Source organism: Dysgonomonas gadei ATCC BAA-286, assembly GCF_000213555.1.
Taxonomy (GTDB): Bacteria; Bacteroidota; Bacteroidia; order Bacteroidales; family Dysgonomonadaceae; genus Dysgonomonas; species Dysgonomonas gadei.
In genome coordinates this window covers 25,904-256,589 of record NZ_GL891984.1, presented here as the reverse complement: position 1 = coordinate 256,589, position 230,686 = coordinate 25,904, and the positions used below count along the sequence as shown (strand labels likewise).

At 40.6% G+C, this 230,686-nt stretch carries 134 protein-coding genes, 1 tRNA gene and 1 other RNA gene (1 of these 136 only partly in view); 65 read left to right on the top strand and 71 right to left on the bottom strand.

What is annotated here, in order from left to right:
* The 6 genes from HMPREF9455_RS12385 to HMPREF9455_RS12360 all read left to right on the top strand — a co-directional run.
* Positions 1-432, top strand: the 3' portion of a protein-coding gene (locus tag HMPREF9455_RS12385) for a hypothetical protein (protein ID WP_006800047.1). The gene continues 444 nt to the left of window position 1, outside the view; 432 of the gene's 876 nt are visible here — the last part of the coding sequence; the start codon falls outside the window, past its left edge; the stop codon is at positions 430-432.
* Between the two features lie 51 nt (positions 433-483).
* Positions 484-1,542 carry a FimB/Mfa2 family fimbrial subunit gene (locus tag HMPREF9455_RS12380; RefSeq protein WP_006800046.1) on the top strand — a complete coding sequence of 353 codons (1,059 nt, stop codon included), beginning with the start codon at positions 484-486 and terminating at the stop codon, positions 1,540-1,542.
* A 71-nt stretch (positions 1,543-1,613) separates the two neighbouring features.
* Positions 1,614-2,657, top strand: a complete 1,044-nt coding sequence (locus HMPREF9455_RS12375; protein ID WP_006800045.1) for a hypothetical protein — start codon at positions 1,614-1,616, stop codon at positions 2,655-2,657.
* A gap of 22 nt (positions 2,658-2,679) precedes the next feature.
* Entirely contained in the window at positions 2,680-4,263 is a 1,584-nt protein-coding gene (locus HMPREF9455_RS12370) for a hypothetical protein (RefSeq protein ID WP_006800044.1), read from the top strand.
* Between the two features lie 15 nt (positions 4,264-4,278).
* Positions 4,279-4,833, top strand: a complete 555-nt coding sequence (locus HMPREF9455_RS12365) for a DUF3575 domain-containing protein (protein WP_006800043.1) — start codon at positions 4,279-4,281, stop codon at positions 4,831-4,833.
* Between the two features lie 13 nt (positions 4,834-4,846).
* Positions 4,847-6,316, top strand: coding sequence for a DUF3868 domain-containing protein (locus HMPREF9455_RS12360; protein ID WP_006800042.1), 1,470 nt, complete (start codon positions 4,847-4,849; stop codon positions 6,314-6,316).
* 191 nt (positions 6,317-6,507) lie between these two features.
* Here the strand turns inward: HMPREF9455_RS12360 and HMPREF9455_RS12355 are convergent, their stop codons facing one another.
* Entirely contained in the window at positions 6,508-7,530 is a 1,023-nt protein-coding gene (locus tag HMPREF9455_RS12355) for a LacI family DNA-binding transcriptional regulator (protein ID WP_006800041.1), read from the bottom strand.
* Positions 7,531-8,401: 871 nt separating this feature from the next.
* Here HMPREF9455_RS12355 and HMPREF9455_RS12350 point away from each other — a divergent pair.
* The 17 genes from HMPREF9455_RS12350 to HMPREF9455_RS12270 all read left to right on the top strand — a co-directional run bounded on the left by HMPREF9455_RS12350 (position 8,402) and on the right by HMPREF9455_RS12270 (position 44,896).
* Entirely contained in the window at positions 8,402-11,056 is a 2,655-nt protein-coding gene (locus HMPREF9455_RS12350) for a family 78 glycoside hydrolase catalytic domain (protein WP_006800040.1), read from the top strand.
* 109 nt (positions 11,057-11,165) lie between these two features.
* A complete protein-coding gene (locus tag HMPREF9455_RS12345) occupies positions 11,166-14,312 on the top strand; it encodes a SusC/RagA family TonB-linked outer membrane protein (RefSeq protein ID WP_006800039.1) in 3,147 nt (1,048 codons plus the stop codon).
* A gap of 13 nt (positions 14,313-14,325) precedes the next feature.
* Complete coding sequence (locus HMPREF9455_RS12340; protein WP_006800038.1) at positions 14,326-16,008, top strand: RagB/SusD family nutrient uptake outer membrane protein; 1,683 nt, start codon at positions 14,326-14,328, stop codon at positions 16,006-16,008.
* 14 nt (positions 16,009-16,022) lie between these two features.
* The gene (locus HMPREF9455_RS12335; protein ID WP_052303086.1) at positions 16,023-18,425 is read left to right on the top strand and encodes a glycoside hydrolase family 2 protein; all 2,403 of its coding nucleotides are present in this window, start codon (positions 16,023-16,025) and stop codon (positions 18,423-18,425) included.
* A 4-nt stretch (positions 18,426-18,429) separates the two neighbouring features.
* Positions 18,430-19,401 carry an ROK family protein gene (locus tag HMPREF9455_RS12330; RefSeq protein WP_006800036.1) on the top strand — a complete coding sequence of 324 codons (972 nt, stop codon included), beginning with the start codon at positions 18,430-18,432 and terminating at the stop codon, positions 19,399-19,401.
* Between the two features lie 10 nt (positions 19,402-19,411).
* Positions 19,412-19,990, top strand: coding sequence for an SIS domain-containing protein (locus HMPREF9455_RS12325; protein WP_006800035.1), 579 nt, complete (start codon positions 19,412-19,414; stop codon positions 19,988-19,990).
* Between the two features lie 23 nt (positions 19,991-20,013).
* A complete protein-coding gene (locus tag HMPREF9455_RS12320; protein WP_006800034.1) occupies positions 20,014-21,594 on the top strand; it encodes a glycoside hydrolase in 1,581 nt (526 codons plus the stop codon).
* A 22-nt stretch (positions 21,595-21,616) separates the two neighbouring features.
* Positions 21,617-23,302 (top strand): leucine-rich repeat domain-containing protein, encoded by a 1,686-nt coding sequence (locus HMPREF9455_RS12315; RefSeq protein ID WP_006800033.1) that lies wholly within the window; start codon positions 21,617-21,619, stop codon positions 23,300-23,302.
* A gap of 73 nt (positions 23,303-23,375) precedes the next feature.
* Positions 23,376-24,536, top strand: a complete 1,161-nt coding sequence (locus HMPREF9455_RS12310) for an MFS transporter (protein WP_044216166.1) — start codon at positions 23,376-23,378, stop codon at positions 24,534-24,536.
* 55 nt (positions 24,537-24,591) lie between these two features.
* The gene (locus HMPREF9455_RS12305; protein ID WP_006800031.1) at positions 24,592-26,667 is read left to right on the top strand and encodes a glycoside hydrolase family 36 protein; all 2,076 of its coding nucleotides are present in this window, start codon (positions 24,592-24,594) and stop codon (positions 26,665-26,667) included.
* A gap of 469 nt (positions 26,668-27,136) precedes the next feature.
* Positions 27,137-29,227, top strand: a complete 2,091-nt coding sequence (locus HMPREF9455_RS12300) for a glycoside hydrolase family 36 protein (protein WP_006800030.1) — start codon at positions 27,137-27,139, stop codon at positions 29,225-29,227.
* 91 nt (positions 29,228-29,318) lie between these two features.
* On the top strand, positions 29,319-30,410 hold the full coding sequence (locus HMPREF9455_RS12295) for an endonuclease/exonuclease/phosphatase family protein (protein WP_006800029.1): 1,092 nt from the start codon (positions 29,319-29,321) through the stop codon (positions 30,408-30,410).
* A 928-nt stretch (positions 30,411-31,338) separates the two neighbouring features.
* Positions 31,339-33,846, top strand: a complete 2,508-nt coding sequence (locus HMPREF9455_RS12290; RefSeq protein WP_148401895.1) for a Kelch repeat-containing protein — start codon at positions 31,339-31,341, stop codon at positions 33,844-33,846.
* 1,353 nt (positions 33,847-35,199) lie between these two features.
* A complete protein-coding gene (locus HMPREF9455_RS12285; RefSeq protein ID WP_044216213.1) occupies positions 35,200-38,382 on the top strand; it encodes a SusC/RagA family TonB-linked outer membrane protein in 3,183 nt (1,060 codons plus the stop codon).
* A 21-nt stretch (positions 38,383-38,403) separates the two neighbouring features.
* On the top strand, positions 38,404-40,449 hold the full coding sequence (locus HMPREF9455_RS12280; protein ID WP_006800024.1) for a RagB/SusD family nutrient uptake outer membrane protein: 2,046 nt from the start codon (positions 38,404-38,406) through the stop codon (positions 40,447-40,449).
* A gap of 19 nt (positions 40,450-40,468) precedes the next feature.
* Positions 40,469-41,203, top strand: a complete 735-nt coding sequence (locus HMPREF9455_RS12275) for a DUF3823 domain-containing protein (protein ID WP_006800023.1) — start codon at positions 40,469-40,471, stop codon at positions 41,201-41,203.
* A gap of 75 nt (positions 41,204-41,278) precedes the next feature.
* Positions 41,279-44,896, top strand: a complete 3,618-nt coding sequence (locus HMPREF9455_RS12270) for a glycoside hydrolase family 2 (RefSeq protein WP_006800022.1) — start codon at positions 41,279-41,281, stop codon at positions 44,894-44,896.
* Positions 44,897-44,975: 79 nt separating this feature from the next.
* Here HMPREF9455_RS12270 and HMPREF9455_RS12265 read toward each other — a convergent pair whose 3' ends face one another.
* The 26 genes from HMPREF9455_RS12265 to HMPREF9455_RS12140 all read right to left on the bottom strand — a co-directional run bounded on the left by HMPREF9455_RS12265 (position 44,976) and on the right by HMPREF9455_RS12140 (position 89,378).
* Positions 44,976-46,913, bottom strand: coding sequence for an MGH1-like glycoside hydrolase domain-containing protein (locus tag HMPREF9455_RS12265; RefSeq protein ID WP_006800021.1), 1,938 nt, complete (start codon positions 46,911-46,913; stop codon positions 44,976-44,978).
* Between the two features lie 9 nt (positions 46,914-46,922).
* Positions 46,923-50,045: a beta-galactosidase, LacZ type gene (lacZ, locus tag HMPREF9455_RS12260; RefSeq protein WP_006800020.1), complete on the bottom strand. Its 3,123-nt coding sequence runs from the start codon at positions 50,043-50,045 to the stop codon at positions 46,923-46,925.
* 99 nt (positions 50,046-50,144) lie between these two features.
* Positions 50,145-50,747: a LysO family transporter gene (locus tag HMPREF9455_RS12255; protein WP_006800019.1), complete on the bottom strand. Its 603-nt coding sequence runs from the start codon at positions 50,745-50,747 to the stop codon at positions 50,145-50,147.
* Positions 50,748-50,749: 2 nt separating this feature from the next.
* Positions 50,750-51,025 (bottom strand): LysO family transporter, encoded by a 276-nt coding sequence (locus HMPREF9455_RS12250; protein WP_006800018.1) that lies wholly within the window; start codon positions 51,023-51,025, stop codon positions 50,750-50,752.
* 28 nt (positions 51,026-51,053) lie between these two features.
* The gene (locus HMPREF9455_RS12245; RefSeq protein WP_006800017.1) at positions 51,054-52,565 is read right to left on the bottom strand and encodes a RagB/SusD family nutrient uptake outer membrane protein; all 1,512 of its coding nucleotides are present in this window, start codon (positions 52,563-52,565) and stop codon (positions 51,054-51,056) included.
* 33 nt (positions 52,566-52,598) lie between these two features.
* Positions 52,599-55,967, bottom strand: coding sequence for a TonB-dependent receptor (locus HMPREF9455_RS12240; RefSeq protein ID WP_006800016.1), 3,369 nt, complete (start codon positions 55,965-55,967; stop codon positions 52,599-52,601).
* 115 nt (positions 55,968-56,082) lie between these two features.
* The gene (locus HMPREF9455_RS12235; protein ID WP_006800015.1) at positions 56,083-57,087 is read right to left on the bottom strand and encodes a FecR family protein; all 1,005 of its coding nucleotides are present in this window, start codon (positions 57,085-57,087) and stop codon (positions 56,083-56,085) included.
* A 106-nt stretch (positions 57,088-57,193) separates the two neighbouring features.
* Positions 57,194-57,787, bottom strand: a complete 594-nt coding sequence (locus HMPREF9455_RS12230) for an RNA polymerase sigma-70 factor (RefSeq protein ID WP_006800014.1) — start codon at positions 57,785-57,787, stop codon at positions 57,194-57,196.
* Positions 57,788-58,503: 716 nt separating this feature from the next.
* The gene (locus tag HMPREF9455_RS12225) at positions 58,504-60,186 is read right to left on the bottom strand and encodes a ribulokinase (protein ID WP_006800013.1); all 1,683 of its coding nucleotides are present in this window, start codon (positions 60,184-60,186) and stop codon (positions 58,504-58,506) included.
* Positions 60,187-60,229: 43 nt separating this feature from the next.
* Positions 60,230-61,654 (bottom strand): glycoside hydrolase family 183 protein, encoded by a 1,425-nt coding sequence (locus HMPREF9455_RS12220; RefSeq protein ID WP_006800012.1) that lies wholly within the window; start codon positions 61,652-61,654, stop codon positions 60,230-60,232.
* A gap of 11 nt (positions 61,655-61,665) precedes the next feature.
* Positions 61,666-62,790, bottom strand: a complete 1,125-nt coding sequence (locus HMPREF9455_RS12215; protein WP_006800011.1) for a glycoside hydrolase family 183 protein — start codon at positions 62,788-62,790, stop codon at positions 61,666-61,668.
* Between the two features lie 83 nt (positions 62,791-62,873).
* Complete coding sequence (locus HMPREF9455_RS12210; protein ID WP_006800010.1) at positions 62,874-64,082, bottom strand: glycoside hydrolase family 172 protein; 1,209 nt, start codon at positions 64,080-64,082, stop codon at positions 62,874-62,876.
* A gap of 84 nt (positions 64,083-64,166) precedes the next feature.
* On the bottom strand, positions 64,167-65,090 hold the full coding sequence (locus HMPREF9455_RS12205) for a hypothetical protein (RefSeq protein WP_006800009.1): 924 nt from the start codon (positions 65,088-65,090) through the stop codon (positions 64,167-64,169).
* Between the two features lie 85 nt (positions 65,091-65,175).
* Positions 65,176-67,098, bottom strand: coding sequence for a RagB/SusD family nutrient uptake outer membrane protein (locus HMPREF9455_RS12200; protein ID WP_006800008.1), 1,923 nt, complete (start codon positions 67,096-67,098; stop codon positions 65,176-65,178).
* A gap of 12 nt (positions 67,099-67,110) precedes the next feature.
* Positions 67,111-70,218 carry a SusC/RagA family TonB-linked outer membrane protein gene (locus HMPREF9455_RS12195; protein ID WP_006800007.1) on the bottom strand — a complete coding sequence of 1,036 codons (3,108 nt, stop codon included), beginning with the start codon at positions 70,216-70,218 and terminating at the stop codon, positions 67,111-67,113.
* Positions 70,219-70,419: 201 nt separating this feature from the next.
* The gene (locus HMPREF9455_RS12190) at positions 70,420-70,830 is read right to left on the bottom strand and encodes a DUF4945 domain-containing protein (protein WP_185095962.1); all 411 of its coding nucleotides are present in this window, start codon (positions 70,828-70,830) and stop codon (positions 70,420-70,422) included.
* 22 nt (positions 70,831-70,852) lie between these two features.
* On the bottom strand, positions 70,853-72,610 hold the full coding sequence (locus HMPREF9455_RS12185; protein ID WP_006800005.1) for a RagB/SusD family nutrient uptake outer membrane protein: 1,758 nt from the start codon (positions 72,608-72,610) through the stop codon (positions 70,853-70,855).
* A 12-nt stretch (positions 72,611-72,622) separates the two neighbouring features.
* Positions 72,623-75,817 carry a SusC/RagA family TonB-linked outer membrane protein gene (locus HMPREF9455_RS12180; RefSeq protein WP_148401894.1) on the bottom strand — a complete coding sequence of 1,065 codons (3,195 nt, stop codon included), beginning with the start codon at positions 75,815-75,817 and terminating at the stop codon, positions 72,623-72,625.
* A 107-nt stretch (positions 75,818-75,924) separates the two neighbouring features.
* Positions 75,925-77,700, bottom strand: coding sequence for an L-fucose isomerase (locus tag HMPREF9455_RS12175; protein ID WP_006800003.1), 1,776 nt, complete (start codon positions 77,698-77,700; stop codon positions 75,925-75,927).
* Positions 77,701-77,728: 28 nt separating this feature from the next.
* Positions 77,729-79,660: a glycoside hydrolase family 172 protein gene (locus HMPREF9455_RS12170; RefSeq protein ID WP_006800002.1), complete on the bottom strand. Its 1,932-nt coding sequence runs from the start codon at positions 79,658-79,660 to the stop codon at positions 77,729-77,731.
* 12 nt (positions 79,661-79,672) lie between these two features.
* The gene (locus HMPREF9455_RS12165; protein WP_044216157.1) at positions 79,673-81,769 is read right to left on the bottom strand and encodes a hypothetical protein; all 2,097 of its coding nucleotides are present in this window, start codon (positions 81,767-81,769) and stop codon (positions 79,673-79,675) included.
* 27 nt (positions 81,770-81,796) lie between these two features.
* The gene (locus HMPREF9455_RS12160; RefSeq protein ID WP_006800000.1) at positions 81,797-83,047 is read right to left on the bottom strand and encodes a DUF6786 family protein; all 1,251 of its coding nucleotides are present in this window, start codon (positions 83,045-83,047) and stop codon (positions 81,797-81,799) included.
* Between the two features lie 4 nt (positions 83,048-83,051).
* Positions 83,052-85,631 carry a GH116 family glycosyl hydrolase gene (locus HMPREF9455_RS12155; protein ID WP_006799999.1) on the bottom strand — a complete coding sequence of 860 codons (2,580 nt, stop codon included), beginning with the start codon at positions 85,629-85,631 and terminating at the stop codon, positions 83,052-83,054.
* 226 nt (positions 85,632-85,857) lie between these two features.
* Entirely contained in the window at positions 85,858-87,018 is a 1,161-nt protein-coding gene (locus HMPREF9455_RS12150; protein ID WP_006799998.1) for a glycoside hydrolase family 172 protein, read from the bottom strand.
* A 36-nt stretch (positions 87,019-87,054) separates the two neighbouring features.
* Entirely contained in the window at positions 87,055-88,302 is a 1,248-nt protein-coding gene (locus HMPREF9455_RS12145) for a sugar MFS transporter (RefSeq protein ID WP_006799997.1), read from the bottom strand.
* 74 nt (positions 88,303-88,376) lie between these two features.
* On the bottom strand, positions 88,377-89,378 hold the full coding sequence (locus HMPREF9455_RS12140) for a LacI family DNA-binding transcriptional regulator (RefSeq protein WP_006799996.1): 1,002 nt from the start codon (positions 89,376-89,378) through the stop codon (positions 88,377-88,379).
* Positions 89,379-89,799: 421 nt separating this feature from the next.
* Here HMPREF9455_RS12140 and HMPREF9455_RS12135 point away from each other — a divergent pair, with 421 nt between their 5' ends.
* The 18 genes from HMPREF9455_RS12135 (at position 89,800) to HMPREF9455_RS12050 (ending at position 128,013) form a co-directional block, all read left to right on the top strand.
* On the top strand, positions 89,800-90,864 hold the full coding sequence (locus tag HMPREF9455_RS12135; RefSeq protein ID WP_006799995.1) for a hypothetical protein: 1,065 nt from the start codon (positions 89,800-89,802) through the stop codon (positions 90,862-90,864).
* Positions 90,865-91,266: 402 nt separating this feature from the next.
* Complete coding sequence (locus tag HMPREF9455_RS12130) at positions 91,267-92,892, top strand: DUF6377 domain-containing protein (protein ID WP_006799994.1); 1,626 nt, start codon at positions 91,267-91,269, stop codon at positions 92,890-92,892.
* A 200-nt stretch (positions 92,893-93,092) separates the two neighbouring features.
* Positions 93,093-94,484 (top strand): SGNH/GDSL hydrolase family protein, encoded by a 1,392-nt coding sequence (locus tag HMPREF9455_RS12125; RefSeq protein ID WP_006799993.1) that lies wholly within the window; start codon positions 93,093-93,095, stop codon positions 94,482-94,484.
* 188 nt (positions 94,485-94,672) lie between these two features.
* Complete coding sequence (locus HMPREF9455_RS12120) at positions 94,673-97,207, top strand: glycoside hydrolase family 38 C-terminal domain-containing protein (RefSeq protein WP_006799992.1); 2,535 nt, start codon at positions 94,673-94,675, stop codon at positions 97,205-97,207.
* A 30-nt stretch (positions 97,208-97,237) separates the two neighbouring features.
* On the top strand, positions 97,238-99,565 hold the full coding sequence (locus HMPREF9455_RS12115) for a GH92 family glycosyl hydrolase (RefSeq protein ID WP_044216203.1): 2,328 nt from the start codon (positions 97,238-97,240) through the stop codon (positions 99,563-99,565).
* A gap of 182 nt (positions 99,566-99,747) precedes the next feature.
* Complete coding sequence (locus HMPREF9455_RS12110) at positions 99,748-101,580, top strand: RagB/SusD family nutrient uptake outer membrane protein (protein WP_006799990.1); 1,833 nt, start codon at positions 99,748-99,750, stop codon at positions 101,578-101,580.
* A gap of 40 nt (positions 101,581-101,620) precedes the next feature.
* Positions 101,621-102,076, top strand: a complete 456-nt coding sequence (locus HMPREF9455_RS12105) for a DUF5004 domain-containing protein (protein WP_044216152.1) — start codon at positions 101,621-101,623, stop codon at positions 102,074-102,076.
* A gap of 11 nt (positions 102,077-102,087) precedes the next feature.
* Positions 102,088-103,239: a DUF4961 domain-containing protein gene (locus HMPREF9455_RS12100; RefSeq protein ID WP_006799988.1), complete on the top strand. Its 1,152-nt coding sequence runs from the start codon at positions 102,088-102,090 to the stop codon at positions 103,237-103,239.
* Positions 103,240-103,302: 63 nt separating this feature from the next.
* Positions 103,303-106,464: a SusC/RagA family TonB-linked outer membrane protein gene (locus HMPREF9455_RS12095; RefSeq protein ID WP_245532188.1), complete on the top strand. Its 3,162-nt coding sequence runs from the start codon at positions 103,303-103,305 to the stop codon at positions 106,462-106,464.
* Positions 106,465-106,477: 13 nt separating this feature from the next.
* Positions 106,478-108,262 carry a RagB/SusD family nutrient uptake outer membrane protein gene (locus HMPREF9455_RS12090; RefSeq protein WP_044216150.1) on the top strand — a complete coding sequence of 595 codons (1,785 nt, stop codon included), beginning with the start codon at positions 106,478-106,480 and terminating at the stop codon, positions 108,260-108,262.
* A 38-nt stretch (positions 108,263-108,300) separates the two neighbouring features.
* Complete coding sequence (locus tag HMPREF9455_RS12085; protein ID WP_006799985.1) at positions 108,301-111,420, top strand: SusC/RagA family TonB-linked outer membrane protein; 3,120 nt, start codon at positions 108,301-108,303, stop codon at positions 111,418-111,420.
* 93 nt (positions 111,421-111,513) lie between these two features.
* Positions 111,514-114,462, top strand: a complete 2,949-nt coding sequence (locus tag HMPREF9455_RS12080) for a DUF5005 domain-containing protein (RefSeq protein ID WP_006799984.1) — start codon at positions 111,514-111,516, stop codon at positions 114,460-114,462.
* 36 nt (positions 114,463-114,498) lie between these two features.
* Positions 114,499-115,386, top strand: coding sequence for a porin family protein (locus tag HMPREF9455_RS12075; protein ID WP_006799983.1), 888 nt, complete (start codon positions 114,499-114,501; stop codon positions 115,384-115,386).
* A gap of 341 nt (positions 115,387-115,727) precedes the next feature.
* Positions 115,728-116,033 carry a hypothetical protein gene (locus tag HMPREF9455_RS12070; protein WP_044216148.1) on the top strand — a complete coding sequence of 102 codons (306 nt, stop codon included), beginning with the start codon at positions 115,728-115,730 and terminating at the stop codon, positions 116,031-116,033.
* 205 nt (positions 116,034-116,238) lie between these two features.
* Entirely contained in the window at positions 116,239-118,518 is a 2,280-nt protein-coding gene (locus HMPREF9455_RS12065) for a GH92 family glycosyl hydrolase (protein WP_006799981.1), read from the top strand.
* A 21-nt stretch (positions 118,519-118,539) separates the two neighbouring features.
* Positions 118,540-121,482: a discoidin domain-containing protein gene (locus HMPREF9455_RS12060; RefSeq protein WP_006799980.1), complete on the top strand. Its 2,943-nt coding sequence runs from the start codon at positions 118,540-118,542 to the stop codon at positions 121,480-121,482.
* Between the two features lie 533 nt (positions 121,483-122,015).
* Complete coding sequence (locus tag HMPREF9455_RS12055) at positions 122,016-124,679, top strand: family 78 glycoside hydrolase catalytic domain (protein ID WP_006799979.1); 2,664 nt, start codon at positions 122,016-122,018, stop codon at positions 124,677-124,679.
* A 607-nt stretch (positions 124,680-125,286) separates the two neighbouring features.
* The gene (locus HMPREF9455_RS12050) at positions 125,287-128,013 is read left to right on the top strand and encodes a family 78 glycoside hydrolase catalytic domain (RefSeq protein ID WP_006799978.1); all 2,727 of its coding nucleotides are present in this window, start codon (positions 125,287-125,289) and stop codon (positions 128,011-128,013) included.
* A 129-nt stretch (positions 128,014-128,142) separates the two neighbouring features.
* Here the strand turns inward: HMPREF9455_RS12050 and HMPREF9455_RS12045 are convergent, their stop codons facing one another.
* The 16 genes from HMPREF9455_RS12045 to HMPREF9455_RS11965 all read right to left on the bottom strand — a co-directional run bounded on the left by HMPREF9455_RS12045 (position 128,143) and on the right by HMPREF9455_RS11965 (position 149,016).
* On the bottom strand, positions 128,143-128,799 hold the full coding sequence (locus HMPREF9455_RS12045; protein WP_006799977.1) for a hypothetical protein: 657 nt from the start codon (positions 128,797-128,799) through the stop codon (positions 128,143-128,145).
* A gap of 22 nt (positions 128,800-128,821) precedes the next feature.
* The gene (locus HMPREF9455_RS12040; protein WP_006799976.1) at positions 128,822-131,101 is read right to left on the bottom strand and encodes a hypothetical protein; all 2,280 of its coding nucleotides are present in this window, start codon (positions 131,099-131,101) and stop codon (positions 128,822-128,824) included.
* 27 nt (positions 131,102-131,128) lie between these two features.
* Positions 131,129-131,881, bottom strand: coding sequence for a hypothetical protein (locus HMPREF9455_RS12035; RefSeq protein WP_006799975.1), 753 nt, complete (start codon positions 131,879-131,881; stop codon positions 131,129-131,131).
* A gap of 260 nt (positions 131,882-132,141) precedes the next feature.
* Positions 132,142-132,564, bottom strand: coding sequence for a bactofilin family protein (locus HMPREF9455_RS12030; protein ID WP_006799974.1), 423 nt, complete (start codon positions 132,562-132,564; stop codon positions 132,142-132,144).
* Positions 132,565-132,573: 9 nt separating this feature from the next.
* Entirely contained in the window at positions 132,574-133,179 is a 606-nt protein-coding gene (locus HMPREF9455_RS12025) for a porin family protein (protein WP_006799973.1), read from the bottom strand.
* Between the two features lie 246 nt (positions 133,180-133,425).
* The gene (locus HMPREF9455_RS12015; RefSeq protein ID WP_006799971.1) at positions 133,426-133,830 is read right to left on the bottom strand and encodes a hypothetical protein; all 405 of its coding nucleotides are present in this window, start codon (positions 133,828-133,830) and stop codon (positions 133,426-133,428) included.
* Between the two features lie 12 nt (positions 133,831-133,842).
* Positions 133,843-138,129, bottom strand: coding sequence for a T9SS type A sorting domain-containing protein (locus HMPREF9455_RS12010; protein ID WP_006799970.1), 4,287 nt, complete (start codon positions 138,127-138,129; stop codon positions 133,843-133,845).
* A 43-nt stretch (positions 138,130-138,172) separates the two neighbouring features.
* Entirely contained in the window at positions 138,173-138,604 is a 432-nt protein-coding gene (locus HMPREF9455_RS12005) for a hypothetical protein (protein WP_006799969.1), read from the bottom strand.
* Between the two features lie 17 nt (positions 138,605-138,621).
* Positions 138,622-139,635, bottom strand: a complete 1,014-nt coding sequence (locus tag HMPREF9455_RS12000; protein WP_006799968.1) for a FimB/Mfa2 family fimbrial subunit — start codon at positions 139,633-139,635, stop codon at positions 138,622-138,624.
* 12 nt (positions 139,636-139,647) lie between these two features.
* Complete coding sequence (locus tag HMPREF9455_RS11995) at positions 139,648-141,042, bottom strand: fimbrial protein (protein WP_157256598.1); 1,395 nt, start codon at positions 141,040-141,042, stop codon at positions 139,648-139,650.
* A gap of 17 nt (positions 141,043-141,059) precedes the next feature.
* Positions 141,060-141,560 (bottom strand): hypothetical protein, encoded by a 501-nt coding sequence (locus HMPREF9455_RS11990; protein ID WP_006799966.1) that lies wholly within the window; start codon positions 141,558-141,560, stop codon positions 141,060-141,062.
* 62 nt (positions 141,561-141,622) lie between these two features.
* Positions 141,623-144,082 carry a Calx-beta domain-containing protein gene (locus HMPREF9455_RS11985; RefSeq protein WP_006799965.1) on the bottom strand — a complete coding sequence of 820 codons (2,460 nt, stop codon included), beginning with the start codon at positions 144,080-144,082 and terminating at the stop codon, positions 141,623-141,625.
* Between the two features lie 11 nt (positions 144,083-144,093).
* On the bottom strand, positions 144,094-145,992 hold the full coding sequence (locus tag HMPREF9455_RS11980; RefSeq protein ID WP_006799964.1) for an OmpA family protein: 1,899 nt from the start codon (positions 145,990-145,992) through the stop codon (positions 144,094-144,096).
* 9 nt (positions 145,993-146,001) lie between these two features.
* Complete coding sequence (locus tag HMPREF9455_RS11975) at positions 146,002-146,607, bottom strand: DUF3575 domain-containing protein (RefSeq protein ID WP_006799963.1); 606 nt, start codon at positions 146,605-146,607, stop codon at positions 146,002-146,004.
* A 26-nt stretch (positions 146,608-146,633) separates the two neighbouring features.
* Positions 146,634-147,629, bottom strand: coding sequence for a hypothetical protein (locus tag HMPREF9455_RS11970; protein ID WP_006799962.1), 996 nt, complete (start codon positions 147,627-147,629; stop codon positions 146,634-146,636).
* Positions 147,630-147,777: 148 nt separating this feature from the next.
* Positions 147,778-149,016 (bottom strand): FimB/Mfa2 family fimbrial subunit, encoded by a 1,239-nt coding sequence (locus HMPREF9455_RS11965; RefSeq protein WP_006799961.1) that lies wholly within the window; start codon positions 149,014-149,016, stop codon positions 147,778-147,780.
* Positions 149,017-149,495: 479 nt separating this feature from the next.
* On the opposite strand from HMPREF9455_RS11965, the gene HMPREF9455_RS11960 reads away from it, so the two are divergent.
* Positions 149,496-150,353: a helix-turn-helix domain-containing protein gene (locus tag HMPREF9455_RS11960; RefSeq protein WP_006799960.1), complete on the top strand. Its 858-nt coding sequence runs from the start codon at positions 149,496-149,498 to the stop codon at positions 150,351-150,353.
* Positions 150,354-150,698: 345 nt separating this feature from the next.
* Here HMPREF9455_RS11960 and HMPREF9455_RS20730 read toward each other — a convergent pair whose 3' ends face one another.
* From HMPREF9455_RS20730 to HMPREF9455_RS20725, 25 genes are all read right to left on the bottom strand, one after another.
* Positions 150,699-151,916 carry a site-specific integrase gene (locus tag HMPREF9455_RS20730; protein WP_169312445.1) on the bottom strand — a complete coding sequence of 406 codons (1,218 nt, stop codon included), beginning with the start codon at positions 151,914-151,916 and terminating at the stop codon, positions 150,699-150,701.
* A 1,053-nt stretch (positions 151,917-152,969) separates the two neighbouring features.
* Positions 152,970-153,366: a transfer-messenger RNA gene (gene ssrA, locus HMPREF9455_RS21080) on the bottom strand.
* 228 nt (positions 153,367-153,594) lie between these two features.
* Positions 153,595-155,982 (bottom strand): cytochrome c biogenesis protein CcsA, encoded by a 2,388-nt coding sequence (locus HMPREF9455_RS11945; protein WP_006799958.1) that lies wholly within the window; start codon positions 155,980-155,982, stop codon positions 153,595-153,597.
* 19 nt (positions 155,983-156,001) lie between these two features.
* On the bottom strand, positions 156,002-157,138 hold the full coding sequence (locus HMPREF9455_RS11940; RefSeq protein WP_006799957.1) for a Rid family hydrolase: 1,137 nt from the start codon (positions 157,136-157,138) through the stop codon (positions 156,002-156,004).
* Between the two features lie 12 nt (positions 157,139-157,150).
* Positions 157,151-157,876 (bottom strand): hypothetical protein, encoded by a 726-nt coding sequence (locus HMPREF9455_RS11935; protein WP_006799956.1) that lies wholly within the window; start codon positions 157,874-157,876, stop codon positions 157,151-157,153.
* A gap of 11 nt (positions 157,877-157,887) precedes the next feature.
* The gene (locus HMPREF9455_RS11930) at positions 157,888-159,108 is read right to left on the bottom strand and encodes a porin (protein WP_006799955.1); all 1,221 of its coding nucleotides are present in this window, start codon (positions 159,106-159,108) and stop codon (positions 157,888-157,890) included.
* A 25-nt stretch (positions 159,109-159,133) separates the two neighbouring features.
* Positions 159,134-160,522 (bottom strand): di-heme oxidoredictase family protein, encoded by a 1,389-nt coding sequence (locus HMPREF9455_RS11925; RefSeq protein WP_006799954.1) that lies wholly within the window; start codon positions 160,520-160,522, stop codon positions 159,134-159,136.
* Positions 160,523-160,652: 130 nt separating this feature from the next.
* A complete protein-coding gene (locus HMPREF9455_RS11920; RefSeq protein WP_006799953.1) occupies positions 160,653-161,813 on the bottom strand; it encodes an imelysin family protein in 1,161 nt (386 codons plus the stop codon).
* Between the two features lie 56 nt (positions 161,814-161,869).
* Positions 161,870-163,171: a hypothetical protein gene (locus tag HMPREF9455_RS11915; RefSeq protein ID WP_006799952.1), complete on the bottom strand. Its 1,302-nt coding sequence runs from the start codon at positions 163,169-163,171 to the stop codon at positions 161,870-161,872.
* 291 nt (positions 163,172-163,462) lie between these two features.
* The gene (locus tag HMPREF9455_RS11910; RefSeq protein WP_006799951.1) at positions 163,463-165,493 is read right to left on the bottom strand and encodes a retaining alpha-galactosidase; all 2,031 of its coding nucleotides are present in this window, start codon (positions 165,491-165,493) and stop codon (positions 163,463-163,465) included.
* 430 nt (positions 165,494-165,923) lie between these two features.
* Positions 165,924-167,072, bottom strand: a complete 1,149-nt coding sequence (locus HMPREF9455_RS11905) for a glycerate kinase family protein (RefSeq protein WP_006799950.1) — start codon at positions 167,070-167,072, stop codon at positions 165,924-165,926.
* Positions 167,073-167,556: 484 nt separating this feature from the next.
* The gene (locus HMPREF9455_RS11900) at positions 167,557-168,849 is read right to left on the bottom strand and encodes a GntP family permease (RefSeq protein ID WP_006799949.1); all 1,293 of its coding nucleotides are present in this window, start codon (positions 168,847-168,849) and stop codon (positions 167,557-167,559) included.
* Positions 168,850-168,856: 7 nt separating this feature from the next.
* On the bottom strand, positions 168,857-171,664 hold the full coding sequence (locus HMPREF9455_RS11895; RefSeq protein ID WP_006799948.1) for a 3-keto-alpha-glucoside-1,2-lyase-like domain-containing protein: 2,808 nt from the start codon (positions 171,662-171,664) through the stop codon (positions 168,857-168,859).
* A 24-nt stretch (positions 171,665-171,688) separates the two neighbouring features.
* Positions 171,689-172,945, bottom strand: a complete 1,257-nt coding sequence (locus HMPREF9455_RS11890) for a Gfo/Idh/MocA family oxidoreductase (RefSeq protein ID WP_006799947.1) — start codon at positions 172,943-172,945, stop codon at positions 171,689-171,691.
* Between the two features lie 173 nt (positions 172,946-173,118).
* Positions 173,119-174,699: a hypothetical protein gene (locus tag HMPREF9455_RS11885; RefSeq protein WP_006799946.1), complete on the bottom strand. Its 1,581-nt coding sequence runs from the start codon at positions 174,697-174,699 to the stop codon at positions 173,119-173,121.
* Positions 174,700-174,718: 19 nt separating this feature from the next.
* Positions 174,719-175,510 (bottom strand): endonuclease/exonuclease/phosphatase family protein, encoded by a 792-nt coding sequence (locus HMPREF9455_RS11880; RefSeq protein WP_006799945.1) that lies wholly within the window; start codon positions 175,508-175,510, stop codon positions 174,719-174,721.
* 8 nt (positions 175,511-175,518) lie between these two features.
* Entirely contained in the window at positions 175,519-176,307 is a 789-nt protein-coding gene (locus HMPREF9455_RS11875; RefSeq protein WP_006799944.1) for a hypothetical protein, read from the bottom strand.
* Between the two features lie 6 nt (positions 176,308-176,313).
* Positions 176,314-177,090: an endonuclease/exonuclease/phosphatase family protein gene (locus HMPREF9455_RS11870; RefSeq protein WP_006799943.1), complete on the bottom strand. Its 777-nt coding sequence runs from the start codon at positions 177,088-177,090 to the stop codon at positions 176,314-176,316.
* A gap of 21 nt (positions 177,091-177,111) precedes the next feature.
* Positions 177,112-178,893, bottom strand: coding sequence for a RagB/SusD family nutrient uptake outer membrane protein (locus HMPREF9455_RS11865; RefSeq protein ID WP_006799942.1), 1,782 nt, complete (start codon positions 178,891-178,893; stop codon positions 177,112-177,114).
* 14 nt (positions 178,894-178,907) lie between these two features.
* The gene (locus tag HMPREF9455_RS11860) at positions 178,908-182,261 is read right to left on the bottom strand and encodes a TonB-dependent receptor (RefSeq protein ID WP_006799941.1); all 3,354 of its coding nucleotides are present in this window, start codon (positions 182,259-182,261) and stop codon (positions 178,908-178,910) included.
* Positions 182,262-182,432: 171 nt separating this feature from the next.
* Positions 182,433-183,476 carry a FecR family protein gene (locus tag HMPREF9455_RS11855; protein ID WP_006799940.1) on the bottom strand — a complete coding sequence of 348 codons (1,044 nt, stop codon included), beginning with the start codon at positions 183,474-183,476 and terminating at the stop codon, positions 182,433-182,435.
* Between the two features lie 51 nt (positions 183,477-183,527).
* The gene (locus HMPREF9455_RS11850; RefSeq protein WP_006799939.1) at positions 183,528-184,136 is read right to left on the bottom strand and encodes an RNA polymerase sigma-70 factor; all 609 of its coding nucleotides are present in this window, start codon (positions 184,134-184,136) and stop codon (positions 183,528-183,530) included.
* Positions 184,137-184,474: 338 nt separating this feature from the next.
* Positions 184,475-186,070 (bottom strand): glycoside hydrolase family 32 protein, encoded by a 1,596-nt coding sequence (locus HMPREF9455_RS11845; protein WP_395858107.1) that lies wholly within the window; start codon positions 186,068-186,070, stop codon positions 184,475-184,477.
* Between the two features lie 202 nt (positions 186,071-186,272).
* Positions 186,273-188,999 carry a ligand-binding sensor domain-containing protein gene (locus tag HMPREF9455_RS11840; protein WP_006799936.1) on the bottom strand — a complete coding sequence of 909 codons (2,727 nt, stop codon included), beginning with the start codon at positions 188,997-188,999 and terminating at the stop codon, positions 186,273-186,275.
* A 243-nt stretch (positions 189,000-189,242) separates the two neighbouring features.
* Positions 189,243-189,896 carry a transposase gene (locus HMPREF9455_RS20725; protein WP_006799935.1) on the bottom strand — a complete coding sequence of 218 codons (654 nt, stop codon included), beginning with the start codon at positions 189,894-189,896 and terminating at the stop codon, positions 189,243-189,245.
* 584 nt (positions 189,897-190,480) lie between these two features.
* Here HMPREF9455_RS20725 and HMPREF9455_RS11830 point away from each other — a divergent pair.
* From HMPREF9455_RS11830 to HMPREF9455_RS11775, 12 genes are all read left to right on the top strand, one after another.
* Complete coding sequence (locus HMPREF9455_RS11830; RefSeq protein ID WP_006799934.1) at positions 190,481-193,720, top strand: SusC/RagA family TonB-linked outer membrane protein; 3,240 nt, start codon at positions 190,481-190,483, stop codon at positions 193,718-193,720.
* Positions 193,721-193,731: 11 nt separating this feature from the next.
* Positions 193,732-195,459, top strand: a complete 1,728-nt coding sequence (locus HMPREF9455_RS11825; RefSeq protein ID WP_006799933.1) for a RagB/SusD family nutrient uptake outer membrane protein — start codon at positions 193,732-193,734, stop codon at positions 195,457-195,459.
* An 18-nt stretch (positions 195,460-195,477) separates the two neighbouring features.
* The gene (locus HMPREF9455_RS11820; protein ID WP_006799932.1) at positions 195,478-196,860 is read left to right on the top strand and encodes an Ig-like domain-containing protein; all 1,383 of its coding nucleotides are present in this window, start codon (positions 195,478-195,480) and stop codon (positions 196,858-196,860) included.
* A 75-nt stretch (positions 196,861-196,935) separates the two neighbouring features.
* A complete protein-coding gene (locus tag HMPREF9455_RS11815; RefSeq protein WP_006799931.1) occupies positions 196,936-198,198 on the top strand; it encodes an alginate lyase family protein in 1,263 nt (420 codons plus the stop codon).
* Positions 198,199-198,268: 70 nt separating this feature from the next.
* Positions 198,269-199,876, top strand: coding sequence for a hypothetical protein (locus HMPREF9455_RS11810; protein ID WP_044216130.1), 1,608 nt, complete (start codon positions 198,269-198,271; stop codon positions 199,874-199,876).
* 24 nt (positions 199,877-199,900) lie between these two features.
* Positions 199,901-201,889, top strand: a complete 1,989-nt coding sequence (locus tag HMPREF9455_RS11805) for a glycoside hydrolase family 97 protein (protein ID WP_006799929.1) — start codon at positions 199,901-199,903, stop codon at positions 201,887-201,889.
* A gap of 5 nt (positions 201,890-201,894) precedes the next feature.
* Entirely contained in the window at positions 201,895-203,829 is a 1,935-nt protein-coding gene (locus HMPREF9455_RS11800; RefSeq protein ID WP_006799928.1) for a glycoside hydrolase family 127 protein, read from the top strand.
* 4 nt (positions 203,830-203,833) lie between these two features.
* Positions 203,834-205,234 (top strand): glycosyl hydrolase family 28 protein, encoded by a 1,401-nt coding sequence (locus HMPREF9455_RS11795; RefSeq protein ID WP_006799927.1) that lies wholly within the window; start codon positions 203,834-203,836, stop codon positions 205,232-205,234.
* Positions 205,235-205,245: 11 nt separating this feature from the next.
* Entirely contained in the window at positions 205,246-207,981 is a 2,736-nt protein-coding gene (locus HMPREF9455_RS11790) for an endo-acting ulvan lysase-like protein (RefSeq protein WP_006799926.1), read from the top strand.
* Entirely contained in the window at positions 207,978-209,339 is a 1,362-nt protein-coding gene (locus tag HMPREF9455_RS11785; protein ID WP_006799925.1) for a right-handed parallel beta-helix repeat-containing protein, read from the top strand. Before HMPREF9455_RS11790 ends, HMPREF9455_RS11785 begins: the two co-directional genes overlap by 4 nt.
* 3 nt (positions 209,340-209,342) lie before the next feature.
* Entirely contained in the window at positions 209,343-211,013 is a 1,671-nt protein-coding gene (locus HMPREF9455_RS11780; RefSeq protein ID WP_006799924.1) for a glycoside hydrolase family 43 protein, read from the top strand.
* 22 nt (positions 211,014-211,035) lie between these two features.
* Positions 211,036-212,268: a glycoside hydrolase family 88 protein gene (locus HMPREF9455_RS11775; RefSeq protein ID WP_006799923.1), complete on the top strand. Its 1,233-nt coding sequence runs from the start codon at positions 211,036-211,038 to the stop codon at positions 212,266-212,268.
* A gap of 163 nt (positions 212,269-212,431) precedes the next feature.
* On the opposite strand, the gene HMPREF9455_RS11770 is transcribed toward HMPREF9455_RS11775, so the two are convergent.
* Positions 212,432-212,505: transfer RNA gene (locus HMPREF9455_RS11770), tRNA-Met, on the bottom strand.
* Positions 212,506-212,723: 218 nt separating this feature from the next.
* Between HMPREF9455_RS11770 and HMPREF9455_RS11765 the strand changes: the two genes are divergently transcribed.
* The 10 genes from HMPREF9455_RS11765 to HMPREF9455_RS11720 all read left to right on the top strand — a co-directional run bounded on the left by HMPREF9455_RS11765 (position 212,724) and on the right by HMPREF9455_RS11720 (position 225,485).
* Positions 212,724-214,778 (top strand): LptF/LptG family permease, encoded by a 2,055-nt coding sequence (locus HMPREF9455_RS11765; protein WP_006799922.1) that lies wholly within the window; start codon positions 212,724-212,726, stop codon positions 214,776-214,778.
* A 23-nt stretch (positions 214,779-214,801) separates the two neighbouring features.
* Positions 214,802-216,019 carry a bifunctional 3,4-dihydroxy-2-butanone-4-phosphate synthase/GTP cyclohydrolase II gene (locus HMPREF9455_RS11760; RefSeq protein WP_006799921.1) on the top strand — a complete coding sequence of 406 codons (1,218 nt, stop codon included), beginning with the start codon at positions 214,802-214,804 and terminating at the stop codon, positions 216,017-216,019.
* Positions 216,020-216,057: 38 nt separating this feature from the next.
* Positions 216,058-217,251 carry a pyridoxal phosphate-dependent aminotransferase gene (locus HMPREF9455_RS11755; RefSeq protein WP_006799920.1) on the top strand — a complete coding sequence of 398 codons (1,194 nt, stop codon included), beginning with the start codon at positions 216,058-216,060 and terminating at the stop codon, positions 217,249-217,251.
* A 468-nt stretch (positions 217,252-217,719) separates the two neighbouring features.
* The gene (locus HMPREF9455_RS11750; protein ID WP_006799919.1) at positions 217,720-218,415 is read left to right on the top strand and encodes an ABC transporter ATP-binding protein; all 696 of its coding nucleotides are present in this window, start codon (positions 217,720-217,722) and stop codon (positions 218,413-218,415) included.
* Positions 218,416-218,518: 103 nt separating this feature from the next.
* Positions 218,519-219,778: an ABC transporter permease gene (locus HMPREF9455_RS11745; protein ID WP_006799918.1), complete on the top strand. Its 1,260-nt coding sequence runs from the start codon at positions 218,519-218,521 to the stop codon at positions 219,776-219,778.
* Positions 219,779-219,797: 19 nt separating this feature from the next.
* A complete protein-coding gene (locus HMPREF9455_RS11740; RefSeq protein ID WP_006799917.1) occupies positions 219,798-221,054 on the top strand; it encodes an ABC transporter permease in 1,257 nt (418 codons plus the stop codon).
* 264 nt (positions 221,055-221,318) lie between these two features.
* Positions 221,319-222,443, top strand: coding sequence for an efflux RND transporter periplasmic adaptor subunit (locus HMPREF9455_RS11735; RefSeq protein ID WP_006799916.1), 1,125 nt, complete (start codon positions 221,319-221,321; stop codon positions 222,441-222,443).
* A 9-nt stretch (positions 222,444-222,452) separates the two neighbouring features.
* On the top strand, positions 222,453-223,781 hold the full coding sequence (locus HMPREF9455_RS11730) for a TolC family protein (protein WP_006799915.1): 1,329 nt from the start codon (positions 222,453-222,455) through the stop codon (positions 223,779-223,781).
* A gap of 237 nt (positions 223,782-224,018) precedes the next feature.
* Entirely contained in the window at positions 224,019-224,939 is a 921-nt protein-coding gene (locus tag HMPREF9455_RS11725) for a DUF4097 family beta strand repeat-containing protein (protein WP_006799914.1), read from the top strand.
* A gap of 108 nt (positions 224,940-225,047) precedes the next feature.
* Entirely contained in the window at positions 225,048-225,485 is a 438-nt protein-coding gene (locus HMPREF9455_RS11720) for a PepSY-like domain-containing protein (RefSeq protein WP_006799913.1), read from the top strand.
* Between the two features lie 87 nt (positions 225,486-225,572).
* Here the strand turns inward: HMPREF9455_RS11720 and HMPREF9455_RS11715 are convergent, their stop codons facing one another.
* Both HMPREF9455_RS11715 and HMPREF9455_RS11710 read right to left on the bottom strand, forming a co-directional pair.
* A complete protein-coding gene (locus tag HMPREF9455_RS11715; RefSeq protein WP_006799912.1) occupies positions 225,573-226,478 on the bottom strand; it encodes a glycosyltransferase family protein in 906 nt (301 codons plus the stop codon).
* Between the two features lie 122 nt (positions 226,479-226,600).
* Positions 226,601-230,107 (bottom strand): proline dehydrogenase family protein, encoded by a 3,507-nt coding sequence (locus HMPREF9455_RS11710; RefSeq protein ID WP_006799911.1) that lies wholly within the window; start codon positions 230,105-230,107, stop codon positions 226,601-226,603.
* 71 nt (positions 230,108-230,178) lie between these two features.
* On the opposite strand from HMPREF9455_RS11710, the gene HMPREF9455_RS21380 reads away from it, so the two are divergent.
* Positions 230,179-230,406, top strand: a complete 228-nt coding sequence (locus HMPREF9455_RS21380; RefSeq protein WP_148401893.1) for a hypothetical protein — start codon at positions 230,179-230,181, stop codon at positions 230,404-230,406.
* The last annotated feature ends 280 nt before the right edge of the window (positions 230,407-230,686 follow it).

The window sequence follows — 230,686 nt, the reverse complement described above, 5'->3', positions numbered from 1 at the left end:
ACTATTTTAGGAATGGACCGGACAAAGGGCAAGCTATCAGTAAAGATGAATAATCTTCCTGAGTCTATTGTTAAAATAGATCAAAACATATCAAATATCTACAAATATGTAAATGCACAGCGATTGTATAGGGATATGGCAAATGTAAAAACCACATTCCGAAAAAGCACACAAGTATTAGATAAAACATCTACATATCTGGCTCCTACACTCAACAACGAAATATCTAAATTAACCATCTCTTTTTATACAACAGACAATTCTTCCCCAACACTGACTCTGCCTTCTATAGATTTGGAAATCAACAGGAACGACATAACAGAAGTCACAGTCAATTATAATTCCACACAGGATGAAATCGAAATATGGGTCTACATTGATAGTGAATGGACTCTTGTAAAAAAACTGAATATAAGTGAAATCGAAATATAAGATTACAAACAATTAGTTATTTATCAGGTTTAATTTTAATTTTTTATTGTTATGAAAAAGACTTTTTTTCTGCTTTTTGCAAGTGTCGCCTTTTTTGCTTGCTCTAGTGACGAACAAACTATAGACAATGGGCAAGACCCCGAAGGCTTAGTATTTGAAATTGCTGCAAAAACACAGCTTTCTACAACCAAAGCCGGAACCCCTGTATATAGCCAGGATGCATCACAAAGTGTTACACGTGTATCTGTTCACGCCTTCAAAAGTAATGGTACAGACTATCTCTATGTAAAAACATATGATATTTCAGACTGGACTGCAGGCTCTACATTCAAACGCTATGCTGTACCAATTGGAGACAAATTAGACGCCGGCGATTACAAATTCCTTGCAATAGGACGTGATGCATCAGATTTATACCAGTTACCAACATTGGGCTCCACCACCAAAATAGAAGATGTAACAGCAACTATCACAGCATCAGGCGACGAATCCGAAATATTTGCAGGAACAGTTCAGGCACAAGTATTATCGCAAGGTACACGCGTCAGCCTCACTATGACCCGCAAAATAGCGGGTATTCTGGGATACTTCAAAAATGTACCACAGATGCTGGATGGTAAAACAGTAAGATATCTCCGGCTGTCTGCCAGTGCAGGCAATAAAGTCGTAAACCTGGGATCTGGAATCGGTTCTACATCTGCAACTACCTACAATATAATCAACATTGACCTAAGCACACAAAGCGTTGCAAATGAGATGTATTCCGGCAATGACTTATCTTCTGCAGGAATTGTAAAATTGCCAAATTCTCAATTAAGCGGAGCATATATGATACCGGTAAGCGGAATTACACTAACCCTTGGTTTGTACGATGCTGCCAATGCCGTGATCAAAACATGGTCAGTAAGAGATGGTGCTTCCAGTACATTTAATATTACAGCTAATCACTTCTATTCATTAGGAGTAAAACATAAACCGGGAACAACAACAGGATCAGACCCTGGCGATCCGGGAGATGACGACGATGCTATTGACTTATTACAAGACCAAGCTATAACAATCACTATAGACCCGGCCTGGAATACAATACATCCGTTAACAATACAATAAACAATAAATAAATGAGGCTGCCTGAAAGGAACATCTGCTTTTGGGCAGCCCCATAAAACGACAAAGCCGTTATGAATAATAATATCTGTTTCAAATACGCAAAATGGCAGTGCTTACTATGGAGCATTGCAATTTTAATGCTCTCAGGATGCTCTCAGAATGAAATTGCTGAAGAACCAGACCGACAGATAATATCTGTACCTGTCGAAATAACCGGCTTGCAAACTAATAAGGAAAAATCGATAGAAACACAGCCATATACAGTCAATAGAGTATTACTGCTCCCTTTCAAAAAAATAGATGAAGGTATCTCTGCCAACAACGAAAGCAATTTTGCTCCTGACTATACAGCAGCCAGACAGGTAAATGTAAACGCACTGACTTCATATATGACAATGTTGAATCTTTCAGCCAACTCTACTTATAAAATACTGGTAATAGGATACAATCAGAACGATTATAACTTTAACGACCAGAGCAACGTAAACAATAAATTCAGTCTAGGTTCAGTAAGTAACCCTACCCTATTGAACAATATACAATTACTTACAAAATCAGCAGCATCTGTACCTGAATTTTTCATTGCGACATGCCAATCCTACAACAACACAAATGTTATCGGAGAATATTTTAAACCCTCACAAATAAAAACATTAAAGGGCAACTTAACTCGTCTTGTTAGTGGCCTTAACATAGAAATAACAAATATTCCTACCTATATTACTTCTATCACTCTAGTTGCAGAAAAACTTGTAAAAGGCATACAACCAGTCAGCACTATCGCAACCGTTGTCCAATCGGCTAGCGATGCTGACAATCTCAAAACATTTTCGACACAAATTCCGGCATCGGCAAAAGTGAGTTTCAATCATTATCTTCTGCCAACACTGGATCTAAATAAAACTAAACTTTACCTGGATGTAAAATATGGTATTTTCACAGAGAGATATATCATTAAAGTACCCGATACGGACGGAGTATCGTCCGGAAACAGCATAACCTTTTCGCCTAATCATGTTGTAAAAATATCCGGAAATTATTCGAACATAAATATCGGGTTTGTCCTAAGCTATAGTATAAACCTGGACGACGACAACTGGGACGGCATACAATAATTCGGATAAAACAAAGTTGCATATGAAAACAAAGATATTACTATTCAGCATATTAACATCGCTTTTCTTGACTAGCTGCGAAAACCGGGAAACGGATGACTTAATCGATATAGATGAAAAAGAAACCCCAACTTCGAACAGTCAGGTTCCTGAGGGACATTTTGTAGTCAACTTCGCGACTTCAACTTTTGATATACAGACAAAAGCAGCCGTAACCGGTCCCGACACAAGGGTACAACATATCCGTTATGTAATCTACAAATCGACCGGAGAATATGTAAAAGAAAAAACAGTACTATTACCGGCTCAGGGTACTCCTACGTGGCCTCTTGCTGTAGTAAGAGATACTTTGCCCAAAGGCAGTTACAAAGTGATATTCCTCGGAAATGTGGAAAAGACTTTGTTTCCTTATGCAACAAGCGGCTCATCTCAAAATTATGCGGATATTTTGTTAAATTATAAAACAACATATGCAGATGCCCGCATTGCACTTCCTCCGGTTGAATTCTCCAATAATGCAGAATACTATTGGGCCAGAGCATCTTTCTCCGATGCAGCACCCAACCCTAATATTTTATTACAACGGATAATAGGGATGTTGAGACTGCACCGGAATTTCGTTGACACGAATGATGCCGTAAACAAACTGGTTCAGAATATACTTACACAAGTAGGTTACAGAAATATAATAAAAACAGCTTTAACCGGGTCGTTAGCGAATCATTCAGATGGTATCTTGTATCCTTTGCTACGCCCCATACTGGTAAACCAACTGACCGGACTGCTGACTGCAGTCATCGACCCCCTGCTAAATCAACTTATTTTGGATTTAGCCGACCCTATAGCGAATGCTTTATACGATCAATTAGCACAGTCGCTTATCAATCAGATAGAACTGGCACTGGCTGCGAACGCCACAGGAAACGAAACAGGGCTTGCCTATCTGGGCCGGATATTGAATCCCTGGGCATATGGAGCCGAAGCTATTGTTACTATAGATAATTTCCCCAAGACAACAGACTTTGATCTTAACGTCAAAGACTATTACCCTGTAGGGCAAAGATTCAAATACGGACTAAAGACCGATACAGGTGGTACTGTAAATGACAGATTCGTAGCCATCAAAGGTCTTAATGGAAATTACGATGTTAAGAAGATAGACATACTGGCACAAGGATTAGTAGCCGGACTGGTAATAGATCAGGTTATTGACAGTAATCTGCTTCTGCCGGGAGCATTCATGGATATATCGGATCCGGTTTCGGCAACAGGTTCTAAAACCAATCTGAGATATAGAGCTGATTATTCATTCTTGGATTTACGCCTCAAATCATACACTCAGCAAACAGACGGCAATCACAGACTTACATTAACTGTAAAAATCGGTGATATCGCAAATATCGACGGAATCCTGGCAAATACAATCAGCACTGTTAAAAGTTTACCGGTACTTGGAGCTATAATAGGCCTTCTAACCAATGGCATCGTTAATTTAATTTTAGGTGATATCAAGGCCTTAACTGTTTCTGTGCCGGTCAATCTACCATTACTTGGCGTTGACAATCTAACTATAAGCGGAAGCTGGAGTACAGTCAATTCATACTAAATTAAAACAGAGAATATGAGAAAGATAATATTTATATCCCTTTTCATCTTGATTTTACCCCCATTACACGGACAAAACTTTGGCTTAAAAACAAATGTGCTGTATGATGTTACAACTACATTTAGTCTGGGCGCTGAGATCGGATTAAGCAAAAAAACATCTCTCGATATATCCGGGGCATATAATCCATGGGAATTTTCGGATGTGAAAAGAATGAAGCTGTGGTTGGTCCAACCCGAATTCCGGTATTGGTTTTGTGAAAGACTAAATGGGCACTTTCTTGGGCTGCATGCACACGCCGGGCAGTATAACTTCAGTGGTATAAATTTCTCGGAAAAGATGAAAAACGGGAACTATCAGGGTAACTTTTATGGAGGAGGAATAAGCTATGGTTACCAATGGATATTAAATAACCGGTGGGGGCTCGAAACTGCCATTGGCCTTGGATATACACATTTCAAATACGACAAATACCCGTGTGCCGAATGTGGTACGATAATCAAAAGTGATACTAAAGATTATTGGGGTCCGACAAAGGCTAGCATCAGCTTTATTTATTTCATATTTTAATTATATATTGTCTATGAAAAAGAAAAATATTTTCCTCTACATGCTGGCGATATTATTTTTCACCAATAATATTATTATAGCCCAACAAATTCACAATAATATACATGTGAGTGATGCCAAAGCCCGGCAAACCGGAAACAGATTGGTTATAGAAATGACTGTAGATGCAAGCAAGGCCAACTTACAACCAAACGAAGCAATCATACTGACTCCTGCGATCAAAGCTGATAACAATATAATGGAATTGCCCAAGATTATAATCAAAGGAAATACCAGATATAAGGCCGACAACAGGGTCCGATTCTTTCATAAAAAAAATACAGACAATAATACAATCTTACTAAAGAAATCAGAGTCATCTAAAGTTAGCTATACCCAAAACGTCTCTTTTGAAGAATGGATGAGAACAGCGTCATTAACTATCAAACAAGAGGTTACTGGCTGTGCAGAGTGTAAGAAAAATGAAGATTGGGATAATATCGGTGATGGAATTATAGTGGAGAAAGTAAACATAAGCAAGCCTGAAATCAGATTTACTATTTCTTACATAACACCCAAAACCGAAGCAGTAAAGAACCGTGATTATGAGGGTTCTGCTTTTCTCGATTTTCAAGTTGGAAAATCGGTGGTAATTCCGGATTTTCGAAATAACTTTAAAGAACTAAGTAAAATTGAAGACATTCTAGGTCAATTGAAAAATGATAAAAATGCCACTATAACATCCATTAATTTATGCGGATATGCTTCTCCGGAAGGAGGCTATGAACTAAACAGCCGTCTGTCGGCCTCAAGAACCCAAGCCTTGAAAAATTATCTTCAAAACAGATATAGCTTTGACAATAGTTTATTTAATACCAACTCGGTAGCTGAAGACTGGGTTGGCCTGAAGAAAATTGTTGAAGAATTATATCTTCCGGATAAGGACAAACTAATGGAAATAATTAATTCATCCTTAGCTGAAGATGCTAAAGAGCAAAAATTAAAAGTTCAGGCTTCTTACAGAACACTTCTCAACGAACATTTCCCCACATTACGCAGAGTAGATTACAAACTTAACTATATAGTGCGGGCATTCAGTATTGAAGAAGGTAAGGATATTGTGAAAACGAAACCCGGACAAATGAGTCTCAATGAAATGTTTCTTGTAGCAAACAGTTATGAAAAAGGGAGTGACGAATTTAAAGAAATATTCGATATAGCCGTCCGGGTGTTCCCTAAAGATATTATTGCCAACATAAACGCTGCGGCTATTGAACTGGAAAAAGGAGACACGGCTGCCGCTCACCGTTACCTTGATAAATATCAGGACATTCCTGATTCGTGGAATAATTTGGGTATCCTATATGCGCTTGAAGGAAATATGGATAAAGCCAAAGAACTTTTTCTAAAAGCTCAGATCAACGGTTCATCTGAAGCCTCTGGAAATTTAGAGAAAGTAAAGTTGTTAGAAAATTATGAGAAGGATATAAAAAATCAGAAATAAATTTAATTCAGCGAGTTGTTCTAATTCTTTGATCACAGCTTTTATATATCACATCGGCTTTACATTTTATTGACATCGCCTATATACCTGTTTTAAACAGATATATAGGCGATTTATTTCAAAATTGAGAAAAAAAATAGCCCTCACAAACACCGTTTATACGGATTATTTTTATTCCAGTTTTAATAAAACTAATTATTTAAATAAAGAGTACAAGGTAAAACAACTTTGTATTGTCCTTTTTCTCCCGATTGCTCATTCTTTTCCCGAATCTCTCCAAGTAAAATATCTATAGCGTTCTTGCCTATATCGGCAACCGGCATTCTTGCTATATTTATTTTTGGAGCTAATATTTTAAACAAAGAGACTCCATGTATACATGCCAGTTGAAATTGCCTGTTAAAATCTATTCCTCTATTATTAAAATAAAGGAAAGCCTCCAAAGCAAGTATGTGCGTGGTGAAAAAGAAACCATCTACATCCGGCACCTTTTCAAATATATTATCCAATATCTTCACTATTTTGGTCTCGTAATCTTCATATTCTACATTTCCTACCAGCGTGGGATTAAACTTGATTCCCGAATCTAATAACGCTTGTTTGTATCCCTCATTTCTCTCACCCATTGTCGTCAGATATGAGTTAGTTGTAATAAGTGCTATATTTTTACAGCCTCTACTCACAAGATGTTTTGTTAATTTGTAACTGCTTTCTTTATTATCAATAATAATATAGCTCGTCTCTAATTCAGGAAAATAACGGTCAAAGGTAACCAAGGGAAATTTCTCCAGCATAAGCCGCTCTATCTCTACTTTAGACCGCTTTGTCGGAGCTATAATAATCCCATCCACCCCTTTAGATTTAAACATCTGTATGACAAGCTCTTCTTTATTAAAATCGGATTCCGAACTTGCTATCATAAGAGAATAACCATGCAGATTGGCTTGATTTTCTATTTCTCTGGCTATGGAAGAATAGAAGAAATCGGATATGGAAGGCAAAATAAGGCCGATAGTCTTAGTCTGGCCTATATTAAGGCTCCGGGCTATTAAGTTAGGCTGATAATGCAACTCCTTAGCACAGTTCAGTACAATCTCCTGCGTATTCTTACTGATACCTTTTTTTTCTGCTTGTCCATTCAGCACCCATGATACTGTAGTTTTTGACAAGTTCAGTTTTTCTGCAATATCCTTGAGTGATGTTCTTTTTTTCATTTTCAATACGCAAATAAGATTGTTTATTCTATTGAACGGTTAAATATCGAATAATAACAAAACATATACAAGAAGATTAGATATTTAAATTAAATAATTAATTTATCATTATTGTTCGTCACATTTCTCTTATCTGAATCCTGTTCATAGTATTCATATAGGAGCAGGTCCAATTTGTTTTATCAAAGATTCATCTTGTATATGATTACCGATATCATCCTGTGCATTAAAAGCCTAGAAGTGATTATCAATATTATTCCGCTATACAAATATAACATTCAATTTAGATTTCTACAAAAATAGACTATTTTACTTTCACGGTAAAATTAAAATTCCTTTTTTATTTATAAGAGATAAGTCATATTAAAAAATACAACCTGACAATATGATTCATATATTATTTACATATAACTTAAATATCTATATATCATAAAATTAAATACAATATTATTTTTTAAATATATGTTCCTTCATTTTTAACAAATGTTAATCACGAAAGAAATTCGATCTTATTGTTGGAATTATTAAAATAAGCATTAAATTTGCATTACTTAACCGATTAAGTTAATTGTAAGTTTATCAAAATAAGCCATTAGAGGTACCATGACCTATTTATGCAGGAGATTTTATTTACTTGAGATTAGGAAAAGTACTTTTGTGTGTATCACACAGTATATATAAGAAGTTATGAATGCCTATATTAAAAGCCATCATAATATATGAAAAATACAATAAAACCATAATTTAATAACTTTGAAACAATTTATTAGCGAAGAATCCTCACTTTTGCGGACAAGTATAAAATGAGATTTTATTTTTTTGAATATCATACTAAACCGTTAAAGTTAATTCACCATATAATAATAAGATTATGCCTAAATCTAAATCAATCCTAGCTGTTTTATTGTCGGCAAGCCTTCTTTTAGTTCTTGTAGTGCAATCATGTCGCACCAAAAGCGTAAAAATAGACAATTTAAGGTGTGAATATATGCATAACCCCATGGGGATCGATGTGTCCAGCCCACGTTTTACATGGAATTACGAAACAGCTTCCGGTCACGATTTCAAGCAGGGAAGTGTCCAACTCCTTGTATCTAAAAGCCCGGACGCTCTTTCCGGCAAAGTTTCCGATAATGTATGGCGTTCTGAAATAATGAGCACAGAAGAATCTTTCATCACCACAGGCTCCGGCTATAAACTCGAACCAAACACCACTTATTACTGGCAAATCATAGCATGGGACAAAGAAAACAAACAGGAAATAACATCATCCATAGCTCAGTTTGAAACAGCCTTTATGCAGTCTTCAGACTGGCAGGCAAAATGGATATCGGACAGTGAAGCTATAGATAACCCGCAATCACCCATGTTGCGGAAATCTTTCGAAACAAGCAGTTATAAACAAATAGAAAAGGCCAGATTATATATCAGTGCAGCAGGATATTACGATGTATCAATTAATGGAAACCCTGTCGACACATCCGTATTTCTGGCACCGGGATACACGCATTACGACAAGCGCAACCTGTACAACACTTATGATGTAACCTCACATTTACAATCCGGTAAGAATGTCATAACATCCCTTCTCGGAAATGGATTCTACAATGCATTTGCTCCGGTTGCAACATGGAGTTTCGAACAGGCACGCTGGCGCAATCGCGCGTTGATGATCTGTGAATTACATATTACTTATACAGATAATACAAAAGATGTCATAGTATCTGACTCTACATGGAAGGTTTCCCCATCAGGGCCTTATACGCAAAACAATATTTATAGCGGAGACACGTACGACGCAAATAAAGAGATCGAAGGATGGGACAAACCTGCATTCGACGACTCTGCATGGCCACAGGCAAAAATAATGAAGGCTCCGTCAGAGCACCTGGTTGCTGAAACAGAACCCGTAATAAGAAAAGTAAAGAATATACAACCAGTAGCGGTAAAGTCTTTTGGCGACACTGTGTTTGTGTATGATTTTGGAATGAATATGACAGGTACGTGCCAGCTGAAAGTAAAGGGCGAGAAAAACACAAGAATTGAAATGCAATATGGTGAACTCCTGAGACCTGACGGGCGTATAGAAATGCGGAATCTCGACATCTATTACAAACCGCTTCCGGGACTGGCTTTCCAGACAGATGTCCTCATTCTTAACAGCAAAGAGCATGTTTTCACTCCTAAATTCTCATACAAAGGATTTCAGTATGTGGAGGTACGTTCAGACCGTCCGGTAAAACTCGATAAAACAAATATAACAGCGCTTAACTTCCATTCCGATCTGAAAAAAAACGGGCATTTCAGCTGTTCCAACGACTTGCTGAACCGGATATGGGAAGCCGCAAACAGGTCATATTTATCAAATATAATGAGTATCCCGACAGATTGCCCTCAACGTGAGAAAAACGGATGGACAGCAGATGCCCATATCACAATGGATCTCGGATTATTGAATTTCGACGGTATTCGTTTTTACGAAAAATGGATCGAAGATTTAATCGATAATCAAACTCCGGAAGGACGCATCTCCGGCATTATCCCAAGCTCCGGTTGGGGATATGACGATTGGATCGGCCCGGTGTGGGACGCAGCCATGTTTATTGTCCCAATGGCTCTATACGACTATTACGGAGACAAACAAAGCATAAGCAGAGTATATGATACTTGCCAGAAGTATCTGGCATATCTGGCAGCACGTGAAGACAAAGACGGCTGTGTCACCTATGGAATCGGAGATTGGGTACCATACAAGACCCAAACGCCGACTGAATATACGACATCGTGTTACTATTATCTGGATAATCTTTATATGTCCAAATTTGCTGATATACTGGGACGTGACGGGGCAGCCTATAAAGAAAAAGCTGACAGGCTGAAACAATTGATAAACAATAAATATTTCGATTCGCAGAAAAACACCTATGCCAATGGATCGCAGACTTCACAAGCATTAGCCCTTTATCTGGGAATAGTACCCGATGGACAGGAACAAGACGTAGCAGACAATTTGTACAGGATAGTAAAAGAAAACAACGGATATCTCGATTTTGGCGTATTAGGAAGCAAAACCGTACTGAGAATGCTATCAAAATACGGCTATGCGGATATGGCCTACCAGATGGCTTCTAAAGAAGATGAACCATCATGGGGAGCCTGGATAAAAAAAGGATTCAATACAATGCCCGAAACATGGACGCTATCCCCCGAATTCAGGGACGCGTCTATCAACCATATGTTTTTGGGAGATATCAATGCCTGGATGTACAATGTGTTGGCAGGCATAAACTATGACCCCGAGATTCCCGGATTTAAACACATACTTATCCGGCCTCACTTTGTAGAAGGTCTGGATTGGGTGAAAGGAGAATATAATTCAATCAAAGGACTTATCCGGTCCGAATGGAAACGCGAGGGGAGTAAAATCCGGCTTGAAGTAGAGATTCCCATCAATACTACCGCCACAATCGAAGTCATGGACAAGAAGATTCCTGTTGAAGGAGGTAAACATACATTCAAATTTTAAGAAATAAACAAATGAAAGGAGGTAAGGATATGAAAGTATAAGTAACCTGAATGCAAAAATATTAAAGGCAATTTACATCAGTAAAAAATAAATTAAATAATCTTCATCAATGAAAAACAAGCTTAATTGTTATCGAAAGGTATTTTTGGTAATGTTTATGTCCCTTTTGTTTATAAACATTGTACATGCTCAAAATATATCGACAAATGGCAATATAAAAGGATCCGTTTTTGACAAAAAAGAGGAACCTATTATTGGTGCAACAATAATAAACAGTATAACAAAGGCAGGGACCGTTACAGACCTTGATGGACTGTTTACTATTGCCGCACAACCGGGTGAAACGCTCACTATATCTTATATAGGTTTCAATTCCAAGACAGTACGGATTGGAACTGAAAAAGAATATCAAATAGTTTTAGAAGAAAATACCTCGCTGCTGGATGAAGTCGTTGTTATCGGATATGCGACTCAAAAGAAGAAACTGGTAACAGGCGCGACATTACAGGTAGACGGGAACAGAATAAAAGAATTGCATACGCCTAATCCACTGACAGCCTTACAAAGTATGTCTCCGGGTATGCAGATAACCAAGACGTCCGGAGAACCCGGATCTTCATACAAAGTTTATATCCGGGGGATGGGAACTATCGGAAATGCCGATCCGCTCTACATCGTGGATGGTGTACCCGGAAATATATCGAATATAAATCCTGCGGATATCAAATCTATAGATGTATTGAAAGATGCGGCATCCGCTGCAATCTATGGAGCACGTGCAGCCAATGGCGTGGTACTGATAACCACACACCGCGGAGAAGGCGAAGACAAGGTGCGTATCGCTTACGATACATATCTGGGTTTTTCGAATGCTCCCGACTATAAATGGTACAGTGATGCTACCACACAGGCAATGCTGGATGATGAGTATTCGAAAAACACTTACGGGTACGGAATCAATTTTTCCCAGATGGTCCCTCACTGGGATAAAATACTATCGGGGGAATGGAAAGGTACCAACTGGTACAAAGAAATAAAGAACAAAAATGCGTTCTCGCAAAACCACTCTATAACAATATCGGGAGGAAGTAAAAAATCGTCCTATTTTACCAGCTTCTCATATTCATCACAGGAAGGGACTCTCGGCAAGCCCGTACAAACAAAACAGGATAGATATACTTTTCGCCTGAATGCAGACCAGACTCTATTTTCCGCAAACGGACGGGACATCGTACGCATGGGAGAAACAATCAATTTTGTGTATGCCAACAAAGACGGGTCATTAAGCGGAAGATCTACCGAAGGATTGGGCGCGTTGGGTATGATAATGGGAGGAAGCCCCTTTATGCCTATATATGACGACAATGGAAATTATCATGGACCTATCGCATATGCCCCATATGCTCCTAACCCGATTGCATATCTGGTGTATAACAGTAACAATACCAAAAAGAATTACCAGTTAAATACAAATGCATTCATAACAATCGAGCCTGTTAAGAATCTAGTATTCCGCTCAAATTTCGGTTTAACGATGGATGGGGAAGAAAGCAGGTCTTATATACCTCGATATAATCTGGCACCCGAATACACAAGCCAGGAAACAAAAGTAAGCCAGGATATATCACTGGGATTCAGCCGAATGACATTCGAGAATACCCTGAACTATAAATTCTCACTGGATGAAAACAAACATAACTTTGATGTATTAGCTGGTACGAGCGCCGAAAAAGGAGGATTGGGAACAAGTGTTTCCGGATTTAATACCAACTCTATTTTTGAAGGATTCAAATATGCCTATCTTATAAACACACCTAAAGTAAGCGAAACCTCGACACGCCTGGGTGGTTCGCCTTGGAGCAGGTCGGCATTGCTTTCATATTTCGGACGTATCAATTACGACTTCAAGGAAACCTATATGCTATCCCTTATTGCACGTTCCGATGGCTCTTCAAACTTCGCTCCGGGAAAACGCTGGGGGTTCTTCCCTTCTGTTTCAGCCGGTTGGGTTATAAGCAACGAGAAGTTCATGGAGCCATTCAAAAAGCATCTTAATATGTTCAAGCTCAGAGCAAGTTGGGGGCAGAACGGAAATCAAGCAATCTCCCCATTCCAATATGTAGCAAAAATGCGGGTAGGCGGACAAAACACAGGTGATTATTCAAGTGTAGAGTACAGCTATTATTATCCGGGAGTGGATAAAAACAGTTATACGATTGCTTCATATCCGATCAACCTGCCCAATCCTAACATTACGTGGGAAACCTCGGAACAGCTAAATCTCGGCTTTGATGCCTTATTGCTGAAAAACAGATTATCATTCAATTTCGATTGGTATCGCAAGACAACAAAAGACTGGTTGGTAGCTGCGCCTGTACTTGGTTCATACGGAGCTAATGCACCCGATATAAACGGAGGGGATATAAGAAATACAGGTGTAGAATTAGCTGTAGTATGGAGAGACCAGATCAGTGATTTCAGCTATGATATAAACGTCAACTGGGCGTATAACAAAAACCGGGTAACCCGCATCGCTAACGAGGAAGGAATCATTCACGGCAGCGCGCGGACTGTCGGCACGTGGAGTCCCGAATTCTATCGCGCGCAGGTAGGCTATCCTATCGGCTACTTCTGGGGTCTGAAAACTGATGGTATATTCCAGAATCAGGATGAGATCGACGCTTATCGCAATTCGAAAGGAGAGCTGGTTATGCCGAATGCGGTACCGGGCGACGTCAGATATGTGAATCAGAATGACGATGGCGAAATCAATGAAGAAGACCGTGTATTGATCGGTGACCCTAACCCCGACGGAATATTTTCGTTCTCATTCGGAGGAGCATGGAGAGGATTCGATTTCCGGGCATCATTCTCGGGTGTGTACGGCAACCAGATATACGGAGGCCAGCATGACCCGCTGGATCGCTGGCATGGAGAAGGCACTTCCAACAAGTGGCCAAGGCTGGGACAATCGGCATATACCAATATCGTTTCCGACCTTCATTTATACGATGGGGATTATATCCGGTTGAATGACCTTACCATCGGTTATGATTTCGCAACCTTACTAAAGAAACAAAATATCTTTTCTCAAGTACGGCTTTATCTTACAGGGCAAAACCTGTTTACATGGACAAAATATACCGGACTCGACCCCGAAATAGGCGCCGGCCCTACAGGATGGATGAGCGGTATAGATCATGGATTCTACCCGAACTCCCGTACATTCTTATTTGGTCTTAATCTCAAATTTTAAAATCTAAGGCAAAATGAAAAAGATAATCATAATATTAATTTCTGTCTTTATAGTTAGCTGTTCCGATTTCCTGGACACAGATCAATTAACACAGAAAGACTCATCGAACTACCCCCAAACCCCGGACGAGGCATATACCGCGCTGATGGGCGTCTACAATGCTTTCGGGTCCCGTGTGGGGGGTGGTGAAACCGAACATTCCTTCATCGTTCTAAACCTCATGGCTGACGATATGCTGGGTGGAGGAGGAAAAGACGACCTTACGGCTCATGCTATCGACCTTTTCAAATTGACATCGAGAACAATGTATACCGACCTCTGGGAATGCACATGGCGTTCGGTTTACAGGGCAAATTTACTACTCGGTTCTCTGGACAATATAGAATGGCCAACCCCCGAATCCAGGAACAAGATAGAGGGTCAGGTACTCTTCTTACGCGCTTTCACCTACTTCCGTCTGTGTTCCATGTTCGGGCCGGTACAATTAGTAACAAGCCCCGAGCCGGTAAACTTTCCACGGGCATCGGCCGAAGATATATATGCGCAGATGGGAGCTGATTTGAAACGTGCAATCGAAATATTACCTGCCACTAAATTTCAGGATATACCGAAAACTGAAAACGGGCTGGCCACACGCTGGGCCGCTCAGGCTCTGATGGCCCGTGTCTTCTTGTTCTACACCAATTACTACAAACAACCCCGGATGGGAGATATTACAAAAGATCAGGTAATAGGCTGGGTGGATGATTGTATTGCCAACAGTGGGCATGACCTGCTTCCCGACTTTAGAAACTTATGGCCATATTCGATAGTAATGTCCGGCAAAACAAGATCCGATTACAAATATGCGGCGGACAATAACCTGAAATGGATAGGCGAGAACGGGGACAATTATGAAACTATTTTTGCTATCAAATGCTCAACCGCAGCTCAGGGCAATAATTACGACCGCCGGAACACTGTAAACCTGCACTTCGGGTTCAGGGGAAACCAAGACTTGGTGCCTTTTGGCTCAGGTTGGGGTAAAGGGCCTGTCAACAGCAAATTCTACAATGAATGGCCTAATGGCGATGTGCGGAAAAGAGGCTCGGTACTTGATGTTTCGGATGCAACACACGAAGGCGAAGGCTCCACCACCAAGTACAAATGGGGGCAAGCCTATCAATGGAATGAAACGGGCTATTGGTCAAAAAAATATATGCCGGTCAATGTATACGACGATAAAGGAAATATCGTATCCTACAGTTCTATCCTGTGGAATATGCCAAACGACCCGCAGTTCAACAGCACTCAGGATATTGTCCTGATCCGTTTTGCCGACCTCCTGTTAATGGGCGCGGAACTTGGTGGTCCCAAAGCGCAGGGATATATGGACCGTGTGCGTGGGCGTGTAGACCTGCCAACTGTTCCGGCAACATTGGAAAATATCAAAAACGAACGTAAATACGAACTTGCATTCGAAGGCATACGCTGGCTCGATATATTACGATGGGGAGACGCGGAAACCATTGTTAACGATATGAATGATATAACCTTGAAAAATAATAGCCAGAATGCCACATATAAAATAAAATTCCGTCCGGAAACAGGAGGATTCCTGCCTATTCCGGAAGCCGAAATAACATTGTCGAATGGAGTCTTGACTCAAACACCGGGGTGGAACAGCAACGATGCCATGCTACAGCCGGGTGAATAAGAAAAAGAATAATTATGACTATAATTAAATACATATTATTAACCCTATTAACCGCAATCCTATATATGGGGAATATGGCAGCCTCACCAGGCAATATTCCCTTGAATGGAAGATGGCAGCTTTCGTACTGGAAACAGCCGGCTGAAGCAATTGTTACCCCGCAAGCTATCAATGATATGCAGGTGGAAACAATAGAAGCGACTGTTCCGGGAAATGTAGAGCTGGACCTGATGGTTGCCGGATTGATTCCCGACCCGATGACAGGAAGTAATGTGAACGCCCTGCGAAAATATGAAAATTATCAGTGGTGTTACACAAAAACATTCGAGACGCCATCGACACAAAATGGTCAACGGCTCGAACTGTTCTTCGGAGGAATAGACTGTCTGGCCGATATATGGCTGAACGGGGAGAAAGTGGGAGAAGCCGCAAATATGCTGATCGAACACAAATTCGATATAACCGACCATCTGAAAAGCGGAGAAAACACCCTGCAGGTTATAATCAGGTCGGCGGTTATGGAAGCCCAGAAACATACACTAGGCACATTCAGCATCGGCAATTTTCCTGCCGAGGAGGCTGTTTATATCCGGAAGGCTCCGCACATGTACGGATGGGATATTATGCCCCGTCTGGTCAGTGCCGGATTGTGGCGCGATGTTGAGCTTCGGGTACTGAATCCTACCCGCCTGAAAGATGTGAACTGGATGACCATCAGCATAGATACGGCAGCCCACACTGCACGTATTTTCACTGATGTGCAACTAATCATGCCTTTCGACAAATTCGACAAAGTCAAAGTTCAATTCACTCTCCGCCGTAAAGGGAAAGTCGTATATCAAAATTCGCAGCCAGTAAGTACTCCGGCTTTCCGCCATATATTCGAACTGGATAATGTCGATTTCTGGTGGCCGAGAGGTTATGGCGAAGCAGCCCTCTACGATGCCAGTGTACAGTTAATAGATTCGGATGGTAAAGAGTTGGATACTAATAATTGCAAAATCGGAATCCGCACCGTAAAACTGGACATGGATGACATCAATCTTCCCGGTAAACCCGGACAATTCCGTTTCATAGTGAATAATGAACCGATATTCATTCACGGAACCAACTGGGTACCGATGGACGCGTTGCATAGCAGGGACAAATCACATTTGAATACCATGATCGATATGGCTGTGGATATCAATTGCAATATGATCCGCTGTTGGGGAGGCAATGTTTACGAAGATACCGCCTTCTTTAACCTTTGCGATGAAAACGGAATTCTCGTATGGCAGGATTTTGGGATGGGTTGTACATTCTATCCGCAACGGGACGATTTCGCTAAAATGATCGAGCAGGAGGTTACTTCTGTCGTACTCAAATTCCGCAATCACGCATCTCTGATTCTTTGGTCAGGCAACAACGAAAATGACCTTGCGATGCGCTGGACACTGCAACCACTGAATATCAATCCGAATAAGGATGTCATAACCCGTAAAGTTATCGCCCGCGTTCTCTACGAATTTGACCCGACACGCCCCTACCTGCCAAGTTCTCCCTATTATAGCGAAGCTGTATGGGAACACGGAGGAGGTGATGAACTCTTGCCGGAAAACCATCTATGGGGGCCACGAGGTTATTATAAAGAGCCGTATTACACGAAGGCCAACTGTCGCTTCGTCAGCGAAATAGGGTATCATGGATGTCCTAACGTAGAAAGCCTGAATAAAATGATGACCAAAGATGCTGTGTATCCCTGGACTAAAGATAAAGAATGGAATGACGAATGGGTTACAAAATCGACACGCCGCTTTCCATCCCAGGGAAAAACTTTCGACCGTAACAATTTAATGCTCAACCAGGTGAACCTGATTTTTGGCGAAGTACCAGCCAAGCTCGAAGATTTCGCTTTCGCATCACAGGCCGTACAGGCCGAAGCCATGAAATTTTTTGTAGAGCTGTGGCGCGGGCAAAAGTTCAGCCCCAAAACCGGGATAATCTGGTGGAATCTGCGTGACGGATGGCCAATAATTTCGGATGCCATTGTAGATTACTACAATTCGAAAAAAATGGCGTACTATTTCATCAAAAACGCACAGACAGACCTTTGTGTACTCATAAACGACCCTGTCGATAACGCTTATCCCCTGATTGTTACCAATGATACCCGCAACGCTCAAAAAGGGCAGGTAGTAGTAATTGACGTCGCATCGAACAAAGAAGTATATAAGGGAGACTTCGAGGTATCGGCAAATAGTATGAACAAAATAGCTTCATTGCCTCAGCAAAAAGGACAAGGAATACTTCTCATCAAATATAAAGTGGGGCAGAAAGAATTCAGCAATCATTATTTATACGGAGAAGCTCCTTTCAATTTGCAAGAATATAAAAAGTTATTAAAAAAGACAGGATTGTACCCTAGCATTAAGTAGTTATATGGAAGATAATTTATTAGGAATTGATATAGGAGGCACTAAATGTGCTATCGTCTACGGAAAAAGAATAGGTTCTGATTTACAGATAGTAGATAAAATAAGAATAGAAACTACTGTAGTTACAGAGACTATCAGCAATATAATAAGCGAAGCAAAAAAAATGATGGCACGCTATAATCTCACCGCCGATACAGTCCGCGCCATAGGTATTAGCTGCGGCGGACCACTCGACAGCAAATCGGGGACAGTTATGTCTCCGCCCAATCTGCCGGGATGGGACAATATACCTATCGTGAAAATCATAGAAGATCAGCTTGGCATAAAAGCCGGATTACAAAACGACGCCAATGCATGTGCATTAGCCGAATGGAAGTTTGGAGCCGGCAAAGGAACAGAAAACATGATCTTTCTTACATGCGGGACAGGACTTGGAGCGGGAATCATTCTTAATGGCTCTTTATATTCGGGGACAAACGACAACGCAGGAGAAGTAGGGCATATCCGTTTGACGGAAAACGGGCCTATAGGATATGGCAAAGAAGGCTCGCTTGAAGGATATGCCAGCGGAGGAGGAATTGCTCAATTGGCCCGTAGCATAGCGGAAGATGAAATGAACCGGGGAGGCCATGTTTCATGGTGCCCGTCCCGTGAAGATTTAGATATGATAACTGCCAAGCTGGTTGCCGAAGCCGCCGACGCAGGCGACAAACTCGCCCTGAAAGTGTATGGAACATCTGCGTCTTATTTGGGAAAAGGGCTGGCCATTTTAATAGACATTCTAAATCCCGAGCTTATTGCCATCGGCAGCATATATGCCCGCAACAAGGATATGATGGAGCCTTACGCATTGGAACAAATATCAAAGGAAGCGCTGGAAGGTGCAAGAGAAGTTTGTAAGATAGTTCCGTCTGCCCTTGGGGAAAATATCGGAGATTATGCAGCCCTTTCCATAGCTGCCAATTTAATCGATTAAAAACAATTTTATGAAAGATTTGATAATAGAAAGCTCTGAAGCTATACTGAAAGAAGCTGATATATTCTGGAATAATCCGGGAACAATAGATACAATCGAACGGGCTGCCGCACTATTGTCCGAAGCGTTGGCGAACGGAAATAAGATAATCAGTTGCGGAAACGGAGGGTCGCTATGCGATGCCATGCATTTCGCAGAAGAACTGACCGGACGCTACCGCAAAAACAGAACATCCCTGCCTGCCATTGCAATAAATGATCCTGCATACATAACATGTGTAGGGAATGATTTTTCGTTTGATGAAATATATTCCCGCTATGTGGAAGGAGTCGGGAACGAAGGAGATGTGTTATTGGCCATCAGTACCAGTGGTAACTCGGGTAATATCGTAAAAGCCGCAGAAAGCGCCCGGTTGAAAAAGATGAAAGTTTTGGTTCTGACCTCTACCGGCAATAATCGTCTTTCTTCTTTGGGAGATGTTGTGGTGGCCGCGCCGAAGGCCGATTATTCCGACCGGGTACAGGAGATACATATTCAGGTAATACATATTTTGATTCAAGCGATAGAAAAACAACTGGGTTTTGAATAACTGAATTTATAAAAAGATAATCAATGAAAACACTGAAATATTTTAAACAGACCTTCCTTATAGGTTTGACTTTAAGCATGGTAACCATTTCAAGTGCCTGCTCGAATATAGATGAAGGTTATAATAGTATTCCATCCAATTTTTATCCGGTGGAAGTGAAAGAATCGACAGGAGTAAAACTGGTAGGAATGGGAGTCGAACTGGATCCGCATTTCTTCTCTCAGAACTTAACCCGTCCACAGGACGGATCAAAAGCTGAGGATTGGAATATAGTGAAAGAACGAGTAAAGAAAATGAGTATCCAGAACTTCCGCGTAATGGTACAGCCTCATTGGTGGGAGCCGCTGAACGACAACGATGATCCCAATGTTGCGGATATGAGTAAATTCACATTCGACTCTCAGGAGATGCAGTCATTGTATAAAGTGCTGGAACTGGCACAGGAGAACGATGGAGAAGTAACACTTGTCTTATGGGGTTGCCCTGTGAACATGGACCTGATAGCAGGGACACCGACCGGAAAGCATTTTCTTTGCGACAGCAGGCCGAATGCGCCTTGGGTCTGCGGAACCGACAAATATGAAGAATTTGCAGAAAACTTTTCGGTATTGGTCAAATACCTGATCGAAACGAAAGGTTTTACATGTGTGAAAGCGATAACTCCCTTCAACGAACCGGACAGCCATACAGCCAATTACGGGAGAACAATGTGGCAAGGAGAGCCGGACAGCCATCCTGACCAATACGCTCCTATGGCAAAGGCTTTGGATGCAAAATTTAAGGCTATGGGTGTTCGGGACAAAGTCCGGTTCAATCTGTCGGATAATACGGACGGCAGTCCGAATTATCTAAAATCATGTGGTGAAACTCTACAGGCAGAAGCAGATTTGTTTAATACCCATACTTATATATTCGGATACACAACGCCGAATGCAGACATCGTTAACTGGGAAAAAAACAATGTAGCCATGTCGAACGGGAAAAAACACTTTATCGGTGAGTTCGGCTCCAATCAGACTTCGGGGTCTTCCCGTCAATTGGATATTGATAAATACGAACGGGGAGTATTGTTGACCCGTATTGCGGTCAACCTGCTTAACGGAAGCGCAGCAGGCGTAAGCTACTGGTCGCTGATAGATCAATATTACAGCAGAAATGGCAGTTACTCGGAAATGCAGCAGCTCGGCCTGTGGAAATATGTAAAAAAAGCTTATGAACCCGACCCGGAAATTTATAACGCTATAAAAGAAGACTATGAGGTCAGACCGCATTATTATGCATATGGCATGTTGACCCGCTTTATCAAAAAGAACGCGGAAGTGTTCCCGTTGGATCTGAATGAAGACCTTGTTGCCGGAACGGCCATTTTGAACGAGAATAATAAATGGGTGTATATTTTTGCCAATGGTTCGGAACACAATAAGCCTGTAGAAATTATCAATAGTAAATCTCAGGCAAACGGGGAATATGCCGTTTACAAATATGTTGAAGGAAGTCTTCCTGCCGGGGATGATCTCATACAATCTTCGGAAACTATCAATATTAAAGACAAGGCTTCATTCAGCATTCCGCGCTCCAGTGTATTAATATTAGTTCAAAAATAAACAATAATTAAAACCGAATAAGATGCATAAGTTTAGATTATTAATATTATTGGTTTCGCTAACTTGTTTTTGGAGTTGCGATGATGTAACCGAATATGATTTATCGTTCGGTATATCCGGCGTTGTTATTCCCGAATATGAAGATGGTATTCAAGGCACGGAAGTGACAATCGAAGGACGTGGTTTTCAGTCCGGTGACCGCCTGCATTTGCGTCCGTTACTCAAACCGCTTGATAATTCTTTCGACATAGATGTGGAAATAAAAGAAGTGACATCTTCCCATCTGAAGTTCTTATTCCCTCTCAATGCACAGGAAAGCGGATATTCATTAGTGCTCATCAGAGGAGATAAAGAGATATCGCTGGGTAGCATGCAGCAATGGTTGCCTAAAGGATGGGTAGCGGATGTAAATCTGCGAAATTCTTTGAAAGTAATAGGGCCGCAGCTTTTCGACGCTCAGGACAGTCTAAAACTTTCCGTAGCGGCTGACTTCGAATTCGAAGGTGGAACACTGAATGTTTCGGGTAAAGGAATTACCAACTTAAGCGGTTTGGAAAACTTCCCTAAATTGAAAACACTCTGGGCTACCGACAATAACCTTGGTAATATCGAATTAATTGGAATGAATGGTATTGTCAGCATCTTTGCATGGAGCAGCAATATTACCAGCATGAATATACAGTCTAAAACATTACAGACATTATACATGGGTAACAATCCCCTTACGGAGCTTGACCTGAGTAAATGCCCGGCATTGCTTAGTATTGTATTGGACAACATCAAGTTTCGAAAATTGGATATAAGCAGCTGTATGTGTTTTGGCTCATTCGACAATTTCAAGTTTGACTTCGATACCAGTCAGGAATGTCAATTACTGGTGAGCAACATCTGGTTCTGGCACATGGATATGTTCAACAGATCTACATCTGTAAGAACTGCCGGCTTGTCGGGAGTGAAGGTAACGACAATAGGCCTTGACCGGGAAGTTGTATTCGACAAAATCAATTGGGGGAATACAGGTACGGCAGCAATGCCTGACGCCAATCTGCGTACTATAATGAAAGGTTATTGTCCTCAGGCTTTCAGTGGGAATGATATTATAATCAGTGAAGCCAGAAATGCCAAATTGCCTACAAATCTGGCTAACAAGCTGGATATATCGAACAAAAATATAACATCGCTGGACGGTTTGAAATATTTTGACGACGTATGGCATCTGATATGTGACAACAACAATATAAGCGAGATAGACATGGCCGGATGGTTCAACCTGACAACCATATCGGCGAAAAATGCAGGACTGACTTCGTTCGTAACAAAAGACCAGCCGTGGCTGAGAGATATAGACCTAAGCAACAATACTGCATTGACACATATAGATATGCGTGGTATTTCATTGCTTAGCAACTATGATATCCGGTTCATAGCCACAGGATGCCCGATAGAGTATCTCGATATACGCAATGGATATGCCTGGTCTACATGGGGACAGAGTGGCGATAAACTGGCTTTCGATTTTACAACGAATACGTCCAAATCGCGCATACTGAAAGTAGAAACCGCCGACAACGGAGGTTGGAGCAGTACATGGAACTCAGGAGTAAACCCTGTACAGAAAGCAATCGAAGCCGGCGTGCGTGTCGAATACTATAACTGGACAAATGCAGCTACGGGCAACTATGGAGAGCTTTTAAAAACGGTCAACTAAAAGTATAATCAAAACATTCCAAGCTATCCCGGAATTAGTCCGGGATAGCTTTAATCAAACGAATTTGTAAAGGATGAAAAATAATACTTCCGCCATAAGAATTCTATCCGTGATGTTCGGTTTTTTCATTATGGGATTTGTAGATATCATCGGGATTTCTACAAATTACGTAAAGAATGACTTCAGTCATCTCACCGATTCCATGGTGAACCTTATATCACTATCCTGTTTTTTCTGGTTTCTGATCTTATCTATCCCTACCGGGATGCTGATGAACAAGATAGGCCGAAAAAAAACAGTGCTGATAAGTTTTGCATTTCATGTACTGGCTATGTGCCTGCCACTGGCCGCTTACGATTTTACTACTGTACTTATTATGTTCGGGCTGATCGGAATCGGCAACACATTGCTACAGGTATCGCTCAACCCTCTTGTAGCCGATGTTGTAAACTCCGATAAGCTGACCGGCACCCTTACTCTGGGGCAGTTTGTGAAAGCGGTAAGTTCCTTTATCGGCCCTATTCTGGCAGCATCCGTAGTAGGTTCCACTCTGGGATGGAGAATGATATTCCCTATATACGCCGGGCTATCTCTCGTTGCTTTCATATGGCTGAGCTTCACCCCGATAGAAGACAGGCGAAGTGAAAAATCGAATATTTCGATAAAAGACACACTCGAGCTGTTCAAGGACAAATATATCGTAGCCTTTTTTATTGGGATACTCGTACTGGTCGGTGTCGATGTAGGAATGAATATGACTTTCCCTAAGCTGTTGATGGAAAAAGCCGGGCTTTCGGTCGAAGACGCAGGTATGGGCAATAGCGTATATTTTCTTTCCCGCACAGTGGGCGCTTTCTTAGGCGGGATATTGCTGATGAAAAGTTCCGAATCGAAGTTCTTTATCTACAGTGTGTGGATAGCGTTGGCAGGATTAATCCTTCTATGCATCAACGCCAACCTGTGGGTAACGCTGGCCTGTGTCGCGGTTTTCGGTCTGGGCTACGCCAATCTGTTCTCGATCATATTCTCGCTGGCATTGAAGCGCATTCCCGAAAAGGCAAATGAAATATCGGCCCTGCTGATTGTCGGAGTCTCGGGGGGAGCTATCCTGCCTCCTGTACTAGGCGTTGTCACAGACGCGTTCAAAACTCAGGTATCGGCGATCATTCTCATAGCTGCCATATGGTGCTATATGTTGTGGCTGATCAGCATCGTCAGAAAAACCAGTAAATAGAAACATTGGAATCAATAAAAAACATTACAAATCTGTTGTACAAAATAAACGTTTCATGATAAAAAATATTTGCAGTAAAACAATCATTATATTCCTCATTTTTATCTGCGCAACAATCAGTTCGAGAGGACAAACTACGGCTAAGATAACAAAGGCTCCCGTCAATGTGGAGAATCTGGTATCAGCTCTGTTTGCCAAAGGGAAGACTCCTCCTTTCTCCTTCGTATACGGCGGAATCTCATCGAAAGAGTTTATCCGCAAATGGAAGCACTCCATAGAGAAACAACCCGGCAATGAACCGGGGGTTGTCCGGTATCTGGCGACTTATACAGAATCGGGAACCGGATTGAAGATTGAATGTGAAATTAAAGGATATCCGGCCTTTAAGGCGCTGGAATGGACAATCCATTTCACAAATATGGGTGCCGCCAATTCAAAAAATATCAAACAGGTGAAAGCCATAGATATGGAGATGGAATATCCGGCCGGAGGGGATTTCAACCTGCATTACGCGGATGGGAACCATATATCCAAATATGACTTCCATCCCCGTACACTGACGATAAAACCCGGTGATAGCAAATCGATGGAGCCGATCAACGGCCGTTCATCCGAAGGAGACTATCTGCCTATATTCAATATAGAGTCGGCCTCCTCGCAGGGCGTATTTGTGGGTATAGGATGGAGCGGTAGCTGGTATGCAGATATCCGCTGCGAAAAAGAAAAAAGAATATCCATAGAATCGGGGATGAAAACAATGGACCTCTATTTGTATGGAAAAGAAAGCATACGCACGCCGGGCATTACACTCATGTATTGGAACAGCGACGACAGGATGGACGGGCACAATCAGTTTCGCCGTTTTGTGTTGAGTCACAAGACACACAAGATAGATGGAAAGAATGCCCCCTACCCTCTGGCTACAGGATTCAACTACAAAGACCCTGCCCCTTATACCGAATATTCAGGTCTGACCGAAGAATACGCGACAGCCATGATGAAGCGTTATAAACAATTCAATATAATGCCCGAAGTATTCTGGCTCGACGCCGGATGGAATACCGGAGCCGCGGATTGGGAACACGGAAAAAGCTGGGCTAACACAGTAGGCAACTGGACAGTAGATAGCACACGCTTTCCTAAAGGGTTAAAGCCTATTTCGGAAGAAGCTCATAAGTTAGGCGCAAAATTCATGGTATGGTTCGAACCTGAACGTGTGATTAGGGGTACGCAATGGGCAGTGGAGCATCCCGAATGGATGCTGGATATCCCCGGACACAATGATGATACTTACCTGATGTTTGACTTAGGCAACGCCGAAGCCTGCGACTGGCTATGCAGATATATCGGCGATATGATAGAAGAGAACGGGGTGGATCATTACCGTCAGGATTTTAATATGCATCCCGATATTTATTGGGCGGCAAATGAGGAAGAAGGGCGAACCGGGATGAAAGAAATACGTCATATCGAAAATCTGTATAAATTCTGGGACTATCTGCTCAAGCGTTTCCCGAACCTGTTTATAGATAATTGTGCCAGTGGAGGAAAACGTATCGACATGGAGACTATTCCAAGAAGCGCGCCTCTGTGGCGAAGCGATTATTACCATTACGACGACCCCGATGGTTATCAATGTCATACTTACGGACTGAACTTTTTCCTTCCCCTACATGGAACGGGTATTTTACAAACCGACCCCTATGCATTCCGTTCGAGTATGAGCACCTGTCTGACCTGCAACTGGAAAATAACGGATAAGAGCTTTTCGATATATGAGATGCAAGCCCGCTTAAATGAGTTTCGGGATATCCGCCCCTATTATTACGAAGACTATTATCCGTTAACGGGAATAGAAGACACCACCCTCGATAATATCTGGCTGGCATATCAACTGAACCGTCCGTCAGATAACAGCGGCGTCATAGTCGCTTTTCGCCGCAAAGCCTCGGAAAGAAACAATATCACGGTGAAACTTTCCGGTATTAATCCAGATAAGAAGTATGAATTGACAGATTTGGATAAAAACGAATCAGTCATCATAGACGGGCATAAGCTTGCCAACGAATTTGTTTTGACATTGGATAAACCCAACCAATCGCTGTTGATAAAATATAAGTGTATAGAATAGGGAACTGCTAGAAAAGCGTGTAAGAAAGAGCAGAATACTTTATCTATATATAAAAGCGATCCTTGAAAAGATTATTTGTTGGCTGATAGCTAAAAAGCCGGAAAAAGTAACAAGAGGAAAGGTGTTACCTTTGTTACCTTTTTATTTTTAACCACGGAGTATAAGAAGTAACACGGAGTTTTTAAGTTGCGACATATAAGAAAGGGTTAACGGCTAAAAGCTGTTAGCTAATAGCTAAACAACTGTTACTTTTTAACTATATACAGTTAATGAATATGAAAATTACAAGATAGAAATAATGGAAAAACTGTCAGATGTGTCAGATTTTAACACTATCTAGTTAATAAACACAAATACGGTAATAAGTTATGAATTATGAGTCGGACTTTGTGGTTTTGCATCTTTACGTGAAAATATTGTCAACTGTTTACTGATATATTGAGTTGTAAATTGAAAAATAAAATATATAATGAAAAAAAACATAGTTTATCTGATTTTATTATTATTTGTCTCGTCTTTTGTCACAGGACAATCGACAACACAAATAACAGATAATAAGAATGATATAAATAAATGGATTTCCTCCAATTTCAGGAAAGGAGCCGCTCCGCCTTTCTCGTTTGTTTATGGAGGAAAACATTCCGGTACTTTCATAAAACATTGGAGTTACAGCGTAAAAACTATCAAGGAGAATGATCCGTCCATCATCAGACGTATTTATTCATACAGGGACCCTGCATCGGGACTCACAGTAGAATGCGAAGTGAAAGGCTTCACAGATTACAATGCGGTGGAATGGGTGCTTCGTTTTATAAACACAGGCAATAAAAACACCGCCGAAATATCATCGGTCAACGCCTCCGACGTCACATTTGCATACAAAGAGAACGGAGAATTCAAACTGCATTATGCCGATGGAAGCCACGTATCGAAAGAGGACTTTCATCAAAGGCTGAAAGTCATGCAACCGAACGACAGTGTCTGTATGGAACCATACGGAGGACGTTCCTCCCAGAACGCATTCCCGTTCTTCAACATACAGGCTCCCAAAGGACAGGGAGGCGTCTTAGCTGCTATCGGCTGGACAGGCACATGGTTTGCCAAAGTAAAGGCTGAGGCAGACAACAGGACAAACCTAAAAACGGGTATGGTAAACTTAAAAACATACCTTTATCCGAAAGAGGAAATCCGTACCCCGAAGGTATGCCTGTTATTCTGGTCGGGCGACAACCGTTTTGTAGGGCACAATGCCTTCCGGCGGCTTGTTCTCGAACATTATACATGGAAGCAGGATGGCAAGCCGACGGTTTATCCGGTATCGACCAGTTTCAATTACGGCGACCCCGCCCCGTGCAACGAATACACATGTATGACCGAAGATTATGCTATCGCCCTGATTAAACGCTATGCGCAATATAAACTGATCCCTGACGTATTTTGGCTAGATGCAGGATGGTATATCAAAGCGGCCGATGTTGCAGGTAAGAAAAACTGGGCTAATACTGTCGGGAACTGGACTATCGACCCCGAACGATTCCCGCGCGGATTCCGTCCCATCGCAGATGAAGTGCACAAGCAAGGGGCAAAATTCATGGTGTGGTTCGAACCCGAGCGCGTGATGAAAAATTCGGACTGGGCAAATCAACATCCTCAGTGGATGCTGGATGCAAAAGGCTCTGTAAAGCAGGAAGAATGGCAAAAAGATGGAGAGCATGACGCCGTTCTGTTCAATCTGGGAAATCCGGAGGCTTGTGAATGGCTGGGGGAATTTATAGGTGACTTTATGGAAACGAACGGAATCGATTATTACCGTCAGGACTTTAACATAGAACCGGCCGGTTTCTGGTACAACAATGATGAAGAAGGACGCCGTGGAATTTGCGAGATACGTTATATCGAAGGCCTTTACAAATTCTGGGAATACCTATTAAACAGATTTCCGAATACGATAATTGATAATTGTGCCAGCGGCGGGCGGCGGATCGACCTGGAAAGTATATCCAGAAGCGCCGCCCTATGGCGGACTGATTATAACTACGGTGAACCGACCGGATCGCAATGCCACACTTACGGACTCGAACTTTATTTGCCGTTGCATGGCACAGGCGTACAACAAGCCGACTCATATACCTTCCGCTCCAGTTTAGGCACATCTGTTATCTACAACTGGAAAGTGACAGAAGGAAGCTACAATGTAGTGGATATGCGCAACAAACAGGCCGAATTCAATGAAATACGTCCTTACTTTTATGAAGATTATTATCCGTTGAGCGGATCAGGCGACGTCGATATCACTGCCGGCACTATCTGGATGGTATACCAGTTGCACCGCCCATCGGACGACAGCGGATATATTGTAGGTTTTCGCAGACCAGACTCTCCTGACAAAACCTATATGATAAAGTTACAGGGGCTAAACGCAGATAAAAGCTATCAGCTGACGAATAAAGATACCGGTGCTGTCCTCATAAAAAAGGGCAGTGAACTATCCGAAGGGTTGGAGCTTTCTTTGGATCAACCGCGTTCGAGCCTTTTAATCAAGTTTGAAATTAAGCCTTAATATTTATTGCAAAAGATAGTATCAGGAATGGCCATTTTTGATAATAACCGGGAATGGTACTATCTTTTTTACTATTTAAAACAACACAACCATGTCCAGAATATTTTCTCTAATATATAAGATAGTATTGACATTTTCTCTACTTATCCTCTTCTTATCCAATACTTACTGTTCAAAAACATCTAAGCCGGATCCAGATACAGATGATAAGGAAAACGTGACAGAACTCACCGTCTTGCAACTTAATATTTGGGTCGAGTGTACTAAAGTACCCAATGCTGTTCAGGCATTGACAGATCAAATCATAGGTTTGAAGCCTGATGTAGCCACATTTTGCGAACTATACAAAGGAGATGCAGACGACCCTGTAATGCCCAAACTGATAGCTGAATTAAAAAAAAACAATATTCATTATTATAGTGCACGCATCGACGGACGGGCTATTATAAGCAAATATCCTATCATCGAGCAGCAACGGGTCAACAAGTGGCAATTCAAGGCTGTACTCAATGTGGATGGAAGGCGCGTCGCGGTTTATCCGGCACATTCCGAATACAGATACTACACGTGTTATTATCCGAGAGGTTATAACGACGGCAGTAAGAACTGGAACAAGCTGAAAGCGCCGATCACGGATGTGGATACAATGCTGGAAGTCTGTAATCTATCGGGACGTATCGAGTCGGCTCAGGATTTTATCAATGATGCCAGGACCGAAATCTCGAAAGGGGCTCTGGTTATTTATGCCGGAGATTTCAATGAACCGTCCCATCTCGACTGGCAGGCCGGAACAGCGAATATGTTCGGTCACAACGGCTGCATCGTAAACTGGGGTGTCTCTTCTTTGTTGTACAGGAACGGATTTAAGGACGCTTACCGGGAGATACATCCGGATGTCATAAATTATCCGGGCTTCACATTCCCGGCCAACAATAAAGATATTGAACCCGATGCGATAACATGGGTTCCCGATGCGGATGAAAGGGAACGTATCGACTTCGTATATTATTATCCCGATAAGCATTTGGTAGTAAAGAAGGCGGAATTATTCGGCCCAAAAGGTTGTATTGTAAAAGGAAAAAGGGATAAAGAAGTGGCTAAAGATCCGATTATTTTACCGTTCAATAATCATTGGCCGAGCGATCATAAAGGTGTTCTTATTACTTTCGAAGTTAAAAAGTAAAGCTTTGGTAATCCGGCAAGAACAGGGGTCATTATCCCCTAAAATAAGAAAAGACTGTCATCCCGACAGCCAATCTTCATTGTTAACCTTAAATCTAATACCATGAAAAACACAGTACAAAGATAGAACAAAAATATGTTATAAAACATATTTATAGAAAGAATCAATGAAGAAAAGATAAAAACTATTGGAGATGCATACAAGAGCGTTATTCTTTATCCTGTTTTTATTATAACCTTCTGTTCGGGCATATAAGGAAGGTAGGACCTATTGAAAAGGACTAGTTATCCATTTATGGGATGTAACGGATAATGAATACATGCTTTCAAATAGCCGTTAACTATTTATAACGAAACTCCCTACTCTTGATATATTAATTCCATGATATACTTATTCCCTTAATACTTATTGGATTTTGTGATTAAGAGCCCGGATCAATGTTTATAACATAGAGCATTTCTACTGAATAGATTAGCGAAGAGCTTCATAAGACTTTAAGGCGGTTTATATAATACAAACAAAATATTTACATTCTTTAACTATATATTTTCTGTTAAGATTCTCCTTTGATTTAATTTTGATAAAACTTAAAATTTGCAGTTATGAATCACTATGCTATTCTGATTCAATATCATCCATAATATGATGGAGTCAGGATTTAATGATTTCGAAAAAAGACTAAGGAAAATTTATCTAATACTATATAAAAATCAAGAATCGGATGGGTGTGGGCAATAGCGCACTCTTGATAAATATTGACTTTTCTTTAAATAATTAACTCTGAAAATGGTATTCAAACAGCAAGAAAGAATATATTTGTTAAGTATTTAGACACCTTATATATAATATAGTGAAGTTTCCTTTAAGAAAAATCATCTTACTATACTGCCTGATACTACATATTATACCCTGTGTAATTGCACAGGATGTGGAATACGGGTTAAAATTCAGATCATACGAAGTAGAAAAAGAAAAACGTACAGGCCTGAATCTTACGCCTGACACACCACTATCCCTGCCAGAAAACTATCATTTTTCGTTTGATCTGAAAATAGATTCTGCTGCGCTATATCCATTTGGCTATGTATTCCGGATGATCAATAAAAACGGGCAACATATAGATTTCTTGCTCAACGAAAAAAAGAATACAGGAGAACCTAAATTCTTAATGGCTCATTCATCCGGTGAGATTTTCAGTGAAGTATTTAAAGAGGCACGAATAAACTATAGCAAATGGATATTTGTTGATATTCACATAGATACTAAAACTAATACACTGACTGCCAGAATAGGAGATAAATCATACACACAACAGATAGAATCATTACATGAGTTTCGCCATGTTTCTATAGTATTTGGAAAGAATAACTATCAGGGATTTCAGGTGACCGACATCCCCGCTATCTCTCTGAAAAATATAAAGATCACAACTGAAAATAAGAAAACATTATATCAGTGGGTATTAAACAAATACACATCAAACGGAGTTTACGATGAAATAAAACATCATAAAGCTGTATGTGAGAACCCTGACTGGATCATAAATCAGCATATATTCTGGCAAATGCAGACTTCCTTTACTACCAAGCTGAGACCTATGATCAATTATAATCCTGATAATAATGAAATAGCTGTATATGACCAGACATATTTCTATAAGTATAATCTAAAATCCAATACAATAGACCGAAAAAAGGTAAATAATTCCGTACCGTATATCGTACAATCCAACAACCTCATATACAACCCCGTCATAAGAAAATATGTCAGCTATACTTTCGAATTGGAACAAGAAAAAGATGTCTTGCTATACGATACCCTTAAGAACCAATGGGACATAATACCGGATATAAAGTTGCCACCCGACTTTTGGCATCACAATCGTTTTATCTCCAACAAGGATAACTCCCTCTATCTTTTCGGCGGATACGGGCATCACAAATACAAGAATGACTTGCGAATATATGACTTCGAAACCCATACGTGGAAAAAAAATCAATTGGAAGGAGATAATCCTCAGCCCCGCTATCTGAGTGGCTTGGGTAAACTTGATGATGATCATTTCTTAATTTTCGGAGGATATGGTAACCAAACAGGGAATCAGGAATTATCACCTCAGTATTTTTACGACCTGTATGAAGTGGATGCACAAACTCTGCAATCGAAAAAACTATGGACGCTACAGCCTCCGGCGAATAACTTTGTAGTAGCAAATTCTATTGTAGTAGATATCGCCAACAGATCATTCTATGCATTAAGCCATCCGTTGCAGCAGTTTCATACAAAAATGACACTATTAAGATTTTCGATAGACAAACCCGAATATGAAGTACTTGGAGACAGCATTCCCGTTAATTTCGAAGATAATAAATCATATGCAGATTTGTATCTAGACAAACAAAAAAACAGACTGGTGGCAGTAACCTCGGGTCCTAGTAGCATCGGGGACACCCTCAATACCGTATCTATCTACACACTATCATTCCCACCTGAATCCAGAGAAGAGTTATACCAGGAAGATCGCGCCGAATCCGGTTACCGGCCGTTTATCATAGGTGCATTCCTGTTTGCTATTCTACTAATATGTATTGTAATATTTATCTATACTCATTATAACAGGGAAAAACAGGTATATGCAGAAAATAATGACCAACTGCAAGATTACAGCAATATTGCAGTAAAACCTATCAGTCCCCAGAAACGGAACAAGTCGATATCCTTATTCGGAGGATTCTGTGTTATAGACAAAGATGGGAATGATATCACAAAAGAGTTTTCCCCTATGCTCAAGCAGTTGTTCACCCTTATTTTGCTGCATACATTCAAAGGTGGAAAGGGAATATCGTCTGTAAAACTAAAAGACACATTATGGTTTGACAAAACCGAAGAGAGTGCGAAAAATAATAGAGGTGTATCTCTTAACAAGCTGAGAATGATATTTGATCTGGTAGGACAAATAAACATAAAAAGTAATAACTCATACTGGACTGTCGAATTCGGAGACGATGTTTATTGTGATTATTCACAGGCACTATATCTCATAGATAAACTATCTAAAAATAAAAAAACAGATACCAATGATATAGTAAAACTCTTGTCGATAGTCTCAGGTGAACTATTACCCAGCCTCCAAGTAGAGTGGGTAGACCCGTTCAAAGCTGATTTTTCGAATACACTTGTCGATCTTTTACTTGATATATCAAAAAAGACTGAAATAAGATTAAACCCCCAAATAGCTATCAATCTCGCTGATACCATTTTCATCCATGATTCACTAAATGAAGACGCACTTCGGCTAAAATGTTCTCTTTTAGTAAAAATGGGAAGAAATAGGCTTGCCCAAAAAGCATATGCAGCATTTACCAAAGAATATAATATTCTGTTTGGAACAGAGTTTGAATATTCTTTTGATCAGATTATCAACGGTAATAGTTAAAATCACACTACTTTACCTACGAAAAAGTTCCCACCTGTAACCAGTTCTGTAAAAGTTTTAGGGAATTTAAGCATCTCTTTCCGAACCCGGGATGTTCTAAGGAAAACGCACGAAAATCGGGAATTTCAACCATCGCCTTACTCACATTTATTAACCATATATCGTTAAAACCTGACACATCTGACAGTTTTTTCATTGTTTTTACCCTGTCATTTTTGCATCCGTTAACTATGTATAGTTAAAAGGTAACAAAGGTAACACATGTTTCAGCTTTTAGCTGATAGCTATTAGCCGTTAGCTTTGGCTATCGCATAAGTGGCTTTACAGTCATCAGTCAACAACTTGTATCTCGTGTCTTGTCTACTCGTATCTCGTATAACTTTCAACTTAGTACTTAAAACTCATTACTTATGCGAATCAGTAGTTGAGTTTTAATGTTCTATTTTTTTCAGCTCCACTAAGTTTCGCTTAAATGTTCATTTTGGCATTGCCCAAAACGAACCAAAAGGCTAGCGCTCCGTTCCTCGGCGACCCACAACCGATTTGCCGGCTGAAAGTGACAAACGGACTATCGCCCCGTCCCTTTGCACCGTGTGGGTGCCCCGCCTGCGTCACTAATGCGCAAGGGCTGACGCACGTGGGGCTAAAGCATGAAAATACACTGTCTTGTCGCCGCATCGCGATCCCGGCCTCGTTCCACAGGCGGGGTACCCAATCCGTAAAGCGGAGGTGTAGGGCAAAATAGGGTAGCTACTATACACGGTTGATAATCCGGTTAAAGATAACTCCGTATTATTTTGCCCCACCAGAGCTGCGGTTTTGGGTCGCCGGAGGGATGCAGCCTTGATTTTTTGTTTCGTTTTGCATCAAGGCAAAATGAATTGGAGCGAAGCGGAAATCGGCGGAGCCAAAAACAAGCCGGACGGCGCGTTAGATAAAATAGAATATTAAAACTCAACTACTGATTAACATTACTTGTTAAAAAGTAACAAACGTAACACCTTTTCACTCATTTGCTAATATGCTAATTTACCAATCTGCTAATTAATTTTTCAAAGAACTATCAGCTATCAGCTAATGGCTAACAGCTACATACATAGATAAACTTTCGGCATAAAAATACATATCTCATTTGTCCTTGGCGTGTTCCTCTATAATCGGAAGTGCTTTCGAAAACATCTGTCTGACTGTTATATTTAAGATCAAACATCCCGATTGACTAAAAACTAAAGGAAAGTCAAAATTTCGCGATCCATTAACCAAATCATTAACCGTCTCATTAGGCCTAAACATGCACTTTTGCAATAAATAACTCTGCCCGGTTATATTTTATTAATCTTTAAATTCATGCCTATGAAAAATTATTTTTTTAAGAAAGGAAAGGAATACATCCCCTTTTATCAAAGAAAAGTTCACTTAAGGATGTTTGCGGTTTTACTGATATTTATCAGTTCTATCCATTTAGGATATACGCAAAACATCAAAACTATTACAGGTACGATAACAGATGAATCCAGCGAACCTATTATCGGTGCCAGTATAACCGTAGAAAACACTTCTGTGGGAACTGTTACCAATAGTGACGGGAACTTCAGCCTTAATGTCCCTGCCAACACACAAAGATTGAAAATATCGTATGTCGGATTTATTTCACAGAATATAGATATTACAAACAAAGTGAGTTTCAATATCGTGTTAAAAGAAGATCAGAAGATGCTGGACGAAATTGTAGTAGTAGGATACGGTACCCAGAAAAAGGCGACTCTGACAGGATCAGTAGCAGCTATCAACAGCGAGGAACTGATGGCAACAAAAAACTCGAATGTACAGAACATGTTAACAGGAAAAATAGCCGGGGTACGTGTGATTCAGAAAACATCGGAACCGGGAGAATTCAATAACCAGTTCGACATTCGTGGTTTCGGTAATCCGTTGGTAGTTGTGGATGGTGTACCCCGTGGAGATTTTTCCCGTATGGATCCGAATGATATAGAAAGTATCTCTGTCCTCAAAGATGCATCTGCGGCCGTATATGGCGTACGTGCGGCAAATGGTGTGGTTTTGATAACGACAAAGAAAGGGGAAAAAGGAACAGCCAAGATCGAATATTCGATGTATTATGGCATTCAAAACCCGATAGAGAAACTAAAGCCTGTAGGAGCCGTAAACCGTATGACACTGTTTAATGAGAGAAGCATGCGCAGCACTACCGACCCAAAGCTTACATTCAGTCAGGACCAGATTAATGAATACCTTACCGGCCAAAAAGTAAGTACCGACTGGTATGACGAGGTAATGAAAAGCACAGCGACCCAACAGCAGCACAATGTATCTGTAAGTGGTGGCGGCGACAAGGTCGATTACTATGTAAACTTCGGTTATACCGAACAAGGCGGATTCTTCAAGAGTAATTCCCTGAACTATGACCGTTACAACCTGCGTTCGAACCTGAATGCCCAGATTATCAAAAACCTGAAAGCCTCTTTGAGACTAAACGGGATCATAGATCAAAGAGATCGCCCGCGTGCTTCTACATGGGAAATATACAAAACTCTATGGCGTTCGATCCCTTCAGAATCTGTATATGCCAACAATCGTGCCGGATATTATGACAAACCGAACGGAGATATACAGAATGTGGTAGCTATGGCAGATGCAGATGTATCGGGTTATGTGAACAATAAGAAAAGGCTCTTTCAGTCAACAATGGATCTGACTTATGATATCCCGTTCATTACAGGGTTGTCTGCCAAAGGCTTGTTCAGTTATGATACGACTATAGACGACAACACAGAATATACGAAAGAATATAATGAATATAATTATGACGAAGCCACAGGCATATACACAGCTGTACCTAAAAATGTACCCTCCAGATTATATCGCAGATACAACACCTCGTATAGCAGACTATGGCAGCTGTCATTAAACTACAACAGGTTGTTTGCACAAGCGCATAGCGTTAGCGGATTGCTCTTATGGGAAGAGTCATACAATCAGGGCGACAATATATGGGCGCAGCGCGATCTTGAGATACCTATCCCATATCTGTTTGCAGGTAACTCTACAAACCAGATCGGAAATGGCGACGGCATAAGCGAATATGCTTCTACCGGTCTGGTCGGAAAATTCAACTATGATTATAAAGGTAAGTACCTCGCCGAATTTAGCTTTCGCTACGACGGTTCATCCAAGTTCCCAAAAGATTCCCGCTGGGGATTTTTCCCCAGTGCGTCAGTAGGCTGGCGCTTATCGGAAGAGGAGTTCATAAAAAGTGCTATTCCTTTTGCCGACAATCTGAAGGTCAGGGCTTCATACGGGAAAATGGGAGATGACAGTGCCGCCAAATATCAGTTCCTGAGCGGTTACAACTATCCGAATACAGATGGCAACACTCAGGATAATTATCCTAAAGGATATGTTTTTGGCGGAGACTTTATCAATGGATTAGGATTCCGCTCTGTAGCCAATCCATACATTACATGGTACACTGTAAAAACCCTGAATATCGGATTTGATGCAGATTTCCAGAAAGGTTTGTTCGGCTTTTCCATCGACCTGTTTCAGCGAAATCGTGACGGCTTGCTTGCCGACCGTCTGATATCTCTTCCCGGAACATTCGGTTCTACTATGCCCCAGGAAAATATCAACAGTGACAGGACAAAAGGATTTGAACTGGAACTCAGACACCGTAACAAGATAGGACAGGTAAACTACAATGTTACCGGCATAGCCTCTATAACAAGATCTATGAACCGCTATGTGGAATCGGCAACACGTGGCAACTCATACGATTACTGGAGGAATAACCTAGCTTATCGCTACAATGACATTTGGTTCGGAAAAGGTGACAACGGACGTTACACTTCTTATGATCAGATAGCAAACTCACCTATATTCACAGGCAATGGAACCCTTCCGGGCGACTATATATATGAAGACTGGAATGGTGACGGTATTATCGACGGTATGGACGAATATCCTATAGCCACTACCACCGATGCAAGTAAAGCAGACCTTCAGGACAAGCGCAATTACCCTCTGATGAACTTCAGTATGAATATTTCTGCAGACTACAAAGGCTTCGATCTGAATCTCATGTTCCAGGGGTCGGCCATGTCCTATGTCGCCTATGGCGAACAATTATCTATGCCTCTACTGTGGGAAGGCAATGCATTAGACATGATGATGGATCGTTGGCATCCGTCAGACCCGAATAAAGATCCATTCGACCCGAGTAACCAATGGGTAAGCGGCTACTACGCATATGGTGCTATCGGTTATGACACAAACTCAAGGTTTGCAATCCAGAACGGAGCTTATCTGCGTCTGAAAAGTGCCGAGATCGGCTATACCCTGCCTGCATCTCTGATCTCAAAAGTGGGAATCAAACGTATGCGTATATATACAAACGCATATAACCTGTTCACCATAACATCGGTAAAAGGTGTCGATCCTGAAAGGCCTACCGAACTATACGGATATATGTATCCACTTAATAGAACTATTAATTTTGGAGCAAGCATTACTTTCTAGTTATTATAATAAGAAAACAATATGAAAAATTATAAATATATATTACTGGTCTTCTCCTTCCTGTTTATGGGAGCATGTCAAGACTTGGATATTCCTCCGACAAACATACTCACCGACGAGGATATATACAATGAAGCTGGGATAAAAGCATATATGGTGGGTTTATACAACCATTTGCCAATGGATGATTTTAATGTAAGCCAAGAAGGAGACAAAGGCGGTTATTACAACTGGAACAATATCGTATGGCCTATGCTCAGTACCGGAGAAACAGGCAATAGAAACAATACGGGTATATACATCCCCGAAAAAGGATATTGGAGCCAGGGATATCAGATTATCCGTCAGGCAAACACTCTTATCCAGAATCTGCCAGCCTACATCGGTCAACTGGATGGAGCCGAATCATGGATAGCAGAAGCTCGTTTTATCCGCGCTTATGTGTACTTTCAGTTAACCAAACGTTATGGAGGTATACCTCTGATTGAAAAACCTCAGCCATTACCTCAGGGCGAAAACAGCGAAAGTTCTCTGTGGGTGGCACGTAACAGCCATGAAGAAAGTTATGATTTTATTTTAGCCGATCTGGACTATGCTATCGAAAATATGACAGCAAAAAGTGCGGCGGGAAGAGCCAATAAATATGTAGCTACCGCCCTGAAAAGCCGCGTTGCGAACTTTGCCGGCTCTATAGCCCGCTATGGACAAAAATACAATTATTCTGTGGAAGGTGTAATGTTATGCGGAATACCCGAAGCAAGAGCTAACAATTACTTCCAGCAAGCATGGGATGCATCTGTTATTGTAGAAAAAGGTGGATATAAACTGCTACAAGCAGAGGGTGGCCCTACCGAAGACAATTTTGCTAATATATGGCAAAAGGCTGACGATAGCCCCGAATCGATATTTATAAGACAATACGATTATATAAATTATCGTCACAGCTTCGACGCCGTATATTGTCCACCACGCATGACCACTACATATGGCGACCGCTACAATGTTACTTTAGACTGGGTGGAATTATTCGATGGATTACCTATAAATCCTGCTACAGGCAAAATAAGGACAACAGATGACGATAACAATTACATTGTATTCAATACTTCACGCGAACTATTCCAAAATGCCGAACCTCGCCTGAGGGCATCTATCCTTTTACCGGGAAATACATACAAAGGCATAGAGCTGGATATACGCAGGGGCATCATCAAAGAAACAGTAGACCCATCCGAAAAGATCCAGAAAATGAGTATAGATGATGGACAAAATACCCAATCGTACTCTACTACCGGCGGAAGTTTCTGGAAAGATAATATTCTGGAAACCACAGAGAATATTACACAACAAAAACCATACGAACTGGCAAATGGCGTAAAACTTAATAAAAATGGCATGGATGGACCTGCAAACGGAGGCTCAAATAATACCATTACCGGTTTTCACGGAAGAAAATGGCTGAGTATGGATTTGACTGTAGGCGCCACCAAACTGCACGAATCGCATCAGACCTGGATAGATATCCGCTATGCGGAAGTATTGCTGAACCGGGCGGAAGCCGCCATAGAACTGTCACAGAACGGAGTAGCTACTTACGGAGGTAAAAATATGATAGATGATGCCTACGAATCTATAAATAAAATAAGGACAAGAGCCGGAGCAGACCTGCTGAGCAGTAGTGGTGAACTTTCTACTGCCCCTGCCTATGAAAAAGGCGCCGGTAAAGGGGGATTCGTTCAGGCTCCTAACCGTGCGTTACAGATACTCCGTGTGGAACGTTACAAAGAGCTTGCATTCGAACACAAGATATATTGGGATTTACGTCGCTGGTTCACATTCGATACTCAGATATATAACTATCGCAGGAGAATGCTGAATCCGTTCTTGTTCGCTAAAGGGGCAACTGTAAACGAAAACGGTAATCCGGAAGGTAAATATATATATGATGCACGTGTATCTGAAAGGGCCAATAACAATCTCACATTTGCTACCAAGTATTATTATGAAAAAATACCTGATGGGCAGATCAAAACGAATCCGCTATTGAAACAAAACAACCAATATTAATTGTAAAAATCAGACAGATATGAAAAAGTCAATTACTTATATAATTCCCCTGATATTTGCATTGTGCATTTTCGTTTCATGCGAAAAAGACAACTATGACGCACCCGAAGCGACGATACAGGGTAAAATATTAGATCATAACGGAAACCTGTTACAAACAGAACAGGGTAATGGAAATATGAGGATCAAGATGGAAGAACTGAGTTGGGCCGGCGATAATGAAAGCATAGCCATTACTCCTCAGTATCTGAACATGAGACAGGACGGCACTTATATTAATACGAAATGGTTTGCCGGAGAGTATCGCATGACTCCCGTAGAAGGAGCTTTCTACCCATACAAAACAGAAGGCAAGAATGTACAGGTCAAAGGAATCTCTACGCAGGATTTCACTGTGATACCTTACCTCGACATAGAATGGGTAAAAGAGCCGGTACTGACATCGGATAATTTTATAGAGGCCTCTGTCCGTTTCAAACGTAACGCCAAAGAAGGTGTAAATATGCCTAATCTCAACAATGCCATACTATGTGTTGCTACAACCCAATATTGCGGCAACAATAACAAAGACGGGCAATTGTTCAACGGCACAAAGAAAATCACTAACGATCAGGAAGGAACCGTTATAGATTTCAAAACCTCGATGGCTGTAAAATATACAAACACTACTTATTGGGTGAGAATAGGTATTTGCTGTGACGACACGTACAAGAAATATAATTATACGGATATCAAGACCGTAAAGGTTCCATAATTATCAATTACTTATTATTAAACAAGGGGTCTGTTACGACCCCTTGTAATTCAATTTATCAAACCTGGTAGAATAATGAGAAACAGAAAACTAACGAGTATTTTATGCCTGCTTACAATTATCTGCAATCTGGGAATGGAAGCTCAGACAAAAGAAACATTCAGTGATCCACAGTCGAAACTGACGATAATTGGCAGAGGGAATTGCCGTATAGAGAACGGTGTATTCCTGTCTAAAGACGCATATGCCTGCTTTGGAGATCAAGAGATGAAAAACTATACGTTTACATTCAGGGCACGTGCGCCGAAAGATGCCGAACAGGTCCAAATATGGGCCGGATTCAGGGCATATAACCGCTTCGATCGTTATATATTGGGCGTAAAAGGTGGGCTGCAAGACGACATATACCTGAGCCGAATGGGCTATATGGGTACAGATGAATTACTTGACATACGGCCATTGGACTTCCACCCGGTTGTAGGTCAATGGTACGATTTCAAAATAGAAGTATGCGGAAACCGTATGCGTGTATTCATCAACAATGAAACCCTTCCGCGAATAGACGTAACAGACAAGAACGGAAATCTGGCTCCGGCAGGGCCTGTTACACTAGGTGGCGGATGGATCGAGACCGAATTTGACGATTTATCAATATCTGAACTTCCTGCTAATAGCCTGGACAAGATACCGGCCACAATATATGAAGTAAAAGCTAATATTCAGGATAAGGAAACTGAAAGAAAAAATTTACGGGCTACTTATCAGTCTGTCAAAATAGATAAGATCAATACAACACGCACAGAAATAGCACTAAACGGCAATTGGCTTTTTCTACCCGGATATGAATCAAAAAATGCAGAAAAAGAAGCTGATCCGAATATCTCGGACAATCAATGGCACACGATGAATGTACCTGATTTCTGGAATCCTATCCGCATATGGCTACATGGCGAAACTATGGGTAAATTTCCGAAAGGTGTATCAGATACATATTATCAACAGGAAACAGCACGTTGCGAAAACTATACTTTCGATTACAGGAAGACCAAAGCCGCATGGTATCGTCAATGGATAGAATTGCCGGCCGATGTGAATGGTAAGAATATGGAACTGGTATTCGATGCCATTTCTAAAATGGCCGATGTATATGTAAACGGAACTAAGGTCACATCAAATGTAGGTATGTTCGGAGAAATCAAAGCCGATGTTTCTTCGTTGCTAAAACCCGGGAAAAATCTCGTAGCGGTATATGTTACACGCGACTATATAAAAGATATAGAGGATGCCGATAAGATAGTGGATGTCGCGGTTACAGTCCCTGTTACCAACAAGATGCTGAAAGACATCGCTCACGGCTTTTACGGAGATGATCCGGCCGGAATATGGCAACCTGTTTCGCTCGTTATTTCCAATCCGGTGAGAATAGAAGATGTATTCATCAAATCCAACCTCAATGGAGCAACGTTCGAGATTACATTAAAAAACTACTCGGGTAAGAAAGCAATATTTAGTTTATCAACAGATATTACAGATCATAATACAGCAAATCTTTTCTATGGTCAGGAATCTTTAAATAAGATAGAACTCAATTCGGGCGAAGAAAGAGTAGTCAGCTATTCTATCAGTAACCTGAAGCCACGGTTATGGACACCACAGTCTCCGAATCTTTACGATTTCACATTCAGACTGACGGCTAATAACCAGACAATAGACAATACCACTGTCTTGTCAGGATTCCGCACATTCGAGTCCAAGAACGGATTATTGTACCTCAACGACAAACCGTACTGGCTGCGGGGAGGCAATCACACGCCGTTTGCACTGGCCCCTAACGACCTGAAGTTGGCAAACAGCTTTTATCAGATAATGAAAGCCGGAAATATAGACGTAACCCGTACTCATACTACTCCCTATAATAAACTCTGGATAGAGGCAGCGGATATAAACGGCATCGGCATTAGCCACGAAGGCACATGGCCATGGCTGATGATACAGCAGTCTATGCCCGACAGAGTACTCATAGATATGTGGGCTAAAGAATATCTCGGCTTGATCAAGAAGTACAGGAATCATCCTTCCATCCTGTTTTGGACAGTAAATAACGAAATGAAGTTTTATGACAATGAACCTGATCTCACAATACGAAAAGAAAAAATGAAGATCATTTCAGATGTTGTAAAACAAATGAGGAAAATAGACCCTACACGCCCGATCTGTTTCGACTCCAATTACCGAAGAAACATAACCAAACAAGGTAACGCTTTTTATGAAGGGATAGACGACGGGGACATAGACGACATACACTCATACATCAACTGGTATGATCACACGATATTCAAAGAATTTAATGGCGAGTTTCAAAAGAGGAACCGGAATGAAGGCCGCCCGCTAATCAGTCAGGAAATGTCTACCGGATATCCGAACAACGAAACAGGGCACCCTACTCGTTTCTATACACTTGTACATCAAAATCCACAAACATTAGTAGGATATCAGGCTTATGCCTATGGTAATCCGGAGGCATTTCTCGAAGTACAATCGTTTATTACAGGCGAACTGGCAGAAGCGCTGCGCCGCTCTAATGATAAAGCGGCAGGCATACTGCATTTTGCCTTGCTCACATGGTTCCGCAATGTATACAACGCAGAAACAATAGAGCCTTACCCTACTTATTATGCAATGAAAAGAGCCTTGCAGCCGGTATTGGTAAGTGCCGAATTATGGGGACGCAACTTTTATGCAGGAGAAAAGATTCCTTCCCAGATATATATTGTGAATGACAGAGAAAACGGCAAAGATCTGGAACCATCCTTATTATACTGGTCATTAGAGTCTGAAACCGGGAAAGTGTTGGCAAAAGGACAGGAAAAGGTAGTTGGGGTAGCACACTACGGACGGCAGATAATTACTCCTTCCATAAAAATACCGGACATCTTGCCTGCGCAAAAAATAAAAGCCAGACTAAAGCTAAGATTAACTGAGAGAGGCGTACAGGTTTCTGAAAACGAATATAAAATATTGCTCGCCGAGAAAAAGTGGAATACAATACAAACGGGTGATAAAAAGATTATACTGGTAGATTTTAGTGATATAAAACCGGCATTAGATCTTGCGGAAATAAATTATAACACAGCTACGTCTGTAGACGCTGCCTTGAAAACCAAAGCCGACCTGTACATATTTTCGGGGATAGATAATAAATGCAGTATGAATGAGATCAGGCAGATCAGGGAGTATGTTGCCAAAGGCGGGAAAATATTTATCTCAAATTCACCCGAAACCGCACAACAAATATATCCGGAATACATATCAGGTAATATGAAACCTACCGAAGGAGATATTGCAAATATGGAGATACCCGAATCACCTGTATTCGATGACATTGACCTACTCGAACTGAGATATTTCAACAACAATAAACGCGAGATTCCTACCATCTGCAATACCGTGCTGAAAGTAAACAGAAACGCGAATATAGAGGAATTAGCCAATCAGACCAAGATACACGGATACATAAACGGTGACATGACACAGCGCTCCGAGTATGTAAAAACCATAAAAGGGTATCCATTGCTGAAAATACATGACAACAAAGGTGAGGCAACCATATCAACCATGTCTCTGGAAAAAGCCGTAACCGATCCTGTTGCGGGCAAACTACTTACTAATATAATATACGATCTTCTCAAATAGACTAAATAGAGAGTATCTTATTCGTACCCTCATATATGGTTCTTAGTGCTATTCTAAGAACCATATATAGCGGGTAAGTTTATTTATATCCCTTTTTATATTCCTTATACAATAAAAACAGATGTGCCGCCGACCAGCTGAAATGCGAAGCTTTTAGCCGTTCTCCTGTATACACGTCATAGTTTTCATGTATCGGCGCATCGTCTTCCAAACCTTGCAAACGGTCAAAAACCTGCTGTGTATACATATCCGCCTCTTTTGCATATCCATACTTCCGTATGCCGGATATGGCAAAATAAACCTGATCGATCCAGATAGGTCCCCGCCAGTATCCCCTCGGCGCAAATTCAGGATTGTCTGCGGCAGCAGTAGGAAAAGGAATGTATGTGGAGAACTTTTTCGCATCGAACATGATTTTAATGGCTTCATCCGCCTGCTCTTTAGTTGCCAGTCCTGTCCATAGCGGAGTCCACCCTTCGGGACCGAATACTTTTATGAACGGTTTATTCAGTTTCTTATCAAAAAAGTACCCTGTTTCTTTATCGAAAAAATAATCCTGAATAAGGCTTTTACTGTCCGGCTCGTTAAAAGGAATATTCAAGATTGCGGCGAACTCTTTCAACAGCGAATATTCGTATTGCAGATAAGCATTCAGGTCGATGGATTCCTGATCCATACTCCATGCTTTCTCTCCGTTTTTCACCATTTTTGCATCATCGAAACGTATGGCGTTATCCATGCCGCTCTCCCACTTGGCAGCTTCTAAGGTTCCGTCGGTTGCTCCATATTCACAGATACCGTTCCGGTCGTGATCCCTGAATTTATACCACCATTGATGATACCTGAGTAGTTTCGGGTACATTTCAGCCACAAAAGAAGTGTCCTTATCGGCTTGGAATATTGCATTTACAGCCCAGGCAGCTAAAGGAGGTTTCGTATCACGGTAATTATTCTCCGCAGGATCAGTATAGATACAATCTGCAATCATCCCGGCATCGTCCTGATAATCGAACATCGCCCGTATCTGGTCTTTTGCCAGAGCCGGATCGAGATACGACAGGGCAACAGCATGCTTCCATGAATCCCATGCCCAGAATCCGACAAAGTAGTTCATCGCATGCGAGGGTACAATACCTGCGTGCAGCAATGCCCCTTTGGGACTGCGCCAGTTACTCATAAGCGTCATGATGCTTTTTACCATTATCCGGTTATTCTTATCCGGCATATCTTCTCGAAGATTCTGCCCGATATAATGATTCCAGCATATATTGCGTTCTTCGGCTCTAGTATCGGAATTAGCTAAAATATCAACTATTTCCCCGTTCTTTTTTAAGAAATCCTCTTTTGTATTGAAATATGAAATCACAATATCGAATTGCTTACCCATATCTTTCGATGTAGCAATATAACGGCCAGCCGATAGTTCCAACAGAATATCTTCAGGAAAACTAATCATTATTATTTCTCCGTTTTTTAAAGACGCCGTAATCCCGTGCGATTCTTTATTCCATATCAGACTGTCATTCAGGTATCCCTCTGTCACGAAATAAACTTCATTATCCGATTTACACCTCAGGAGAGCATGATTAGCTGTTATGAAAACCAGCTCCTGCCGGATGCTTTGCTTATCGCCTGACAGGTTCAGAGTCAATTTGCCCGGATAATAGATTGCCGTATCTTGCCTTAATGCAATAGATGTGCTTTTTTCATCCAGAACCGAAACTTCACAAATAGAATTACTGATCCACTTGCGATGGTCTAAATCGACAGGGCCGCAAAATCCACTGCTACCAGCTTCTTTATCAGGTATAGAGAAACCCATCCATGAGCCTTGGTCAGTAAAATAGCCCTGTCCCTGCCGGACTTTTCCCTGTGGGGTATGAACCACATTAAGTAGATTGGGAAAGTTGAGGGTTAAATCTTCTTTCTGAAGTTCCGCTTTGTCTCCGGCCTTACAGGAACATAAAAGCATTCCTGTAACAACAGCCAGAAGCATAAATATTTTTGATCTGTTCATTTCGCTCTTTTAATATTGTTTACCGGTCTCTACAAGGTTTGTGTCTTTATCTACCGGAATAATAGTGAATCCGTACGACATGTTTTCCGGGGTAATCGTATATTCAGGGTGAGTCTGGGCTCCCCAAGTATTATCCCCGCCTACGCCCATCTGCATATAGTCTATATTCACCCATACCATATCCTGCTTTCTTACACTGCCGCCATGCTTGCGCTCTACATTGAAAGGTATATACATTAGGTCTTTCATCGGAAAATTCCATGCACTTATACTCAGAGGCTGTTTACCTTTTATCAATAGCCCGTCTCCGGTTGCATTTTGCAGGCTAAACCACCGGACATCGGATTTATTTGCAGTTTCCTGCGGACGTATATACGGGTGGGACTGGCTCCAAACATCACTTTTATACAAATCGACCATAGCTGATGTTTTCCTGTCCCAATAATTTTCATGAGGTCCGCGGCCGAACCATGTCATCTGGTCATATTCACCTTGCAGTACCATATATAAGCCTACTTTCGGTATTTCGGGCAAAGCGATATCTCCTGTCGTCAGCTTGTAATCCGTTTCGATAGTACCATCCGGGCAAATCATATAACTGATGCCAATCTTACAATTTTGTTTTCCCAGATTATAGGCAACCTTTATGAGTGTATTATTACCTGACTTCTCACTTGTCAGGTTTTCTAATGTCATTTCCCCGGTTGCTTCCTTCCATGTCAGGCTACGTGTACCCAATCCGTTAGCAACGTCATTATCGGTCAGCGGTCGCCAGAAATTCGGAGTAATACCCGTTTGCAGCAGCTCTTTACCATTTCTCCTGAGTGAATACAATTGTCCGTTTTCCTTTGAGAATGAGACCTCGAAAGCATTACCCGACACAACAATATGGTCGGCATATTCAGTTGATTGGGTATTACCCTGTACCCTATTCTTTACAATATCTTTATTACCCACAGACAGAGGAAACTGTTCATATGCCTGTAAGTGTCCTTTAGGTATAAATGGATGGCTACCCCTATAGTAAGCATTAAGATGCAGAAAATATTCAGTGTTATCCCTGACGGAAAAATCGGGAATATCGAGTGTAATATTTCTCGATTGATGCGCATTTAATCCTTGTACATCAAAATTTTTACGGGCTATAATTTCTCCGTCTGCTTTCACCTGCCATTCGAAATCGAAGTCATCCAGATTTATAAAATCGAATTTATTGGTAATACGGACTACATTATTTGTAAACGGAACAGATTCGAAACGTACAGGTTGATATACTTTTTTCACTTCCCATATATGCGGGCGAAGCTTCCTATCCGCCAAGACCAATCCATTGGCACAGAAGTTGGAGTCGTTGGGGATGCCGACGAATCCCATATCTCCTCCATATCCCCAGATATCATTACCGGCCTTGTCTTTGATAGGGAAAGTCTGGTCTACCCAATCCCAGATAAATCCGCCTTGCAACTGGTCGTGCTCATCTATAAGATCCCAGTAATCCTTCAGATTACCGACACTGTTTCCCATTGCATGTGCATATTCGCAGAGTATCAACGGGCGGCTCTGACGTTGATTAACATGCTCTCTCAATTGCCAGATGCGTGCATACATCGGACAATAAATATCCGAAAGGCCTGTCTTACGCGCACCTTCGTATTGTACAGGACGCGAAGCATCGAACTTTTTCAGCCAGTGATATACCGTTTCGAAATGTTCACCGTATCCGGATTCATTTCCCAGCGACCATGTGACGATACTGGTATAATTACGATCGCGCAGCGCCATTCGTTCCACCCGTTCCTGAAACGGTACGATCCAGTCAGGAAAGTTTGCCAGCGTCCGGGCTTCCGTTGCTTCCATACCATGAGACTCTATATTAGCCTCATCTACAAGATATAAGCCATATTCGTCGCATAATTCGTACCAGCGCTCTATATTCGGATAATGGCTACAACGCACGGCATTGATATTGAATTGCTTCATTAACCTGATATCTTCTATCATGCTGCTCTCCGTGATGGTACGGCCTGTTTTCGGCTCGAACTCATGGCGGTTTACCCCCTTAATCGTAACAGGTACACCATTGACCATAAAGAGTCCGTTCTTCATTTCCACTGTACGGAAGCCGAAACGATGGGAAAAAGCTTCTGAAACTTTTCCTCCTTTGTCCAATGTGGAAACAGTCAGGGTATAGAGGTCAGGAGCCTCCGCACTCCATGGTTTCACTGCTGTAAATATATTCTCCATGCTGATCGCGTTACCCGTTTTATCCGACAATTTTTTAGTTGTAGAATAAATGATTTTTCCGTTTTCAGCAACTTCTATTTGCAGCGAAGAATTGATAAAAGAAGTATTCTTATCCATCTCTATATTGAGTCTGAATAAGCCGTCTTTATAGCCATTGACCAAATCGGCTTTCAACTCAAAGTCCTGAATTCTTACTTTAGGACGGGCAAGAAGAGACACGCTACGTTCTATACCGCTATACCGCCAGTAATCCTGCCCTTCGAGATAAGACCCGTCGCTGTATCTGTACACTTCTACCGCGATGTCGTTAGTTCCGGCCTGCAGATAATCATTGACAAGGAATTCGGCCGGGAGCCGGCTATCTTCACTGTATCCTACATAATGTCCGTTTATCCAGCAGTAAAAAGCGGATTCAACCCCTCCAAAGTGCAGGATTATATCCATTCCTTTCCAATGCGCAGGGAGTGTAAATGTGTGTTTGTACGAACCTACCGGATTGTAATCGTGCGGAACATAAGGAGGATTTGCGGGGAACGGATAAGCCACATCCGTATAGATGGGCGAATCGAAGCCCTGTAGTTCCCAACTTCCGGGCACCGTAATTTTACTCCATTCCCTTACATCAAAATCCTTTTGATAGAAAGCGGCCGGACGCGAAGCCGGATTTTTTGCATAATGGAAATCCCATGTGCCATCGAGGGATAATTCTCTGTCGCTTACCTGTTGTTTTATTGCAGCTTCTTTAGTCGAATGTGGCCTGAAAAAAGCATGCATAGGCAAACGGTTGACCTGATTGACCAATGGATTTTCCCACTCTTTGGGTTGTTGTTGAGCCAGACTGTATTGTAAAAATAGAAACAGCCCGATTAAAAGATTTATTTTTTTCATAATGATTTAGGTCGCAGACCTATTTATTACGTTGTTAAATTCAAATACAACAAGAAGTTAAACTGAAACAGCATATCATTAAATCCCTATTATACTTATTTACAAATAGCAAAAGAAAGTAACAAGGAACGGGACGGTAAGATCGAGTGTAATTCCATGAAATATGGCGATTATTACAAATTCCGGCCCGGAATATTTAGTAATGATGGGAAGTGTAGTATCCATTGTCGTCGCTCCGCCGGATGAGATAGGCGCCAATTTTCCGAAATAAGTAACAAGCAACGGCGCCGCGAGCAGTGTAAACAGTTCCCTTATAATATTTGAGACTAAAGCGATTGTACCTAATTCAGCCCCCTTATATTGAGTAATAAAAATACTGGATAACGAGTAATACCCGAATCCCGAACCTACTGCCATACATTCGAAAATGCTCCAGCGGGGAATAAACATACCGACGATTGCACATCCCGCCAAAGTGCCGACCAGTGTAGCCGCTGGTACGAGTATCACCTTATGCTTATTATTTTTGAGAGCGGATAATGCTTTCTTATCATATCCTATATTAATACCAACCAGAAACATAAGGCCATAAAGGATATACACGCTTAAATCGTTATCAAGAACGACCTGAGGCAATATACCCATATATGAAGCAAGGGCTCCGGCTATAAAAAACGCAAGGATTATCAGACTACCTTTCATATTTATTCTTTCCCTTTTACAAAGAATTTTTTATAGACAAACCATGCCAGCAAGATGCTGCCTGCAATGGCTCCCATCGTGATGATGAGAGCCTGCAAGCCAATTGTTGTCAGATTGTTTACTATCTTTTCATTATGTCCTACCGATATCCCCAGAAAAAAAAGGAGCAGGAATATGAAACAGGTTATCAGTTTCCCGATTATTTTTATATCCGGGATGCGGCGCAGAAAGTATCCGGCACCTATTCCTAAAAGCATAATGGCAAAGACTGTAAGCATAATTAAGTAATGAATTGAAAAGAGTTTATTAATTTATTTGGTCGTTCGATTTTATTTCCAACAAAGGTATAGGGTAAAAATTATTTTTGTCGGAAGAAAAACCCGTCCGGCCAACAGCGGTCAAAGCTTCCTTAGCCTTACCCCAACGGCGCATATCATAGAAACGTGTGTTTTCGAGAGCAAATTCCAGTATCCGTTCATGCTCGATCTGTTTCTTCACAAAGTCCTGATTCGAGTCAGCAGGAATCTCCGGCATATCCGCCCTGTCCCTTACCTGATTGATAAGCGGTATGGCTTCCGGCGTTTTTCCCTGTTCGTTCAGGCTTTCGGCAAGCAGCAGCAATACATCCGCATAACGCATCAGAGGCAGATTGACCGCTGTCCTCGATTTATTCAGGTCTTCCAGAGTCGCAGGAAGATATTTTCTAAAACAGGCTTTTTGTGAAGTAGCCCCGAATAATTCATTATAGGTATAACCGTACACCTTCTTGTCTGTCACATCATTGAAATATGAATCGTTAAAAAAGACGGTTTGGTATAGCCGGGAGTCGTACAGGCCTGTAGTGGCTGTCTTTCCTTCTTTTTTATATTCATCGATAAGTATCTGGTTAGGAAATATTTCGTCCCATCCTCCCAGTTCCCCGGTCGATATCCATTTGTGCAATGCAGTCCTGTATGCCGCACCATTAGCAGTATTTTCTGTAAACTGTAATTCAAAAATTGATTCTTTGGAATTTTTATTTGTCCCATTAAACATAGACAGGAAATTCTTTTCCAATTCATAGCCTTTCACCTTTTTAAAGGCAGCTTCGGCCTTAGCCAGATATTCAACTTTCTTACCTGTGTCTTCATAAGCCCGGGTAAGGAGCGAATATCCCATGTACGCATAGGCTGCTCCCTGTGTGGCACGTCCGGTACGTTCAGGTGTTTGTTTCTGAGGCAAACCCGTAGCCGCTTCGAATTCAGCGATTATAAAATCCCATGCAGCGCCCCTGTCTGACAATGGCTTGCTGATCTGCCCTTCACTCGTAATATATTCGTTACGGATAATTATTCTCTCCCAGTTAAGCAAAAGTTTCATGTGGTAATATCCTCTTAAGAAGTGAGCTTCGGCCAGGATTTGTTTTTTATACGTTTCATCCATATTGATAGAAGGAACTTTTTCCAGCACCTGATTAGCATAAGATATCCCCTGATAGTGAATTTCCCAATATTTGTAAAACTGGCTGTTGCCATTCGTATAAGTGAAATTGAATAACTCTACCCAGGTAGGATAATTGAGTGCATCACTTCCGATATTGCACACGTCCTCCCTGTAAGCCTCTACGGGAAATTTTACTTCAGCAAATTCCCAAGTTTCAGTCGCACATTCCAGTTTTGAATAAACTGCCGCAAGCCCTGCTTCCGCATCAGTTTGGCTGCGCCAGAAGTTACCTGAAGTAAGTTCATCCGGAGAGACCACATCGAGCCTGTCATCACAAGACGATACAAAAAGTCCTGTAAGTACCAGACAAAGTATAATATATAGATTTTTTTTCATGTCGATAAAATTTATAAATTCAACAAGCCTCATTTAAAATGTATACTGGATACCCAGTACATATGAACGTGTGAAAGGGAATATATAACGGTCTACCCCTGTATTTAATACACCTGAAGGTGCGAATTCAGGATCAATCCCTTTATACTTAGTCCATGTAAACAGGTTTTCGCCACTGATATATATCCTCAGATTTTCGGATTTCATCTTCGCAAGTAATGACTTAGGCAATGAGTATCCGATCTGTATCTGACGCAAGCGGATAAAATCGCCGGACTCAAGAAAACGATCCGATTCACGGGTATTTCCGTTAGGGTCCTGTAAGACTGCGCGAGGTACGCTGGTATTCGTATTTTCCGGTGTCCATGAATCCAGAGTGGATGCAAGGAAATTTGATCCTGAGTTCATGCCCTCGTAAAAATATCTGTTGGCATTGTATAACTTGTGTCCCCAACCGCTACCGATAAGAGCACTGAAATCAAAACCTTTGAACGATGCCCCTAAAGTTAGGTTTATTTCTGCTTTCGGAAGACCTGTTCCGGAATATACCTTGTCGTTATCGTCAATTACACCGTCGCCGTTTGTATCTGCAAAGCGGATATCACCGGGTTTTGCATTTTCCTGCAACAATTCTCCCTTATCGTTTCTGTGAGCATTAACTTCAGCTTCTGTCTGGAAAATACCGTCTGTCTTGTAGAGGAAGAATGCCCCAATAGGATATCCCACCCTCGTCTGATTCGGGAAATGCTCCGTATCAAATTTCAGTCCGGTTCCCAATAGTATCTGGTCTTCATCGGCCAGTGCAACCATTTTGTTTTTCAGCAGGGAAACATTAAATCCTACATTATATTTAAAATCTCCTGAATTTTCCGCATAGGTAAATTCAAATTCCAGTCCGGTATTACGCATTTTTCCTACATTGAGTGTCGGATTCTCCAATCCGGCAGAAGGTGCAAGTCTTTTAGTTATCAGCAAATCCTCTGTAGTATTGTTGAAATAATTTATCGTACCCGTAATTTTATTGTTCAGAAATCCGTAATCCAGTCCGATATTTTTGGATACTGTGGTTTCCCATTGCAGTTTTTTGTTCTCCAGTCCCATTGCTATACTTCCGGGCCAAGGGTTATTGCCATCACCCTGTACATATCCCATATAGAGACTGTTATAAGTGCTTATCAATGCCTGATGGGCATAATATCCCAGAGCTACCTCATTTCCCAGTTTACCCCAACTTGCTCTCAGTTTCAGGTTCGAAACCGGAGTATTTTCAGGGAAGAATGCTTCCTCGGTGATTCGCCATCCTAAAGCCAGTGACGGGAAATTGCCGAAACGACTGTCTTCTCCGAACTTGGATGAACCGTCGCGACGGAATGTAAACTGCAACAGATAACGATTATCGAATGAATAGTTTACACGTCCGAAGTAAGACATGCGATTATATTTGTATTTGGAGCCATCAGCACTGTATGTACCACCTTTTCCGGCTCCTATAGTCATAAAGAACGGATCAAGAAAGCCTCCCGGTAGCGCACTGGTTTTAATAGTCCCGTTTTCTATAGAATAAACTGTATTTTTACCTTCTGCGCCGACACTGTTCCAGTTGTACGACTGCAAATCCAGAGATGTTCCCAGCATCGCATTTACCGAGTGCTTATTAAAGGTAGCATTATAGTTCAACAGGTTATCAAACACCTGTTCCTCCCAATAACTTCTGTTTTCCTCATAATATGTATATTCATAAGGATTTTTAAAATCGGAAGTGAAAGGCGGGTTATGATAATATGACTGAGTATTATTACCCCTGTATGAATAGCTGGTTTTGAAGGTCAAGCCTTTCATTATATCCACTCCTACAGCAATATTCCCGGCAACCTCCTGGCTCTTCGTCCAGCTTCTGATATAGTGATCATTTGCCATTACATTCACATTGTTTGGAATATCACCCCAGTTTGTAAGGGCAAAACCGTCTTTTTCATTCTCGTCATATACACCCACCAGAGGCGAAATCATATACACTTCCTTCAAACTGAAATTCGGGGTTTTCCTCTTCTTTCCGGTAAAAGCCAGATTGCCATCAATGGTGAATATATTTTTCTTAGTGCTGATTTTCATTCTGGCATTCTGCTGCATAAGGTTATTGGATAGAACGATCCCTTTTTCTTCTGTGAGATTACCTGATAATGCGTAACGTGTGTCTCCCTGTCCACCGCGCACAGCGATACTCTGAGTAGAGGAAAGACCAGTTCTGAAAACCTCATCCTGCCAATTGGTATTGTTTGCACCCGGATTTGTAAGATAAGCCGGAAGGTCAACAGGTGCTGAAGCATGTTTGTTATATTCATCATACATTCGCTTGTGCACAGTAAGGTAGCCGTTTGCATCAAGCATTTTTAGTCTCTTGGCTGTTTCCGTAATACTTACATAAGAATTTATATCCACCTGAATTTTTCCCTGCTTACCGTTTTTGGTCGTCACTATGACTACCCCATTGGCTGCTACGGAGCCATAGATAGCCGCAGCGGCCGCATCTTTGAGGATTTCCATCGATGCTATATCGTTTGGATTAACAGTGGATATATCGCCCGGAAATCCGTCGATAACATAAAGAGGCTCATTGCTTCCGAATGTATTGACCCCTCTGATTTTCACAGCAGCTCCCGCTCCGGCCAGTCCGCTGTTTTTCTGGATATTAACACCGGCAACGACTCCTTGCAATGCTTCTACAGGATTGCTTGTCGCCTTTGTTGCTATATCTTTTGTGTCGACAGAAGCCAGAGACCCTGTCAAATCGCTCTTTTTCAATGTACCATAACCGATAACAACTACTTCGTCCAGAATTTTATTATCTTCTTTCAGCCGGATATCAAATGAAGTCTGGTTTCCTATTCTGATTTCTTGTTTTTCGAAGCCTACATATGATATGAGCAATGTTTCGCCGGATGATGCGTCGATATCGAAATTACCGTCTACATCGGTGGTAGTACCTCTGGTTGTGCCTTTGATAACAACGCTTACTCCGATTACAGGTTCATTAAGATCATCGACAATATTTCCCCTTATCTTTTTCTGAGGCTGCGTTTGTTGAGGTGTTATACTTCCGGCTTTAGTCAGAATTATTTTATTTGACGATATTTCGTAACTGATAGCCTGATTTTTGAGGGCGCTGACGAGCAGCGAATTTATGTCTGCATTTTTTTCGTTTACAGATATACGTTTGCTGTCATCTATGTCGACATTACTATACATGAATGAATACCCCAGCTTTTTCTCTATCGTAGAAAAAAACTCCTTTAAGGTTATATTGTTCAGGGTAAGGTCTATTTTTTCTTTGCTCTGAGGAAAAACCGCCAGTGAAAAGCAAACAAAGAACAGAACGCAAAGTGAAAGTGTTTTTCTTTGCATAGCAAAACTTATTTATATTGTTAATAATTAATATATTAAGAAATAGAGTTGATGTCTATTCCGGAATCATAAAGAAAGGTTAATTAATCTGTTTCAATAGTATTGATATCTAAGGTCACTTATTGATAATGGTCACCTCCTTTCCATTTATTTTATAATCGATTGGGGTTAACTTATTAAATAATTCGAGCAATTCGCGCAAAGATTCGGTTTTTACCGAGAATGTATATTTCTGTTTTTCATTAGGGTTTACCAGTTTAATATTAATACCATACCAGCGTTCCAGTTTCTTGGCCACTTCATATATATCCTCATTATAGAATATCAGTTGATCCTCTGTCCATGAGCGATAAGTATTCGCATCATCCTTAAACAGGGTGTACTTCAGATTTTGTCGCGAAATGATAGCCAGTTCGTCGGGATTAAGGTCTGTCATATATTTTCCCGTTTTATCGGTAATGACCACCTTTCCTTCCAGGAGGGACACGCTTATTTCTCGGTCGTCGTTATAAGCCGATACATCAAAGGAAGTCCCCTTTACCTCTATATCGACACCCGATGTTCTTACCTTGAATTTTTTACTTTGATTTTTTGTCACATTAAAAAAAGCTTCTCCTTCAAGGTTTACAATACGTTCGGAACGATTGAAGTCTCCTGCATATGTCAGCTTCGAGCCGGAATTGAGCCATACTTTTGTACCATCGGGAAGAGTCATTTGCATTTTCTGTCCCTGCCTGGTTTCTATCGTTGTGACCGATTGGGATAGAAAAGCCGAATCTATGGTAGATTTCACAAAAACAGTAGCTGCAACACCAACGATAATCGCAAGCATAGCTGCAATACCCGCAACTTTGATAAGAATCTTCCTTGTATATGATTTTACCGGAAGCGATGTCCTTATGTGCGAAGATATGCCCGACCATATTTTGTCCTTGTCTGCGCGAACCGACTGTTCCGGACTGTCGTAGATATTTTCCCACTCATTTAATAATTGCTCGAATAGTTTACGGTTTTCGGCAGAACTATTAATCCACATATCTACTTTATGCCTTTCCTGTTCAGATAATTCCTGACGAATATATCCGGCTATTTCATCATATGGAATATGTGCATGATTCATATTTCTGCTTTGTTTTATTATTAGACACGTAAGCTATCCAAATACCCCTAAACTATTTTCATTTTTTTTGAACCAAATTGAAAGGATCACCATATTTCTATCATTATCAATCAAATAAAGACAGAAATTGTATAGCCAGGGTTATTATTATTGTAGGTAGAATATTTTTTCCATTGTAATAATTAAGAATATACTCTCTCACCTTTTTTATTGCAATAGACATTTGAGCCTCCACTGTTTTTACAGATAAGTCTTTCTCTCCGGCAATTTCCCTGTATGTTTTGTTTTGCTCTCTGCTCAGAGTGAATATTTCTCTGCATTTTTCAGGTAAACTATTAATAGCCTGCTGATATACAGAGCTAAACTCTTCCATATTTATACAATCCCGGGCCTTTTGCTTTTCCAGTTCCCGACTGGCCCACCTTTCGAGCAAAAGAGATCTGTTTTGTTCGTCGCGCAGGGAATTTAATACTTTGTTGCGGGCGGCATTGTAGAGGTATGTTTTTATGTAAAAGATATTTATTGTATCCCGTTCTTCCCAAAGACTGATAAAGACATCCTGTATAATGTCTTCTATTAACTGTTTATCATGGGTGTAATAGTTGAGAAAAGTACACAAGTTATCGGAATATACATTAAAAAGTTCTTTCAATGTAGATTCATCTATAATAATTCCTTTGTGTTCAGGATCTTTTCGCATCCAATAAGTCTATAAAGATCAAATTGTACGAAACTATAAATTTTATTGAGATCTTTCTCTTTTTTAAGGTTAATTTTATTTGGAGCCTATTTAAATTTTCCACAAATATACTTTCAGAAGTATCTTTCAAGATTTGGGTTCGCCGATTTGCAATTTACATTTCAAGATTGTATATATCTGAAGTTTATAAAAATGATTTATGTAAATATTTATTGTAAAATATCCAAAATTCCGTTCTGTTGGAAGAATATAATCAGTGCAAACCCAAATTTTTTTTTAAAGAAGTTTATCTATACAGTAAGCTGATAGCTTTTAACTGTTAGCTGAGAGTTCTTTGAAAAATTAATTAGCAGATTGGAAACATCGTTCAACGGAACGAAGTGTAGTTAAAATTAGCATATTAGCAAATGAGTGAAAATGTGTAACCTTTGTTACTTTTTGAGGATTCATGTAGAGGCAATCCCTTGTGGTTGACTACTTGTCGCATAACGGGCAGGCACAAGACCTGCCCCTACAAGAATTATAAAAGTGTTACTTTTGTTACCTTTTCAAAGTAGTAAGTACTGAGTAATAAGTATAAAGAGCTTCTAATTGTTTACTGTTTACTTATATATCTGTTACCTTTGTTACCTTTTTGTATCTTAGCGTCTCTGTGTGAGAATATTGTAGACTGAAATGTTGCCGATTTTCGTACATTTACCCTAAGAATATAATATTTATGAATTTAGTATATGACCGGATTCAGTAAATTTTCCCAAAGACAAATACTTCCCATACAATTCTTTATATCGCTCAAAATTTCCCCGGTTAGGTTTGTACTCATAGATATAACCTTGTCCCATTTTCAGCTGTGCTTCCTGCACTGTATTATACTTTCCTGCAACGACAGCCGCGAACATTGCCGCACCCAATGCGCAGGTCTGCTGCGAACGGGCGACTTTTATCGGTAAACCTATTACATCTGATAACGTCTGCATTACAAAAGGTGCTTTCAACGAAATACCTCCAATGCCGATTACTTCTTTTATTTCAATACCAGATTCTATAAAACGTTCTATAATCGCCTTAGACCCAAATGCAGTAGCCTCAACCAATGCCCTGAAAATCAATGGGGCAGAACTTCCGAGAGTCAAACCTGCAATTGTTCCTGTAAGCAGCTGATTTGCATCCGGCGTACGGCGTCCATGCATCCAATCGGTAGCTACAATCGTACTTTTTTCCACGGGAACTTTCATCGCCTCTTCCGAAAGGAGGGGAATAATAGTATCACTCACTTCTTCTACCAGTTTAGATTTCAATTCGTCGTTGAGTAATTCTGATCTGGATAGAATATTGGTTAGCGGCCATTCCAATAATTTCCGGAACCATGCATACAAATCTCCAAAAGCCGACTGTCCCGCCTCAAGGCCTATATATCCGGGAAAAACCGAACCATCTACCTGTCCGCAAATACCGGGAATAAGCTTACCCTTCATCTCATCATAGGGCACAACCATTATATCGCAGGTAGATGTTCCCATAACACGAACAAATGCTCCGGGTGTTATACCGGCACCGACCGCTCCCATATGGCAATCTATAGCTCCTATCCCCACCTTAACTTTCGTTGTCAGTCCCAGACGTGAAGCCCATTCGGAAGTAAGAGTCCCGGCACAGGTATCCGAAGGATATGTTTTCTCAAACAGATGAGAACGGAATCCTGACAATAATGGAGAAAGTTCTGTGAGAAACTCTTCGGAGGGAAGACCATTCCATTGCTCATGCCACATCGCTTTATGGCCTGCAGCACAACGGCTGCGGAGAACACTCTCCGGTCTTGTATTACCGGTCAGTAATGCCGGTATCCAATCGGTATGTTCTATCCATGAATAGGCCTTTTCGCGGACTTTTTCATCTACACGAAGCACATGTAATACTTTAGACCATACCCATTCGGCGGAGTAAATACCTCCTTCATAAGCAGTGAAATCGACAACCCACTCTTTCGCCAGTTCATTAATCTCTATGGACTCCTTTATGGCCGTATGATCTTTCCATAAAACAAACATAGCATTGGGATTATCCTTATACTCATCCAGTAAAGCTAAAGGTGTTCCCTGTTTATCCACAAGTACCGGCGTACTTGCGGTCATATCGAATGAGAGACCTATTATATCTTCGGCAATATTCCCCGGTGCGTTCGATAAAGAATCCTTGACTGCAGCTTCGAGCGTATCAATGTAATCTTGCGGATGTTGCCTATATTGGTTTACTTGCGGATCGCAGTATAATCCTTTCTTCCAGCGAGGATAGTACTTTACTGACGAAGCCATTTCTTCTCCATTCTCTACATCGATTATCACGGCACGGCACGAATCTGTCCCGAAGTCTACTCCTATTACATATTTTCTATTCATCATATATCTTTTTATTATTAAATAAGTTCTTTTATATTTCGGGATGTTAGTCGAAACTGCCCATATCTGCCAATTCCGCTTTCATCAGGAATACATTGTATGGCAACCACATCGACATCAAAAAATACAGGTTGTCGCCATCAACCGACAACGGATGAAAATAAGAACCGTACAACTGCGCATATTCCACTCCCGAGGCCAATTCATAAGGTTCACTCCAAGGTCCGGTTATTTCTGTTGCCGTACGCATGGTTATGTTATATCTATCGGCATTAAAATAGGATATGATCCATTTATTATGCTTCTGGTTATATATAAATGACAGTTCTCCCACTTTATCGTTAAAGATGTTCGTAGCCTGTTCTTCATCACCTTTAAGCCATTGTTTGGTTAAGCTATTCCAGAATTCATAATTAGCCTGATCCTCTATATGCTGTTCTTTGAACCGGGCCAGGCGAGCATTACTGTCACGTCCTGTTTGAGTTCCAATCATATACACATATCCATCTTTCTTAAAATATCCTCCCTGGCCAAAATTACTATTGGACGAAAAACGTACGTTTTCACATTTTGCCCATGTTTGACCGTTATCTATAGATTTATACATACCTGAATAATTGGTAATCCATCCCGTCCAGTTTTTCATATTAAAATAATGTACATAATCTATATTATTTGCGCGGATAGCTGCTGTCGGAATAGATGTCCAGTCTCCATTACCCGACGCATCTTTTCCTCCATATATAATTTCACGGGCATTACCCGACACGTCTACAGCCATACTATTGAATGTCAATCCATCTTCAAGATCATTATCATCCGAAAAGGCAAGAACATTACTGCGCCAACTCCCGCCGTTAGGACCGGGAGCGGCAGAGTTAGGCGAAAAGTCGCGTCCGAATGTATCCCCAAAGAAAATCCCATATTTTCCCGGATTCATTTCCCAGATAATACCCAGATCGGTTCCTCCCACATTCCATTTCTGTGCTGTATTATTCGGGGTAGGGAATTGTTCGCCAGACATAGGGTTTCCAGTTATACGTGCCGTACGGGAAACCTTACGAATAAAAAATCCCCAACGATTATCTATAGTCAGAACTTTTTCTTTCGATTTATTTCCGTCCTTGTAATAAGCAGTCAATAACAGCCGAAAGGATTCCGGGTCTGTTTTTTTTACCATATATCTGAATGGATAAGAGGCAGACAATTCCGGTTTTTCTATCTTCGCAGAATAACTCTCACCTCCGCTTTTTGTAATCAACAGATAATCTATCTCTCCTATATTTTTAAAAGTAAGTGTCGTAGAAACTGCTTTTGTTTCCTTATCGGGTACCAGTTCCGCTATTGAGACCGTAATTTCGTCAATAGGGATATAGGGTTCATCCTCACCATCTTTACTACATGAATAGAATCCTGTAAAAAAGGCTAACGCCCATATATTAACTATATATTTAAATAATCGAGTCTTCATATCAATATTTATTATTCCAATTCTGCCCTCATCAGGAACACATTATACGGCCTCCACATCGACATTAAAAAATACAGGTCATCGCCATCCAGCGACACAGGGTGTATATATGAACCATATAACTGAGGGTATTCTTCCCCTGTAGCCAATATCTGAGGTTTACTCCACTGACCCGTCAATTCTTCTGCATAGCGTATCGATATATTATACCTGGCTGCACAGAAATATGTTATAATCCAACATTTATACTTGTTGTGATATGCAATAGACAGTTCACCCACTGTGTCTTCAAACAGGTTAGTAGCTTGAGATTCATCACCTCTGATCCACTCATTGTGATCCTTATTCCAGTATTCATACAAGGATTGATTTTCTATATCTTTTTCGTTGAACCTTGCCAGGCGGGGATTGCTATGCCGGCCAGTTTCCGTTCCTACCATATACACATAGCCATCCTTCTTATAATATCCGGCTTGTCCAAAATTACTATCTGAAGTAAAATGGACTGTTGTACATTTCCCCCATGTTTTCCCATCGTCTTCCGATTTGTAAAGGCCTGAATAGTTGGTTATCCATCCCGTCCAATTCCTCATATTGAAATAGTGTACATAATCCTTATTATTTGCCCGAATAGCTGCTGTCGGGATAGATGTCCAGTCTCCATTACCCGACTTATCTTTTCCTCCGGGAATAAGTTCTCTGGCGTTGTCATTTTCATCTGAGGCCATGCTGTCAATGCTCAATCCGTCTTCAAGATTACAGTCATTAGAAAAGGCTAAAACGTTGCATCGCCAATTATCACCGAAGTCTGCCGGGTCATTTTGGTCGGGGATGAATCCTTTACCAAAAGTATCGCCAAGAAAAATCCCATATTTTCCCTGATTCATTTCCCAAACAATACCGAGGTCCGTACCTCCCACATCATACATGGTAGTTGTGTTGTTAGAAGAGAGCAGATTTTCACCATCTACCGGAGTTCCCGTTATACGGGCAACCCGCTCTACTTTTTTTACCTTTAGATGCTTTCTGTTTTTTGAAGTGCCGGAATCTTCTTTCACATCGTCGCTCATTACGACTAAAGGTGAAAGAAATCCACCTAAGAGAAATATATGTTTAATTGCGCGTGATAATTTCATATCAATATCATTCGTAAATTCTTCTGATGAAAGACAATACCCCCTCTCTGACTTTAGGAAGGGGTATTATGGCTTATTTACAATTATTGTTTAGGCATTTCATTACCCCAAAGTTTAGAATCTTCTCCCCTGTTTTTTCTCCACTCATGACGCCAGCGATGCATATCCGGCACATTGATAAACGGCTTCAATTTACGCACTTCTTTCGATGGAGCAGGAGGTAAAGGGCAGGCTTCCGACTGATACCAGTATGCGACGGTAGCCAAATCCAATGTAAGATTATTTGCATGTCCGTGTTCTATACTTGCTTTCAGGCTTTTTTGGAAGAAAACAGGATCTTCTATAAAGAAGCGATATATATGTGTACGTCCCAGCCAGCCAACATCATTGTTTACACGAGGATATCCGAAGTATGGATGCGAATAAGCCTCCTTTGGACACCATGATGTATTGAAAAGGTCTTCCGTACCCGTCCCCAACAATGAAGCTTCTTCTTCACCATCAATAAACCAAAAGTCGTCCCCTTCACCATACCAGATTGGAGAAGGACAATGGACATAATAATTAAGCCCTACAAAATGTCCTTTACCTTTGATATCAGCAAATACATAATTGCGGTCGCCTGTTGTATTGTTGTCTTGTTTTCCGATTACAGCCCATTCTGTTTCCCCTTCCGGCGCAGCCTCTGTCAGCTCCTGATTGTACCAGGCATGGAATCGGCCCAAATCGGTCGGTAATTTTTTAGTCTCATAATAATCTACATAGAAATAAAATTTTTCAAGATTTACATCCGACTGGTTTTCAATTTCGATCCTGGCCCCCTGAGCAAAAGGCATGGAGAAATACGATACCATCGAGGTACCATTTGCAGGACCTGCAGTAATAGGCAACGCCGAGTAATTGTACCGTTCATTCCATCCCTGACCAAAGAACGGCCCGATAGGAGATTCAACAGAAGGATAAGCATTGCCATCCCAGTACATACGGATTATAACATCGCTACGGTTCAAAACATGAGGCTCGGGAGCCATTGTTATCCATATATGGTTTATAATACCGGAGCCGGGTATATCGGCGATTATACGTTTTTCCCCCGGACGTATATCTGAAAGATGATCCAGAACTCCTCCTGCGGGATCATTACTGCTAATGCGCCGGTTTCGCATACCGTTTTTCATTTGCGATAGCTCATACATAGTTCCGGGAACGGGATTCTGCGCTACTAGATCCGGTATACAAAATAACGTAAGTAATAAACAAATCAAGACCAGTTTTAATGGTTTCTTTTTCATAATAATAAATTATTTATCTAAAACTTCTCAAGATCTGCCCCCCAAAAAGAGGCAGACCAAGATATTAATACTCACAATACACGATCATTCAAATTTCAGAGGAAAAGCAAGTTCATCGTACTCTGAAATAATGATCATTGCATTAATGTTATAGAATCTTGCCCATTGAGTATTATTAGGTCCGGCTTGTAAGGTTATATGTATTTTGCCATCATCATCCGGAATAATATTCTTAACGGTTGCTACTCCCGATTGATTATGAGCCGTACTAAGCGTTGCCGAACTGCGGTTCAAACCTTCAACGATATATTCATTTTCAGTATTATTATCGTCGATCGCCGAATAAAATATGAATGAATACTTAAAGTCTTTATTCAAGGCCGATAGAGTAAAACCAGCAGAAGATACATTTATTCCATCATTGAAAAACATGTCATTGGAAGCCTCTGATGGAAATCCCAAAGTATTAGGGATATTGCGAATTATTTCAAAATCGTTGAAAGAGCCTGCAATTTCAATTGAATACCCGGTATCCTCTCCATATTTATTTATTAAATTCTCAAGTTTTTTATCGGATGGCTTTTGAAAATTATTAAATGGCGAAGGAGATATTATAGGACCAAAGTCTATAAATATAGGCTCAAAATCAGGCGATTTCATCACATTCACGGTTGAATAATATTGTAATTTCCCATCTTCAGATTCTAGCTTGAGGGTTGTTTGCCCAGGAACAAGACCTTTGATTGTGAGAGAATTATCCGAATGAGTATGAAGAGAGACAAGGCTCTCATCAGATACACTCCACACAAATTTCTCTTTCGCCGTTTCTTCACTGTCAAAAATCGGATGTATCGTTACATTATATCTTTCTGCAGTTTTTACAGTTATCGTTTTTTGAATAATTCTTGCATATTTAGTTGGAAATTCAGGCATATCATTATCACTCTTGCAAGAACTGATTCCCAAAACTATTAAAAGAATATAGAAAATATATTTAAAAGATTTCATAAGATAATATTTTATATTCACTATTACTTGTATCAGTAAGGAGAACAGGAGTCAGTCGTTTCCGTTCCTGTTCTCCTGTTTGAAATTAATAACCGGGAGCCTGAATCAGTTTAGGATTAATATCAATTTGGGCTTGCGGCACAGGCCATAGATACATCTTCTTGTAAAATTTACGATTTTTGTAAAAAGTACGTTTATAAAATGCATCCGGATTATTGATATCATCACTTTTCGCAGATCCTTTAAAGTTCATCCCGTAATACGGGCGATTAAGCTCGGTTTCTGCAAGTTTCCATCGGCGTACATCGTGGAAGCGGATACCTTCACAGTTAAACTCAACCCGCCTTTCTTTTTGAATCAGCTTACGGATTTCATCCTGAGAACCAGATGTTACATCCGGAATCCCGGCTCTCTGCCTCACATAATTAATGTATTTTAAAATATCCGCATTACCCGGGTCGGATTCATTCAGGGCTTCGGCATAACCCAGGTATGCTTCTGCCAAACGGTAAAGAATACCAGGCTGATACGGATGGGTCGGAGTCCTGGGGAAAACTTCGAGACTAATCCTCTTCCTTACATTATAACCATTTTGCGGAGCATCGAAGGTATTTCCTGTATCCCGTCCTCCATTCTGGTAAAACTCAACGCGTCTGTTATCTACTCCAAGCCACGCCTCATTATATATAACCGATACATAGAAACGCGCTTCTCTATTACAATACATGTTAAATGTACCTGGGAGTGTCACCTGTCCGTGTACATTGTCCGGACCTGATGCTCCTATCCAATTTGTATTTCTTATTTCTCCTACCGTAGAAAATCCATTTTCGGAATATCCGGATGCAGTATTAATAATTGGCATATTATTTGCATCGTATCCCAGTATAGGGCTCGTGCCGTTTTTCATATAAAAAGCATCTACCAGTTCCTGAGTAACACCCATCCCTGCATTTCCGTTTATTCCTTTTGGCAGATGATGTGCCTGCCAACTGCCCAAACCTTCATAATAATCTCGGCCCGGATCCCATGTCCTACCAAATATAATCTCTTTGTTACCTTCCGAAAACTTTTTCAGAGACATATTATAATATGACATAAAAGGATCTATCGTACCATCGTTATTATATTCCTTATATAACTGATAGGCGTTTGCATGCGCCAGGTCGATCAACTCTTTATGGGCTGTTGCAGCACGTGCCCACTTACCAGTCTCTGCTGTAGGTTTAAATAAATTGACACCATCATTATTCTTCCAGTCTTTAAGGTCCGGATTTCCGTTAAATAAAGGGCTTGCTGCAAAAAGAAGCATACGTGCTCTCACTGCATGGCACATTACGGAAGTTGCTCTACCCCAATCAGTTTCTTGAGGATAAACTGCAGGCAGATGTTTGGCCACCTCTATCAATTCATTATCTATCCAGTTTACAATATCATCATATGGAGTCTGAGTGATCATCAGTTCCGACTCAGGTGCATCCACTGATTCTATAACTCCGGGCTTGAACGGGATCGGACCGTATATCTCCAACATTAACGCATAGTAATACGCAATCAGAAAGCGGGCTTCATATTTCATTCTAGTAACATATTCTTCGCTCATACCCTGCGCCTGATTTGGCCGAGCATTTTCTATAAATATCAATGCACTGCGTATCTTCTGAGGAAAAGTTACCCAATAATAGGGATTCCAGGCCGATTCCGGATTCCAATCCCCGACAGTATATGCATATACATTCTTCCATCCAAAAGGCTGCCACTCTGAAGGAATAGTCATATCATCTGACATTATATTCCACCCCTGCTCTTTAAAGTATCCCCACATTGGATTAGGAACACCTGAATATACACCCGCCAACCAGTCTTCAGTTCTGATCTTATCAGAAAAAATCATCTCCATCGTCAGATAGTCATCAGGTTTCTTATCCAGAAAATCGGAGCATCCTGTTGTACCAATTATTAGTAATGAAGAAATAAGGACCAGTATTAAATATTTTATATTTTTCATATTCATCATTATTTATTGGAAATTAACACTTAATCCAAATGATATTGACTGAGTCATAGGATACTTAAGCCCATCGGTTGTGGCCAGTTCCGGATCCCATAGTTTAAATTTAGAGAAAGTAAGGATATTAGACCCTCTCGCAAAAAAACGCAAATTTTCTACACCTACCGATCTCGTCCATACCTGAGGCAGTGTATAACCAACCTCCAAAGTCCTCAAACGCAAGAAGCTCATATCTCTTAACCACCAAGTAGATGCCTGTTCATTATTAGTATTCGCACCATAAGTCAATCTTGGCCAGAATACGTTCTGATTCGGATTCTCCTTTGTCCAGCGATCATCGATATTAGTGAAGATATTCCCTGTTGCACCTAAAGCGGTTCCGGGTAACCAGTTCTCTCCGCCAAGCATTTGGTATGTATTAGCTGTACCCTGGAAAAAAAAGCCAAAATCTATAGCCTTATATTTTATATTGACACCAAAGCCGTATACAATTTCCGGATTAAAGGTTCCCCCAATGGCTGTCCGGTCTCTTGCATCGATCGAATTATCACCGTTTACATCTTTATACTTGATATCACCCGGGCGGACTGTACCAAACGTATGAGCAGGTATTTCCGGCTTTAAATTGCCATTGGTGTCAAAATCATCTTCAGTAAAAAGCCCCTCTGAGACAAGTCCGAATATCTGGTTGATAGGATGTCCCGTTTCAGCCCTGTTAGTTCCTATTACAGCAGCAGGTTCATCTTTCTCAATAATTTTGTTTCTGGCAAAAGTATAATTTGCCATTGCCGAAATATGCCAGTCGTCAGACAATTTTTTATTTGCATTCAGAGACAGTTCAAACCCTTTATTTTCTACTTTGCCAAAATTGGCATAAGGAGTTTGCATAAATCCGGCCGAACCCGGAACTGTCCGCCTTTGCATAAAGATATCCCTGCGCTTATCCATGAAAACATCCGCAGTCAGGTTTACTGAATTGCCCCATAAGCCCACCTCTAAGCCTAAGTTCGTCTTGGTCGATGTTTCCCATGTTAGCGCAGTATTTTCGGCATTCCCTTCTGCTTTCCCGACACGATGGAAATTACTATCTGTGCCAAAAGTATACCATCCGTAACTTTCGTTGATTGTTGAAAGATACGCAAACCTGTTATCCCAGATATTTACACCAAGTATGCTATTACCTACTTCACCCCAAGACCCTCTAAGTTTCAGATTGGAAATAGTGTTTACCAGACCTTCCATAAAGCTCTCCTGAGAAATGATCCAGCCTAAAGAAACCGATGGAAAAAATCCGAAACGATTACCTTTGGCAAAGTTTTCCGAGCCATTGTATCCAAAGTTGAACTCTGCAATATAGCGTGTATCGTAAGTATATGAGAATCTTCCGGCAAATCCCTGAGTACGGTAAGGCAAACGGTCCCAATATTCAGTTCCTCTTTCGAGTTCCCTCTGATTATATAGAAGCATGGAATTCACCGCATGTTTTTTGTCAAAAGTTCTTTCATAGTTGATTGCACCTTCCATATAGATACTTTGTTCACCCCATTCGGAACCGACATCATAACCCAGAAATTGCTGGCCATAAGTATATATAGACAACGCTAAATTTCCATTAGCATCTCTTTCCGTAGCAGGTGTATAATAATCAGGATTTTTCCCCCTAACCTTATAAGAGCCCGAATATCTGTCGAAAGAAAAGCTCAATTTTGCGCTTAAGCCGGGAGTGATAAATTTCAGATCTTGCTCAACGGATGCCAAAGATTCAATTTTATGGCGGTTCAAAGTTTCATATCCTCGTTGTGTAGCCCAAGCCCACGGATTTTCCCTTGCGTATACCCGAGGTATTTCCCCAGTTGAATAAACGGGTGGGTGAACATATGGAGGAATCCTCGAAGCCTGGTAGAAAATACCCACATCTGTTTCATTCCATCCCGGAGGAGAGTTACGGGCGATCAGATGCCCTCCCAGATTGAAACGAAATAATGTTGTTTTAGTCAGGTTAACATCTACATTTGAACGGACATTATAGCGTCGAACCTTCAGAGAAGAGTCCCATGCCTGATTTTTATCTCTCTCTATAATTCCACTCTCATCATAAAGTCCTAATGTTAGAGCATAACGTAATATATCACTCCCCCCGTTGATATCTAAATTGGCAGTAGTACTACTTGCAAAGTCCTTTGCTACAACATCCCACCAGTTGATATCGGGATATAGCTCGGGATCTGTTTGATTCCTGTAATTCTCGATTGTTGCGTTGTTGAAGAGCGGAGACTGATTAGGATATGCGTCCAGATAGACATCGTTCATCAATTCCAGATACTTCACAGAACCTATATATTTCGGAAGTTTCGTTGGTTTAGTATATGCCTGTTCTATGCGGGCGCTTACTTTCGGGGCCCCTATTTTACCTCGTTTTGTGGTAATCATTATCACACCATTAGCACCTCTTACTCCATATACGGCACTGGCCGCAGCATCTTTTAATACAGAAAATGATTCGATTTCATTCGGATCCATATCATGTAAGGAGCGCTCAATTCCATCTATCAATACTAAAGGCTTAGAATTTCCAAAGGAACTCATACCTCTAATCCAAAAATCAGAATCGTTAAACCAAGGATTGCCACTTCTTTGTACAGCAATTACCCCGGCTAGCTTCCCTGCAAGATTATTACTGACCGAACGAACAGGAGCTGTAAGTAACGACTGAGGCTCAACAGTACTAATAGCTCCAACAACTGACGCTTTCTTCTGAGAACCGAATCCGACTACTACTACTTCATCCAAGAAAGCGACATCTTCATCTAAGGCAACATCAATAACCTTTCTGTTCCCTATTTCTTCTACTTTCTCTTTAAAACCAATACATGTAAATCTCAGTACAGCACTGCTTGATTTTGTACCAATGGAATAAGTTCCATTCTCATCTGTGATCACTCCATTTGTAGTGCCAACTTCCGTAACTACTACTCCGGCCAACAACTCTCCTTTAGAATCGCTCACACGTCCTGTTATTACTCTCCCTGACTGAGCAAAAGCAAAAACTAGGTTTAGGAAACAACACATCGACAGCAGGAAATATTTTCCATTTTTTTTTCGTTTTATGTGTCTCATAATAATGTTAATTTTAGCATAAGTGTCTCATATATAATATTTAATAAGATCATTTTTTATCGTACCGGATATTGGTAAATTTCGTTTCTTAGATTTTGCTTTTCAGGTCTCAGACTAGAATTCATATTCTATAAGCAAGTCTTACACAGAAAAAGACCAATACCCGATAGAATCATCAAATCCTCAGGTATTCCTATACACTCATTCAATATGAATAACCTGCCCTTCCGAATAAACCCTGTCTGTTTTACCCTCTTCTTTTGCTTCGTTGGTCAGATAACCCAGTAGTTTCACAACAAACCGATATTTTTTGCTTGTATCGATTGTTATATCACGAGATGTTCCTTCATTTTCGACTATAACTATTTCTCTGTAAATATTATTCTCTACTACCTGGATACTGACTTCCAATGGCCGTCTGAAATCATCCGATATATTTGCAGGAATCTGCCATGATAATTTGACAAGATTATTCTGCTTTGTATAACTCAAATTTTCAATCTCAGGTAAAGAATGATCGAATTCTTTATAATCAATGACATCTCTATCATAACAACTTGTAAATGAAACAATGGTAAGTGCTATGATCAGCATTCTAGCTATATTTTTCATAATTATATCTTTATATTCAATATTAATACCCCGGATTCTGTGTATAATTACCTTTCGCCCATTTCATTTGAGGTAATGGAATTGGGAAATACTCATCTCTACCCGCTGTAAAGCGCGCATTATCCATCCAGGAAAATCTATTTTTCTCAACAGCAAAATAATCATTCATCGTTTTTTCCAAAATCCCCCACCGCTGCAAATCGAAGAACCGGCGCCCTTCACAAGCCATTTCCAAACGGTTCTCCCATTGTAATGCTTTCATCGCAAAATCTTTTGTCCAAGTACAATTGGTTCCGGGCTTATATGTTTCACATTTGTAATTCAATATGGGTGAGCCATCTGCTTTCCTCAAACGGATAGTACTTTTTGCCGCACGCTCCCGAATTTTGTTGATTAATGGCAAGGCTTCATCCCATCTATCCAACTGTATGAGAGCTTCGGCTTTCCATAGCAATACTTCATCGTAACGAATCATCCGTTTATTCATCGAATTGAACTGCCAGCCGTCATACAACAAGCAATTACAATTAGGATGTACCAGTTCCTTTATTGATTTCAGATATCCATATTCAGCCGGGTTACGAATCGCTTTTTGTTCGAAGATCAAAAATGGGTCATATTTATAGGGTTGTCCGGGAACAGCCGCTGTATGACTAAAACGAGGGTCGAATGTATTTTTACCGAAAAATTCGCTATCCCCATCAGCATAGCTACCGACATTGTAAGTATCGAACATTGGCAATCCGTCTGCTCCGGTTTTGAAAGCATTTCCCATTGTATAACTCACATGGTGAAAACCACAGCACTGAAATCCGGCCCATTGCCATGGATGATTCAATCCTTCGCTTCTGTTTATTTTGCCTCCGGTAGAGCTACCGTCATCGATCGAATATTGTATTTCCCATATAGATTCTTTCGTATTATTATCAAAAGCGATATCAAAATTATCGCCAAAATCATTGCACAATCCAACGGCTTTACCTTCCTGCTCGGTCAACTTATTGAGATACACCAGAGCTTCTGTTAATCTGTCTTTATTGATGGTTGTTACACGGTGTCTTTCATCCTGCTCATAAGCCATAGAAAGCAATACCCGGGCAACCATTGCCGTTGCTGCATTCTTTGTTATGCGCCCTTTATCCATCTGGCTTTCGGGCAGAAGGTTTTCCGCGTCTTTAAAATCGTTCAACAGTTTTTCCCACAAGTACAGATCGTTTGGCATATCTTTTTCCCTGTTCGGTACCGATTCAAAAGCAGAGGAAGTTCCAACAACCGTTTCATCAATATAAGGCACATATTTCCAAAACAGCTTAATACGATAAAGCGTAAAAGTCCGTATAAACTTCATTTCTCCCATTCTGGCATTCTTGGCGGGAAATTCATCTTCTGTGATTGTTTCCAGTCTTTGCAAAGCAGTATTACATCTCTGTATTACCTGATATGATACATACCATGGATAATCGAGAGGCCATCCATTTGGAGTTAGGCCGACAAAGGTTTCCATAAAATGCCAGCCATCTCCATCCCATGTACCTCCTCCACCTTTATAAGAATCGTCGGAACGTAATGAACCCGACCACCAGGGGGCAAAAGGTGAATCCCACGACGGTATATCTGTCATTCTTGCATATGCTGCCGTTACAAAGCCTTCCATATCTTCAGGTTTCGTAAGCAACGATTCATCTAATACTTGTTTAGGAGCGACATCTAAAAAATCGGAACAACTATTTGCCGTAAAAAAGAAGGCCAAAACGAATATTATTAATTTAAACTTTTTCATAGATACTAAGATTTAGAATGTAACATTAAGTCCAAATGTTAATGAGAATGGAGTCAAATAACCATAACCAGGCATCTCCGGATCGAAACTTGTATATTTATCTTTACCCCACCCTTTCTTAAGGGTTAAGACATTTCGTGCCGAAGTATATATTCTTAGGTTCTGCATCAACATCTTACCTGATATTTTCTTTGGGAGCGTATACCCTAGTTCTATATTCCTTAGTTTGAGGTAAGACCCATCCTCTACAAAATAGCTCGAGAAACGGTGTTCTGCATTTTGTGTCGAATTAGATATAGCAGGGATATCTGAATTAGGGTTATCGAAAGACCAGGCACCTAAGATTCTCTCAGGATGATTTTTATGAGCCGGTACAGTTATATTCCATAAGTCGGATTCTTGTTTCCAGATATTATTTACTTTATTGCCATAAACGCCCTGGAAGAATATATTCATATCAAAATTGCGGTACTTAAGGTCAAATGTAATCCCTCCGAAGAAATCGGGATCTGTAACTCCGATATATGTTCTGTCATATACTTCGTCTACTACTCCATTTCCATCGAGATCTTTGTAGCGAATACGACCTACAGCCTTTCCTTTCTGTTCGGCATGGTTATCGACTTCCTCCTGTGTCTTAAATATACCATCAGCAACTAAGCCGTAAAGGATATTAGGTGTTCTTCCGGTAACAAGGTCAAGAACTCCATCGCCAGGATATTTATTAATTACATCTTGCGGAAGATCTATGATCTTTGTTTTATAGGTTCCTATATTGGCCGAGATAGTGTACTGAAATGCAGATTTAGGATCATTGCTGTAACTAATGGAAAATTCTATCCCTTTATTATTCATATCAGCACCATTAATCCAAGGTTCGCCACCTTCACCCATGGCTGCAATGTAAGGTGTTTGAACTAATATATCTGATGTCCTCTTATAATAATATCCTAACGAGCCGTTTATCCGTTGATCAAGGAATCCGAAATCCACAGCCAAATCGGTTTGTGTTGTCGTTTCCCATTTAAGATTGGGATTACCCAACCAGGTTCTCCTATAACCCGAATATAAAGGTCCGGTCTCGTTTCCTTCTATAGGATAAGATGTCCCGAAATAATCGGTTGTGAACGGAGTGGATGTATAACCTCTGGGTAAACCTTGTACACTACCGTTTGCACCCCAGCTGGCACGCAACTTAAGATCAGATATAAAGTTAAAGTCCGCCATAAAAGGTTCGTTATTGATTCGCCATCCTGCCGAGAATGCCGGGAATGTAGCATATCGATTATTTGCACCGAAAAGTGAAGAACCATCCCGACGCAATGTGGCTGAAAACAGATACTTTGTGTCATAAACGTAATTGGCTTTTCCAAATACGGAGAAATATGTATACTCATCGGCAGAACTTCCAAGAGAATATTTTGAGCCGGTAGTTATTCCTAAGTGAGCGAAGTCACGGTCTTCAAGATAAACCCCTTCTCTTCTCGCCGAAAACCCTTCTTGTACAAACCTTGTCAACTCTACTCCAAATACGGCATCAAGACTATGTTTCCCTTTATTCATATTATATGACATAGTATTAGTCCAAACATAACTAAGCGGATGAGACTGGCTGCTTCCTACATAGTTTTCGCCGTCACTATTCCGGCCTCCGTTTTCGGACCAGGCACGATCCAGAGTCCTGTTATATGCATTCCCGTAATCGACACCAAACTGTGTGCGGGCAGATATCCCCTTCCAAATATCAAGGTCCAGAAAAACATTCCCTATCACTTTTACATAATTATTAGTATTGTCTTTATTATTTGTCAATACACGTACAGGGTTTGTAAAGTCATCAAAACCAGCTGCTCCTGCCCATCCTCCATTGACGTCATAAACAGGAACCGCCGGAGGCATAATCATAGCCCAGCGCATCTCGTTGCCATCTCTGTACTGCAAATAGGATACAGCAAGATTTTCTCCCAGCTTCAACCGGTTATTTATCAGGTTATATTCAGTATTGACACGTATCGAGTATTGCCTGAAATATGTATGAATTTGTGTTCCCTGATTATCATAATAACCTAACGAGAATAAACTTCTCGATTTATCCGATCCACTGGAAACCGTTAATTGATGATTAGTCATTATTGCTGTCCTGAGAACCTCATCCATCCAATTCGTATCAGAGCCTCTTACCGTTTTGTCGGCGTTAAGCCATTCAGCCGGTCGTGCCGCATCCAGTATAGCTCTTCCGTTAGCATCTCTATGCCACGTGAAATCGTAGGTAGATGGTAATGACATCGCCATCCCATATATCTCTTCGTCATATGCCTGTGCTCTGAAAGTCGCAATCCCGTATTGTTCAGCATTCATCAGTTTCGGCTTATTCAATACGGTATTAAAAGAAACACTTCCATTATATTCAACCTTGGTTGTTCCGGCTACTCCCTTTTTAGTCTGAACCAACACGACTCCTCCCGAAGCCCTGGCTCCGTATATACTTGCAGAAGCCGCATCCTTCAGGACTTGAATAGACTCAATGTCCCCTGAATTTATATCACGAAGATTCAGGTTTTCGGTAGGCATTCCATCTAATACTATCAACGGTTTAATCCCTCCCGACAAAGACGAAAGCCCCCTGATTTGTATATTAACTCCCTCTGCCGGGTCACCTCCGTTAGTAGTAATATATACTCCTGAAAGCTTCCCTTGCAGTGATTTCATTGCATTTGCTGACGGATTTTTTGCTAAATCGGCAGCATTGGCAATAGATAGTGATCCCGTCAGATCGGCCTTCTTCTGGGTCATATAACCGGTATAAATCACTTCTTGTAACATGGTAGCATCGTTTTCCATATTTACATTAATCGTGCTCTGATTCCCGACTACAACTTCAATCGTTTTTTTTCCAATAAAGTTAAAAACAAGAATAGCACTTTCTGAATCTACTTCCAATGTATACTTTCCATTAGTATCAGTCATTGTACCTTTTTGTGTGTTCTTAATAAAGACACTCACTCCGGGGAGAGTCTCTCCGGTTTCAATTTCAAATACTGTACCTGTAACTATTCTTTTTGGGGATGTTTCATCAGTACCATTTACCGCAAACAGGCCAACTGATGCGAAAATCATAAGCATTAGAATAAGTGTCTTTCGATACATGTTTTTCCATAGTTTTAGAAACAATATAATTCTGAGATTACATAGCAGTTCCTTTTTCATAATTTTTAGTTTAAGGTGAAACAGTGTAAAAAATCTTATTATTGATTTTAAAGATTATAAACAGGAAGAGTTTAGGACAAAACTCTTCCTGTTTTTATATCAACCTTCTATTTATAGATCGGGCCATATGTATTACATGCCCTATAATCAGAACCCTCGGGATCAGAACCAAAGGCACTCCATGCCGATGGACGGAATATCTTATCCTCATCCACATTATGCATACAGACAGGGATAGAACACATGGAAGCAAGTGAAATCAGATCTGCTCCGATATGCCCGTAACTGATAGCTCCATGATTGGCTCCCCAATAATTCATAACAGAGTACACATCTTTAAAATGGCCTTGTCCGGTAAGTCTGGGCACAAAGAATGTAGACGGCCAGGTTTTATCTGTACGCTGATCAATAACATTAAATATTTCTTCCGGGAATGTAGCTGTCCATCCTTCTGCTATCTGAATAACAGGCCCTTGTCCTTTCACCAGATTAATGCGGCACATTGTAACAGGCATTCCGGCTTTTGACAAAAGCTTGGAAGAATAACCACCTCCACGGAAATATTCTAAGGAAGAAGGCCCCCACTTTGTCGCTTTAAGCATAGCGTTTACTTCCTCTTCGTCTATTTCCCAGAAAGGTTTCATTACAGGTTTACCATATTTGGTTTGCTCTCCTGTAGCATCCAAAGTACATGCTCCGGAATTGATGAGGTGGATAGCCCCATTCTCCAACAGGCCGTCCGGTTTCCAGCCTGTAACCCTTTCCAGAGCTGCAGGACTCCAATATGTTCTTACATCTGCAAATATCTGAGCCGTATTTGTTAATAATTTACCAAATAACATTGATATCCCGTTCAGATGATCATCCTCTGTCGCAAATGTAAAAGGTTCCCGTATGCCATTCCAGTCAAAAGATGTATTAAGAATTGCTTCAGAAAAATCACCGTTCGGAAGAAAATCTGTCCACTGGCGCTGTCCCTGGAATCCTCCGGCAATAGCGTTGTGCCCCATTGCTTCTTCTCCAAATCCCATATCCCATAACTTATCATTGCCTATCATCAGATCGCGCATGATTAAAGTCATCTTCACTACAAATTCCCAGTCTTGGTCTTTCTGCTCACGTGAACGCCGGATTGTTTCAGGATTATGATCCGGTAATTCATTCACAACACAGTTTTTCTTGGTCCAGGCCAGTGCTTTTTCAAATTCATCTTTATCATATATCTCCTGCTGAATCCTCCGAAGCACTTCGGAACAATCTACATATTCGGTACGCATACCCAGATATTCCTGAAGAAAATCAGGGTTTACGATAGATCCACCTATCCCCATCGAGACAGATCCGATAGCCAAATAAGATTTCCCCCGCATGATGGCTACTGCAAGGCCTGCTTTGGCAAAACGTAACAATTTTTCCTGAACATCTTCAGGTATTACTGGATCACCCATATCCTGAACATCGCGTCCGTAAATTCCGAAAGTAGGGAGGCCTTTTTGCGTATGTGCGGCAAGAGCAGCAGCCAGATATACGGCACCCGGACGCTCAGTGCCGTTAAAGCCCCATATTGCTTTTGGTATCAAAGGGTTCATATCTATTGTTTCTGATCCATAACACCAGCATGCTGTTACGGAGAGGGAAACTCCAACATTTTCCCTTTCAAATTTCTCTGCACAGTCAGCCGCTTCTTTAACACCGCCGATACATGTATCCGCGATAATGCATTGCACAGGTGATCCATCTGGATAGCGAAGATTCGTGCTATAAAATTCAGCAACCCTTTTTGCCATATTCATCACTGTATCTTCTAAAGACTCACGGATACCTCTCCTGCGCCCATCAATAATAGGGCGAATCCCAATTTTTGGATAGTTCGTTTTTTTCATTTTTTACTTTTTTAATATTACTTTTTCTTTATTGTTTCTCAAGGGTCAGAATATCGAAGTGAAATTTCGATCCCTTCTCTGTTTTTTTCACTTTAATTGAAATAGAATTTGTATGTCTGGTGAGGGTGAATATCCCTAACTCTGCATTCTCCATTTTTTCTTCAGTCTTACTGTACACATCTTCCCACGATTTTATCTGCTTTTGCCTGTTCCAGACTTCAAAAGCCCCTCCATCGGGAGTTTTATAATAGGTCAGCTTAATTTTATAGACACCTTCTGGCACTTCATCGAGCATAATGCGCACCATACCTTCATTTTCTGTATCGGCAATCAAACGATCTTTGTTTTCAACTTTCAGTCCATGACCAATCGACAGATTCATTAACTGTGGATAAAAAATATGTGTAGAAGGCTCATAGACTGTACGCAGTTCTTCGGTCGGTAACATACTACACTCAACAGGTTTTGATCCGTAATAGAATGCCAGAGATGTATAATCGACAGGAAATCTGTTTTGCTCAGGTCCATGTTCGATCGTAACCAGAAGGTTCTTATCGAATGTAACCTTATCCGTTATAAAAAAGCGATATCCTCCGGTGCGTGACATTGGCAAGGAATAATCGAGAGAGCCATGTATAGGCAAACTCACACCCCGATCCCATCTATCGAGTAAAGCATACCACCCTCCATTGTAGTAATCTTCCGACCCTGTACCATGCATCCTCAATTTACTATCGACCACAGTAGAATCATCTCCTTCGAAAAACAGAGTCATACCCGGGCGTAAGGCCTGAGCAATATGTATGATCCCTATATAATGCCCCCGATCTTTGATGTCTGCGAATAAATAGGGTTCGAATTCCTTTGGGTTGATCTCCCGGCGCCAGATACTATACAGGCGACCTTCTTTTTCGGGGTTCTGCGCGTCCTTTGTATAAAATACCCTGGCTTTTACTTCTACCTTCGATTGATTTATATCCTGCCTTTTTTCATATACAAGGCTCAGCCTCGCTTTTTTACTGTACGGCATAGGGATATATGAATAGTTGATTGACTGAAAAGAGCCCAGTAAAAGACTTTGCATGGCTGGCTTTCCGTATGCGTAGCCAAAGAAATCGGCGGCGGGACTGTAAATGGCAGGGGACTCATCATCATCCCACTGCGCCTTCAATATAATATCTTTATATTTACCTTCCAGAGCCGGGCCAAAATCCAATTCAATACCAGATATACGTCCTCCTTCATTGGCTGAGAAAAAAGGAAAAGTTTCTCCCGGAGCAATAAAAAATTCCTTTGTCTCTACCAACTGCTCTGCTTTGTCCAAGTTAGTTAAAGGTTTAACTTGACGGAGCCAAGAATTACAAGCCGTGTTCAGAGCCTCTTTTTGCTCTGTATTCCATATCATATTGAAAGACTCTGTTTGCGTATTCTCCGGATAAGGACGGTATTGTATCTGATGAAACATGATCTTTTCACCGCAAAATACTATTTTACATGATTTTGTAAATTGAATAGGTACATAACAATAGTACCCTCCTATTTCATTTCCGCAAACAGGATTAACAAAAGGAAAGATCTTTCCTGAAAATAAGTCTATAAAAGGAATACTGATACGTGGCGTTTTTTCGCCATCAATATAGAATTGTATTGTATCTGTAGTCGGTGTGGGCGTCCAAATACGATTTATAACGCCGGGTCCCTTGTAATCGGCTAAAACCAGATTCCCGTTTTCCTTGCGTAGATAGGAATATTTTCCCGAAAAACCATCATCATTATTCCCCGTACGGTCATAACTTGATTCTTGTTCAATTATACCGGTCCGGTATTGTGGCAATAATGCAAGATTGTATAACTGCTCCAATTCACTGATCAAGGTAATGCCACCTGCATTTTTCTTATTTTGCGAATAAGCAGAAAAAACAAGTAAAAATCCGAAAATAATAAAAATTAATTTTTTCATATTTAGTATATATTATCTGAATATCTCAATGCCAAATTTATCACGAATGCGATTATATGCCTCAGCAGCAGCCCCATTACCCCAATCATAAATAGTGAATTCTCCTATGCCTATTCCATCCTTACTTGTCCGGCCGTCATGCCCATAATTCTCCATCGTAAAGCCATAGTCTTTTTCATTGAAGAATGGCCAGACTCTTTCCCACTGCTCTTTGGCTAAAGGATTCTCAGGACAATACATCATTGAGAATGAAGCCCGGATTGCGGATAAACCCCGCTCATTGTATTCTTTTTTATTCAGCAGTTTTCCATATTGAAGAATCGTTTCGGCAAAAAGGCTTTGACGAGAATCATTCCATTCCCCGTCAGCATTCATTACACCAAATCCACCTACTGCATTTACATAAATATAGGGAGGTTGCCATACGGTTTGTGTCATAAGCATTTCATCTAGTGTACGCTGACCCAGTTTGAGATATTCCTTATTCTTAGTTATTCTATAGCTATCGAGAAGAGCTTCCGCTGTCCAGAAAATAGAAAAGTTACATTGTTTGTACATATTGTTCCTCTCTATTTTCTTTCCTATCCACTCCGGTGTTCCCAGACGGCAACATGACCAGTAAGTCTCAAAATCCTCCCAACGTCCGACAGGCACAATTTCCTTACATACAGCATCTATCGCTCTTAATGCAGATGAACGGTATTTTTCATTTTTAGTTAACTCGTACAGCTTGAGCAAGAAAGTAACGCTCATCGATGTCTCTGGCGAATCGTTAAGATATTCCATCGGTTCCAAAGTATCCAGATCGAGCCATCCTGGGAAGAAGCCTTTTGCATCCTGTTTTTGTAATAAGGCGTCTGCGTATTTCCGGGCATATTCCAGTAACCGTTCATCTTTTTCTAATTCTTCATACCAACGCAGCATCAGGATAGCAGTCCAACTCATATCCAGAATATGAAAAGGAGATTTCCGGGCATCCCAGGTGTATGGATTTCTATTGGAGTTTCCCCAATAATAAGTATCCCAGCCCTTCGAACGGTTATATTGTTTCCCTTCAGTTTCTACTGTTTCCATCTCTGTACCGATCAGACCATAGAAAAAACCTTCCTTCATAGGAGCGGCCAAAGCTAATTCTTTTGAGAGTAACGCCTTATTCAATAATCCCTTATTGCCTTTGCGACGGGCATAACGGTACAATCCACTTGCCGAACGCAAAGAACTAAACCATGCCTGATTCCATATCGACAGAAACTCCCTTTCGTTTACCTTGCCGGGGTAATTAGGACTTTGAGTTGTATTTACGATAAACACCGGAGCACCCACTTTCTTATCACCTAACATAAATTCTTGCCAAACGGCATCTTTCCATGTATTAAATGCCCAGTTATAAGTGTAATCAACATAAGGCTCCAAATCTCCTTTTATAGGATTTCCTTCTTCATACAGCTTCTCTCCCCAATTTGTCCAGAAAAACTTTAACGGTCTGCGAAAAGGATTTTCCAGATCTTCTTTATCCGCATATTTCATCAGATAAAAGCCGAATTCAACCCTCCCTTTAGGATATACAGCTCCTTCTTTGCGCTCATAGATAACATGTCCTGATACAAGTGTTTCACTCATACCTAATACAAGCTTATTTTCCGGAGCGATCATATCCATATACCATCGTGTAGGAGTGCCATTTTTCATAATATTGATATCCGGTATTACAGCCAATCCTTGCTTGTTATCGGTCACTATCATAGCAGGACTACGAAAAACATGCTGATCGATAATATTCATATCTCCGGGAGTAATATGAGGGGCCCAATTAAAGTCTGGGATAAACGCAGGCTGTATCGTTAGTTGCCAGTCATCTTGCTTGATTTCGGCAGGCAAATCAAATATAAGCCTGACATGAACCAAGCCTTTGTCTATGTTCTTTATTTCCTGCTGCGGTTTAATCGAACCTAAACGATCAAACCTGATACTGTGAATTACGGCCTGAAATTCTTTTGGTAGTTTTCTTATCTCTAACAGCTCTTCACCTAATACCCTAACCGGAAAAAGAAGACTTGAAAAGAGAGACAGGAAACTAATTACTAACAAATAATATATTCGTTTATTCATACCTAATATATTGTGCCCCTTTTATAATTATTTCATTGAAAATGCATTGGTAATATCATCTATAGAAACTCCAAGCAGCTTTTCTGCAATTTCTGTTAAAAGAGCAGGATCTCCCACAAAATGGAATACATTATGATTATGTGTCTGAGACTGATTTGGCTTGAGGAAAGCGGCCGGAGAGCAACTCTCCACTTCCAGGAAAGGCCCCATGATACTGCCATCTTCAAGAGGCCCATCGTTATATGCATTCATAGCATCCCCAACAAGCGGATCTTTCGAAGGATTCCATTCCTGATTAAGATAAGTAGCACCTTTTTCCACATCGAAAGTAGTGATAGTCAACCTATTCAATTCAGGATCATAATTCCCGGCAATACCTTTCGTCCTGAATGAATTCAAGCCCAATTTTCCCCGCTGAGCGCCATCTGTCTTCAGGTAGATAGTCTCTTCTTTTACAGTTAATCTGTCAGTGGGAATTTCTCCGAAATAATCACTGGTCACGATTTTACCCATTGTTTTTTCATCACCCTTATTAAATGGTATAATAGTTACAGCTTTTGGCGCCGGAATAAACATATCCAATATCCATGTAGAAATTGTACCTGTAGCTTCAGTCCATTCAAAATCATTCTTATTAGTAATAATATTCCGGGTACTATATGCAACATATTTTACTTCCTCAGTTAACCGGATACCCAGCAGGGACTTTATTTGCTCTCCATCTAATAATTCGACAGTACGGTCTACATCTAATTTAAATTGCGTGCCAAGAAAGTTCTTTACCTCCAACCCTTTCTTCATTACAACTTTCTTTTCTGTAGCCGAAATCAATTCCCATGGTTCTGTATCAATAGGCTTAGGTGTATGCCAGTTATCATAGATCTGCTCCTTTCCCTTTTCGAAATAGACAGAGTATTTTCCACCTTCAGGCCCAAGCCAAAAACGATTTTCGCCTCCATAGCCATTCATATGTTCATCAGGAACAGCCAGTTCGAAAGCTTTATAACCAATAAAACCCATACTCCTGCCATTTGGCCCATCAACAGTACTGGTAAATACTTTTGCCTGATATTTGGGAGAGATGATTACCTGAGCATCATTATCCCCTTTCAGTATTACCAAACTGTCTTTTCCAGACAAATAATTCAGATCGTATCCGAATGTTCCTTTTTCATAATTTTCCATAACGGTTTCTTTTCCCTTCTTGTTAGAATTAGCACAACTGAACAATAGGCCTAAAGCCAAAATCAGGGCTATAAATTGACTGATTTTAATCATATTATTATTTTTTTATATCTATTTGGTGATGTTTTCCCGAAACCAGACACTCTTGAATATCGATTTCTCCGTATTTAACCTCTACAAATGGCTTCCCATTTTTCAATCCCACATTTGCAAATCCGGTATTAGTAGAGAGAAAAGACACAAAATCATTCCCAATGCGGGAGTCGAAATAAATTGTCTTATCTACTGCATCGTAGCGGACACCGGTCAGTCCTTCCAATAGAGCATAACTCGCCATTGCACGGGCATACCACGCTCCGCATTCATACTCATTGAAAGGATTACGTATTTTTCCATTATAACGGTCACGGCATGTACGCACTATTTCCAAACCTTTCTCTACTTCGCCCTCGAACATCAGATGTGCAGCAACCTGATATTCAATACCTGTCCATACCTCATCACTATATACAAACGGGAGTTGAAGTTTACCTCCTTTTGGCCAGGAGCAGAGAAGCAGGCCACCTTCGTTGCCCAATGCAAATGTTGGGCGTTGAGGATTGGCATGTTCGCGCAAATCATGTTTCAGGTTATATTTATGCACAGCATTCAAGTGACTCGTAACTTTCGTTTTATCTATTATCTCAGGCATTCCGCATACAAGAGACATCCATGAACCTAATATACCATCCGACAAACAGCCCTTGCCGTATTGATATTTAGGGCCTTCTGCTTCTAATATTTTAAGGGCTTCATCCGAATAGCCCGAATTAAATGCCTGTACTTTGGTCGGATCGTCCGCATTCAAACCTTTCCATTGTATATTCTGAATAAAATATTCGCCATCGAAAAGCTTTGTTTCCATATATATTTTACTCTTGTCCATCAGCGCTTCGTAACGTGAAATATCTTCTCCCAAATATTCCCCCATCAAACACATCGCCTGTAATGCTCCGGTATAGAAACTCGTAATCATACCATCAGCTCCCCAGAATTCGATATCATAGGTATTATGATGAGGCTCTTCTATCGCCCCTACTTCACGAGAGTCCCATGTCTTGATACAGTAGTCCATGCTTGCTTTTACGAAAGGGTATATTTCTTTGAGCCAGTTATTATCGCCGGATATACGCCATTCACGATAGATCTTCATGATACCACCGAGCTGTCCGTCCGCTGCCGAATGGAAATCGTGAATAACAGGACGTATAGGCAAATTGTTGCGGAATACCTGATGGCCTTCCTTATTTTGGCCTACGTAATATTCCGTTTCCCGCAATGTACGCTCCATTGCCGGAAACAAATGTGGCACTGCCTGCGCATAATTCCAAACATGTGTACAGGAACCATGACACGAACCCCAGGTATCTCCGCACCCTTCCCAGTTCCACATACGTCCATCGTACTGACGGAAGACTGTCGGAGATTTTAATATTGTAAGATTAGCAGCGACGGCTTCAATCACTTCCGCAGGAAGCGTACTATTATAAAAAGCTTCTGTAAATAGTTTGGTCTTTGATTTTAGATCATTATAGTTTTTAAGCCAGTAGGCAGAAACTTCTTTTATGTTTTCAAATTTATTACTATACCATGGACGGTAATTCCCATCCCCTTTATTATCACAAGGATAGCATTTCGTTGTACTATCTGTGCATTCAGGGATATTTGGATAGTCCGATCCGAATTTAGGATCTCCACCTATGCGCAGATTAGAGTAAGGTACATACCAGGCCATATAGAGTCTCACTGTTTTAACTTCTCCGGGTTCTAGTTTCACGGGAACAAATAATGATGCTCCGGTAGCTCCCTCTAATTCGGGCGGATTGCTTTCTATTATTCCTGTAGCTAAATTATTCCAACAAATAGTCAGTGGGTCAAACCAGCCTCCTCTGAACCAGTTATGATTTACCTTAGTTTCAGGATTATCAGTAAATATAGCAAACTCACCCTGATGAAAAGACTCATCCCCCGTTCCGGACTGATATAGAATGAAACCATTCTCGTGTGATTTTATGCAAGAGGTACCTTTCCCGTTTATATACATAAAATTGCGTGTATTGTAGGAAAAGATCGCTTCAATGACAGTATCTCCTGTATTTTTGAATTCATATTCCAATCCCCCTACCGGCAGACTTGAGTTATCAGCATCTGTGGGGATAAACGGATTCCACGCGTTTATCTTTATATCCACAGGCATTTGATCGTCTTTCAACTCTATTTCGGCAAATGGGAAACGAGCGGTAAAAGTATTTTCCTTATAACGGGGCAGTCCCCATGTCCCACCCCCTCCTAAAGCAGAGAGTGGCATCCCGAACTTTTTCCAGTCAGGAACCTGGCCTTCTAAGATTTTGGTTGTATTGTTGACATCTTTTATATGAAGCGCCGCAAACATTGCAGGTTCATGAAAAACCTCTGGACGGTGCCGCAGCGACATATTTGATATCGCGCCACTTCCTTCGATACAGAACATCCCTGTTCCCATTCCCCCTATCGGGAAGGCAATCCGGTTTGTATAATCTCCTGTATATTTTTCATTATAGATCCGGGGTTGTTCCCTATTGCTTTTATGAGTACAGCAAATAAGAGATGTCAGCCCAATCACAGCCATACATAACAGGCTATGGTGTACTTTTTTCATAGATACAGTCTCGTTAAATTAAGGATGACGAATACACCTTTATAATAATAAGGTATCAAAAGACATTGAGAGTAGTTTATAATAAGCCTTCAGGGCTTATACGTTTTCGTTTTCTTACTTATTATCTTAAGAGAGACAAAGAAATATCTTATAAATATATTCCCGAACAGAATCTAAAGGGGGAGAATAAGACCGATATCCCCCTTTAGATAAATAACCTAAATTATTAATTAACCTCTAAATCCTGCCAACCCGGGAATTTCGGGAATTTAGCATGTGGTTCACCTTGATACCAAAAAACGACTGAAGATATATCCGATTTTTGAGGCAAATAACGTCCGCCTACTCTCCAACCCAAATCTTGAATTGTTATTTTGAGATCTTTTTCGAAACGCACAGGATCCGCTATATGCCATCTGTACATACCGAAGCGTTGTTGCGAACGGTAAGTCCCATCGGGACGAATAACCTGATGTAATCCTGCATAAGCTGTACAAAACTCTTTATACTGTCCTTCACGGTCAAAGTTGTAAGATCCACAGAAATAATCTTCTGCGCCGGTACCACAAATAGTAGGATATTTAGTATCTCCATCCATAAAGAATTTGATTTCTCCTTCACCCCACCATCCATTATTATGTACTCCCTGGGCCATATATGTACCCACGTAATGTCCTTTTCCCTTAACCCCGTCAATCATTGTATAATCTGAGGTTTCATTATAATGTGTGCGACGGAATTGTGCGTGGAAATATCCTGCATCAGCCGGAACATCAGTCAGTGTATAGTCGACTTGATAATAAAGTACCATTGCATCTTCCGGATTGACATTTTCCATTGTGATCTTACATTTCTTACGGAAAGGCATTGTCCAGTAACAATTGAATGCACTTCCCGGATTAACGCATATGGCCAATGAATTTAGAGGAGCATAAACACCCCATCCCATGCCAAAAAAGTCTCCGACAGGACATTCTACCGATGGTTCTTTTTCATCGTCCCAATAAAAGCGCAGGATAGAAAAACGCCAGTTGCCTGTAGGTGTCATCCAAATATGCTGGATTGCTCCAGGGCCTTCAATCTCAGCTAATGTAAATGTTTCGCCGGGTGCTATATGGACATACGGATTAACTTTCCATGTTTGCCCGAGGTCTCGGGCAGCATGGTGTGCATTCGCTACATTTCGTTTATCTCCCTGCATAGCCGGATCGGCCATTCCTCCTTTACCCTTCTCTCCTGTAAAATTTTCCGGACTGATAGAACGTGTTTTTGCATTAGATAGCCGATGCAGATTACTCATATCCACACCAAGACCGTTAAACCCTTCTTGCGAGAATAAAAGCTGCGTTATAAAAAAAAGACTAATTAGAAAACAAATTTTTTTCATGGTATTTTATTTTTAGATAATAATTGAAAGTTCGGTCTAATTTTTCACCGGTTTATAGCCATGCAGACCAAAATATAAAATAAATAAGAAGCATGCGAGCGGGATAAAGAAACCGATAGCCATATTTTCTTCACCTAGCGCACCCATTATAATCGGAGAAAACGCTCCTCCTGCTACGGCCATAGTTAAGAATGACGCAGCACGTTTTGTGTACTCACCCATTTTCACAAGCCCCAATGCATAAATCGTAGGAAACATAATAGACATGAAGAAGAAATTTATATAAAGGGCATATAAAGATATTTTTCCTAAAGAAAGAATAACCAGAACCATTGATATAGTACACATTAATGCATAAAGAGACAAAATATGCTGAGGTTTGAATTTTGCCATAATAAAACTCCCCGACAGTCTGCCAATCATAAATAAAAGCATGCCTCCGAATGACAACAATTGGGTAGCCTCTATTTTTGTTATGCTATGATCCTGCTCCATCACATAATTGATAAAAAAACCAAATATTCCCGATTGCGCCATCATATATGCGACCAAGGCCGCTATCGCCAGCACAAAATGCCGATGTTGAAACAAAGGCAGAGTTTTATCATGTCCGGTTTCGGAAACTTTCTGAACAGCTTCGTCGTCGGACTCCTGTATATCCGGAAGTTTGACAAAAAAGAACAATACTGTAATAACGAGCGTACAAATACCAAGCAGAATATAAGGCTTTGTTAAAGCTAAGGTATCCCCTTCTTCTGCACCGAAAATAAGAGCACCTCCAATAAGTGGGCCAAGAATCCAGCCTAATCCATTTAGCGACTGGGACAAGTTGAGCCGCTGTGCACCTCGCTCTTTAGGACCTAAAACTGTTGAATAAGGATTTGCCGCTGTTTCAAGAAAACACAACCCGCATGCAACGACAAACAGGGCTATAAAAAATGGATTAGCCGAATGAAGATAGGCCGCCGGAAGAAAAGAAAAGGACCCCACGGCGTAAATCAACAAGCCAAATATAATCCCCTTTTTATATCCAAAACGACGCATGAACATCCCTGCGGGAACACTCATAAGACCATATGCTATATAGGTAGAAAATTGGACAAACCCCGATTGGGCCTTAGTCATAGTAAACGCTTCCTGAAAATGCTTATTCAAAACATCAAGTAGTCCATGAGCAATTCCCCACATTAAAAACAGACTACTAACCAGAATAAAAGGGATTAAATAACTCCCTCCGCCAGGTGAGGCAAACAATGATAATTTCTTTTTTTTGTGTTTTTCCATTATAGTATTATTAATAAAAAGTGCTTATACGTTTAACTAAAAATAAAAAAAAATTATCTTTTTTTTTATTTTCATTAATTTTCCCCGGGGACTACGATATTTGTTTGTAGTGTCACGCTTTCAACAATCTTATATTTTGGATTCTCTATATATTTGAATAATATATCCAGAGTCCTTTCCCCCAATTCCTTCACAGGCTGCTCTATACAAGTAATATCTATATCTGCAAAAATATACTCATCAGGATTATCTATACTTACATACTTCAAATCGCGATAATTTTTAAACTCCCTCAAGGCAATTAACGACTGTACCCCTACCCTGTTCGTCGCAAAAACAACAGAATCAACCTTTTTGGCCATTAGCGCAGCTATAGCCTGCTTTACATTTTCTTCAAAATTCTCGAATGAAACAGAACGAACAAGATCATTATCGACAAGAACACCATTCATCTCTAAAGCTTTCGCATAGCCTTCATATCTCTTCTTTATATTTGGCAGGTTAATATTATAAGCCATAAAACCAATACGCTTGCAACCTTGCTCTAATAGAATATTAGTCAACTGAAAAGAAGCCCCTATATTATCAATCTGAATAGAACTTACGGGCAAACCTTCGATACCTCTGTCCACTGAAACTACCGGCACCTTACGCTTCACAAGTTCCATCATAGCTTTTTCACTATCTTGAGGCGGCACAACAATTATACCATCGACATTTTTCTCTATAAAAAGATGAATAAGGCCCTCAAATTTAGCACTTGACTCATCAGAGCTACCAAACATAACCTGATACCCCTTTACCTCCGCAATATTTTCAATATGCCTGGCCAGTTTCGCAAAGAAAGGATTGGATATATCGGCAACTATCAGACCAAGGGTTTTTGTTTTCCCAGTCCGCAAACTTCTTGCAGCCATATTAGGCCTATAGTTCATTTCAATTGCAGTCTGTCGAACTTTCTCAGCGACTTCTTTCCCAATACGGGAGTCTTTATCTTTTTCATTCAAGACCAAAGAGACCGTAGCACTGGACACTCCTAATTTTTCTGCAATATCTTTTATAGAAACTCTAGCCATAGTATATTATCCTAATCAATTCCACCGGGTTTTACACTCTTAAATAGACTAATTACAACAACCCATGATGCAAACGTAATATTATTAAATCGTTTTAGCAAATTTATTTATTGTTTTTTTTAACGGACTATAAATTTTAACATTTAACATAATTATAAAATAAATAAACATGTAGCTTAATCCATAACTTCTATACATTAAATATTAAACAGAAGAAATAAATATCTCTCGCGATAAACACGCAAACAACTATATACAAGCAATATAACAACAAAATAAATCCCAAAAATAAGAATAACTATCACTCTAAACCTGAATTACATATAGTCTATAACGAAAATATTATACTCACCCCCGTATTTATTTTCAATTATTTTATACATTTGTTCAAGTTAATCGTTTTATTAAAACTAGAAATATTATGAAGAATATAATTAACATTGCTTTATTCTGCCTATTACCATTATTATCAAAAACACAGCCTGCAAATCTTAAATTCGAAAATCTGGCAACTCCCGATACTGGCAAAATATGGATACAACCATGTCAAGGAAGGCCGGCAATGGCAATATGGGGACACACAAATGGCCTTTCTGTCGCGATTCCCCAATTAAACATTATGCCCAGAGGACTAATTAGAATCTTCACGCCCTATTTAAACCATGACCGACACGTAGTCACAAACTTTATAGCAATGGAGCCTGTACCTTCAGGACAAGAACAACGGGGACTCTCGGAACTGGAGATGAGTAGTTGGGATCCCGACATCAGAGGTAAACGCTTCTGGAGTTCAGATAATGCAAATCAAACCTCCGGCAGTAATGAAATATTTCCGGCAAGAGGAATTATTGAAAAAGAGAATGGCATAGAAACGTTAAGCGTCTACATTTTTTCAGAGCCATTCGATAATGGGGCAAAAGTATATGTCCGGTTGCGTTTTTTTCAGAATCGCCCCTATGAATTTGAGCTGACAAGCTATACTTATGAAAACTCAATTGAGCTGAATAACTTTATTCTCACCGCCACTATGGGAAATAAGGCCCGCCTGAGGACACTGTATCTCGACAAATATGAAAAGAGTTCTGCCGACATATGGCCTTATTACACAGATGATGCTTTTACTCCACACACCTTCTTTCCATTAAAGGACATGATACAAGATGCTAAAGGATTTGCCTACTTTATAGCAGCTCCAAACGAGAAGGACCCCTCTACTGCTATTTATGCAGAAGGCACACATCAACATTGGAAATATACCGGAAAAGTAGCTACACAATATTGGATAAGTACAAATCCGAGTAAAGAAACACAAGGAATTGTCAATGGGCGCTATACGTACTGGGCAAGTAAATCACCAATTCCGGGAGGAATTTCATTTGAAAATTTTGAAATAAAGGAGCCTTTCAAAAATGGAAACCGATATATATTTGGTATTACACCTGAATCTCCTTTGGACTTTATTAAAAAAGTACGCGAGGACAATTAATCGTATTTGGAATCTTCAATACCCCATTCAGTATATCATAACCATCAGCATATTCATGTTCATAGGTATCTCAATAAAAGTCCACCATTATTGGGACAAAAAAATTAATCTCTCTCCCTGTTTCTTTCCATCGTGCGTATACGCTCTCTACGCAATAACTGGAGTTTTTTCCCCTTGCGGATAAACCGTGTGGTATAAGCATTGTTTTGCATGAGTATGTTATTAACCAAGACTGTTATTGTCATTAACCAATCAGGCTTACATGATGGTTTTCTCTATGACGGCAGGTTTCCTTTCTCTTACCTGAATAAGCAGTACCCAAAAGAAATATCACGCTGCCATATGATTATTATATCAGATTTATATGTACTTTTATCCGTGACATAAGAATCTTATAACTAAATGAAAAAGACACTTCTCATCCTACTTTGTATTATATACAATACAACAGGGTACATATATTCCAAAAATGAAATAGACTCTCTTCTTAGAGTTCTGGATAAAACTATCTCCGAACGCCCTACATATATGAAGGAAAAGATACTAAGAATAGAGCGTCTTAAATTAAAATTAAACAATAGTCTTCCTCTGAATAAAACATTTAGCATAAATGAAGATATTATCGCCGAATACGAATCTTTTGCTTGTGATTCCGCTATTGCATACATTGATAAAAATATAGAAATAGCTAAAAAATTAAACAATAAAGATTTTTTATCTCAAAGCAAACTGAAGCTTTCTTTTGTACTGTCCTTGTCCGGTTCATTCACTCAGGCTCTGGAAGAATTAAACAGCATAGATTATAAAGAACTGCCTACGCATCTGAAATCCATGTATTGCTGGACATATATACGATACTACGAAAACCTTATAAAATATACCGACGATCCTCAATATGAGAAAAAGTATCAGACAGAGAAAATGCATTACAGGGATACAGTCATGTCCTATCTTGGGGTAGGGACAGATATGTATGTAAAGGAGGAAGCGTTTAAGCTTCAGGATGAAGGTCGCTACAATGAGGCTCAGCAGATACTATCCGATATATTTTCCAAACAGGAACTTCGGACACACAACTATGCAATGTCTGCAATGAGTCTGGCATTGGTTAATAAATATCTGAAAAATAGCGAACTGGAAGAAAAGTATCTTATTCTGGCTGCAATAACAGATACTCAGCTTGCCGTGAAAGAAAACGAGGCGCTTTTGGCATTGGCTATAAACCTATATAACAAAGGTGATGTAAATAGAGCATATAATTATATAAGAGCGGCTCTCGATGATGCAAACTTCTATAACTCCCGTTTCAGGAATACGATGATTGCACGCGTACAGCCTATTATAGAAGATACATACCTGAACAAAATAGAACAGCAGAAGAAAAACCTGAAAGCGTATGCTGTTATTATCAGCTTGTTTGTTATTGTACTGGCAATCGCTTTATTCTTCATATACAAGCAGATAAAAATAGTATCCCGGGCAAGGAAAAACCTGAAGGCTATGAATGAAAAGTTGGCCAGTATCAACCAGAAACTGGACGAAGCAAGCCTTATAAAAGAGAAATATATCGGTTACTTTATGAATCAATGTGCCGTATATATTGACAAACTGGATGATTACAGGAAAAATGTAAACCGTAAGATAAAAGCAGGCCAGATAGACGAATTGTACAATATGACTGCTTCCACCCGCAGTTTTGAAAAAGACGTGGAGGAACTTTACACCACCTTCGATAAAGCATTCTTTAAGATATATCCCAACTTTGTGGAAGAATTCAATGCCTTACTCAGAAAAGAAGAGCGTTACAAACTGGAGAAAGAACAATTAAATACCGAGCTCCGGATTTTTGCCCTGATAAGATTGGGCATAACGGATGTCAACCAGATAGCCGTCTTCTTACGTTATTCCATTCAGACGATCTATAATTATAAAAGTAAAATAAAAGGAAAGGCTATAGTAGAAAGCGAAAGTTTTGAAGAAGAAGTGAAGAAAATAGGAGCTTTTTCTCTCAAAGAAGGTTCTATCTGATTTACCAAAACAAATAAAAATTAAATTGATAAATTATTGACACACAATACTTTCATCATATTTTAATCTAAAAATAACTTACTTAAAGGCTTACTTCGAACAGGGGTGAGCTTTTTTTGTAAATATATTTGTATATAGCTTCACGAAGCGGTATTATGTTAACCATATAAGTATAACTTAAAAACTAAAATTTAATACGGATGAAAAATATACTTGCCATCGTAATCTTTTTCACTTCACTATGTTTTTGCACAATCTCAAGTGCACAGAACGTCACTCCTTTCAAAGATGGAGAAAGAGTAGTATTTCTGGGAAACAGTATCACTCACGCCGGCCACTATCACTCATACATATGGCTTTATTATATGACTCATTTTCCTGAAATGAGGATTAAGATAATGAATTCCGGAATCGGAGGCGACAGGGCCATTGACATGGTAAAACGGCTGGACGGTGATGTCTTCAGTAAGAATCCTACAGTCATAATAGCTACTTTCGGCATGAACGACTCGGGTTACTTCGAATACAATGGAGATCAACCCGAAAAATTTGCGGACGAAAAGGTCAAAGAATCTTATGACGCTTATAAACAGATGGAAGCCAGGTTCAAAAATCTGGAAACCGCGAAGGTTGTACTCATGGGCAGTTCTCCTTACGACGAAACTGCTGTTATAGAAGGGAACACTCCTTTCAAGAATAAGAATAAGGCAATGCTCAGGATAGTCGATTTCCAACGCGAATCGGCAAAAAATAACGGATGGGAATTCTTCGATCTCAACGGGCCTATGACTGCCATCAATCAGCAATTCCAACAAAAAGACCCTAAGTTTACCCTTTGCGGGACCGACCGCATCCATCCCGATAATGACGGGCATATGGTAATGGCCTACCTGTTCCTCAAAGAGCAGGGATTTGCAGGTAAGGATGTTGCTGACATAAATATAGATGGCTCAAAGATGAACGTCGTATCTTCTTCGAACTGCGAAATTACCAACCTGAAAAAAACATCGACAGGAATTACATTCGACTATCTCGCAAAATCATTGCCATACCCGATGGATACAATATCCCGCGGATGGGGATATAAGAAAAGCCAGGCCGAAGTGGTAAAATCAGTTCCGTTTATTGATGAAATGAACAGAGAAATGCTGTCTGTAAAAGGACTGAAAGGAAATTATAAACTAATGATAGATGAGGAAAATATAGGAACATGGTCGGCGAAAGAACTGGCAGAGGGCATCAACCTTGCCACACTTACCAATACGCCACAGTACCAACAGGCTCTCAAGGTTATGTTTCTGAATGAAGAACGCTGGGAGATAGAGTGCCGTTTTCGTGAATACGCATGGGTGCGGTTCAATTTTTTCCTGAACAAAGGCATAACCGATCCGAATACCAGGGAAGCTATCAAGGTACTGGATAAATATAAAGGTAGCGATGGCTGGCTTAACGGCAGGCGCGATCTTTATTCGAAGGCAATGTATCCCGAAGTAAGACAGGCATGGCAGGATGAAATGGATTTACTTCTTTCAGCCATTTATGAAGTAAATACGCCTGTGAAAAGAAAGATAAATCTTGTACGCGTAAACTAAGACTGTGAATTGAATATTAATTGTAAGTAAGAAAAAAAATCAGAGAGTAATTATATTAAAACCACTTCACTTACGCTTGAATGAGAACTATAATCTAAATTCAAGCGGAGGGTGAAGAACACCCGGAGTAAAGGACTTCGACAATTTCATAAACCAACGTATTCGAAAAATAAACCCAAAATTGATATATGAAGCGGATTTTTGCTTTTGTACTGATATCTGTATCTATACTCGGAAGAGTATCTTCCCAGCAGCAGGCATACTTTGTCGACGGCTACCATGGCGGTGTCTACGGGCATTACCCGATGTGGGTAACCCAGTTTATGACAGATAAACTGTCCCAATACCCCGAGTGGCGCATCGGGCTCGAAATAGAACCTGAGACGTGGGATACAGTGAAAGTAAAAGAGCCTGTTGCATATAACAATTTCAGAAATATCGTAACGGATAAAAGAATCGAGTTTACGAATCCTAGCTATGCCCAACCCTATTTATACAACATATCAGGGGAAAGTATCATACGTCAGTTCGAATATGGAATTAAGAAGATACATCAACATTTCCCGGATGTGACTTTTACAACATATTCTGTAGAGGAACCCTGTTTTACAAGCAGTTTGCCACAAATCCTGAAATCGTTCGGATTCAAATATGCCGTACTTAAATGTCCGAATACCTGCTGGGGCGGATATACGGCAGCCTATGGCGGTGAACTGATTAACTGGGTAGGGCCTGACGGGACTGCAATCCTTACTGTGCCGCGCTATGCCTGCGAAGAATTGGAAGAAAACTCCACATGGCAAACCACGGCATGGGGTAACTCTGAAGCCTATCTCAAGGCATGCTTCGACTATGGAATAGAAAATCCTGTCGGGATGTGTTATCAGGATGCAGGATGGAAGAACGGGCCGTGGATCGGTCACGGAAATAAGATAAGGAACAACTCCGTATACGTGACATGGAAAGAGTATATAGAAGGTAAGTCGGTGGGTAGTACCTCTGATAATCTACACTTTTCACAGGAAAATATGCATATTAATCTGATGTGGGGAAGTCAGGTTCTTCAGAAGATTGCACAGGAAGTACGCATATCCGAAAATAAAATTGTGATGTCCGAAAAAATAGCAGCTATGGCAACTATCGAGAATAATTATACCCCGTTGGAAACATCGTTGGATGAAGCATGGCGTACCCTGATGTTGGCGCAACATCACGACTCATGGATAGTGCCTTACAACCGTCTGCATAAAAATCGCACATGGGCGCAGGAAATCACCCTGTGGACAAGCAAAACAAATAAGATTTCGGATAATATCATCAAAGAGGCTGTCAAAACATATGATTCCGAAAACGGATCACTTTCCCGTAACTTGTCTTTTGTAAAAGTATACAATACACTGGCTACAAAAAGGTCGGAGTTAGTAACCGTAAGTCTGCCCGCTACCCGTGTCAGGCAGGGATTAGCGGTATATGATTCGAAGAAAAAAAGAATTTCTTCCAGCTTCCGCTATGAGGGAGATTCTATCTGTCTCACTTTCACAGCTGAGGTGCCTTCTTTTGGTTATGCAACATACAGTTTACAGGATGAGAAACCAAATAAGGAAACATATTCTTCTGTAAAAAATAATCCGAAAGGCGATTATATATTGGAAAACGATATGTATAAAATCGTTATCGACGCTGCAAAGGGAGGAACAATAAAAAGCCTGATAGCAAAAAAAGAGAAGAACAAGGAATATATCGATGCTGCCAACCAATATTGCTTCGGGGAATTGAGAGGTCATTTCTATGAGGAAGGAAAATATTACTCCACTGCCGACTCTCGGGCAAAAGTAACTGTATTGGAAGACAATGGTCTCAGAACCATCGTGAAAATAGAAGGGAGTATTTCTTCCCACCCTTTCACGCAGATTATTACACTGAATAGTGGGCAGAAACGTATCGATTTCGATCTGACGGTAGATTGGAAGAGCAATGTTGGCATAGGTGAATACAAACAAGGTAGTAACTGGCGCGATAACAGGAGGGCATATGTAGACGACAGGTTCAAATTGAATATAATGTTCCCTGTCGGCTTATCTTCACCCAAATTGTATAAAAACGCTCCTTTCGATGTATGTGAAAGCAATCTAAAAAATACATTCTTCAATACATGGGACAGCATAAAGCACAATATAATACTTAACTGGGTAGACCTCGTCGATAAGGACGAAACATACGGCTTTACCCTTTTATCAGACCATACAACCTCTTATGCCTTTGGAGAGAATTATCCGTTAAGCCTCACCGCACAGTACTCAGGCATCGGACTATGGGGGATGGATTATAAAATAACCGCGCCACTGAAAATGAAATATGCTATCATTCCGCATACGGGAAAATGGGAAGAATCTCATGTATCGACCGAAAGCAACAAGTGGAATGAACCGTTAGTAGTTTCGCTTCTTGATAAAACTGCGACAGAGGACAAATCCTATTTCGACATAGGTAACTCAGGCTATGAGGTAACTGCATTTAAGGCTCACGGGGACGATCTTATCATCAGGCTGTTCAATGCCGAAGGAAATACTTCCGTACAGAAACTGAAGTTCGGATTTCCCGTATCATCAGTGGAAGAAGTTGATTTAAGAGGGAATATAATCACAGAAAATGCAATTGACAAAAACAGTATATCGCTGTCAATACCCCATTTCGGGATTAAGACATTATTAATAAAAAGATAAGATAGGAAAATAATTGAAATGATTGATACTATGCTAAAGATGACAACAGCACTTATAACGGTTCTTTGCCTGACGATAACGGGATGCACCACGGAAGTCAAAACAAAAAGTTCTGCCCCTTCCGATTATGTCAATCCGTTTATCGGAGCCAGTACCAGTGTCGGTGCTGCCGGAGTTTACCACGGACTGGGAAAAACATTTCCCGGCGCGGCCACACCATATGGAATGGTTCAGGTTAACCCCAATACGATAACAGGAGGAGACAATTCGCCGGGTTACAGTTACGAACATAAAACTATCGAAGGTTTTGCGTTCACACAAATGAGCGGTGTGGGTTGGTTCGGCGATCTGGGAAATTTCCTTGTAATGCCTACCACCGGTGACTTGAAGATAATTGCGGGTAAAGAAGACGGGAGCATAAGGGGATACCGTTCGCTGTACGATAAGAAGACCGAAACCGCCAAAGCAGGATACTATTCGGTAAACCTGACCGATTATAATATCCGGGTAGAAGCCACGGCTGCACCGCATAGCGGAATGTTACGATTTACATTCCCCGAACATAAACGGTCGCGCATACAAATAGACCTGGCTCGAAGAGTTGGCGGGACATCTACATATCAATATGTAAAAGTAGTCAACGACAGCACTATACAAGGATGGATGAAGTGTACGCCGGATGGCGGCGGATGGGGTGATGGAGAAGGCAATACTGATTATACTGTGTTTTTCTATGCGCAATTCAGCCGTCCGTTGAACAAGTACGGCTTCTGGAGCGCCGATATACCCGACAACTGGAAACGTAAACTCAAAGATGTTACAAGCATCCCTTATCTGAAAAGGGTATCGGAAGCTAAAATTATCAAAGACGTTAAGGAGCTGGAAGGCAAACATCTGGGATTCTTTACCGAGTTCGATACGAAAAGAGATGAGGAGGTGACTCTGAAAGTGGGAATATCTTTTGTCAATATGGATGGTGCCGGCAAGAACTTCGAAGCGGAAATAGCAGATAAGAATTTCGACCTTGTCCGCAACGAGGCAAAAGCAAGCTGGGATAGGGAATTGGGCAAAATAAATATTACGGGAGGAACCGACGATCAGAAAACAATTTTCTACACATCCCTTTATCACACAATGATAGATCCGCGCATATATACCGATGTAGACGGACGTTACACCGGTGGTGATAACCGGATATACAGCGATTCTACATTCACGAAACGCACCATATTCAGCGGATGGGATGTATTCCGCAGCCAGTTCCCTTTGCAAACCATTATTAACCCCGAAGTGGTAAACGATCAGTTGAACTCACTTATCACCCTTGCCGAACAAAGCGGACGCGAATATTACGAGCGCTGGGAAATCATGAACGCATACTCGGGCTGTATGATCGGGAATCCTGCCTTATCGGTTCTGGCAGATGCTTATGTGAAGGGTATCCGCAATTATGATATAGACAAAGCCTACAAGTATGCAGTGAATACATCGAAAAAATATGGCAATGACACCCTCGGCTATACAGCTTCGTCACTCAGCATATCCCATACACTCGAGTATGCTTATGCCGATTGGTGTATATCCCGTATTGCCAGCAAAATGGGTAATAGCGACGATGAAAAACTGTTTTTGGAAAAAGGTCAGGCTTACAGGAATATCTTCGATAAGGAAAAGGGTTGGTTCCGCCCGCGGAAGGCAGACGGCTCTTGGGAAGAATGGCCTGAGAATGCGCTGTTTAAAGAATGGTACGGTTGCATAGAATCTAATTCTTACCAGCAGGGGTGGTTTGTGCCTCACGATATTCCGGGTATGGTAGAATTGATGGGAGGGGAGGATAAGGTCGTTACCAATCTTACCAATCTCTTTGAAAAGACTCCCGACAATTTTTTGTGGAACGATTATTATAATCACGCCAACGAACCCGTACATCATATTCCTTTCCTGTTCAACCGCCTGAGACGACCCTGGCTTACACAAAAATGGACCCGTCACATATGCGATAAAGCCTATGCCAACAAAGTGGAAGGCATAGTGGGTAATGAAGATGTGGGCCAAATGTCGGCCTGGTATGTGCTTGCCGCTTCCGGAATACATCCTGTGTGCCCGGGAGACACACGTATGGAGATAACAAGCCCCGTATTCGACAAGATAGAATATAAGCTGGATTCGAAATACTTTAAGGGAGGGAAGTTTACCATAATAGCACACAATAATTCACCTGAAAATATATACATACAAAAAGCTTTGCTGAATGGAAAAGAATACAGAAACTGTTATATAGATTTTTCAATTATTGCAGACGGAGCCACATTAGAATTATTCATGAGTAACAAACCAAACAAAGACTGGGGTATATGAAATTTGAAGAAGTTTAGAAATATAATGCGGAGTAAATCACAAATACACTTTCTTATGGAATGAAAATAGCGGCTATAAGGGGATCATAATTTGATATATCCAAACAATGTTGATTGATCGACAGCTAGAGTTTTCCGGGTATTTAAATAGAAAGTTTTTATTAACCTAATACATTAATATGTATGAAAAACATTTTATATTTATTATTAACGTTAACAGTCGTATGGGGATGTTTTTCCTCCTGTAACGACAAAGGGTTTCTCGACGAAACCGTAACGACAGACCTTAATTACAATAGGGTTTTTTCCGACAGTGCGCTTACCGAGGGCTTTCTGGCCGAAATCTATCGGGATGTGGGTTTTGACGTGAAAGGTAATCGTTTCAGTACTGTATCGGATCAATTGGGCGGTCTTCAGACTGCATGCGACGAAGCCGAATTCAGGATGTCTTCGGACGGTATAGCCGATGTGCAGTTTGCTTCAGGGACTGTCAATCCGGTAATTATAACCGATGACGCGTGGAAGATACCTTACCAGAATATCAGGAGGGTAAATATCTTCTTTAAAGGGATTGAGCAGGCTCCCCTGCTAGGTTCCCGTAAGGCTCGCCTCAAAGCCGAAGCCCGTTTTTTGAGAGCATGGTACTATCATATTATGGTCAGGCATTACGGGGGCGTGCCTTTAATCGGCGACACCATCTACGCTGACGGAGATAAACCGAAAGATACCCGCGATACATTCGAAGACTGCGTAAATTATATTGTTAAAGAATGTGAGACCGCCGCTACTGAAACCAATCTGCCCGTAAAACCTACGGGATCATACTATGGGCATGTGGGAAGAGGCGCCTGCAGGGCTTTGATCGCCCGCATAAAACTATTGGCCGCCAGTCCTCTTTATAACGGGAACAGCGATATAGTTGCCGGAACAAACGTTCCTGCCGAATTGGTCGGATATCCCGAGTATAGTAAGATGCGATGGAAAGAAGCTATGGATGCTGCAAACAACGTAATCTCTTTAGGGCAATACGGTTTGTATGTATTGCACATGGATCCTTTCAACAACAATAATCCCGATTCGGGACATGGTTTCTATGCTCTGTTCCAATCATTAAAAGACGAATATAAGCCCTCATCCCTCGTTGAATCAATACTCGATGACCGCAGCCTTGGCCGGGTAGCAAGAGAAAGCTGGTTTCAGCCTCCATCCCGTGGCGCTGCAAAGAGTGGATTTATCTATCAGAATCTGGTAGATGCGTTCCCGATGAAAAACGGAAAGCCAATCAGCGATCCGGCTTCAGGATATGATCCAAATAATCCATATGCAAACCGCGACCCGAGGTTCAATAATACCGTGGCCCACGACCAGACAATGATCGCATTAGCACCTAACAATAACCCCGACCCGATAAATGTTTATCGCAAAGCCGATGGTTCATCCAGTGGAAAAGACGCCGTGCATCAGGGTACGCCTACTGGCTATTATATCAACAAAATGGTCAGCCGTCATTTGGCAGCCAATGCTGTGCATGGTGAAAATGAGGCAACTCCTATCTTACGCTATGCCGAAATTTACATGGCCTATGCCGAAGCTATGAACGAATATGAGATGGGTGATGGCAACGGATCTCAACTAGTATCGCCAACTGATAAGACATACGAGGTACTGAAAGCGATCAGGGCACGAGCTGGAATAGAAGCCGGCGCTGACGGAATGTATGGGTTAAAACCGGATATGACACGGCTGGAAATGCGTCAGGCCATCCGTGACGAAAGACGGATCGAATTTGCTATAGAAGGCCATCGCTTTTTTGATGTAAGACGTTGGAAAATAGCTGAACAAACAGACAGCCAGATGATGACAGGTATGGAAGTCCGGCTGACAGCTGATGGAGGTAAGTCGTATACACGTTTCAATGTACGTCAACGTGTGTTCAGGAAGGCAATGTATTTCTGGCCTATCCCATATAAGGAAACCTCCAAGTCTCCCAACCTGATCCAAAATCCTAATTATTAAGATTAAACCTTTTTTCTAACTCTGTAAACAAAGATTCATTATGAGAAGATTAAATATAAAAATGATGTTTATGCTTTGTATTATGGTATGCTCTTTCCTTTCCTGTGATAAATTTAAAGATTCGAATGGGTACGACATCGAAGAACCTGCGAAAAATCTTGCCGGTTCATGGTATATTACCAAGGCGGCCAGGAATGGAATAGAAATCACCAAAGCTGTCGATTTCAGTGCCTTCAGAATTACCTTCAATGACGATAATACTTATACCATCGATAATTACCTTCCATTTCTGGTCCGTCAGGACGGGACATGGAATGTAAACGACCCCCAGTATCCCACACAACTACTGTTTAAGGAAGGAACTTCTACCGAATCCAACATTTCCCTTTTCGAATATCGGACAGTGAAAGGAGAACGCCAGATAACCCTCTCGTTCTCACCGGGATGTCAGAATAATGTATATTCCTATGTATTGGAACGCGCGTCTAATAATTAAAACAGAATGCTATGAAAACAAAATGCAAAGATAAAACATTGATATATAGAATATTGGGATGTATAATGTGTCTTATTGTATTTATCTCCTGCGGCATAGAATGGTTCACAGACCATGGGAGTAAATTCGATGATGAATATAAGGACAACAACTCGCCGGTCATTTATAAGACAAATTCCGTGAAGGCAGGCGAATACGCCGAATTTGTCATGTATATAAAATGCGGGTCGAATAAAGACGGTCAAATAAATAAATTGATCATAGCCGTTAATGTTCCAAAAGTATGGACAGACGCCAAAAACGCGATAGTAACATGGGAAGGTACCGGCAATGGTAAAAATCTGGAGGGAGAACATAAGATGTCGCCGATCCCTGATGGAACCTCCCCTGCGAGAAAGCCGGGCCTGACTTGGGATCAAGCGCTCCTCAACAAATTCGGAGGGGAAAACCCGAATGTACTGGACGATACCCAATGGGTGGCATTTGTGTCTGATGACGCAGCCACAATCGATAACGGAGGCGGTGCGTATGATGTATACGTAAAAATAAAAATAAAAATGAAAACCGGTCCGGACAACCTGAGGGCGAAAATCGGATTCTTCGCAAACTATGAAAACGACGGATTAAGTGAGTATGATCCAAATAGCAATGAAGTAGGGCCAGACCACTGGAAAGCGATGTGGAGCCCCGATTGCTTTGAAGTGACGGATGGCGAAGGCGCCGAACCGATAGACTTCTGCCAGTATCATTTCTATCAGGTGACTCCGGGCAATGCTACTCAAAATGATATTCTTACATTCAGGTATATTGGTGATTATTACAATAACCAATTGATTAATGAAAGTAATATCTACCTGAATGCCAAAGCCCACACCGCTAATGGTAATACATATACAGTAGACGAAATATCAGACAAAACAAAGTTGCTGAAAGATTCCAGATGGGGAGTAATGTGGAGTGCGACACTGTGGCCTGAAGGCTTTTTCGGCGTACCAGCAAACGAGACTATCACTCATATCGAATATTATTTTACAAATGCGGACGGTTCCCGATATGTCGACAAATATGATGACGAACAAGCAGGAAAAGACGATCCGGCCGGAGACGACGATCATTCGACAAGAGAGAAAAAACCGTTTGTCTACAATTTCATTTGTAAATGAGATCAATGTATAATTTTTTTATAATTAAAACCGGAATTTATGTATAATTCAATATATAAAAAGATGAGTAAGAGCTGCTACTTCTTGCTTATGATCGTATGGTGGTTGTTGTCAGGGTACGGAACCGCTTATGCCCAGGAAAAGGCGGCTAACGACGCATCCGGCTTTTCGGGTGTAGTTGTCGACCAGTATGGGAGACCTGTACAGGGCGTGGAAATAGCCATAAAAACGAGCGGGTACAAGGCGGTAAGCGATGAAACAGGAACATTCGGAATCGATGCCGTCATTGGAAATACACTTGTTCTCACACACCCTGATTATCTGATAAAAGAGATCAAGATTCCCAAAGACATCAAAAAGGGAACGGTATTCAAGGTAGATATAAAAGACAAGAAACTAAAAAATCCGGCCAATCTGGATGTCCCTTACGGAAAAACAATAGACAAAGAAACTTATCTGGGTGCGGCATCCACTATCTATACGGACGAAATAGCTCCTGCATTATCAGCTAATATACTGGGTGCATTATCGGGCAGGTTACCGGGCTTGTATGTTTCCCAAGGCAGAGGATACAGGAATACTTTCACCAACCAGAGTACAGTTAGCAATGCTTTTCTGGGCGGTCAGGCCGACGATTCCAGAGTAGGATATAACGACAATACGCAGTATGGTTTCTCATTGCGGGGAGCTTTTTCTCCGGTAGTGGTTGTCGATGGATTTCAGAGCGAACTCTTCAACCTCGATGTGGAAAGCATCGAATCGGTTTCGGTACAGAAAGACGCCTTGTCTTCCATGTTTCTGGGAGGAAGAAGTTCGCGTGGCGTAATGTATATTACTACTAAAAAACCGATAGCAGAAGGATTTAAAATATCATTCACCGGCAGGTATGGCATACAGGAACCAATAAAGACACCTAAGCCGCTCCCATCTTACCAATGGGCTTACCTGCTGAATGAGGCTCTGGTCAACGACGGCAAAAGTGGAGTATATACAGCCAATAACATAGAGTCGTTCCGCTACGGGAAAGATCCGATAGCATACCCTGATGTAAACTGGTACGATCAGATACTAAAAAACAACTCCGATATACAATCCTATAACTTAAACGCAACCGGAGGAAATAAAACAGCCCAATACTTCGTTAGTTTGGGATATTTCACCGAAAACGGGCTGCTACGCGAAAACGCGCAGAATACCTATAATACCAACCTCTCATACGACCGGTACATGGTAACTTCCAAGATTAACGTAAATGTGTTACCGGGGCTCAAAATGGGAGCTACCGTTATAGGGCGTATCGAGGAGGGGAATCAGCCGGGAGCAGGCACAAGCAGTATTATGAGCGATATATACACGCTTCCCGGAAGCGTATATCCGGTTTACAATCCAGATGGTTCTTATGGCGGAAGCAACAGCTACCAGAATAACCTGATGGCGAAAACTATTGGTTCGGGTTATATAAAAGATATTATGCGCGACGGATACGGTAATATTGTTATCGACCACGACATGGCATGGCTTGCCGAAGGCTTATCGGCGCGTATGGTAGGAAGCGTTGTTTCGCAAAGCCGCAGTGCCTTGGACCGCAGCAAGCAGGAACCTGTCTATCTTCGTACTCTGAATCCCGATGGGTCGTTGAGAGGCTATGAACGCTTTGGGAGTATAGTTCCGCAAAGGAATGGCTTCATCGGTGTATCAAACTTCCAGTATATGTATGGGCAGGTTGCACTGGACTATAAAAAAGTGATAAATAAATCGCATACTATAGAAGGAAATGTATTTGCTGACGTAAAAGAGGTTTTGGACAATTATCAATTGCCTGAAAAACCTGCAAATCTTAATGCAGAAGCCAAATACGACTATCAGCAGAAATATTTCGCCCAAGCGGCCGTATCCAGAAGCTACCTGAACAGGTATGCGCCGGGTAAAAGATGGGGGACGTTTTACGCTTTCGGCTTAGGATGGGATATCAGTAAGGAAGCATTTATGCAATCCATAGACTGGGTAAACAAACTAAAGCTACGTGCGGTGTTCGGACAAACGGGAAACAGTATCGGCCGCGACAATTATTACACATGGCGGCAACAATATGAAAGTAACGCTGTGAATGTTGCGGGTACAGGAGCTTATTATCCCCAGGGATCGAACTATACGGGCTTGTATGAAAATGTAGCAGTCGGACTTATCGAAACAAATCTCAGCTTGTCGAATCCGAACCTGACATGGGAAAGAGCCAATAAACTGAATATGGGACTCGATGCCAACTTGTTCGATAACAAACTTTGGATTACAGCTGATTTATACAGCGACAAACATTTCGATCTTTTAATGACCAGGGGGAAAAGCATAGAACTCATCGGGTTGAACTATCCTGCTGAAAATATTGGGAAGGTCCGGTATCAGGGTGCCGACCTCTCAGTAACTTATCAGGATAACATTGGAGATTTCAATTATTACGTGACCGGAAACTGGAGCATAAATCAATCGAAGATTTTATTCATAGACGAACAGAATGTTCCCGAAGAATACATGCGTAGGACTGGTAATCCCGCCGGAACCCGCTACGGACTCATTGCCGAAGGATTTTTCCAGACAAGGGAAGAGGTAGCAAACAGCCCGGTTATTTCCGGCTATAATATCGTCCCGGGCGACCTTAAATATAAGGATATGAATGGTGACGGAGTAATCAACGAATATGACCAGACTGCAATAGGCGGCAATAAACCTCTCTGTTTTTTTGGTCTGAACTTAGGATTTGAATACAAGGGATTTGAACTGTCAGCCTTATTTCAAGGCGCTTACAACCGTGAAATTTACTTCCCGGATGCAGGCTGGGAATATGCAACAGGGTTCATAGCATGGGGCAATACTTACAGTCAGGCATATGAACATGTGCTGAACCGTTGGACTCCGGAAACAGCTGAAACAGCTCTCTTCCCAAGACTTTCCACAAGTCCGAATTACAATGTTGCTCCTAATGGCATGAATAATTCATTCTGGTTGAAATCAGGAAATTACATACGGTTGAAAAACCTGAATATAGCCTATACCCTCCCCGATTCATTTTCGCGAAATTATCTTGGCGGAGTGAAAGTAAAAGTATTTGTCGGCGGTCAGAATTTATGGACACAAGCTGCTTTTGATCTGGTTGACCCTGAAGTTGTAGATTTCAGGAACTATCCGGCGCTACGTGGCTTCAACACAGGGATCAACATCAAATTTTAGCATTCTCTAAAAAATGAAAGACATGAAAAATAAATTATATATCATACTGATAGGCCTGTTCTGCACGTTGTGGTCATGCAATGACTATGAAGATGTTCCTGTGGAAAAGCATACGCTTGAGTATGTGTTCTCAACTACAGATTCACTGGGTGTAGACGCAAAAAGGTATTTAAACAACATTTATAGTGTTTTGCGATACGGACACAATGGCATTGACGGAGACTATCTGGATGCAGCTTCGGACGATGCTGTCACATCGGTCAATTCGGAAAATCAAATCTATCAATTGCAGGTAGGCCGTTATTCACCTTTTGTACGCCTTACCGACATGGGATGGGCTAATTATTACAGGGGCATTCGCTGGTCGAATACGTTCATTAATAATATAGACGTGGTTCCATTCATGCAGACATATAACAATCACGCCGGTACAAAAATACCTCTCAACAGAGCATTAAAGGCCGAGGCTCGTTTCTTCAAAGCTCTTTATTATTTCGAACTTGTAAAGCGCTACGGCGGTGTGCCTTTGGTAGGCGATATTCCTTACGAATTGGGCGAACCGATGGAATTTCCACGTAATACGTTCGACGAATGTATAGAGTATATCGTAAATGAGCTCGACAATATCAAAGACAGCCTGCGCTCGGTTCCTATCGCCAATGTAGGAGCTGACGGCCATGTGGTGACATCAGGAGCGGCTATGGCTCTCAAAACAAGGGTATTGCTATATGCCGCAAGCCCATTATTTAACGAATCCCCTATCGAAGCCGGAAATCCGTATGTAGGCTATGATAAATACGATCCTGCCCGCTGGAAAAGGGCAGCCGATGCAGCAGAGAATTTCATCAAAGACTGGGGCCCTGGAGGAAATTATGGCGGATATGCTTTAATGAATGATTTCAGGGATGTATTCCTCTATTATTACGGGCCGTCTACAAATGAAGTCATATTCCATGTACAAGTACAGGACGGCCAGAAAAAAAGAGACGTGGAAGTAAACAACGGGCCGATAGGATTCTCCAGTGAAGCCAAAGGCAACGGACGCACCAGCCCTACACAGAATCTGGTAGATGCTTTCCCGATGAAGGACGGAAAACCGATAAGTGACATGAGTTCGAAATATACATATTCGGAACAATCGATGTACGACAACCGCGATCCCCGCCTCGATTACACAGTATTACATAACGGTTCACGCTGGCTTAGTTCGGTACTGGCCACATACATCGGCGGACGAAACAATCCGAGCGGAACTACCGAAACCACCACAAAAACGAGTTATTACCTGCGCAAGTTTATGGGTAAATACGAAGATAAGGAGAAATATGAAGAGACTCTCCGCAACTGGGTTCTATTCCGCTATGCAGAAATATTACTAAATTATGCAGAAGCCAAAAACGAATATGACCTTGCTTCTTCGAAAACAACAGCCGACGCCAAAGTGATCGAATATATCAGGGAAATAAGGAAAAGAGCCGGTATTGACGGTGACGACGGTACTTACGGCATAGCCGGTAACACAACCTGCGTAGCAATGAGGGAACTCATCCGCAACGAAAGAAGAATTGAAATGGCATTTGAGGAGCAACGCTTCTGGGATATACGGCGTTGGAAAACCGCTGAAGAGATTTTCAACAGCCCACTAAGAGGATTAGCACTGGTGATGAGGACAGGGAATATACAGATTGAACATATTGATGTTCTGAATGCAAAATTCGATCCGAAAAGATACCTATATCCTATACCATACAGCGAAGTAAACAAAAACAGTAACATGGTTCAAAACCCAGGCTGGTAACAAAGCTATGTTTATCAATTCTTTAATAATCGATTGATATGAAAAGACTAACTTTATTATTTATAAGCATACAACTCTTTGCCTTTGCTTTCGGGCAACAACAGTTCCAACTGAAAGGCAAGGTGTCATCAACTGACGGGGAACTTCTCGCCGGAGTGAGCGTCACTATTGATGGAACAACGAATGGCACAATGACAGATTCCGACGGGAACTATACATTAACAGTAAAATCCGGCGATCAGGTAACATTCTCTTTTATCAGTTTCACAAAGCAATCTGTCAAAATAACCAATCAGAAGATTCTGGACATTATACTCCGACCCGATCAGACAGCTTTAGACGAAGTTGTGGTTGTCGGCTATGGTAAAGTAAAAAAAATCACATTGACCGGAGCTGTAAGCGCTATGTCGGCCGAAGATATACGAACAGTTCCCACATCCAGTGTACAAAATGCATTGGCTGGAAAGCTGCCCGGATTCTTTTCTCAACAGCGTTCGGGACAGCCGGGTAAAGACGCTTCCGACTTCTTTATCAGGGGAGTCTCTTCCCTGAACGAGGAGGGCAATCAACCGCTGATCATTGTAGACGATGTGCAATATACATATGACCAGTTGCAACAGATCAATGTGAACGAAATCGAAAGCATTTCGATCCTGAAAGATGCTTCTACTACAGCTATCTATGGTATTAAGGGTGCTAACGGCGTTTTGGTAGTAAAAACCCGCCGTGGCGAAGAAGGCCGCCCCCGTATAAATGTACGGCTCGAAGGTGGTTTGACCATGCCTATCCGTACACCTAAGTTCCTGAATGCTTACGAAGCAGCATCACTCACAAATGAGGCTTTTGTAAATGATGGGTTGGAAAGCAGCAAGCCGTTTAACGATACTGATCTTGAACATTTCAGGCTTGGAGACGACCCTTACGGCCATCCTGATGTAAACTGGTATAAAGAGATTTTTAAAGACGTAGCGAGCCAGCAGAACGCAAATGTGGATATTTCGGGCGGTACCAAAAGGCTAAGATATTTCGTTACGGGCGGATTCTTCTCACAAAACGGTCTGACACGCAATTTCGAAGACCCATACGGCGAAGTGAACACCGATTACTTCTACCGCAGATTTAACTTCCGTTCCAATCTGGATTTCGATGTCACTTCTACCACAAAAGTCCGTCTCGATATGTCGTCCCGTTTTATGAATATCAATGAGCCAAACGGTTTAAATGCCGTAGGGGAGATCTATAATTTCAAGAATATGACCCCATTCTCGGCTCCATTGAAAAACCCGAACGGAACCTACGCCTATCATAATTACTTCTTTCCCGACAGTAAAGACCCTACTTTGAATGCACGTCTGGCAAATGAAGGTTACAGCCGTACAAGGAGATTCGATTCCAATATACTATTCGATGTATCCCAGAATATGGACTTTGTTACTAAAGGGCTTTCCGGTATGTTACGTGTAGCGTATTCCAGTATAGATGAAAATTCCAGAAGAATGTGGCGTGCCAAAGATATGTATCCTACCTATCACTATACCCCTTCTGAGGATGGAGGTACATATACAATCAACCCTACGGTGAACTCCTATGCTTATGAAAAGTATGTATCGGGCGCCGGTATCAACAAAGCTATCAGGGATTTGAATATACAGACATTCATCAATTACGAACGTACCTTTAACGAAGACCATAATTTCAGTGGAATGTTGTTATACAACAGGCAAAGCCGTACAAGGGACTGGGAAAACGTGCTTGGTTTCGTTCAGCCTGACGTTCCTGCAAAATTTGTCGGATATACAGGCCAAATCAAATATAACTACAAGAACCGGTATCTGTTCGACCTGAACACTGCCTATAACGGTACCGACCGATTTAGCAGAAGCAAGCGTTTCGGCTGGTTCCCCTCTGCCGCAGCAGGATGGAATATTGGAGAAGAACCATTTTTTCAGGAAAAATTCGGCAGCAAGATCGATATGCTGAAAATCAGGGCCTCATATGGTTTGGTGGGATCAGATGCAGCATCGGGCGGCCGTTACCTCTACAAGCAGTATTATGAGCAAGGAGGCGGGTATAGTTTCGGCGAAAATTATAACAATACGATGTCTTCATATAAGGAAGGCTCGTTGGCCGACGAATCGGTTACATGGGAAAAAGCCCGTAAATTCGACGTCGGTATAGATGCCAGCTTGTTAAATAATAAGATATCCTTTACTTTAGACTATTTCTATGATTTCCGCTACGACCAGCTGGTAGAGAGAAGTGACGTATCCCTGGTTTTTGGCCTGGGTTCGGCCCGCAAAAACATAGGAGAAACTTCTAATCAGGGTTTCGACGGGCAAATCGGCTATACTGATAAATTCGGGGATTTTAATTTCAACACCAACCTTGTATTCTCCTATGCAAAGAATAAAGTGAAGTACAAAGCCGAGGCTCAACAAAGATACCCTTGGCTGGCCGAAACCGGCAAACCTATCGGTCAGCCATTCGGTTACACATGGCTTGGATATTACACCCAGCAGGATATAGATGAAATCAACGCAGGCAATCCGAATAAGATTCCCGTACCTTCAGTTCCTGTATCGGCAGGCGACCTGAAATATATGGACCTGAACGGAGACGGCGCCATCGATGACTTCGACAAAAGTGCTATCGGTAAACCTAACCTGCCGACCACCACGCTTGGATTTACGATAGGCGGATCGTATAAAGGTTTTTCACTGAACCTGTTGTTCCAGGGATCATTCGATTATAGTTTCAGTGTCGTAGGAACGGGCATAGAATCTTTCAAAAGCCAGTTTCAACCTATCCACTTGAAACGCTGGACACAGGAGAGGTATGATAACGGTGAGGTAATCGACTTCCCACGCCTGACAACGAACCCTTCTACCGTAAGCAGCAGCGAAGCATACATGTCGGACTTCTGGCTGGTAAACGCATGGTATATCCGTCTGAAAACGATTGACTTGGGCTATGAGCTTCCTAAGAGTGTATTGCCTAAAGGGATATATAGCACACGCTTCTATATGAATGCTTATAACCTGTTTACTAAAACAAACTATGATAAATATCAGCAGGACCCTGAAATAAAGACAAACTCGGCAGGTGATGCATATATGAACCAGCGAGTGGTAAACTTTGGTGTGCAGATGTCGTTCTAAAAAACTACTGTAACAGGGTTATCTATTGTGTATATGAATGATAACCCTGTACATTTTTGCGATACACATTCATAACCTTAATTTATAATGCATATGAGAAGATTTTATGAGTTTATTAAAGCTTCGCACAGATTATATATATTCGCCCTGTCATTATTTGTTATCAGTTTTATATTATATGGTTGTTTCAGATTGAGATCGCTGAACCATCCCACAACGGCTGAGACTAATAGTTATTTCGACGTGACATTTGTATGCGAACATACCAATCCTACCAAAACAGAAGGAAGGGGGTATTTCGGCGCGCTTTTGCCTAAAGGATGGAGGGCGCAGGATTACACCGAATATACAGTACATTTTCCTAATCCCGATGAAAATATTTATGGGCGCCTCGCTTTCGACCAATATTATACGGACGCTTTAAATGTTGCTTTTCCCGCTCCTGCAGGTTATTATTGGTGGGGTGGCCGTTCGATCGATATACTTGAGCTTTTGCATAGCGACAATAATAAAAGCGATGATTTTACTTTTACGTTCCGCATCTTTACCGATAATCAGACCGGGGATTTTAGCCTTAGATACGTGGTAAGTACCGATGGGAATGACGAAAATCCGGTCGGAAACGGAAAGTATATCGATGAAACGCGTACAATATCTGTTACACAAGGCAGCGAATATCCGATGCAGAAGACTCCGAACTGGGTACTTTTGCCAAACAGAGGCGAAGATGCCAATGTACAGGTCTATTCCGATAAGGATTACGACGGATTTTTCACCCGCTGGCACGGATGGACAGGCGGAGATATTGGCCGGTCTGAGCCGCTGGGCGACGGGCGGAGTATCTGGGTATGGGGCGACTCCCATACAGGTACTGTGCTTTCCGGCCGTACCAGAGTGGGAACAGGAGATAACCAATTCGAACGCAACTTCGTCATGGTGCAGGACGGTGAGGACTTTAGCGCTTTCAGGCTGTTGAATGAAGGTTCGCCGGGTGGCAATCCTCCGGTAAAGGAGGTACTGATACCTACCGATGATAATGGAAATCCTTTGAACAAGAATAGTGTATGGTACTGGCCTGCGGGAAGTTCGGTTTATTATCGCAATGGAGTTCCCGAACTTCAGATGATCCTCAGCCGTGTGCAAAACGATGGCTCAGGAGGGATGTGGGGTATGAACGGCGTGTCGGCGGATGTGGCTGTATTCTCCCTGCCCGATCTAAAGTTGAAGGAGATAAAAAAATATAAGCATATGACCCGGAGCCTCGCAAAAGGTGATAGCAAATTCGGGCTGGATTTCGGAGGATACGTATTTAAAGATGATGACGGAACTGTGTATATATACGGTTATGCTGATATTGAAGGTATCTGTACACGGTACGGCCTTGTAGCCCGTGTTACTAATGGAGACCTTACGGGTAACTGGGAATTTTATAATGCCAGAACAAAAGAATGGTCTACCGATACGTCATGGCAGAATGATCTTACCAATTGGGAAGGAGCGACTATAGTGCAGGACCCTGTGTTTGTATTTAAAGATGCCGGGAAATATTATGGAATTGCCCAGCCGGGAAAATGCTTTAGCGATGAAATCATACTTTATGAAGCTGAAACTCCCTACGGGCCATTCACGAATAGGAGAACAATAGCGAAATTACCGGCCGAAATAAGCACGGAGAACTCATTTTTCTGTTCATTATTAGCCGTTCATCCGCAATATTCCAAAAACGGAGAAATATTCTTTTCTGTTTCCAAAAACTTTCAGGACGACAAGCCATGGTATGCGACCGGAAATGCTGACACATATCTGCCGTACTTCTTCCGGGTGAAAGACTGGCGCGACAAGTTAAGTATTGCAGACCAAGATGCTACAGACAATAAGGGCATTCTTACCGCCCAATACGAAAATGATACGGAAAGTGCGACTGATAATGATGCCGCGACTATCTATTCGGTCAGTGCAGGAAAAGCATGGATTCAATACGAATCTCCATCTCCGGTTAATTTAAGGCGCTATACGATTACTTCTGCGCCGGATTCTCCCGGCAAAGACCCTCTGCACTGGAAGCTATTGGGTTCGAATGACGGAACATCATGGACTGTACTCGACGAGCGTTATTACGCCGAGTTTGAGCACCGTTCGCAGACTGTGAACTACAATGTGCCTATCGATGGTAATTATACTCATTTCCGCCTCGATGTTCTGGCATCGAAGGAGGGAGGGGAATTACAAATAGCCGAATGGCAGCTTCTGGGGAAATTCAAATATGAGACCGGCTCTGTCGCCGAATTGGAAAGCGTGAGCGTAGATGGTAAGCCTGTGGCTGTACAGGATGTTATGACTATAGATTTGCCGGCTTCAAGCGGAAATAATTTTACGGTGAATCTGGTAACGGTTGACAAAGGGACTATAAACGGTAACGCCGGTGAATATACATTTTCTGCCGGACTGGACAGGCCTGACATCAAGAAATATAATATAAAAGTTATATCGGAAGACGGAAAAGCCGAAAAAGAATATATATTAATCTTCAACAAGCGTTTTGCCTTTAACGACCTTATTAAGGTGAAATGGAATAATACCCTTATGTTGTATCTTAACAAATTGAAAGATTACGATATAACGGGTTACCAGTGGTGCCTCGACGAAAGCCCGATTGCCGGTGCAACAGGAACCAGCTACGTGGCCGGTTCGAAGAAGAACGACCTGCTGAGCCAGACATCTGCCTATCACATTGTATTGAAAACCCCTGATGGAGATTTACGCTCCGAAGCTGAACGGATAACACTGAAAAGCATGGATATACTTACTCATCCGAACCCTGTAAAATCGGGTGAACAAGTAACTGTGGATGCGGATATTGACGAAGATTTACTCCAAAATGCAACGATTGAGGTCTACAACATTTATGGCAACAAACTCAATGCTGTTAAAGCCCAGGGGCGTTCCACTATGGTAAGTATGCCGTTCACATCGGGTATATATATGATCCGGTTCAAAGCAAAAAATGATTTTGAAAAAACACTGAAGGTTGTTGTTAAATAGAAATGCTTTAGTTAAATATATAGTAATGAAACAATTATGAGAAAAACGAAAATAAAAGTCTTTATAGCTATTTTCATTTTATTCGCTTCGGCTACTCTTGTTTCGGCTCAGCAAAAGAAGTCTGAACTTTCGGTATCTGTAGCGGGAGGATTGTCGACGTTGGATTATGAAGCCGCTTTTGGCAACCATAAGAATGGTGCCGGAGGTAACTTTGGGATAGGCTATACCTATTTCATTTCCGAAAATTTCGGCTTGAACACAGGAGCAGAATTCTCCCTATATCAGGCGGAGTTGACTAAAGATAAGTTTAATAATGTGTCCCGGTCTCTGGTGGACGCGTCGGATGGAGAATTGTATGATTTTTATTCCTCGGTGAAGGATTATAAGGAGAAACAAAATGTGGCATATCTGAATATTCCGCTCATGGTGCAGTTCCAGTCCGGGGAAAAGAATAAGCTGTATGCGCAGGCAGGGGTTAAATTGGGTATTCCCGTGAAAGGTAAATACAAATCTTCGGCTTCTGAAATGGTAAATAAAGGATTCTTTCATGATACTGAAAACTGGGGTGAAAGTCAGGAATTTATGGGATTCGGAACATTTTCAGGCTATTCGGGTAATGAAGATATCAGCCTTAAAGTAGTTTGCTTTTTCAGTGCCGATCTTGGTATGAAGTGGGCTTTATCGGATAAGTTGTTTCTGTATACGGGCGCATATCTCGATTATGGATTGAATGATATTGTAAAAGACAGCCGCAATCAGAACTTTATCAAGTTCGGGAATACAACCGAAGGATTGGTTCCGCTAAATAACAGCGTCCTTAATTCATCGATCGGGTATAGCAGTAATACACTAACCCAAACGTTGAGTGACAGGGTAATACCTGTAAGTATCGGGTTTAAGGCCAGACTGGCTCTGGGTTTATAGTTGTTATTATCCACAAAGTCCGGGTATGAGGATGTTTTATATCCGGATTTTGCGGATTCGAAGAAGTCAAAAAAATGAATCGTAAAAAATGAATAAAAAAGTAGGTCAATAATTGCCGGAGGATAAACTTTAGTGCTGCACACATAAATAATGTATAATATAATTAGGAGAATGTGCTTATATCTTAAAATTAAGAAATTATGAAAAAGAAAATTTTATTATTAGCATTTTTTGCATGTGTGTTAATATCTGTTTCTGCTACAGCACAAACAACCTATCGGTTAGTTATTAACAATGAACTGAATATTTCCTGTCAATTTGAGGTTTATGCAAGACTTAAAATGAGTAGTAGTACCCCGGCCATCGATGCCAACACCTATGATCTAACAGGAGTCAATGAGCCGACTGTGTCTGCATGGTCTTCCGTATCAGGGCAATTAAACTGTTATTCGTTAGAAGGTATTGTAGTTCGCCTTAAACCGGCAATATTTAGTAATTGGTATGGTGATTTTACCGGAGTATCTATGGGTTCATTCGGATCTCATACCATAGACACCGGAATATGGACACAGGGGAGTTCTCAATTGAGTTTTACCTGCCGTATGTCCTATAGCAATAATACCGTTAATGTAACAATTGGGCATTGATGCAGCTTCGCTGATTTCAATGATTTACAACACGTTCTCAATATAACTTTTTTATTCGATTTATAATCATTTAAGTGTATTCTTCTAATTATATTATACATTATTTACAGGAGTTTTGCTTATAGATGTTTTCAAATCCCAATAGTATAAACTGTACTTACAGATAATAAAATGATAATAGTTTGAAATAATAATATATATAATAATGACAGTACGAATAGCCATATTTACGGCCATAGCATTATTGCTGGCAACGTTTACCCAAGCCCAGATAAAAGATTTGGTGCAATATGTAAATACGCTTCAGGGAACCGATTCCAATTTCGGGCTTAGTTACGGTAATACATATCCTACAACAGCTATGCCTTTCGGGATGCACACATGGGCAGCTCAGACAAACAGGAATGGAGAAGGGTTCAAATATATGTATGCCGATAATAAAATCCGGGGATTCCAGCAGGCTCATCAATGTAGTCCGTGGGTGAGTGACTATGCTGTTTATTCCTTCATGCCGATGATCGGAGAGTTGGTTGTAAATCAGGACAAGAGAGCTGCTAAGTTCAGCCACGATAACGAAACCGGCAAACCGCATTATTATAAAGTTACATTCGACAATGGTATTACTACCGAAATGGCACCTACAACGCGCGGAGTACATATCCGCTTCTCGTTTCCTAATAACGGGGATGCTTATCTCGTACTCGATGGATATACCAATATGAGTGAAGTAGAAATAAATCCGCAGAAAAGACAGATCAAAGGCTGGGTAAATAACCAGCGTTTTGTAAATCATCCGGAAAACTTCCGTAATTATTTTATAATACAATTCGATAAGCCTTTTGAGGCATATGGTACATGGGAGAATGAGAAAGACGGAATTTTTCCTGACGAATTGCATCGCGACGGCAAAGGCGCGGGTGCGTACATTAAATTCAAAAAAGGGTCTACGGTACAGCTAAAAGCTGCTTCATCTTATATAAGCCCCGAACAGGCATTGCTCACATTAAACAGGGAATTAGGCAACGATAAGAACCTGGAAGCGACAAAGGCCAGAGGAGCAGAAACATGGAACAAATTACTGAACAGGGTAATTGTAGAAGGAGGAACGGATGAGCAAATAAGAACTTTCTATTCGTGCCTGTTCCGTGCGAATCTTTTCTCTCGTAAGTTTTACGAACGCAACGAGAATAACGAACCCTATTATTATAGTCCTTACGACGGAAAGATTTATAGCGGTTATATGTACACCGATAACGGATTCTGGGATACATTCCGTACACAATTCCCTCTGACTAATATTCTCCACCCTACTATGCAGGGACAATATATGAATGCCTTACTCGATGCGCACGACCAATGCGGCTGGCTGCCTTCATGGTCGCAACCGGGCGAAACAGGCGGTATGATCGGCAATCATGCGATCTCGCTTCTTGCCGATGCATGGGCAAAAGGTATCCGCACATTCGATCCCGGACGGGCTTTGAAAGCCTATGCGCATGAAGCGATGAACAAAGGCCCGTGGGGCGGCGCTAACGGACGTATTTTCTGGAAAGAATATTTCCAGCTGGGTTATGTTCCATATCCGGAATCGTCCGGCTCTACTGCACAGACACTAGAATATGCTTATGATGACTGGTGTGGCTATGAACTGGCAAGAATGACAGGAAACCGTTTCTATATGGATGTTTTTGAAAGACAGGTATATAATTATCGCAATGTATTTGACCCGACCGTAGGATTCATGAGAGGAAAAGATAAAGACGGTAAATGGCAGGAACCATTCGATCCGTTTGTCTGGGGAGGCCCTTATTGTGAAGGCAACGCCTGGCATTATACTTGGTCTGTTTTCCATGATGTACAAGGCCTGATCGATATGTTTGGAGGTCCCGATAAAATGACGGCGAAGATGGACTCCGTATTCACCGTGCCTAATATTATCAAACCCGGCACTTATGGCGGTGTAATCCACGAAATGAGAGAGATGGAACTGGCCGGCATGGGACAATATGCACAGGGCAACCAGCCTATCCAACACATGATTTATATGTATTCGTATGCGGGGCAACCATGGAAAACCCAATACCGGGCACGCCGGATAATGGATGATCTGTATAATTATACCGAGAGAGGCTATCCGGGCGACGAAGATCAGGGAGGTATGGCATCTTGGTATGTACTCAGTGCTTTGGGAATTTATGCCGTTTGCCCTGGAACGAATGAATATGTATTGGGTAGTCCGTTATTCAAAAAGGCGACTATTACGATGGAAGACGGTAAGAAATTTACAATCGAGGCAAGCAACAACAGTAAAGACAATGTATATGTACAGTCTGCGACACTGAATGGCAGCCCGTGGAATAAGAACTATATCACTTACAAAGACATCGTAAACGGAGGAATAATCAAATATGAGATGGGTAGTCAGCCGAACAAAAGCAGGGGTACAGGTAAAGATGCAGCACCATTCTCTCTTTCAAAAAAATAAAAACAGATACGACTTGAAGTTATGAGTAAAAAGATATTGATATTGACTTGTATGCTGGCTGTTTGGGCGGTTCATTATATAAATGCCCAAAACACTAAAATTTCACTGAACAGCGATGCCGGTAATATACACTGGAAGGTCAGAGCGCAGGATGAAGTAGGCGGGAATGGCCGGCAAATAATGTCCTCCGGATATAATATATCCGATTGGATAGCGGCAGTAGTTCCGGGTACCGTTTTCGGATCGTATGTAGAAACCGGACTTGAAGAAGACCCGAACTTTGGAGATAATGCCTATAAAGTAGATAGATCGAAATATGATAAGAATTTCTGGTATCGCGGCGAATTTGATACACCTGCTTTATCAGACGGAGAATTACTCTGGCTCAACTTTGAAGGAATAAACAGAAAAGGTGAAATTTACCTTAACGGAAACAGGCTGGGACTTCTCGATGGTTTTATGGATAGGGGCAAATTCGACATCACCGGACTGGTAAACAAAAACGGCAGGAATGTATTAGTGGTATTGGCGTATTGGGTAGGGCTTCCCGTCCCTAACCATGCAAGCCCGACTTACATTTCCAGCGCCAGCTGGGACTGGATGCCTTATGTCCCGGGCTTGTTGAGTGGTATAACCGATGATGTGTATCTCAGCACTTCACGGGAAGTATCTATGGTCGATCCGTGGATAAGGACAAAAGTACCAAACAAGGATAAAGGCTTAATCGAATTACAAGTAGAACTGAGAAATAACACCCCAACAGAACAAACGGGCGTACTGAAGGGAATTATCCGGCCCGGAAATATCGAATTTTCCAAAGAAATAAAAATCGGCGGAGGCATACAGAAACCTTTCAGAATAGAACCGAAAGACTTTAAACAACTGGAAATAGATAATCCAAAACTGTGGTGGCCTAATGGCTACGGCGACCCTAATCTGTATACATGCGATCTCACTTATATAGTGAATGGCAAAATATCCGATTCTAAAAAAATCACATTCGGGATAAAAGAGTACAGCTACGAAAGAGTGGATGATGTATTCCGTATCAAAGTAAACGGAGTACCTGTTTACGCCAAAGGCGGTAACTGGGGCATGAGCGAATATATGCTTCGTTGCCGCGGTGAGGAATATGACCTGAAAGTAAGGTTGCATAAAGAGATGAACTATAACATTATCCGTAACTGGATAGGTTCCACAACTGATGATGAATTTTACGACGCCTGCGATAAATACGGTATTATGGTATGGGACGACTTCTGGTTGAATTCCCATAAGAACCTGCCGGACGATGTGCAGGCATTCAATAACAATGCAATAGAAAAGATCAAGCGTTTGCGTAACCATCCCTGTATAGCTGTATGGTGCGGAGAGAACGAAGGCTATCCGCTTGCTCCGCTCAATGACTGGCTGAGGGGCAATGTGGAACATTTCGATGCCGGCGACCGTTGGTATCAGGACATTTCCAATAATGACGGGTTGTCAGGCAGCGGCCCCTGGGGAAATTTCCACCCGAACTGGTATTTCTCGAAGTATCCGATGATGTACGGTTTCAAAGGCAAGCCGGGTTGGGGATTCCGTACTGAAATAGGCACTGCCGTATTCACTACCTTTGAAAGTTTCAGAAAATTCATGCCGAAAGAATCGTGGTGGCCTCGCAACGATATGTGGGATAAGCACTTCTTCGGCCCGCAGGCAGCAAATGCTTCCCCCGACAAATATGTTGGCATGATCACTGAAAATTATGGCAAACCTGAAGGAATCGAAGATTTCTGCCGTAAAGCACAGCTTCTGAATATAGAGTCTAACAAAGCCATGTATGAAGGATGGCAGCATCATATGTGGAATGACGCCAGCGGGATAATGACGTGGATGAGTCAGTCCGCATACCCGTCATTTGTCTGGCAAACCTACGATTATTATTATGACCTGACCGGAGCATACTGGGGAGTAAAGAAGGCTTGCGAACATGTTCACATCCAGTGGAGCTATGCAGATAATTCAGTGAAAGTAATCAATACTACACTCAACGATGTTAAAGGCCTGACCGCTAAAGCGACAGTTTATAATCTCAACGGAAAAGAAATGAAGAAATATGAACAGCGCGTTGATGCAGATGCAAAGGCCAATAGCGTTACTGATCTGTTTTTTATGAACTTCGTCACCGATAATATCGCCTATCAGAAAAAGGTGATGGCCTCTTCCCGATCTATCGATGCAGAAGAAGCCGGGGCAGTAACAGACGGCAGCGATGGAAGCCGTTGGGTCAGCAATTACAACGATAATGAATGGATATACGTAGATTTGGGCGAACGGCAGGAAATTGGCAATATAACCCTTAAATGGGAAGACGCGCATGCCCAGGCGTATAAGTTGCAGGTTTCGGATGATGCTGCAGAGTGGAAAGATGTGTATCAAAACAATAATTCCAAAGGCAAGAACGAAGAGATAAAGATCAAACCCGTTATGGCACGATATGTAAAGATGCTGGGACTGAAACGGGCCACAGAATGGGGTTATTCATTATATGAATTTGAGGTTTACGGACGGAATAAGGCTAAGCCCGATTTAACTCCCGTTCATTTCCTGCGCTTCGAACTGACTGATAACGACGGCAATATTGTATCCGATAATTTCTACTGGCGGTCTACTGTTTTGGGAGACTACACAGCTTTAAACAAGATGGGGAAGGCTAAACTCAGCACGACTTCGAAAATAGAAACACGCGATAATAAGAAGTTTATAAAAGCAAAGGTTAAGAACATAGGTTCATCCGTCGCATTCGCCGTGCATGTACAGTCATATAGGATATCCGACGGAGAACGTATTCTTCCGGCTATTATGAATGATAACTATTTTACCCTGATGCAGGGGGAAAGTAAAGAACTGGAAATAGAATTCGATGCGTCTGTTCTACCGGATAACAACTATAAACTGGAGGTAGTGCCTTATAATAATAAATGAGGAACAGCGTATTGAGTATCCTAACCAGCGTTATTTTTATTTACATTCAGGACAAACCCCGAAATTTAATCTTTTTAAAAAAAGTTTGTCTATATATTTGGCTGGTAACCTTTAACTGTTGGCAGATAGCTCTTTGAAAAAATAATTAGCAGATTTGAAACATCGTTCAGCGGAGCGAAGTATAGTTAAAATTAGCATATTAGCAAATGAGTGATAAGTGTAACCTTTGTTACCTTTTAACAAGAATAAGTTTTAAGTAATGAGTATAAAGTTGAAAGAACTGTATTTCTTTTTACCCTAAAGTCACTTGTGCGATAGCCTGAGCCAACGGCTAAAAGCTATCAGTTAATGGCTGAAATATGTGTTACCTTTGTTACTTTTTAACCAAACATAGTTAACGAATACAAAAACAACAAATAAAATATAGTAAAAGAAGTGTCAGATATGTCAGATTTTAACACTACATAGTTAATAAATACAAATAAGTCTATTATCGCACACTATATTATAACCCTTAAAAAACAAGAAGAATTATGCAAAAGAAAAAATGTTTAATTTTCACAATCATATCTTTCCTGTTTATTGCAATCAGCTGTAGTCTGAATGCCTCTATAACAGTATATGACCTGAAGTGTGAAAACCTTACCAACCCTAATGCGATAGACAATACATCGCCGCATTTGAGTTGGAAAATAAAATATACCAAAGGAGCTATGCAACAACAGTATTACGAAATACAGGTTGCCTCCGACAGTATGTCTTTGCTCGGCAACAAGGCTGACTTATGGAACTCCGGCAAACAAAAATCAGCCGCTTCCGTAATGGTCCCGTACAAAGGTAAAGGATTGGCCTCGCGTTCGCTGTGCTACTGGCGGGTTCGTGTATGGAACAGCAAGAATGAAGTTTCGGGATGGAGCGAAATCAACAGATTCGGAGTAGGTATAATCGATAAGGAAGATGCGCAGGGCAGTTATATCGGCTTATCCCCGGCAGCGGGAAATATACAAAGCCCGATACTAAGAAAGAGTTTCAATGTAACTGGTATTAATACATCATTTTTGCATGTCAATGCATTGGGATACTGCGAAGTATATATCAATGGCCGGAAGGTAAGCGATGATGTACTCTCTCCTGCGGTATCGCAGTTGAATAAAAGATCCTTGATCGTTACATACGATGTAACCCCCTACCTGAAAGAAGGCAAAAACGATCTGGTCTTGTGGCTTGCCAAAGGATGGTACCGTAAGAATACATTCGATGCCGTATATGACGGGCCTTTGGTGAAGGCTCAGTTGGACATAAAAGAAAGCAACGGATGGAATACCCTTGTTGCTACCGACAGTTCATGGAAAGGCAGGCACGGAGGATATATAGAGACAGGCATATGGCAGGCGCTCCGGTTTGCAGGTGAAAAACTGGACGGAAGAGTACTTCCTAAAGATTTGAACCCCACTACTCTCGATCAAATGAGCTGGTATCCGGTTGCGGAAATCGGTGTTCCGGAACATAAAGCCACTCCCGTAATGACGGAGCCTGACAAAATACAGGAAACCTTAATGCCTCAGAATATCACACAACTTGGCGACAGCACATGGCTCGTGGATATGGGTAAAGTGCTGAACGGCTGGTTTAAGATCCGCCTGCCTCAGCTGAACGAAGGCCAGGAGGTTTTGATGGAATATACCGATTTTATGAAGGAAGGTAAATTCGATGATCAGGGACAAAGCGATATTTATGTCGGGGTAGGTAACGGCACGGATGTATTTTGCAATAAATTCCATAGTCATGCTTTCCGTTATATCCGGATATCCAATCTGGCTGCCAAACCAAATAAGGAAGATATAAAAGCATATCTCATCCATACCGATTACCATCAGGCATCGACATTCGAATGTTCTGATCCTGAACTAAATGCCATACACAACATGATTCAATATACCATGAAATGCCTGGCGTACAGCGGATATATGGTAGATTGTCCTCATCTCGAACGTGCCGGATACGGAGGCGACGGTAATTCTTCGACGGAAAGCCTCCAGACCATGTATAATGTTGCTCCCTTGTTTACCAACTGGATGCAGGCATGGGACGATTCGATGCGTGAAGGCGGCAGCCTGCCTCATGTCGCCCCCAACCCGGGAGCAGGCGGTGGTGGCCCGTACTGGTGTGGCTTCATCATTATGGCTCCATGGCAGACGTATCTGAATTATAACGATCCAAGATTGATAGAGAAGCATTACCCGGCCATGAAGGAGTGGCTCGGCTATGTGGAAAAGTACACCGTGGACGGATTGCTGAAACGATGGCCCGATACTCCGTATCGTGACTGGTTTCTGGGAGACTGGCTGGCACCGATAGGCGTAGACTCGGGCAATGAGCGGTCTATAAATCTGGTTAATAATTGCTTTGTAAGCGATTGCTTTTCCAAAATGGAAAAGATCGCGGGAATACTGGGTAAGCCCGATGAAGCAAAAGAATTTGCCTCACGCAGGGATAAGCTCAACCAGTTGTTGCAGAAGACGTATTACAATAAAGATGAAAAGATGTATTCGACAGGTTCACAACTGGATATGTCTTATCCTATGCTGGTCGGGGTCACCCCTCCTACCCTATACGACGAGGTTAAGGAGCGGCTGCTCTCCCTGACAGCCGAACGGCACAACAACCATATAGCTGTGGGACTGGTCGGAGTACCTATCCTTACCAAATGGGCAATCGAGAATAAAGCCGCCGATTTTATGTACACTATGCTGAAGAAACACGATTATCCGGGTTATTTACATATGATAGACAATGGAGCGACTACAACCTGGGAATATTGGAGCGGTGAACGCAGCAGGGTGCATAACTGCTACAATGGTATAGGAATGTGGTTCTATCAGGCTGTGGGAGGTATTCGTACCGATGAAGACAAACCCGGCTATCAGCATGTGATAATAGAACCGCAAATCCCTGAAGGGGTATCATGGGCAAAGACGACGAAAGAATCGCCTTACGGTACTATTTCGGTAGACTGGAAACTGACAGACGGTAAACTGACTATCAATGCCGTATTACCAGTAGGTAGCACAGGCTCTGTTATTCTGCCCCGGAATGCGACGGGCTGCAAACTGAACGGAAAGGCGGTTAAGGCCAAAAATAACAGTGTCGCAATTAATAACGGATCTTATTCTCTCGAAATCTTATTGGGTAATTAGTAACGAGTTGCAGGCTGGCGGGAACATAAATTTTGCAAAGTGACTGAAAGCTTGTGGCTGTCCGAAGGGCAAAGCAGCTTGCAGGAAAGATTAAGGATGCCGTATAATCAACATCCTTAATCTTTATCTAACAAATTAAAGACATGATTTTCAATGGAACTGTTTTGAAAATAATTGTTTGATTTTTGGAAAATGCTTTATCTATATAGTAGCTGTTAGCCCATAGCTGTTAGCTTATAGCTCTTTGAAAGAATAATTAGCAGATTTGAAACATCGTTCAACGGAACGAAGTGTAGTTAAAATTAGCATATTAGCAAATGAGTGATAAGTGTAACCTTTGTTACCTTTTAACAAGTAATGGGGTTTAGGTAGTAAGTCATTAGTCTCCTAATTAATAAAAGCTAATTGGCTCTGCTGACCGTTAGTTCTTAATTTTTCATTCTTAATTATTAATTGCTTTCCGTGTTACCTTTGTTACTTTTTGGTGAAACTGTAGGAGCGTAAGATGTTTCGCCCCTACAAACGCCATTAAAAAAACTGTTATTTTTGTCACCTTTTTTGAGTTGGATGTTGATAATTAAAAACAAACTTTAAATATATTTTATCCATGAAAAAAAATCAGAAAAATATTCTTATCATACTTTTTGTAGTCATTTTTACCGCCTGCGAAAAGAAAGATATTTTTGTTGAAAACCTATTATGTGACTACATGGAAGAACCTTTGTCCATAGAGAGTGTTACCCCTCTCCTCAAGTGGCAACTCTCGTCAGATAAAAGGGCTAAGAGTCAGTCAGCATACCGCATTCTGGTTTCAAGCGATATTTCTTTACTGGAAAAAGATCAGAGTGACTATTGGGATTCGGGGAAGGTACAATCGTCCGGGTCGATCATCAGATATAAAGGAATACCTCTGAATTCGAAGGCGCAAGTGTACTGGAAGGTAATGGTATGGGACGAAACCGGTATACCTTCCGGTTGGAGCGATATAGCCACCTGGACTATGGGGCTGCTTCAGCCCTCCGATTGGAAGGCCAAATGGATAGGACAAAGAGTGGATCAGTTTGCTGACTCCACACAGATTTTTCCGGCACCTTATCTCCGGAAAGAGTTTGCCGTCGCCAAAGCCGTAAAAAAAGCAATCGCTTATATCAGTGGCCTGGGTTTTTACGAAATGTATATTAATGGAGAGAAAATAGGAGATCAGGTATTGTCCCCTGCCGTTACCAATTATGACCGACGTTCACTCAAAAACCTTTTGTATCATTACGACGACCAATCCACCCAACGTGTGTTTTATAATACATTCGATGTTACTAAAAACTTAAAAACAGAAAACAACGCCATAGGAGTAATACTGGGTAATGGCTGGTACAACCAGCGCGACCGGATTGTCGAAGGATATATGTGGTATGATGTGCCCAAAATGATACTGCAACTGGAGATAGAATATAAGGATGGAACCCGGGAAACGATCGTTTCGGACAAATCGTGGAGAGTAACAACCGGTCCATTGGTACACGATGCCATATTTACGGGGGAAGTATATGATGCCCGTCTGGATCTGGGGGCGTGGAATCGTAAAGCATATGAAGACAAGACATGGCAACCGGCACTCGAAGTTCGCCCTCCGAGCGGCAAATTAATGGCGCAAACCGTACCTTACACAAAGGTAATGCGCACGGTAGACACTACGTTAAAAAATTCCGGTGACAGTATTTATACATTCACTCTCCCGGAAACGATTTCGGGATGGTGTAGCATCAATGTTAAAGGAAATAAAGGAGATACCTTGAAACTCCGGTTCATCACCGAAGAGGGTTACGATTACGGGCAAATAGATACCTATATACTGAAAGGAGGAAATAGTGAGACCTGGGAGCCGAAATTCACATGGCATACTTTCAGAAGAATAGAAATAGCAGCAAAAGACATTTCTATATCGGAACGCAGCGTAACGGTCAAATCTATCTATACAGATGTCGACAATACAGGCAGTTTCGAGTGCTCGAATGAACTCTTCAATCGCATACACAGAGCCTGGGTCCGCACTATGCATGCAAACTTTAAAGGGATTATAAGCAGCGATCCGCACAGAGAAAGGCTGGCGTATACAGGCGACGGACAGGTAATATCGGAGAGCCTGCTATATTCGTTCGATATGACCCGTTTTCTCAGCAAATTCATTGACGATATGGATGACGCCCAAAATAAAAATACCGGCTATGTACCGCATACCGCGCCATTCAGCGGCGGTGGCGGTGGTCCCGCATGGGGATCGGCTTATGTGATAATACCATGGGCTTATTTTTGCCATTACGGGGATATTTCTATATTGCAAAAACATTATAGTGGAATGAAGCAATGGGTAGGATATCTGCAAACAAGAACGGACGAAAGAGGGCTTGTGGTAAGGGAAGAACCCATGGGATGGTGTCTGGGCGATTGGTGTACACCTTACAACAGGATAGAAATCCCCACTGAATTTGTCAACACGGCCTTCTTCTATCATACAGCCAGCACAATGGCCAATGTAGCAAAAGTATTGGGCAAGAGTGATGATGAAGCAGCCTTTGCCTCTCTGGCGGAAACTATAAAGTGCAATTTCAATAAGGCTTTTTATGATCCGTCAACCAGTCATTATTGGAAAGGAAAGCAAGGAGCCGACGCTTATGCTCTTGCATTCGGGCTGGTACCCGAAGATAAACGGGATAATGTTTTGGCTGCCATGCTAAAACATCTGGAAAGTATCAACTATCATTTCGACACGGGAATATTCGGCACACCTCTCACATTGAAAGCGTTAACCGAGAACGGAAGAGAGGATACCGCGTATAAGCTGATGAATCAAAAAGACTTTACAGGATATGGCTATCTGATGGATGACAAGAACAGCACTCTTTGGGAAACATGGGATGGGGGCGGTGACGACCCCAATGGAAGCGGACATTGCCATCCGATGTTTGGCAGTGTGGTCGCATGGTTTTACAACTCGCTTGCCGGAATAAAACCCGATAAATTAAATCCGGGAATGAAGCATTTTTATATAGAGCCTAAACCGGTTCAGGATTTACGGTATTGCAAAGCATCCTACAATAGTTTGTACGGAAAAATCATCTCGGATTGGAGTGTCGATAAAGAAGAGAACTTCTGCCTCAAGGTGCTTATTCCTGTGAATACGACAGCTACAATACGCTTTCCGCGATGGGGGAAAAATATTGTTTTCGAATCGGAAATTCCCCTCGAGGAAGTAAGTGGGATTACGGTAGATAAGAAGAATCCGAATCAAATAACTGTTCCATCCGGATCTTATTATTTTATTGTTTCAAAATATTGAGACGGAACTTGACTAAAGGGTGATTTATACCGGTTTGCCATATAAGAGTAAGCAGGAACCTAAAGAAAACAGATGGCGGAGAGATTTCTTGTTTATTGATATTCAGATTCCTGCAAGCTCCCAGATTGATTATTTCCGCCAGTTTCTTGCCTGCTTACGGAGCCTGTCGAGCGAGCTTTGACTGGATTGTATCGTATCAGGCCTTACAATCTTTGGCGCTACGCCTTCGATCTTTACATGAGGTGTTTCTTTAGGCTTAGGTAAGGTTGACAAGAATTTATTATACGCCTCCAGTAAGTGTGTCGCTTCTTCTGCATTCAGGTCAATATTTTGATAACCTTGAGCATAATGGACTGTGAAATTTTTTATCAGATTATTACTAAGAAAAGACAAATCTCCGCCAAAGATAACCCTTATATCTGCTGTTTTCTGAGCAACAGTATTCATCCTTCTGGCTTTGGCATATCGTACTGCCCGAAGTTCAAATTTACCTTTGTCTGTAACGCATTCCAGCTTTTCATTTTTGTAATATTCCACTGGGACTGCCTCTTCAAACACAGCATCTGTAAACATGTATTTAAGAGAAAGGTGCAGGAAACGGGCTCCTTCTTCCGAAATAAAACGAACAGCAATCATAGGCTCTTTAAACCGGGGTTTCTTTTGCAACTTACCTAGCGATATATTTTCCCACTCCGAGGTTATCGAATTTTTGGAATCCGCTTGTGAAAAAGCAGTCAAGGCTGCAACCATGAATCCGAGTGTCAATATAGTTCTGATATAATTCATATTGTCTTATATTTGTATTTTGTTAATATTTACTTAGCCGTGGCCATAAGTTGACTCTGTCTGCCAGTTCGCTAACTTCCGAATCCAATCTTATTCTATTGTACAGATCAGGATTTAATTTACAAGCATTTATAAGCCTTTTGGCAGCCTCTTTATCATCTTTTTTACGGGAAAATATAATAGCCGATAAATACTCATTTTGCGGAGATTCCGGCAATCCATCCAAAACAGTTAAGGCTTTATCGTTATATCCCAGACATACCAGGCATAAGGCCGTATTATAGTCGCCATAAGCCGCCAAGATTTCAAGAGCATCCATGTATTCTCCGTTTTTCAATAAACGGATTGCATCTGCATAATCTTCACGATAAGTAACCCTGATCGTATCTTTTTCAATATCAGTCCTGCACAGCTCGATAAAATAATCGATACGATTTAAATTCGGGTATATTTCATCCCGGATAATTCTGTAATCTTCAGGATACATTTTTTTGATAGCCTCTTCCGATTTGTCCGGATAGACGGCATTTGTTAATGTATCCAGTATGGCTGCTCTATTAGGTAAATCATTTCGCAGTTGAATTTCTTTGACTAAAGAACTCCAATCTTCCCCTTTAGGTTTAACGACTATAGGTGCCGCAATCTTATTTTTCAAAAAAGCGGAAATTGCATTTCCCCGACGCAGGGATTGTTCATAGTTAGACTCCCAATCACCTTGCAAATCGACACTGCATTGTATAATTATACTATCCACTGAATATTCAGGTTTAGCTGCATAAGTATTATACGCTTCCACCAATTTATCGAAAACGCCCTGATTTATACTCTCATCAAACTGATATGATTTGCGCGTCTTATAATCCGGTTGTGCACTTCCTTTGTCAAAAAGGAATTTATGCAATTTCCTGCGGTCTGTGGCGAGATCTCCATCCGCTAATTGTGATAATGAAGCTATAAAATAGGTTAGAGTATCGGAAGTAGGAAATACAAATACAGAACGATCTATAGCCTCTGCTTTCGATTCCAGGACTATCTTCAAATTCTTCATACCCGGCCTTACTACCCACGGCTGTCGATAATGGTAAATAACATCATTCTCTGCTGTAATCGTCGTATCTATTTTCAATCCTTCCAGACCGGACCGGTAAGGAAATTCAACAGTTTCTTTAAAAATGTCATCTTTACGGTTTATATTAAGCTCATTCAATACAATCTCATCTATCAGATAATGATGCTTTGCTATCCTGGCAGAATCTTCGCGGGTAAAAGCTTTTGCCTTCATATCATTTAAGGTTAGCTTTTTTGCATGTATCTCACGATATTTGCGCGGTACATGACTTCTCTTTAAGATACTATCTTTTTGTGCATGCAGATTAAGATCAATCGTAACACTATCGAGCCACTGTAAAGAGAACACATCTTTCAGAAAATTTACATAGTCTTTCTTATATTTCTGATCATATTTTTCATGTATACCTTCCGAGATTTTCCCACTCTCTCTACTCTTTATTACCTGATTCTCTGCTTTACGCCAATATTTGCTATACATATGTTTTTTGTGGCGCATAGCCAAGGCCTCCATGCTCAGGAATTCCATTTCGTTCATCTTTTTCCAATTCTCATAGTTCCTTACCAGCTCATATTGATTCCGATAATCTTCATAGTTGCGCCGCTGTACTTTATTGATTTCTTTATACAGACTTTTCCAGTTTACAAACAAAGAATCGTAGGCTGAAGGATCGACGATGGTAGAAAGAAAGTCTTCATAGGCCTCATAATCTCCTGTTTGCTTATCTTTGAAGCCTTCTCCGACAAGAATGACCGTATCTAGCCGACAAATAGAATCCCCGTCTATAAGCTTGGGCACAAGCACGAGCCGCCAATTTGGATCTAATACATCAACAGGTGCAATGATATTAAAGTCAAGATTAACCTTCCCATCACGCTCTGGTGCAAAATATGATTTTACTTTTATAACTACTTCCGATAACTTATAAACTTTACTGGTATCTAGTTTGGTTGCTTGACTGGCGAAGACTTCATTCTCTTCCAGAGATTGGTCTTCGAGATTTGTAAATGATACTTCTTCCGATATTGTCCGGGGTCCGCCTTGTCCTTGTAGTCCTCCGCTATTTACAAAATCTATTTCAGGCTTTGTAGTTTGCATGAAAAGCCGTTCTATTTCTATTTGACCTCGCATCTTATTCGAAGAACAGGAAACAAGCATAACAAATATAGCTAGCAACAAGAGCAGCAATAATAATATGGATGACGATATATTTGATTTATTACTTTTTTTCATATTAATAATTTAATCCTTGATATATTTTTACTTTGGAGATATACTCAACCGCAGCCTAGGTATTTTGATACGTATTTGCTCACTTCTGGAAGTTCCCGGATAACCCAGAACCACTTCTGCCACTTTGGGTGCAGCGTCTTTATACGTATAATCGGGGTCGCATATATATTGCTCTTCGACCACCCAGTCGTATTCTATATTTCGGGGGTTGGCTGTATGTTCGGTAATATTTTTTCTATAAAGGGTATACTTTCCCTGCATTTCACCGGCTTCATTCACTTTTCCCAACGCTTCATATTTCAAGTTTCCAAGTTCGAAATTGAATGTTCCGGCCAGTGTATCATTCTTTACAGTTAACTTTAAATTATTAACGATATAAGATTCCACCGGAATTAACGATACTTTTCTACCTTTCCCTTTTACAAACTCACTCTTTCTCTGCCATTTATATTTTTCACAGTTAATGGTTACAACACCATTTAACCTATTATTTGTAAATGTTGCCGTTATGACTTCACGCCCCGACCAATTACCCTTGTCTTCTCTGGGAAGAGACCATTGCCGCTTGTATTTGCCGTGAAGTATCTTTTTTCCCTCCGGATCTTTATAGTACTCATAAGTGATCACACATCCGGTAATCCTATCCTTAAACTCTTCCTTGAGAATTTTTCTCTCTGACTCCGGCTTTTCTCTATCACGGCTTTTACCGCCATCTGCCTGTAATGAAATGGCAACTAGCAGCCCACTCATTAATGTTAAAATAATTCTGTTCTTTATCATCCTGTTCTATCTTTAATTTCTGCTTAACTGAATCTTGATTAAATGGGAAATACAGGAATTTACAAATTCCACAATCTTAAATAGTTATTCCGGTTAGAATAAAATTTACTAACTCCATTTATTGCTATTTTATTTACCCTTCTGCTAACCTTCCCAAGAGGGAGGGAAGGTTAGTTACAGGGTTGATTACATTGGCTTCCCAGCTCACATAATCACAACAGACTTTACAAAACTACATTGCGGTATCTATTCTATTTTTATTACTCACTTTCGACCATTGGTAATATACCAGTCTTGGCATCTTTAAGAATCTCATCTTCTTCCATTCTGCAATTGCCAAAAAAACTAGCCCCGGCTTCGATCTCTATGTTACGCGCTGTTATCTGTCCTTCGTAATAAGATGAAGCACGCAAAACAACAACGTCCGAGACTATCACATCTCCCAGGATTTTACCAATAACTTCAACTGATTTTCCTACTATTTTCCCCTTGACACAGCCATCAATGCCTATAACTACTTTACCGCCGCTATAGATATCTCCATGCACATTGCCATCTATTCTAAAGTCATCTTCTATTTTGATTTCACCTTTCAGTTCTGCAGAACCGGAAAGAATACTTAGTGACCGTGAATCCGGATTCTGACCATTAGAACCCTTATTTATTCTGTATTTATTAAACATATCAATATATTAAAAAAGATAACGTAATGAGACTGAATACCCTTTGTTACAGACATAGACAATCTGATCGCCAAGCATTAAATTCCGGCCGGAGAACCCGTGTTCATATCTGGTATCCAGAATAATATGCCGAGTCAGATAAACTCCGGCGCCTATGACGATTCCATAATCGATCCGGTGTCCTGCTTTTTCATATTTTATTCTATTCCCGGAGTCGCTGTCCTTTATGTTGCCTGAGATAGCATAAGAAGTATACAAACCCGTTTGTACAAAAGGTTTTATTTTCGTCGGAAACGGCGTCCATTCGGCTATCAGCGGCAACTTCAGATTATCCTCCATAAAATGATAAGTAATTCCAATATTGTTTCCCATATCATTTTCCAGACTGAATTCCTGATTGAAATAAAGTAGCGCAGCACGAAGACTCAGGCTAGGTAAACCGATAGAATGTTGGTAAGATAGACCTCCTTCAAAGCCCGCTTTACGGCTTATATCAACTCCGGTATATTTTACTGTAGATGTATTGAGTCTAATCCCGGCTTGTATTCCGATATTTTGAGAACTTACCGTATATGCACCTGCAAGAAGCAATATAGAAATAAAGAGTGTCTTCATAGCAGCATAAAAGTTATCAGACTAAATATAAATACCACAATAGTACCACATCCTCCAATCAGTACAGGTCTTATATCTATTACCGGATTATTGCAACGTTTCCTGAGCACAGGCAACGCTCTTTTTCTATCTCTTCGCACAATATGTATATAATCTGATAAATTTTCGGAAATCATTACCATTTTATTTTTATTGATAAATTATAATTTAAGATACCGGATTTGATACCGGCCTTTGCGTTTCTTGTTAACATAGCAACATCTCTAGATTCAAATATTGGAACATATGAGGAATATCATCTTCTGAAACCGGATGAATATTTTTCCTAAATCTCGGAATCAAACTGTCTTTCCAAAATGCAAATCCTTTACAGATCGTACGACTGACGATCAATACTTCATTCTCTGAACTGTCGAGAACCGTGAAATGCGGATTGAATAAGCAAGGCTCCCCGTCCTTTACGATGACAATCAGGATACTGTTTCCTTCTTCCCTAACGTCTTTGATCTTGAAAATCACATCTACATTGCAGACCGAGAATAAATTGAAAGCTGAACGCTCAAAGGCGAGCCAGTACCCATCGATCCGGTATAGGCGGATATGTTTGTCGTTTGACTTTTCCTTTTCCAATATTTGCTGAATGTTGCTCATATTTTTCTATTTTTAAGGTGCTATAATTTTGCCAACTTTTATTCCTCCCTCCTTAGTATACACTTTCACAATATAGACTCCCTGGTTTAGAGGGATGAATTTTACATAAAGGCTGGTATTTATTTTCACATCAGAAAATATACGGCGCCCAAGTACATCATATATCCGGATCTGTTCTATATTCCGGTTTGCATTCACTACCAACTGTTTATTATTGTATATGATACTAATGTCGGATCCCGGTTCCGATTCTAACAGATCGGACGATATTAATTGTAAAGCAAACCTATCGGCATCGATATATTCATTTTTAGAATCTACCGTACGTTGAGTAAAAGCATATGTATTATTAAGAAACAGATTTTGCTTAACTCCTAAATATTTATCAACAAGTACCGGGTATAAATCATTGGCAGATAAAAACCGGTCTACATTCTCGAATTTAAGCGAAAGCGTATTTTTAGTATCAGAGCATTTTACTCCTATTTCTATTTCACTAATTCCTTTTTCATATGCCTGAATTAGATTATAACTTTTGTTATCAGTAGCAATAAAGAATGTTTCCGGTATAGCATACCCTTGCGAACTAATCATTTTCTTAACATTAGATGTATTCGAATCAACTTTAGGCCCGGAAGATATAAGAACAGAACAATCACCTTCGGCCCCACTACCAGCAGTAGACTTCAGATATAAGCTTCCCGCACTTAAAACTGAAGAAGGACTGTCGGCTACAATTGGGCTTGTAAGAGCATAAGTACCTTCGAGAGGAAAAAACAGGTTTACCTCTTCATCCATAAGGGTGATTATAAACGACTGGTATGCTGGAATATAGTTGGAGTTTGAGAAAGAGTAATGTTTCCATGTACCATCCAAACTATTAAACAACTGGTATCCTGCCGTTTCATTTATTTTTTTCCTGGCAGCATCCGAATTGTTTATATCTAAAAAATGACCGGAATTTATTTGTGCCAGGAACGGATTACCAATCATGGCCTTCAATGATGTGCGACTATTCCTTTTTACCTTTTGTTCATAACCAGGGACTGTTGCAGGAGTGCCCGGGACAGTAATATTGGGAGCTGTTCCGTTTTCTTCATAAATAAATCTGTAAGCTTCGCTACCACGCTTCATCCGCCCGAGAGGGGAATACAACAGTTGTAATGTCTGCGTGTTGAAGTAGAAGAACTTACTCTCTTTCGTAAACCTGTCGTAGCTGTGTCCCGGATAATAAGGAAGTTTTTCAGCACTCTCAAAATACGGGATTTCTATTATTCCTTTTAGACCTTCTAGATTGCGATGGTCTGCATAACCGACAGAGTTCTGATATAAAGCAACTTTTACAGCAATAGCATTGTTTGTTTCATTTAACGGCACATCATTAGCTGAGAACTTTTTGCTGAAATCACCAACTTCAATCTCTCTTCCTTTTATTCCGGTTTGGGGATCTGATAAAGCAAATCCGGCCTGCCATGTCAGAGGATATCCCGCAAAAGCAAAATCTCCTGTGGCCATTCCTTTCAGTGGAGCCGATAGTGCATACCACTTATCCCGCATCATTGCTGTACCCGAGATACTACTATTACCAACCGGCTGATTTCCATAATTTACCCCGGCCATATTTCCATAATAACCCCAGTTATATTGGATATACGCTTTCTCATAGGTCAGTCTGTGCTGATATGCCAGCTCCGCTCCATATTCGAATGTTATGTTGCAGCACATAGGCATACCGTACACATCAACCGGCGTGCTATTGGCATCCAGCGATGGATAAACAGTTAAACCTCCCGGAATATATACGTTGGAACAAGAAACAGGTACCATATTCAGTGCTGTTCCCGATACATCTACCCAGTTGGACGGATCGTTCCAATTATTGTTGGCAGCACTTTTTTTCCAATATAGTGTCTGACCACCTGCTACTATATGGATAGAGAAAACATTACTACAATAGGTTCCTCCATACTGATTGTCTGTAGTTGCCCGACGATAATAAGCCGGGGATACAGTTAATATAGCCGGAGTATAGTTAAGCGCATTATTCGTGCCGGGAGCATCGGTCCAGGTTACATTGTCGGTACTTACCTGCCATTTGTAGCTAAAATCACCACTGCCACCCGAGGAGGCTTCTCCTTTTATTTCGGTTGGGATCTGTCCACTGCATACATACGGATTACCAGCCAATGTGCCGGCTGTCACAGCATCAGCAATTATATAGGGCCCAAAACCGCCGTATGTAAGCGGAGGATTAGTTACGTCCTGACTATGTGCATATACCACACCCGATTCTACATACCAGTGAATATAATAACCTGTCCTTTTATTTATGTTTGCTCCGTTAAAAGAGACAGTCGTTTTCTTATCCGTATTAATACCATCAGGTATATTCAGATTCGTCCAGTCATTGACGGAAGTAGTGATTGCATTATAATTCTTTTCTGTTGTTACTATATATTTGGCTTTTACATCAAGCGGGTCATAGTTAACCCCTGTACCTGTATGATTTATATTCAAGGCCAACTCGACATTTTTAGTTGCTGCCGATGTCAGGAATATAGACTTATTGGGTGAAGCGGTTACTTTAATATGTTCATTTATACCCGTATCATTACTTACAACTCTTTGCATACCTATCCTGCGGATATAGCCGGGTAAGGCGATACCTTTCCAGTTCCCGTTAATAAGAAGGACATCAGAATACACACCTATCTGCTTACCTGTCACTATAGGTAAAACTATATAATAAACATCGCCTTTGATTAAGGTAGTGGGCGCAGAAACTACCGTAATTCCGTCTGCCGCCAGAAATTTAATCCCTGTAAAATTACTTGCCGTCCCGGCCTGAAGTTTAAACGTAAGATTACTCATAGACTCATTGTCTTTATATTCCATCTTTATCCTATAAGCATTGTTCCATGCTTGTTGAGCCGTATAACCAACCTCAAGAGGAGTTGACGCATAATCAGTAAAGGCAATATCTGTTTTCAAAAGAGGTAGCTCTATGTCTCTTGTACTACCCTGATTTCCTATAACAGTGGTCACTACCGGCATATAAGGACGCCCGTTACTATTACTGGATGCATCGGTAAAGAATGTTGTAAGCTGTTCAAAATGTGCATTAAAAACAAATTTACCGTCCGCACCGGTTCTCCCAACCCTTACCTTTTTCAAATCATAGTCAATCCCCAGCTGGGTAAATATATTTGCCAGACCTGTGGTTTGCGTCAGATCGAGATAAATATTCGCATCAGGCTGATAATCTTCAGTATGCACTGTGATTTTTGTTTTGTTCGGATCGTTTATATAGGTTATGTTTTTTGCTCCTGCCAGTGCCAGATCAGGAACTACCGTATTTGTTTCCCCTGCTCCATAACCTTCTATAATTGCAGGTGGCAATGATATTATTGCGCTATTATCCGCATAACATCCAATAACTCCGCTCCCGGTCGGACATCCGCTTCCGATACCCGCCGCATGGCGTCTTGAGCTGGCTGTCACATCACCTCCATATATCAGGATTATCCCGTTATAATATGTGTACCATCCACCGCCAATACCGGCAGCATGTCCACCATTAGCTATTACCGTTCCACTGGAAATAATAATATTTCCTCCGGCTGTATTTTTATACGACCCACTATTATTACTTCCTGAATTACAGGTTATTGAAGAAGAAGTGCCTTGTCCATTTCCCTGAGTAAAATTGGGTGCGCCAATAGCAGCTCCACCTCCTCCGCTACCGCTTGCACCGACTGTACACCCAGCAGTTAACTTTCCGGAAGAATTATCATCAGGATTATCAGCACTGATATGTATCTGCGCACCCTGATTTACCTGAATGGCACAATAGTGATTTTGCGTATATGTGAGGGTATTGGCTCCTTTCAGTATAAAATTGACTTTAGTAACAGGATTGAGATTAGATCGGTTATTTTCTCCCAGAACAGTGATACACGAGACATCTGTACTTGTTCCTCTGTTTGCCCCGGAAGTTGATCCTGTCTTTGATGATGTAATGGATACATTATCCAATGTGACAGTACCATGATAACCTGATTGAATTGTGATAGTATTAGCCGTGGTTGTCCCGGTAATAATATAATTACTGGAAGAATTACCCGGTATAGTCAGACTTCCTGAACTTATATTATGTGGAACCACAGTCTGCGCCTGCACGGCTGTCGTTATAAACCCTAACCACAGAATTGAAAGTACCTGTACCAAACGTTTTCTTATGCCTTTCTGAAGAAAAGAACCGTTAGAAAATATTTTATGTAAAACAGTAAAATGTTGCATATTTCTTTACATTTATTACTTCACTACTAGGATGAAAAATATGTTACTTATTTTTTGTATAAATCAGTAAAATCTTAATTTCCTTTGATGTTTTATAGGGATGCGAACTGCTGAACTCCAGGTATAACTTGTCGTCGAGTACAGCCCATTCAGCAATGAACGATTGTCCGGATGAAAGGTCAAATCCCAGAAAGTTTCCATCGACTTCGTATTTCACTTCCTGATTTTTTATCTCATCTTTGTCAAGACATATTGTACTTTCTTTGATCTCTATACCGGAGTAAAATTCGCCGTAACTACTGGAGCTATCAATATATAGCGTACGTCCTGCCTCCTCGATACAAACATTCTCCAGTACCCATTTCCCTTGCAGTAAATCCTTATTATTTTCTTTTGTCTGCCCAACTGCGAACAGTGAGATACTGAAGAAAATAATCAGTAAATGTGCCTTTGAACATATATTTTTAGATTCCATAGACTTGCACTTTTAATTTATTCAAATATTATCTCCTGATCGATGGGATCAGCCCAATCCTTAACAGTTATATTTATACTCAGATTTGTTTCCGGTTCCCCCCTGAAAGTGACTATGAGTTGTATGATCCGGTTAATTTTAGGCACAAAAGATATCTCGATGGGAGTCTTCCCGAAGTAGCTCTGTCCTTTCAGCGGCATACTGGTACGCAATCGCAATTTGTGAGTTGTGGTATCTATATGCTGTGTTTCGAAAGCATCCGCCCCCCTGTGCGCCGGAACGATAAAATTTACGGTGTCGGCTTTTAATTGGGCATTAAAGTTGAAATACTCCCTGACCGGTATATCTCCCGAGTGGTCCGGATTGTCTTTACCGGGATAATATCCGCCTGTCCAATCCAGCGTTGTAGGCACATCCAGTAGATCGACAAATGCATAATCATTTCTTCCGGTATGTATCTGGTCAAAGCCGGTATAATCCTTTAATATAACCTGTATTTTTGCCACATTCCGGTTCATCGTAGCTTGCTTTTCCGTCTTCATATTTTCGGTTATAACCGTATTTGGTAACGACGCGTATCTGAGTTCTGCCGGAGTTTGTGCTAAAAACTCATTTGCTGAAGTCGTAAAGCCCGTTTTCCACATAGGATAGGTATTTGCTCCCCCATAAGGTGGAAGGGTTACTGTTCCGGCTATATCCGTATTACAAGTCAAAAGCACAAGATTAGATATACCCACAGGCATATAAGTAGAAAGCTTATTGTCATTTCTGACTACATTCAATTTCTTTTCTACAAACTTATCAGTGTTGGTAAACACATATATTAAAGCGTTATTCAGGAATACAGGGTCGGTACCTGACTTTAAAGTCATCGTAATATTTGTTTCAAGAGGTTCTTCTTCCCCCACGATTTTATCTCCGTCGCATCCGGACAAAAGCGCTATTAAGGCAAATGTGACAAATAACCCGAACGCTTTCGCAAATAAATCCATGCAATTAAAGGATAAGCTTATAATGATATTCTTATTCATAATCAGTTCTTTTTACTTGTATACATCCCCTGTCCAAGGAAAGAGATTCCGTCCCACTGTTTCTGTTATTTCAACTTCCGAATCCGTTGCCAGCCCATTCTTCAAGGCTGCAGGATTTCCGTACAGACTTCCCAATCCTTTTATAGTAGCTGCGATCTGGTATTGATAATTACGCTTAACATAGTCATGATCTGCTGATTTTCCTGCTTTAGGCTGATTTACTATTACCGGATAGTAGCACTTGAGAGTATTGAGACTATTGTCTTTAGAACTTTTAAAATTGTATCTGACACCTATTACCAGATAAGTGGGATAGCTGCCGCTCTCATTCTCAAATGCATAGAACCATAGAGGCGTCGCATTTGTACTAATATCATAACTAGTTGCCGTAATGGCTTCTAAAAGATAAGATGCCGGCTCACTATCCTGATTCAGATTGTAAATCCGGGCTGAATTATTCAAAAAAGAATAACCTGTTTGACATCCATGACCAAACTTTTCGGCAAATCCAATCTGAGAATCAACTGCAAATTTTGAAGTTGTCTTTGTATTCAGCATGAACACAGAATCTATCTGAAAGGTGTAATCATTTGAAGGATAACTAACCCCTTCAAAAGGCAGACTGGCAGGTAGGTCAAATTCAATTTTTCGTATGGCAATTCTTGCTACCAAGCGCTCTATGTAAAAAGGGTTAGAGCCATCCAGCAACCAACCCTGACCTGGGTCGACACCATCGGGACGGCCATTATTTGTTGTATATCCCAGATACTGGTGATCATATAAATTGTTAAGGGATACATTTTTTTTATAATTACACATGGTAAGATTCATTTTCAGATTGGAAGGATTTATACCTCCAATAGGTATATCTTCATCCGCATTCGGGGTTGTAGTACCCGGGTAAGGATAACGTCCCTGTGTTGATAAATCTTCGTATTTCTTCAGGAAATCCTGGCTATTGGTTACTGAGCTGAAATATTTATCGGGAGCATTTGCAATCACATAAATATCCCGTTTCCCCGCTGTAACGGTTATATCTTTTATTTCATTTATCTCTATATATTCTTTATCGTAAATTTGTCCGGTTACATTTTTTGTCTGACGGGCAACATATCCATATCCATCCAGTTTTCCTTCTTCCGACTCACCTTCCGATTTGAACACAAGCACTTCGAGACTGTATATCTTACTTTCAGCGCTTAGATCCGGATTACCGGAAGATTTCTCTTTCCCTTGCTGAGGGGCATTAAGTAAAATAGAAAGAGAGGTTTCCTGTTTGAGGCCTTCAAGAGTTGGTGATTCATCTCCGGAACATGAATACATAAGTGCCCCTGCCAGTATGCACATTAGCAGATAAGTATGTTTCTTTATATTCATTTTTTCCATTATCAATTTTCTTCTTTGCATTTGAGTCAGCATCTTAATTATTGAAAAACATAGTGGATGTTGCACCAGGCTATTTTTCTCTTTTCGTTTTTCAGTAAGGATAAGGTGGACAGGCCTGCATAGTTGAATGCACTCCAGCATGTCTCGTTGTAGTTCAATGAGCGTTTCTTTTCCACACCGCGGATATCCACTATGCCTGTCAGCCCCAGTCTTATTGTCAGCTTATCCCTGTTTCCATAGGCAAACGGTATCCATTTATCTTTTCCGGAAACCAGAATTTCCACAACTCCGTTTCTCATCCTATATCTGTAGAAATAGCCGTAAGGCATGATTTTTAGCCGGGAATCATCTATAAAAATCACTCTCATCTCTTTATATAGATTTTCTTTTTCTTCTATCTCATCTTTCCACAAGTCGGATGGTCTTACCTCCGTAATGTCGCAGGTAATGGCCCCTTTACGAGAACCTGTGTACATTACAAACTCTTTTATCTGTGAATGTCTGAATGATAAAATCAAAGGAATATTTATGTGTTTCATGTCTTACTTTTCATTAAATTTTTAACTACTAACGACCCCGGCTTTCCATCATACTTTACTTGTTATTCGACAACTGAAAATCCGGCTATAGATTCTTTTGGGGAAATCTGTATTTCAGGTGCATTGTCCGGTTTTTTCACAGAATCTATGGCTACTGCCAATTTTTTAATTCCCTTGTTATCCGGATTATGCAGAATAATACCGCTCAGATTGATAGCACTACGATTGCCATCGCCCCAGATACGTAAATCATGACGGTTTGTGAATACGAAGTCTTTCCCTTCTTCTGCTGTTGTCTGAGTATCTACTGAACAGGAAATAGCGATATCGCCTCCTGTGGCATTTGTAAGCAAGGCACCATCCGAAGCTCTTAAAAGAGCAAATTTGAAAAAGCCGGAAACAATACTATTCATTCTGCCATGGTCGCCCAGCGAGTTTATCGCAATATGTGCCGGTTGATCTATAATTGTACCGGTACAGCTTAAATTAGAGCTTTCGAAATTGATATTCGCATCATTGATCGCATATATCTTTCTGAAGTCTACAACCACAGACTTAGGTAATTCATAACGGGTGTCTTCTAATGTTTTCACATTAAACTTACCGGAACTGGCACCCCTTCCTATAACTATGCGCGGGCTGACTCCCATGTCAAAGTCCAAATTATCTGCAGTACCTTTTCCATAAATACCTTCCACTATAATATCCGATCCTGTAGCATTGATCAATGCTTCACCATTTGTTTTGAAGATTCCGAGTTCGTATATAATATCCTGTGTCCCTTCCAGTCCTTCACGTGTACCCATCAACTTAACCAATACTTCCTGATCTTCTATATCTCCGACACCGACAGGCTTCACCATATAGCTTTGCTCCACATTTGCCAGACGCAGTTCGAACATTTTACGCCCTTCCATCAAATTATTTGCCTTCACCGGAACTTCGACATCCTGCTTTATCATATATCGTGCTGTACCATCGTTGGAAGGGACAAAAGACAGGCTCCCCTTTACAGGAATATAGTTATCGCTTTTGTTAGCCGTACCGTCTGTAGTCAGATATTCTACCCTTACAGGAATAGGAGCTCCCTGGTCCGTTGTCGGATAACCGGTAAGTGTGATGGTGAAAATAGCAGTTGTGAAGCCACTTACCGGTTTGTTTATCTTTACATCCGACACATATAGTCCATGTCCTAATTTTATCAGGCGGTTTTTCATATCTTTAAACAGGATGTCCCCGTTTGGTGTGAACAGTATTTCTTCAAACATCTTTTTGTCATCCTCTATAGCATAACGATCGAACAGGAGTTCACCTGACGCAGACAGCATACATACCCGTCCACTCGACCTGCTGGTCAAGAATATACCGTTTGTTGTCATATGTACCTGATCGAAATTACCATCAGTAGCTTTCTGGTATATCTGGCGTCCGTCTTTAGACAATCCGATCATTGTACCACGGCCACGTTCTGTATCATAGCCTACAATAACAGATTCTCCCGAAACAGGATTCATTTCCATACCCGAAATAGTTCCCGGCATTATATACTTCTGTAAATCCGTACCATCGTTGCGCAACAGGGAATAGTAGCTCTTATCCGCTGAATTTCCACCAACAAGAACATTCCCGTTCTTTGCAAGAGATAAATATTGTAATGATACCTCGCTCGAAGCCGGCACAATCTCTTTACTGAATATAATATCTCCTTCCGGACGTATCTTCATTATTCGTCCACCGGCTATTTGACTGTTTCCAATAAGGAATATGTGATCATCCTCGGCTGTTATCATTTTAAAAAGATGAAATTCCGGTTCCGGTAATTTTGTAACGAATACAGGTTTCCCATTACTGTCGAGCCTGACTACAGCAGACACAGTGCCTTCTTCGGCCGTAAAAGCCGCGTGTATATATTCTCTGGAACTACCGAGTACATCAAACCCCATACATGGACCACCTTCGTCGGAAACATATTTATAAACCACCTTGCCGGTAGAATCCACTTTGGCAAGCATACCTGCCCGAATACTTCCGGAACGTGGCTCATATCCTCCTAACACGAAATTGCCGTCCCGAAGCTGCTGTCCACAAAACAACTCACTACCGGCTTCTCCGACATTAATATCTTTAAGTATTTCTCCTGTTTTATCAGTTATAATAAATCTGCCGTAAACACCCTTGTCTTTTTTCTTCGAAAGCCAATCCCGGGATTGCCCCAGTATCAATAGTTTACTATTACCTATGTGGTAAGCGTTGTTTACAGACTCAAACCCTTTCGTCAAAGTGCGTGAAGCCACAGCCGACCCATCCCTGCTGATCCATGTGACCGTAGTAACACCGTCATTACTTCCTATCAGGGCTACTTCCCCGTTTGTGACAGGGCAGGTATACTGGTATGTGATGTCTTCGCCATATGTCCTGTCATAAACGACAGGCATGTATTGGGCATGAATATTGATTAGTGGATATGTCGATGACAAAACCAAAACGACCAAAATGGCATACAATTTCCTTCTTAACTGCATTGTAATAATATTTATTTTGTTATTGCTTTTATATCTACTCGCCGTACATCCCGGTTGAGTCGTATTTTATTCTCTAATGGAAGATATTGGTAAAGGGATTTACCGGATAATTCCTGATTGAATTGCGATAATAAAGAGGCAAAATCAATATCGGCCGCAATCTGTCCTTTACCTTGCATTAACAGCTTAGCCGTTATACCGTTATCTTTCATCCAGTTTCCGACTTCGACAGCTCTTTTTTCCGAAAGCGTCTGATTATATTGTTCTCCCCCGATTTCATCAGCATAGCCTTCCATGACGAGCGTATCTATTTTGCTGAAATCAGATTCTTTTTGCCATGCCTCAAGGGCTTTCAATGATTCTACACCCAACATATAAGAGTTAAAATCGAAGTAGAGGCTCAACACATGTTCTACAAATCCGCTACTGGGCAGAGCCTCCTTTAAAGGGATGCCTGTATAACTTTTATTTTCGTCCCTTATTAGATTTATAGATCCATTGCTTACAGCTTTAGCTTCTGATATGCCAAAAAGCATGTTATTTTTTCGTTTGTCCGATATATTCCGCTCGAAGTAGAATATATCATCTTTATTTGCTGTTTTTCTGTCCGAAACAATGTATCCTCGGTCTTCGTCGATATGAAGCAGGCTAAAATCATTGTGAACTGTATTTATCGGATAATCAAAATGCACTAAACTTCCATCTACGGTATGTCCGTTTTCATAAGTTATGCCGTATACATCATAACCGCCAAAACCAATATGACCATTGGAGGAAAAGATCAGCATATCATCAAACAAGCTCGGTGAGATTTCATCTCCTTCGGTATTGACCTGAGAGCCAAGGTTTACAGATTCGCCCCATGCTCCCGTCCGGTCGTCCCAGTGAGTGACATAAATATCGTACCCTCCAAAACCACCGGGCATATCCGATGCAAAAAGCAACGAACGGTCGTTATTGAATAAATAGGGATGAGAATAAGAACTACCTTCTATTTGAGGGAAAATTTCTTTGAAGGAAGACCAGCCTTTCCGTTTCTGGTCATAATTTGAATAATATAATCTGGTCTGAAAAGTATTTAGCCCCTGAGCTGTCATTCCTATTCCTTCGCTTTTTCCATAATAAACCTGGGTTACTACCATTCTGGTCATATTACGCGAAAACGACATAGGGCCATTTTGCAAACCGGAAGGAATCATATCCAACATCCGATTCTTTACATCTTCCCCACTCTTAATGGAATATCCGGAATTTTCAGCCAGAGAAAAGTAATTGCTGCGGTGGTAAAATTTCTTATTCGGATCATGGAAACGGCTTTTACTACTGGCATAGATAAATTCGCCCGCCTTCACGCCTACCCAAAATTCAGAATTGGATGTATTTACTTTATCCAATGATCGAACTGTAAATTCGGGCATCCCTATTGGTAAAAAGCCATCTTCGTAATTAAGAGCATGTAGGATATTCTGGTAACGCTGATCTGAATGATAAGTGTCGCGAAAAGCGTATCGGCGGGCCAGACTAATGGCTTTCATTCGCTGTCCGGAAAAACGCAGGGCATCCAGATAATTACAAATATCCGCTGTAGTGAATAAATTGCCGGAGATATTCATGGCTGACTCATAATGAGGTACAGCCTTTGTATAATCCAACAGGGTAAGGTATAAACGCGCTACCTTCAGATGTAAGGCTGCCCCATATCCAGAACTTAAAGCATGACTAAAAGCTGTCTCGTAAATAGTCATTGCCTCGTCGAAATCCTGACGAATGAATTTCCGGTCGGCTCGGGCCTCAATCCCTTTAGCTCTCCTGTCTCCTTCCATTTCATTTTTGATATCATCACCTATTGCAGATAATGAAGTAAAAAACAAGAGTATAAGGAAAGTAGATCGTATTATATTGTTAATCATAAGAGTCTTTTATCTGAATATATTATACACGAATGATACTCCGATTTTAGTGGGTCCTACATAATTTTTTGTCTTTTTGATCTCCTCTGCGAAATTTGCATATTCACCCCCTAGCTGATATTTATCATATTCCAATAAGGCATATCCTACTCCAAGATTAACGTCTATGCGAAAACGACTCGACAGATAGAATTTATATCCGGCTGTGATTCCGGCCGACATCCCCCATCCTTTACGCCGGTAACTGGTTTTCTCTTCGTCCTTGTTTTTTAGTCCGATATTGAAATTTCCGGCCATTGCATAGGGGCCTACATAAAAGCCGTCCCAAAGGTCATTTGTATAATAATACTTAGGATTGAGGTAATATCTGAAATCGAGGCTGCCGACAAGTACCCTAAATACTTCTTCATTTTTTTTGAATAAATAAGGCATCCACATGATGTCTGTGTTTATTGTAAGCTGCCGTCCTACAGTCCACTCAATACCAAAATTGGGATTCCCGGTCAAAATAAAAGGAATATTTGTTTTCAGTGCCTGAGATTTTACTACCGGAGTATAACAAAAGAACATCAGTAGTATAGCACCGGTAAAAATGTATTTAAAATAATGTTTCATTGATTCATAAATTAATAAATATCTGTTTATACGCCTATTCCGCCACCGCCGGGTCCGGAGTTTTCTTCCGACTCTATCTGAGGATTCCATTTCTCGGGATCTTCCAATCTCATTATCTGTATATTATCACCATCAACTTCTATTATGTGAGTCTCATTCATATGCAAGATGATTGGAGTTCCCATTTTGTCTGTAAAAGGAATGGTCAGAGTTGATAAGGTATTATCAGATTGCCCGATAAAGCTCAGTTTTAAAACAATAGGTTCTTGCTCGCGTCCTTCTCCGGATAAGTCGGGCGAAGGAAAATAATAATTCTGAACCCCGAATTCGAAATCTTTATATTCAACATCGAATGTTTTACCGCTCAATCGCATTATATCAGATGTACTATTCCGCGAAGATCGGGTACTGGTACTGTCTTTCAGTGCCAACAGATATTGGGTGGTACCTACACCTGAAGCCTCAATATCTATTTTCTTTATATTGGTATATGTTAATGAAGCATCTAATTTGAAAAGATTCTTAAAAGCTATGCAAATACGTCCCACATATTTCCGCTCGAAAAGAGCTGTATCGGAAACTACCGGACCAGGAAAGTTTATTGTTGGAGTTCTATACTCCAGATAGATAGCAGAAGGTTCTTTATAAGTTCCATCCGTAGATTGTTGCAGATCGAATCTGGCTTGACCATATATGTTTAAGTCCTGAAAATGTGTTCCCTGGGCATTTGTGAAGCAGTATACATTGTAACTACCGGGATAAAGCCTGAAATTAAAATTCCCCAGCCTGCTTCGCGCATTTTCCGAAAATGGATTACCGGAATATCTTTCCTTTTTAAGTTCATCGTTATAGATAAAGATGCTAAGATCCTCGATACTATATGTCTCTGTTCTTATATTCTTATCAGCTTTGGGTACATAAATTTCATAATTGGTTTCATCCTCGAAATAGTCATATGTACATGATGATAAATACAATAAAGTAAGCAGATATAAAAACTGTAAGTAATATCTTTTATTCATTTTTTTAGATAATAAGATAACATCCAGCTACTATCCGCTCTGCCGGAACAATACTTTATTCAAGTATTGTCCCAGTAAAAGAGCAAGATAATAATGTTCAATTAGTTATTCAGATCTTGATTGTTAATGAAAAACCCGGCACAAATATTTAGACTTCGACTTGTTCGCTTTCTATTTTTGAGTTCCAGTTTTCAGGAGCGCCAACTTCTATAATCAGTGTGCCTTCGTTTTGAGGTTCAGGTATTTCGGGATATCCCTTCGATTTGATGGTCATATTTACTTCCCGTATCACATTCGGAGAGAAAACACCTTTGATTGTACCTGCCCAATATACCGGTTGAGGTTTTGATGCTATTGTTCCATCAGCATACTCATATCCGGTTGGAGCCCATCCTGTAAGGATAATAAAATACACTCTTGCCGGATCTGCGTTAGCATTAGTAGCTTTTCCCTCTGCCTTGGTAGCATTTGGCAATACGTGAATATCTTTCCATAGTGTAAATTTACTATCTACAATAACTTTTGGATCATAGCCTGTTGTTGGATCGGTATCATTATAAGTACTTGTTCCACTGGAACCTATCATAATTCTGTTAGCATCGGAAGCAGTCTCATAAATACCACCGGCAAATGATCCCAACTTGAGGCCTATACCAACAGGCATGTTTCCTATAGCGATAAAATTGCTGGCATTAGCAAAGTCTACGGTGCTCAATTTTGGCGCCGAGTCTTTCTTGTCAGTTTTATCTACGCGTACACGCATCAATGATATTTCTCTTTTCAGCATTAATGGGGAAGAAGAAAGGTCTGTCGTTTTTCCTTCTTCTATTTTTATATTTGAAGAATATGCTGTGAATATTTCTGAAGCAGGCGAGTATGCAGCCGTTTGAGAGAAAGTATGTCCGGCAGGCAGGATAGATTCTTTCAGGTCGATAAACAATTCAGAATTAAGTTTTTTATTCAAAACATTGTATGCATCAAATTTTGCCCAAGTTGTTCCGCCATCGAGTGAAGTAGCTACATTGTCGACATCGCTCTTGATATTAGCCACGATTGCCAGATCATAAGTACCCTGAGGTACATTTGTCCATTTAAAAATCTTGGTTGAAGATGTTGATGGATCTATAACATCTGAGAAAGCAACAGCCCCACTCACTGAGTTATATAAAAACAATTGTATTTTGTTCACGTTGCTCCAACTTGTAACGGGGATAGCTGTTGAAGATGCATCTTTGGTGGTAATACCATCAAAGATGACTTCAGTAACTAAATTTCCCGTATTTGAAGGCACCGGTACATTTTCATTGCCACCCGGTACATTTTCATCGCTACCACAAGACGACAATAGCAAAATGGCAGAGGCCAGGCTAAATAATACTTTTTTCATTTTTCTAATTTTTAATTTAAAATAGATTTTAGATAATATAGTTGATTAAAAAACGAATAATCTCTCTCAATCCAGTTTCTATCAATGTCAAACAACATTTGTTAATATACAATTCAATCAAATAGCCTTAACATTGAATAATTCATTTTGCCTCATGTTATATTATTGATAATATTATTATTACCAGTTTGTAATAATATTATCATTCTATTAATTTGTCTGTCACTTTAGAAGTGACAGGCAGAAGATAGACACTGATATATAAATAGCTGACATATAGTATATAAAATACTAACCCAACCTTCAAATAGTTTTACAAACTGTCAAACAAATTATTTATCCGAAAGGATATATAGTATGTAAATTCATAGCTATTAATTTGAATAATAGCTACTTGAACTTGATGCTATATATATAAATAAAGACAGGAATGATTTTTTTTACAAACATTTGTTAAACATATTGAAAACTTGGGTGTTATGGGAATTTTATATTTAGAAGAGCATTTAAGATGTATAAACTATGACCATGATAAAAACCCCGCAATAGAATTTGTCTCTATTGAAGTGGGAGAATCATGGGAAAATCAGTCTTTAGGCAATAAACTAATATTCTTGTTAGATGGAAGACTTATTTTTTCGTTTGGAGAATATTCTGATTGTCAAATCAAATGTAAGCAGATATTATATCTTCCTACAGGCTATAAGTTTACTTGTAAGGCTTTGGAAAAAAGTAATTTCTTTGTAATATGTATACAAGGGCATACATGTTTTTGTGATAACTATCATTTCAAAGATCTTGAGAAAGACGTCTTATATAAGGTTAAACGCTCAGCCTCTACCGGAAATAGTATATTTACATTGGAGATGAATGAATGCTTAGAGAAATATCTTAATAATTTACTTGATTACATACATATTGGCGTAAAATGCAGATCTTTCTATCAACTGAAAATAAAAGAGTTATTTCATATCTTCCGATGGTTTTATCCTAAAAATGTCTTGTGGGAGTTCTTTCAATATGACCTGAAAAGCGGAAATGAGTTTGCAGCATCTATCATGGATACCTGGTATAAATACAAGTCGGTAGGAGAGCTCGCTAATGCCATGAATTATACAACTTCCGGCTTCGAAAAACGATTTAAACGTATATTTGGATTGTCTCCATATAAATGGATGAAAGATCAGAAAGCTAAAAGAATCTTTCATGAGATAAGAAATACCAATCAAACCTTTAAACAGATAAGCTCTGATTTCGGATTTGCATCACTGCCGAGTTTTAATGATTTTTGTAAAGCTAATTTTGGAAAGCCGCCGGGCAATATAAGAGAAAAATAATAAGTTTGGCGGAAAATCAGAATAAGTGGGTAGCTATTGATAAGGTTTAATATTAAAATTTAAATAAATTTGTGTATCCATTTTTAGGCTTCTGCCTGTCACTTCTAAAGTGACGGAGTTGATGGTAAATAATCTACTGGTTGTAAAGATACACATTTAACATTTATGAATTGACATATTTATAAATATTTTAACAGTTTTTTGATTAATTATGCATATATACTATTTACTAAAAGATGATTTTTCTTAGAATTACAACAAATCCCGGCCTGCCCTTGTAGAAGGCAAGAAAAAACAGGAGTTAATATCTTATGAGTTCTGCAAGGTTATAAGATTGATAAGTACTCAGTCTGTCGCAAACAACTGTTTTCGTGCATTTATATCTATAGAAGCAGAAACAATATCATTTGCATTGTCTAATACGGAACGGTCTAAAGATGCTAAGTAAGTATAAGTCGTTTTTTCATTATTGTGACCTAAACTTTCACTTATTACCCATATAGGCAAATTCTCCTTTTTAGCCATTGTCGCCCAACTATGACGGGATACATGTGTGGATAAGGATTTATCAATATTGGCTTTAGCTGCTAATATCTTGAGATACCGATTTTGTTGGCGCAACCCACTCTCATAGTACAATCGTTTGGACTTATTATCATCGTGAATAATAGGAAATAAATAAGGAGAGTTCTTCACATCGTTAGCAAAGCTGTCTATCAGTAATTGTAATCGGGGTGTGATCTTAATTTCAATCAATTGGCCTGTTTTTTTTCGATAATAACGGATGAGCTCACCTTGAATATTATCTTTGCGCAAATATGCCATATCTACAAAACTCATACCGCGGGTATGAAAACAAAAGAAAAATAAACGCCAGGCTTTATACAGACTCTCATCATTTACTGAATTAACTGCTTTTTCACTGTCGGGAAATTGAGAGAATTTCAGGTTATGCAGTCGCAGAATTTCATCCTGATCAAGCGCTCGTTTCCGTGTTTTATCTACTCCTGTATAAACTTCCCAAAATGGGTTTTCGTTCTTATTCTCTACAAATCCTTTGCGAACGGCTTTATTATAAATAGCTCGTAGATTTCGCATGTAAAAAGAAATAGTATTCAAACTACGTCCTTTTTCTTTCATAGAGCGCTCATAGTTTCGAATAAGAAAGTTGTCAATTTGAATCATAGGAATATCTTTCCCTTTATTGAATTCTATAAGTCCATAAGCCGCAGTTCGGTAAGCCCGGGCCGTACGCTCTTGTCCGAGGCGGATTAATTCACAAGATAATTGCCTAACCAGTTGCTGAAGACTTATATCAGAGGAATCGTCTCTAAAATGGAGGGCAATATCCTCCACATCATAATGTCCATCTTTCTCCAATGCACACACAGTCTGTTCAAACAGACTTTTACTTTGTTTCAAATACTTTTCTGCTTGAAGCACATACGATTCTCTATCAGGATATTTATGCACTATTCGTTGCTGAACAGCATCCCATTCTTCAGGATATAATTTGAACGGAATACTTAACTGTTTAATTTTTCGATGATGGATGAATCTCATATTCAAACTCCCAACATAATCCGCTCCTCGAGATGAGGAACGGTAGATAAAAGACATAGTCGCCATTATTAAGCTCTTTATATAAATACTAAAAAATTAATTACTTAAATATTTTAAATAGATTCATGTGGTATTAATAGTCACACTCTTGAGACATATTCTATGATAAGACAAAATATATGTATGGGAATTACTTTCCCTATATAATTATAAAATCAGCCTCCCTCGACTCAACTTAAGCAGGGAGATGATGAATCTCCATATTCGGATATATAAATGCCTGACATTGTCAATATAGGGAATGCCCTGGTCTCTACCTTCGTATGTTTAAAAGCTTTTTTTAATGTTTTTAGACGGATAAGAAATACTCTTTTGCATAGGCTATCCTATAAGATTTACATATTTAAAGCCTATAATCCTTCCTCAGAAATCTGTTTGTAAGCAATTATGATCTAAAAGCTATATGGAGAATCATATAGCGATACCAAACAAACCGAAATCATCGTAAAGAGGATAGTGTCTCTTACCGTAGTCTTCACATTCTTAAAAAAAATTTTATATCTTCTTTTGTCTGTCGTCTTTTGGCCTCATCTCTCTTTAATAGTAACCTTTGTTTCGTTAGGAAGCAAACCCAATGAGTGAAGCAAACCGTAAATCCTGGATTGTTTATACTTAATCCAGTATTGGATTGTATAAATTCCTCTGTAATAATATTTATCAGTACTAATATATAAACCCGCAATATGCAGAATCCTACTTTAGGGATTCTTTAAGAAACTCTTTCTTTTCCCAATTAAACGTAGCGGATTCACCTTTACTGAATCGAAAAAACAATATAAAGCCTTATCTTAAATTTGTATTTACCAGTATAACTTACTCTAAGCTATAGTCATTTTTCTTTATGGTCTATGATTTTATATGAATTAGACATAAAGATAATAAGAATATATGTATGTCCTATTTATCCGGAAGCTTTTAATCTGCCTTTTTCTGAAATAGACGATTGTTCGTCATATTTTAAATTAAAAAAACCGCTAAAATAGCGGTTTTTCTTTGTGGAGCTGGAGGGAATTGAACCCTCGTCCAAACAAGGAACTAATTTGCTTTCTACATGCTTATCTTCGCTTAAATTGTAGGGAGTAGACAAGACCGAAGCCACCAATCTAAACCTTAGCTTCTTTATTTCAGATAAAAGCCGAAGCCTCTCCTATCCTATCTCCGATTTGCCTGCACCACCTTATCGGTACGCTTCGAAGCCACAGCTTCCGGGTGATGTCTTGTCCTTACACCTGTGCAAGGATTAAGCTATATCTACTATACTTCGATTAAGCAGCAAGAGCGTAATTGTTATTGCCAGTTAAATTTGTGACGTCTAAGATTATAGTGCCAGCCGACTATGCACTGCATGCTTACAAACCATTTCATCTCGCTGTCAAAGCCAGTCAGCCCCATTGGTTTATTTACAATTGATATACAACATTTTAATATCAATCTAAGATATCGAGTAATGTTTATTAATACAATATCTGCTACAAAGATAATTCTTTTTGAGATACATAACAAGTTAAAGAATATCTATATCCGTACATATGATCTTTTGATACCCCTACTTCTTTGGCGTCAACACTTATAAGGAGCTCTTTGGAATTCTATTTACTCGAGAACTCCCTGCCAAAACCTATTCTTGAGATTTCCGTAAATAACTGTCTATAATCTTTTTATATTTTCTATAAGAGATGCATAGCAATCCGGCTATCACCAGACCTATCAATGTAGTGAGAATAATGGTAAAATCGAATTGCATCTCCCCCGCATAACTATGCATTCCCCCAAGAAAGTAGTTCACACCAAAATATGTCATCAACACTGTGGAGAATGACAGTAGGCCAAAGGCATGAAAGAAAAACAGATCTGTAAATAGCTTCAGATTTTTCTGGTGAATAACCAGACTGTACACAAGAAATGTTATCAGCGCCCATACCTCTTTCGGGTCCCATCCCCAATAACGTCCCCACGATATATTTGCCCATACAGCGCCAATAAAAATACCGGCGCCCAAGAATAAAAGACCGGGATAGAGACAGATCAGACTGTAGATTTTATTCTGCTCCAACTTTTTCAGAGTATCCCCAACATCTTTATTCCTACATAGAGCTATTTGTATCAATGAAATAAGACTATTAAGCATAATAAAAGCCAATAGTGTATAGGCAAGCATAATCACTGATACGTGAATGCTTAACAGTGGGGAAGAAAGGACGGGTACCAATGGCGTTATCCGGGGATTCATCATACCCAAATGAGCGACCAAAAGAGAACAGCCCGAGATTAAGTAGCCGAATGATACTATCAGAGGCATTTTGTGTCCTGCTAAAACAGCGATCAACATGGCTGACCATGCAATAAGAAGCATCGTTTCAAATCCGTTACTGAACGGCAATCGTCCTCCTATGTACGTCCTGACACCAATAGAAAAGGTATGCACGATAAAAGATAAAATAAGCAGAAGGAAGAATATCTTATCTGCATGCTTAACCCTCTTATCCGCCAGAAAAAAGACACATAAGAGAGACAATAATCCCAGAGTAAGATTTATTTTAAACAAGATCGAGGTAAAATTTACATTGGTATAAAAGATCTCTATATCACGATGCAGGTCTGAAGGAAGCACTTCCGCTGCATTCGCTTTCTGATAATCACTTATCGTTTCAAGAGCAAGCTTCGCATTCTCTTCGCTATTGACCGAAATTGCCTGATAATAAGACAAAAGAGAATTCCTTATCAGTTTTATATTTTTCTGTTCATCTTTAGTCCTGAGATTTTGCGTAGGGTAAAACCACTTTACATCATTATCAATCTTTTGCGGATATATCTGCAAAAGGCTCCCGTTATGAAGAATATTGATTAATTGTATCTTCTCGTCCAGCTTTTCCACCTCTTTGAGTAAAGACGTTTTTGGCGAATTACCGGTCAAATCTTTCCAATACTTACTTAGCTTATAGTTACCTTCCGGATCATAGAAATCTATCAATGCAGCTTTTTCGGTCTCGGCATTTAATTCTTCTTTCAGCATACCATCCTTTACCTCGAACAAGGCTACCTGCTGCCATTTGTCAGGAAAAAAGAGAAATCCCATCAGGAACTGATTTGCATCGAGATAACTGAATGATGTCTTTCCTGTAATTTTCAAAGTAAAATCATGGGCAAAGGTTGTTACAGGGCTTATTCTTCCATCGTACAGCATCCATAATTTACAGAATTCCTTTGCTTGCTTTTTGTTTACGGACAAGCTATCCTTAGTAAGAATCTGAGAAAAACAGGATACCGGAATAATAAATAATATGATTATCAATGCTTTTTTCAGGAGGGGATGATCCAGTAACTTCCGGAAAGCATTTTGGGGCGAGAATAAATACCAGATCATCGCTAAAACGAATAAGACATAACCGGCATAGGTAAGAGGGATCCCCCAACTATCATGGTTGACACTCAATATACTTGTTCGCCAATCGTCTTCGAAAGACGACTGATAGAAGCGGTAGCCATTGTAACTGAATATATTATTCATAGACACCTCCCCTATCGTGGTTTTACCCGAAAGTTTATCCATTATAGAGAAATGCGAAATATAGTCGGCCGGAGCATTCGTCCCTGCATAGTATGAAACATAGAAAGTATCCAGCCGCATCCGGAAAGGTAGCTCAACGGTATCCGCGTCAGCCTGCATTTTGCTACAATCCGTATCTTTATTGAGAATAACATAGCCATGTTCGGCAAACAGTTTTGTACAAAAAGCCCCGGCTAGTATCAGTATAAAGGAAATATGGACGAATAGTAACGGTAAATTCTTATATATCTGACCTTTTACGATTCCCATAAGACTAAGTACAACCAATAATCCCCACAAACCGGAAAACCACCATGAGCCGTATATATGAGAATAGGTATATTCCGAGCCATGACTCTTTTCCACAAAGGTTGCCAAAGCCATAATAACGGAAAGGACAAAAACACCCCAAAAAGGAAGCTTCTGCAATGAGAACAATGCCAGCAATCTATTTTTCATCTGTCAAGATCAGAATTTTTCAAACCAGTTCGCTTCTATTTTTTTTGATTGCAATACATTCTATTTCTATCAGCCATCCCGGACGGCAGACAGGAGCCCAGACGATTACTTTAGGCAGTTCTTTATAATATTTATCAAGATAATCGGAAACTATCTGATAATCCGCCGTATCGCGCAGATATACAATCATTTTCGAAATATCATTCATCACCGCATCCGCCTCTGCGAGCAGAACTTCTATGTTCTCTATTGTCCGCTCTACCTGTTTTTCAATGTTGGTAAGATGTACAATTTCCCCTTTATTATCTATGCTGGCCGTACCTGATATGAAAATATGCCTGCGATCACCATAATCGACCGTAGTTCCCCGCTCGAAAGTCACCCCGTATTCATGGGTAGGATTCAGGTGAGTAGAGGCATGGAGATATTTGATTTGTTCCTGAGAAATACCTTTAACAGCATAAGCGTCCATCAATACCAATGTCTGAGCGTCAGTATACCGCCCTTCTATACCCGTACTTGCAATATAGTGAGTCTCTTTATTCAGGTCTTCCCTGTTGAAGCAGGCAATACGGGCCTTTACCATATCTGAGTAATGAACATCTACTCCCTGCACATATATCCAGGTGCGGATACAATTATCCTTCAACGTGCAGCCATGCAGATACAATGATTCCAGATATGTATTAAAAATACATTCCGTCTCGGCATACTCATCCTTCAATGATTTTTGCAATTGAGTATTATAGATATGCTTGAAATGAGGGCGCGACAAAACTGTTGTACCATAACCGTCTGTATATATTCCACTATCAGCGACAAAGTATGCCCATACAGATACTTTTGTTCCATTCAGAGGAGGCTGTTGTACAACAGAAACGGCAGCGTCCTCGTTCTTCCGGTTCAAAAATTGGGATTGATTGACAGCATCACTCACAAAGTACCGTTTCAATACCAATGCGGAACTATCTAATATGTCCGACTGTTGTAAACGTTCCAGTGCGGCTTCTATATCTCTGTACTGAATTTCAGCATTTCTATAGTTATTATTCAGCTCAATAATGGCATGATATTCTGCCACCCCGCCTTCGGGTAAGAAGCAACTTAAATTTATATTGACGGACAAGTCGTCCCATCCTATATTTATATATTCCATTTCTGTTTATGATTATTCACTTTTAGCCCCGCCTTTTATCCACTGCTCGACCAGCACAATATCATCATCTTTAAGTGACGACAGGCTCGAATGCTGATTGGGCAAGGCTTCGCCTTTCAATATATCCATCAGATAACTATTCTGAATATTCCCCGGGCTTATCCGCTTTTTATCCGTATTGTGCAATGCGGTTATGCCTACCAAGTCTTCATGGCTCTTCCCTTCGGTTAAATGCAGGCCTGCTGCGGCAAATCCGCTTCCCCCGTGACACTGGAGGCATTGAGAAAACACCTGTTTCTGCACCCGCCCAAACATTGCCAAATCGATATTTTGAAGTGGAATCTCAAAATCTTCCTTTGGCATACTGATTATCGGATAGGTATAAAAAGGATAAATCTTATAGTTACTATGCTCTTGTACGAGGTATAATGCCAGATATGTTGTATTCTCCGGAATATTAGCCAACGAGACCGTAACCACTCCATTATCTGAGGGTTTAGATATTACTTTCGATGATATTGGATACGCCAGATCATCGTTGAAAGATCCGAATACTATCTTATAGCTTTCAGGAAAGGCCTCGATGTGTGTAAAATGGAAACTGACAGAAACATCTACATCCGTTCCGCCCGAACTCTTATCTTTAGGATATATATCCCCACTATCGCAACCTGAAGTAATGACAGGCAATGAGACGACAAACAATATCCAAAATTTTATCAAATTATTCTTTCCCATGATTTTATTTATCAGAAAGAAAATTGGAACATTACCTGTGCAAAATGTTGTGCAAGGCCTAAATCATCATTATCCCTCTCGAGTTGGTTTTCGTGTCCCCATTTACCCAGATACTGGTACATAGCCTGTAATTTCAGGTTATAACCGACGATATAATAATTGAACCCTACTGCCGGGGCATTCAGGATACCATCGGTCCTGGATGAGTTGCGGTCGAAGAAATCATATCGCGCCGCCAATTGCATTTTCGGATTCACAAAATAACCTCCCTGAATATAGCCGCCGACAAAATCGTAAGAATGAGAAACCTGCTGCCTTTCTACAAAATCCATATTTAAATAATAGGCTTCTGCCGAAATATACCAGCGATTATATAAATAGGAAAACTCCAGACCTGCACGAAAATCATTACTTGCCTGCCAGTTGGCTTCCACATTGTAAGAAGAAGAAAGCGCAACTAAAAATTTATTATTATTCAAATCATCGGGGCTTCCCTGATGGGTAGGCATCACACCTTTAGGCATATAAGCAATACGCCCCGAGTATAGCAGTGATGGGATGTGCAGATCGTCGCTGATAGTCTTCTTCGCGCTATTCACTGTTATGCCTGTTCCATTAAAAATGCCGACCCTGTATTCCCATTTATTCTTGATCAAGCCATGTACCTGTACACCAAGATCGAATCCGGTCGCAAAATTAGGATTGACTGAATTTATAGAATATGGAATATTAACCGGAGCAGTGAGCGAAACAGGTAACGATGGGAAAAGCGTTTCCCCCAATGTCACCAGATAAGCCTGATTAAAGGGAGTTTTAAATTTCCCCACTCGGAAGCGCAATTCATCTTTCAGATTGAGGTCTGCCCATGCCTGCTGAAGCAAAGCATCTCCCGACTGAGCCGCATTCAATGTAAGATTAAACGTTACTTTCCCGAAAGCCTTTCCGGCAAAGCCGATCAATGCGTTTCCTATCTCAAAGCCGCTATTGGCTACATTGTCCTGATCGTCGGCGCCAATCTGCTCATCATCGTAGTAATTCATCTTGGCCGACGCCTGTACAAGAGCAAAGGGCTTAAAAACAAAGTCCCCGGCCTTACTTTCGAAGCTGAATCCTTTCTTTCCGGCAAGAGGGATAACATCGCTTTCGATATATTTATCATTATTATCACTCTCCTGTGCTAATAAATTTACGGATAGAAGTAATCCTGCGAATAATAAAAATCTGAATTTCATATTAATGTATTCTTTTCTATTTAGTTTAAAGTGAATTGAGGAATATCTGCAAAGCGTCCCTGTCTTCTTTCGACATGCGGCTGAACAACTCCCGCGACACACTACCCTCGCCTCCATGCCACATGATAGCCTCAAGAAGGTTCCGGGCACGCCCGTCGTGCAGAAAGTGCGTATGTCCGTTTACAGTTTCCTGCAAACCAATACCCCACAACGGAGTTGTACGCCACTCATAGGTATAGGCGGCTCCCGATTTATAACCGCTGTCCAGCTCACGTCCCATATCATGCAAGAGAAAATCGCTGTACGGATGTATCGTCTGGTTGCACAGCCACGGAAGGCGTGTCCCGTTCAACAAAACAGGGGCATCCTGCCGGGTGTGTAAAGTCGGGGTATGGCACAGATGACATTTGGCTTTATAGAAGTTCTCTTCGCCTTTTTTCACCAGTTCATGCGTAACATTCCGCCGTGCGGGAACACCCAATGTGCTCAGATACAGATCGACATTCTCCATATCATGCGTTGATATCTGGATACCGTAATGTGAGTAACCAACGTTCTGAGACTGCCCTTCACTCACTTCAAGCGGGTAGCGGTCGTTTGTAACTCCGAGGTCGGACGAGAAACCTAATTCTACAGTCAGGTCTGCATGATGTGCTTTATTCCCGCCCACTCCTATCATAGTTTTGTTGCGCTCCTGTATGACGGCAAGCCGTCCCGAAATTCCGTATTCGGGATAGTTGCTTTGTGCAGCCAAGCTTCTCAATTCATCGGGATCGAGTGCCATTATCTGCCCCATACCTACATGCCGGAGAGGGATACGTACATCAATAATCAGATCTTCGGGTTTTATTTCATCGGCATACCATTCCGAAATAGAATAATGAGGAGTGATAAGGGAATACTTTTCACCATCAGGAAAAGAATACTCTTTCTCTTCATAAGTTACCTTAAGCTTTCCCTCCGGTTCAACCCCTACAATAGATTGATCATGCAAGACTCGTCCATATTGACGAAAAAAGGCTCCATTCTTTCGTGTAATATAAGCAAGCATAGAAGAGAAGCCATATTTACCGGAACCTCCTTCCGAAAAAAGAGTGGGATAAGTCCGCCCTGCATTCTTATGGCAACTTCCGCACGAATAACCTGCATAGAGAGGCCCAAGCCCTCCTTTGTTCGGATCGGACTGGTCTGTTGTCCGGGGATCATCATAAAGTTGATCTCCCAGATTGAATCGGGTCAACATATCACCCTTCACCCACGGCGCAGGAGTATCATATGCCCTGATCCCGGACATAAATACGGTAGATGTTCCGGCCGATAATTCGTCCGGATGTGCAACTTTTCCATTGGGCTTGTAAATGATATCATCGTCGTTGTCGCTACAAGCAGTAAATGCCGTGATGCAAAGACACATCACGACACCAACTTTTAAGAATTTATATCTTAACATAAATAGTTTTTCATAAATCTGTCAGAATCTAAGTAATATTGTTATTCCCTGATTCTCCTATTTGTTGATTACTTAGTATAGAGAAAAGAGATTATTAATCTTTCAGCTGTTTAATTTTCTCGAAACTCAATTGTAAATCGGTACAAGCATCTATTGCCGCATCCACTTTAGCTCCGGTCAGATTGTTACGGAAAGGGCGTTGCATCCCTTCATTAATCGCTTTATAAGCTTTATCGATTGCCGCAGTAATCTCTGCATCTAAAACTGCATTCTTAGACTCTACAAAAACAGACATGCTGTGTTGGCTTCTGTTGGATGTAGTTTTATTCAATCCCCCGAAATACGAGTTGCGAATACTGATGATATTGTTTGCATAGTCATCGATTGAGTTCCAGCTATACCATGACTCCACTTCGAGAACCGCTTCGTCGGTTCTTCCATCCAGAGCCAAATCTCTCGGAGCTCCTATTTTCTGGGCGGCTACCTCATCTGCGATTCCGGCACATCCTTCAATTATATTATCAATGGCATCATCCATTGTGGCAAGGTCAACACCACTGCTTGTTATTGCATTCTTGAAATTATAAGCAAAATTGTATTGGGTAGGATCTTCGTCAAATGTATTGATCACAGCCTGATCCTTTGCACTGATATTTTGAGTTCCATTCCATGCAGCCCACAACATGATGCAGTCGTTTCTAAGGTATTCGGTCGCGATTACTAAATATTGGATTTCTGCTTCGGAAAGAGGTGTAGTGGAAAGCACTTTAGGATTTCCATCCGAGAATATCAGATATTCGATTGTGTGAAAACCGTGAACGCCCGGGTCCATAATCTTATCGATAGTAATACTTCCGGAATTGATTATTTTATCTATATCTCCTTTCTTCAGAGGCCATGAGTCCAAAGAAGGGTCGAGACCCAGCCTGTCTGCCGGTCCGTACAAACAACTTTCACTTTGCTCCCAGGGGATACGTGTGGCACGCCAGGCTGCACAGACTGCATTCAGATTTGCTTGTGTTCTTCCTGTACTGGTACTGAATGTTTGCACCGCATCGTAAAGGGTCCATGCCTTATTTTTCATATCTGCATAGGTAGGAAGTATAACATCGTCTGTATACACCTTTAGCACCTGGGTAAAATCATATCCATACCCGTCATCTGTAAATTCACCTTCAGGACTGTCTTCACCGCATGAAGAAAAGAAATATAAAGCAGAGAACAACAGTAAAAAATAAACGCTTAATTTTTTCATTATTTTTGGTTATTATGTAAAATTGATATTAAAAGGATTCGGATTAATTTATATTCTTATTTTTTGAAGAACCACCCGGTATACACCAAAGCCAATCCGAATGTATTCTCATCATTATAGTTGCCCCCGTCAAGCCTTCTGTTCGAATAATCGGCTTTCAGCACCATATTAGGCAACAGGTTATAGTTTACACCAAATGTGAATATATTCCTTTTGTTTATAGGCATTTCGGCCATACCTTCCTCTACATCCTCAGCACTATTGTAGTACTCATATCTTACGAAAGGCATCAACCTCTCTTTTGTCTTGAAGAACGAGAGTATATTATATCCGGCCTCAATGGAATATGTTACAGCATTTTTAGCCACAGGTGTGCGGGGAAAACCTGTATTCTTCGATACACTTTTGTTTATTTGAGATACTCTCTTCGATGCGCCGAGGTTTCCATATACAAAATTACCCCTCACAGCCAGATTCTTTGACAGGTATTGGGCATCCGCCGAAATGATGCTGACAGGAGCTTTTATTCCGGTCATCTTTTGAGGTTTACTTGCATTTTTTGCCGTATTCCCATAATATCCCGATGCACTCAATCTCAAATTCCTGATCCCTTTATATTCTACCCTTCCGGCAACTGCGGGATTGGTCATCGTAGAACTTTCAAATATGCTTTGACGCCCGCCTTTTATCCAATTGGCAGATGAAAAACCATTGGGATCAAGCCCGTTAACAAGCATCAGTTCATATCTGAACCCGGAAAAATAACCGAGTACCGATATCCCCGTTTCATGCCATGTGCAAGGTAATATCGTAGATTCTCCCTCCGGTCTGGTTGTTCCGAAAAAGAATATGGGTTCGTGATGCGCATTCGTAATGCCGACAGGAACTATCATATGCCCTGCCCTGATATTAAAGGCATTACTAAACCGTTTGGTTATATGGAACTGCTCCAGTTCTATTTCACCACCTTTCTCTATCTCCGTTTCATATTCTCCACCTTCTTCATATTCAAGTTCCATCGCAGAACCTGTACCTCCATATTCTATCTCAAGCTCTGTGGAAAATACAATATCAGGCCTGAATTTATATTCGAACGAAAATACGGCTCTGGGTATTGAGATATAAGAGCGTTTGTCGCTTGGTGCCCCTGCCGGATCTTTATACCTGTCGGGACCATAATCCATTTGCTGAAAGAGAATTTCTCCGTATCCGCCAAAACGATATTTATTGTAATTCCATTCGGGAGGAGTATCTGCTGCGATTGTATCGCTTTTTTCAGGGATAGCCTCTTGCTGGGCTAAAATTTTATTACAGAAGAGGATTGATAGTAGTATTAATAACGTAATCTGGGTCTTCATAAATTTTATCTATTTATAATAGACGACAAATGTACAGGTGTTAATTTTATCTAACAATCACTATTTTTTATTATATTTTGATAAAATCATACCTACATCTAGGTATGATTTAGTTAAGAAAAACAAACTTTTCACTACAGAATAATATTTGCATACTCGATTTAAAACCATATAGGCGATATGAATGGTATAAATAAGAGAAATAGATAAAAAAGCTCTCTAAAAAGACAAATACTCCATAAACCTACCCTTCAGACCGCCATATGCCTTAAACAAATCTTATACTATTAATCAATTAAATACAGGATATATCTTTATAACATATCCTCCGCCGGGAGCCATCGAAACAGGCAATTTACGGCTTACCGGAATGTCAATAACCTCTTTCCTGTAATCGCGGGCGGCTTTACCGGCATTCACTCCATCCTTAAATACTTCACCTTTGAACCTGCCTTCACCCAGAAAAGACAGATCCAGTTCAAGGCTTCGTGCATCCCAGTTAGTCATGGAGCCGACATACCACACATCTCCTTTCTTACGGGCAATACTTATATATTTCCCTATTTCCCCGTTCAATGAGATTGTGTTATCCCAAATAGTTGGTACTGAGGCGATATATTCTGTACATTCTTTCTCTCGCATATAATTGGAAGGATTATCGCAAAGCATATTCAGAGGAGATTCGAATATGATATATTGTGCGAGTTGGCGGCAGCGCGTACCCTGACTCATGGCTTCACTATATACAGACCTGTAATTGCTCTTAGTCGCGTTACGCATCGCACCCTGGGTATAGTCTACCGGGCCGGCGACCTGACGGATAAACGGCATTGTAACATCATAAGTTACCTGATCGGTATCTGCATCCCATTTCATCTGCTCCAGCCCGAATACACCCTCAAAATTGATAACATTGGGGTAAGTGCGTTGCAATCCCGTCGGTTTATATGTACCATGATAGTCCATCAGCATTTTGTACTTCGCGGCAATCTGAGCCCCTTTGCGATGGAAGTCCACCATCAGTTGATCGTCTCTATCCATAAAATCCACCTTGAATCCTCTTATTCCCATTTCGGAATAATGTTTACAGATACCCTCCATATCACGATTAAGCGCCCAGTATCCTGCCCATAAAATAAGCCCTACATTTTTCTTACCGGCATAATCTATCAGTTCTTTCAGGTTTATTTCCGGTACAACCTGCATTAGATCGGCTTGCAAGTTCACAGCCCATCCTTCATCCAGAATAACATATTCAATACCGGATTTTGAAGCGAAATCAATATAATACTTGTAAGTTTCGTTATTCACCCCTGTCTTAAAGTCCACACCATACAGATTCCAGCTATTCCACCAGTCCCAGGCTACTTTTCCCGGCTTCACCCACGAATAATCTCCATGGGCAGGGCTAGCAAGTTTATAAACCATATCGTTATTAGTCAGTTCATAATCTTCCGATGAGATGATTAACGCACGCCACGGAAATTCCGTAGCCCCCTCAAATTTAGCAATATAAGGCTCTACAGATTGCACCTCACCCTGTAACATATTATGGCCGCCTTGCTTAATTTCATCCGGATAAGGAGCAAATACCCCGGAGAGAGTATTACCTCCTGTCATATTGTACAGGTACATGCCCGGATAATTCATTAAATCGGCCTCTAGCAGACATACCTTTTTTCCGTTAGCGCCTTCAACAATCAATGGTGAAAAAGCCAAACGCCCTTTTGTCCATTCAGATAAGATACTATGTTCATATATATTTTCGAACGAATTATAAAACTGCATTTCAAAAGTTGTGTTCTGATAACCGGTCTTAGCCCTTTTCGACTGGTTATCCCTCACATAAGGGATAAAAGCCTTGGTATCGCCGGGGAAATTAAAATCGGCTTGTTCATTTACAACCACAAAAGGTTTCTTCGACGTAGACACAAAACGATAAGCGATACCATCATTATATGCCCTGAATATCACGCTGTAGTCTCCCCTGAATTTTAAGGAAAGCTCATTGTAACGATCTTCAATCTTGTTCTTCTTATAAATAAGGGCGTCGATAGTTTGATTTATTGTCCGTGTCGATGATTTTTCCAATTCAGCATTGACGCCATAATTAAATCCGTCGCCTAGAGTCATGGAGGCAGCAGATCTGTCAAGCATCAGATCTCCTTGATGAAACACAGAATACTCTATGGTTTTACCTATAGATATATTAACTTCAATCTTGCTATCAGGTGATTTCAGAGTAAATTGCTTTTGTGCCAGGATATCCACCTGACAAAAAACTAAGCTTATCAATAGAATCAAAAAAGTATTATTTCTCATTGGTTTATTGTATTCTTATTTATAAATAATTATTTGGAAAACAAGTTGAATTAAGTAATTGATTGCAATTAATGATATATTTCAAACTTTTTCAACCCTATATTTCCTCTTTTCACTAATCGTTTATTTATCAAGCACATATATTCAAAAGGTAACAAAGGTAACAGAAATATCAGTTAGCAGCGAACAGTCATCAGTTAATAACTTGCATCTCGTGCCTTGTCTACTCGTATCTCATATAACTTAAAACTTACTACTTGTTAAAAAGTAACAAAGGTTACAGTTTTCGCTCAATTTCCGATAGTAGCTTTTTATCTTTCGCATATCACATCAAATAATTTACATACAGATAATTAAATTCATTATTTATTACAAAATTCAAAGTATAAAAATCATATATATAAATATTTTATAATTGTTTCCGGGTTGTCTATATCTTGCTGCGACTATTTAATAACCTCACTATATTCTCAACCGTTCTCTCCACATTTTCTGCTCCTTTCCTCATTGCTTCCCCGATAGTCATTGCACCGGGTACAATCCCCAAGATAGCATCAAACCCGATACTGTACAACTGTTCGATTCCCTCTCCTATATATCCGGCAATAGCTATCACTGTTTTATCTGCCGCTTTAGCAGTCCGTGCCACCCCAAAAGGTGTTTTCCCGTATTGTGTCTGAAAATCGATACCACCTTCACCCGTGAATACTATATCCGCTTTTTGTACGATTTCTTTCAGATTGGTATAATTGATTATAATATCAACCCCTTTTTCCAAACGGGCATTGGTAAAGGCTAACAATCCGGCTCCCAAACCACCTGCGGCGCCGGCGCCGGGTACATCTTTCACTTCTTTTTTCAAGTCCCTGGAGATAATCCCTGCATAATGATCAAGCGCATTATCCAGAATCGTTACCATTTCAGCAGTTGCGCCTTTTTGCGGGCCAAAGACAAAAGACGCTCCGGTCTTGCCGCAAAGCGGATTTGTAACATCACAGGCCACTTCAATATCCACATCTTTCAACCTCGGGTCGAGTGAAGAAATATCTATCCTGTCCAATCCGGCTAGTGCAGCCCCTCCCGGGGGAAGCTCCCGCCCTTCTTTATCCAGGAATTTCGCTCCGAGCGCCCGGGCAAAACCCGCACCACCATCATTGGTAGCACTCCCTCCTATTCCAAGAATAATTTTATGAACACCCCTATCGAGACATGCTTTGACTAATTGCCCCGTACCATAAGTCGTGGTAATGAGTGGATTTTTTGTATTCTCATCCACAAAGTGTATTCCGCTGGCAGAAGCCATCTCGATAGCAGCAGTTTTGCCAGTACCCATAATTCCATACCGGGCTTTTACTTGTTTACCCAAAGGACCTGCAACGTCCAGTTCATAGATAGTCCCGTTTGTTGCATCTACCAGCGACTGCATTGTACCTTCTCCGCCATCGGCCATCGGTACTTTTATACATTCCGCGTCGGGTAAAACTTTCTTTATCCCGCGTTCCATGGCATCACAAACCTGCTTCGCAGTCATCGAGCCTTTAAATGAATCGGGAGCCAGAACAAAAACGGTATTTTTCATATATGATAAATATTTGTTTAAACTAAATTATATAAAGTATGCGATTGTATTGGGGTATTAAATGTTCTAATCTTCTCGACATAGTTCTATTCTTAATTTATATTGGGAATTTTAGCTCAATCCTGCCGCGCCCTCCCGGGCTTGTCCTCACTTTTGGCATTGCCCAAAAGTAAGCAAAAAGCTAGCGCTTCGTTCCTCGGCGACCTGTCGTCGCATTGCGGTCACGGCCTCGTCCCGCAGGCGGGGTACCCAATCCGTAAAGCGAAGGTGTAGAGCAAAATACGGTAGCTGTTATACATGGCTGATAATCCAGCGAAAAATGACCCCGTATTATTTTGCTCCACCGAAGCTACGGTTTTGGGTCGCCGGGGGATGCAGCCTTGATTTTTTGTTTCGTTTTGCATCAAGGCAAAATGAAAAACAAGCTGGCCGGCGCGTTAGAAAAAAAGAACTATTCTATATAACAATAAACATTATTCATTCCTCAAAATATAAACCCATACAGAACTGTAGAAACAATTGTCATAACCCCACCTATAATGGCTTCATACGGAACAACTTCCATACGCTCCTTAATCGACATATACATCGAACCTGCCGTTACATGAAAGTAATTCCCCTGAGGAAGCTGGTCTATCACCGTTGCCCCTGTGTGCACCATCACCGCCGCCGCAATAGGTGCCGTCCCTATATCAAGAATAGCTTTACCGAAAGAACCCGAAGCTAATATCACCCCTGTGGATGTCGAAGCTGTTGCTGCCGCCATCAATACTCCTGCGATAGGGGCAAGAAACGTCCCGGAAATTCCGGATTCATTGATAAGAGCCACAATCCTTACAGATAAATCCGATGCGGATATCAATCCGGCTATCGCTCCCGCACCTATCAGTATAAGCACAGTTGCCGTCATACGGTTCATACCACTTGCTGTATAATCGAGTATTTTCTTTGCCTTTCCCATTGCCATCAACCCTATTATCCCGGCTACAGGGAGTACATACATCGCATCCAGTTTCAGACTTTGCAATGCAGGAATACCTAAGATAGAACCAATAGGATTAATCATTAACAGTAATATCGCAACAGCCGGTGCAACAATCGCTTTCCGAAAAGGGGGATAATCCGAGGTATCGGCAGGCATTTTTATATCGTTGTCCTTTATCTCCGATCCTTTATTCTTAATCATCGTAGCCACAAAAACAGTCACAAGCAATCCGAAAACCGCAGGGATAAAGCCATAGAGCATGACATCACTCAACTCCACCCCGAAGCCATTGGCAACAGCAATAGAATTCGGATTGGGAGATATTACATTACCAGCCTTCCCGCCACCCGAAAGAGCCAAAAGAAGGGCTATCTTGGAAAAACCCATTGTTTTAGCCACAGACAAACCAATCGGGGCAACAATAAGCACTGCTACCGGGATGAATACTCCTACAGCCGTGATTATCATAGTCGCCAAGGCAAGGGCAAGAATGGCTTTACTGCCTCCGAGCTTCCTGACGATAGTCTGCGCGAGGGTTTCCGCAGCACCCGAGTCCATCATGACCCCGGCCAGTACCCCGGCTGCCAATACCCTGACTACAATACCGATAATGCTTTGCGTTCCATTAATGATAATGGTGGTCGTTTGCAGGAAATCCGCTCCGCCGATCAGGGAGCCTGTTATCGCGCCCAGGAATAAAGAATAAACAGGATTCAGCTTTTTTAAAATCAGGATGATCGCTATCGCCAGACCGATCAAGGCTCCATACCAGTCAATGGTTGCTGCTTCCATATATAGTTTATTTCAGGTTCTTGATCCTTATGTTTTTAAACTTAACAGGCGAACCATGCCCCAGGAAACCGATATGTCCCTTTTTGTTGAATAGTCCCGGATGGTTTTTCTTATCAGGCATCCCGTTTTTAGTCGCTTCTCTTATATTTCCGTCAAGGATAACAGTTCCGTTAAGAGTTATCTTTATGTTATCGCCATTAGCGACAACTTCCTGATAATTCCATTCTCCGACAGGCTTCAGATATCCTCTCTTGGCCGGAATAATACCATAGACCGAACCGTGGTACTGATACACGGCTAGATTGCTGTATACAGGAGCTTCATTGTCCAGAATCTGCAGTTCCATACCAACATAAGCGGCATCACCTTCCATCGGGGTACGGATACCCAAACCATTGTTTGCGCCGGAGGTCAACTGAAACTCGAAACGGAAAATAAAGTTAGAGAATTCTTCTTTCGTATATAAATTTCCTCCGTGGGCGCTGCTCGGATGCAGAGATATACAACCATTCTCCAAAATATAGTCAGTTACATTTCCTGTCCACTGATCCATATTGGTACCGTCAAAGAGAATATAATACCCCTCCTTTTTTTCTTCATCCGGGAGCTGGAAAGGTTTAGGAGGAACTAAGCTACTCAGATGATCACGAATAGCTTGTTTCTGATATTCAGCATCCGGATTATCAAGCACAAGGATGACCTTATTTAATAAATCTTCCACATTTTTTCCTGCAAAATCTTTATTGGCCAGAGCTATCGTCATTACAGCCTGGGCAGCCTCCTGTTGCACAGACGTGTCATCAAGATATTTTCCTGCCGCCAGCATTGCGGGATATACGTTGGTCTTACCAAGCTGGGTCAATATAGATTTCTTTTGCGCGGTAGTTCTGGCCAGCGACAAGGCAGTGTTAAGATACCCGAACCGTTCTTCCGCCTTGACCTGAGGGTTAGAGACAAGCCCTATATATCCTGATAAGGAGCGGTCAAAATAGGCGGACAAGCCGGCATCTTTACAGATAGCCAACAAGTCTTTAGCTGCCTCCATACCTTTCCAGTCAAGCAAGGAGCGAAAAGCGACTTCCTGAGCTTCGCCAGTAGAATTTTTGAAACCTTCGGATATTATTTTTAATGCCTGTTTGTCTCCGGTTACCGCTAAGACAGGATAATACAGGTATTTTTTATCTGAAGAAGTTTTATCCATCTGGTTAATAACCAAAGTCACCTGCTTATCTGCAGGATATTCCGATAATGAATTTATTATAGCTTGCTGCACCGGAAATACGAAAGAAGCATCGGATTTTTCCAGCAACCCATACAGACCGGATAAATTACCGGAGGTACTGACATCTTTCAGCGCTGCATAGGCTGCCGTCTTTACTTCTTGTGAGTCCGATGTCAATAAGCCGAATACTACATCACCATATTTCGACGCTTTTCGGGCTGCCAGTAATTCCAAGGCGGCAACTTTCCCGTCATTGGTCGCCTTATCCATTACGGGAACAATAGCAGCAGATATATTTCCATTCATAGATAACAGGCCATTTTTAGCCATCGACACAACTTCTTTATTATCAGATGCCAGCAAATCCGCCAGAGCCAGTATAGACTTATGCCCTCCGATTCTGACCAAAACATCTATGGTCGCTTTTTTCAGGATCATATCATTGTTTCCTAATTGCTCAATGAATATATCTGTAGCGAAGGAACCTATTAATGCTTTCTTCTTTTCATCTGCGCACTCCTGTAAAAACCAGTTGGTAATATCCGTCTTTACTGCCGGCTGCGCCTTTTGCATTGTCTTTAACAGTTCCTTATACATATTTCCGGAAGCAAATTCCGATGCAAAATTCAGAGCAGCAAACCTATAATTCCTGTTATCTTCTTTGAGTGCAGCCTGTAATAACTTTAACGCATCGCCGGGATTGGCGCTCATCAGTATTTGCAAAGCGGATTCACGCGTATGTCCCTGACCTGCTTTTTCGGCTTTTTTCATCAAATCATTCGCCAACTTCGCCACATCTTTTGCGTCACCCTTATCAAGTAATCTTTTCAGCAGTGCGATGTAAGCCTCTGTCGCTCCTGATTTATCCACCGCATAACCCGCCTTCTCCGCGGCTAAGGACAAATCTTTTAAAGAAGCCTTTGATCCGCATCGGCTTAAAGCATATAATGTGGCTTTCCGGGTATCGTCGTCCTTATCATTGCCCAATATAGCAAGCAGTTTCCCTTCCGCGTCTGCTACCTGCATTTCAGCGATAGCTTCGATAATATCTTTTTTCGCCTTTTGATTAGCCGCCGTAGCAAGAGCATCCAACAGTGCCTTGGCGGCATTATCGGATTTGATCGAAACCAATGCACGACAGGCCGGGCCACTTAAAGATTCATCACTGATAAACGACGACAGTTTTTCCACAGATTCATCTTTTCCTACGATTTGGAGCTGACGGATAATAAAGGCTTTGACATCCTTATTATCAGTCATATCCAATGCTTTTATATAAGCATTAGAAACAGTTATACGATTTGCGTCCTGTCCCTCAGCAGAAACATAACAGGACAGCCCGTTGAGGGCATACTCCACCTGAGCATTGCTTCCTTTACCGGGAGGATTCATCATTTTTATCAGCTGAAAAACACCTTCTTCTTTTGTCGAAGCCAGATCATTTAACAGCAGATTGTATTGTTCCGCATTCTGAACCGGCATCTGTGCCAGAACATCAGCAACGATAGTCTCAACCGTTCTCCCCACCGGAGTCTGGCAAACAGCCATGAGACAATATATATAAGCTAAACAGAATAAATATATCTTTTTCATAAAAATCACTTTAAGATTAAACCATTATATATTCCAAGGTGAGCGCATTGGCTGATCCACCAGACAGTTTGCCGCTTCATCATTGATAAACTCAAGTTTCACCGGATCGAAATGCAATGTGCGGTTTAACCTTAATGCTACAAGTCCCATATTCACAATAGTTGCAGACCTGAATCCGTTTTGCTCGTTGAGGGCAAATGTTTTACGGGTTTTCACACTTTCTATAAAGTCTGTAACCTGAGCTTCCGGTTCGGGATAGTCGGCCAGTTTTTTCTCCCAATCAGGGATATCGCATACGAAGTTCTTATATACATTTCCCTTAGGGCCTGATATATACGGAGTATCAGGGTTTCCATAATCGCCTCCCCACAATACTATCTGGCAACCATCATCGTAGGTATAAGTTATAGAGCGCCAAACTCCAATGGCATCGGGGTGCTGCTGAGGTGCATCTACTTCCACTTTCACAGGGCTTGTATGGTCTTTACCCAAAAGATACTGAACGGGGTCTATGTAATGCTGTCCCATATCACCTAATCCTCCGCCATCATAATCCCAATAACCACGGAATGTACTATGAACACGGTGAGAGTTATATGGTTTGTACGGCGCAGGTCCGAGCCACATATCATAATCCAGTTCTTCAGGAATTGGTTGCGGTTCGAGATACTCTTTTCCTACCCAAAAGAATTTCCAGTCGAATCCGGTATGTTTACTTATCGTTACTTTCAACGGCCAGCCTAACATACCGCTCTGTACCAACTTCTTTAATGGCTGAACAGGAGTTCCCAATCCATAAAAATTATCCTTGAAACGAAACCATGTATTCAGCCGGAACATGTTTCCATATTGTTTTACAGCTTCCATCACCCTTTTACCCTCGCCTATAGTACGGGTCATGGGTTTTTCGCACCAAATATCTTTTCCGGCTTTGGCTGCTTCTACCGACATGATACCATGCCAGTGCGGAGGTGTCGCTATATGGACAATATCGACATTTTTGTCCATAATGAGATCCCTGAAATCATGATATGCCGCTATTTTGTCTGTGACAAGGTTTTTACCTAATTCCAGGTGTTTCTTATCTACATCGCAAACTGCGACTAAACGTGTACCAGCATATTTAAGATGTCCACGTCCCATGTTTCCTGTACCAATTATGCCCTTGGTCAACTGGTCGCTGGGAGCTATATAGCCATTTCCCAGTACTTGCCGGGGAATAATTGTAAGAGCTGTGAATGCCCCTAAAGTCTTTAAAAAATTTCGTCGGTTAGTTTTCATAATATCTGCTAATTTTATTTCATGGTCTAGTGTTTCATGGTCCAGGATTTCAAGATTTTTAATATAAGCCGTTTCTCAATACTGCTTGCATTAATCAGATAGTAATGATCATTGAGAAAAGAGGGAAGTACAGATTCTATATCTGTACTTCCTCAAAGATAAGATTATTTCCGTTACCGTTGAACGATAATTTTCAGTTTACATTTTCTTCCATAGAGTTTTGTTACCCCTGAATAATCGAATCCGGCCAGTCCCGGAGCAGAGTAGAATGCTTCCGGAGATTTATTTGCTATACCGGCGCCCAGACCCGTCGTTACATCTTCTATCTTATTATTTGAAGATAAAACATCCGAATCATCACCTGCTTGTACTACTTTCATAACTCCGAATTTATTTTCTGCCGTTCGAAAAGCAATATAAGTTCCATTCGTTATTTGTAAAACAGCAGGGCTGGCAGATGTACCAGAATTCGTTCTCTGTGGAAGAGAACGTAAATCTGTAGTAGTACTGTAAACCGGAACATAACCAGCAAGTAGGTTTAATAATTCATATGCCTCCCAATTCCCGGTAGTTGTTTCAAAAAAATCATCCAAATTCATCGATGTGACAAGATCTGTTGTTATGATCTTGAGTTGAGTTCTATTTCTATTTACAGTAGTAAACCAATCTTTATCTAATTGACGTCCTACCGGACCTCCGTCAAGACGATCAGCAGATACATATGCAAAGCCTCTATTGCCTACCCGATTAAGAAATCCACTAGCATCAGTAATATTAGTATTTCTCCAAATATTCACAAAAGCAAAATCCACACTTCCGGAAGAAACAGATATGACATCAGAAAGAGACAAAATATTTTTTACCGAACCTCCCACGTTTATTCCCTCTATTGAGAATAGATATGGCTGAGATGCGGCAGGTAGAAGACTTGCTCCAGAGTAGCATTCCCATTCCGGAGCCATCTCTACATTATCAAATATATAAGCTCTGCCCGGAGGTATTCCTGTTATCTCTTTTATATTCACGAAATGTACTTTCTCCACATTCCTGATATCGACTGCCTTAATCATAATCGCGTCAGCCCTTTCATCGTCTACTGTAATAGAGAATTGGAATGATTTCTCTTTATCGTTCGATACAGCAATATTCTTTACATCCTGAAGTTCAAGATATGGTGATTTCTGAACCAAACCATAGCTCAAAGATTTAAGTCCCTCAATGGAAGATACTACCCCCTCCAACGAAACAGTACCATTTAACTCTACAGATTCGATCTCGGCCGGATCTGTTGTGATTTTCGGAGGTATTCCTGTTATCTTTTCAATAGGAATATTCTGTATTACTTGTTTTACATAAATATCATTGGCTACAATCGCAATACCACCCGCATCTTCAGCACTTACAGGAACTTCGATAGAGAAACTATAAGTGTTAGGAAATTCAGCCAGCTTCACATGCACTCTTTTGTTGGCATCTATTTCCTCATATCCGTCTGCCGTTTTACGCAAAAGAGTCCCATAAATATTCCGTAATCCATTAGGAGCAGTAACAGTACCTTCTACTACTTTGTTGGTATTTATATCCACTTCACCATATGATGTTTCAGTAGTCAGGCTTACTGTAGGAGGAGGAAAAGCATTATCATCCAGATAATTGGTTGTTTTATCGTCATCGCTGCAAGCCATAAAAAGGGCAGCTACTATAAACGAAACGCACAATAACTTATATCTGATATATAATAGATTTTTTTTCATATTAATTCATTTTTAGTCATTAATTAGTCTCTAAAGTTAACGTCGTGATAATCGGTAAATGATCTGATAACTGGGTAACCGGGGTGTAGGAGTCTACAGTTTTCCAGACATTAGATGCCGGATAACAAAATATGTAATCGATCTTAGATTTTGGGCTCTTGGCCGGAATCGTAAAATCCATTGTACTCACCTGCATCCAGTTTTTCATACCATTGGCAATTTCATCCGAATCGGGTCTGGCATTAAAATCACCGCATAGTATGACCGGTGTTTCAATCTTCATCAATTGTTGATTAATGAAATCCACTTGTGCCCTTCTCACTGCCGAGGTTGTATAATCGAGATGGGTACAGGCAAAAGTGATTGATTTTCCTTCAGATAATTCTACTACTCCCGTTAAAAGCGCCCGCCGCTCTTTTGCCCCTTCCGGCATTGGCAAGAATATACGCTGCGACTGACTGATAGGATATTTACTAAGTATGCCAATACCATAATATCCGCCGGCGTAATCTATTGTTCTACCGTAAAGAGATAGCATTCCTGTACGAAAAGCCAGTTCCGATATGAAATTCTTACCATTCTGGTGCGGCGCCCTTGTTCTCAAAGTATTTACATCTACCTCCTGCAAAGCAACAATATCAGGGTTTTCTTTCTTTATAAATTCAGCAAATTCTTCTAATGAAGCCAATTCTCCAAAACGAAGGTTATAGCACAATACTTTAAGCTGAACTTTATCCTGTGCCAGTAAGTTTACTGCTGAAAAAGAAAGGATTATCAGTATATATACACGAAAGTTAAATATCTTCTTCATCTATATTTTTATTTGAGTAATTCAATCTGAATAAGAAAGCTTTTAATATCTCCTGATATGGCAGTTTCACTCATGTCTCTCAGTTTCCATTTTGATGATCCAAGAATATATATACAATATTCGCTCGATTTATTCGCATTGTCTATAATATTCAGCATATAAGAATCTTTTGTTAAAGCAGTACTTAGCGACGACTCTAATTTAGATGAGAGAGATCTCTTGACAGTACCGACAACTAATGTGGAAACAAACAGATTATTCTTTATGGAACTGACGGCTGCTGCGATCTGATCATCTGAACCGAAAGTAGCAGAAGAGAACCTCATCTTCAATGACGAAGTAAATGGAATTTCTGCCTGAAACATCCAACAATCAGTGGTCAAAACCGTTTGTTGCATATCACTTAATGCCTGACCAAGAAGTATTGTATTTCCCAGATACTCGTTACCGGTTTTTCCCCGAGGGACAAAATAAGGCATATAAAGGGACTGATGTGCAACTTTTGCAGCCGGATTCAGCATCTCGGTAGCCGAAAAAGAAACATTTGTATTAGTCAGCAAGATTGCATTTTGCTCTGTTGCCTTTATCTTATTTACCACGGAACTATAATTCGCATTTGGGAAGAGGTTTCCGGCAGATAAATCGGATATCACCAGAACCTTGGCAGTCCTGTTCTTATCCCATACATCGTCCTTTCCGCCTCCACCTCCATCGCCTCCGTCATCACCACTATCGGAAGAACAAGCAAACAATAGTACAGATAACAGTATTCCCATCAGTTTTATTAAATCTTTCATATCCGGTTATTTATTATATTCAACATCTGTTACCAAGGCGCAATGATCAGAAATCCCTGTTTCTTTCAGTATCTCATAGGATTTTACAGTCCATTTCCCTGTAGGTTTAGCAAAAATATAATCGATCTTACTTGTAGGGATTGCAGGGAAAGTCGGAAAATTATTACAAATCCGTTGCCAGTTAGACATTCCCTGCACAATAGCATTTTCTCCGGGTTTGGCATTAAAATCCCCGGCCAATATAGTAGGAAATGAATTTCCGATATATGAGTCCAACTGGCGCGCCATATCTAAACGCACATTATCCGTTGAATGGTCGAGATGAGTAGCCGCCACCCGCACTTTTTCGTTGCTTCCGGGTAATATTACATCAATATAGAGAACAGTCCGCTTTTCTTTCATATCGGCAGAACTGCTAGTCAAAGGGTTATTGGATATTTTCTGTATCGGATATTTTGACAGAATAGCAACCCCATATTCCCCCTGTTGATAAACTATGGCCGGGCCAAAAGCGGAAAACATCCCCATCTCCGCAGCTAACTCTGTCGTAAAATCTTTCCCTCCATTTCTCACAGTAAAGTAATCCACTTCCTGCAAGATGACAAAGTCGGGATTATAATTCTTTATCAAAGTAGCAAACGGTTTGGCTGAATAATTAACCATCTGTCCCGACATACGGGTATTGAAATTCATCAGCCTGAATGATGTCTGCGCCATAAGTACACCATTGGTCAGCAATCCTAACAAAGCACAAATAATTAAATATCTAATCTTGTTCGTCATAATCATTTATTTTGATAATTGTCATTCCCATCCCGGATTGTTCGGTTTCAGATTCGGATTTAACTCCATCTGCCGGTATGGAAGTGAGAACAGATAATTTTTAGGACTTGAGAAAACACGGGAATCGTCAAATATCAGGAATCCCTTGTCGTCAAACTTGGTAGTTGCCGTAAACACCGCAGGATCGTAAGCGTAATCCTTACGGATACCTTTCATAATTCCTTTTTCCTGACGTTCGGGCGTTTCCGATTTATCTACTCCCAATTCGTATCCTTGTTTCCATCTCATAAGGTCGTACCAGCGATGCCCTTCCATAAATAGTTCCACACGGCGCTCGCGCTGAAGTTCCGTTTTCATATCCAGTCCGTTGCTCTGCAATTCTGTCAGGATCATTTTCTTCATCCCTACCCTGTCTCTCAATTTATTGATCGTTTTATCAATAATATCCTGATCCAAAGAATTCAAGTTGAACATGGCTTCGGCATAGTTAAGAAGCACTTCTCCGTAACGGATAAAGATTATATCATTGTCATCCTGATTGTAAAGTGGAACTTTAGATGGCTCACAATATTTACGGATATAGTAACCTGTATAAGTCACAGCTCCTTTTCCGTCATTGTTGAACTTAGGTGAACGGAAAATATTTGTTTTAGATGCGTCTTCGGCAGCATTTGCCGTGCCTCTGCCGTCTACTTTCCCGTACCATTTGTCGTATCCCGGATAAACAAAAGACTGTTTCAACCGGGGGTCCCTGTTAACGAATACACTATCATATGCACTATAAGCCGGAGTATATGTTCCATCACCTTTGTACAGTTTTGATTTTTCGATAGGCAAACCATCAGTACACAGGTAACTATCTACCATAGATTTGGTCGCGTTAAATCTTATAATCTGGTCGGGAACCTGTAATTCACGGCTCAAATTATGTCTTGTCGGAGATGGCAAATCAAAATTATAAACATAGGACAAAATTGCTTCTTTATTACCGGCTTTACGGGATGCCCTTCCTTCAAATGTGAACAGGTCGAAATAGTCCTGGTTCGGACGTCCGGTTGTATATAGTTCGTGGTAAGCATATTCTCCGCCCGGCATAAGGGCTTCGCAAGCTGCTTTAGCAACGGTCCATCTTTCATTTTGTAATGCAACACGCGATTCCATGGCTTTTGCAGCAGCACCTGAAATTCGTCCAAAGCTGGTAGTTGCGGGTTCTATATACCGGGGTAAAGTTTTTGCAGCGGCATCCAGTTCTTCCAGCATAAAATCTACAATTTCACTGCGGGAAGTACGGGCATCAAACAACCTGTCATCACCCGGAGGTAACGGTTCTGTAATGAATGGTACATCGCCCCAGAAACATGTAAGATAATAGTAAATAAATACTCTCAGAAATCGTACTTCTCCGGCATATTGTTCCAGCTTTTTAGAGTCTACAATACCTTCGGCCCGTTTATAATTCGCCAGAAAATAATTACAGCGCCTCAATTGCTTGTATGCATCTTTATAGCGACTATCTAATGTGGAAAAGTCCGAACCGTACAGTCCGCTTCCTACCTGCCTCCAGCCGCTGAGAGTATACCATAAAGCATTATCGCTCAACCCTTCCGAGATATTGATCATCATATCTTTTCCTATCAAAGTCCAGTAACAGCCATTCGCCGCGTTTTTGACCTGTAACTCCGATTCCCAAAAATTTGCATCGGTAAGTTCGTCTAATGGAGCCTTTTCCAGAAAGTCATCATTACAGGAAAAGAGTATAGCTGAAAATACGAATATAAAGATGTATGTAATATTCTTTTTCATAATCAAATGTGTTTTTAATGAAGACTTATATTTACACCAAATACGAAAGTTTTTATCTGAGGATAATTACCTCCACCCTGAATAGGAGTTTCCGGATCGCTGGAAGAGAAATAGTCGGAAATTGTAAACAGATTATCTGCCGACACATAGAAACGGCACTTGTCTATTCTCACATGCTTTGTCCACTTCGCAGGTAATGTATAACCGATCTGTATATTTTTCATTCTCAGATACGATGCATCCTCAATCCAGAATGTAGAAAAACGTTGGTTATAACTTTGATTATATGTGAAACGAGGGTATTTTGCATTCGGATTCGGATTAGACGCCTGATAACGATCCTGGTGGAAAGTCTGAGGATATGTAGACTGATCGGTAAAGGCATGGCGTGCAGGCCCGTAAATGTATCCGTCTACTTTACCCACTCCCTGAAGCAAGAAACTGAAATCAATACCTTTATATTCTATATCACCTTTCAAGCTAAATGTATAACGAGGCAAAGAGCTTCCGACAACTTTTCTGTCATTATCCAAATCAATGGCACCGTCTCCATTAAAATCTTTATACTTTATATCTCCGGGTTGTACCAGTCCTGCGTCACCCGACATAATAGGGAACTTCGGATTCATATACTTACCCCTTGCCGCATCATAATATTCAAAATCGGTAGGCATGGCTATACCATCGGCTACTAAACCATAAAATGCATCATAGGTATCTCCTTGCCTGGTTATAGTATATGTTCCTATTTTTTCCGACTCCCATTTCGTTATTTTATTTTTTACGTCAGCCAAAGTAAACCTTAATCCGTAGTTGATATCTGAACCGACCTTATCTCTCCAGTCTACTTGTATTTCCCATCCCTTATTTTCCATTTCGCCGCCATTTTCATCCATATCTTTGAGGAATCCGCCGACTGCAGGCTGCTCACGAGTATACATTATCCTTTTTGTTTTCCGAAGATAATAATCACCGGAGAAAGACAGTTTACTGTTCAACACATTTATATCCAAACCAATATTGGTAGTATGCACCATTTCCCACAGCAACATAGGATTACCGATATAAGTCTCAGCATATCCGTCATTTGGGACTGCTCCCAATGCCGGCACAGACACATAACCTATACGGGAAAGATAAGGGTAGAGATCCGAACCTGTAGAATATTGATTACCAAGTATACCCCATGATCCGCGTAATTTTAACTGATCAAGGAAGCTCCTGAAATTTTCCATAAAATTCTCTTCGGAAATGCGCCATCCGGCAGAGAAAGAAGGGAACCATTCTCCACGATAACTTTTATCGAAGCGAGATGTTAAGTCATAACGAAGATTCGCTTCCAATAGATACTTGCTCTTATAATCATAGTTTAAACGCCCGAAGCCTGAACGCATAGACCAATGGCTGGCAGCAGACGAGTTTGCCTGAGTATCGGCAGATCCGAATTCAAGGACAGGATCTTTTTCCGTGATCAGATTTTTTCTCGAAGCATTAAACTGGTCGCTTCTTTGCCATTCCTGCTGATAGCCCAACATTACCTGGAAACTATGGTCCTTGATTTTCAGGTTATAGTCTGTCTGAATAAATAAGTTTTGGCTAAGAGTCCTGTAATCACGGTTCTCTATAGAGTTTGGTGTATTGGTTGTATACCATACTTCGTCCGTATCCGGATAGTAGAAGTTGATCGTTTTGCTAAAAAGATTCCTGAAACTGTTGGATTGACGGGTGATATAATTTGCAGAAGCCGTCCAGCCTTTCATTATAGCTGCTTCCACCGTAAAGTTTCCGGTAAATTCATTCGATCTGAAGTTCTGACCGCCGCCGTCGGTAAGATAGGCAACCTGGTTACTTTGTCCTCCTCCGTATCCCCATTTACCGTCGGTAAAACGAACCGGGACTAACGGACGGGTTCTCATTGCATTATACAAAGATCCTGCTGTGAGATCAAAAGATGCATTAGGTGCAGTAAAGTTTCTCTCGATATATCCCATATTTGCCGTAATATTAAATATATCAGCTACTTTTGTATTCAGTTTTAAACGGACATTGTGCCTTTGTGAACTGGTAGACTTCCCTACAGTCAAGCCCTTCTGATCAAGATAACCGTAAGATATCAGATACCCCATATTTTTCGCTTTGCCGTCTACACTTGCATTAAAGTTATATTGCGGCGCTGAAGATTTGAATACAGCATCTATCCAATCGGTGTTAGCATAATAATTCGGGTCTGAACCGTCAAGAACTTTTTGTATATCCGCAGCTGTATAGTTCTGATTACCTCCAATATTTGCCTGAGCCTCATTTTCCCAAGCCATAAAGGTCGGGCTGTCTGCCATTTTAGGCATTTTGGTTGGCTGCTGTATTCCTATATAGGAATTGATGTTGATATGAGGGGCCCGTTCACCGCCTTTTACACTCTTGGTAGTAATTAATATTACCCCGTTTGCGGCACGGTTTCCATATATCGCCGCCGAAGCAGCATCCTTCAATACAGAAATACTTTCTATATCGTTCGGATTGATAATATTCATATCGCCTTCAGCTCCATCGATCAGTATCAATGGACTATTATTGGATACAGAACCGATACCCCTGATCTGTATCGATGCATTAGACTGTCCCGGCAGCCCCCCATTTGCACTGGCTGTAACGGTCATCCCCGGCACCAAGCCCTGCAAACCTGTAGATACATTGGTGATCGGGCGTTTATTCAGTTCTTCGGGAGTGACCACTCCGACAGAACCCGTCAGATTAATTTTCTTTTGTGTACCATATCCGACTACCACTATTTCATCCAACAGCTTATCCAAGGGCTGTAAAACAACATTAAATTCGCCCTCATTCCTGATTTTTACCGACTCTGTCTGGTAACTCACATAAGAAACTTCCAAAACTGCTCCTACAGATGCTTCGATAGAGAACTTCCCATCTATATCCGTCAAGGTGGCAATAGTTGTTCCTACTATTTTCACCGTAGCCCCAATCAGAGGTTCCCCTTCACTATCTGTCACTGTCCCTCTTATCGTTTTTTTATTTGTAGGAACCTGCTGTGATGCCGGTTTCAGGATTATTTGTCTGTTCAATATTTCGAAAGTAATACCTTTGCCATCAAATGCTTTTTGCAGAATGGCCGGCACTGTTTCATTTTTGAAATTTGCAGCAATTTGCTGGTTCATATCAATCGACGAATTAAAAACAAATGTGTAATTCGTTTTCTTTTCTATCTGGCTTGTCAACTCTTTAAGCGTCATCTCTCCGGCAAGGCTGATTTTCGACAATGTTTGATTTGTATTTGCTACTGAAGATAATGAACAAAGAGAAAACACGAAAAAAGACAAAATTGCGATAAATCTAGTCGTTTTTATCATAGTTTAGATTGTTAAATTTTTGAATAAACTATTATCTTTGCAACAGACAATCGGAATAATAACCTTTTGCCAAGAATTTATTCTTAGCAATTTATGCGCGGTATTATAATCGAATTGTTGCTTAAATCGGGTTAAGAAATTTGGGGTTTCTTAGCCCGTTTTTTTCCGGCTCTATCTATATCTGATGGTCACCTCCTCTCCCTTTATTTTATAATTAATTGGTGTTATCTTATTTATTAACTCGAGTATTTCTGTCAGCGATTCTGTTTTTATAGTCATCCAATAGTGTTCATGCGATATTTTACCTTCTACCGTAATATTGACACCATACCAACGCTCCATTTTAGTGATGACGACAGGCATAGGATCGTTTATAATCTTGAGCTGTCCATGCCGCCATATACCATCTATATCCGGATCACAGGCTTCAATTTTAAAGTTGTTATTATCTTTATTTATAACTATTTTTTCATTAGGCTTCAATACTCCGAATATCTTGTCATTTATCTTTCCCACAGAGACTTTCCCGGTCATAACGGAGACTGACATCTCCTTGTCCCGTTGATAAGCCTCAACATCGAATGAAGTACCTAATACACTTACCTGTATATCATTAATCGAAATCTTAAAGTTTAATTTTTCATTCCTTGCCACATCAAAATATGCTTCCCCATCCATCTTAATATTCCGGTTATCAACTCCATAATCGGTATTATATGTTAATCTTGTACCCGAATTCAACCATACTAATGTACCATCAGGCAAAAAGAGTTTTGTCTTTTGTCCCGGAGGTGATTCTACAGTAACATCTTTTTGTAAGGATTTTGTTGACCTTGTCTGAAGAAAAGAGAAAGATAAACCTATAAGTAAAGCAATAGTTGCTGCAATACCGGCTATTTGAAAAAGTGTTTTCCGACCATATGATTTCTCTGTAATATCATTTACCTTTGTACCCTCTTCACTGATGTTATTTGAAGATGATTCTATACGCTCTTTAAAAAGATCGAAAGCCTTGTCTTTATCATATTTTTGACTCTCCTTAATATATTCAAAAGAATAATATATATTTTTTATTTCTTCAAAGTAGGACACATGAAGTTCAGCCTCTGACAACCAAAGTTGCAGATCATCATTATCTTTTCCAGAAAGAGCTCCTTCAAGAAAATCTATAATAAGAGTAAGTTTATGCTCGTCTATATTGCGGTATTCTTCCATTTATATGTTGCTTATATAATTAAAGACAAGCCAAAAGGAAAAAAGGGTAAATCAAAACAGATCTTTTTTCAATAAAATTAATAAGAAGGGAATTAATACATTTATATAGTCTTTCAGATCGTTTCTCAAACGGGACAATGCAACCTTCATATGATATTTTACAGTATCTACCGAAACATCGAGAGTCTCGGCAATTTCGTGATACTTCATATCAGAAAACCGGCTCAACTCAAATACCCTGCGAGTTAAGTCGGGCATATTTGCAAGAGTATCCTTAATTTTCAAGTCAAGCTCTCTTTCTATCAGCTTTGTCAATGGGGTATTCTCCAGATAAATCAGTACATCTGTATTTTTCTCCATAGATGCCTGAAGTTCTGATTTTATAGCCTCCATTTTTTTCTCTCTGATCAGATAGTTTATCGATGTGTTTCTAACCGCACTCATCAGATAACCACGCAAAGAACTATTGATTATCAAATTATCATGTTTAGACCAAATCGAGAAAATAACATCTCCTACAATCATTTCCGCTATATAAATGTCTTTCACATACTGATAAGCATATGTACATAAAGCCTGATAGTGATGATCATATATATACTTATAGGCGTCCTCTTTTCCTGCAATTAAGTCTTTTATCAGATCTTGCTCCTTATCCATGATGCAAAAATATCTTTTGTGCTTAGCTTGTCTTAGTTATAGTTTTTTTACAAAAGAGGCTGATACTGCACGTTCGGTTTATCTACTTTGTCTCTGTTTTTGACTCTGCAAAAGTATTCTATTATCCACCTTTTGACGTTTCTTTTTGGTTTCTTTTTGGTTTCTTTTTGTCGAATCTTACTTTTTCATTATCCTTAATTGCTAAACCTGCAGAGCCAACCAGCTCGCAATTATCACTTTATAGAAAAATAAATCAAACAAGATAGTTCTTAATCACTGAACCTGAGAAATTTATAAATTCATTTTTCACTAACTAGTTATTCCTTTTAATTAATTTATTACATCCAGATAGATTTTACATTAAATACCTCCAGATCTTTTATTTCAATATTATTACCCCAGAAATGAAGCCCTTCCTTATTGTTTATATCAGGTCTTCTTTCCATAGAGTAAGAATATGCGCCCCCATCGATAAATACCTCTATAGATGTCTTATCAATATATATGTCAGCCGACAACTCCATACTTGTCATATCTTCGGGAGAATAGAATATTCCGTTGATCCTGGTAGAGTTCAGGTCATAATCGAGAATCCTCTGTCCGAAGAGGTTGAAACCCGCGCTGGTTGCATGAGACAGCTTTATTCTGGTCTTTACTCTCAGACAATCTGCCGAATAGAACTCTTTGAGTAACTCGTTTGCTTTATCTGATGTCAGGTTATTCCATTTACGGGCCGGGACAAAAAGTTGTTCGGCTTCCCTTACAGGAATATTGAATAATCTGGGACCATCTTTTGTATTCTTTAATTTCAGTTCAGTAGGCAAAAGCATCATCCCATTAAAAGGCATACCCGCATGGCTTATGCGCCCCCAACCGATCTGTACGCGCCGTCCGTCTGTCATATTGGTAATAGTCTGAGCTGCATATATCGATCCGCTGCAATATAAATATTTCCCTTTTTCGGGAGTAAATATTTTTCCGTCAAACGAGCCCAGCATATATGTTCCCGATGCTCCGTACATAACCCATTTGGTATTGTCAGGATTATCATCTATAGCCAGTTCGAAGAGCTCGGGACATTCCCAGAATCCGGTAACATGGCTTTCATATTTCCAATCCTTAAGGTTTTCAGAAGTATATATTGAATGTCCGTCACGTTCGTTGAGCACCATTACCCAATGGTTGCCCGGTGCGTACCGGAATACTTTCGGGTCACGGGTATCCTGACTATTCCATATATGTTTGGAGTCGATAACCGGATTGCCTGCATATTTGGTAAATGTACGTCCCTTATCCAGACTGTAGGCAATACACTGCACCTGTTTTTCAGAACTAGCAGCAGTATAAGCGGCGATCATAGCCGGGGCCTGCCCTTTATTATAACCTGCTGTATTATCGTAATCTATAACTGCCGATCCTGAAAACATCCCTCCGAGATGATCCGGATACAAAGCATCGGGAAGTTCTTCCCAATGTATAAGGTCTTTACTTACGGCATGTCCCCAGTGCATATTTTCCCATTCCCTTTCATATGGGTTATGCTGATAGAAAAGGTGATATTCTCCGTCATAATATATCAGTCCGTTCGGATCATTAATCCATCCGCGACGGGTTGTGAAATGAAATTGCGGGCGGTTCTTCTCTTTATAGAGACTATCCTGCCCCGCAATGATATCATCCTGATATATTTTGGTTAAAGCCTTATCACTGCCATCATACTTTATTGTGATAGTTTTACCTTTCAGGTCGGAGACATCCTTAAACACCCAGTAATCAGCTTCTTCGGGCGCTAAGCGGATAACAACGGACAAGTCTTCCTTGCCATCTGTCGTGAATATCATTCTTGCCCTGTCTTGTTTGTGCGATACAGGAAAATTCAGATATTTTTTATTGACTTTAATCTTGATTTCTCCGGCTGACATGGAAAGACTCATAAAAATAAAAAGGCTTGGGATCAATGCCTTTAATGCTAGTGGTTTCATCTGGTATATTTTAGTATTAAATAATTCGTTTAAGCATGTATAACTCCAATATAAAATATTTGATAGACCCAAAAGTAGATCTATTAATATTTACACCTTATGGAATAGCCCCGATAACTCCAAATATTAAGAGTATCTGTAACCTGAGATTATATTAATCTTTGATATTTATTCCGGTATCCTTCAAAAACTCAGAAGGAGTCTGTCCTGTAAGTTTCTTCATCGTATGAAAAAATGAACTCCTCGAACTAAATCCGCATTCCTTTGCTAAAGCACTAAGTGTATATTGATGGAGCAGTCCCTCCGCAGCCTTTTTCTTAAACATTTCGATCCTGTATTTAGATATGAAATTAGAAAAATTAGTATCCAGGTATTGATTTAAAACCTGCGATATCTTTGTTTTCGGACAATTGATAGCTTGCGCAATATCGTCAAGTTTAAGTTCCGGATTAAGATATGGTTTTTCATCTTCCATATACTGTATGAGCTGCAATTTTATATTCTCCAACTCATCTTTTTCTATTTTCTGGTTCTGGTATTTTGCTTTAGTTGTGTCTTCTTGGTTTTTTGCCGCATTTTTATAATTCCTTAGTCTTCGTATAAACCATTTATAGGTGTAAATAAATAAGATAGCTATAATTACTATTATAAACAAAGCCCAATAAATCAGATATGATTTATCCTTATAAACCACAAACATCTTTTCTGATGAATGATCTCCGGCTTTTCTGATTTTCAGAATATAAGAGCCACTCGGAATATCCGGTATCAAAATCTCATTACCGGCCAGGGTTTTATGCCATGCACTATCCTTTAAGTTTTCCAACTTATATTCATAAACAATTGAGGAAGGGTAATCATATTTGAAGTCAGAAAATTTGAATATGAGATTCTTTTGCGAAGAAGGTAATTCGATTGTTCTACTATATTCCGGAGCTTCGGATAATTTCCGTATTTCATAATCTTCGGGGAAACCATCAATTACAACTTTAGTGATGAGGATGTTATTTTTATAATCATCTTTTACATTAATAGAATCTAAATACAGAAGCCCTTTTTCATTACCCCACCATAATATATCGTTCTCTGTTTTTTGCACTGCTCCATCGTTGAAAGCATAACTGGAAATGCCGTCATGTAAAGAATATATTCTATAACCGGACGAATTGTTATCATATAAGACTATTCCTTTCGGGGTAGACATCCATATCTTACCACGCGCCCCTTCTATGATAGAAGAAACATAATTATCCGGTAAAATATCATGTATTGTGTAGTTCTTATAAGCACTTAAATCAGGAGATATTTTAATAGCCCCCTGATTTTCACACCCTAACCATATATTACCACCAGAATCCTGAAATAAAGTACGAACTATCCCAATAAAAGACAGATCGATAGAGGCAGGTTGTTTAAAAACGCCATCCTGAAAATAGCATATCCCTGCTCTTGTCGCGATCCAGATTCTCCCCGAAGAGTCTTTCAATAAACTATATATATCGTTGGATATGATATCCGAATTCTGAGTATTATAGACAGTATATTTCTTATTATCAAATTCATATTTTATCAGACCTGATAAGGTGCCAAACCATAAAGTACTATCGTCTCCTTTAATAATAGAATAGAACGATGCCTCTGAAAAAACAGGACTGTTATCGAATCTTTTTATCGATTTTGTCTTTGTTTCGAAGAAATTAAGACCACCTCCGTAAGTGCCTATAAGATAGTCGCCATTGAAAGGTAAAATCGATAAAATTATATTTGATTTTAGATCCGGGGTATTATCAATAGTAAACCATTGAAATTCTCCGTTTTGGTTATAAATAAATCCGTTGCGGGCGCCATAAACACCCAATCCGTCATTATCAATATGGAAAGATCTGATATTCAGAAAAGATGAGTTGAAATACCGGTTATCTAACGTCTTAAAATTATTCTCATGAGAAGGCATATAATTCAGTCCACCGGAGAAAGTCCCTACCCAAAACATATTATCTTCAATCAACAACGAATATATGGCATTGGAACTTAATGTATTCTTTTGTGAAGTATTTTGTGCTATTGTCGATATATTTTTATCCTTAAGACTTAACACCTTCAGGCCATTTCCGTTCGTACCTATATATAGCTTATCACTATGATAGGCTATAGTCTGTATATAAGACGTCTCTATAGAGGCCACATCTGTAAATGTATCAGAATTTGTATCGAAGGATATGACCTTACTGCTTTGAGTACCGATATACAATTTATTGTTCACACCAATCAAACATGATAACTTGCTATCGGAGGGATTTTCAAAATTTAGTGTTTGGTTCGAATCCGGATTATATTTGATAAGGGCGCCCAAACATGTAAGCCAACAGTTATTTTTGTCATCTACATATATATCCGTTATTATTTTTTTTTCGAATGAAGTTTTTTTTACAAGAGAAGCTGTAAGGCTATTCTTCTTCAAAAGATATAATCCCCTATCACTCAATATATATACATTCTTATTCTTATCAAAAGCAAGTTTTTTAAAAGAAACATTATCATCGTTTGCAAAAGATAAACGTATGTTCTTTCTCAATCTCCGATCATATTTATACAATTCTCTTTCGGAGAGTATATACAGACTTGTAGTATCAGGTTCAATAATTGAGACTATCGATTTATCTTTGAATTCGTCAAAAAATAAGATTGCAGTACCGTCAAACCTATTAAGTCCGTTTGCAGTCCCCAACCATATGAAGTTCTTATAATCCCGGTGTATACAATTAATTGTATTACTTGTTAATCCTTGTTCTACAGTAAGGTTTCTGAAAGAATAACCATCTGTAGCAAATAAGGACAAACCAGATAAAAATACAAAAACTATAAGAAATAAATTCTTCATTCTCAAATTAGCGGGAAATTAACATCAAATTTTATTAGACTTTATCAAAGTTATTAATAATAAATAGCAGATACAGCAGACTAAATTTTGTTTTTCAGACTTACCTTCTTTATTATTTCTTCTTAAAAAGAATAATACTCTCGTTGTAAAATAAAAATCTAAAGTAAGAAATATTTCACTGATTACAATATTTGCGGTCGGTTTTTAAGAAGCTGTTTGAATTATATCACTTATCTGTTTTTGTTAAAACCTGACACATCTGACAGTTTTCTTAATTTTTTCGGTTGTCATATTTTTCTTCTTTTTGTGTTCGGCTTTTCTTTTCTGTGAAGATGTAAGTACCTGCATATCCTTTTTTGTATGTTCGTTTTTCGGGGGGAACTCTGTGATGGCCTCCGCGCAGGCTTCCAATATTTCTTCCGCCGGATTCAGGATAATTTCTTCTTCAGGTTCTACTCTTTTCTTCAGAGTTTCGGGTTTACTTTTCATTACGCATTCTTTAGCGGACTTCTCCTCTCCTTGCCGGCTCTTATCCTGTCTGTCAAGCAGCATCTTTATCGTACGCAGGTCAGGCGGGCATTCCTTCTTCGTAACTGTTTTTTGCTTGAAGACTAGTTCGCCTGTATGCCCATCGGGGACATAGATGTCTTTTTCTACCGTGGTGTAATAGCCTTCAAGTTTCTTTTTCAGCGAAGCATGCACCATCGTCATTAGTTCGGCTTCGCGGCGCGCTACCGCCTGTTCCACTTCGCTGCGGAAATCGCTTCTGGTATTCATCCAGCAATAATATGTCTCACGGCTGATGCCTGTTGCCTTACATACCTGCGATACGGTGAAAAATTCGTCTTCAAGCAGGTTTACAATCTTTTCTGTCAATTCCGTACTGTACTTTGCCATAATAAATTTTTTAATTTGAATATTAGCATATTAGCAAATGAATTCCGGGTATATCGCTTTGCGCTATTTACAAATCTGCTAATCTGCTAATTTGCTAATCAGTTTCTTTATAGATAAACGGAATTCCTACCCATACAAAATTTTAACATTTTAGAGGTAAGTGGCAAAAGCTTCGCGTCGCGTCGGCCTCCTTCTGTCGGCTACACCGAAACACTACGCTTATAATAGTCAAATTACTCCGTTATAACTCAAACAGCTTCTTAGATTATAACGTAAACAGCATGCAAAAAGGAGTCCATAAATAATTTTGCACTCAGGCAATCAAATCCGAAATATTTTTTCAGGACTTATTAAGCCTCTTAAAAAGGATAAAATAAGATTTACTCTAAGTATTTTTGTTTCGTTAACAAATACTCAAAACAGAATAAACCATAAACTATCATGAAAGATCCCTAACGAAAAATATGAATATAATAAATATAAAAAGTTAACCTGAATGATACCTTAGAAATTGACTCCCTATTTACTATCTTGATATAGTAATCTGATAAATCATAATAATTAAATAATAAATACATGGAAATATGAATGTAAAACCTAATTCTAAATTCCGGAAAAACAAAATTGCATTACTCACCGCTGCCTTTATGCTATGCAGTATATGCAATTCTTTCCTGCATGCAAATTATTCTAATGAGAATCTGTCCGTAAATCAGACAAACCGGACGATCAAAGGAAAAGTTACCGATAAAGTTGGTGACCCTCTTATCGGTGTCTCTGTAACTGTCACAGGAACCACCGTGGGCGCGATGACTGACATCGACGGAGCATACACAATAAATATGCCTCAGGGAGCTACACAGCTAAGATTTAGCTTTATTGGCTTCAAAGAACAAATCGTCGATATCCAAAACAAAACAAATATTGACATCGTGTTAGAAGAAGATAATCAACTCTTGGACGAAGTAGTGGTAGTTGGTTATGGCACTCAGAAGAAAGAGACACTAACAGGTTCTGTTGCCGTGGTAGACGGAAAAGCCATGGAAAACAAAGGAACCCTGTCAAGTCCTTTACAGGCTTTGCAAGGACAAGTTCCCGGTGTTATTATTACTCGCTCCTCATCGGCTCCCGGTGACGAAAGCTGGAGCATGAGCCTTCGTGGAGCTGTATCCAGGAATGCGACATCGCCTTTGATCATCATCGATGGAATAGAATATGAGAGTGCCAATGAACTTCGCCTGTTAAATCCATCGGATATAGAATCTATCAACTTCCTTAAAGACGCGTCTGCATCTATATATGGTAGTAAGGCTGCCGGAGGTGTTGTATTGGTTCAAACAAAAAAAGCCAAAGGCGGTAAAACCCGGGTAGAATATAACGGCTCAGTCTCTGCAAAATTTGTAGGATTAATGCCGGAAATGATGAGTCTCTCCCAATGGGCTGACGCTGTAATACAAGCACGTACCAATGATGGCTATAATAACGATGATGTATGGATGCGATATGCAAAACTGGCTTTAGCCAATAAAGGAAGCTATATCAACCTCGATCATGCAAGTAACCCTATATCCGGTGCTTTCACCGATGTAGCCGATTATGTATTTTTCGATACCAATTGGAACGATATTATGTGGGGGACAGCAGCTTCTACACAACATGAACTGAGCATATCAGGCGGAGGAGATAAAGCCACATATCGCGCGTCTTTGGGTTATATGTACGACGACAGTAACCTGAAATGGGGAGAAAACAATAACAATCGCTACAATTTCCGCTTGAGCAACTCGTTCAAATTGACGAATGCCCTCTCGCTCGAATCGGTTATAGCATATAATCGCCAGGACCAGGTGGCTCCTTCTCAAGTTGGTTCCGTTTTAGCCACTTCCATCCAGCAGCCGGGATTCCCGTCATCTACTGTCGATGGAAAACCATATGCATGGGGTACATGGGGTGCTCCTAACTGGTATGCTGAACTTGGAGGAGAAAACAAACTGAAAGTTTCAGCTATTAATATAAGCGAATCGTTCAACTATTCTTTAACAAAAGATTTAAAAGCAGTCGCAACACTGGGTTATAATACATCAACATCCACACGCGATATTGTATCAAAATCAATTGATTGGTATAATTATGCCGGGACACGTGTTATTAGAACTGCCCCCACTCAAGATAAAAGCTTCTATACAAAAACAAATTCCAGAACAGATTTTTACTCTCTGTCGGGATATCTGGAATGGAGCCGTATTTTTGCAAAAGATCATGACATAAAAGTTATGGGTGGTGCACAATACAATATGAAAGAGTATGAATATTCATACAGCCGTACTGATAATGTAATGCCGGGGTTGGAAATTCCAAATGGAGAAGGAACATCATGGATAATAAATCCCGATAATAAGGATGACAGGGCCAAAAAGAATCAGGAGGCCATCATGTCATATTTTGGAAGGATCAATTATACTTTTCAAAGTAAATATATGCTGGAAGGTCAGTTCCGTTACGACGGTTCTTCCAAATTTCAATCGGATAACCGTTGGGCTGCATTTTGGGGAGCCTCTGCCGGATGGCGTATATCGGAGGAAGCATTCATGCAAGATCTAAGCAATTATGTTAGTAATTTGAAATTGAGAGCTTCATACGGAAACGTAGGAAATCAAAGTGGAATCGATCTTTATGACGGAGTACAGCTATATAATGCATATTCGGGTTCCGGAGCATTAATCGGGAATGGGAAGGTTACTTACATAGACACTAATGGTAAGTTAGTTAGCCAGGACCGTACATGGGAAAGAATACACAATTATAATATAGGGTTAGACTTTGGCTTTTTCGGAGGAAGATTAAACGGTACTGTTGAATATTTCTGGAAAAAGAATAACAATATGCTTGTTAGAAATGCTTATCCTTCAATATTAGGAGACGAAGCGCCTCAACATAATGCGGGTAAATTTAAGGGGAATGGATTCGAGGGCAGTTTTACCTGGTCAGACAAGATTGGCAATGTACGCTACAATCTGGGTGCAACATATACTTATGCTAATACCAAGCTGACAGACAATGGAGGAGACGCCGCTCTTGGCCAAGGAATAAAATCGGATAGAGAAGGTTATTCCCTGAATTCAGTTTTCGGATTACGCTATTGTGGCAAAATTCAGACATTGGAACAATTGGATAAATATGTAGCCAAATATAAATCGAATAGTCCTCTGATTGCAAATGCATTGGGTAGTCTGCGCCTGGGAGACAATATGTTTGAGGATGTGAATGGCGATGGAGCTATAACTGTCGAAGACCTTGTATATCTCGGTACAGACGATCCTAAAATATCATTCTCATTTAATATGGGAATAGAATGGAATGGATTTGACCTATCTGCTATATTACAGGGTGTAGGAAAACGTACTATAATGCGTGATAGTCCTTTACGCATACCTATGCGTGCAGTATACATGAATTCATCCACTCATTCTATAGGAAAGGTTTGGAGTCAGGAAAATCCGAATGGCCGCTATCCGCAATATACCAATAACGGCTCACTTAATGATTACAACTATTTTCCTTCATCATGGTCTGCTGAAGATGGATCCTATTTACGCTTGAAGAATATTACGCTGGGATACACTCTTCCTGCTTCGCTGATAGCAAAAACAAAAGTTTTAAGTAAAGTCCGTGTCTATGTTACAGGTACCGATTTGTGGGAACATTCCAAAATTAATGATGGCTGGGACCCTGAAGCAATCAGTAAAACCGGTGAGAACAGTAATGGTTTGAAGCGTTATCCGTTTACAAGAAGCTTAACTTTCGGAACTAACATCACATTTTAAAATTTGAAACAATGAGAAAATATTATATATTTTTACTTACTATCATTATAGGACTGGTATCTCATTCGTGCCTGGACCTGGATCCTAAAGATCAGTTAGCAGAAACAAATCTGTGGCAAAGGCCAAACGATTTCAAACTATTTGCAAATCAGTTCTATGGTTGGACAAGAGACTTCTCCAGCAGTGTATATGATGCTCCCCATTCCGACAAACGTTCAGATATCATACTGGACAGTAACGATAAGAACAATGTATACAGACTGGGTACAAACGGCCTGACAGAAACGGATAATAATTACAATGATGCTTATAAGAGAATCCGCCGGACCAATCTATTGTTGAAAAATGCGGAGACTTATGCTAAACAAGTAGACATTGCCCAGTATATTGGCGAAGCCAGATTTTTCCGGGCTTATTGCTACTACGATCTCTTACAGCTATTCGGAGATGTGATCGTCACAGATAAACCATTGGATATTACTGATCCTGAACTTTATGTTGCACGCAACAATCGCAGCGAAGTTGTGGATTTTATGATTGCGGATTTGCAGGATGCAGCTTTAAAACTACCCGCTACCGCTTCTGTTGAAAACGGCAGGATAGGAAGTGAAGGAGCATTATCCTTCTTGTCCAGAGTGGCACTATATGAAGGCACATGGCAAAAGTCGCGTGGAAATACTGCTCGTGGTAAAGAATTGCTCGACATTGCAGCAAAGGCAGCTAAACAGGTTATCGACAGCAGGAACTTCGAATTATTCAAGCCGGCTATATTAGGTGATAGTGTGCAGAAATATATGTTCATACTGGAAGATGTTAAATCAAATCCGGCCGGATTACAGAAAAGTGCGAATAAAGAGTACATTTTCGCTCGTCGTCATGATGAGACATTATCTCCTATCGGAAAGAATATAACAAAAGAATGCCTCATCAATGTTCAGCAAGTTTCCCGTAAATTTGTAAATATGTATTTATGCGATAATGGTTTACCTATTGAATACAATAGCACGACAAATCCTCGTTTCCAGGGATATACAAAGATCGATTCTGAATTCCAAAACCGGGATAACCGCATGCGTTATACATTAGCCAGGCCCCACGATACTTTTTGGAGCAATGAAAACCCTCGTGTTACCTGGTCGGGAGATGAAGCCGATCTTGCTTCTGCCAGTATCAAAGACTTTAAACCCGGTAGCGGAAGCGGTTATGCAAACCAGAAATGGAGTACGGAAAGAAAGGTAAATACAAATTATGAAGGATATGACTACCCGATCATACGGTATGCCGAGGTCCTTTTGAACTACGCCGAAGCTCTGTTTGAACGAGACGATGCTATTTCAGATCAGGATCTGGATATATCTCTCAATCTGGTACGTCTGCGTGTAAATTCATCAATGCCAAAACTGTCAAATGATCTGGTGAGTGCAAACGGATTAAACATGCGTACAGAGATCCGTCGCGAACGTACTATAGAGTTATATAATGAAGGTTTCCGTATAGATGACCTGAAGCGCTGGAAAACAGCAGAAACTGAAATGCCGATGGACTTCATAGGTATTAAATGGGAAGGAACAGAATTTCAGACTGTATATTCAAATCCAGGTTATAGCAGGAATGCAGAAGGATGCCTGATTATTGAAAATGGACGTAAATGGGCAGAAAAGAATTACTTATACCCTATTCCGGCCGATCAAAAACGTTTGAATCCAAATTTGGGACAAAATCCGGGTTGGGGAAATTAATTAACAAAAATGCAAGTTATGAAAAAGCTTAAATTATATACAGCGTTAATGCTGCTATTTACAGGATGTATACTACTTACATCTTGCGAGGATAAAGATTACACAACAGGAATGCCTGAAGCAAAACTGATTGATGAAATATCTATTGACAATTTTAAATCAGAGACTTTATTCCTGGCAGTTAATATGGACTCTGTTTTGAAATGGACTGTCAGTCCTGCCAAACTGGAAGATAAAAGTATCATCTGGAAATCTTCGGATGAATCTGTGGCTACAGTATCGCAAGATGGGAAAATTACAGGAGTATCAGTTGGTGAAGCTGTGATAACTATTGCTCCCGGTATTGGATTTGGTGCAACAAATGCAGTAAAGTCTATTCCTGTAAAAATTGTATCGTCAATTATAAAAGCCACCGATATTACATTTTCAAATACAGAGACTTCCATCTATGAAACAGATGATCTTCCTTTGAAATATACGATTTCCCCCGCAGATCATACTTATGACTACCTCACATGGGAAAGCAGCAATCCTTCTGTTGCAACAGTTTCTGACAAAGGAATAGTTACAGGTGTTAAGGCGGGAAATGTTACAATCACAGCCCGCACACATGATGGAAGTAAAGTATCGGCCAGTTATGATCTTACAATTATTGCTTATATTTCCGCGGAGAAAGTTGAGATACAACCATATAATGATCTGCTATGTATTAATGCTCCTGTTATGCTGAATGTGACTTACACCCCGGCTGATGCAACTCTGGGTTCAGTTGAGTGGACATCTAGTAATGAAAGTATACTTAAGGTAGATAAAGGATTACTCACCCCGGTTGGGTTTGGTCCTGTTGAGATTACAGCCAAATGTATAGAAACCGGTTATCAATCGAGTGTATCCGTAACAGTAGATCCGGGATGGTATAAATGGGATGCTACGGATGGATTTAAAGGTTGGTCAGTTGTTACTTCAGGAGCAAGTTCGGTAATAGCGAACGGAAAGATGACTGTAACTATGTCTAAAGGGACAAAATGGCGTGCAGATATTAAATATAGTGAGTCGCCAATTTCTTTTGGAGGCAGCCGTCCTATTCTTGCTATAAAAGGAACTATGCCATCATCAGGCAGCCGTAAATGGGATGCCGTAGCCGTCACATCCGAAGGGAATGTCAATAGTGGAGGACCTAATCAGACAGGAATAAAAACAGCGAAAGATAAAACACCTGTTTACTATTATGATATGACCGCAAAAATACCGGCATTAGCTACAGGCTTATTCCCATTCTCTACTTTCCAGTTCAAAATGGCTGACTTCCCTCTGGAAGATTCTAACGGTACATACGACATATACTGGATCAGGACATTTAAAGATGAAGCGGACTTGAATGCATTTCTTGCTGCCGAATAAATCCAGATAAAATATGTAACCGGTCTATTGACGGCCGGTTACGTATAACCGACCATTACAAAAAATAAAGTAATCATGAAAAAAATATTTATATATTCATTAATGTTTATCGCCACTACAACCTTTGGAGCATGTAGCAGTGAAATAAAAGACGGAACTACTGATATTGACAGCTGGCCCGATCCGGTTGAAGAGTTCGATGTGAAACTATCGCACCCCTGCATGCTTCACACTGCTGCCGATTTCAAACGTGTAAAAGAAAAAGTTAATGCGAATGCACAACCTTGGACTGACGGATGGAACATATTAATTGCAAATGATAAAGCACAGGAGACCTATACAGCTAATCCTGTTGCAAAATTGATCAGAGGCGGAGGATCAAAAGAAGAACCTGAAGCCGACAATTACAGTAAAGCAATGTATGATGTTGCAGCTGCATACCAACTCGGTTTAAGATGGAAAATTTCCGGAGACGATAAGTATGCAGACGCTGCTGTTAAAATCCTAAACGCATGGGCTACCACTTGTAAATCTATCAATGGCGACTCTAACAAATACCTGGCTGCGGGTATATATGGTTATCAATTTGCCAATGCTGCTGAAATTCTTCGAGATTATTCAGGTTGGGCTGCTGCCGATTTCAATGCATACAAGACATGGTTATCAGATCTGTTCTATCCTTTAAACAAAGATTTCCTGGAAAGGCATAATGGAACATGTATTTCGCACTACTGGACCAACTGGGATGTTTGTAACATGGCATCAGGCCTTGCAATAGGTATCCTGTGTGACGATAAGGAGAAGATAAATTATAATCTCAATTATTTTAAAAAAGGTGCAGGAAACGGCGGTATCAATCAGGCTGTAACATCACTACATACACTTAATGGACAGGTATTGGGGCAAGGACAGGAATCGGGACGTGACCAGGGACACGCAACATTGGTGATTTCGTTGTATGGAGCATTCTGCCAGATGGCTTACAATATCGGGGTAGACTTGTTTGCATATGATAATAATAAGTTATTGGCTCTATGCGAATATACAGCCATGTATAATGTAGATACAACTATTGCAGATACGGATATGCCTTTTACCAAATATACAAATTGTGAAGGTGAAACGCATACAATTATTTCAAATGTAGGAAGAGGAACACTACGTCCTGCATGGGAACTCATATACAACCACTACGCAAAGGTGAAAAAGATTTCTGCTCCATGGTCTCAGAAATTTGCAGAAAAAGTGAGACCTGAAGGTGGTGGAGGCAACTATGGCCCAAATAGTGGAGGATATGACCAAATGGGCTTTGGTACACTAATGTATACTCAGGAATAAATAAGCATTGACCGGAAGCCTCTTTTTATAAGAGAGGCTTCTGAATTTAAATTTTATCGTACCGGAAAACATGAGAAAGCTAATTTTTATAATCTTTATATCAATTATTGGTAACATGCAGGCGTCTGAATGGCAATGGTCTGTAAAGATCAGGGATTATGTATCCCCGGAAACGAATGCCTGCCCCGAAGCTTTTTTATGGATACCGTCCGATTGCAAACAAGTACGAACCATCGTAGTCGGACAGCATAATATGTGCGAAGAACCAATATTCGAGCACCCAACTTTCAGAAAAACGATGGCTGATCTGGGATTTGCAATCATATGGATAACTCCTGGGATAGATCAGTCCTGGGATGTAGCAAATGGCTGTCAGAAATATTTTGATGTCATGCTAAATAATCTGGCTGATGTTAGTGGCTATTCCGAATTGAGTAATGCACCAATCGTTCCTCTCGGACACTCTGCTATGGCCACATTCCCGTGGAATTTCGCCGCGTGGAATCCTGATCGTACATTAGCCGTTGTTTCGTATAAAGGAGATGCCCCACGCACAAATCTGACGGGTTACGGAGGGGAGAACCTTGAGTGGGGGAGAACCCGCAATATCGATGGCATTCCGGGATTGATGATTGAAGGAGAATATGAATGGTGGGAAGCCAGGGTAAATCCGGCACTGGCTTTCAGAATGATGTATCCCGAAAGCTGTATCTCTTTTCTTTGCGATGCCGGGCACGGACATTTCGATGTATCTGATGAGGTTGTAAATTACATCTCCCTGTTTTTAAGAAAAGCAGCACAATATCGTTTACCTGAAAAACAACCATTAGATAGACCCTCTCAACTAAGGAAAGTCGATATAAAAAAAGGATGGCTTGCCGAACGTTGGCACCCTGATCATAAAAAACGTGAACAAACAACTCCTTTTTCAGAATATAAGGGAGATAGCCATGATGCGTTTTGGTATTTCGATAAAGAGATGGCTGACCAGACAGAAGAATATTACGCAAATGAAAGGAACAAAAAGAATCAATATATAGGATTTACGCAGAAGGGAAAATTTATTAATTATCAAAATACGCATGCGGGATATAGCATGGAATTCGAACCTGAAAATGACGGTCTGACTTTCCATATATCACCATTATTTGTGGATTCATCAAGAATACGCCCATCAACCAATCGTTCTGCAAATGGGAACATTAGAGTAGACCGCATTTGCGGCCCTGTTGAAAAAATAAATGATACGACATTTACGGTCCGTTTCTATCATATGGGCCTGAATAATCAGAGAAGAACAAACGACATCTGGTTATTAGCTTCTAACTCTGGAGATAAAGAGTATAAAAGTGCTGTACAACAAATCAATATAAAAATACCATATCCGAATAAAGATGGTAAAAAGCAAGTTATTGAATTCGAACCGATAAAGAATATACATAGAGATAGTAAACCGGTAAAACTTAATGCGGTCTCTGACAGTGGACTTCCTGTCTATTATTATGTAAAAGAAGGCCCTGTAAAAATTGAATACAATAAACTGATTATAAACAAGATCCCTCCTCGTGCCAAGTATCCTGTAAAAGTTACGGTCGTGGCATGGCAATATGGACGCAACACAGGAGCTAAGGTACAAACAGCTGAACCCGTTGAAAGATCGTTTAATATAGAATATTAATAATATAAAGGAATAATAAAAACCATGAAAAAAGGTCTGAATATTTTAATGTTGTTTTGTTTATTCACAATTGGGCTGCAAGCTCAAATCATTATAGAGTCTACCCGGTCACAGGTAACATCTCCGGACGGTAAGTATATCTTCGATACTTATCAGAAAGAATTTCCGAAAGGGAAAAAACAGCTCTATTATACCCTCTCATATAATAACAAAACCGTTATCGAGGAATCAGAGCTAGGTGTATTAATAGAAAATCAACTATTTGAATCAGCATTAGCTATCCCAAACGATACTTTTAAAATATGGGGAGAAAACCTTACCCTCACAGGAAAAACTGAAAATAATGTAAATACTGTATGGAAACCTGTATACGGAGAACATGCTACTATTCGAGACCATTACAATGAATTAACTCTCAAATTCTTCAAATCCGGTGAAAATACAGGAGAACATGAAGGGGGGTACGACAAACGCCGGTACTATATGATGAACTTTATTATCCGTGCCTATAACGACGGAATTGCGTTCCGTTATCACTTCCCTGAAGCAACAAACGGATTATTCCTTCATATAACCGGAGAACAAACACAGTTCACATTACCCGAAGGTACAATGGCATATTATGAGCGCTGGGCACAAGGGCCATATTCGCTTTTGCCTTTGAAAGACTGGACAGACGAGTGCGAGCGCCCTTTAACGATGAAACTGCAAAATGGATTAACAGTTGCTCTTGCCGAAGCAGAAATGATCGATTATGCCCGTATGAAATTCCGACTGAATGATAAAAAAGCAAATACATTACAGGCATCATTATATAGTTCAGTGGACGTTATCACTCCATATAGCACTCCCTGGCGTGTAATTATGGCAGCAGAAAAGGCAACCGACCTGATAGCTAACAACGATATAATATTAAATCTTAATCCCGAAAATAAGATAAAAGATACCTCATGGATAAAACCCGGAAAAGTAATGCGTGTTGCTAAACTGACACAGGAAGACGCTAAAAAATGTGTTGACTTTGCTGCCGAACGTGGTCTTCAATATATTCACATCGATGCAGGCTGGTATGGACCTGAAATGAGTATGAGTTCAGATGCCACAACAGTTGCCGAAAACAGAGATTTTGATATCCCGGCATTGGCTGCTTATGCTTCATCGAAAGGCATCGGCCTGATGGTATATGTCAATCAGCGTGCACTTGTACAGCAGTTAGATGAAATACTCCCTCTTTATAAAAAATGGGGTATTAAGGGTATTAAATTCGGTTTTGTACAAATTGGCAATCAGCATTGGAGTACATGGCTGCATGATGCCGTAAGAAAATGTGCCGAATATGAAATGCTGGTTGATATTCACGATGAATACCGTCCCACTGGCTTCAGCCGTACCTATCCCAATCTTATGACTCAGGAAGGAATTCGGGGGAATGAGGAAATGCCGGATGCAACACATAATACGATATTGCCGTTTACACGTTTTCTTGCAGGCGCGGGGGATTATACAATTTGTTATTACAACAACAGGATAAAAACAACTCATGCCCATCAACTGGCAATGGCTGCCGTTTATTACAGCCCGTTACAGTTCCTGTACTGGTACGATCAGCCATCGGCATACACCGGAGAACCCGAAATAGAGTTCTTTGACAAAGTAAAAACAGTCTGGGACGATACGAAAGCAATAGATGGAGATATAGGGGAATTTGTTACGATTGCGCGCCGTAGTGGCGAAGATTGGTCTTTAGGTACACTAGGAAATAACGAGGCTCGCAATATTACTACTCCCCTCTCTTTCCTAGACAAAGGACAAAAATACATAGCCAACATCTACACGGATGACGATAAGATAGAAACAAAAACAAAAGTAAGGGTAACCCGGCTGATAGTAGACAATACCTTCAGTCTGCAATTCCGGCTAAAAGCAAGCGGTGGTTGTGCCATACATTTTACTCCCGCAACGAAAGAGGATATCAAGAAATACAAGGCATATAAAAAGGATCAGATACTATAAATAATATGAAGAAAATATATATAATAATATTATCACTTTTTTGTCAACTCTCGATAAATGCTCAATCTGTTTATCCGGGGCAACATTTAGACAAAATAAAACAACCACTGAATGGAGAGGTCAAAGCCTTTAGTTTTGATCTGAAAGATGTCCGTTTACTAGATTCTCCGTTCAGGCAAAACATGGAACGTGAATCCAAATGGATATTATCGCTCGGTGTAGACAGGCTTCTTCATAGTTTCCGCAATACAGCAGGAGTTTATGCCGGGCGCGAAGGGGGCTATATGACCATAAAGAAACTTGGCGGATGGGAATCTCTTGATTGTGAACTCCGTGGACATTCCATAGGGCATATTATGTCTGGTTTGGCTTATCTCTATGCATCCACAGGAGATGAACGATATAAGATAAAAGCGGATAGCCTTGTGGCAGGATTAGCAGAAGTACAGGATATATTAATAGAGAACGGACAGAAAGGATATATCAGCGCTTATCCCGAAAACCTTATCAATCGTAATATAGCAGGAAAAAGCGTTTGGGCACCATGGTATACGTTGCACAAAGTATATGCAGGACTCATCGACCAATACCTTTATTGTGATAACAAAGAAGCACTCGATATAATGAAGGAAGCGGCTTCATGGGCATATCAGAAACTAATGCCACTTAGTGAAGAACAACGTGCCCTCATGCTTCGCAACGAGTTCGGAGGAGTAAATGAAGCTTTTTATAACCTGTATGCGATAACAGGAAATCCCGAGCATAAAAAATCAGCCGAATTCTTTTATCATGCAGATGTAATAGATCCTTTGGCAGAACATAAAGCCGACCTTTATTTTAAACATGCTAATACATTTATACCGAAAGTAATAGGAGAAGCCCGTAATTACGAACTGCATAACAGTGAACGCTCAAAAGACATAGCTAACTTTTTCTGGAATACAGTAATAGATCATCAGACCTATTGCACAGGAGGAAACAGCCATAAAGAAAAATTCATACACTCTGACAGCATTTCTAAAAACCTGACAGGCTACACACAGGAAACCTGTAATACCAATAATATGCTGAAACTTACCCGGCATCTTTTCTGTTGGGATGCAAACGCGAAATATGCAGATTATTACGAAAGGGCTTTATACAATCATATTCTCGGACAGCAAGACCCTCAGTCGGGTATGGTCGCTTATTTCCTGCCAATGCTTCCCGGTGCGCATAAAGTATACAGCACTCCCGAAAACTCATTCTGGTGCTGTGTAGGAACAGGCTTTGAGAACCATGCGAAATACGGAGAAGCCATTTACTATCACGATAATAACGGGTTATATGTAAATCTCTTTATTCCATCGGAACTGACGTGGAAAGAAAAAGGAATAAAAATAAAACAAGAAACAGCTTTTCCCGAAGAGGGAAACATATGTTTGACAGTCACTACTGATAAAGATATAAAAATGCCTGTTTACCTGCGTTATCCGTCATGGACCAGTAATGTAGAGGTAAAAGTAAATGGTAAAAAAACGAAGATAAAACAATCTCCATCAGGCTATATCACTATAGACAGAACCTGGAAGAATGGGGATAAAATTGAAGTACATTACCCGATGCACCTGTATTTGACTGAAACAAATGATAATCCTGATAAGGCTGCAATTATGTACGGCCCTCTCGTACTGGCAGGTACAATGGGAACAGAGGGGATGAAAGCGCCTGCACCCTTCTCTAACCCAGAGTTGTATAATGATTATTATACTTACGACTATAATGTGCCAGACAGTATGAAAACAGGATTAAAACTTGATAAAAAGAATCTGGAACAATATATCAAATCAGTTTCCGGAAATCCTTTGACTTTTTATGTAGAAAAAGAAAATGTTCGTTTAGAACCTATCTATAGGATTCATCATCAGCGTTATGTAGTTTATTGGGACTTATTAAAATAAAAGTATGAAAAAGACATCATTGTTTGCAACATTACTCTTAATGGTATTCGTAAATAACCTCGCTTTCACACAGATTGTAACCCATTCTGTACCGAAAGAACTTTATTACAAGATGCATAATGACGATTATACCGTGCAGGTACGGGTTCCGGGAGACCGGGAATGGACAGACCTGTATGAGTATAACGTGAAAGTGGATATGGATACGAAATCCGATGCATCGATGGTTTATTTTGATTTTAACGGTACAGTCGAGATCAAAGTACAGAAGAACAACGGAGATATAAATAAGGCCGTAATTCGTCCGCTATCGAAAGGTGTAATACCACAGATCAATGATAATGTTATAACTTTCATGCTTGATTCACCCAAGAACTTATCGGTAGAATTTAACGGAGACCGCCTCCGCAATCTGCATATTTTCACAAACCCCATTGAGACAGATAAGCCCCAAAAAGATACGGAAGGAATTATGTATTTTGAAGCGGGATTACATAAACCGACCGGTGATGAAGGTGTCTTCAAAATCCCATCGAATACGACTGTTTATTTGGAAGGCGGGGCTGTATTGAATGGAAAACTACTATGTGAGAATGTAGAAAATGTGAAAATATGTGGACGAGGTTTCATCTTGGAACCAACGCAAGGTATTGCCATCAACTTCTCCAAAAATGTGCAGGTTCAAGATATAATAGCCATCAATCCGCGTCACTACTCAATTGCCGGAGGACAGTCATCGGGAATAACGATCCGCAATTTCAGATCATTCAGCAATCAGGGGTGGAGTGACGGTATTGATATGATGTGCTGCCGTGATGTGCTGATAGATAACGTCTTTATGCGCAATAGTGATGATTGTATTGCCTTATACAACCACAGATGGGAATTTTACGGAGGAAGCAGCAACATAACTGTGCAGAATTCCACTCTATGGGCAGATATCGCTCATCCCATAAATATGGGTGGCCATGGAGACCCAAACAATAATCCCGGTGAGGTGATGGAAAATATAACGATCCGCAATGTCGATATTTTAGAGCATGATGAGGACGATCCTCCTTATCAGGGATGTATCTCTATTGATGCAGGAGATCGTAATCTGGTACGCAATGTATTATGTGAAGATATCAGGGTGGAAAGTATACAGGAAGGAAGATTACTGTATATAAAGGTTCGTTTCAATGAGAAATATGATAAACAACCCGGACGCGGTATTGAAAACGTTACGTTCCGCAATATATCCTATAATGGCACGAATGAGAGTTTATGTGTACTCGAGGGGCTAAGTAAAGATCAGATAATAAAAGACATAACCTTTGAGAATATAACCATAAACGGTAAAAGGATTAACAATCTGGATTATTTCCGTCAGAATGAGTTTGTTAAGAATATTCGCTTTAAATAAAAATCAGGAAAATGAAATATATAGTTATCACCATATTTCTCTTAATCACTTATCCGTATTTATCGGCACAGCAAATACCATTACCCTCAAATCTGCCGCAGGCACATCCCCGGTTAATGACCACACCCGGCTATAAACCTACATTGGAAAAGCAGCTAAAGGAAGATATATGGGCAAAAGAAGTGATGCAAGGTATACTGGACAGAATAAACCCCTATGTAGAGAGGACACAGACAGAACCCGACTGGCTTTATTCCCGCCTGATGATGTACTGGAAAAGTAAAGCGACACAAGTATATATCAATGGAGGAGTTTATTCCCATGCCGACGGCGAAGCCCCCGTTCCTACTGTTCGTTTCGGCAGCACACGCGGGGTGAGTTCACCTTTCAGCCGGCCCAAGATAGAAGATATTGTCCCTTATATGGACGATACGAAAGGAGTTTATTTCCGTAATACCTCAAAAGAAAGCAGCCCTCTGGAATGGGTTGACCAATCAAACGTATCGGGAGGAAGTATCGAAAGTGTAAACGAAGAGATAATGCGGATTGCTAAAGATGCAGCTTTTGTATATTGGATAACCGGCGATGAAAAATATGCAAAATTTGCGTTCGATCTGTTCAACACTTATATGATGGGAATGCATTACCGTACCGAGCCTGTCGATTTAGGTAACGGACATGCGCAGACATTAGCAGGGATGTCCACATTCGAAGTAATACAGGAACGTATACTTAACGAACTGGCTTATTTATACGATTTCATCTACCCTTACATACAAGCAAAACATAGTGATAAAACAGATATATATGCCATAACATTCAAAAAGTGGATAGATATATCGATCAAAAACGGTGTTCCCCATAACAACTGGAACCTGCATAAGTCTAAGTTTATTCTTAAAGCGGCAATGGTACTAGAGGATAATAGAACCTATGCAGACGGTAAAGGACGAGAGTATTATATAGACTATATACTGAATAAAACCTCTGCCCGCCAATGGTCACTAACTGACTTTATGAAATACGGCTACGATTATGATACAGGTATATGGAACGAATGTCCCGGATATGCACAGGGCGTAACTAAAGATCTGACCAATTTTATCCGCGATTACGATAATACCTTCAATCAGAATTTACTACCCTATATCCCTGTAATGGTAGAAGCGGTAAAAGTGCTCCCTCAATACCTGTTTCCAAACAACCAGATTACGGCATTCGGCGACACCTATTATGGAGGATTGCATACTGAAGCAATGAGCGATATGGTGCGCATTGCTCAAAAGTATGGTGACAAAGAGAATGAAGTATTATTTACTAAAATGTATAAGCTGTTCGAACCAAATGCAATACAACAGGGTACCCCGGAAAAGTTAGTTCCGCAGGTAGCATCATTCTTTACAAGCAAGCCACTTGCTTTAGATAAAAACATAGAGAAAGGCAAACCTGGTGATTATATTACACAGACCTTTTACGCCCCGAATGTAAGCTGGTTTGTGCAGCGCAATAAATACGATGACAAGCAAAATGGTCTGATGATATCCCAATACGCTTCGTATGGAAACCATGCCCATAGCAACGGTGTTGCCATGGAACTGTATGGCAAAGGCCATATACTGGGAGCAGAATCAGGTATCGGTTCAACCTATTTTGAAAAGCCCTATCTGGAATACTACTCACAGTTCCCTGCGCACAATACGGTGATGGTAGACGGTATATCCAAATATCCGGAAATGCTGAGCAACCACCCCTTCGACTTACTTAGCTGTTATCCCGAATCCAATCAGAAAGAAGGTTATTACAAAAATATAACCTTTTCGGATGTATACTTCTTAGAACCCGAAAGCCGCAGCGACCAGAACCGCCTGTTAAGCATTGTCAGCACAGGAGAGGCAACAGGATATTATGTCGATATCTTCCGCTCGAAGAAACAACGTAATGGAGATAAGTTCCATGACTATTTCTATCATAATCTCGGACAAGAACTTTTTATCCAAAATATAAAAGGGGAAAATTTAAACCTGCAACCAAGCGAAGAAATGGCTTTTGCAGGAGGACATCTTTTTGCCCTCGATTATATGTGGGATAAGAAGTCGGCAAAGACAAACGAGGACTATCAGGCTGTATGGAAAATGAGCTTTCCAGATGGCAACCATATATATATGAATTTATGGATGAAGGGATATCCTAACAGAGAAATATTCTCTATCAAAGCGCCGGCATGCAAAGCATTCCGTAATAATAATAACTTTCCGTATGAAGTAAATAAATCGCCATATCTGACGATTGCAGCCCGTCAATATGGCGAGGCCTGGAATCGTCCGTTTGTATCGGTATTTGAGCCGGCTACCGAGAAAGAAGGTAAATACATCCGGTCGATAGAATCATTTAATGTAAACAATGCTTCCCCCGATTTTGTAGGCTTAGTGGTAAATAGTAAATCAGGCAGGACAGATTATATCTTTTCTTCGGTAAAGGACGAAATGGTTGTTTATAACAATATGGCAGTTAACGGAACATATGCAGTAATAAGTGAGAAAGGTAATGATTTTACCTTATTCTTAGGCAATGGAACATTGGTAGAAGGTAAAGGCTTTAAAATAGAAGCGGCTGAAAAAGTAAATGCTGTACTCGAATATAAAAACGGGGAATATTACTTCACCTGCGATAAGCCTGTTACAATAAAAACAGAAAAAGGTAAGCAAATCAATAAGGATAAGACAACTTATCAAAAGATAAAGCTATGAAGAAAAGCATATTTATATCGATAACTATCCTGGCAGTTGGTTTCTTCTGCTTGAACCGGGTACAAGCAGCCTCTGTACATATTTCCAGCCTGAAGGAATTAGTTTATTACGCTCACGAAAGTAATAATAATGTCAAACTGAAACCGGGTGTATATAGATTAACCGACTATTTGACCCCCGATTCGATAGAAGCCAAGTTAAAAAGGAATGATTTTCAATATATTACTTTCAAAGGGAATAATAATACATTCAATCTTGAAGGTGTCCATATAGAAATAGATACCAAACTACGGGAACTGCTAAAGTTCCCCATTCATACAAATGAAATAATAGTATCCGGAAATGGAAATATACTAAAAGGGCTGAAAATAACCTGCATAGGAAATGGCCTTTCTCCCGGGGGAGCCACGTTTGAAGTAGCAGGAGAAAATAATAAGATAGAAGATTTTAATATTACAGTCCGGGGTTCTTTTCCGTATGGCTATGGTGATTTGTTCGGTAAGGGAGGTCCCGATGTCATAAGGCATAAGAAGCAAAGCGGATTCCTTATCACAGGCAGTTATACGCGAATAATCAGGTGCAAACTTTTTATGCGTTCGTTCGGACACGGCTTTTACATCCAGAAAGAAGCGGGTAATATATATTTTGAAGATTGTTATGTAGAGGGAGAAGTCCGTCCGACAGACGAAATAATAAAGGAAACATCAGGTCCTGCTTTCGATGTTAAATTCCGGACATGGACTCCTAACAGGGAAGGAAAATATATTGTGACTCCCGGTTATATGAAGTCCCTTTGTGAAGACGGTTTCCGCACATACGGGCAAAATAAGAGTATCCATTTCAAAAACTGCGTTGCAAAAAACACGCGCGGAGGATTCGAATTACGCACAAATGGAGGCGTCACTTTGGAAAATTGTTCTGTAATCGGCGTAGAAAGAGGCTTTTGGTTTGGAAACAATGCTGTGGCTAAGAATTGCAAAGGTGATGCCAACTATGGCCCTCTACTATTTATGGAAGGTAGTAATGCGAATGTTGAAATAGAAGTATTACCCGATGAGTCGGACAGAATTGTCCATGCCCTGGCAACCATTCAAGGAAATAATAATAAGATAATATTAAAATCTTCAAAAGGCAAGAATAGGACAAAGCCTTTATCTATACTGATAGGATATACCCATCCCGAACATGGAGAAGCAATGTCTCCATATGGAGAGGGAAAATGCACAAAACTCCAATTTAAAAATACAACCGGTATGCCGGTCATTGTCGGCCCTATGGTAAGCGATTGTATTATTGAAACAATAGGCGCTATTGGAGAAGACGAAGGGCAAAATAATACTATAAAATATCTGAAATAAACTATGAAAAGAATAGCCATCATATTAAACCTGTTGGTTTGCCTGATATCCAATGCCCAAACATACAAATCGCAAGTCTGGGTAGCAGATCAGGGTAACGGGACATACAAGAACCCTATACTTTATGCCGACTATTCCGATCCGGACGTTATCCGTGTAGGGGATGATTATTATATGACAGCCTCCAGTTTCAACTGTGTGCCGGGCTTACCGATATTACATTCGAAAGATCTGATCAATTGGAGAATTATTAACTATGCTCTTCAGGACTTATACATGGAAGGTGTAGAACCTCAAAATTTCTTTGATAAAGCACAGCATGGCAAAGGTGTATGGGCTCCATGTATCCGCTACCATAAAGGCGAATATATGATCTATTGGGGCGATCCTGACTTTGGCATCTATGTAGTCAAGACAAAGGATATATCCGGGAGATGGGATAAACCGATACTCGTGCTTCCCGGAAAAGGGAGAATAGACCCTAGTCCGCTCTTCGACGATGATGGTAAAGTATACCTTACTCATGCCTGGGCAGGGAGCCGCGCTAATATGAATAGTGTAATGACCCTTTGTGAATTAAATGAGGATGGAACAAAGGCTATCAGTGAGGAAAGTCTTATTTATGACGGATTACTTCATGGTAACCATACAACCGAAGGTGGCAAATTTTATAAAAAGGATGGATATTATTACCTGCTGGCTCCTGCCGGAGGGGTAGAAATGGGCTGGCAGATAGCTCTCCGTTCGAAAAATATATACGGACCTTACGAAATGAAAAAAGTACTCTATCAAGGTAATACGGATATCAATGGTCCTCATCAGGGAGGGTTAGTGGATACACAGACTGGTGAATGGTGGTTTATGCATTTTCAGGATAAGGGGGCATACGGGCGTATAATACATCTGCAACCTGTAACATGGAAAGATAACTGGCCTGTAATGGGTGTTAACGATAAAAATTATTGTGGTGAACCTGTATTGTCTTATAAAAAACCTAATGTAGGAAAAACTTATCCGATACAAACACCTCAGGAAAGTGATGAATTCAATACTCCGAAGTTGGGCTTACAATGGTCGTGGCATGCCAATCCTCAACAGACCTGGGGATATGCTTCCAATTTGGGGTATTACAGAATGTACGGGCAATATTACCCGATATTTTATAATAACTTCTGGGATATCCCGAACCTGTTGATGCAAAAAATCACAGCACCGGAATTTACTGTTACTATGAAAGTAACAGCAGTACTGCAAAATGAAGGAGACAAAGCAGGCCTTATCATGATGGGTTGGGATTATGCATACATAGCTCTGGTAAAAACAAGAGATGGTTATGACCTGGAACAAATAGAATGTAAGGATGCTGAACAAAAAAACAAAGAAAAGGAAATCGCAAGAGTTACACTGAGAAATCTGAAAACTGAAATAAAATATAATTACCATACAAAACTGGAAAATACAGAATTCTATTTTCGGGCATCAGTAAAAGAGGGTGGTCTGTGCTCTTTCTCTTACAGTACAGATGGAAAGAAATTTCAAAAGCTAAGTGAACAGTTTACTGCCAGACAAGGAAAATGGATTGGAGCAAAAACAGGTATGTTCATTTTAAATAAAACAGAAAAGACACAACGTTCATGGATTGATATAGATTGGTTCAGGATAGAAAAAAGGTGAAAATATAAAGTATAAAACATATATGAAACTAAGAAATGTCATTTTAGGAATCAGTACCTCTTTATTACTGTTCTCCTGCACGCAGAAAAACACATCAGAAGACTTTGATGTAGATAAAAACCTGATCTATTGTAATACACAAATACAAAGGACATTATCTGAAATATCCGGCAAGCAGATGATGCCACGCAATATCATGGACAGCCTGACCCATTGGAAACTTGTCCCTATAGAAATTAGTGAATGGACCATTGGCTTCTGGCCCGGCATACTTTGGTATAATTACGAAAACACAAAGAACCCCACAGATGCGGATGTAGCAACTTATTATACCGACTTGCTGGAACCACTCACCAAACTTCCGGCTTATGATCATGACCTCGGCTTTCAGATATTTTGTAGCTATGGAAATGCTTATCGTTTAACCGGAAATGAGAAATATAAGCAGATCATCCTGAATGCAGCCGATACACTTGCTACCCTGTTCAATCCGAAAGTAGGAACAATCCTGTCATGGCCACGCGAAGTAGAACCTAATAATTGGCCGCATAATACAATCATGGATAATATGATTAATCTGGAAATGCTGTTTTGGGCAGCCAAAAATGGCGGTGACAAAAAACTTTACGAAATTGCTACAAAGCATGCAGAGACCACTATGAAACATCATTTCCGTGAGGATGGTGGGAATTATCACGTAGCAGTTTATGACACCATTACAGGAGATTTTATCAAAGGGGTCACCCACCAGGGATATGCCGACAGCACTCTTTGGGCAAGGGGACAGGCTTGGGCTATTTATGGTTACGCGATGGTTTACCGTGAAACACAGGATAAAACCTTCTTACGCTTTGCAGAAAAAGTAACAGATCTTTATTTAAACAGGTTACCAAAAGACGAATATGTACCTTTCTGGGACTTCGATGCACCTAATATTCCAAACGAGCCACGTGATGCTTCGGCGGCGGCAATCGTTGCTTCGGGACTTTTGGAACTATCTCAATTGGAAGATAATCCACAAAAAGCACAAGAATATAAAACTGCTGCAATAAACATGCTCATTGAACTTTCTTCGGATAAATTCCAGAGTGGAGCGTGTAAACCGTCATTCTTATTGCATAGTGTTGGACATTGGCCTAATGGCTCAGAAGTGGACGCTGCGATCAATTATGCAGACTATTACTATATCGAAGCCTTGATAAGGTATAAGAAAATGATGAATGGACTATCTGTTATTGAAAACCTCAAGGGTTAATATCGAATCCTGATTTTTGAAAGAGTTTAGGTACTCGTATTATCATTGTAGCAAAGATAATTTTTGACTTATTCCTTACAGGATTCACCTCCCATTATCCACATTATAATATAATTAAAGCAAAAGAGAGTTTTACACGCTGTGTAAAACTCTCTTTTCTTCGTAGCGGGACCGAGAATTGAACTCGGGACCTCATGATTATGAATCATGCGCTCTAACCATCTGAGCTATCCCGCCAACTTTATGTTAGCGGGTGCAAAAATAGAAGATTATTTTATATAATACAAACTTCCGACTGGAAAATAACAAAAATATTTCCATCCTCTCATTAAATGAAGCTTATAAGCCTATATAAATTCACTAATAAAGATTAAGAACAATATCTTTCATCATAATATTTGCCTTAACATTTTTCTTTTTACTACTTTTGTACTCAATTTGAGTATCTGTAGTTAATGCTAAAAATTAAACGACTATATACATTCGTCATCCAAACATTCCTACCTGTCTTTGCTATGACATTTGTGATATGTTTGTTCATTGTACTGATGCAATTCTTGTGGCGTTATGTCGAAGACCTTGTTGGTAAAGGGCTCGACATTTCGGTCTTAGCCGAACTCTTTCTATATGCCGCCTTCCAGCTAATACCAATGGCGCTGCCTTTGTCTCTGCTATTGGCTTCGCTTATGGCTTTCGGTAATCTGGGCGAGCGGCTCGAATTACTTTCCATCAAAGCATCCGGAGTCTCGCTACTTAAAGCGATGAAGCCTCTGATAATACTTGTCGCATTCATTTCCATTGGCGCATTCTTTTTTCAGAATGAGGCCATGCCTCGTATTCAGGTTAAATTAAGGGCGTTGTTATGGTCAATCAAGCAGAAATCGCCCGAACTGGATATCCCTGAAGGCTCTTTTTATAGCGACATTCCAAACTATAACCTGTATGTGAAGAAAAAAAATCGCGAAACCAAGATGTTGCACGAAGTGATGATATACGATACATCCAAAGGTTTCGACAACATGGCTGTTATAGTTTGCGATTCGGCTCTGATGAGAGGTTCGGAAGACAAAACCTTTCTTTTATTAAACCTGTACCACGGGCAGCAGTTCGCTAATTTCCGGCAAGCCGATGTTAATAGCACAAGTAGTAGAAACAATAATCAATTTGCGCCTTATAGCCGGGAGAATTTCAAGGAAAAAGAAGTTATTATTCCGTTCAATACAGGATTTGACCGCATGGATGAATCCAATCTGGAAGGAACACAGATATCCAAAAATATCGTTCAGCTCTCCCACTCCATCGACTCTATGAGTGCGCGACTGGATAGTGTAAATATCAGGGACCGGAAAATAATCGGCCAACACACATATTTCTCATACCGGAATACTGAAGCCTACCAAAACAGACTTAAAGAAGCCGATTCGCTCAAAGTAGAGAAACCTAAAGCCCTACAAAAAAAGGAACAACCGGCAAAAATTGATTTCGATTCCTTACTGAATTCATACAGCAGAGACGAAATGGCGCAACATTTAATGTCTGCTGCCAGCGAAGCCGAGAATAGCCGTTACAACATGCTGGAGTCTACCCAAAAAGCAGGACTTCAAAAAAACATCAGGTTTCACGAAGTAGAAAGGCATCGCAAATTCACCCTATCTTTTGCCTGTCTTATCTTCTTCTTCATAGGCGCTCCTTTGGGCGCGATTATACGCAAAGGTGGATTAGGGATGCCTGTAGTTGTGTCTGTCGCGTTATTTATAGTCTACTATATTATAGACAACATTGGCTATAAAATGGCTCGCGACGGCGTCTGGGAAGCGTGGCAGGGTATGTGGCTCAGTTCATTCGCATTATTCCCGTTAGGCGTATTCCTCACTTATAAAGCGATGAATGATTCCGCCTTATTCAATCCTGAAGCATATGGTAAATTTATACGGAAGATCTTCTTTATAAAGACTCCTCCAAAGATCAGCGATGAAAGGCGCAATATTATTGTCAAGAAAATACCTGATGTATCGGAGCTCGATCTTCAACCCGAAATCCTTAATGGTCTACGCGCTATGGATACCGACAAACTACGGGATTTGATACAGAATTATAAGAAATATAATTACGAAAAGGATATGCAGCTGGCCGCCCTGAGTATCCTGAAAGAAAGAGGAGCTGAAATAGGCGGGATCATAGATAAACAAGACGCACAATATATGGATAATGCCGAATTCCTGTATGACTATAGTTCTAAATGGACTATGGCAGGTTATATCTTATGCATCTTCCTCCTGATAACCAATCTGACAGGGTTTTCATGGATCATCGACGTTTCGTATCTATTCTTGTTTATACGGTCGATGTTTTACTATTTTGCTTTTTACACCAATATTAAGAAGCGGTCTAAACTATACCATTTCTTTATTGTAATATTCTCATTTATGTTCTATCCTCTCCTATATTTCTATGTTACCAGACAGATAGGCAAGGATAAAAAAGAAGTTGAAATCATTTCATACTCTTAAGTTTTTAAGGAAAGATATATAATATGGAAAAAATAAAACTGGATACAGTAGAAGAAGCCATAGAAGAAATAAGGAATGGCAACTTCGTTATTGTTGTCGATGATGAAGACCGCGAAAATGAAGGAGACCTCATCATTGCCGCGGAAGCCATCACTCCGGAAAAGGTAAATTTTATGGAAACACATGCCAGAGGCCTTATTTGTGCACCCATTACAGCAGAACGTTGTGAAGAACTTGATTTACCAATGATGGTTACTCACAACACTGCAACTCATGCCACACCTTTTACAGTATCTATAGATTTACTCAAGAATGGTGTAACCACCGGAATATCAGCCTACGACAGGGCGCAAACAATACTTGCACTGACCCGTAAAGACACCAAGCCTGAAGATTTTGGGCGTCCCGGACATATTTTCCCTCTACGTGCCAAAGACAAAGGTGTACTTAGCCGCATCGGGCATACAGAAGCAGCCGTAGACCTTGCCCGCCTTGCCGGATTATACCCCGCAGGAGTTCTGATAGAGATAAAGAAAGAAGACGGAGAAATGGCGCGCCTACCCGAATTACGCGAAATGGCCGATAAATATAATCTGAAATTAATTTCGGTAGCCGATCTTATAAAATACAGACTGGAAAGAGAATCACTGATCGAAAAAGGGGCGGAAGTGAATATGCCTACCGAATACGGGCATTTTCATCTGATTCCTTTCAAACAAAAATCGACTGGACTGGAACATGTAGCACTTATAAAAGGAACATGGGAGAAAGATGAACCTATCCTTGTCCGTGTACACTCATCATGCGTTACAGGCGACATATTCGGCTCTAAGCGTTGCGAGTGTGGCGAACAGCTGCACAAGTCAATGGAGATGATCCAGAAAGAAGGAAAAGGTGTAATCGTATATCTTAATCAGGAAGGACGCGGAATCGGGCTAATGGCAAAGATGGAAGCCTACAAACTTCAGGAAGAAGGATACGATACAGTAGATGCAAACCTTCATCTTGGTTACCGTGCCGACGAACGCGACTATGGCGTAGGAGCAGCCATCCTAAGAGAATTAGGTGTCAGTAAGATGCGATTATTAACCAATAACCCTGTCAAGCGAAAGGGATTAGAATCTTTCGGACTGACTGTAGTAGGCAATGTGCCTATCGAAGTTACACCTAACAAATATAACGAGTTCTATATGCATACAAAAAAAGAGCGTATGGGGCACGATTTACATAATGTAGATTAATCAAGAAAAGGTCAATAACCTAAATATAATAAACAACTATGTCACAAGTATCAGCACGTATAGCAAGTCTTGCAGTATCGGAGACTTTGGCTATGTCTCAGAAAAGCAATGAGCTAAAAGCTCAGGGCATCAATGTCATCAACCTGAGTGTAGGGGAACCCGATTTCTTCACCCCCGCCCATGTAAAAGAAGCTGCAAAAAAAGCTATCGACGATAACTTTTCTTTCTATACACCCGTGCCCGGCTATCTGTCGCTCCGGCAGGCAATATGCAAAAAGCTGGAAACAGAAAACGGACTTAGCTATAAGCCTGAGCAGATTGTTTGTTCTAATGGAGCAAAGCAGGATGTTTGCAATGTGGTACTTTGTGTTGTCAATCCGGGTGACGAAGTAATTATCCCTGCTCCATGCTGGGTTAGTTATGTAGAAATGGTGAAACTGGCTGAGGGGAAAAGTGTGGTAATCCGCACAGGCATCGAACAGGATTTTAAGATGACTCCCGCGCAACTGGAAGCAGCTATTACGCCAAAGACAAGGGCTATTATATTATGTTCGCCTTCGAATCCTACAGGCAGTATCTACTCTAAAGCCGAACTGGAGGCAATAGCAAATGTATTGGCCAAGCATCCGAACATCATCATCATTGCGGACGAGATATACGAGCATATCAACTATCTGGGAAAACATGAGAGCATTGCCCAGTTCGATAATATTAAAGACCGTGTGGCCATTATCAACGGAGTATCCAAAGCATATGCCATGACAGGCTGGCGTCTGGGATGGGTAGCCGCACCTCAGTGGCTCGCTTCGGCCTGTAACAAGTTGCAGGGGCAATATACTTCAGGGGCTTCATCTATTGCTCAGAAGGCTGCTGAAGCGGCTTATCTGGGAGAGCAGCAATGTGTGGAAGATATGCGACTGGCATTCCAACGCCGTCGCGACCTGATTGTGAAGCTGGCGTCTGAGATAGAAGGATTTAAGGTGAATAAGCCGGAAGGGGCTTTCTATCTGTTTCCGGAATGCAGTTATTATATAGGTAAGTCGTACAATGGACGGCAGATAAATACATCGGCAGACCTCGCAATGTTCCTGCTCGAAGAAGGCCATGTGGCTTGTGTGGGCGGGCTTGCATTCGAAGCACCTGACTATATCCGTTTTTCATATGCTACTTCTGACGAGAATATTGTAGAGGCTATGAGACGGGTGAAAGAGACGTTGGGGAAATTGAAGTAAACATAACATCTACAGATAAAGAACAAAGGTTGGTTCCTTATTGGAAGCCAGCCTTTAATACTTAATCAGGGCAAACGCATCAAATTGTTCAACTTCTATCGAAGGCCCGTAGGGGCGTATTGCATACGCCCGCATAGCAAAATATCACAATTGGGCGTATGCAATACGCCCCTACATGAGGCTGAAAACAACTTTAGGAATTTTGATGCGTTTGCCCTAATACTTAATGCGAATCAGTAGTTATATAAGATTCGTTATTCAGAAATAACTCATATAATACACAAAAGCCACATTTTTTATAAAGTAATGTGGCAATGTGAATACAAAAATGTTAAAAAACAAAAAGATTGTAACCTTTTTATTTTTTTTGCGACATATAAGTATAAAAGTTCTGGCTCGAGCGCTAACACTTTATAATAAAATCTATATTTGTGTGTTCATAATTTTCATATCTAACAGTTAATAAGCGTGATAAGAATTAATAACTTGAACAAGACCTACTATAACGGCGCTCCTTTGCACGTTTTGAAGGGGATCAATCTGGAAGTTGAGAAAGGAGAGCTGGTTTCCATCATGGGAGCTTCCGGTTCGGGTAAATCCACTCTATTGAATATTCTCGGTATACTCGACAATTACGATACGGGTCAGTATTATCTCGACAATGTTTTGATAAATAAACCGAGCGAGACATATGCAGCCGAATTGAGAAACAAGAAGATAGGTTTTATTTTCCAGTCTTTCAACCTTATTTCATTCAAAAATGCAATGGAAAATGTCGCATTGCCCCTCTATTATCAGGGGATGAACCGTAAGAAACGGAATAAGCTGGCAATGGAATACCTAGACAAAATGGGACTGGCAAGTCATGCCGACCATTTGCCCAACGAATTATCGGGAGGACAGAAGCAGCGTGTTGCCATAGCGCGTGCACTCATAGCACAGCCTCAGGTAATACTGGCCGACGAACCGACCGGTGCATTAGATAGTACAACGTCAAGAGACGTAATGCAATTGTTGAGAGAGATAAATACGAATGACGGCATCACAATGCTTATTGTTACACACGAACAGGCTGTAGCCAATGCGACCGACCGCGTAATACATATAAAAGACGGTATAATAGGTTCGATTGAGATAAACGAGAATCCTGTAATAGAGATGTAAGGCTGCAGGCCCTTTATTATCCGGTAAGTAAAACAATAGGAATGAGTAAGAACTATTGAAATATATATAAAATCTGCCCATTCCTTAAATAACACCTTTTTCTATGTTTGATTTTGACTCGCTACGGGAAATACTCTCAACCATCAGTAAAAATAAGCTGCGCACTGCGCTTACAGGCTTTGCTGTGGCTTGGGGAATATTTATGCTGATAGTCCTGCTAGGGACCGGAAATGGCCTGAAAAACGGAGTAACTTCAAACTTTTCCCGTAGAGCCCAGAATTCAGTCACCTTATGGCCGGGATGGACCTCGATGCCGTATAAAGGATTTCCCACCAACAGAGAGATCAAATTTGACGGACGGGATTATGATCTGATAAAAAATAAGATTCCGGAAGTACAATATGTTTCCGCACGGATAAGTAAGACCGTCAACCTGTCTTATCTGCAGGAATATGGTTCATGGTCGCTCGACGGGGTTTCCCAGGATGCAGCATATATAAATAATATTAAGATAAGAAGTGGGGAAGGTCGTTTTCTGAACAAAATTGATGTGGATAATCGCAGAAAAGTAATAGTTATCAATCAGGAAATAAAAAAGATATTATTTAAAGATCAGGACCCTTTAGGAAAATATGTGATCGCTGATAACAATATGGCATATCAGGTGATCGGGATTTATGATGATGAAAATGAATTCCGTAACAGCCCTCCGGCGTACATTCCTTTCACAACTGCTCAGATGCTCTATAGTAAAGGCTTTGGATTCCGGCAAATCGATTTCACCATAGTCGGGTTAAATACATTGAAACAGAATCAGGATTTCACAGAAAGATTGCGTCAAAAACTCGGAAAACTGCACGAGTTCGATCCCGCCGATAGATCTGCCCTCTACATCCGTAATACCGCTGAAGACATGATTGAAGCAAACATGATTTTTTCAGGTATCAATATATTTTTATGGATAATAGGCGGGGCTTCGCTCATGGCAGGAATAGTAGGCGTAGGCAATATAATGTTGATAACAGTAAAAGAACGTACCAGGGAAATAGGGATACGAAAAGCAATAGGTGCAAAATCAGGCTCGATATTGAGATTGATCATATTTGAATCCATTCTTATAACTACCATCGCCGGCTATATAGGAATGATGGGGGGAATAGCCATAAATGAATTCGGGCTGATGACCGATCTGATATTTAGCATGCCTACCGACGGACCTCCGATATTCAAAGATCCTTCGGTCGATTTATCAACTATCTTTAAAGCAACTATCGTCATGATAATAGCGGGTGTCGTATCGGGATTTATGCCTGCGCTGAAAGCGACAAAGATAAGTCCGATAGAAGCTATGCGGGCAGAATAAAAAATAAAATTAGCGCAATATGTTTGATTTAGATAACTGGCAGGAGATATGGATTACCATCAAGCGAAACAAGCTTCGGAGCTTTCTTACAGGCTTTGGAGTATTTTGGGGGCTTTTCATGCTTATTCTGCTCATCGGACTGGGAGGTTCCTTGCAAGGAGGAATATATAAAAACTTCGAGGCTTTTGCCTCCAATTCCTGCTTCTTCTGGACACAACGTACAAGTGAACCTTATGATGGGTTCCGGAAAGGCCGTCAGTGGACGATGAAGACAAAAGATGTGCAAGCAATAAGAGATAAAGCCAAATCGGTAGAATATGTATCTCCGGTACTGTTTATTGGCGGCGGTGACAAAAATGTAGTTAACGGGAATAAATCGGGAAGCTATGGCGTCAGAGGCATATATACTGAACACTTTAAGATAGAAGGCCAGCACGTTCTGCAAGGACGCCTGTTTAATGAGATAGATATAGATAAGAGCCGCAAAGTCTGTATTATTGGCCGGGAGGTTTACGAAACATTATTTGCCAAAAGCGAAGACCCTATAGGAAAGTATATCAGAGTAAATGGGATTTACTTTCAAGTGATAGGAGTCATCCGGCCAAAATCGAAAATATCCATTGGAGGAGATGTGGAATCGTCTGTATTCTTACCATTCTCCACCACCCAGAGAGCTTTCAATCAGGGACAGGATATTTATTTCATGGCATGCACCGCCAAGCCCGGCTATCCGGCATCAGTCGTAGAACAAGAGGTAAAAAGCATCTTAAAGGCCGCACACAGCATATCCCCCTCGGACGAAAAGGCAATAGGCAGTTTCAATATAGAGAAAGAGTTCCAGATATTCAACAACCTGTTCAGCGGAATTGATATATTGATTTGGTTTGTTGGAATAGGAGCCCTTATGTCCGGTATCATAGGGATAAGTAATATCATGCTGGTCACCGTACGGGAACGTACCCGGGAAATCGGCGTGCGCAGGGCGATAGGAGCCAAACCGCTTTCCGTTATGTTGCAAATAATGAGTGAGAGTTTCGTATTGACAGCAATCGCTGGATTTTCGGGATTTTTCTTTGGTGTGCTTATTTTAAGTATGATAAGTCAGGGAATGAGTAGTATGAATAACGAAGATATGATTTTCTTACCTCCGTTAGTTTCCTTTGGTACAGCAATGGCTGCCATGGGAATACTCATCGCATCGGGAATTTTTGCAGGCCTCATGCCTGCCATGCGGGCACTCAGTGTGAAAGCGATAGATGCTATCAGGGACGAATAAATTTATCTATATATAAATAGCCGGCTCATTGCCGTAAACATACAAGCCTCTGTAGAGTCAGAGACGGTAAAATAAAAAATGTGACACATCAAAAAGTATGATAAAGTTGTAACCTTTGTTACCTTTTAACAAGTAGTAAGTATAAAGGAGTTCTAATTGTTGACTGCTAACTGTTTACTGTTAACTGTAAATAGTGTAACCTTTGTTACTTTTTGGATGATGATTAATAATATAACAGAAAAAAAATTGTAAACTATATATTATATGAAAAAGGTTCTCAGAATAGCACTGTTTGTGATTATAGGATTAGTGGTCCTTGGCACATTCTTTTTCCTTTGGAAAAAATCGCAGCCTAAAGAAGTCAGATACGAAATCACTACCGTTGAAGAAGGAAATGTGGAAAATACTTCAGTAGCAACAGGTAAAGTATCGCCCCGTGATGAAATTTTAATCAAGCCGCAGATATCCGGTATTATATCGGAGGTTCTTAAAGAAGCAGGTGACTTTGTAAAACAGGGAGATATTATTGCCACCGTAAAGGTTATACCCGAAGTTGCCCAGTTGAACTCTGCCGAATCACGTGTAAATGTAGCACAGATTAACCTTACACAGGTAAGAGCTGAACATGAACGACAAAAAGACCTGTTTTCGAAGGGAGTGATAGCCAAAGAAGAAATGGACAAATCGGATGCCGATTACAAAAAGGCTATCGAGGAACTGGAAAATTCGAAAGACAATCTGGATATCGTAAAAACCGGTATATCTAAAAAAACGGCACAATATAGCAACACACAAATCCGTTCTACCATCACAGGTATGATATTGGATGTACCGGTAAAAGCCGGTAACTCGGTGATACAGGCCAACACATTCAACGACGGTACCACTATCGCCACTGTAGCAAACATGAATGATATGATATTCATCGGAAAGATAGACGAAACTGAAGTAGGCCGCGTACATACAGGTATGCCGATCAAATTGTCGGTAGGGGCTATTGAAGGTAAAAAATTTGATGCAATATTAGAGTATATCGCACCTAAAGGAGTAGAGGAAAACGGAGCCATCCTGTTTGAAATAAAGGCTGCCGCCCGCATCCCCGATACAGTGATGGTGAGAGCCGGATATAGCGCCAACGCCGAGATCGTATTGGCTAAAGTGGAAAAGGTATTGACCATACCCGAAAGTACAATCACATTCAGCAACGACTCATCTTTCGTTTATATACTGACAGACACTACCAACCACAAGCAGGTATTTGACAAAAAGCTGGTAAAAGTAGGATTGTCGGACGGAATAAAAGTAGAAGTAAAAGAGGGACTCAGCAAAGGCCAGAAAGTCAGAGGCAATGAAGTTTCGGACAAGCCAAAAGAAGCTCCTAAAAATTAACAGACGCATATGAAAAAATATATAATATCGTGCAGTTTATTACTTGTTTGTCTATGTTCTCAGGCTCAGAACAAATGGACACTAAGACAATGTGTCGATTATGCCGTCGAGAATAATATAGAACTGAAACAGCAATCGCTGGATGTAAAAAACTCGGAAATAAACCTGAGCACCAGTAAAAACAGCCGTCTGCCCGACCTGAATGCCAGTATGGGACAAAGTTTCAACTTCGGGCGGTCTACTTTGGGTACAAACGTCTCCGAAGCAGTAAACTCATCCCGTTCGTCATTCAGTGTATCGACCTCTGTCCCTATATTCACTGGTTTCAGGATTCCTAACCAGATAAAGGCCGATGAACTGACTTTACAGGCAGCAATGGAGGGTTTGAAAAAAGCTCAGGAGAACCTGGAATTACAGGTGGTATCCTTATACCTCGATGTATTGTTCAAAAAAGAAATACTCAAGGCGTATCAGGAACAGGCAGGATTGAGCAAACAGCAGGTAGAGCGCACCAGTATGCTGGTCGAATCAGGCAAAGTACCGACATCGCAATTGTATGATATAAAAGCCCAGCTGGCAAAAGATGAATCGAACGTGACAATGGCCGACAATGACCTGGCTCTGTCGCTCCTGAATTTGTCTCAGGCCCTGAACCTTGCATCGAACGACGCTTTCGATATTGAAGAGCCGAAAGTTGACAATATAGTAGATAATAATCTGGGGAGCGTACTTCCGCCGAATCAGGTCTATCAGATGGCTCTGGGTATTAAACCTCATATAAAGGAAGCTGAATATAAACTTGAGAGCAGCAAGAAGACTTTGAAAGTGGCTCAGGCTGGTTATTGGCCTACTCTTGGATTCAGCGCAGGTTATAGCACTTCATACCAGAGTGTATCGGGACAAGACAATGTAAGTTTTAGTAAACAGATCAGAGATTTCGGCTCCGAATATTTGAGTTTTAGCTTAAGTATTCCTATCTTTAACCGTTTCGAAACAAGAAACAGAGTACGAAGTGCACGCCTAAGCATCGAGAACCAGAATTTAGCGCTTGACAATGTGAAACTTGCATTATATAAAGAGATTCAGCAAGCATACCAGAGTGCAGTTTCGTCCCAGGCCAAGTATAATTCGGCAAGTAAGGCTTATGAAGCCGCTGACGAATCGTTCAAATATGCCCGTGAACGTTACGACATTGGTAAATCGACTGTATTTGAATTTAACGAAGCCCAAACAAAATTACTGACCAGCAAATCGGAACGTATACAAGCGAAATACGATTTCATATTCAGAGCAAAGATTCTGGATTTCTATCAAGGTAAAGAAATCGATATAGAATAAAGATATAGTAGTTTAGTGAAGCGCCTTCCATAATGATTAAAGCCCTGTGATATATAAAATCACAGGGCTTTTTTTTGCATTGATATGAATGCTCAAACAGACAAAGGATCACATCTGGCAGAAAGCTTAAGCCTGTTCTACCCCCTCTACAGATTTTCTACAGGTTCTTCATTTAGCTTTGCATCTGTAATTATAATATAAGCTATACACAAACCATTATTAATAAAAGACAACATTATGAAACAGTATTTCAATCTTGCAGCTAGCTTAATCACAGGGCTACTTCTTCTGATTACACCAGCTTGCAGCTCTGACCGAGACGATATAATAGATTATAATATTGTAGATGTACAGGAAGGTCCGTCTAAGAATGATGTCTTAAACATTCCTACCGATGCGGCTTATTTGGGAGATTCGATCAGATATACACGGACATATGCACTAAGCACTCACCCGATAAAAAAGGTATCCGCTTCTACTACTCAAAATGGACATATAGCTGTATTCGGTGGTTATAAAGAACAAACAGCCATATATATTTATGCAAAGGCAGACAACGAAAGTATAGACTTAACCGATGAACAGATAAAAACAATATTGGAAAAGTACTATAATATAGAGTCATATGCCAACGATACTGAAATAGTAGCCAATGTTTCTGAAAAGAGTGACGTAATACAAGGTACAGACTACCGTAAGCTAAGGGTCTCTATCAAGATTTTCACACCTGAAAGCGTATCCACAGCTCTAAGTATAGCCAAAGGTAGTATCATGGTGAAAAACATAAGTGGAAACAATCATACTGCTAAGTCCATATCCGGATCAATCAAATATATTGATTCGTCGGGTAGGAACTTTACAGTAGAATCCGAATCCGGATATATAGGAATGATTAATACGAGTGCTTCGGAATCCATGAATACAAAACTATCCAAGGGGAATATTCAACTGGTATTACCGAAAGATACTAAAGCCACTTTAGACTTGCAGTCCTCTACAAATATCAATGCATATATACTCAATAGTTCTAATTTCAAAGGAACGACTTCGAAGACGAAAGTACAAGGTAAACTGAATGGAGGAGGTTTTCAGATAAACTCAGCATCAGGCATGGGCGTTATAGTTTTCCGGTGGTACGAGAACAATGAGAAATACTAAATTATTATAGATCAAACCAAACTTTTATAGTCTTTACAAAACCACAATAATAGCAGGGTACCGTCTGTATAGGGTACTCTGCTTTATACAAAATAAATAAAGATTGTTATGAGAATATATTTGGTACTGTCCATATTATTATTGAGCTGTGCTACAAAGGTTAATACTTTCCCTTCTTTGCAATACAGAAATAATATACCTGAAAAGGTGCAGGTATTTCTGGACAGGCATTTCAGTAAATACGAGATAGATAAACTAAAGTATGATGCAAAAGACGGAGAGTGTAAGGTAAAATACAAAAATGGTATTAAGGTACAGTTTGACGGGAACGGCGACTGGGAAGAAATAGAAAGTGACTATACCCCCCTACCCAAAAGCATTATAGATATATTACCTAAGCCTGCAATTGCCTATATAGCGAAAAACTACCCACAGAAAGCTATTGTAAAGGTGAAACATAAATCGTACGGCTATAGGGTAAAATTAGCAGATGCGGCCGAATTGAATTTCAATCAGACAGGTAATTTAATCAAGGTATCTCACTAAAAGGAATCTTCCAGACCTTACTATATACGCAAAAAGGGAAAGCATCGATAAAGAAGACTTTCCCTTTTTTATGTATAAAGTATAAGATTATCCGAAGAGCTTTTCCGGATAAATTCTCTCATCTACTAATTCCTGTATGCGTAGGGCTACTTCAGGACGATCGGTGGCGTATGTAATACCAAACCAGACCGATGGTGTATTTATCAGTTTCACTCTTACTTCTTTCTTCTCTACCAAATCGTTAACCACCGTAGGAATCAGAAATTCAGCCTTGAGGTTGTTCTGGTTTTCTTTCAGGAAGTTTTCAAAACTTTTTTCCGACAAGTCGAAATAGTCGGGTGTGAACCCCCACATATTCATCGATACAGGAGTTGTATCGGTCAGTTTTTTCCATGTACCATCTTCGTCTTTGTAGCAGGGAACACCATCGATACGTTCTATCTGCGTCCGTTCTACGACTTTGGTCAGATAATTTTCATCGTCGAGCTGACATACACCACGCGCCACTGTTCCGCTTTCGGAAAGGGTATTACCTAACAGATAGCCTATCATACAATAGCTACGGGTCTTATCGCCCATAGTCTTGAGCATGCCTGCTAAAATCTGAAAACTGGAACGACCATAGAAATCATCAGCGTTGATAATGCCAAAAGGTTCATTGATAACATCTTTCCCCATCAGCAAGGCATGGTTTGTACCCCACGGTTTTTCTCTATCGGGATTCGGTACAAAACCTGCTGGAATATAGTCTAATTCCTGAAAAACGACCTCTACAGATATTTTGTCCTCATATTTAGAAATCACTTTTTCTCTGAATTCTTTCTCAAAAGAGTGTCTGATAACAAATACTATTTTGCCAAAACCTGCCTGTATAGCATCATACACAGAGTAATCCATGATGGTCTCCCCATGAGGGCCAAGTCCGTCAAGCTGTTTGAGGCCTCCGTAGCGGCTACCCATTCCGGCCGCCAAAATAAACAATGTAGGTTTCATCTTTTCCTTTATTTGAATGTTATATTTGGATTTTGTTTTTCTGTCGGATTACAGTAATCCGGAATTGTCCTCACAAAAAGAGGTAACCACAAATATAGCTAAAATTTATCAAAGCCGCCATATTATTTATCATCTCCGAATATACTTCCGTATCGGTGATATTCGTAAGCAATGCTTTGCTCCTTCAGATAATGAAGCATTTCGAGACGTCCTTCCATAAGGGGTTTGTTATTTGCGATATGTTTGCCAAGTTTTGCTGCTTTCAGATATATATCATCGGATGCAGCCGGAGAACAAATGCGGATACGTTCATAGTTCTCTATCTCTTCCACAAACCTGTCTTCGTCCTGCATTTTGATAACGATCCCCAATAAAGTCAAAGCTGCTTTCTCTATAGCCTGCAATTTACTGTCCGAACCGGAAATACTTACAGTAACAGGAGTCTTAGCTATTGTTGCAGCCAAAAGGATCAGCAAAATATCACACAGGTCATCATCTTCCTGAACACGCACGCCTATACTCTTCAACGGCAGGTAGCGGAATATATTTTCTTCGCCATAGATATGGTTTACATCTCTTTCTAAAGAGAACTCCGTACCCCAAGCGTTCTTATAGCTTTCCGCGGCATAGTTCAAGCGGTTTTTATCTTTATCGGTATCTACCAGATCGCTCAACTGAGATTTAACAGAGGTTACAGGAACTTCATTTTCAGCAAATTCCACAAAGCAGGACACATAATTAGGCCCTCCGGCTTTGATCCCTCCGCCAAATGCAGAACGTTTCATTCCGCCAAACGGTTGACGATTGACGATTGCGCCTGTAATCCCCCTGTTTATATACAGGTTACCGGCCTCGATACTGTTCTTCCACAGCAATTGCTCTTCTTCATCCAGACTTTGTAATCCTGCCGTAAGCCCATATTCAGACGAATTGGCAAATTCGATACCCTGCTCCAAATCATCTATACAGACAACAGACAAAAGTGGGGCGAACAACTCGTTTCTGAATGTAAAGCTCGTCGGCTTCACCCCCCATTTTACAGTAGGTTTGAGCATATACTTCTTTTCATCGAGGAATTCCGGTGCCACAAGCCACGATTCTCCTTCTTCAAGGTTTTCTATTGCATGCAAGAGTTTATCGTTGTCGTTGGTTATCATCGGCCCCACCATATTCATTGTGTCCCAAACACTACCAGTACGCATACTGGTCACCGCATCCCTCAACTTCGATTTGAAATTTTCATCATTGTATGTCTTCTTATCAAGCAATAAGAGCGAACATGCCGAACATTTTTGCCCTGCATTGCTAAATGCTGAAGACACAACATTTAATATCGCATGATCCTGATCGCCGTTGCCTGTAAGTATGATAGCATTCTTCCCCCCTGTTTCAGCTGAAAGCGGTGTCTTCGGACTGTTTTCCAATAAGCGGAATGCGGTATCCGTCCCACCTGTAAGTATTACATGCTTGATAGATGGATGTGCTGTGAGATAGTTCAATGATGAACGGTCGGCGCTGCATACCACCTGCAATGTCTCTTTTGGCACACCTGCGTCCCAGAAACATTTAGCAAATTCCCAAGCGACAGGCAAAGCGACAGTCGCAGGTTTCAGTATCACCGTATTACCCCCTGCCAGTGCAGCAGCTACTCCCCCGACAGGGATAGCCAGAGGGAAATTCCAAGGCGGGATAACAAGGATTATACCTTTTGGTGTATTTTCTACTGTTTTCAGTTCATCGAAATGCTTCATTGTGATGGGATAGAAGCGACAGAAATCGATAGCTTCCGACACCTCCACATCTCCTTCCATAAAGGTCTTGCCAGTAATAGCAGACATACAGCCTATAAGGTCGCCACGTTTGGCGCTCAGGTTATCGGCTACCTGATGGAGTATCTCGTTGCGTTTGTTTATATCTGTCTTTCTCCACTGCGGCTTATCTTCTTCGGCAATAGCGATTATTTCCTTTATCTGTTCCAATGAGGAAAGGTTGGCTTCACAGAAGCAGACCTCATCATTTCGGCTGCGATCGTAATATTTTTTCTTATGTGCGGTTATCACTTCCCTATCTCCTATTTGCACAGGCACAATAAAATTCTTGTCATTTACCAGCGTTCCCCATTTGCGAAGCGATTCCAAAGCCCATTCACGATTTTCATGCAAGTCGAGATCGGTATCGGGCTCATTATGGAATACATTGATATCTTTTACGGGAACGGGCTTTTCTTTCCGGTTTTGTGAACGGAAAGATTTAGGTTGCACACTGTCTTTCTGGTTATACGCTTCTGCAAACTGGTTAGCAAGAAAGTTCCATTGCGGGCTATCCAGTTTCAGATTGAAGGAATAGCTAAGGAAATTATCCTTTCCTGTATTTTCATCCAACCGGCGCACCAGATAAGACACAGCATTAAGGAAATGTTCCTTTTTCACAACCGGTGTATATAGTATGATCTGTTTTCCGAAATTGCGCATCACACGCGGCAGGTTGTTTGCCATACCTTCCAGCATTTCGAAAGTCACATATTCGGATGTTCCATATTTTTCGCTCAGCAAATAAGCGTAGGCAATACTGAAAAAGTTGTGGGAAGCTACGCCCACATGCATCGCTTCTGCATTTTCGGGCTGTAAAGCAATATCGAGAATATGCATATAATTCGCATCCACATCTACTTTGGTAGGTAATACAGGGTTTGTCCATCCTTTCAATGATGAAATAATGCTTTCCATTTGCAGGTTCGCACCTTTCACCAGACGCATTTTTAGCGGAGCGCCTCCTTCGGCATAACGTTTCCTGGCAAACTTCAACAAACGTTCCTGAAACAGCCCCGCATCGGGAAGATAGGCCTGTACAACAATACCCGCATTGTAATTTTTGAACTGCGGCATGCTCAATACTTCTTCGAATACATCAAGGGTAAGCTCGGTATCTTTATATTCTTCCATATCCAGATTTACAAACTTCGGTTTGGTAACCCCGTCCTGATCTGTATACGGATAATCTATTGCCTGCTGATATATTGTGGCTACCAGTTTACAGAGTTCTTTTTTATTCTGTTCGTAGCTTAACGGATGTATCTGCGCATAAATACCTGACAGCTTAATGGAAATATAATTGATATCCGGTTCTTTCAGTGCTTCCAGATAATGCAGGTAGCGGTGATTGGCTTCCCCATCTCCAAGTACAACTTCGCCCAGCAGATTCACATTCTGCCCTATCTTACTTTTCCATCTTCCCGACAGGTGACCGGTAAGAGCGGGGCGTTCTTCCGAAATGATTATCTTGTCAGTTTCTTTACGCAATCTTTCTTTAAACAGGGGAATAGAAATACCATCGAACAGATATCCTATGCTTGTAAACAGCCTTAGCTGAAAACGGTCGAACGGACTAAAAAAATCAGGCACACCGTATTCCTCAATCAAGAGCTTCATCCGCTTTGCCAGCTTCTTATTGTCTCTTACCTGAGAAGATTCGTCCAACATTTTGGACAACAATGTTTTATTGGCAGGTGTTTGAATAAGCGAAGCATATTTCTTCTGCTCTTTTACTTCCTGTGGAGTTAACTCTTTTTCTGCTTTGTCGAGAAATTGTTTTGCCCATTCGAGGACTTCTGTAGATGTGATTTTTTCCATTAGCGCATTAAGTATTAACTGTATTATTTTTTTGTTCTAAGTTAAAATAAAAGTGTGAGAATAAAGATGATTTGAGACAAAAAAATAACAGGAATTGTCATGCTTGCGCGAAAGAATTAACAAATAATGCAAATTTATCTTTAGCCAATTATCAGCAGGGTATAGCAACTACCATATTTTGCCCTACACCTCCGCTTTACGGATTGGGTATCCCGCCTGCGGGACGAGGCCGGAATCGCGATGCGACGATAAGACAAAATCTCTTCAGGCTTAGCCATTGTACATCCGCTAACTCGTAACTTACAACTGCCCATAGGGCGTAGTAACTTGTAACTAAAAATTGAACTATTTGATATATAAATAACACTAATTACCGTAAAAGAAAAGATTTTAATTTGTTTATTGAAAACTAATTTTTTACATTTGTTGCAGCAAAACAGAACGTATAATTCTATTTTAATGAGTTTTTCTTTCCTAAAATACACATCTACCTGTTCTCATTTTCCTTCTGAATATTTGGAAGTTAGCTCTATTTTATTAGAGAGAGAGAGAGAGAGAGAGAGAGAGAGAGAGAGAGAA

Excerpts from the sequence above, each read along its gene's own strand:
- HMPREF9455_RS11785 (WP_006799925.1), top strand. The coding sequence starts at position 207,978 with ATGAAGAAAAGCATATTTATATCGATAACTATCCTGGCAGTTGGTTTC.
- HMPREF9455_RS12095 (WP_245532188.1), top strand. The coding sequence starts at position 103,303 with ATGAGTAAGAGCTGCTACTTCTTGCTTATGATCGTATGGTGGTTGTTG.
- HMPREF9455_RS12110 (WP_006799990.1), top strand. The coding sequence starts at position 99,748 with ATGAAAAACATTTTATATTTATTATTAACGTTAACAGTCGTATGGGGA.
- HMPREF9455_RS12280 (WP_006800024.1), top strand. The coding sequence starts at position 38,404 with ATGAAAAATTATAAATATATATTACTGGTCTTCTCCTTCCTGTTTATG.
- HMPREF9455_RS12355 (WP_006800041.1), bottom strand. The coding sequence starts at position 7,530 with ATGAAAAAAAGAACATCACTCAAGGATATTGCAGAAAAACTGAACTTG.
- HMPREF9455_RS11800 (WP_006799928.1), top strand. The coding sequence starts at position 201,895 with ATGAAGAAAATATATATAATAATATTATCACTTTTTTGTCAACTCTCG.
- HMPREF9455_RS12220 (WP_006800012.1), bottom strand. The coding sequence starts at position 61,654 with ATGAAGACTCGATTATTTAAATATATAGTTAATATATGGGCGTTAGCC.
- HMPREF9455_RS12305 (WP_006800031.1), top strand. The coding sequence starts at position 24,592 with ATGATAAAAAATATTTGCAGTAAAACAATCATTATATTCCTCATTTTT.
- HMPREF9455_RS11925 (WP_006799954.1), bottom strand. The coding sequence starts at position 160,522 with ATGTGTCTTTGCATCACGGCATTTACTGCTTGTAGCGACAACGACGAT.
- HMPREF9455_RS12120 (WP_006799992.1), top strand. The coding sequence starts at position 94,673 with ATGAAGCGGATTTTTGCTTTTGTACTGATATCTGTATCTATACTCGGA.
- HMPREF9455_RS12200 (WP_006800008.1), bottom strand. The coding sequence starts at position 67,098 with ATGAAAAATATAAAATATTTAATACTGGTCCTTATTTCTTCATTACTA.
- HMPREF9455_RS11865 (WP_006799942.1), bottom strand. The coding sequence starts at position 178,893 with ATGAAAAAGAATATTACATACATCTTTATATTCGTATTTTCAGCTATA.
- HMPREF9455_RS11725 (WP_006799914.1), top strand. The coding sequence starts at position 224,019 with ATGAAACAGTATTTCAATCTTGCAGCTAGCTTAATCACAGGGCTACTT.
- HMPREF9455_RS12050 (WP_006799978.1), top strand. The coding sequence starts at position 125,287 with ATGAAAAAAAATCAGAAAAATATTCTTATCATACTTTTTGTAGTCATT.
- HMPREF9455_RS12310 (WP_044216166.1), top strand. The coding sequence starts at position 23,376 with ATGAAAAATAATACTTCCGCCATAAGAATTCTATCCGTGATGTTCGGT.
- HMPREF9455_RS12145 (WP_006799997.1), bottom strand. The coding sequence starts at position 88,302 with ATGGAAAAACACAAAAAAAAGAAATTATCATTGTTTGCCTCACCTGGC.
- lacZ (WP_006800020.1), bottom strand. The coding sequence starts at position 50,045 with ATGAAAAAAATAAATCTTTTAATCGGGCTGTTTCTATTTTTACAATAC.
- HMPREF9455_RS12180 (WP_148401894.1), bottom strand. The coding sequence starts at position 75,817 with ATGAAAAAGGAACTGCTATGTAATCTCAGAATTATATTGTTTCTAAAA.
- HMPREF9455_RS11775 (WP_006799923.1), top strand. The coding sequence starts at position 211,036 with ATGAAACTAAGAAATGTCATTTTAGGAATCAGTACCTCTTTATTACTG.
- HMPREF9455_RS11765 (WP_006799922.1), top strand. The coding sequence starts at position 212,724 with ATGCTAAAAATTAAACGACTATATACATTCGTCATCCAAACATTCCTA.
- HMPREF9455_RS12375 (WP_006800045.1), top strand. The coding sequence starts at position 1,614 with ATGAATAATAATATCTGTTTCAAATACGCAAAATGGCAGTGCTTACTA.
- HMPREF9455_RS12190 (WP_185095962.1), bottom strand. The coding sequence starts at position 70,830 with ATGAAAAATATAGCTAGAATGCTGATCATAGCACTTACCATTGTTTCA.
- HMPREF9455_RS12000 (WP_006799968.1), bottom strand. The coding sequence starts at position 139,635 with ATGAATAAGAATATCATTATAAGCTTATCCTTTAATTGCATGGATTTA.
- HMPREF9455_RS12165 (WP_044216157.1), bottom strand. The coding sequence starts at position 81,769 with ATGAATAAACGAATATATTATTTGTTAGTAATTAGTTTCCTGTCTCTC.
- HMPREF9455_RS11885 (WP_006799946.1), bottom strand. The coding sequence starts at position 174,699 with ATGAAAAAAAATCTATTATATATCAGATATAAGTTATTGTGCGTTTCG.
- HMPREF9455_RS12230 (WP_006800014.1), bottom strand. The coding sequence starts at position 57,787 with ATGCGAAAAGATCCTGAACACAAAGGAATTATTATAGATGAATCTACA.
- HMPREF9455_RS11715 (WP_006799912.1), bottom strand. The coding sequence starts at position 226,478 with ATGAAACCTACATTGTTTATTTTGGCGGCCGGAATGGGTAGCCGCTAC.
- HMPREF9455_RS12045 (WP_006799977.1), bottom strand. The coding sequence starts at position 128,799 with ATGAATTATATCAGAACTATATTGACACTCGGATTCATGGTTGCAGCC.
- HMPREF9455_RS12075 (WP_006799983.1), top strand. The coding sequence starts at position 114,499 with ATGAGAAAAACGAAAATAAAAGTCTTTATAGCTATTTTCATTTTATTC.
- HMPREF9455_RS11850 (WP_006799939.1), bottom strand. The coding sequence starts at position 184,136 with ATGGATAAGGAGCAAGATCTGATAAAAGACTTAATTGCAGGAAAAGAG.
- HMPREF9455_RS12105 (WP_044216152.1), top strand. The coding sequence starts at position 101,621 with ATGAGAAGATTAAATATAAAAATGATGTTTATGCTTTGTATTATGGTA.
- HMPREF9455_RS11815 (WP_006799931.1), top strand. The coding sequence starts at position 196,936 with ATGAAAAAAATATTTATATATTCATTAATGTTTATCGCCACTACAACC.
- HMPREF9455_RS11735 (WP_006799916.1), top strand. The coding sequence starts at position 221,319 with ATGAAAAAGGTTCTCAGAATAGCACTGTTTGTGATTATAGGATTAGTG.
- HMPREF9455_RS12235 (WP_006800015.1), bottom strand. The coding sequence starts at position 57,087 with ATGAATCATGCACATATTCCATATGATGAAATAGCCGGATATATTCGT.
- HMPREF9455_RS11855 (WP_006799940.1), bottom strand. The coding sequence starts at position 183,476 with ATGGAAGAATACCGCAATATAGACGAGCATAAACTTACTCTTATTATA.
- HMPREF9455_RS11795 (WP_006799927.1), top strand. The coding sequence starts at position 203,834 with ATGAAAAAGACATCATTGTTTGCAACATTACTCTTAATGGTATTCGTA.
- HMPREF9455_RS12055 (WP_006799979.1), top strand. The coding sequence starts at position 122,016 with ATGCAAAAGAAAAAATGTTTAATTTTCACAATCATATCTTTCCTGTTT.
- HMPREF9455_RS11945 (WP_006799958.1), bottom strand. The coding sequence starts at position 155,982 with ATGAAAAATAGATTGCTGGCATTGTTCTCATTGCAGAAGCTTCCTTTT.
- HMPREF9455_RS11935 (WP_006799956.1), bottom strand. The coding sequence starts at position 157,876 with ATGGGAAAGAATAATTTGATAAAATTTTGGATATTGTTTGTCGTCTCA.
- HMPREF9455_RS11710 (WP_006799911.1), bottom strand. The coding sequence starts at position 230,107 with ATGGAAAAAATCACATCTACAGAAGTCCTCGAATGGGCAAAACAATTT.
- HMPREF9455_RS11745 (WP_006799918.1), top strand. The coding sequence starts at position 218,519 with ATGTTTGATTTTGACTCGCTACGGGAAATACTCTCAACCATCAGTAAA.
- HMPREF9455_RS11915 (WP_006799952.1), bottom strand. The coding sequence starts at position 163,171 with ATGAAGACCCAGATTACGTTATTAATACTACTATCAATCCTCTTCTGT.
- HMPREF9455_RS12185 (WP_006800005.1), bottom strand. The coding sequence starts at position 72,610 with ATGAAAAAGTTTAAATTAATAATATTCGTTTTGGCCTTCTTTTTTACG.
- HMPREF9455_RS11875 (WP_006799944.1), bottom strand. The coding sequence starts at position 176,307 with ATGAAAGATTTAATAAAACTGATGGGAATACTGTTATCTGTACTATTG.
- HMPREF9455_RS12365 (WP_006800043.1), top strand. The coding sequence starts at position 4,279 with ATGAGAAAGATAATATTTATATCCCTTTTCATCTTGATTTTACCCCCA.
- HMPREF9455_RS11720 (WP_006799913.1), top strand. The coding sequence starts at position 225,048 with ATGAGAATATATTTGGTACTGTCCATATTATTATTGAGCTGTGCTACA.
- HMPREF9455_RS12080 (WP_006799984.1), top strand. The coding sequence starts at position 111,514 with ATGAGAAGATTTTATGAGTTTATTAAAGCTTCGCACAGATTATATATA.
- HMPREF9455_RS12330 (WP_006800036.1), top strand. The coding sequence starts at position 18,430 with ATGGAAGATAATTTATTAGGAATTGATATAGGAGGCACTAAATGTGCT.
- HMPREF9455_RS11845 (WP_395858107.1), bottom strand. The coding sequence starts at position 186,070 with ATGAGTCTTTCCATGTCAGCCGGAGAAATCAAGATTAAAGTCAATAAA.
- HMPREF9455_RS12205 (WP_006800009.1), bottom strand. The coding sequence starts at position 65,090 with ATGAAATCTTTTAAATATATTTTCTATATTCTTTTAATAGTTTTGGGA.
- HMPREF9455_RS11760 (WP_006799921.1), top strand. The coding sequence starts at position 214,802 with ATGGAAAAAATAAAACTGGATACAGTAGAAGAAGCCATAGAAGAAATA.
- HMPREF9455_RS11890 (WP_006799947.1), bottom strand. The coding sequence starts at position 172,945 with ATGAAAACTAACCGACGAAATTTTTTAAAGACTTTAGGGGCATTCACA.
- HMPREF9455_RS11975 (WP_006799963.1), bottom strand. The coding sequence starts at position 146,607 with ATGAAACATTATTTTAAATACATTTTTACCGGTGCTATACTACTGATG.
- HMPREF9455_RS12065 (WP_006799981.1), top strand. The coding sequence starts at position 116,239 with ATGACAGTACGAATAGCCATATTTACGGCCATAGCATTATTGCTGGCA.
- HMPREF9455_RS11990 (WP_006799966.1), bottom strand. The coding sequence starts at position 141,560 with ATGAAACACATAAATATTCCTTTGATTTTATCATTCAGACATTCACAG.
- HMPREF9455_RS11830 (WP_006799934.1), top strand. The coding sequence starts at position 190,481 with ATGAATGTAAAACCTAATTCTAAATTCCGGAAAAACAAAATTGCATTA.
- HMPREF9455_RS12325 (WP_006800035.1), top strand. The coding sequence starts at position 19,412 with ATGAAAGATTTGATAATAGAAAGCTCTGAAGCTATACTGAAAGAAGCT.
- HMPREF9455_RS12295 (WP_006800029.1), top strand. The coding sequence starts at position 29,319 with ATGTCCAGAATATTTTCTCTAATATATAAGATAGTATTGACATTTTCT.
- HMPREF9455_RS12135 (WP_006799995.1), top strand. The coding sequence starts at position 89,800 with ATGAAGAATATAATTAACATTGCTTTATTCTGCCTATTACCATTATTA.
- HMPREF9455_RS12340 (WP_006800038.1), top strand. The coding sequence starts at position 14,326 with ATGAAAAAGATAATCATAATATTAATTTCTGTCTTTATAGTTAGCTGT.
- HMPREF9455_RS11930 (WP_006799955.1), bottom strand. The coding sequence starts at position 159,108 with ATGAAATTCAGATTTTTATTATTCGCAGGATTACTTCTATCCGTAAAT.
- HMPREF9455_RS12010 (WP_006799970.1), bottom strand. The coding sequence starts at position 138,129 with ATGCAACATTTTACTGTTTTACATAAAATATTTTCTAACGGTTCTTTT.
- HMPREF9455_RS11880 (WP_006799945.1), bottom strand. The coding sequence starts at position 175,510 with ATGAAGAAGATATTTAACTTTCGTGTATATATACTGATAATCCTTTCT.
- HMPREF9455_RS12255 (WP_006800019.1), bottom strand. The coding sequence starts at position 50,747 with ATGAAAGGTAGTCTGATAATCCTTGCGTTTTTTATAGCCGGAGCCCTT.
- HMPREF9455_RS11970 (WP_006799962.1), bottom strand. The coding sequence starts at position 147,629 with ATGAATAAAAGATATTACTTACAGTTTTTATATCTGCTTACTTTATTG.
- HMPREF9455_RS11920 (WP_006799953.1), bottom strand. The coding sequence starts at position 161,813 with ATGAAAAAATTAAGCGTTTATTTTTTACTGTTGTTCTCTGCTTTATAT.
- HMPREF9455_RS20725 (WP_006799935.1), bottom strand. The coding sequence starts at position 189,896 with ATGGCAAAGTACAGTACGGAATTGACAGAAAAGATTGTAAACCTGCTT.
- HMPREF9455_RS12275 (WP_006800023.1), top strand. The coding sequence starts at position 40,469 with ATGAAAAAGTCAATTACTTATATAATTCCCCTGATATTTGCATTGTGC.
- HMPREF9455_RS12250 (WP_006800018.1), bottom strand. The coding sequence starts at position 51,025 with ATGCTTACAGTCTTTGCCATTATGCTTTTAGGAATAGGTGCCGGATAC.
- HMPREF9455_RS12315 (WP_006800033.1), top strand. The coding sequence starts at position 21,617 with ATGCATAAGTTTAGATTATTAATATTATTGGTTTCGCTAACTTGTTTT.
- HMPREF9455_RS12035 (WP_006799975.1), bottom strand. The coding sequence starts at position 131,881 with ATGATAAAGAACAGAATTATTTTAACATTAATGAGTGGGCTGCTAGTT.
- HMPREF9455_RS12320 (WP_006800034.1), top strand. The coding sequence starts at position 20,014 with ATGAAAACACTGAAATATTTTAAACAGACCTTCCTTATAGGTTTGACT.
- HMPREF9455_RS12300 (WP_006800030.1), top strand. The coding sequence starts at position 27,137 with ATGAAAAAAAACATAGTTTATCTGATTTTATTATTATTTGTCTCGTCT.
- HMPREF9455_RS11780 (WP_006799924.1), top strand. The coding sequence starts at position 209,343 with ATGAAAAGAATAGCCATCATATTAAACCTGTTGGTTTGCCTGATATCC.
- HMPREF9455_RS12090 (WP_044216150.1), top strand. The coding sequence starts at position 106,478 with ATGAAAGACATGAAAAATAAATTATATATCATACTGATAGGCCTGTTC.
- HMPREF9455_RS12025 (WP_006799973.1), bottom strand. The coding sequence starts at position 133,179 with ATGAAGACACTCTTTATTTCTATATTGCTTCTTGCAGGTGCATATACG.
- HMPREF9455_RS11840 (WP_006799936.1), bottom strand. The coding sequence starts at position 188,999 with ATGAAGAATTTATTTCTTATAGTTTTTGTATTTTTATCTGGTTTGTCC.
- HMPREF9455_RS12070 (WP_044216148.1), top strand. The coding sequence starts at position 115,728 with ATGAGTAGTAGTACCCCGGCCATCGATGCCAACACCTATGATCTAACA.
- HMPREF9455_RS12170 (WP_006800002.1), bottom strand. The coding sequence starts at position 79,660 with ATGAAAAAATTAATTTTTATTATTTTCGGATTTTTACTTGTTTTTTCT.
- HMPREF9455_RS11730 (WP_006799915.1), top strand. The coding sequence starts at position 222,453 with ATGAAAAAATATATAATATCGTGCAGTTTATTACTTGTTTGTCTATGT.
- HMPREF9455_RS11790 (WP_006799926.1), top strand. The coding sequence starts at position 205,246 with ATGAAATATATAGTTATCACCATATTTCTCTTAATCACTTATCCGTAT.
- HMPREF9455_RS20730 (WP_169312445.1), bottom strand. The coding sequence starts at position 151,916 with ATGAGATTCATCCATCATCGAAAAATTAAACAGTTAAGTATTCCGTTC.
- HMPREF9455_RS11870 (WP_006799943.1), bottom strand. The coding sequence starts at position 177,090 with ATGACGAACAAGATTAGATATTTAATTATTTGTGCTTTGTTAGGATTG.
- HMPREF9455_RS11985 (WP_006799965.1), bottom strand. The coding sequence starts at position 144,082 with ATGCAGTTAAGAAGGAAATTGTATGCCATTTTGGTCGTTTTGGTTTTG.
- HMPREF9455_RS12100 (WP_006799988.1), top strand. The coding sequence starts at position 102,088 with ATGAAAACAAAATGCAAAGATAAAACATTGATATATAGAATATTGGGA.
- HMPREF9455_RS12210 (WP_006800010.1), bottom strand. The coding sequence starts at position 64,082 with ATGAAAAAGAAACCATTAAAACTGGTCTTGATTTGTTTATTACTTACG.
- HMPREF9455_RS11810 (WP_044216130.1), top strand. The coding sequence starts at position 198,269 with ATGAGAAAGCTAATTTTTATAATCTTTATATCAATTATTGGTAACATG.
- HMPREF9455_RS11995 (WP_157256598.1), bottom strand. The coding sequence starts at position 141,042 with ATGCAAAGAAGAAAATTGATAATGGAAAAAATGAATATAAAGAAACAT.
- HMPREF9455_RS12195 (WP_006800007.1), bottom strand. The coding sequence starts at position 70,218 with ATGAGACACATAAAACGAAAAAAAAATGGAAAATATTTCCTGCTGTCG.
- HMPREF9455_RS11905 (WP_006799950.1), bottom strand. The coding sequence starts at position 167,072 with ATGAAAAATACCGTTTTTGTTCTGGCTCCCGATTCATTTAAAGGCTCG.
- HMPREF9455_RS11900 (WP_006799949.1), bottom strand. The coding sequence starts at position 168,849 with ATGGAAGCAGCAACCATTGACTGGTATGGAGCCTTGATCGGTCTGGCG.
- HMPREF9455_RS12335 (WP_052303086.1), top strand. The coding sequence starts at position 16,023 with ATGACTATAATTAAATACATATTATTAACCCTATTAACCGCAATCCTA.
- HMPREF9455_RS11895 (WP_006799948.1), bottom strand. The coding sequence starts at position 171,664 with ATGAAAAAGATATATTTATTCTGTTTAGCTTATATATATTGTCTCATG.
- HMPREF9455_RS11965 (WP_006799961.1), bottom strand. The coding sequence starts at position 149,016 with ATGAAAAAAGTATTATTTAGCCTGGCCTCTGCCATTTTGCTATTGTCG.
- HMPREF9455_RS12175 (WP_006800003.1), bottom strand. The coding sequence starts at position 77,700 with ATGAAAAAAACGAACTATCCAAAAATTGGGATTCGCCCTATTATTGAT.
- HMPREF9455_RS12160 (WP_006800000.1), bottom strand. The coding sequence starts at position 83,047 with ATGATTAAAATCAGTCAATTTATAGCCCTGATTTTGGCTTTAGGCCTA.
- HMPREF9455_RS12015 (WP_006799971.1), bottom strand. The coding sequence starts at position 133,830 with ATGAGCAACATTCAGCAAATATTGGAAAAGGAAAAGTCAAACGACAAA.
- HMPREF9455_RS12115 (WP_044216203.1), top strand. The coding sequence starts at position 97,238 with ATGCTAAAGATGACAACAGCACTTATAACGGTTCTTTGCCTGACGATA.
- HMPREF9455_RS12350 (WP_006800040.1), top strand. The coding sequence starts at position 8,402 with ATGCCTAAATCTAAATCAATCCTAGCTGTTTTATTGTCGGCAAGCCTT.
- HMPREF9455_RS11755 (WP_006799920.1), top strand. The coding sequence starts at position 216,058 with ATGTCACAAGTATCAGCACGTATAGCAAGTCTTGCAGTATCGGAGACT.
- HMPREF9455_RS11820 (WP_006799932.1), top strand. The coding sequence starts at position 195,478 with ATGAAAAAGCTTAAATTATATACAGCGTTAATGCTGCTATTTACAGGA.
- HMPREF9455_RS12265 (WP_006800021.1), bottom strand. The coding sequence starts at position 46,913 with ATGAACAGATCAAAAATATTTATGCTTCTGGCTGTTGTTACAGGAATG.
- HMPREF9455_RS12240 (WP_006800016.1), bottom strand. The coding sequence starts at position 55,967 with ATGCAAAGAAAAACACTTTCACTTTGCGTTCTGTTCTTTGTTTGCTTT.
- HMPREF9455_RS12225 (WP_006800013.1), bottom strand. The coding sequence starts at position 60,186 with ATGATGAATAGAAAATATGTAATAGGAGTAGACTTCGGGACAGATTCG.
- HMPREF9455_RS12370 (WP_006800044.1), top strand. The coding sequence starts at position 2,680 with ATGAAAACAAAGATATTACTATTCAGCATATTAACATCGCTTTTCTTG.
- HMPREF9455_RS12380 (WP_006800046.1), top strand. The coding sequence starts at position 484 with ATGAAAAAGACTTTTTTTCTGCTTTTTGCAAGTGTCGCCTTTTTTGCT.
- HMPREF9455_RS11980 (WP_006799964.1), bottom strand. The coding sequence starts at position 145,992 with ATGATTAACAATATAATACGATCTACTTTCCTTATACTCTTGTTTTTT.
- HMPREF9455_RS12360 (WP_006800042.1), top strand. The coding sequence starts at position 4,847 with ATGAAAAAGAAAAATATTTTCCTCTACATGCTGGCGATATTATTTTTC.
- HMPREF9455_RS12215 (WP_006800011.1), bottom strand. The coding sequence starts at position 62,790 with ATGAAATTATCACGCGCAATTAAACATATATTTCTCTTAGGTGGATTT.
- HMPREF9455_RS12155 (WP_006799999.1), bottom strand. The coding sequence starts at position 85,631 with ATGAAAAAAGTACACCATAGCCTGTTATGTATGGCTGTGATTGGGCTG.
- HMPREF9455_RS12140 (WP_006799996.1), bottom strand. The coding sequence starts at position 89,378 with ATGGCTAGAGTTTCTATAAAAGATATTGCAGAAAAATTAGGAGTGTCC.
- HMPREF9455_RS11960 (WP_006799960.1), top strand. The coding sequence starts at position 149,496 with ATGGGAATTTTATATTTAGAAGAGCATTTAAGATGTATAAACTATGAC.
- HMPREF9455_RS12085 (WP_006799985.1), top strand. The coding sequence starts at position 108,301 with ATGAAAAGACTAACTTTATTATTTATAAGCATACAACTCTTTGCCTTT.
- HMPREF9455_RS12030 (WP_006799974.1), bottom strand. The coding sequence starts at position 132,564 with ATGTTTAATAAATACAGAATAAATAAGGGTTCTAATGGTCAGAATCCG.
- HMPREF9455_RS12005 (WP_006799969.1), bottom strand. The coding sequence starts at position 138,604 with ATGGAATCTAAAAATATATGTTCAAAGGCACATTTACTGATTATTTTC.
- HMPREF9455_RS12060 (WP_006799980.1), top strand. The coding sequence starts at position 118,540 with ATGAGTAAAAAGATATTGATATTGACTTGTATGCTGGCTGTTTGGGCG.
- HMPREF9455_RS12125 (WP_006799993.1), top strand. The coding sequence starts at position 93,093 with ATGAAAAATATACTTGCCATCGTAATCTTTTTCACTTCACTATGTTTT.
- HMPREF9455_RS11910 (WP_006799951.1), bottom strand. The coding sequence starts at position 165,493 with ATGAGAAATAATACTTTTTTGATTCTATTGATAAGCTTAGTTTTTTGT.
- HMPREF9455_RS11860 (WP_006799941.1), bottom strand. The coding sequence starts at position 182,261 with ATGATAAAAACGACTAGATTTATCGCAATTTTGTCTTTTTTCGTGTTT.
- HMPREF9455_RS11740 (WP_006799917.1), top strand. The coding sequence starts at position 219,798 with ATGTTTGATTTAGATAACTGGCAGGAGATATGGATTACCATCAAGCGA.
- HMPREF9455_RS12150 (WP_006799998.1), bottom strand. The coding sequence starts at position 87,018 with ATGAAAAAAATTTGTTTTCTAATTAGTCTTTTTTTTATAACGCAGCTT.
- HMPREF9455_RS12345 (WP_006800039.1), top strand. The coding sequence starts at position 11,166 with ATGAAAAACAAGCTTAATTGTTATCGAAAGGTATTTTTGGTAATGTTT.
- HMPREF9455_RS12040 (WP_006799976.1), bottom strand. The coding sequence starts at position 131,101 with ATGAAAAAAAGTAATAAATCAAATATATCGTCATCCATATTATTATTG.
- HMPREF9455_RS12245 (WP_006800017.1), bottom strand. The coding sequence starts at position 52,565 with ATGAAAAAAAATCTATATATTATACTTTGTCTGGTACTTACAGGACTT.
- HMPREF9455_RS12270 (WP_006800022.1), top strand. The coding sequence starts at position 41,279 with ATGAGAAACAGAAAACTAACGAGTATTTTATGCCTGCTTACAATTATC.
- HMPREF9455_RS11825 (WP_006799933.1), top strand. The coding sequence starts at position 193,732 with ATGAGAAAATATTATATATTTTTACTTACTATCATTATAGGACTGGTA.
- HMPREF9455_RS11940 (WP_006799957.1), bottom strand. The coding sequence starts at position 157,138 with ATGGAATATATAAATATAGGATGGGACGACTTGTCCGTCAATATAAAT.
- HMPREF9455_RS12130 (WP_006799994.1), top strand. The coding sequence starts at position 91,267 with ATGAAAAAGACACTTCTCATCCTACTTTGTATTATATACAATACAACA.
- HMPREF9455_RS11805 (WP_006799929.1), top strand. The coding sequence starts at position 199,901 with ATGAAAAAAGGTCTGAATATTTTAATGTTGTTTTGTTTATTCACAATT.
- HMPREF9455_RS12285 (WP_044216213.1), top strand. The coding sequence starts at position 35,200 with ATGAAAAATTATTTTTTTAAGAAAGGAAAGGAATACATCCCCTTTTAT.